The 223,856-nt window shown below is 71.0% G+C and carries 201 protein-coding genes, 1 other RNA gene and 1 riboswitch (1 of these 203 running past the window's edge); of the genes, 97 read left to right on the top strand and 105 right to left on the bottom strand.

Annotated elements, in window-relative coordinates; genetic code table 11:
• Positions 1-635 precede the first annotated feature (635 nt).
• Positions 636-1,037 (bottom strand): hypothetical protein, encoded by a 402-nt coding sequence (locus ACLF3G_RS04485; RefSeq protein ID WP_430668140.1) that lies wholly within the window; start codon positions 1,035-1,037, stop codon positions 636-638.
• 997 nt (positions 1,038-2,034) lie between these two features.
• Positions 2,035-3,309, bottom strand: a complete 1,275-nt coding sequence (locus ACLF3G_RS04490; protein ID WP_430668141.1) for a hypothetical protein — start codon at positions 3,307-3,309, stop codon at positions 2,035-2,037.
• 281 nt (positions 3,310-3,590) lie between these two features.
• Between ACLF3G_RS04490 and ACLF3G_RS04495 the strand changes: the two genes are divergently transcribed.
• Complete coding sequence (locus ACLF3G_RS04495; protein WP_430668142.1) at positions 3,591-4,001, top strand: TetR-like C-terminal domain-containing protein; 411 nt, start codon at positions 3,591-3,593, stop codon at positions 3,999-4,001.
• Between the two features lie 30 nt (positions 4,002-4,031).
• Here the strand turns inward: ACLF3G_RS04495 and ACLF3G_RS04500 are convergent, their stop codons facing one another.
• Together ACLF3G_RS04500 and ACLF3G_RS04505 are read right to left on the bottom strand one after the other, a co-directional pair.
• Positions 4,032-5,729: a methyl-accepting chemotaxis protein gene (locus ACLF3G_RS04500; RefSeq protein ID WP_430668143.1), complete on the bottom strand. Its 1,698-nt coding sequence runs from the start codon at positions 5,727-5,729 to the stop codon at positions 4,032-4,034.
• Positions 5,730-5,798: 69 nt separating this feature from the next.
• A complete protein-coding gene (locus tag ACLF3G_RS04505; protein WP_430668754.1) occupies positions 5,799-6,404 on the bottom strand; it encodes a helix-turn-helix domain-containing protein in 606 nt (201 codons plus the stop codon).
• Between ACLF3G_RS04505 and ACLF3G_RS04510 the strand changes: the two genes are divergently transcribed.
• Together ACLF3G_RS04510 and ACLF3G_RS04515 are read left to right on the top strand one after the other, a co-directional pair.
• Positions 6,316-6,705: an SRPBCC family protein gene (locus tag ACLF3G_RS04510; RefSeq protein ID WP_430668144.1), complete on the top strand. Its 390-nt coding sequence runs from the start codon at positions 6,316-6,318 to the stop codon at positions 6,703-6,705. The genes ACLF3G_RS04505 and ACLF3G_RS04510 overlap by 89 nt on opposite strands.
• A 79-nt stretch (positions 6,706-6,784) precedes the next feature.
• A complete protein-coding gene (locus tag ACLF3G_RS04515) occupies positions 6,785-7,861 on the top strand; it encodes an AbrB family transcriptional regulator (protein ID WP_430668145.1) in 1,077 nt (358 codons plus the stop codon).
• 140 nt (positions 7,862-8,001) lie between these two features.
• On the opposite strand, the gene ACLF3G_RS04520 is transcribed toward ACLF3G_RS04515, so the two are convergent.
• The gene (locus ACLF3G_RS04520) at positions 8,002-10,497 is read right to left on the bottom strand and encodes a response regulator (protein ID WP_430668146.1); all 2,496 of its coding nucleotides are present in this window, start codon (positions 10,495-10,497) and stop codon (positions 8,002-8,004) included.
• Between the two features lie 274 nt (positions 10,498-10,771).
• On the opposite strand from ACLF3G_RS04520, the gene ACLF3G_RS04525 reads away from it, so the two are divergent.
• From ACLF3G_RS04525 to ACLF3G_RS04540, 4 genes are all read left to right on the top strand, one after another.
• A complete protein-coding gene (locus tag ACLF3G_RS04525) occupies positions 10,772-11,596 on the top strand; it encodes a substrate-binding periplasmic protein (protein WP_430668147.1) in 825 nt (274 codons plus the stop codon).
• An 81-nt stretch (positions 11,597-11,677) separates the two neighbouring features.
• Positions 11,678-12,655 (top strand): Bug family tripartite tricarboxylate transporter substrate binding protein, encoded by a 978-nt coding sequence (locus ACLF3G_RS04530; RefSeq protein ID WP_430668148.1) that lies wholly within the window; start codon positions 11,678-11,680, stop codon positions 12,653-12,655.
• A gap of 66 nt (positions 12,656-12,721) precedes the next feature.
• Positions 12,722-13,243 (top strand): hypothetical protein, encoded by a 522-nt coding sequence (locus tag ACLF3G_RS04535; protein WP_430668149.1) that lies wholly within the window; start codon positions 12,722-12,724, stop codon positions 13,241-13,243.
• Positions 13,240-13,725, top strand: coding sequence for a hypothetical protein (locus ACLF3G_RS04540; protein ID WP_430668150.1), 486 nt, complete (start codon positions 13,240-13,242; stop codon positions 13,723-13,725). The genes ACLF3G_RS04535 and ACLF3G_RS04540 overlap by 4 nt, the downstream gene beginning before the upstream one ends.
• Before the next feature lie 2 nt (positions 13,726-13,727).
• On the opposite strand, the gene ACLF3G_RS04545 is transcribed toward ACLF3G_RS04540, so the two are convergent.
• A complete protein-coding gene (locus ACLF3G_RS04545; RefSeq protein WP_430668151.1) occupies positions 13,728-15,014 on the bottom strand; it encodes a methyl-accepting chemotaxis protein in 1,287 nt (428 codons plus the stop codon).
• 111 nt (positions 15,015-15,125) lie between these two features.
• Between ACLF3G_RS04545 and ACLF3G_RS04550 the strand changes: the two genes are divergently transcribed.
• Both ACLF3G_RS04550 and ACLF3G_RS04555 read left to right on the top strand, forming a co-directional pair.
• Positions 15,126-16,082 carry an acetyl-CoA carboxylase carboxyltransferase subunit alpha gene (locus ACLF3G_RS04550; RefSeq protein ID WP_430668152.1) on the top strand — a complete coding sequence of 319 codons (957 nt, stop codon included), beginning with the start codon at positions 15,126-15,128 and terminating at the stop codon, positions 16,080-16,082.
• A 69-nt stretch (positions 16,083-16,151) separates the two neighbouring features.
• Positions 16,152-17,636 (top strand): MFS transporter, encoded by a 1,485-nt coding sequence (locus ACLF3G_RS04555; protein WP_430668153.1) that lies wholly within the window; start codon positions 16,152-16,154, stop codon positions 17,634-17,636.
• 152 nt (positions 17,637-17,788) lie between these two features.
• On the opposite strand, the gene ACLF3G_RS04560 is transcribed toward ACLF3G_RS04555, so the two are convergent.
• Complete coding sequence (locus ACLF3G_RS04560; RefSeq protein WP_430668154.1) at positions 17,789-18,358, bottom strand: hypothetical protein; 570 nt, start codon at positions 18,356-18,358, stop codon at positions 17,789-17,791.
• Positions 18,359-18,408: 50 nt separating this feature from the next.
• Here ACLF3G_RS04560 and ACLF3G_RS04565 point away from each other — a divergent pair, with 50 nt between their 5' ends.
• The 4 genes from ACLF3G_RS04565 to ACLF3G_RS04580 are packed head-to-tail and all read left to right on the top strand — an operon-like array spanning position 18,409 to position 22,410.
• Positions 18,409-19,221, top strand: a complete 813-nt coding sequence (locus ACLF3G_RS04565) for an SDR family NAD(P)-dependent oxidoreductase (protein ID WP_430668155.1) — start codon at positions 18,409-18,411, stop codon at positions 19,219-19,221.
• Positions 19,214-19,957, top strand: a complete 744-nt coding sequence (locus ACLF3G_RS04570; protein ID WP_430668156.1) for an SDR family NAD(P)-dependent oxidoreductase — start codon at positions 19,214-19,216, stop codon at positions 19,955-19,957. Before ACLF3G_RS04565 ends, ACLF3G_RS04570 begins: the two co-directional genes overlap by 8 nt.
• 15 nt (positions 19,958-19,972) lie before the next feature.
• Positions 19,973-20,797, top strand: coding sequence for a polysaccharide deacetylase family protein (locus ACLF3G_RS04575; RefSeq protein WP_430668157.1), 825 nt, complete (start codon positions 19,973-19,975; stop codon positions 20,795-20,797).
• A 20-nt stretch (positions 20,798-20,817) separates the two neighbouring features.
• On the top strand, positions 20,818-22,410 hold the full coding sequence (locus ACLF3G_RS04580; protein WP_430668158.1) for an ABC transporter substrate-binding protein: 1,593 nt from the start codon (positions 20,818-20,820) through the stop codon (positions 22,408-22,410).
• A gap of 22 nt (positions 22,411-22,432) precedes the next feature.
• Here the strand turns inward: ACLF3G_RS04580 and ACLF3G_RS04585 are convergent, their stop codons facing one another.
• From ACLF3G_RS04585 to ACLF3G_RS04605, 5 genes are all read right to left on the bottom strand, one after another.
• Positions 22,433-23,083, bottom strand: coding sequence for a LysE family translocator (locus ACLF3G_RS04585; protein WP_430668159.1), 651 nt, complete (start codon positions 23,081-23,083; stop codon positions 22,433-22,435).
• A 24-nt stretch (positions 23,084-23,107) separates the two neighbouring features.
• A complete protein-coding gene (locus tag ACLF3G_RS04590) occupies positions 23,108-23,911 on the bottom strand; it encodes a class II aldolase/adducin family protein (RefSeq protein WP_430668160.1) in 804 nt (267 codons plus the stop codon).
• A 37-nt stretch (positions 23,912-23,948) separates the two neighbouring features.
• Complete coding sequence (locus ACLF3G_RS04595; RefSeq protein WP_430668161.1) at positions 23,949-24,422, bottom strand: hypothetical protein; 474 nt, start codon at positions 24,420-24,422, stop codon at positions 23,949-23,951.
• Positions 24,423-24,509: 87 nt separating this feature from the next.
• Positions 24,510-24,737, bottom strand: coding sequence for a DUF2171 domain-containing protein (locus tag ACLF3G_RS04600; protein WP_430668162.1), 228 nt, complete (start codon positions 24,735-24,737; stop codon positions 24,510-24,512).
• A 117-nt stretch (positions 24,738-24,854) separates the two neighbouring features.
• A complete protein-coding gene (locus tag ACLF3G_RS04605) occupies positions 24,855-25,076 on the bottom strand; it encodes a DUF3008 family protein (protein WP_430668163.1) in 222 nt (73 codons plus the stop codon).
• A gap of 92 nt (positions 25,077-25,168) precedes the next feature.
• On the opposite strand from ACLF3G_RS04605, the gene ACLF3G_RS04610 reads away from it, so the two are divergent.
• From ACLF3G_RS04610 to ACLF3G_RS04620, 3 genes are all read left to right on the top strand, one after another.
• Positions 25,169-26,176 (top strand): SDR family oxidoreductase, encoded by a 1,008-nt coding sequence (locus tag ACLF3G_RS04610; RefSeq protein WP_430668164.1) that lies wholly within the window; start codon positions 25,169-25,171, stop codon positions 26,174-26,176.
• A gap of 12 nt (positions 26,177-26,188) precedes the next feature.
• Complete coding sequence (locus ACLF3G_RS04615) at positions 26,189-26,401, top strand: DUF2945 domain-containing protein (RefSeq protein ID WP_430668165.1); 213 nt, start codon at positions 26,189-26,191, stop codon at positions 26,399-26,401.
• A gap of 131 nt (positions 26,402-26,532) precedes the next feature.
• Positions 26,533-28,122, top strand: coding sequence for a diguanylate cyclase (locus ACLF3G_RS04620; protein WP_430668166.1), 1,590 nt, complete (start codon positions 26,533-26,535; stop codon positions 28,120-28,122).
• A gap of 58 nt (positions 28,123-28,180) precedes the next feature.
• On the opposite strand, the gene ACLF3G_RS04625 is transcribed toward ACLF3G_RS04620, so the two are convergent.
• Both ACLF3G_RS04625 and ACLF3G_RS04630 read right to left on the bottom strand, forming a co-directional pair.
• Positions 28,181-29,785 (bottom strand): ABC transporter substrate-binding protein, encoded by a 1,605-nt coding sequence (locus tag ACLF3G_RS04625; RefSeq protein WP_430668167.1) that lies wholly within the window; start codon positions 29,783-29,785, stop codon positions 28,181-28,183.
• A 71-nt stretch (positions 29,786-29,856) separates the two neighbouring features.
• Entirely contained in the window at positions 29,857-30,630 is a 774-nt protein-coding gene (locus ACLF3G_RS04630) for an enoyl-CoA hydratase/isomerase family protein (RefSeq protein ID WP_430668168.1), read from the bottom strand.
• A 194-nt stretch (positions 30,631-30,824) separates the two neighbouring features.
• On the opposite strand from ACLF3G_RS04630, the gene ACLF3G_RS04635 reads away from it, so the two are divergent.
• On the top strand, positions 30,825-31,004 hold the full coding sequence (locus ACLF3G_RS04635; protein ID WP_430668169.1) for a hypothetical protein: 180 nt from the start codon (positions 30,825-30,827) through the stop codon (positions 31,002-31,004).
• An 11-nt stretch (positions 31,005-31,015) separates the two neighbouring features.
• Here ACLF3G_RS04635 and ACLF3G_RS04640 read toward each other — a convergent pair whose 3' ends face one another.
• From ACLF3G_RS04640 to ACLF3G_RS04670, 7 genes are read right to left on the bottom strand one after another with little or no spacing between them, the layout of a single operon-like run.
• Entirely contained in the window at positions 31,016-31,762 is a 747-nt protein-coding gene (locus ACLF3G_RS04640; protein ID WP_430668170.1) for a TlyA family RNA methyltransferase, read from the bottom strand.
• The gene (locus ACLF3G_RS04645) at positions 31,762-32,898 is read right to left on the bottom strand and encodes a mandelate racemase/muconate lactonizing enzyme family protein (protein WP_430668171.1); all 1,137 of its coding nucleotides are present in this window, start codon (positions 32,896-32,898) and stop codon (positions 31,762-31,764) included. The genes ACLF3G_RS04640 and ACLF3G_RS04645 overlap by 1 nt, the downstream gene beginning before the upstream one ends.
• Before the next feature lies 1 nt (position 32,899).
• Positions 32,900-34,822, bottom strand: a complete 1,923-nt coding sequence (gene dxs / locus ACLF3G_RS04650) for a 1-deoxy-D-xylulose-5-phosphate synthase (protein ID WP_430668172.1) — start codon at positions 34,820-34,822, stop codon at positions 32,900-32,902.
• Between the two features lie 5 nt (positions 34,823-34,827).
• Positions 34,828-35,739: a polyprenyl synthetase family protein gene (locus ACLF3G_RS04655; RefSeq protein ID WP_430668755.1), complete on the bottom strand. Its 912-nt coding sequence runs from the start codon at positions 35,737-35,739 to the stop codon at positions 34,828-34,830.
• On the bottom strand, positions 35,739-35,990 hold the full coding sequence (locus ACLF3G_RS04660) for an exodeoxyribonuclease VII small subunit (protein ID WP_430668173.1): 252 nt from the start codon (positions 35,988-35,990) through the stop codon (positions 35,739-35,741). The genes ACLF3G_RS04655 and ACLF3G_RS04660 overlap by 1 nt, the downstream gene beginning before the upstream one ends.
• Positions 35,991-36,032: 42 nt before the next feature.
• Positions 36,033-36,962, bottom strand: a complete 930-nt coding sequence (locus ACLF3G_RS04665; protein ID WP_430668174.1) for a histone deacetylase family protein — start codon at positions 36,960-36,962, stop codon at positions 36,033-36,035.
• On the bottom strand, positions 36,959-37,204 hold the full coding sequence (locus ACLF3G_RS04670; RefSeq protein WP_430668175.1) for a sulfurtransferase TusA family protein: 246 nt from the start codon (positions 37,202-37,204) through the stop codon (positions 36,959-36,961). Before ACLF3G_RS04670 ends, ACLF3G_RS04665 begins: the two co-directional genes overlap by 4 nt.
• A gap of 75 nt (positions 37,205-37,279) precedes the next feature.
• Between ACLF3G_RS04670 and ACLF3G_RS04675 the strand changes: the two genes are divergently transcribed.
• The 5 genes from ACLF3G_RS04675 (at position 37,280) to ACLF3G_RS04695 (ending at position 40,981) form a co-directional block, all read left to right on the top strand.
• Positions 37,280-38,155, top strand: a complete 876-nt coding sequence (locus ACLF3G_RS04675; RefSeq protein WP_430668176.1) for an ROK family protein — start codon at positions 37,280-37,282, stop codon at positions 38,153-38,155.
• Complete coding sequence (locus ACLF3G_RS04680; RefSeq protein WP_430668177.1) at positions 38,152-38,514, top strand: hypothetical protein; 363 nt, start codon at positions 38,152-38,154, stop codon at positions 38,512-38,514. Before ACLF3G_RS04675 ends, ACLF3G_RS04680 begins: the two co-directional genes overlap by 4 nt.
• 27 nt (positions 38,515-38,541) lie before the next feature.
• Positions 38,542-39,798, top strand: coding sequence for a DNA polymerase IV (locus tag ACLF3G_RS04685; RefSeq protein ID WP_430668178.1), 1,257 nt, complete (start codon positions 38,542-38,544; stop codon positions 39,796-39,798).
• A gap of 258 nt (positions 39,799-40,056) precedes the next feature.
• A complete protein-coding gene (locus ACLF3G_RS04690; protein ID WP_430668179.1) occupies positions 40,057-40,623 on the top strand; it encodes a 5'-nucleotidase in 567 nt (188 codons plus the stop codon).
• A 40-nt stretch (positions 40,624-40,663) separates the two neighbouring features.
• Entirely contained in the window at positions 40,664-40,981 is a 318-nt protein-coding gene (locus ACLF3G_RS04695) for a 5'-nucleotidase (RefSeq protein WP_430668756.1), read from the top strand.
• Positions 40,982-41,018: 37 nt separating this feature from the next.
• Here ACLF3G_RS04695 and mmsB read toward each other — a convergent pair whose 3' ends face one another.
• Complete coding sequence (gene mmsB, locus ACLF3G_RS04700) at positions 41,019-41,891, bottom strand: 3-hydroxyisobutyrate dehydrogenase (RefSeq protein WP_430668180.1); 873 nt, start codon at positions 41,889-41,891, stop codon at positions 41,019-41,021.
• Positions 41,892-42,058: 167 nt separating this feature from the next.
• Here mmsB and ACLF3G_RS04705 point away from each other — a divergent pair, with 167 nt between their 5' ends.
• From ACLF3G_RS04705 to ACLF3G_RS04715, 3 genes are read left to right on the top strand one after another with little or no spacing between them, the layout of a single operon-like run.
• The gene (locus ACLF3G_RS04705; RefSeq protein ID WP_430668181.1) at positions 42,059-42,664 is read left to right on the top strand and encodes a hypothetical protein; all 606 of its coding nucleotides are present in this window, start codon (positions 42,059-42,061) and stop codon (positions 42,662-42,664) included.
• A gap of 39 nt (positions 42,665-42,703) precedes the next feature.
• A complete protein-coding gene (locus tag ACLF3G_RS04710) occupies positions 42,704-43,438 on the top strand; it encodes a transglycosylase SLT domain-containing protein (protein ID WP_430668182.1) in 735 nt (244 codons plus the stop codon).
• 55 nt (positions 43,439-43,493) lie between these two features.
• On the top strand, positions 43,494-45,854 hold the full coding sequence (locus ACLF3G_RS04715; protein WP_430668183.1) for a methyl-accepting chemotaxis protein: 2,361 nt from the start codon (positions 43,494-43,496) through the stop codon (positions 45,852-45,854).
• Here ACLF3G_RS04715 and clpB read toward each other — a convergent pair.
• The gene (clpB, locus tag ACLF3G_RS04720; protein ID WP_430668184.1) at positions 45,839-48,439 is read right to left on the bottom strand and encodes an ATP-dependent chaperone ClpB; all 2,601 of its coding nucleotides are present in this window, start codon (positions 48,437-48,439) and stop codon (positions 45,839-45,841) included. The genes ACLF3G_RS04715 and clpB overlap by 16 nt on opposite strands.
• 116 nt (positions 48,440-48,555) lie before the next feature.
• Here clpB and ACLF3G_RS04725 point away from each other — a divergent pair, with 116 nt between their 5' ends.
• On the top strand, positions 48,556-49,320 hold the full coding sequence (locus ACLF3G_RS04725) for an MOSC domain-containing protein (protein WP_430668185.1): 765 nt from the start codon (positions 48,556-48,558) through the stop codon (positions 49,318-49,320).
• A 40-nt stretch (positions 49,321-49,360) separates the two neighbouring features.
• Here ACLF3G_RS04725 and ACLF3G_RS04730 read toward each other — a convergent pair whose 3' ends face one another.
• The 5 genes from ACLF3G_RS04730 to hisS all read right to left on the bottom strand — a co-directional run bounded on the left by ACLF3G_RS04730 (position 49,361) and on the right by hisS (position 54,036).
• Positions 49,361-50,002 carry a peptidoglycan DD-metalloendopeptidase family protein gene (locus tag ACLF3G_RS04730; RefSeq protein ID WP_430668186.1) on the bottom strand — a complete coding sequence of 214 codons (642 nt, stop codon included), beginning with the start codon at positions 50,000-50,002 and terminating at the stop codon, positions 49,361-49,363.
• 65 nt (positions 50,003-50,067) lie between these two features.
• Positions 50,068-50,646: a DUF4167 domain-containing protein gene (locus tag ACLF3G_RS04735; protein ID WP_430668187.1), complete on the bottom strand. Its 579-nt coding sequence runs from the start codon at positions 50,644-50,646 to the stop codon at positions 50,068-50,070.
• 215 nt (positions 50,647-50,861) lie between these two features.
• A complete protein-coding gene (gene prmC / locus ACLF3G_RS04740) occupies positions 50,862-51,740 on the bottom strand; it encodes a peptide chain release factor N(5)-glutamine methyltransferase (RefSeq protein ID WP_430668188.1) in 879 nt (292 codons plus the stop codon).
• Entirely contained in the window at positions 51,737-52,792 is a 1,056-nt protein-coding gene (gene prfA / locus ACLF3G_RS04745) for a peptide chain release factor 1 (protein ID WP_430668189.1), read from the bottom strand. The genes prmC and prfA overlap by 4 nt, the downstream gene beginning before the upstream one ends.
• The gene (gene hisS / locus ACLF3G_RS04750; RefSeq protein WP_430668190.1) at positions 52,789-54,036 is read right to left on the bottom strand and encodes a histidine--tRNA ligase; all 1,248 of its coding nucleotides are present in this window, start codon (positions 54,034-54,036) and stop codon (positions 52,789-52,791) included. Before hisS ends, prfA begins: the two co-directional genes overlap by 4 nt.
• A gap of 134 nt (positions 54,037-54,170) precedes the next feature.
• Between hisS and ACLF3G_RS04755 the strand changes: the two genes are divergently transcribed.
• Positions 54,171-54,596: an ester cyclase gene (locus ACLF3G_RS04755; RefSeq protein WP_430668191.1), complete on the top strand. Its 426-nt coding sequence runs from the start codon at positions 54,171-54,173 to the stop codon at positions 54,594-54,596.
• An 8-nt stretch (positions 54,597-54,604) separates the two neighbouring features.
• Here the strand turns inward: ACLF3G_RS04755 and ispG are convergent, their stop codons facing one another.
• The 4 genes from ispG to ACLF3G_RS04775 all read right to left on the bottom strand — a co-directional run bounded on the left by ispG (position 54,605) and on the right by ACLF3G_RS04775 (position 59,310).
• On the bottom strand, positions 54,605-55,744 hold the full coding sequence (gene ispG / locus ACLF3G_RS04760; RefSeq protein ID WP_430668192.1) for a flavodoxin-dependent (E)-4-hydroxy-3-methylbut-2-enyl-diphosphate synthase: 1,140 nt from the start codon (positions 55,742-55,744) through the stop codon (positions 54,605-54,607).
• Positions 55,745-55,835: 91 nt separating this feature from the next.
• On the bottom strand, positions 55,836-56,891 hold the full coding sequence (locus ACLF3G_RS04765; RefSeq protein ID WP_430668193.1) for a helix-turn-helix domain-containing protein: 1,056 nt from the start codon (positions 56,889-56,891) through the stop codon (positions 55,836-55,838).
• A 134-nt stretch (positions 56,892-57,025) separates the two neighbouring features.
• A complete protein-coding gene (locus ACLF3G_RS04770) occupies positions 57,026-58,069 on the bottom strand; it encodes an NAD(P)H-dependent flavin oxidoreductase (RefSeq protein WP_430668194.1) in 1,044 nt (347 codons plus the stop codon).
• On the bottom strand, positions 58,069-59,310 hold the full coding sequence (locus ACLF3G_RS04775) for an aspartate kinase (RefSeq protein ID WP_430668195.1): 1,242 nt from the start codon (positions 59,308-59,310) through the stop codon (positions 58,069-58,071). Before ACLF3G_RS04775 ends, ACLF3G_RS04770 begins: the two co-directional genes overlap by 1 nt.
• Before the next feature lie 135 nt (positions 59,311-59,445).
• Here ACLF3G_RS04775 and ubiG point away from each other — a divergent pair, with 135 nt between their 5' ends.
• A complete protein-coding gene (gene ubiG, locus ACLF3G_RS04780) occupies positions 59,446-60,138 on the top strand; it encodes a bifunctional 2-polyprenyl-6-hydroxyphenol methylase/3-demethylubiquinol 3-O-methyltransferase UbiG (RefSeq protein ID WP_430668196.1) in 693 nt (230 codons plus the stop codon).
• A gap of 349 nt (positions 60,139-60,487) precedes the next feature.
• On the opposite strand, the gene ACLF3G_RS04785 is transcribed toward ubiG, so the two are convergent.
• From ACLF3G_RS04785 to ACLF3G_RS04805, 5 genes are read right to left on the bottom strand one after another with little or no spacing between them, the layout of a single operon-like run.
• Positions 60,488-61,174 (bottom strand): hypothetical protein, encoded by a 687-nt coding sequence (locus ACLF3G_RS04785; protein ID WP_430668197.1) that lies wholly within the window; start codon positions 61,172-61,174, stop codon positions 60,488-60,490.
• Positions 61,175-61,188: 14 nt separating this feature from the next.
• On the bottom strand, positions 61,189-61,701 hold the full coding sequence (locus ACLF3G_RS04790; RefSeq protein ID WP_430668198.1) for a DUF1178 family protein: 513 nt from the start codon (positions 61,699-61,701) through the stop codon (positions 61,189-61,191).
• Entirely contained in the window at positions 61,698-61,955 is a 258-nt protein-coding gene (gene grxC / locus ACLF3G_RS04795) for a glutaredoxin 3 (protein ID WP_430668199.1), read from the bottom strand. The genes ACLF3G_RS04790 and grxC overlap by 4 nt, the downstream gene beginning before the upstream one ends.
• A 31-nt stretch (positions 61,956-61,986) precedes the next feature.
• Positions 61,987-62,763: a double zinc ribbon domain-containing protein gene (locus ACLF3G_RS04800; protein WP_430668200.1), complete on the bottom strand. Its 777-nt coding sequence runs from the start codon at positions 62,761-62,763 to the stop codon at positions 61,987-61,989.
• A complete protein-coding gene (locus ACLF3G_RS04805) occupies positions 62,741-64,306 on the bottom strand; it encodes a rhodanese-like domain-containing protein (RefSeq protein WP_430668201.1) in 1,566 nt (521 codons plus the stop codon). The genes ACLF3G_RS04800 and ACLF3G_RS04805 overlap by 23 nt, the downstream gene beginning before the upstream one ends.
• A gap of 82 nt (positions 64,307-64,388) precedes the next feature.
• Between ACLF3G_RS04805 and ACLF3G_RS04810 the strand changes: the two genes are divergently transcribed.
• The 5 genes from ACLF3G_RS04810 to ACLF3G_RS04830 all read left to right on the top strand — a co-directional run bounded on the left by ACLF3G_RS04810 (position 64,389) and on the right by ACLF3G_RS04830 (position 70,061).
• Positions 64,389-65,264 (top strand): methyltransferase domain-containing protein, encoded by an 876-nt coding sequence (locus tag ACLF3G_RS04810; protein WP_430668202.1) that lies wholly within the window; start codon positions 64,389-64,391, stop codon positions 65,262-65,264.
• A gap of 159 nt (positions 65,265-65,423) precedes the next feature.
• Positions 65,424-66,230, top strand: a complete 807-nt coding sequence (gene map / locus ACLF3G_RS04815) for a type I methionyl aminopeptidase (protein WP_430668203.1) — start codon at positions 65,424-65,426, stop codon at positions 66,228-66,230.
• Positions 66,231-66,291: 61 nt separating this feature from the next.
• Positions 66,292-67,053 (top strand): RadC family protein, encoded by a 762-nt coding sequence (gene radC, locus ACLF3G_RS04820; RefSeq protein ID WP_430668204.1) that lies wholly within the window; start codon positions 66,292-66,294, stop codon positions 67,051-67,053.
• A gap of 133 nt (positions 67,054-67,186) precedes the next feature.
• Positions 67,187-69,172 (top strand): alpha/beta hydrolase domain-containing protein, encoded by a 1,986-nt coding sequence (locus tag ACLF3G_RS04825; RefSeq protein ID WP_430668205.1) that lies wholly within the window; start codon positions 67,187-67,189, stop codon positions 69,170-69,172.
• 34 nt (positions 69,173-69,206) lie between these two features.
• Entirely contained in the window at positions 69,207-70,061 is an 855-nt protein-coding gene (locus ACLF3G_RS04830; RefSeq protein ID WP_430668206.1) for a trypsin-like peptidase domain-containing protein, read from the top strand.
• On the opposite strand, the gene ACLF3G_RS04835 is transcribed toward ACLF3G_RS04830, so the two are convergent.
• The 6 genes from ACLF3G_RS04835 to ACLF3G_RS04860 form a co-directional block, all read right to left on the bottom strand.
• On the bottom strand, positions 70,042-71,292 hold the full coding sequence (locus ACLF3G_RS04835) for an O-antigen ligase family protein (protein ID WP_430668207.1): 1,251 nt from the start codon (positions 71,290-71,292) through the stop codon (positions 70,042-70,044). The two genes, ACLF3G_RS04830 and ACLF3G_RS04835, sit on opposite strands and share 20 nt — an antisense overlap.
• A 25-nt stretch (positions 71,293-71,317) precedes the next feature.
• Complete coding sequence (gene ppdK / locus ACLF3G_RS04840; protein ID WP_430668208.1) at positions 71,318-73,990, bottom strand: pyruvate, phosphate dikinase; 2,673 nt, start codon at positions 73,988-73,990, stop codon at positions 71,318-71,320.
• 60 nt (positions 73,991-74,050) lie between these two features.
• Entirely contained in the window at positions 74,051-76,204 is a 2,154-nt protein-coding gene (gene glyS, locus ACLF3G_RS04845; protein ID WP_430668209.1) for a glycine--tRNA ligase subunit beta, read from the bottom strand.
• Complete coding sequence (locus tag ACLF3G_RS04850; protein ID WP_430668210.1) at positions 76,204-76,590, bottom strand: type II toxin-antitoxin system VapC family toxin; 387 nt, start codon at positions 76,588-76,590, stop codon at positions 76,204-76,206. The genes glyS and ACLF3G_RS04850 overlap by 1 nt, the downstream gene beginning before the upstream one ends.
• Positions 76,587-76,844: a type II toxin-antitoxin system VapB family antitoxin gene (locus ACLF3G_RS04855; RefSeq protein WP_430668211.1), complete on the bottom strand. Its 258-nt coding sequence runs from the start codon at positions 76,842-76,844 to the stop codon at positions 76,587-76,589. Before ACLF3G_RS04855 ends, ACLF3G_RS04850 begins: the two co-directional genes overlap by 4 nt.
• A gap of 61 nt (positions 76,845-76,905) precedes the next feature.
• On the bottom strand, positions 76,906-77,775 hold the full coding sequence (locus ACLF3G_RS04860; protein ID WP_430668212.1) for a glycine--tRNA ligase subunit alpha: 870 nt from the start codon (positions 77,773-77,775) through the stop codon (positions 76,906-76,908).
• 79 nt (positions 77,776-77,854) lie between these two features.
• Here ACLF3G_RS04860 and ACLF3G_RS04865 point away from each other — a divergent pair, with 79 nt between their 5' ends.
• Positions 77,855-78,271: a ketosteroid isomerase-related protein gene (locus ACLF3G_RS04865; protein WP_430668213.1), complete on the top strand. Its 417-nt coding sequence runs from the start codon at positions 77,855-77,857 to the stop codon at positions 78,269-78,271.
• Here the strand turns inward: ACLF3G_RS04865 and ACLF3G_RS04870 are convergent.
• Complete coding sequence (locus ACLF3G_RS04870) at positions 78,256-78,948, bottom strand: alpha/beta fold hydrolase (protein ID WP_430668214.1); 693 nt, start codon at positions 78,946-78,948, stop codon at positions 78,256-78,258. The two genes, ACLF3G_RS04865 and ACLF3G_RS04870, sit on opposite strands and share 16 nt — an antisense overlap.
• Before the next feature lie 60 nt (positions 78,949-79,008).
• Between ACLF3G_RS04870 and ACLF3G_RS04875 the strand changes: the two genes are divergently transcribed.
• Positions 79,009-79,194 (top strand): tautomerase family protein, encoded by a 186-nt coding sequence (locus tag ACLF3G_RS04875; protein WP_430668215.1) that lies wholly within the window; start codon positions 79,009-79,011, stop codon positions 79,192-79,194.
• Here the strand turns inward: ACLF3G_RS04875 and ACLF3G_RS04880 are convergent, their stop codons facing one another.
• Both ACLF3G_RS04880 and ACLF3G_RS04885 read right to left on the bottom strand, forming a co-directional pair.
• A complete protein-coding gene (locus ACLF3G_RS04880; protein ID WP_430668216.1) occupies positions 79,195-80,475 on the bottom strand; it encodes an ATP-binding protein in 1,281 nt (426 codons plus the stop codon).
• 132 nt (positions 80,476-80,607) lie between these two features.
• Positions 80,608-81,450: a S49 family peptidase gene (locus ACLF3G_RS04885; protein ID WP_430668217.1), complete on the bottom strand. Its 843-nt coding sequence runs from the start codon at positions 81,448-81,450 to the stop codon at positions 80,608-80,610.
• Between the two features lie 98 nt (positions 81,451-81,548).
• Between ACLF3G_RS04885 and ACLF3G_RS04890 the strand changes: the two genes are divergently transcribed.
• From ACLF3G_RS04890 to ACLF3G_RS04900, 3 genes are read left to right on the top strand one after another with little or no spacing between them, the layout of a single operon-like run.
• On the top strand, positions 81,549-82,748 hold the full coding sequence (locus ACLF3G_RS04890) for an FAD-dependent oxidoreductase (protein WP_430668218.1): 1,200 nt from the start codon (positions 81,549-81,551) through the stop codon (positions 82,746-82,748).
• Entirely contained in the window at positions 82,745-83,368 is a 624-nt protein-coding gene (locus ACLF3G_RS04895; protein WP_430668219.1) for an isochorismatase family protein, read from the top strand. Before ACLF3G_RS04890 ends, ACLF3G_RS04895 begins: the two co-directional genes overlap by 4 nt.
• The gene (locus ACLF3G_RS04900) at positions 83,365-84,351 is read left to right on the top strand and encodes an NAD(P)H-dependent flavin oxidoreductase (protein ID WP_430668220.1); all 987 of its coding nucleotides are present in this window, start codon (positions 83,365-83,367) and stop codon (positions 84,349-84,351) included. Before ACLF3G_RS04895 ends, ACLF3G_RS04900 begins: the two co-directional genes overlap by 4 nt.
• 9 nt (positions 84,352-84,360) lie before the next feature.
• Here ACLF3G_RS04900 and ACLF3G_RS04905 read toward each other — a convergent pair whose 3' ends face one another.
• Genes ACLF3G_RS04905 through ACLF3G_RS04925 form a run of 5 tightly spaced genes read right to left on the bottom strand, consistent with a single transcriptional unit; the run spans position 84,361 to position 88,206 of the window.
• Positions 84,361-86,136, bottom strand: a complete 1,776-nt coding sequence (locus tag ACLF3G_RS04905; protein WP_430668221.1) for a SulP family inorganic anion transporter — start codon at positions 86,134-86,136, stop codon at positions 84,361-84,363.
• Between the two features lie 35 nt (positions 86,137-86,171).
• Complete coding sequence (locus tag ACLF3G_RS04910; protein WP_430668222.1) at positions 86,172-87,065, bottom strand: MBL fold metallo-hydrolase; 894 nt, start codon at positions 87,063-87,065, stop codon at positions 86,172-86,174.
• A gap of 28 nt (positions 87,066-87,093) precedes the next feature.
• The gene (locus ACLF3G_RS04915; protein ID WP_430668223.1) at positions 87,094-87,549 is read right to left on the bottom strand and encodes a DUF6691 family protein; all 456 of its coding nucleotides are present in this window, start codon (positions 87,547-87,549) and stop codon (positions 87,094-87,096) included.
• Positions 87,550-87,557: 8 nt separating this feature from the next.
• Positions 87,558-87,986: a YeeE/YedE family protein gene (locus ACLF3G_RS04920; protein ID WP_430668224.1), complete on the bottom strand. Its 429-nt coding sequence runs from the start codon at positions 87,984-87,986 to the stop codon at positions 87,558-87,560.
• Between the two features lies 1 nt (position 87,987).
• Complete coding sequence (locus ACLF3G_RS04925) at positions 87,988-88,206, bottom strand: YgaP family membrane protein (RefSeq protein WP_430668225.1); 219 nt, start codon at positions 88,204-88,206, stop codon at positions 87,988-87,990.
• Positions 88,207-88,267: 61 nt separating this feature from the next.
• Here ACLF3G_RS04925 and ACLF3G_RS04930 point away from each other — a divergent pair, with 61 nt between their 5' ends.
• Positions 88,268-88,597 (top strand): ArsR/SmtB family transcription factor, encoded by a 330-nt coding sequence (locus ACLF3G_RS04930; RefSeq protein ID WP_430668226.1) that lies wholly within the window; start codon positions 88,268-88,270, stop codon positions 88,595-88,597.
• Here ACLF3G_RS04930 and ACLF3G_RS04935 read toward each other — a convergent pair.
• Genes ACLF3G_RS04935 through nudC form a run of 5 tightly spaced genes read right to left on the bottom strand, consistent with a single transcriptional unit; the run spans position 88,570 to position 92,226 of the window.
• Positions 88,570-89,031, bottom strand: a complete 462-nt coding sequence (locus tag ACLF3G_RS04935; protein WP_430668227.1) for an RrF2 family transcriptional regulator — start codon at positions 89,029-89,031, stop codon at positions 88,570-88,572. The genes ACLF3G_RS04930 and ACLF3G_RS04935 overlap by 28 nt on opposite strands.
• 26 nt (positions 89,032-89,057) lie before the next feature.
• The gene (locus tag ACLF3G_RS04940) at positions 89,058-89,516 is read right to left on the bottom strand and encodes a hypothetical protein (protein WP_430668228.1); all 459 of its coding nucleotides are present in this window, start codon (positions 89,514-89,516) and stop codon (positions 89,058-89,060) included.
• Positions 89,517-89,559: 43 nt separating this feature from the next.
• Positions 89,560-90,999: a hypothetical protein gene (locus ACLF3G_RS04945; protein ID WP_430668229.1), complete on the bottom strand. Its 1,440-nt coding sequence runs from the start codon at positions 90,997-90,999 to the stop codon at positions 89,560-89,562.
• 4 nt (positions 91,000-91,003) lie between these two features.
• Positions 91,004-91,300 (bottom strand): phosphoribosylamine--glycine ligase, encoded by a 297-nt coding sequence (locus ACLF3G_RS04950; protein WP_430668230.1) that lies wholly within the window; start codon positions 91,298-91,300, stop codon positions 91,004-91,006.
• Positions 91,297-92,226 carry an NAD(+) diphosphatase gene (nudC, locus tag ACLF3G_RS04955; protein ID WP_430668231.1) on the bottom strand — a complete coding sequence of 310 codons (930 nt, stop codon included), beginning with the start codon at positions 92,224-92,226 and terminating at the stop codon, positions 91,297-91,299. The genes ACLF3G_RS04950 and nudC overlap by 4 nt, the downstream gene beginning before the upstream one ends.
• Before the next feature lie 234 nt (positions 92,227-92,460).
• On the opposite strand from nudC, the gene ffs reads away from it, so the two are divergent.
• The 5 genes from ffs (at position 92,461) to ACLF3G_RS04980 (ending at position 95,983) form a co-directional block, all read left to right on the top strand.
• Positions 92,461-92,551: signal recognition particle sRNA small type (ffs, locus tag ACLF3G_RS04960), an RNA gene on the top strand.
• A 71-nt stretch (positions 92,552-92,622) separates the two neighbouring features.
• Positions 92,623-94,539, top strand: coding sequence for a DNA polymerase III subunit gamma/tau (locus ACLF3G_RS04965; RefSeq protein ID WP_430668232.1), 1,917 nt, complete (start codon positions 92,623-92,625; stop codon positions 94,537-94,539).
• A gap of 8 nt (positions 94,540-94,547) precedes the next feature.
• Entirely contained in the window at positions 94,548-94,889 is a 342-nt protein-coding gene (locus ACLF3G_RS04970) for a YbaB/EbfC family nucleoid-associated protein (protein ID WP_430668233.1), read from the top strand.
• Between the two features lie 4 nt (positions 94,890-94,893).
• Positions 94,894-95,487, top strand: a complete 594-nt coding sequence (gene recR, locus ACLF3G_RS04975; protein WP_430668234.1) for a recombination mediator RecR — start codon at positions 94,894-94,896, stop codon at positions 95,485-95,487.
• A 22-nt stretch (positions 95,488-95,509) separates the two neighbouring features.
• Entirely contained in the window at positions 95,510-95,983 is a 474-nt protein-coding gene (locus ACLF3G_RS04980; protein ID WP_430668235.1) for a VOC family protein, read from the top strand.
• Between the two features lie 96 nt (positions 95,984-96,079).
• Here ACLF3G_RS04980 and ACLF3G_RS04985 read toward each other — a convergent pair whose 3' ends face one another.
• Positions 96,080-96,988, bottom strand: coding sequence for a YihY/virulence factor BrkB family protein (locus tag ACLF3G_RS04985; RefSeq protein ID WP_430668236.1), 909 nt, complete (start codon positions 96,986-96,988; stop codon positions 96,080-96,082).
• Between the two features lie 109 nt (positions 96,989-97,097).
• Between ACLF3G_RS04985 and ACLF3G_RS04990 the strand changes: the two genes are divergently transcribed.
• From ACLF3G_RS04990 to ACLF3G_RS05015, 6 genes are all read left to right on the top strand, one after another.
• The gene (locus ACLF3G_RS04990; RefSeq protein WP_430668237.1) at positions 97,098-97,514 is read left to right on the top strand and encodes a DUF3830 family protein; all 417 of its coding nucleotides are present in this window, start codon (positions 97,098-97,100) and stop codon (positions 97,512-97,514) included.
• 3 nt (positions 97,515-97,517) lie between these two features.
• Entirely contained in the window at positions 97,518-97,862 is a 345-nt protein-coding gene (locus ACLF3G_RS04995) for an FKBP-type peptidyl-prolyl cis-trans isomerase (RefSeq protein ID WP_430668238.1), read from the top strand.
• Between the two features lie 53 nt (positions 97,863-97,915).
• A riboswitch (SAM-I-IV-variant riboswitch) is annotated at positions 97,916-98,025 on the top strand.
• A gap of 31 nt (positions 98,026-98,056) precedes the next feature.
• Positions 98,057-98,344, top strand: a complete 288-nt coding sequence (locus ACLF3G_RS05000) for a hypothetical protein (protein ID WP_430668239.1) — start codon at positions 98,057-98,059, stop codon at positions 98,342-98,344.
• Between the two features lie 50 nt (positions 98,345-98,394).
• The gene (locus ACLF3G_RS05005) at positions 98,395-99,357 is read left to right on the top strand and encodes a Bug family tripartite tricarboxylate transporter substrate binding protein (protein WP_430668240.1); all 963 of its coding nucleotides are present in this window, start codon (positions 98,395-98,397) and stop codon (positions 99,355-99,357) included.
• A complete protein-coding gene (locus ACLF3G_RS05010; protein ID WP_430668241.1) occupies positions 99,354-100,544 on the top strand; it encodes a 3-hydroxybenzoate 6-monooxygenase in 1,191 nt (396 codons plus the stop codon). Before ACLF3G_RS05005 ends, ACLF3G_RS05010 begins: the two co-directional genes overlap by 4 nt.
• Positions 100,541-101,263: a class II aldolase/adducin family protein gene (locus ACLF3G_RS05015; protein WP_430668242.1), complete on the top strand. Its 723-nt coding sequence runs from the start codon at positions 100,541-100,543 to the stop codon at positions 101,261-101,263. Before ACLF3G_RS05010 ends, ACLF3G_RS05015 begins: the two co-directional genes overlap by 4 nt.
• Positions 101,264-101,428: 165 nt before the next feature.
• Here the strand turns inward: ACLF3G_RS05015 and ACLF3G_RS05020 are convergent, their stop codons facing one another.
• The 3 genes from ACLF3G_RS05020 to ppsR are packed head-to-tail and all read right to left on the bottom strand — an operon-like array spanning position 101,429 to position 105,550.
• A complete protein-coding gene (locus ACLF3G_RS05020) occupies positions 101,429-102,004 on the bottom strand; it encodes a biliverdin-producing heme oxygenase (RefSeq protein WP_430668243.1) in 576 nt (191 codons plus the stop codon).
• Positions 102,005-102,008: 4 nt separating this feature from the next.
• On the bottom strand, positions 102,009-104,189 hold the full coding sequence (locus ACLF3G_RS05025) for a GAF domain-containing protein (RefSeq protein WP_430668244.1): 2,181 nt from the start codon (positions 104,187-104,189) through the stop codon (positions 102,009-102,011).
• Positions 104,190-104,206: 17 nt separating this feature from the next.
• A complete protein-coding gene (gene ppsR, locus ACLF3G_RS05030) occupies positions 104,207-105,550 on the bottom strand; it encodes a transcriptional regulator PpsR (protein ID WP_430668245.1) in 1,344 nt (447 codons plus the stop codon).
• Between the two features lie 227 nt (positions 105,551-105,777).
• Here ppsR and ACLF3G_RS05035 point away from each other — a divergent pair, with 227 nt between their 5' ends.
• Positions 105,778-107,238 (top strand): phytoene desaturase family protein, encoded by a 1,461-nt coding sequence (locus tag ACLF3G_RS05035; RefSeq protein WP_430668246.1) that lies wholly within the window; start codon positions 105,778-105,780, stop codon positions 107,236-107,238.
• A complete protein-coding gene (locus tag ACLF3G_RS05040) occupies positions 107,235-108,173 on the top strand; it encodes a carotenoid 1,2-hydratase (protein ID WP_430668247.1) in 939 nt (312 codons plus the stop codon). Before ACLF3G_RS05035 ends, ACLF3G_RS05040 begins: the two co-directional genes overlap by 4 nt.
• Here the strand turns inward: ACLF3G_RS05040 and ACLF3G_RS05045 are convergent.
• Positions 108,166-108,435 (bottom strand): hypothetical protein, encoded by a 270-nt coding sequence (locus ACLF3G_RS05045; protein WP_430668248.1) that lies wholly within the window; start codon positions 108,433-108,435, stop codon positions 108,166-108,168. The genes ACLF3G_RS05040 and ACLF3G_RS05045 overlap by 8 nt on opposite strands.
• A 207-nt stretch (positions 108,436-108,642) precedes the next feature.
• Here ACLF3G_RS05045 and ACLF3G_RS05050 point away from each other — a divergent pair, with 207 nt between their 5' ends.
• Positions 108,643-109,023: a c-type cytochrome gene (locus ACLF3G_RS05050; protein ID WP_430668249.1), complete on the top strand. Its 381-nt coding sequence runs from the start codon at positions 108,643-108,645 to the stop codon at positions 109,021-109,023.
• A gap of 18 nt (positions 109,024-109,041) precedes the next feature.
• Here ACLF3G_RS05050 and ACLF3G_RS05055 read toward each other — a convergent pair whose 3' ends face one another.
• From ACLF3G_RS05055 to ACLF3G_RS05070, 4 genes are all read right to left on the bottom strand, one after another.
• Complete coding sequence (locus tag ACLF3G_RS05055) at positions 109,042-109,896, bottom strand: ABC transporter substrate-binding protein (RefSeq protein ID WP_430668250.1); 855 nt, start codon at positions 109,894-109,896, stop codon at positions 109,042-109,044.
• Entirely contained in the window at positions 109,889-110,683 is a 795-nt protein-coding gene (locus tag ACLF3G_RS05060) for a class II aldolase/adducin family protein (RefSeq protein WP_430668251.1), read from the bottom strand. Before ACLF3G_RS05060 ends, ACLF3G_RS05055 begins: the two co-directional genes overlap by 8 nt.
• A gap of 68 nt (positions 110,684-110,751) precedes the next feature.
• Positions 110,752-111,744 (bottom strand): Bug family tripartite tricarboxylate transporter substrate binding protein, encoded by a 993-nt coding sequence (locus ACLF3G_RS05065; RefSeq protein WP_430668252.1) that lies wholly within the window; start codon positions 111,742-111,744, stop codon positions 110,752-110,754.
• Positions 111,745-111,848: 104 nt separating this feature from the next.
• A complete protein-coding gene (locus ACLF3G_RS05070; RefSeq protein ID WP_430668253.1) occupies positions 111,849-112,931 on the bottom strand; it encodes a questin oxidase family protein in 1,083 nt (360 codons plus the stop codon).
• 254 nt (positions 112,932-113,185) lie between these two features.
• Here ACLF3G_RS05070 and ACLF3G_RS05075 point away from each other — a divergent pair, with 254 nt between their 5' ends.
• The gene (locus ACLF3G_RS05075; protein ID WP_430668757.1) at positions 113,186-114,385 is read left to right on the top strand and encodes an FIST signal transduction protein; all 1,200 of its coding nucleotides are present in this window, start codon (positions 113,186-113,188) and stop codon (positions 114,383-114,385) included.
• Positions 114,382-115,803 carry a sensor histidine kinase gene (locus tag ACLF3G_RS05080; RefSeq protein ID WP_430668254.1) on the top strand — a complete coding sequence of 474 codons (1,422 nt, stop codon included), beginning with the start codon at positions 114,382-114,384 and terminating at the stop codon, positions 115,801-115,803. Before ACLF3G_RS05075 ends, ACLF3G_RS05080 begins: the two co-directional genes overlap by 4 nt.
• A 33-nt stretch (positions 115,804-115,836) precedes the next feature.
• Here ACLF3G_RS05080 and ACLF3G_RS05085 read toward each other — a convergent pair whose 3' ends face one another.
• Positions 115,837-117,027: a fatty acid desaturase gene (locus tag ACLF3G_RS05085; RefSeq protein WP_430668255.1), complete on the bottom strand. Its 1,191-nt coding sequence runs from the start codon at positions 117,025-117,027 to the stop codon at positions 115,837-115,839.
• A gap of 418 nt (positions 117,028-117,445) precedes the next feature.
• Between ACLF3G_RS05085 and ACLF3G_RS05090 the strand changes: the two genes are divergently transcribed.
• Complete coding sequence (locus ACLF3G_RS05090) at positions 117,446-118,279, top strand: LOG family protein (RefSeq protein WP_430668256.1); 834 nt, start codon at positions 117,446-117,448, stop codon at positions 118,277-118,279.
• Positions 118,280-118,282: 3 nt separating this feature from the next.
• Here ACLF3G_RS05090 and ACLF3G_RS05095 read toward each other — a convergent pair whose 3' ends face one another.
• Complete coding sequence (locus ACLF3G_RS05095) at positions 118,283-121,450, bottom strand: DEAD/DEAH box helicase (RefSeq protein WP_430668257.1); 3,168 nt, start codon at positions 121,448-121,450, stop codon at positions 118,283-118,285.
• Between the two features lie 91 nt (positions 121,451-121,541).
• On the opposite strand from ACLF3G_RS05095, the gene ACLF3G_RS05100 reads away from it, so the two are divergent.
• The 13 genes from ACLF3G_RS05100 to ACLF3G_RS05160 are packed head-to-tail and all read left to right on the top strand — an operon-like array spanning position 121,542 to position 138,005.
• Positions 121,542-122,309: a histidine phosphatase family protein gene (locus ACLF3G_RS05100; protein ID WP_430668258.1), complete on the top strand. Its 768-nt coding sequence runs from the start codon at positions 121,542-121,544 to the stop codon at positions 122,307-122,309.
• Entirely contained in the window at positions 122,306-123,226 is a 921-nt protein-coding gene (locus ACLF3G_RS05105; RefSeq protein WP_430668259.1) for an NAD(P)H-hydrate dehydratase, read from the top strand. Before ACLF3G_RS05100 ends, ACLF3G_RS05105 begins: the two co-directional genes overlap by 4 nt.
• A 34-nt stretch (positions 123,227-123,260) precedes the next feature.
• Positions 123,261-124,484, top strand: a complete 1,224-nt coding sequence (locus ACLF3G_RS05110; protein WP_430668260.1) for an ABC transporter substrate-binding protein — start codon at positions 123,261-123,263, stop codon at positions 124,482-124,484.
• Between the two features lie 16 nt (positions 124,485-124,500).
• A complete protein-coding gene (locus ACLF3G_RS05115; protein ID WP_430668261.1) occupies positions 124,501-126,354 on the top strand; it encodes an ABC transporter permease subunit in 1,854 nt (617 codons plus the stop codon).
• Positions 126,351-127,145: an ABC transporter ATP-binding protein gene (locus ACLF3G_RS05120; protein WP_430668262.1), complete on the top strand. Its 795-nt coding sequence runs from the start codon at positions 126,351-126,353 to the stop codon at positions 127,143-127,145. Before ACLF3G_RS05115 ends, ACLF3G_RS05120 begins: the two co-directional genes overlap by 4 nt.
• The gene (locus tag ACLF3G_RS05125; RefSeq protein ID WP_430668263.1) at positions 127,138-127,851 is read left to right on the top strand and encodes an ABC transporter ATP-binding protein; all 714 of its coding nucleotides are present in this window, start codon (positions 127,138-127,140) and stop codon (positions 127,849-127,851) included. The genes ACLF3G_RS05120 and ACLF3G_RS05125 overlap by 8 nt, the downstream gene beginning before the upstream one ends.
• 3 nt (positions 127,852-127,854) lie before the next feature.
• Positions 127,855-129,885, top strand: coding sequence for a hydantoinase/oxoprolinase family protein (locus ACLF3G_RS05130; protein WP_430668264.1), 2,031 nt, complete (start codon positions 127,855-127,857; stop codon positions 129,883-129,885).
• Entirely contained in the window at positions 129,882-131,555 is a 1,674-nt protein-coding gene (locus ACLF3G_RS05135) for a hydantoinase B/oxoprolinase family protein (protein ID WP_430668265.1), read from the top strand. Before ACLF3G_RS05130 ends, ACLF3G_RS05135 begins: the two co-directional genes overlap by 4 nt.
• Positions 131,552-132,394, top strand: a complete 843-nt coding sequence (locus tag ACLF3G_RS05140; protein ID WP_430668266.1) for an FAD binding domain-containing protein — start codon at positions 131,552-131,554, stop codon at positions 132,392-132,394. Before ACLF3G_RS05135 ends, ACLF3G_RS05140 begins: the two co-directional genes overlap by 4 nt.
• Positions 132,391-135,078, top strand: a complete 2,688-nt coding sequence (locus ACLF3G_RS05145; RefSeq protein WP_430668267.1) for a molybdopterin-dependent oxidoreductase — start codon at positions 132,391-132,393, stop codon at positions 135,076-135,078. The genes ACLF3G_RS05140 and ACLF3G_RS05145 overlap by 4 nt, the downstream gene beginning before the upstream one ends.
• Complete coding sequence (locus ACLF3G_RS05150) at positions 135,075-136,571, top strand: 6-hydroxynicotinate reductase (RefSeq protein ID WP_430668268.1); 1,497 nt, start codon at positions 135,075-135,077, stop codon at positions 136,569-136,571. The genes ACLF3G_RS05145 and ACLF3G_RS05150 overlap by 4 nt, the downstream gene beginning before the upstream one ends.
• Positions 136,543-137,421, top strand: a complete 879-nt coding sequence (locus ACLF3G_RS05155; RefSeq protein WP_430668269.1) for a UPF0280 family protein — start codon at positions 136,543-136,545, stop codon at positions 137,419-137,421. The genes ACLF3G_RS05150 and ACLF3G_RS05155 overlap by 29 nt, the downstream gene beginning before the upstream one ends.
• A complete protein-coding gene (locus ACLF3G_RS05160; protein ID WP_430668270.1) occupies positions 137,418-138,005 on the top strand; it encodes an amino acid synthesis family protein in 588 nt (195 codons plus the stop codon). Before ACLF3G_RS05155 ends, ACLF3G_RS05160 begins: the two co-directional genes overlap by 4 nt.
• Here ACLF3G_RS05160 and ACLF3G_RS05165 read toward each other — a convergent pair.
• Positions 137,980-139,011 (bottom strand): GlxA family transcriptional regulator, encoded by a 1,032-nt coding sequence (locus ACLF3G_RS05165; protein WP_430668271.1) that lies wholly within the window; start codon positions 139,009-139,011, stop codon positions 137,980-137,982. The genes ACLF3G_RS05160 and ACLF3G_RS05165 overlap by 26 nt on opposite strands.
• A gap of 202 nt (positions 139,012-139,213) precedes the next feature.
• On the opposite strand from ACLF3G_RS05165, the gene ACLF3G_RS05170 reads away from it, so the two are divergent.
• Genes ACLF3G_RS05170 through ACLF3G_RS05185 form a run of 4 tightly spaced genes read left to right on the top strand, consistent with a single transcriptional unit; the run spans position 139,214 to position 142,885 of the window.
• Positions 139,214-140,122, top strand: a complete 909-nt coding sequence (locus ACLF3G_RS05170) for a transglutaminase family protein (RefSeq protein WP_430668272.1) — start codon at positions 139,214-139,216, stop codon at positions 140,120-140,122.
• A gap of 51 nt (positions 140,123-140,173) precedes the next feature.
• Entirely contained in the window at positions 140,174-140,983 is an 810-nt protein-coding gene (locus ACLF3G_RS05175; protein ID WP_430668273.1) for a transglutaminase-like domain-containing protein, read from the top strand.
• A gap of 2 nt (positions 140,984-140,985) precedes the next feature.
• Positions 140,986-141,726: an N-formylglutamate amidohydrolase gene (locus ACLF3G_RS05180; RefSeq protein ID WP_430668274.1), complete on the top strand. Its 741-nt coding sequence runs from the start codon at positions 140,986-140,988 to the stop codon at positions 141,724-141,726.
• 49 nt (positions 141,727-141,775) lie between these two features.
• Positions 141,776-142,885 (top strand): ABC transporter ATP-binding protein, encoded by a 1,110-nt coding sequence (locus tag ACLF3G_RS05185; RefSeq protein WP_430668275.1) that lies wholly within the window; start codon positions 141,776-141,778, stop codon positions 142,883-142,885.
• A gap of 7 nt (positions 142,886-142,892) precedes the next feature.
• On the opposite strand, the gene ACLF3G_RS05190 is transcribed toward ACLF3G_RS05185, so the two are convergent.
• From ACLF3G_RS05190 to ACLF3G_RS05205, 4 genes are all read right to left on the bottom strand, one after another.
• On the bottom strand, positions 142,893-143,897 hold the full coding sequence (locus ACLF3G_RS05190; RefSeq protein ID WP_430668276.1) for an aldo/keto reductase: 1,005 nt from the start codon (positions 143,895-143,897) through the stop codon (positions 142,893-142,895).
• 202 nt (positions 143,898-144,099) lie between these two features.
• On the bottom strand, positions 144,100-145,572 hold the full coding sequence (locus tag ACLF3G_RS05195) for a hypothetical protein (RefSeq protein WP_430668277.1): 1,473 nt from the start codon (positions 145,570-145,572) through the stop codon (positions 144,100-144,102).
• A 144-nt stretch (positions 145,573-145,716) separates the two neighbouring features.
• Complete coding sequence (locus ACLF3G_RS05200; protein WP_430668278.1) at positions 145,717-146,028, bottom strand: putative quinol monooxygenase; 312 nt, start codon at positions 146,026-146,028, stop codon at positions 145,717-145,719.
• A 58-nt stretch (positions 146,029-146,086) separates the two neighbouring features.
• Positions 146,087-146,842: an SDR family NAD(P)-dependent oxidoreductase gene (locus tag ACLF3G_RS05205; RefSeq protein ID WP_430668279.1), complete on the bottom strand. Its 756-nt coding sequence runs from the start codon at positions 146,840-146,842 to the stop codon at positions 146,087-146,089.
• Positions 146,843-146,954: 112 nt separating this feature from the next.
• On the opposite strand from ACLF3G_RS05205, the gene ACLF3G_RS05210 reads away from it, so the two are divergent.
• From ACLF3G_RS05210 to ACLF3G_RS05230, 5 genes are all read left to right on the top strand, one after another.
• Complete coding sequence (locus tag ACLF3G_RS05210) at positions 146,955-147,986, top strand: ABC transporter substrate-binding protein (RefSeq protein WP_430668280.1); 1,032 nt, start codon at positions 146,955-146,957, stop codon at positions 147,984-147,986.
• Positions 147,987-147,991: 5 nt separating this feature from the next.
• Entirely contained in the window at positions 147,992-149,524 is a 1,533-nt protein-coding gene (locus ACLF3G_RS05215) for an amidohydrolase family protein (protein ID WP_430668281.1), read from the top strand.
• An 81-nt stretch (positions 149,525-149,605) separates the two neighbouring features.
• Positions 149,606-150,589 (top strand): phosphatidate cytidylyltransferase, encoded by a 984-nt coding sequence (locus ACLF3G_RS05220; RefSeq protein ID WP_430668282.1) that lies wholly within the window; start codon positions 149,606-149,608, stop codon positions 150,587-150,589.
• Complete coding sequence (locus ACLF3G_RS05225) at positions 150,586-151,302, top strand: lysophospholipid acyltransferase family protein (protein WP_430668283.1); 717 nt, start codon at positions 150,586-150,588, stop codon at positions 151,300-151,302. The genes ACLF3G_RS05220 and ACLF3G_RS05225 overlap by 4 nt, the downstream gene beginning before the upstream one ends.
• Positions 151,299-151,877, top strand: a complete 579-nt coding sequence (locus ACLF3G_RS05230; protein ID WP_430668284.1) for a CDP-alcohol phosphatidyltransferase family protein — start codon at positions 151,299-151,301, stop codon at positions 151,875-151,877. Before ACLF3G_RS05225 ends, ACLF3G_RS05230 begins: the two co-directional genes overlap by 4 nt.
• Before the next feature lies 1 nt (position 151,878).
• On the opposite strand, the gene ACLF3G_RS05235 is transcribed toward ACLF3G_RS05230, so the two are convergent.
• From ACLF3G_RS05235 to ACLF3G_RS05255, 5 genes are all read right to left on the bottom strand, one after another.
• Positions 151,879-153,054, bottom strand: a complete 1,176-nt coding sequence (locus tag ACLF3G_RS05235) for a sensor histidine kinase (RefSeq protein ID WP_430668285.1) — start codon at positions 153,052-153,054, stop codon at positions 151,879-151,881.
• A 145-nt stretch (positions 153,055-153,199) separates the two neighbouring features.
• A complete protein-coding gene (locus tag ACLF3G_RS05240; protein ID WP_430668286.1) occupies positions 153,200-154,096 on the bottom strand; it encodes an amidohydrolase family protein in 897 nt (298 codons plus the stop codon).
• Complete coding sequence (locus ACLF3G_RS05245; RefSeq protein WP_430668287.1) at positions 154,093-154,665, bottom strand: histidine phosphatase family protein; 573 nt, start codon at positions 154,663-154,665, stop codon at positions 154,093-154,095. The genes ACLF3G_RS05240 and ACLF3G_RS05245 overlap by 4 nt, the downstream gene beginning before the upstream one ends.
• A gap of 7 nt (positions 154,666-154,672) precedes the next feature.
• Entirely contained in the window at positions 154,673-155,314 is a 642-nt protein-coding gene (locus ACLF3G_RS05250; RefSeq protein WP_430668288.1) for a glutathione S-transferase family protein, read from the bottom strand.
• Positions 155,315-155,339: 25 nt separating this feature from the next.
• Positions 155,340-155,963 (bottom strand): glutathione S-transferase family protein, encoded by a 624-nt coding sequence (locus ACLF3G_RS05255; protein ID WP_430668289.1) that lies wholly within the window; start codon positions 155,961-155,963, stop codon positions 155,340-155,342.
• 129 nt (positions 155,964-156,092) lie between these two features.
• Between ACLF3G_RS05255 and ACLF3G_RS05260 the strand changes: the two genes are divergently transcribed.
• Together ACLF3G_RS05260 and ACLF3G_RS05265 are read left to right on the top strand one after the other, a co-directional pair.
• Positions 156,093-157,088 carry a Bug family tripartite tricarboxylate transporter substrate binding protein gene (locus ACLF3G_RS05260; protein WP_430668290.1) on the top strand — a complete coding sequence of 332 codons (996 nt, stop codon included), beginning with the start codon at positions 156,093-156,095 and terminating at the stop codon, positions 157,086-157,088.
• Positions 157,089-157,098: 10 nt separating this feature from the next.
• On the top strand, positions 157,099-157,992 hold the full coding sequence (locus ACLF3G_RS05265; RefSeq protein ID WP_430668291.1) for a fumarylacetoacetate hydrolase family protein: 894 nt from the start codon (positions 157,099-157,101) through the stop codon (positions 157,990-157,992).
• 61 nt (positions 157,993-158,053) lie between these two features.
• Here ACLF3G_RS05265 and ACLF3G_RS05270 read toward each other — a convergent pair whose 3' ends face one another.
• Genes ACLF3G_RS05270 through ACLF3G_RS05280 form a run of 3 tightly spaced genes read right to left on the bottom strand, consistent with a single transcriptional unit; the run spans position 158,054 to position 159,698 of the window.
• Positions 158,054-158,545, bottom strand: coding sequence for a MarR family winged helix-turn-helix transcriptional regulator (locus ACLF3G_RS05270; RefSeq protein ID WP_430668292.1), 492 nt, complete (start codon positions 158,543-158,545; stop codon positions 158,054-158,056).
• Positions 158,542-159,192 carry a hypothetical protein gene (locus tag ACLF3G_RS05275; protein WP_430668293.1) on the bottom strand — a complete coding sequence of 217 codons (651 nt, stop codon included), beginning with the start codon at positions 159,190-159,192 and terminating at the stop codon, positions 158,542-158,544. Before ACLF3G_RS05275 ends, ACLF3G_RS05270 begins: the two co-directional genes overlap by 4 nt.
• Entirely contained in the window at positions 159,189-159,698 is a 510-nt protein-coding gene (locus tag ACLF3G_RS05280) for a hypothetical protein (protein WP_430668294.1), read from the bottom strand. Before ACLF3G_RS05280 ends, ACLF3G_RS05275 begins: the two co-directional genes overlap by 4 nt.
• Before the next feature lie 182 nt (positions 159,699-159,880).
• Here ACLF3G_RS05280 and ACLF3G_RS05285 point away from each other — a divergent pair, with 182 nt between their 5' ends.
• The 4 genes from ACLF3G_RS05285 to ACLF3G_RS05300 all read left to right on the top strand — a co-directional run bounded on the left by ACLF3G_RS05285 (position 159,881) and on the right by ACLF3G_RS05300 (position 165,528).
• Positions 159,881-162,553, top strand: a complete 2,673-nt coding sequence (locus ACLF3G_RS05285; protein WP_430668295.1) for a PAS domain S-box protein — start codon at positions 159,881-159,883, stop codon at positions 162,551-162,553.
• Between the two features lie 64 nt (positions 162,554-162,617).
• Positions 162,618-164,141, top strand: coding sequence for an acyl--CoA ligase (locus ACLF3G_RS05290; RefSeq protein WP_430668296.1), 1,524 nt, complete (start codon positions 162,618-162,620; stop codon positions 164,139-164,141).
• Positions 164,138-164,545: a VOC family protein gene (locus ACLF3G_RS05295; protein ID WP_430668297.1), complete on the top strand. Its 408-nt coding sequence runs from the start codon at positions 164,138-164,140 to the stop codon at positions 164,543-164,545. Before ACLF3G_RS05290 ends, ACLF3G_RS05295 begins: the two co-directional genes overlap by 4 nt.
• On the top strand, positions 164,545-165,528 hold the full coding sequence (locus tag ACLF3G_RS05300) for a 2-dehydropantoate 2-reductase (RefSeq protein ID WP_430668758.1): 984 nt from the start codon (positions 164,545-164,547) through the stop codon (positions 165,526-165,528). Before ACLF3G_RS05295 ends, ACLF3G_RS05300 begins: the two co-directional genes overlap by 1 nt.
• Here the strand turns inward: ACLF3G_RS05300 and ACLF3G_RS05305 are convergent.
• Positions 165,516-166,295 carry a fumarylacetoacetate hydrolase family protein gene (locus ACLF3G_RS05305; protein ID WP_430668298.1) on the bottom strand — a complete coding sequence of 260 codons (780 nt, stop codon included), beginning with the start codon at positions 166,293-166,295 and terminating at the stop codon, positions 165,516-165,518. The two genes, ACLF3G_RS05300 and ACLF3G_RS05305, sit on opposite strands and share 13 nt — an antisense overlap.
• A 118-nt stretch (positions 166,296-166,413) precedes the next feature.
• On the opposite strand from ACLF3G_RS05305, the gene ACLF3G_RS05310 reads away from it, so the two are divergent.
• The 4 genes from ACLF3G_RS05310 to glnA all read left to right on the top strand — a co-directional run bounded on the left by ACLF3G_RS05310 (position 166,414) and on the right by glnA (position 171,670).
• Positions 166,414-168,042 (top strand): GMC family oxidoreductase, encoded by a 1,629-nt coding sequence (locus tag ACLF3G_RS05310; RefSeq protein WP_430668299.1) that lies wholly within the window; start codon positions 166,414-166,416, stop codon positions 168,040-168,042.
• A 50-nt stretch (positions 168,043-168,092) separates the two neighbouring features.
• Entirely contained in the window at positions 168,093-169,442 is a 1,350-nt protein-coding gene (locus ACLF3G_RS05315; RefSeq protein WP_430668300.1) for a hypothetical protein, read from the top strand.
• Between the two features lie 269 nt (positions 169,443-169,711).
• Positions 169,712-170,050 carry a P-II family nitrogen regulator gene (locus tag ACLF3G_RS05320; RefSeq protein WP_430668301.1) on the top strand — a complete coding sequence of 113 codons (339 nt, stop codon included), beginning with the start codon at positions 169,712-169,714 and terminating at the stop codon, positions 170,048-170,050.
• A gap of 180 nt (positions 170,051-170,230) precedes the next feature.
• On the top strand, positions 170,231-171,670 hold the full coding sequence (gene glnA / locus ACLF3G_RS05325) for a type I glutamate--ammonia ligase (protein WP_430668302.1): 1,440 nt from the start codon (positions 170,231-170,233) through the stop codon (positions 171,668-171,670).
• A gap of 69 nt (positions 171,671-171,739) precedes the next feature.
• On the opposite strand, the gene ACLF3G_RS05330 is transcribed toward glnA, so the two are convergent.
• The 8 genes from ACLF3G_RS05330 to ACLF3G_RS05365 form a co-directional block, all read right to left on the bottom strand.
• Positions 171,740-173,500: an HWE histidine kinase domain-containing protein gene (locus ACLF3G_RS05330; protein WP_430668303.1), complete on the bottom strand. Its 1,761-nt coding sequence runs from the start codon at positions 173,498-173,500 to the stop codon at positions 171,740-171,742.
• Between the two features lie 116 nt (positions 173,501-173,616).
• The gene (gene mnhG, locus ACLF3G_RS05335) at positions 173,617-174,000 is read right to left on the bottom strand and encodes a monovalent cation/H(+) antiporter subunit G (RefSeq protein ID WP_430668304.1); all 384 of its coding nucleotides are present in this window, start codon (positions 173,998-174,000) and stop codon (positions 173,617-173,619) included.
• The gene (locus tag ACLF3G_RS05340) at positions 173,997-174,278 is read right to left on the bottom strand and encodes a K+/H+ antiporter subunit F (RefSeq protein WP_430668305.1); all 282 of its coding nucleotides are present in this window, start codon (positions 174,276-174,278) and stop codon (positions 173,997-173,999) included. The genes mnhG and ACLF3G_RS05340 overlap by 4 nt, the downstream gene beginning before the upstream one ends.
• Positions 174,275-174,769, bottom strand: coding sequence for a Na+/H+ antiporter subunit E (locus ACLF3G_RS05345; protein WP_430668306.1), 495 nt, complete (start codon positions 174,767-174,769; stop codon positions 174,275-174,277). The genes ACLF3G_RS05340 and ACLF3G_RS05345 overlap by 4 nt, the downstream gene beginning before the upstream one ends.
• Entirely contained in the window at positions 174,766-176,361 is a 1,596-nt protein-coding gene (locus tag ACLF3G_RS05350) for a monovalent cation/H+ antiporter subunit D (RefSeq protein ID WP_430668307.1), read from the bottom strand. The genes ACLF3G_RS05345 and ACLF3G_RS05350 overlap by 4 nt, the downstream gene beginning before the upstream one ends.
• Positions 176,361-176,705 carry a Na+/H+ antiporter subunit C gene (locus ACLF3G_RS05355; RefSeq protein WP_430668308.1) on the bottom strand — a complete coding sequence of 115 codons (345 nt, stop codon included), beginning with the start codon at positions 176,703-176,705 and terminating at the stop codon, positions 176,361-176,363. Before ACLF3G_RS05355 ends, ACLF3G_RS05350 begins: the two co-directional genes overlap by 1 nt.
• Entirely contained in the window at positions 176,705-179,674 is a 2,970-nt protein-coding gene (locus tag ACLF3G_RS05360) for a monovalent cation/H+ antiporter subunit A (protein WP_430668309.1), read from the bottom strand. The genes ACLF3G_RS05355 and ACLF3G_RS05360 overlap by 1 nt, the downstream gene beginning before the upstream one ends.
• A gap of 13 nt (positions 179,675-179,687) precedes the next feature.
• On the bottom strand, positions 179,688-180,155 hold the full coding sequence (locus ACLF3G_RS05365) for a PTS sugar transporter subunit IIA (RefSeq protein ID WP_430668310.1): 468 nt from the start codon (positions 180,153-180,155) through the stop codon (positions 179,688-179,690).
• A 342-nt stretch (positions 180,156-180,497) separates the two neighbouring features.
• On the opposite strand from ACLF3G_RS05365, the gene osmF reads away from it, so the two are divergent.
• Genes osmF through ACLF3G_RS05385 form a run of 4 tightly spaced genes read left to right on the top strand, consistent with a single transcriptional unit; the run spans position 180,498 to position 184,100 of the window.
• Complete coding sequence (osmF, locus tag ACLF3G_RS05370) at positions 180,498-181,394, top strand: glycine betaine ABC transporter substrate-binding protein OsmF (RefSeq protein ID WP_430668311.1); 897 nt, start codon at positions 180,498-180,500, stop codon at positions 181,392-181,394.
• A complete protein-coding gene (locus tag ACLF3G_RS05375; RefSeq protein WP_430668312.1) occupies positions 181,394-182,518 on the top strand; it encodes an ABC transporter permease subunit in 1,125 nt (374 codons plus the stop codon). The genes osmF and ACLF3G_RS05375 overlap by 1 nt, the downstream gene beginning before the upstream one ends.
• Positions 182,515-183,429 (top strand): ABC transporter ATP-binding protein, encoded by a 915-nt coding sequence (locus ACLF3G_RS05380; RefSeq protein ID WP_430668313.1) that lies wholly within the window; start codon positions 182,515-182,517, stop codon positions 183,427-183,429. The genes ACLF3G_RS05375 and ACLF3G_RS05380 overlap by 4 nt, the downstream gene beginning before the upstream one ends.
• Complete coding sequence (locus ACLF3G_RS05385; protein WP_430668314.1) at positions 183,426-184,100, top strand: ABC transporter permease subunit; 675 nt, start codon at positions 183,426-183,428, stop codon at positions 184,098-184,100. Before ACLF3G_RS05380 ends, ACLF3G_RS05385 begins: the two co-directional genes overlap by 4 nt.
• On the opposite strand, the gene ACLF3G_RS05390 is transcribed toward ACLF3G_RS05385, so the two are convergent.
• The 3 genes from ACLF3G_RS05390 to ACLF3G_RS05400 are packed head-to-tail and all read right to left on the bottom strand — an operon-like array spanning position 184,090 to position 189,323.
• Complete coding sequence (locus ACLF3G_RS05390) at positions 184,090-185,622, bottom strand: ABC transporter substrate-binding protein (RefSeq protein ID WP_430668315.1); 1,533 nt, start codon at positions 185,620-185,622, stop codon at positions 184,090-184,092. The genes ACLF3G_RS05385 and ACLF3G_RS05390 overlap by 11 nt on opposite strands.
• An 18-nt stretch (positions 185,623-185,640) precedes the next feature.
• Complete coding sequence (locus ACLF3G_RS05395; protein ID WP_430668316.1) at positions 185,641-187,272, bottom strand: hydantoinase B/oxoprolinase family protein; 1,632 nt, start codon at positions 187,270-187,272, stop codon at positions 185,641-185,643.
• On the bottom strand, positions 187,269-189,323 hold the full coding sequence (locus ACLF3G_RS05400; RefSeq protein WP_430668317.1) for a hydantoinase/oxoprolinase family protein: 2,055 nt from the start codon (positions 189,321-189,323) through the stop codon (positions 187,269-187,271). Before ACLF3G_RS05400 ends, ACLF3G_RS05395 begins: the two co-directional genes overlap by 4 nt.
• Before the next feature lie 130 nt (positions 189,324-189,453).
• On the opposite strand from ACLF3G_RS05400, the gene ACLF3G_RS05405 reads away from it, so the two are divergent.
• Entirely contained in the window at positions 189,454-190,047 is a 594-nt protein-coding gene (locus ACLF3G_RS05405; RefSeq protein WP_430668318.1) for an HD domain-containing protein, read from the top strand.
• Here the strand turns inward: ACLF3G_RS05405 and treY are convergent, their stop codons facing one another.
• A complete protein-coding gene (gene treY / locus ACLF3G_RS05410; protein ID WP_430668319.1) occupies positions 190,048-192,756 on the bottom strand; it encodes a malto-oligosyltrehalose synthase in 2,709 nt (902 codons plus the stop codon).
• The gene (gene treZ / locus ACLF3G_RS05415; protein ID WP_430668320.1) at positions 192,749-194,569 is read right to left on the bottom strand and encodes a malto-oligosyltrehalose trehalohydrolase; all 1,821 of its coding nucleotides are present in this window, start codon (positions 194,567-194,569) and stop codon (positions 192,749-192,751) included. The genes treY and treZ overlap by 8 nt, the downstream gene beginning before the upstream one ends.
• Before the next feature lie 215 nt (positions 194,570-194,784).
• Between treZ and glgX the strand changes: the two genes are divergently transcribed.
• Positions 194,785-196,986 (top strand): glycogen debranching protein GlgX, encoded by a 2,202-nt coding sequence (gene glgX / locus ACLF3G_RS05420; RefSeq protein ID WP_430668759.1) that lies wholly within the window; start codon positions 194,785-194,787, stop codon positions 196,984-196,986.
• 5 nt (positions 196,987-196,991) lie between these two features.
• Here the strand turns inward: glgX and ACLF3G_RS05425 are convergent, their stop codons facing one another.
• Positions 196,992-197,417 (bottom strand): response regulator, encoded by a 426-nt coding sequence (locus tag ACLF3G_RS05425; RefSeq protein WP_430668321.1) that lies wholly within the window; start codon positions 197,415-197,417, stop codon positions 196,992-196,994.
• An 86-nt stretch (positions 197,418-197,503) separates the two neighbouring features.
• A complete protein-coding gene (locus tag ACLF3G_RS05430; RefSeq protein ID WP_430668322.1) occupies positions 197,504-198,409 on the bottom strand; it encodes a PfkB family carbohydrate kinase in 906 nt (301 codons plus the stop codon).
• A gap of 61 nt (positions 198,410-198,470) precedes the next feature.
• Here ACLF3G_RS05430 and ACLF3G_RS05435 point away from each other — a divergent pair, with 61 nt between their 5' ends.
• Positions 198,471-199,109, top strand: coding sequence for an RluA family pseudouridine synthase (locus tag ACLF3G_RS05435; RefSeq protein ID WP_430668323.1), 639 nt, complete (start codon positions 198,471-198,473; stop codon positions 199,107-199,109).
• A gap of 7 nt (positions 199,110-199,116) precedes the next feature.
• Here the strand turns inward: ACLF3G_RS05435 and pbpC are convergent, their stop codons facing one another.
• The 4 genes from pbpC to ACLF3G_RS05455 form a co-directional block, all read right to left on the bottom strand.
• Positions 199,117-201,072, bottom strand: a complete 1,956-nt coding sequence (gene pbpC, locus ACLF3G_RS05440) for a penicillin-binding protein 1C (RefSeq protein ID WP_430668324.1) — start codon at positions 201,070-201,072, stop codon at positions 199,117-199,119.
• Complete coding sequence (locus ACLF3G_RS05445) at positions 201,072-206,183, bottom strand: alpha-2-macroglobulin family protein (RefSeq protein WP_430668325.1); 5,112 nt, start codon at positions 206,181-206,183, stop codon at positions 201,072-201,074. Before ACLF3G_RS05445 ends, pbpC begins: the two co-directional genes overlap by 1 nt.
• An 81-nt stretch (positions 206,184-206,264) precedes the next feature.
• On the bottom strand, positions 206,265-207,680 hold the full coding sequence (locus tag ACLF3G_RS05450) for an MDR family MFS transporter (protein WP_430668326.1): 1,416 nt from the start codon (positions 207,678-207,680) through the stop codon (positions 206,265-206,267).
• Positions 207,677-209,161, bottom strand: a complete 1,485-nt coding sequence (locus tag ACLF3G_RS05455) for an AMP-binding protein (protein WP_430668327.1) — start codon at positions 209,159-209,161, stop codon at positions 207,677-207,679. Before ACLF3G_RS05455 ends, ACLF3G_RS05450 begins: the two co-directional genes overlap by 4 nt.
• A gap of 87 nt (positions 209,162-209,248) precedes the next feature.
• Here ACLF3G_RS05455 and ACLF3G_RS05460 point away from each other — a divergent pair, with 87 nt between their 5' ends.
• Together ACLF3G_RS05460 and ACLF3G_RS05465 are read left to right on the top strand one after the other, a co-directional pair.
• On the top strand, positions 209,249-210,898 hold the full coding sequence (locus ACLF3G_RS05460; RefSeq protein ID WP_430668328.1) for a hydantoinase B/oxoprolinase family protein: 1,650 nt from the start codon (positions 209,249-209,251) through the stop codon (positions 210,896-210,898).
• Positions 210,898-212,964, top strand: a complete 2,067-nt coding sequence (locus tag ACLF3G_RS05465; RefSeq protein WP_430668329.1) for a hydantoinase/oxoprolinase family protein — start codon at positions 210,898-210,900, stop codon at positions 212,962-212,964. The genes ACLF3G_RS05460 and ACLF3G_RS05465 overlap by 1 nt, the downstream gene beginning before the upstream one ends.
• Here ACLF3G_RS05465 and bcsD read toward each other — a convergent pair.
• The 5 genes from bcsD to ACLF3G_RS05490 form a co-directional block, all read right to left on the bottom strand.
• On the bottom strand, positions 212,949-213,428 hold the full coding sequence (gene bcsD, locus ACLF3G_RS05470) for a cellulose biosynthesis protein BcsD (RefSeq protein WP_430668330.1): 480 nt from the start codon (positions 213,426-213,428) through the stop codon (positions 212,949-212,951). The two genes, ACLF3G_RS05465 and bcsD, sit on opposite strands and share 16 nt — an antisense overlap.
• Before the next feature lie 159 nt (positions 213,429-213,587).
• Positions 213,588-217,487 (bottom strand): cellulose synthase subunit BcsC-related outer membrane protein, encoded by a 3,900-nt coding sequence (locus ACLF3G_RS05475; RefSeq protein ID WP_430668331.1) that lies wholly within the window; start codon positions 217,485-217,487, stop codon positions 213,588-213,590.
• Positions 217,484-222,406, bottom strand: a complete 4,923-nt coding sequence (bcsA, locus tag ACLF3G_RS05480) for a UDP-forming cellulose synthase catalytic subunit (RefSeq protein WP_430668332.1) — start codon at positions 222,404-222,406, stop codon at positions 217,484-217,486. The genes ACLF3G_RS05475 and bcsA overlap by 4 nt, the downstream gene beginning before the upstream one ends.
• On the bottom strand, positions 222,403-223,203 hold the full coding sequence (gene bcsQ / locus ACLF3G_RS05485; RefSeq protein WP_430668333.1) for a cellulose biosynthesis protein BcsQ: 801 nt from the start codon (positions 223,201-223,203) through the stop codon (positions 222,403-222,405). Before bcsQ ends, bcsA begins: the two co-directional genes overlap by 4 nt.
• Before the next feature lie 19 nt (positions 223,204-223,222).
• Positions 223,223-223,856, bottom strand: the 3' end of a protein-coding gene (locus ACLF3G_RS05490; RefSeq protein ID WP_430668334.1) for a hypothetical protein. Its footprint extends 668 nt past the window's final position; the window shows 634 of its 1,302 coding nt (coding positions 669-1,302); its start codon lies beyond the right edge, outside the window — the gene reads right to left on this strand; it ends in the stop codon at positions 223,223-223,225.

A 223,856-nucleotide genomic window follows, 5' to 3' on the forward strand; every position in this document is an offset into this window, starting at 1 on the left:
ATGTCAACATTAATGTTGGCGAGAAAAACAAGGATTCGCGATTATTCCCGAATTGAATTATCTCTTTTCGCCATACTTTCGTCGGTGTCTATAGGAGCAACCGGCCGGTTATTCGACGATAAGCCATCAAGGAGGAATTTCTATGAGGTTAACGCTTGTAGACATTGAGGCTGGTCGCTTCAAGGATCACCTCGTCTCAGTAGGCGAGGCAGCCAGGATCATGGGTGTCAGCGAGGGAACGGTACGTCGGTTGGTGGCAGCTGAGTGTCTCCCGCCCCTACTTCGTCCCAGTTCAGGGCGCAGCGGGATCTGGCTGTCGGATATCATCCGGCATCTGGAAACCTCGAATACCGCCGAGGGCATGGCCAGGCTGGCGCGCGGCGGCCGGGTCCGGACACAGCTGAAGAGGCCGGTGCCGACAGGTGAGCCGCCCGCGCTTAGCTTCCTGCGGCAGCGGTTCGCGGCGAACCACCAAGCACCGACACGGCCGATCCCGTCGCACATAGCGGCGTCCGCACTGGAGAAGGCCAAGGGGCGGCGGACGTATTAGCAGCGGCGTGCTTGCCGGGGACGACCCCTACAGTTGCCCTCGGCCTTGCTCCTCGAATTGCTCGATGGCCCGTAAGTGCGGAATGCTAAAAGCGGCGGGAAACGACTTGGCAGACGCCCCGGAATTCATCCAGCAGATCATCAAGATCGATTTCCCCCGAAGCCGGAGGTGGCGGGAACCTGTTCGTCACCAACACGCCGCCCACGCGATCAAAGGTATGGCGCAATCCTTTCCCGCGTTCTCTCCCTTCCTCTGCGACAATGCGCACGTTGCTCCATGCGACGATAGTGAGCGTCAGGAGCCTGCCACCCTCCAGCCTACTGAGGCTGCGACTCATTATTCCCTCGTCGATGACAAAGTGACGGACTTCAGCATGGGCTTCGTTCCTGACGCCAGCGCACTCCAACACACGTGGTGCACCGCCCTGCGCCCATGCGACCCCAGTGTCAGCGAGCAAACAGATCCAGAGCAGCAATGCGCGGCGCATAGGGTCACTCCTCGTCTAGCTGACCTTCCATCATGAAGGGTCCAGCGGACTTTTCGTCTCGAAGGCTTTGGCCCGAGTCCGCCGCACGAAAAGCGACGGTTGGCTTGTCCGGCGAATAGATACAAATCCTACCGCAGAATTGATGAACTGGCTCGGCTGTGGCCCCACGGCCACGCTGATCGTGCTTGGTGCTGGGTCGTTGGACACGGAGGGATCGATGGGGACAGTGCTCGAGATCCCTACGGACTTGGCGAGTTCGGCCTGGCTCCGGCGGTTTGCAAGACTGGAACGGCGCTCGCACACGGCGCCGCGGATGCTGGCAATCGCGGGCGCGCTTGGGGGCGTGAGCGAAGTTGGGGCGGCGCGCTTGGTTCGTCGGGTACCCCCGGGCTTTCGGCGGACCGATAAAGCACCGGGCTTCGCCACAACGCTGGTCCATCCTCTCCTGAAAGCCATGTGCGGCCGGGGCATTTCGGCACTGATCTACACCGACTCACGGGCACCCTGCGAAATGGGTAACAGCGGACGGCAGACGCCCAACGCCTGTCATACCACTTTACAATGAAATCAGTATTTTGGAGAACTCTGACGAGTGCGTCCGGGCCTACCACTTGGTAGCCACCCCGTCCGCCAGTTCCCATACGAGCCATGCTCTCCGCCTGACCGCGTGCCGCGCCGAATGGCGAGTCTTTTGGGGTTCTTGGGGCAGACTTTTTGCTATCCGGAAGCCAATTCTCTCCGGACCTCCGGACTTGGGCGATCTGGTACGATTGCAGACTCAGTTGGTATGGACACTTAGTGGAGCTATGCCCGGGACACGTCGAAGCCCGACGCCACCATGCTGAAGCGCATGGATGTGTCCGGGCTCGCGGAGCTGGGCTGGGCCGCGACCGCACCTGTTCCTGATGGTCTGCGCGCCGCCTACGCCCGGTTCATGGCGCAGGAGGTGGTGCGAAGCGGACCCGCTTCGCACCGAACACCCGCAGGGCTGGCGCCGCTACAGGGGCAGCGCCAGGACCTGCATCGCCAGGGCCAAGTCCGGCAGCGCCCAGGGCAGCACGGACAGTGGCGCGGTTTCCCCGAACATCGGGTTAGCGCTGGCGACGTTCGAGCCGACACGCAACGTCGTCATGCCGCTGGTCGGCGCACCTGTCAGAACCTCAACGGCCCCGCCCTCGATGCACAATGCCAGTCGGCCGGCGCCGTCGCAGGTGATGCCGATCCGAAAGGGCAGTCCTGGTGCAAAGCTTCCGGCCGTGCCGCTTGATACGGAAGCACCGCCGGTCACACGCTGCATGCCGATTGCGGCGCCGCTTGCATTGGTGACTTGCCAGCGTTCGTTGGCGCTGCCGCCATCAATGGCGAGCAGGGTCTGGGTCAGGCCCAGGGACACGGTCTGCGTCAGCATGAACGTGCCCAGCACCGTACACGCCCCATTCGCACCGACCACCTGGCTCGTCAGCGTCGCCGTCACCAGGTCCGCGCCGCGCGTGCTGGCAGCGGGGGAGCCGATTGGGGGGAGGATCGGGCTGGACGCGAAGGCACCCATCTCCAACTGCGGCCACGCAAGCCGAACACGCGCGGACACAGGCACCCCGGCTTGCACGAGAAACGCGACGTAGGCGTTGGCGAAGGCGCACGCGGCGTTCCCCATTGCTCGGGTGGCCGAAAAACGAGCGAATGCACCGCTGACGGCAACCGTTGTCCCATCGGCAACCAAGAAGCCACCCGCCCCTGACCGTTCCTCGACGCCCAAAGTCACGGTCGTGACGCCGGTCGGCGTTCCCACCCACCGCATCGACAACGAGGCCGACCACACTTGGCCCATTACGGCGGCAATCGCGGTCGTGGCGTCAAAGATCAAGTAGAATTCGGCGTTGGCTGTCGGCGTGCCGAACAGCATCAATTCAATGTAGTTCATGCCGTTTTCGGTGCCGGTATCGACAACCTCGCGCGTCATGCCAACAGGCGTGTTCTGCACACTCCAGAAAGTCGGCAAGGTTCCCGGGGTGCCGGCAGCGGCGCCTTGGCCGCGAGGGTTGCGGACGGCATTCGTGCGCTGCCCTTCAATTCGCAACCGCCGCGCAGCACCGTTGAAGCGCGCCTGGTCGGCGCCATGTCCCAGCAGCGTCATGCCATCCGCCGCTGTGGCGGTCGCGAGCGTCGTCGACTGGGCGCGGCGCAGGCTCAGGGGCGGATTGAGGCTCTCGCGCGTGATGGGCCACCGCCGACGATCATCCAGCAGGCCCGACAGGGAGGTGATGGCGTTCATGGGCGGGATACTCCTGGCCGCAAAACGGCGGGGCGCATGGCGTGCATGAGGAAGCCTCCTTTCGGGGGTAAGGCGCAGGAATGCAGAAGAATCGCGGCCGGGAAGCCTGTCTCGCGCATGACGTCGCAGCGGAAGCCGGACGCCGCCCACCGGCGATGGGCAAAGATTAGACCGCCAACGTTTCCAAAGTCAAGATTTTCTTCCTATGTCGCGTCGCGTTGTCTCGGCCTGCCGGCGCCCTGGTCAGCACCTGGACACGGGTTTTGCTCGATCGGAGGCCCTTGCATGGGACGAAGGATATTCAGCCGCAGGCCTATCCCGGTCCCACCATCGACCTGCTGCGCATGCTGGTGGAGCGTGTGCATGCCGGCTTGGTCGCGACCAACGCCGCGGCCGTGATGCGCATGATCCTGGCCGAGGGGCCACGCTTCCCGGCCCTGCTCGAGACCTATCACCGCGTTTCCATCGCCCGCGCCACGGCCCTGCTGCGCCGGATCGTGCAGCGTGGCGTTCTGCGGGGCGAAGTCCGCGACGGCGCCGTGGCGGAACTGCCGATGGTACTTATGGCCCCGGCACTGATGGCCGCGCTGTGGCGCCAGACCTTCGACCGCCTGGCCCCCATCGAGCCAGACCGTTTCCGCGCGGCGCATCTGGAGAGGCTGCTCTGCAGCGCCAACCCGCCGGCGCGGTAGAGCGGCTCGACCGACGCGGCCGGCCCGGCGTCAGGCGACCCTGGCCGCCTCGAGATACCGCGCCACCTGGCCGCGCAGCGCCTCCGCGCCGCGGCTGAGTTTGGCTGCGGCGGCGCGCACCTGCTGCGCCGCCGCCCCGGCGTCCTGGGCCGAGGCGCTGACCTCGCCGATGGTGCCGGTGATGGCCGTGGTGCCGCGTGCCGCATCGGCCACGCCGCGCGCGATCTCCTGCGTCGCGGCGCCCTGCTCCTCCACGGCCGCCGCGATGGTGGTCGCGATCTCGCTGACCCGGGTGATGGTGCCGCCGATGGCCTGGATAGCGGCGACCACCGCCTGGGTGTCGCGCTGCACGCCGCTGATCTGCGCGGCGATGTCCTCCGTGGCCTTGGCGGTCTGCGCCGCCAGGCTCTTCACCTCGCTGGCCACCACGGCGAAGCCTTTGCCCGCATCGCCGGCCCGCGCGGCCTCGATGGTGGCGTTCAGGGCAAGCAGGTTGGTCTGGCCGGCGATGTCGTTGATCAAGCGCACCACCTCGCCGATGCGGCTGGCGCTGCTGGCGAGCGAACCGACGGCGGCGTCGGTCCGCACGGTCTCCGCCACCGCCTCGCTGGCAATGCGTGCGCTTTCGGCGACCTGGCGGCTTATCTCGGCGACCGATGCCGCGAGTTCCTCGGCCGCCGAGGCCACGGTCTGTACGTTGCCGGACGCGGTTTCGGCGGCCTCCGCCACGGCGGCGGCGCGCTGGGACGTGCCGGCGGCATCGCCCGCCATGCTGCCGGCGGTCGCTTCCAGCTCGGTGGCCGCCTGCGCCACGCTGTGCACCACGGCGCCGGACTCGGCCTCGAAGATACGGGTCACCTCGGCGAGCCGCGCGGCCTGGGCGACCTTGGCCTCCGCCGCGGCACGGTCCGCCGCCACCCGCTCCCGCTCGGTGATCAGGCTCTCACGGAACACCGCCATGGTGCGGGCGATGTCGCCCACCTCGTCGCGCCGCGCCGCGCCCTCGACCGGGCTGGTCGTGTCGCCCTCCGCCAGGGCGCGCAGGCGGGCGGCGCTGGCCGTGATCGGGCGGGCCAGCCCTGCGTGGCCGATCAGCCAGGCCAGCACGCCGCCACCCAGCAGGCCCAGCACGGAAACCAGGATGACGATGCGCTGCGCCAGGCTGGCGAACTCCGCCGACGCCTGCGTCAGTTGGCCCGCGACCCGGACGGAGACCTCATCGAAGTCCCGCAGCAGCGCCCGCAGCGCCGCGTACGGCGCCTCGCTGGCCAGGGCCGCTTCCTGCAGGCTGGCGCGCGCCTCCGGCGATGGATCCCGCGCGGCCGCCTCCGCGGCGCGGAAGGTGGCCTGGAGCGAGGTGACATAGGCATCGGCGGCGGGCGTCACGCGCTGCAGCACCTGCCGGCGGTTCGTACCGGCAACGCTCAGCGCTTCCGCAAGCCGCTCGCGGAATTCGGCAGTTTCCTCCGCCACTTCGGTGCGAGCCTCGGCGATCCGCGCGGTGGAAGGTTCGGCGACCAGGCTGAACTCGATCCGGCTGAGCTGGATGACATCCTGGTTCATCCGCGCCGCCAGGGCCGCCGAATGGCTGGCCTCCTGCACATTCTCGACATCCGCCTGCAGCAGCCGGACGAAGGAGATGCTGGTCGCGGCCAGCACCACCAACGGCAGGACAAGAGCTGCCACGAGAAGCGCCACCTTGGGCGCGATGCGAAGGCCTGTGAGCATGGGGTTTTCCTCGAGCCAGGCGCCTCCGATCCAGGGTGAGGCGCTGGGCGGACCTTAGGGCCTGGCCCTTTAGAAAAGCTGAAGCGGCCAGCGTATTCGGCTGGCCTGGTGCGGTGCAGAAGCGCCTGCGGTCGAGCCCCGGATGAGCAGCCTGGCCAGCGGCAGCCAGGGGGGGTTACGGCGTCCGTCAGCGTGTCGGCCAGCGGTGCCTCGATCCACGGCCCGGCTTGGGAGGTCGCGGCCAGCAGGTGCAGGTAGCCCAGGGCCATCAGGCGCATACGCCTCCGCAGGCGTTCGGCATCCGGCCGCGCCGGCGGCGGCCACGGCGTCGCCGATCCTGTCCAGGTGCGCGGCAAGCAGGGCCGCGAGCAGGGCCCGCTTGTTCGGAAAATACTGGTAGAGCGTGCCGATGGACACGCCCGCCCGTTCCGCGACGCGGGTGGTGGTGAAGCGGGCATAGCCGCCGGCCAGCAGAACCTGAATGCCCGCTCCTGGATCGCGGCGACGGTCGCGGAGGACCGCCTGGACCGGCCGTTTCCTTGGCGCGAGCGAGCGCCTGCTGCCGGGTAGGCCGGACCTCCCCGCGGTGGTCGCGACCCGCGACCTGACCGCCGCCCGCTTCCCGGAGCCGGGATCGCGCCGCCTCGTCTGCCTGGCCGATGGCGGCAGCGCGATCGAGGAGGTGCTGCGCCACCAGCCGGGCCGGCTGCTGACCTATGTCGTCTGGGGCTACACCAGCGCGGCGGCGCAGCCGCCCGCCTACGGGTTTGGCGCGTTCCGCTTCACGGACGACGGCGATGCGACGCGGGTGGACTGGACCTACGCCTTCCGGCTGAAGTCGGACCGCTTCCCTGGAAACCTCGGTGCCTTGGGCCGCGACCTGTTCCGGCTGGCTTTCCTCGATACGAACTCCGCCCGTTTCATGCAGGCCGGCATGGCGGCCATCGAGCGCGAATCCCTGGCCGCCGCGCCGTAGCGCGCCCTGCCCCGGATTGCCCCGCATTTGACCCGGGCCGCCCCCGGGCGGATGCTGTGGTGCACAAGAAATCCGGTCCGTGTCGAGCGCAACCTCACCCTCCCCCAGCCTCGCCGCCTATCTGCTGACCGCGGTGGTGGCCACCGCGGGCGGCGGCCTCGCCTGGCTGCTGCACATCCCGCTGCCCTGGATGCTGGGCGCCATGGCAGCGACGGGCGTGCTGGCCTGGCAGGAACGCGCCGCGGTGGCGCCGGGGGTGCGGCCGGTGGCGCTGCTGGCACTCGGCCTCGGGCTCGGCCAGACCTTCACCTCCCCGGTGCTGGAGGCTCTGGCCTGGGCGTTGCCCTGGCTGGTGTTGGCAGCAGTGGTCAGCATCATCGTCGGCGCGCTGGTGGCGCGGGCCTTCGCCCGCATGGCCGGCACCGACCCGCGCACCGGCTATTTCTCCGCCGTGCCCGGCGGCATCATCGTCATGGTGGTGCTGGCGCAGCGCGCCGGCGTGTCCGTGCCGGCGGTGACGCTGGCGCAGACCATCCGGGTGATGGTGGTGGTGGTCCTCTTCCCGCCGCTGGTCACATGGCTCGCCCCGGTACTGGCACCTCATCTCGCAGGCGGTACCGACGCCTTCTTCGCCGAACGGCCGCCGGTCCACCTGCCGGGCCTGGCGCTGATGGCCGTGGCCGGACTTGGCGCGGCGCTGCTGATCCGGCGCCTGGACCTCGCGAACCCCTGGATGCTCGGGCCCTGCGCGCTCGTCATCGCACTCTCCGCCTTCGGCGTGCTGCCCTCCGGCGTGCCGCTCTGGATGATCGACGCGGCCCAGGTCGGAATGGGCGCCGGGCTGGGCGCACGGATGAATCGCCGCTTCCTGCTGACCTCGCGCCGGCTGGCGCTGGCCTCGGTCGGCTCCACCTTCCTGCTCTCGGCGCTGCTGGCGGGGCTTGCCGCGGGACTGGCCTGGGTCTCTGGCCTGCCGCTGATGGCGGTGGTGCTCGGCATGGCGCCGGGCGGGATGCCGGAGATGACGATCACGGCCAAGGCGCTGGGCTTCGCCGTGCCGCTGGTGCTCGGCTTCCACCTGGTCCGCACCGTCGCCTGCAACCTGCTGGTCGGGCCGGTCTGGCGGTTGGCGGAGAAGCTGGGCCTGGACCGGTAGCGGCCCGGCTGGCATGTCTCCTCGCCCTCAATCGCCGGGCGAGGCCTCCGGCCGCTTGGCTGCGCGGCATTGGCAGCGGCGCCCATTCGGGCGCACGGCCGGCATGGCCGGCCGCAGGTCATCCATTGGTCCCGCTGGTATCAGGCGGCGCGGGTTCCGGCGGCCGGCATGACGAGGCCGAGCTTGCGCAGCAGCGTATCGCGCTGCACCGGCTTGCCGAGGTAGTCATCCATGCCGGCCTCACGGCACTGCCGCTCGAATTCCGGGCCGACGGCGGCGGTCAGGCCGATGATGTGGGTGCGCCGGTTCGGGCCGGGTTGGCCACGTATGCCGCGCGTGGCCTCCAGCCCGTCCATCACCGGCATCTGCAGATCCATCAGGATGAAGTCGTACAGCGCGTCCCGCGCGGCGGAGACCGCCTGAGCGCCGTCGCCCGCGACATCCACCGCCGCCCCGGCGCGGGCCAGGATGGTGCGCATCACCAGCTGGTTGGTCGGGTTGTCCTCGACCAGCAGGATGCGGATCTGCGGGCCCGACGGGACGGCCGACGCAACGGCCACAGGCATCGGCGTCGCAACCGGCTCCGGCTGTGCGATCTCCTGCCGCCCGGCCAGCGCCGTCAGCAGCGCATCGCGCAGCCGGGTCGGCAAGGCGGGCTTGAGCAGGAGGCCATCCAGCACGCCCTGGCCGCCCTCGACATGGCCGCGGGTCCCTCCACCCGACGTTCCACCGGACACCTGCCCCTGGATCTCCCGCGGATCGGCGGAGCCGGAGGCACAGAGCAGCAGGCGGGGGCGGCCGAAGCTGTCCCATTCCTGGCGGATGCGGCGGGCCAGGGCCAGGCCGTCGCCATCCGGCAATTGTCCATCGAGCACCGCCGCCTCGAAGGGCCTTCCTTGCGCCGCGGCGGCGCGCAGCGCGGCCAGCGCGGTGCCGCCATCGGACACCGCGGCCGCCTCCGCCCCCATGCCGGCCAGCTGGCGCACCAGGATCTCCCGGTTCAGCGGCAGGTCGTCCACCACCAGCACCCGGCGGCCCTCGAGGCCCGCAAGCCCCTGTTGCTCGCCTTCCACGCGGCCGATCTTCACGGTGAAGCGGAACACGCTGCCGCCGCCGTTGCGCACCCCGGCCAGCCGCGGCACCGCCTCGATCCCGCCGCCCATCTCCTCCGCCAGCCGCCGACAGATGGCGAGGCCGAGGCCGGTGCCGCCGTATTTCCGGCGGATCGAGGCATCCGCCTGGGTGAAGCGTTCGAACAGCATCGGGATCTTGTCCCGCTCCAGCCCGATCCCGGTGTCGGAGACGGAGACGCGCAGCCGCCAGTAGTCCAGCTCCGCCTCCACCGAGATGGCGACCTGGATCCAGCCGGTCTCGGTGAACTTCACGGCGTTGCCGACCAGGTTGAACAGCATCTGGCGGATGCGGCCCGGGTCGCCCACCACCCGCACCGGCAGGTCCGGCGACAGGGCGCAGACCAGCTCCACTCCCTTGGCGGCGGCGCGCGGGGCGAACAGCTCGACGATCGTGGCGATCTCGGCCTCGATATTGAAGGGCGCGGCTTCCAGTTGCAGCGCGCCGGCTTCCAGCTTGGAGAAGTCCAGGATGTCGTTCAGCACCATCATCAGGTGTTCGGCGGAGCCCTGGATGGTCTCGGCGTAGCGGCGTTGCAGGCTGTCCAGCCGGGTGTCCAGCAGCAGCCCGGTCATGCCGATCACGCCGTTCATCGGCGTGCGGATCTCATGGCTCATGGAGGCCAGGAAATCCTCCTTCGCGCGCGATGCGGCGACGGCCAGGCGCTCGCTCTCGGCCAGCCGCTGGCCCTGCAGCTTCAGCGCCTCCGCCTGCCGCACCAGCAGCCACAGCGCGACCAGCGTCACCACCGCGGCGGCGGCGACGCCGGCGGCCAGCAGCGCGCCGAGCCGGTGGGCACCAGCCAGCGCATCCTCCCGGTTCCGCGCCGATTCGACGACGAAGTTGCCCTGTCGCGTGACCGCGAAGGAGGCGATGATTTCCGCCCGGTCCTGGTCGATGCCGGCCCAGGTGCCGCTTTCCTGCCGCGGCAGGAAGTCCCGGAAGATCCAGGAGGAGGAATTCAGCTCCCCGATGCCGTTCACCCTTCCATCCGAGCGCGCCAGCAGCAGCCCCTGGAAGGAGTGGATGCGGATCACCGCTTCGAAGGCATCGGCGTGGCGACGGGCGACGCCTACCAGGTAGTCCGGATTCAGGATGGCGACGACCGCGCCCTGGAACTCGCCGCGCGACCCGCGCAGCGCCCGCGCATAGGGAATGGCGTACAGCCCGCCGGCCTGGCTGACGAGGCGCCCCGCGGGGCCGAGGTAGCGCCCGGCTTCCGGCGCGCCCAGCCGCACCGCCTGGCCGCCGAAGCGCAGCAGGCGGAACCATTCGCGGTCGGCGACCGAAGCCTCCCGCAGCCCATCGGTGGAACTGGCGACAATGAATCCCTGCGCATCCACCACCAGCAGCGCCCGCATCTGCGGTACGTCGCGGACCCGGGTGGAGGTCTGCCGCATGACCTGCGACGGTTCCATCTCCGCCAGGCGGTCCGAGACATCCAGCAGCACCAGGTCCACGGTCTGCAACGCGCGGGTCAACTGGTCCGCCAGGCCGCTTGCCATACCTTGGGTCAAACGTTCCGAATCTGATATGGCGTCCTGCTGGCCCCGGTGCATGAGGATGCTGTAGATGCCGATGAGGCAAAGCGCGACCAAGCCGACCGCAGCCGCGAACAGCAGCCAGGGACGCGGCTCCGACGGCCGCGGGGCGCCGAGGCCGAGAGACCGCCGCAGGGCGAACCGGAGTTGGGTGATGCGTGGGACCATCTTTGCGACGGCTCTTATCGGCTTTTCCGTCTTAATTTGCGAGCCCCGTAACGCAGTCCGAGCCAATGTTTTGGCGCCAGAACGTGTCGAGGCGCGGCCGGGGTGGCAGATCGCCCAGGCCGCCACGGGTGATGCGCGGACCTCCGCCGAGGCCCGGGCCCGCGCCGCGACCGCCGACCGCCTGTCCGCCATCCGCGGCCGCGGCGCCCTGCTGGCCTGCATCTGGCCGGACTACTTCGCGATTTCCTACCGCAACCCGCGCAACAACGAGATGGAGGGACTCGACATCGACATGGCACGCGCCCTGGCCAGCCGGCTGCAGGTGCGGCTGCGCTTCGTCGAGACCAATTTCGGCGAGTTCCTCGACCGCGTCGAGGATGGCTCCTGCGACATCGCCATGATGGGCGTCGGCATCACCCCGGCGCGGGCGCTGCGCGTTGCCTTCTCCAAGCCCTACATGGCCAGCGGCACCTACGCCGTGACCACCCGCACCAACACCCGCATCCAGAGCTGGGCGGACATCGACAGCCCGGGGACCGTGGTGGCGGTGGCGGCCGGGACGGTGATGGAGCCGCTGATGCGCGAAACCCTGCGGCAGGCCGAGCTGATGGTGGTAGTGCCGCCGCGGACCCGCGAGGGCGAAATCCTGTCCGGCCGCGCCGACGTGTTCATGTCGGACTTCCCCTACACCCGTCGCATGGTGCTGATGCATGACTGGGCGCGCGTCATCGAGCCGCCCCGGCGGTTCGGCGACACGCTGTATGCCTATGCGGTGCCGCGCGGCGACCAGGCCTGGCTGAACGAGGTCAACGCCTTCCTCGAAAGCACACGCGTGGACGGCAGCCTGGCGCGGTCGGCGCAGCGGCACGGACTGACGCCCATTATGCTGCCGTAAATTTCGGTCGGCGGGCTTCCCGTCCGCCGGCCGCCGGCGCCATCCTGGCGCGGGACCGCGTGTCCCGGAGGAAGAACCAGGATGATCGCTCGCCGTATGCTGGCCGGTCTGCTCCCGGCCGGGCTCGCCGCCACCGCCCTGCCCGCCTCGGCGCAGGCGCCACCCTACCCCAGCCGCCCGATCCGCATCATCGTCGGCTTCGCCGCCGGCGGCGGCACCGACCTGACGGCGCGCACCATGCAGCCGAAGCTGCAGCAGGCCCTCGGCGGGTCCATCGTCATCGAGAACCGCCCCGGCGCGGGCGGCAACCTGGCGACGGAGCTCGCGGTGCGGGCGCCGCCGGATGGCTACACGCTGCTGATGGGCACCATCGGCGCGCTGGCCATCAACCCGACGCTGTATGCGAACCTGCCGTTCAATCCGCAGACGGACCTGACGCCGATCTCGATGTCCGGCTCGATCCTGAACGTGCTGGTGGTGCCGGTGGACCGGCCCTGGCGCAGTGCGGCGGAACTCGTCGCGGCGGCCCGGGCGAATCCGGACCGGCTGACCTACGGCTCCTCCGGCGTCGGCGGGGCCGGGCACCTGGCCGGGGCGCTGCTGGACCAGATGGCCGGCATCAAGACGGTGCACGTCCCCTACCGCGGCGGCGGACCGCTGATGACCGACCTGATCGGCGGCAAGATCGACTTCGCCTTCTCCACCGCGCCGACCGCCATGCCGCAGATCGAGGGTGGCCGCCTGCGGGCGCTCGCGGTACCGGGCCTGACGCGATCCGCCCTGATGCCGGATGTGCCGACCGTGGCGGAGATCCTGCCGGGCTACGAGGTCGGCAACTGGTATGCCCTGGTCGGGCCACGCGGGTTGCCGGCACCGGTCGTGGCGAAGCTCAACGCCGCGATGCGGGCGACGCTGTCGGATGAGGTGGTGCTGGCGCATCTGGCGCGGCATGGCGTCGATCCGCTGGCCTCGACGCCAGAGGAACTGGCCGGCTTCATCCGCAGCGAGACGGCGAAGTGGGCGCCGATCGTCCGGGCCACGGGCGCGACGATGAACTGACGTCGCCAACGTTCCGGATCACGACCCAGGGTTGCAGGCGACGCGGGCATCCTCCATCGGGGTTGCATGACTTCGATCCCGATCCGCCCGATCCTGTTCGTCGCAACCCTGGCCCTGCCCGGCTGCGGCGCCTTGCTGTCGGAAGGCAGCAGCGCCGCGGCGGGTATCGGCGGCGCCAGCCTGGCCAATGCGGTGGGCGCCGGTGCCGCGGCCACCACCGGCATCGGCCTCGGCGTGCAGGCCGCCACCCGCGCCGGCGTGCAGTACGCCCAGCGCGATGCCCAGCGGGACGCGCAACTGGCGGTCGCCGCCGCCGCCGGCCCGCTGGCGCCGGGCGGCGTCGCGCCCTGGAAGGTCGGCTATCGCGTCCCCATCCACCCGGACGAGACCGGGCAGGTGACGGTGGCGCGGCTGATCGAGGCCGGCGGGTTGCGCTGCAAGGAAATCGTGTTCTCTGTCGATGCGCCGGCGCGTGGCGCGACGGCTGCTTCCCGCGCCTTCTACACCGCGACGATATGCCAGGATGGCACGACCTGGCGCTGGGCCACCGCGGAACCTGCGACGGAACGCTGGGGCGCGTTGCAGTGAGGTGGTGCCTGCCGGCCGGCCTGGCCCTGGCGCTGGCCGGTTGCGGCCAGGTGGCGGACATCAGCGGCGCGGTGGCCGGGGGCGGCGCGGCGTTGGCCAGCAGCAACCCGGCGGTGGGCTATGCCGTCGGCATCGGCGTGCGCGCCGCGGTCTCCGCCGGGGTGAGCGAGGTGATGAAGCGCCGCCAGGGCGCGGAACAGGATGCGCTGGCCACGGTCATCGGCGCGCTGGAGCCCGGCGAGACCCGCCCCTGGCAGATCCGCCACGCCATCCCGATCGGCAACCAGCAGGGCGAGGTGCGGCTGGTCCGCGTGCTGGACAATGCCCTGGCGCAGTGCCGGGAGGCTGCATTCTCCGTCACCGGGGACGCCACGCCGGCCGCGCCGCGCCAATGGTTCCTCACCACCGCGTGCCGCCAGCCGGAAGGCTGGAAATGGGCGGCGGCGGAGCCGGCAACGTCCCGTTGGGGCGCCCTGCAATAACCTCAGGCGGCCTTGATCCGGCCGAGGAAGCCATGCACCTGGTCGCGCAGCTTGCCGGCCTGGCCGGACAGGTCCCGCGCATCGCCCATGATGCGGCCGGACACCGTGCCGGTTTCCCGGGCCGCGGCGTTCACCGTGGCGATGCTGGCCGAGACGTCGTCCGTGCCCTGCGCCGCCTGCTGCACGCTGCGCGCGATCTCCCGCGTCGAGGCGCCCTGTTCCTCCACCGCCGCGGCGATGGCGGCGGCGCTCTCGTTCAGGTTCACGATGGTGGCGGCGACCTGCTGGATTGCCTTCGCCACGCTGTCGGTGGCCGCCTGCACCGCGTTGATGCGGGTGGTGATGTCTTCCGTCGCCTTGGCGGTCTGCGCCGCCAGGGTCTTCACCTCGCTCGCCACCACGGCGAAGCCCTTGCCGGCCTCGCCGGCCCGCGCGGCCTCGATCGTCGCGTTCAGCGCCAACAGATTGGTCTGGCCGGCGATGTCCGAAATCAGCTTCACCACGTCGCCGATGCGCCGCACGTCGCCTATCAGGCTTTCCACCACCACCGTCGCGCCACGCGCCTGTTCGGTGGCAGATTGCGTGGCGCCGGTGGAGCGCACGACCTGGCTGCCGATCTCCTGGATCGAGGCCGTCACCTGCTCCGTCGTCTCGGCGACGGAGCGCACGTTGCCGCTGGTCAGCGTGGCGGCGGAGGCGACGCTGCCGGTCTGGTCCAGGGTCCGGGCCGCGGCGGCGTTCATCGCCTGGGCATCCTGTTCCAGCCGGCTGGTGCCGGTCGCCACCTGGGCGACCAGGGCCAGCACCTCGGTTTCGAAGCTCTCGGCGATGCGGTGCAAGGTGGCCTTGTTGGCAGCCTCCGCCTTCGTCGCGGCGTCGATATCGACCAGCGACCCGCAGGCGCGGCGGGCCTTGCCGTTGGCGTCCTGGATGACGCCGCCGGTGGCGCGGAACCAGCGGTAGCTGCCGTCCTTGACCTTCAGGCGGTAGGTGGTGTCGTACACCTTGCCGCTGGCCAGCGACCCGCCGAAGGCCGCGAAGGTCTTCTCCACATCGTCCGGATGCAGCCGGTCGGACCAGGATTGCACCTGGTCGGGGAATTCCGCGGCGCTGCCGAAGCCGCACAGCCGGCGGAATTCCGCCGACCAGGTCCAGCGCGCCTGCGGGTGCATCGGGTCACCCTCATGCAGGATGGCGTCCCACAGGCCGACGCCCGCATGGCTCGACAGCGTGTCCAGCCATTCCGCCTTGATGGCGAGGTCCTTCGAACCGCGTTGGAAAAACGACATCGTCTGGGGCTTCCCTGGGTGGCGGGGCAGGATGGTCCCGCGGCGGTTTCGCAAGCCTTAAGGCGCGGCGCCCTTACCTCCCCGGCCAAATTCGGCTAACCCGCCTGCGCCATGCGCCAATTCCTGGATTTCGAAAAACCCATCGCCGAACTCGAAGGCAAGATCGAGGAGCTGCGCCGTACCACGGACGCCGGCGGCATCGACGTAGCCGAGGAGGTCGGCAAGCTGCGCGACAAGGCGCACAAGCTGCTGCTTGCCACCTACGCCAAGCTGACCCCCTGGCAGAAGGCGCAGATCGCCCGCCACCCGGAACGGCCGCACACCTCCGACTACATCGCCGGCCTGATCGAGGACTTTCTTCCGCTGGCCGGCGACCGGGCCTTCGCCGATGATTCGGCGGTCACCGGCGGCATGGGGCGGTTCCGCGGCCGTGCCGTGATGGTCATCGGGACCGAGCGCGGGCACGACACCGAAAGCCGCGTGAAGCACAATTTCGGCATGGCGCGGCCGGAAGGCTACCGCAAGGCGCGCCGGCTGATGGAACTCGCCGGGCGCTTCGGTCTGCCCATCCTGTCCTTCGTCGACACCGCCGGCGCCTTTCCGGGCATCGAGGCCGAGGCGCGCGGCCAGGCGGAAGCCATCGCGCGCGCCATCGAGGCCGGGCTGGATGCCCCGGTGCCCTTCATCGCTACCATTATCGGTGAAGGCGGGTCGGGCGGCGCCATCGCGCTGGCCGCCGCCGACCGCATCCTGATGCTGGAGCATTCGATCTACTCCGTCATCTCCCCGGAAGGCTGCGCCAGCATCCTGTGGCGCGACGCCGCCCAGGCCGCCACCGCCGCCGAGGCGCTGCGCCTGACGGCGGAGGACCTGCGCAAGCTGGCCTTGGTCGATGCCGTGATCGCGGAGCCACTGGGCGGCGCGCATCGCGACCACCCCGCCATGCTCGCCGCCGTGTCACGCCAGATCTCGGACAGCCTGGAGCCGCTGCTGGCGCTGGATGGCGCGACGCTGCGTGCCCGCCGTCGCGAGAAGTTTCTGGAAATGGGGCGCGCAGGGGTCGTATGACCGCCGGGCGGGTGGTTTGATCCCGCCCGCATGGCCCCTCCCGACTCCGCGTCGCCTCCGCCCCATAGGGTGTCACAGACGGTGCCACCGGCAGAGTTGCGGCGGCTGTTCTTCCGCGTCTTTCCGGCCGTCGCGCTGGCCATGTTCGGCGCCGCGCTGGACCAGACCATCGTCGCCGCCGCCCTGCCCGCCATTGCCCGGAGCCTGGGCGAGGTGGAGCGGATTTCCTGGATCGTGGTGCTGTACCTCGTCGCCAACACCGTGGCGGCGCCGGTCTATGGACGGCTCGGCGATGCCTTCGGTCGGCAGCGCATGCTGCTGGTGGCGCTGGCCGCCTATGCCACCGGCGCCACGCTGTGTGCCTTCGCCGGGTCCCTGACCACGCTGGCGGCGGCGCGGGTGGTGCAGGGCTTCGGCGGCGGCGGCCTGATCTCGCTCTCCGTCGCGCTGATCGCGGAGGTGGTGCCGGCGCGGGAACGCGGGCGCTTCCAAGCCTATATCGCCGCCGTCTTCACCACAGCCAGCGCACTCGGCCCTGTGCTGGGCGGGGTACTGACCGGATATTTCGGCTGGCGCAGCATCTTCCTGCTGCAAATACCGCTTTCGGCGTTGGCCGCCTGGCTGGCGGTGACGCGGCTCGGCAACGCCGCGCGCGGCCGTTCCAAGGGGTTCAGCTTCGATGGCTGGGGGCTGCTGCTGTTCGCGGCCTTCGTCGCGCCGGCGTTGATGGCGTTGGACCAGGCGCGGCAACTCACCACCGGGCCGCTGCTGGTGGCGGCCGGGCTGGCGTGCCTGGCGGGCCTGGCACTGGTGCTGCTGCTGCGCTGGGAAAGGCGGGCGCCGGACCCGCTGCTGCCGCTCGGGCTGCTCGGCAACCCGACGGTCTGGCGCGCCAACCTGATGTCGGCCTGCGTCGCCGGCGCCTTCGTCGGTACCATCGCCTTCCTGCCGATCTACTTCACCGCCGTGCGCGGCCTGTCCCCGGCCGCGGCCGGGCTGGCGCTGTTGCCGCTATCCGCCTGCGCGGGCTTCGGCGCCATCGCCTCCGGCACGCTGCTGGCGCGCACCGGGCTGCTGATGCGCTGGCCGGGCATCGGCCTTTCGCTTTCCGCGACGTTGCTGGCGCTGGTATCGCTGGGCCTCGGCTGGCTGCCGCTGCCGGCGATGGCGGCGCTGCTCGGGCTGGTCTCGGCCGGCTTCGGCATGTCCTTCCCCATGGTGCAGGTCGCGGTGCAGGTGGCGGCGGGCGGCAGCCAGCTCGGCTCCGCCACCGCCTCCGTGCAATTCACCCGATCGCTCGGGGCCGCCACCGGCACGGCACTGCTCGGCGCGGTGTTGTTCGGCGCGCTGACGCTGGCCGGCGGCGACGCGACGCGGCTGTTCGTGGCGCTGGTCAACCAGGGCCCGCCGGCGCTCGCCGCGCTGGACGCCTCGGCGGAGGCGGCGTTCCGGGCCGAGATGGTGGGCGCCTTCCGCGCCGTCTTCGCCACCGCGGCGGCGCTGGTGCTGTTCGGCGCCTGGCTGTCCACCCGGGTGCCGCTGCGCCGCGTCTAGGGTCGTACCAGATCCCACTGATCGGAGCCTGCGCCCGCCGAAGGCGGGCGAGCGGCCGATTGGCCGCCGCGCCGAGTCGCGCGCAGCCAAGCCGGCGGATGCCGGCGCCGGCGCTTGAGGCGGTGATCGGTCACGATCACCAGGACTTGGTATCAGCCCTTGAAGGCCGCCTCCAGCTTCGCCAGCACCGCCGACTCGGCCGGCGAGACCGGGTCCACCAGGCCGAGGAAGCCACCCGCCGCCATCGCCACCCGCCGCGCCCGCCCCAGGATCTCTGCCTGCAGTGCCGCGCGGGCGGGTGCGTCCAGCCGTGCGGCGCTGGCTCGGACATAGTCGGTCCAGGCGTCCAGCAGGACGGGCGACGGCGGCGCTGTCAGCCACTGCGTCAGCGCCTGGTAGCCCGCGCCCTGCGGCGAGACGCCGGCCTCGGCCGCGGCGGCGAGCAGCGCCGCGCGTTCCTTCGCATCCAGGCTGCCATCCGCCCAGGCCACCAGCACCAGCGGCACGACGGACAGCGCCGCTAGGCTGGAGCCATCCAGGCCCAGCGCCAGCAGCCGGTCGAGCACCGCGGTATCGGTGATGCCGGAGGCCGCCTCCAGCGCCTCCCGCTTCGTCATCGCCTCCGCGGCCTCGCGCTGCTGCCGTCGCCAGGCCTCGGTCTGCTGCGCGAAGAAGGCTTCCTCCAACGCGCGGCGCCGGTCGTCCAGGAATTCATGGCTCATCATTGCCTCCCCAGCATGACAAGGGTGGATGATATCGCAGATCGCGCCTCTTGACCCACATCGTCGCGGCCCGGACGCTGCCGGCTGCACGGGATGGGGTGGCGGCAATGTCGGGTCGGTTCGCCGGACGCATCGGCCTTGTCACCGGCGCCGCCTCCGGCCTCGGCCGTGACGCGGCGCTGGCGCTGGCGGCGGAGGGTGCGCGGCTGGTGCTGTTCGATCGCGACGCGGCGGGGCTGGCCGGGACGCAAGGCCATTGTGCCGGTGCGGTGGCCGTCACCGGCGATGTCTCGCAGGCCGGCGACATGGACCGCGCCGCAGCGGCGCTGGATACGCTGGGGCCGGTGACGCTGCTGGTCACCGCCGCGGGGATGCTCGGGCCGACCCTGCCGCTGGCGGAGGTCGCGGAATCCGACTGGGACCGGGTCTTCGCGGTGAATGTGAAGGGCACATGGCTGGCGCTGAAGGCGGTGCTGCCACGCATGATCGCGGCCGGCGGCGGCGCGGTGGTGACGGTCGCCTCCGGCGCCGGGCTGGTCGCCAACGCAGTGTTCCCGGCCTATTCGGCCAGCAAGGGTGCGGTGGTGCTGATGACGCGCAGCGTCGCCGCCAGCCACGCCGTCCAGGGAATCCGCGCCAACGCCGTCTGCCCCGGCCAGATCGAGACGCCGATGCTGCGCGGCGTTTTTTCGGCACTTGGCGACCGCGCCGCATCGGTGGAAGCCACCTTTCGCGCCCGCAACCCCTCCGGCCGGTTCGGGGAGGTGCCGGAGGTGACGGCGGCGGTGCTGTTCCTGCTGAGCGACGCCGCCAGCTACATCAACGGCACTGCGCTGCCCATCGACGGGGGCCGGCTTGCCTGAGACGACACGCTTCGCCGTGGTGACGGGTGCCGCGCGCGGCATCGGCGCGGCGATCGCGGCGCGGCTGCGGGCGGAGGGTGCGGCGGTGCTGCTGGTCGATCGCGACGCGGCGGTGACGGAAACGGCCGCGGCACTCGGGGCCGCGGCCCTGGTGCTGGACGTGGCGGAGGCCGGCGCGGGCGCGCGCATCGCGGCCGCCGCGCCGGGCCGCATTGACCTGCTGGTGAACAATGCCGGCATCGGCGGCTCCCGCCCCCTGGCGCAATCCGACGACGCGCTGCTGGCGCGGCTGCTGGATGTGAACCTCGGCGCCGTGCTGCGGGTGACGCGCGATGTGCTGCCGCTGCTGCCACGGCCGGGCGGCTGCATCGTCAACGTCGCCTCCGTCTTCGGCATTGCCGGGCAGCCGGGGACCACGGGCTATGCGGTGGCGAAGGCGGGCATCGCGCAGTTCACGCGGACGCTGGCGGCGGAGCTTGGCCCGCACGGCATCCGCGTCAACGCCGTGGCGCCCGGCGTCATCGCCACCGCGATGACCGAGGGCTTCCTGCGCGACGACTGGTACCGGCGCAGCATGGTCGAGGCCGCGCCATTGCGCCGTGCCGGGACGCCCGGGGAAGTGGCCGCCGTCGTCGCCTTCCTGGCCTCGGCGGATGCCTCCTTCGTAACGGGCCAGGTGCTCGCGGTCGATGGCGGCTGGCTTTCCGCGCGCCACGCACCGCGCGAGGATGACTGAGCAGGAGGATTTTGAATGGACATGCGCGTGAAATGGCCGAACGGGGCGCGTTGCGCCGTGGCGCTGACCTTCGACTTCGATGCGGAGACGCTGTGGCTGTCCCGCGACCCGTCGAACGCGCGGCGCCCCGGCACGCTGAGCCAGGGCGTCTACGGCGCCAAGGTCGGCGTGCCGAAGATCCTGCAGACGCTGGGCGAGGCCGGCGTGAAGGGAACCTTCTTTATTCCCGGCTGGACCGTGGAACACCACACCGACCGCGCCGAGATGATTCTCCGCCAAGGCCACGAGATCGGGCACCACAGCTACTCCCACGCCTGGCCCGACCCGGACGCGCCCGAGAAGGATGTCGAGGAGATGGAGCGCGGCCTCGACAGCCTGAAGCGTGTGCTCGGCGTGGTGCCGAAGGGCTACCGCTCGCCGGCCGGCGAGACGACGGACGAGCTTGTGCGGCAGCTCGACAAGCATGGCTTCCTGTACGACAGCTCGATGATGGGCGACGTGAATCCGTACCGGCTGCCGCATCCGGATGGCGGGCGGCAACTGGTGGAGTTGCCCTACCACTGGTCGCTGGACGATGCGCCCTTCATGCTGTTCAGCGTGAAGACGCCACGCCCGATCATGACCAACAGCCACATTCGCGAAGTCTGGCAGGAAGAATTCAAGGAAATCCATCGCTGGGGCGGCTTCTACAACCTGGTGATGCACCCGCAGCTTTCGGGACGGCCCAGCCGCATCGCGCTGCTGCGCGAGATGATCGCCTTCATCCGCGGCTTCGAGGGCGTGTGGTTCGCCACCTGCTCCGAGATCGCAGAGGCCTGGGCCGCGCAAGAAACCCGTTGACGCATAAGGAACCGACGAACATGCAGATCACCAGGCGGCAGGCGCTGGCAGGTGCCGGCATCACCATCCTCGGCAGCGGCGGCGCGGCACGGGCACAGGCGGCGCCGTTCCGCTTCATCGTCAATGTCGGGTTGCAGAACCTCGACCCGATCTCCAGCCCCTCCTTCGTCACGCGCAACTTCGCATATCTTGTCTTCGACACCTTGGTCTCGATGGACGGGCGTGGCGCGTACAAGCCGCAGATGTTGCAGGGTTGGGAGATCAGCGCGGACAAGCTGACATGGACCTTCGCGTTGCGCCCCGGCCTCGCCTTCCACGACGGCAGCCCGGTGACGGCGGAGGATTGCGTTGCCTCGCTGAAGCGCTGGGGCGGCCGCGATTCGATCGGCCGCCGCCTGATGGCAGCGACGGAAAGCCTGGCGGCGACGGACCATCGCCAGTTCGTGCTTAAGTTGGCAAAGCCGTTCGGCGGCGTGCTGGAGGCGCTGGGCAAGCCCTCCGTCCACGTGCCCTTCATCATGCCCGCCCGCATCGCCAACGGCACGCCGCCGGCGCAGCAGGTGCCGGAGATCTTGGGCTCCGGCCCCTTCACCTTCGACCGCGCTGGCTGGGTGCCCGGGGAGCGCGCCAGCTTCCGCCGCAATGCCCGCTACGTGCCGCGCGACGAGGCGCCGGACGGCCTCGCCGGCGGCAAGGTGGCGAAGCTCGACCGCGTCGAGATGGCGACGATGTCGGACCCCGGCCTGCGCGTCGCGGCGTTGCAGACCGGAGAGGTGGACTACCTGGAATACGCGCCGGTGGATTACCTGCCGCGGCTGCGCACCAACCGCGCCATGACCATCGCCCAGGCCGGCGGCCAGGCGGAGCTGATGTACTGCGCCAGCCTGAACCACTATTTGCCGCCTTTCGACAATGTGCTGGTGCGCCGCGCCGTGCAGCAGGCGCTGGACCGGCGGGAGGTGCTGGCCGGCGCGGGCTTCGGCGAGGGCCTGGGCCAGCCCGACTGCGCATCCCTGTTCATGTGCGGCGCGCCCTACAGCAGCACCATGGGCACGGAGGAGGTGGCGCAGCCGAGCCTCGACCGGGCCCGCGCGCTGTTGCAGCAGGCCGGCTACACCAACCAGCGCGTGGTGCTGCTGCACCCGGCCGACAGCCCGCTGCTGAACCCCTACGGCCTGGTGATGATCGACCGCCTCAAGCGGGCCGGCTTCAACCTCGATGTGCAGGCCAGCGACTGGGCCAGCATCGCCCAGCGTTGGGTGCAGCGCCAGCCGCTGGACCAGGGCGGCTGGAACATCGTGCCGGTGGTCTACACCGGCTTCGACCTGGCGAATCCGCTGTCCAACATGGGCGTCGGCTTCAACTGCACGGACAACCAGCCCTGGGGCTACTGCGACCCTTCGATGACGCCGGTGATCCAGGCCTTCGAGGCGGAAAGCGACCCCGCCAAGCGCCGCGAACTGGCCGGCCAGTTGCAGAAGCTGTCCTACGAGGCGGCGACCTTCCCGATTGCCGGGCAGTTCCGCAGCCCGGCGGTGTGGCGCTCCGAGCTGCGCGGCGTCATCGATTTCGGCTTCCCGGTGATCTGGAACATCGAGAAGCCGGCGCGGTAGGCGCAGCCGCCCCGTCACCCCCTCAGGTGCCGGGGCGTTTCGCGAAGGCAAGGCCGAGGCCCAGCGCCATCATCGCCGCGCCCGAACCCTGCCGCAGGCGGCGGATCAGGGCGGGGCGCGCCGCCGCACCCTCCCGCAAGCGGCTCGCCGCGGAGGCGACGACGATATCCGCCAGCGTGTTGAGCGCGACCGAGATCGACCCCAGCAGCACGAATTGCAGCGCGACATGGCCCTGCGCCGGGTCGATGAATTGCGGCACGAAGGCCAGGAAGAACATCGCCGTCTTCGGGTTCAGCGCCTCGACCAGCACGCCTTCGCGGAAGGCGCGCCGCGGCCCGATGGAAGGCGCCACGGGCCCGCCCTCCACGCCCAGCGACAGCGACTGGCGGGCCGACCGGAAGGTGCTGATGCCGATCCAGACCAGGTAGGCCGCGCCGACCAGCTTCAGGGCGGTGAACAGCTCCGCGCTCGCCAGCACGATGGCGGAGACGCCGAGGCTGCCCGCCAGGATGTGGCCCATGCCGCCGAGCCCGGTGCCCAGGCTGGAGGCGATGCCCTCTGCCCGACCGCCGGCCAGCGTCCGCGCGGCGACGTAGAAGATGCCCGGCCCGGGCGTGATGGCCAGCAGCAGGGCTGCGGCGGTGAACAGGATGATCTGGGCAAGGTCCGGCATGGCCGGACCCTACCCGAATCCGCGTCAGACCCAGTAGGGCGGGAAGCCAGAATTCTTCTGGTCGGCCTCCAACTGCCGCAGCATGGCGTGCCATTCCAGCACGCCGTAGGGCCGCCGCGCGCCCGGCTGGTACAGATGCGCGGTCTTGGAGAGAATTTCCTCGCCCGGCATCGTCAGCTCGGTGCGCGCCGCCATGGCATCCACCTGGGCGCGGCAGGACATCTCCAGCTGGTACATGGTGTTGAAGGCCTGCGGCAGGGTCGCGCCGCAGGTCAGCAGCCCGTGGTTGCGGAACACCAGCGCATCATGTGCGCCGAGGTCGGCTATGATGCGCTCGCGCTCGGACAGGTCCACCGCCGGGCCTTCGTAGTCGTGGTAGCCGAGGTGGCCGACGAAGCGGATGGACGTCTGGCTCATCGGCAACAGGCCGCACTTCATCGCGGCGACCGCCATGCCGGCGCGGGTATGGGTATGGATCACCGCCGCCACGTCCGGCCGCGCCTTATGGATTGCGCCGTGGATCACGTAGCCGGATTTGTTGATGCCGTAGTCGGTGTCGGGCTTCCACAGGATGTTGCCCTCGACGTCGATCTTCACCAGCGAGGTCGCGGTGATCTCGCGGTACAACAGGCCATACAGGTTGATCAGCAGGTGGTCGGTGCCGGGGATGCGCAGCGTGATGTGGTTGTAGATCAGGTCCGTCATCGCGTAGGCGTCCATCAGCCGGTAGCAGGCCGCGAGGTCGAGGCGCGCCTGCCATTCCGCGCTGCTCACCTCATCCCGGATGGATGGCCAATCGGTGTGGTAACGCGGGGCTGCATGGTCCATGGCTTGATTCCTTCCCTCGTCGCGCGAGGGATATAGCCTACGGCTTCAACTCCACCTTGATCCAGCCCGGCCGCCGCAGGTCGAATTCTTTGCAGGCGGCGATCACATCCGACATCGGCTCGACCTGCGACAGCACCGCCGTCGCATCCACCGTGCCACCCTCGACCATCTCCAGCGACTTGGGAATGTAGGTCCGGTGGTTGCAGTTGCCCATGTTGATGGTGAGGTTCTTGTTCATCGCGGTAGCGATCGGGAAGAAGCGGTCGGTCTGAGGATAGACGCCGATGATGCCGAGCGTGCCGGCCTTGGCCAGCGTCTGCACCGCCCGGGTCGCCGCCTGGCCTGGCGCGTCGCCGGGCTTCCACTGCGCGTTGGCGGGCTTCGGCTGCACGCCGATCCGCCGCACCTCCTGCGCGAACTGCTCCTTCCGCTGTTCCGCCTTCCCTGCGGCCGGTCCCTGCTTCGGCATCTCGCTGTCGACCACCGATGCCGTGAAAACGACGGCCTTCATGGATGGGCTCCCGCTGAGTCTGGTGCAGCAGGCAACGGCAACCAGCCTAACCGGTTGGGGCGCGGGAGCGGCCGTTCCGCAGGCCGATCACCGACGGTCGCGGACCCCCGCCGCCAGCGCCCTGGCCCGTTCTGCCGGAATGTTGAGCCGCAGCCCGGCAGTGGAGACGGAGGCGATGGCACTGACCGGCAGCGTGATGCCGTGCCGCGCCGGCCGCAGCCTGATGCGGTCTCCTTCCAGGCGCTCCAGCATGCCGATTTGCGCGCCGTCGCTTCCCAGGACCGGCAAGGGATCGCGGAATTCATCGCCACTCATCGCGTGGGTTCCTGTCCATGCCCGAGCCACCGGGTCCGAGCCACTGGGCCCGAGCCACCGGAACGGCTGAAGATCCCGCGGGATGCAGCCCGCACACGATCGTTCCGTGGTCGCGGTTCAATCCTTGGTGTCAGGCTCCGGCAATTTCCTTCGCGGCGCCGCAGCCAGGTCGTGCAGCTCCTTCTCCGTCATCGAATCGGCCATGCTTTTCGATGCACCCTTCAGGCTGGATTTCGGTGCATCCCCACGCTTGGCGGCCAGCGCCGCGCCCGCCGCCTTCTGCTGCTTCTGCGATTTTGCCGGCATGTCATCCTCCTCGGGCCTTGCCTGCCGCTGCAACGCATGAGCGGCGCATCCGTCTCGGCCTCGGATGCAACCCGCCCGCACCGCAGGCTTTGGCGCAGGCACACGGCCAGCAGGAGCCAGCGCCGATGACAGACGACGAGAAATCCGCCACCTCCCGACGCCTGGTGCTTGGCGGCGGCCTAGCGGCCGCGCCGGTGCTGATGGGAGCGACGCCCGCCGGCGCGCAGCCCGCGCCGGCCGCCAGCCAGCAGCCCATCCTCACCGACCCGCGGGAGAAGTTCCCGAAGCCGCCCTTCCCGAGGCAGGAACAGGAATGGCCGGGCCTGGCCGCGCGGATGCAGCCGCGCCCGGACCATGGCGAGACCAGCATCCGCGGGTCCGGACGCCTCATCGGCCGCAAGGCGCTGCTGACCGGCGGCGATTCCGGCATCGGCCGCGCTGCCGCCATCGCCTATGCACGCGAGGGTGCCGACGTCGCCATCAACTATCTGCCGGCCGAGGAGGAGGACGCGCGGGAGGTGATGGCGCTGATCCGCGACGCCGGCCGCAAGGCCGTGGCGCTGCCCGGCGACATTCGTGATGAGGGTTTCTGCGAACGCCTGGTGGAAGATGCCCGGCGCGAGCTGGGCGGCCTCGACATCCTGGTGAACAACGCCGCGCGGCAATCGGCGCAGCGCAGCATCCTCGACATCACCACGGACCAGTTCGACGCCACCTTCCGCACCAACGCCTATGCGATGTTCTGGATCACCAAGGCGGCGCTGCCGCACATGCCGCCTGGCTCCGCCATCATCAACACCGCTTCCGTCGTCGCCTACGACCCGCCGGCGATGCTGCTGGACTACTCCGCGACCAAGGCCGCGATCATCGCCTTTACCCAGGCGCTGGCGAAGCAGGTGGCGGATCGCGGCATCCGGGTGAACGCCGTGGCCCCGGGCCCGTTCTGGACACCGCTGCAGCCAAGCGGCGGCCAGATGCCGGATGCGCTGCCGCAATTCGGCGCCGAGTCGCCGCTCGGCCGGCCCGGCCAGCCGGTGGAACTGGCGCCGGTCTACGTCATGCTCGCTGCCAACGATGCCAGCTACGCCAGCGGCGGCGTCTTCGGCAGCACCGGCGGCAGGCCCGGACCCTGAGGAGAAACCGACATGACCGATGAACTGAAGCCCGGCGACAAGGTCGCGTGGAAGACCAGCCAGGGCACCACGCAGGGCGAGGTGGTGCGGAAGCAGACCAGCCCGACCCATATCAAGTCCCACAAGGTCGCCGCCTCGCCGGAGGATCCGCAATACATCGTGGAATCCGACAAGACCGGCGCCAAGGCGGCTCACAAGCCGGAGGCGCTGCGCCGCCGAAGCTGAAGCGGCGATTGCCATGTTGCGGTGAACCCCGTGCGGATGCCAGTATTTGACTTCGGTCTCCGCGAGCGCCTCAATCGTAGGTCGCCGTCACATGCCGCGGTCCATCTCCCCATGCGCCACCTGTCCATCCCGTGCTGAAGCATGCCGAGCCGGTGCAGGGGGCGCCCGCGGCGGAGCTGCGCGGGGCGGCCGCGCGCTTCATTGCGGGCGCGGGCGCCTGGGGCCTGATCGGCGCGAACCTGCTGGTGGCGGCGCTGTACGCCGGCCTCGGCGCGGCGGCTGGGGTGTTCTTCGCGCGCTTCGGGCTGTTCCCGGCGCCCATCTGGTTGCCGGCCGCCATCGCCACCGTGGCCTGCCTGATCGGCGGCTTCCGGCTGGTGCCAGGGCTGTTCCTCGGCGCCCTCGCGGTGAACCATCTGCTGCTTTCGGCACCGCTGGCGACGGCGGCGCTGATCGGCGTGACGAACAGCCTGGGCCCCTTGGCCGGCGCCGTACTGACCCGGGCACTGCGGCCACCCACCGGCCTGTTCACCCGGCTGCGCGGCGTGTTCGGCTTCCTGGCCGGCAGCGTGGTGCTGCACGCCGCGATCACCAGCGGTGGCGGCACCCTGGCCCTGGTATTCACCGGCAGCTTGCCGCCGGACGCCGCCTTCGCGGTCGCCACCGGCTGGCTGCTGAGCGATGCCGGCGGCGTGTTTTTCGCGGCCCCTGCGCTGATGCTGTGGCTCGGCGCGGAGCGCACGCCGGCGAGCCCCGGCCTGGTCGCCGGGCCGGCCGATAGCCTCGTGCTGGCGGCCACCGCCGGCCTTACCGCGCTGGTCTTCGCGCTGCCGCCGGCCGAGGCCCGGCTGGTGCAGCCGGAGGCGGTGTTCCTGCTGACCATCCCCATCACCTGGGTGACGCTGCGCATTTCCCTGCGCGCCGCCTACACGCTGCTGACGGTGGTGTCCGTGGTCGCGACCATCGGCACCCTGGCCGGCCTCGGCCCGTTCCAGCCGGAGGCCGTGGCCAACCCGCTGCGCGCCGTCGGCATGATGATCGTGCTGATGGCGACCAATGCGCTGGCGCTGATGGCCCTGCTGAGCGAGCGGCGGGAGGCCGAGACCTGGCTCGCCAGCAGCAACACGCGCCTGGTCGCGGAGGTCGCGGCACGCACGGCGGAACTGCGCCACCGGGCGGAGACGGACGACCTGACCGGCATCGGCAACCGCGGCCATTTCCTGCGCCGCCTGGACGCCGCCTTCGCCAAGGCACGGCACGACGGCGCAGCGCTGGCCCTGCTGGTGCTGGACCTCGACCATTTCCGGCCGCTGAACGACACGCGCGGCCATGCCGCCGGCGATGCGGCGCTGCGCGACGTCGCCCGTATCTGCACCGCCCACCTGGAGGGCTGGAGTGGCATCCTCGGGCGCCTGGGTGGCGAGGTCTTCGCCATCGCCCTGCCCGGTGCCGGACCCGCCGAAGCGTCTGCCCTGGCCGAAGGGCTGCGCGCCGCCATTGCCCGGCACAGCTTCCGCCTTGAGACGGACCAGGTTCCGGCGCGCCTGACGGCGAGCCTCGGCGTCACAGCCCTGCTGCCCGGCGATGCCGCGGCGCAGGACCTGCTGCGCCGGGCCGATGCCGCGGTGTTCCTGGCCAAGGGGCGCGGCCGCAACCGGGTGGAGGTGCGGCTGGTCAGCGACGTGCCGCAGGAAATGCGCGCCAGCAACCTGTCACGGTAGCCGGCGCAGGGTCATGCAAGGCGCGGGAAGGTTGCACCTTCCCGCGCGGGCTTACCGCCTATCGCCGCATCCGGACGTGGCGCAGTTCCAGGTCCTCATTCGCCCGCAGCGGCAGTTCCGCTACGGTCTCGCGCACGCCGAAGATCTGCGGCTCCTGGTGCAGCGGCACCATCGGCAGCGTTTCCTGGAAGCGCGCCCAGTACTGGCCCGCCAGGTCCTGGCGCTTCGCCTGGTCGGTCTCGACGGCGATCTGGCGCAGCAGTTCCGCCATCCGGTCGTCCTGGAAGCCGCCCCAGTTGAACGAGCCCTCGCCGAGCAACTCGCGGCCCGGGTTGGTGATGTCGAAATTCCCCGGGGTCCAGCCCAGCAGGTAGAACATGTATTCCTTGTTGGCACCGCGCTGCAGGAAGCGGCCGAAGGGAATGCTGTCCAGCCGCGCCTGGATGCCGATGCGCTGCAGCATCGCGACGGCCGCCTGGCAGATCGCCTCGTCGTTCACGTAGCGGTTGTTCGGGCAGCTCAGGGTCAGCGGGAAGCCGTTCGGGAAGCCGGCCTCGGCCAGCAGGCGGCGGGATGCGGCGGCATCGAAGGGCAGGCGCGCATTCTGCGCCTCGACGAAGCCGCTGATCGCCGTACCGACGGGCAGGCCGGCGGCGACGGTGGAGTTGCGCAGGATCACACGGGTGATCGTGCCCATGTCGATCGCCTGGTAGATCGCCCGGCGCACGCGCACGTCGCGCAGCGGGTTGGGCGTGCCGGGCGCATCCAGGTTCTCGGCGCGGGCGACGTCGAAGGCGAAGTAGATGCTGCGCGCCGTCGGCCCCTGGATCAGCCGGAGGCCCTGGGCCTGCGACACCCGCGGCACGTCCTGCAACGGCACGTGGTACATCGCGTCCAGCTCGCCGGTCAGCAGCGCCGCGACGCGGGTCGGCGGGCTCGCGACGGGGCGGAACACCGCGCGGGTGATGCCGTGCGCCGCCTGGTCCCACCACTCCGGGTTCGGCACCAGCACGGTGCGCTCATCCGCCCGGCGCTCCGTCACGCGGAAGGGGCCGGTGCCGTTGGCGTTGAGCTGCACGAAGGTGCTGGTGGCGCCCGGCTGGCCGGCACGCGCCACGGCCATGGCGTTGTTCGCCTCGATCCAGGCCTTGCTGGTGATGAAGAACAGCGTCAGGTCCTGCAGCAGGATCGGGTTCGGCCCGCGCGTCTCGAATTCCACCGTGTGATCGTCGATGGCGCGCACGGCGGCGACGGACTGCACGACATAGGCCATGTCGTTCTGCTTCACGCGCTCCGCCGCATGCACCACGTCGGCCGCGGTAAAGGGCTCGCCGCCGTGGAACTTCACCCCCTGGCGCAGGTGGAAGCGCCAGGTGGTGGGGGAGGTCATCTCCCACCGCGTGGCAAGCGATGGGGAGAGCGAGCCGTCGGGCTCGCGCCGCACGAGCGGCTCATAGACGTTGGACTTCATGGCGTTGGTGACGCCATGGTTGTTGGCGTGCGGGTCCAGGCCGAGGATGTCGTTGGCGGTGGCCCAGGTGAAGGTGCTGGCCTGCGCCGGCGCGAAGGCCGACAGCGCGGCCGGCGCGACGGCAAGGACCGCCCCCAGCGCGAGGGCGCCGACGGCACCCTTCAGCGTGGCGCGGAAGGTTTTACGCAACATGTTTGCCTGTTTCCCTGTCTTGGCAGGGCGGCAGGATGCTTCGGCGGGGTGGCGCCTGTCCAGGCGGACCGTCAGGGCTTCGCCTTGTCGAGGAAGCCCTGCATCACCCGCTGCGGCTCGCCATCCGTGAAGGCTTCCCGGTGCAAGGCGCGGGCGGCGCGGAAGGTGTCCTCGAAGCCAGGCTGCGTCGCCATGCGGATGCGCGCCTTGTTCAGCCGGTAGGCGAGCTTCGGCTTCGCGGCCAGCTCCGCCGCCAGGCCCAAGGCGCGCGGCAGCACCTCGGCGTCCGGCACCAGGTGGTGCAGCAGGCCGATGCGGTGGCACTCCTCGGCCGGCACCATGCGGCCGGTCAGCACCAGCTCGGTGGCGCGGGACAGGCCGAGCATCTCCCGGATGATCCAGAAGCCCATGGCGCTGACCATGCCGGCGTTGATTTCCGGCTGGCCCAGGCTGGACCCGGCATGGCCGATGCGGAGGTCGCACAGCAGGGCGACGTGGAAGGCGGACCCGGCGGCGAGGCCGTTCAGCGCGCAGACCAGCGGCTTCTCGAAGCCGCGGATGGCGCCGTACAAGCCTTCCCATTCCCCGATCCAGGCCTCGGCGCGGTCGCCGTCGAAGGTCGCGCCCTCGTTCAGGTCCTGGCCGGCGCAGAAGGCGCGGGTGCCCGTCCCGGTCAGCACCACCGCCTCGATCGCGGCGTCGGCGGCGGCATCGGCCAGCAGGCCCAGCAGTCGGGCGCGCATCGGCGCATCCCAGGCGTTCAGGCGGCGCGGGCGGTTAAGCGTGATGAGCAGGATGCCGGACCGGATCTCTGCGAGCACGTGGTCGTTGGCGGTCTCGGACATGGGACTCCCGTCACTGGCGGCCGGGACGGGATAGCGGCAATGCATCGCGGATCACAGGCCATCAGGCACCCGTACACGACCGGGATTCTCACGGATTCGTGATTTCGGAAGAAGAAGCAACCTGACCGTTTAGCTCGCGTTCCTGCTTTGATGCTGCGGTGCGACAGGCCGGCAGCTCCCGCGGGAACACATCGATGACCGAGCGCGAGATGGACCAGAAGCTGGCGGAACTCGACCGGCTTCTGAACGACCCCGAGACCAAGATGGACGCGCACAAGGTGTGGTCGCTGCTGGCCGAGATCAGCCGGCCGAGCCTGCCGTTGCCCGCCGCACCACGCGCCACCTTTCCCGGCACCGCGCCGCGCGCCAGCTAGGCCTTGCGTATCTAGTCCTTCCGCCGGGCTGCGATCAGGAATTCCCGGTTGCCCTCGGGCCCCAGCAGCGGGCTCGCCTCCACCCCCATCACGCTCCAGCCGGGCAGCGCGGCCCACCAGTTGCGGATCTGCGCGCAGACGCTGTCATGCACCCGCGGATCGCGCACCACGCCACCCTTGGCGACATTCGGCCCCACCTCGAATTGCGGCTTGATCAGCGCCACCGCCCAGGCCCCTGGGGCGGCCAGGTCGAGCGCGGCCGGCAGCACGGTGCGCAGGCCGATGAAGCTGGCATCGCAGACCACGGCGCCGGGCGGCTCCGGGATGTTCGACGAATCCAGGTAGCGGGCGTTGGTGCGTTCCATCACCACGATGCGCGGGTCGTTCCGCAGTTTCCAGGCCAGCTGCCCGTGGCCGACATCCACCGCATAGACCTTCGCCGCGCCGCCATGCAGCAGCACGTCGCAGAACCCGCCGGTGGAGGCACCGACATCCAACGCCACCAGCCCCTGGGCGGACAGCCCGAAATGCGCCAGCGCATGCGCCAGCTTCACCCCGCCGCGGGACACCCAGGGATGGTCCTGGCCGCGCACCTCCAGCGGCTGGCCATCCTTGATCGTGTCGCCGGCCTTGCCGACCCTTGCCTCGCCGGAGAACACCTTGCCGGCCAGGATCAGCGCCTGCGCCCGCGTGCGGCTTTCCGCCAGGCCCCGGTCCACCAGGGCCTGATCGGCGCGCTGCTTTGGGGTCGCACCCATCAGGCGGCGAAGCGCGTGAGGACGCTACGGTCGATGGTGATGCCGAGGCCGGGCCCCTGCGGCACCGCCATCCGGCCACCCGCAAAGCCGATCGGCTCCGCCAGCAGCGCGTCGCGCACCGGGTGCGGCGACCGGTCCAACTCCAGCAGCGGCGGGCGCGGGAACAGGCCGGGCGGATTGTCCGGGATCACCGCCAGCAGGTGCAGCGACGCCGCCAGCGCGACGCCGGTGCCCCAGACATGCGGGTTGACCCGCACGCCGAAAGCGCTGGCCATGTCGGCGATCTTCTTGAGTTCGGAAATGCCGCCGCAGGCCGCCACGTCCGGCTGCAGGATGTCGGCGGCGCGGCGCTGGATGAGTTCGCGAAAGCCCCAGCGGGTGAAGGACGCCTCGCCGCCCGCGACCGGGATCGGCTGGCCGCGCTTCACCTCGAGGTAGCCCTCGATATCCTCCGGCGGCACCGGTTCCTCGAACCAGCCGATGTCGCAATCCGCCACGGCGCGGCCGAAGGCGATGGCGGCCGGCGCGTCGTAGGCGTGGTTACAATCCACCAGCAGCCCGACATTCGGCCCGATGGCATGGCGGAAATCGCGCGTGAGGGAAATATCCTCGGCCAGCCCCCAGCCGGTCTTCAGCTTGAGCGTGCCAAATCCTTCCTCCAGCCGCGCCTCGGCTTCCTCCGTCAGATAGCGCAGGTGGTCGCGGCGTTCGCGGCGGTAGAAGCCCGTGGCATAGGCGTCCACCTCGGTCCGCAGCGGGCCGCCCATCAGCCGGTGCACCGGCAGGCCGAGCGCCTGGCCGGCGATGTCCCACAGCGCGATGTCGAGCGCGCTGATCGCCTCCACCACCAGGCCGCGCTGGCCATGGTCGCGCAGGCGGTTGTACAGGGACTGCCAAAGCGCCTCCCGCGCCATGGCATCCTGGCCAACCAGCAGCGGGGCAAGCCAGGCGCAGATCGGCGCGGTGAGTTCGGGCGGCCCGAAGGCTTCGCCCCAGCCGATGATGCCGTCCTCCGTCACCACCTCCACCAGCATGGCCCCGCGGCGGCGGTACCAGGCCTGGGAATAGGCGAAGGGTTCGGCAAGATCCGCCATCAGGACGTGTGGCACGATGGACCGGATGATCGTGCCGCGCATGTCAGGCGCGCGCCGGCAGGGCCTCGGCGGTCTCCATGCCGAGCGCGGCCAGGGCGGTGGCGACGATATGGCGCGCGTTGAGCCCGGCCTGGTCGTACTGCACCTTCGGCGCGGCGTGGTCGATGAAGGTGTCCGGCAGCGTCATCGGCCGGAACTTCGTCTGGCCGTCCAGCAGCCCCTTCCACAGCAGGTGATGCGCAACCAGGCTGCCGAAGCCACCCATCGAGCCTTCCTCGATGGTGATCAGCACCTCGTGGTGCTTCGCCAGGCGCTCCACCAGCGCAGTGTCCAGCGGCTTGGCGAAGCGGGCGTCGGCGACGGTGCAGGTCAGCCCCTGCGCCGCCAGTTCGTCCGCCGCCTTCATGCATTCGGCGAGCCGCGTGCCATAGGACAGGATCGCCACCGCATTGCCCTCCCGCAGCACTCGGCCACGGCCGATCTCGAGCGGCGTGCCACGCGCCGGCAGCGTCAGGCCGAGGCCCTCGCCACGCGGGTAGCGGAAGGCGGAGGGCCGGTCGTCGATCACCGCGGCGGTGGCGACCATGTGCATCAGCTCGACTTCATCGGCCGCCGCCATCAGCACCATGTTCGGCAGGCAGCCGAGATAGGCGATGTCGAAGCTGCCGGCGTGCGTCGCGCCGTCGGCGCCGACCAGCCCGGCGCGATCCATGGCGAAGCGCACCGGCAGGGATTGCAGCGCCACGTCGTGCACCACCTGGTCGTAGGCGCGCTGCAGGAAGGTGGAATAGATCGCGACGAAGGGCTTCAGGCCTTCCGTCGCCATGCCGGCGGCGCAGGTGACGGCGTGCTGCTCGGCAATGCCGACATCGAAGCAGCGCTGCGGGAATTTCTTGGCGAACAGGTCGAGCCCGGTGCCGGCGGGCATCGCCGCGTTGATCGAGACGATGCGTTCATCCGCCTCGGCCTCCGCGATCAGGGCATTGGCGAACACCTTGGTGTAGCTCGGCGGGCCAGGCGGGGCCTTGGCCTGCTCTCCGGTGATGACGTTGAACTTCTGCACGCCGTGGTACTTGTCCGCGCTCGCTTCGGCGGGGGCGTAGCCCTTGCCCTTCTGCGTGACGACATGCAGCAGGATCGGCTGCGCATCCTCGGCATCGCGCAGGTTGCGCAGCACCGGCAGCAGGTGGTCGAGGTCATGGCCGTCGATCGGGCCGACATAGTAGAAGCCGAGTTCCTCGAACAGCGTGCCGCCGGTCAGCAGGCCGCGGGCGAATTCCTCGGCACGGCGGGCGGTGCGCTCGATCGGGCGCGGGAAGCGGCGGGCCAGCTTCGCCATCATCTCCCGCACCGACAGGAACGGGCGGGAGGAGACGACCTTGGACAGATAGGCGCTCATCGCGCCGACGGGCGGCGCGATCGACATGTCGTTGTCGTTGAGGATGACGATCAGCCGCGCCTTGGCCGCGCCGGCATTGTTCATCGCCTCATAGGCCATGCCGGCGGACATCGAGCCATCGCCGATCACGGCGATGACATGCCGGTCGTCGCCCTTCAGGTCGCGCGCCATCGCCATGCCGAGGCCGGCGGAGATCGAGGTGGAGGAATGCGCGGCACCAAAGGGATCGTATTCCGATTCGGACCGGCGGGTGAAGCCGGACAGCCCGCCCTCCACCCGCAGCGTCCGGATGCGGTCGCGGCGGCCGGTCAGGATCTTGTGCGGATAGGCCTGGTGGCCGACGTCCCAGATCAGCCGGTCGCGCGGCGTCTCGAACACCGCATGTACGGCGACCGTCAGCTCCACCACGCCGAGCGAGGCGCCCAGATGCCCGCCGGTCTGGCTGACGGCATCGATGGTCTCCGCCCGCAATTCCTCGGCCAGTTGCTTGAGCTGCTCCCCCGAATAGTTGCGGAGATCGGCCGGGACGCGGACGCGATCCAGCAGGGGAGTGACCGGTGGCGCCATGATTATCAGCTCTTCCTCTCGATGGTGTAGCCGGCGAGGTCACGCAGCAGGTCGGCACGCTCGCCCAGGCTGTCCAGGTGATGACGCGCCTGGTCCACCAGGCGTTCCGCCTGCATCCGCGCCCGTTCCAGGCCCAGGATACCGAGCAGCGTCGCCTTGCCGGCCTCCGCGTCCTTACCCGTACGTTTACCGGTTTGCGCCGGCGTTGCTGTTGCGTCCAATAGATCATCCGCGATCTGGAACGCCGCGCCGATATCCCTGCCATAGGCGGCCAAAGCATGGCGCAAGGGTGGCGGCGCCTTGCCAAGGATCGCGCCGGCCTCGGCCGAGAACTCAATAAGCCGTCCCGTCTTCAACAGTTGCAGCCGGCCGACATGCGCCTCGTCCAGCACCTCGCCCGAGGCTTCCGCCAGCATGTCCAGCATCTGCCCGCCGCACATGCCCCGTGCGCCGGCCGCGCGGGCCAAGCAGCGGACCAGCTCGACGCGCACGGCCGGGTCCGAATGCGTCTCCTCATCCGCCAGCGTGCCGAAGGCCAGCGCCTGCAGCGCGTCGCCCGCGATGATGGCGGTGGCCTCGTCGTAGGCCTTGTGCAAAGTGGGCTTGCCGCGGCGCAGATCGTCGTCGTCCATCGCCGGCAGGTCGTCATGCACCAGCGAATAGGCGTGCAGCATCTCGATCGCCGCCGCCACCCGCAGCGCCGCCTGACGGGAGACACCGAACTGCTTCGCGCCTTCCAGCACCAGGAAGCCGCGCAGCCGCTTGCCGCCGCCGATGACGGCGTAGCGCATGGCGGCCAGCAGCGGCGCCTCCGGCCCTTCCTCCGGCGGCAGGATCTGGTCGAGCGCGACGTCGATCTCGGCGGCGGCCTCGGCCAGGGCAGTGCGCAGGGCCGAGATGGGCTGGGTGTCCGGCATCATGCCATGTCCCGCAGGCTGCCGGCCTGGCCGGGCGCGGATTCCACGATGGCCTGCACCTTGGCCTCCGCCTCCGCCAGCTTCGCCTCGCAATGGCGGCGCAGCGCTGCGCCGCGTTCATAGGCGGCCACGGCTTCCTCCAGACGTCCCTTGCCCGCTTCCAGGTCCTTCACGATCCCCTCCAGTTCCGCCAGCGCATCCTCAAAGGAGAGGGCGGCGACGGGGGTCGTAGTGTCAGGCTGAGTTGACATCAACTTGGTCTTCCATGGGAAGCAAAATCAAACACCGCTTGCTCAGGCCCGCATCAGGGCCCTCACATGGGTGGCGGTGGACAGGGCCAGCGCCTCCAGGTCGTAGCCGCCTTCCAGCAGGCTCACCAGACGGCCTTCGCTGTGCTTTTCCGCCAGGGCGCAGAGTTCGGTGGTCAACCAGTCGAAATCCGCCTCCCGCACCCGGAGCTGCGCCAAGGGGTCGGCGGCATGCGCGTCAAATCCGGCTGACACGAGGATGAGGTCGGGGGCGAAACTGTCAAGCGCGGGCAACAGCCGGTCCCGCCAGGCGGCGCGGAAGGCAGGGCCATCCGCGCCGGGCGGCAGCTTGGCGTTCAGGATGTTGCCCACCCCGGTTTCGTGGCTGTCGCCGGTGCCGGGGTAGCAGGGCCACTGGTGACTGCTGGCATAGAACAGGGTGGCATCAGCCTCGAAACAGGCCTGGGTGCCGTTGCCGTGGTGCACGTCGAAATCCACCACGGCGACCTTCGCCAGGCCGTGCGCTGCCTGGGCATGGCGCGCGGCGATCGCGGCGGTGGCGAACAGGCAGAAGCCCATCGGGCGCTTCGGCTCGGCATGGTGGCCGGGCGGGCGGGTGGCGCAGAACACCCGGCGCACCTCGCCCCGGCACACCGCATCCACCCCGGCAATCGCGGCCCCCGCGGCCCGCAAGGCAGCCTCGGCGCTGCCCGCGCTCATCACCGTATCGGCGTCGAGCGCGACGCGTTCTTCCCCCTCCGGCCGGATGCCGAGGATGGCATCGACGTAGCCGGCCGGATGCACGCGCAGAAGCTGTTCCACCGTCGCGAGCGGGGCCTCCGCCCGGATCAGGCTGGCGAATTCCTCGGTATCCAGGGCGCGCAGCACGGCGCGCAGCCGGTCCGGGCATTCCGGATGGCCCTCGCCCGGGTCGTGGCGCAGGCAGGCCAGGTGGGTGAACAGGAGCACGCTCATGGTGTCGGCGCCGCATCCTCGCGCTTGCGGAGCGTGAAGCGGTACAGCCCCTTCTCCTCCGAGAACCCCACCAGCGCATGCCCCGTCTCCGCGGCATAGGCGCGAAAATCCTTCACGCTGGCCGGGTCCGTCGCCAGCACCACCAGCCGGGCACCGGGCGCGAGGCCGCGCAGGGCCTTGTTGGCCTTGAGGACCGGCAAGGGGCAGGTCAGGCCCTGGACATCCAGCAACGTCTCGCTCATCCGCGAGATTCCACCACCCCCGCCGGATGAAGGCAAGCGCTTGCCCCGCGGCGCGCCGGGCGCCACCTTGCGGCCATGTCCTGGCGCATCGGCATCGATCTCGGCGGCACCAAGGTGGAGGTCGCGGCGCTCGACCCCGGCGGCATCCTGCGCCTGCGCCGCCGCCTTCCGACCCCGCCCGACTACGCGGCAACCATCGCCCGCATCGCCGAGATGGTGGCGGCGGCGGAGGCTGAGATCGGGACGCAGGCCAGCATCGGCATCGGCATCCCCGGCAGCGAAAGCCCGGCCACCGGGCTGATCCGCGGCGCCAATTCCACCTTCCTCAACGGCCGCGCATTGGGCGCCGACCTGGCGGCCCGGCTCGGCCGGCCGGTGCGGCTGTCCAACGACGCCAATTGCCTGGCGCTCAGCGAGTTGCACGGCCATCCGGGCACGGGCTTCGCCGTCATCCTCGGCACCGGCGTCGGCGGCGCCCTGGTGGCGGGCGGGCGGCTGGTGGAAGGCCGCAACCGCGTCGCCGGCGAATGGGGCCACAACCCGCTGCCCTGGATGACCGCGGCCGAACACCCCGGCCCCGCCTGCTGGTGCGGCCAGCGCGGCTGCATCGAGACCTTCCTGTGTGGCCCGGCACTGGCCGCCGATGCCGATGGCCCCGGCGCCCGCGATGCGAGCGCGCTGCCCGCCCGCGCCGCCGCCGGCGACACCCGGGCGCAGGCGGCGCTGGACCGGCATGTGGAGCGGCTGGCGCGCGCCCTGGCCTCCGTCGTGAACCTGCTGGACCCGGATGTGATCCTGCTCGGCGGCGGGCTGTCCAACATGGCGCATCTGGTTGAGGCGCTGCCCCGGCTGATCCCGCGCCACGTCTTCTCCGATACCTTCGCCACCCCGATCCTCGCGGCGCGGCAGGGCGACAGTTCCGGCGTGCTCGGCGCCGCGCGGCTGTGGTGAGGCAGGGCCTGGCGCTGGGCGGGCTGGCCTTCGGCGCCGGGGCTGTGCTCGGCCCGGTGCGGGAGTTGCTGCTGGCACCGCGCCTCGGCGGCGTCCCGGCCGCCTGGCTCGAGGCCGCGGCGATGGCCGTGCTGCTGTGGCTGGCCGCCGGCCTCGCCCTTCGCCCGCCCCTGACCAACGCCGAGCGCGCCGTGGTTGCCGGCGTGGCGCTGGCGGTGGTGCTGCTGGCGGAGGCCGCGCTGTCCCTGCTGTTCCAGGCCGCGGCGTTGGATCGCACTCCGCGCGGCCTCGCCGAACACCTGCCCGGCCTGCTGCTGCTGGCCTGGCTGCTGGCGCTGCCCTTCCTGCGGCGGCGCTGAGATGCCCTCCCCGGGGCGGAGCCGCTGATGCCCTCCCTCTGCCGGGACTGCCTGGCCCGCGACCCGCCCGGTGCCACCTGCCCCGCCTGCGGCAGCCGCCGCATCGTCCGGCACGCGGCGCTGTTCCGGCTTTCAGTCGCCCATATCGACTGCGACGCCTTCTACGCCAGCGTCGAGAAGCGCGACCGCCCCGAATTGCTCACCCGCCCGGTGATCGTCGGCGGCGGGCGGCGCGGCGTGGTCTCGGCGGCCTGCTACGTGGCGCGGACCCGCGGCGTGCGCAGCGCCATGCCAATGTTCAAGGCGCTCGCGGCCTGCCCGGACGCCGTCGTCATCAAGCCGGACATGGCGAAATACGTCGCCGTGGCGCGCGAGATGCGGGAGATGATGGAGGCGCTGACGCCGCTGGTGCAGCCGCTGTCGATCGACGAGGCGGTGCTGGACCTGAGCGGGACCGAGGCCCTGCACCGCGCCCCGCCGGCCCTGGTCCTGGCCCGCTTCGCGCGGGAGGTGGAGCGGCGGCTGCGAATCACCGTCTCCATCGGCCTGGCGCCCAACCGGCTGCTGGCGAAGCTGGCCGCGGAACGCGACAAGCCGCGCGGATTTGCCGTGATGGGGGATGAGGCGCGGGACTGGCTGGCGGAGCAGCCGGTGACGCTGCTGCCGGGGGTGGGCCCGGCGCTGGCGAAGAAGCTGGCCAACGCCGGCTTCACCCGGCTCGGGCAACTGGCGGCGCTGGAGGTGCGGGAGGCGGCGCGGCGCTTCGGCGAGGATGGGCCGAGCCTCGCCGCGCGCGCCCGCGGCGAGGATACGCGGCGCGTCGACCCCGCGCGGGCGGTCAAGAGCATCTCGGCCGAGACGACCTTCGACACCGATTTGCGCACCCTGGCGGAACTGGAAGTGCCGCTGTGGCGACTGTGCGAGAAGCTCGGCCGCCGGCTTTCGGAAAAGGGACTGGCGGCGGCGGGGGTGGTGCTGAAGCTGAAGACGGCTGGGTTCGAAAGCCGGACGCGGACGGTGCGGCTGGGGCGGCCGACGAAACTGCCCGAAATGCTGTTCCGGGCGGCGCAGCCGATGCTGGCGAAGGAGGTGTCCGGCACGGCCTTCCGGCTGATCGGCGTGGGGACGCAACCGCTGGCGCCGGGGGATACGGCGGATCTGCCGGACCTTGCGGACCCGGAGGCGGCGCGGCGGGCGGTGCGGTGGGCGGCGGTGCAGAAGCTGCGGGCGCGGTTCGGGGAGGAGGCGGTGGTGAGTGGAAGAATACTTAAAAAGAAGCAATAGAATTGAAACTGAAGATCTTGCAGCCAGTTGCCTTTTCCAGGCAGCAAAACCGCCGCTAGATCCCTATTCTACATTTAATTAGAACGGCCTTTTCTGACTAGCACATCACTGACAGGAGCCGTAACTAAACTCAAATCGATGAAGACTTTGTTGATACAGTTTCTCGTTCTGTATGGTGAGCCTTGCACGGCGTCAAATCTCGGCTTGACATATCTCGAGATCGTTTCAATATACTAGGGTATACTTTAGGAAGTCCTTATGGCGTATTCTCTAGAAGATAAACTCGTTGTAGCAATATCGTCCTCGGCGCTTTTCGACTTTTCGCAAGAGCATTCAATTTTTCTGAACGATGGCATTGATGCCTTCCGGGCATATCAAATTCAAAACAGACACCGCGCGCCTAAACCCGGCGCAGCTTTCCCATTCATAAAAAGGCTGCTTCACCTAAATAAGATTTTTCCTGAGCAAGCACCTGTTGAAGTTATCATTCTTTCTAGAAATGATCCGCAGGCAGGCCTACGAATGATGGATGCCCTCCGATATTACGGACTAGATATAACAAGAACACTTTTTCGTTCCGGAGAGGCGCCATATCCCTACATGAAGGCATTCAATGCCTGTCTTTACCTGACCACAAAAAGAGATGAAGTGAGAACCGCAATCCAGTTAGGGTATCCCGCGGGTCATGTACTTCCTTGCCCCGCCATTGACGGGCTAGACGACACTCAATTGCGCATTGCGTTCGATTTCGATGGAGTGATTGTGGACGATGAAGCTGAAGCCAAATATGCAAACGGCGGCCTCCCCCTTGTTCTACTATCATGAATCGGAAAATAAAGATAAGCCGTTGAAAGACGGGCCATTGATGCCCCTTCTACAGAAAATCTCGAGCATACAGAAGATGGAAAAGCTCAACTCTCATCGCGGGAACAGCCCTGACAAAGCAGTTAGAATTTCTATAGTTACAGCACGAAACGCTCCGGCTCACGAACGTCTAATAAATACCATGACGCACTTGGGAATCGAGCCCGACGAGTTATTTTTCTTAGGAGGCATCGAGAAGAAAAATATCCTAGATATCATGAAACCCCAAATCTTTTTCGATGACCAACTTGGACACTTGAAGCCCGCAGCAGAAAGCACACCATGCGTCCACATACCGTTTGGTATCAGGAATAACTAGCGTAGTAGACTTTCTGAAAGCGCTGCGGGTCCAGTTATCATAGGCCACGCAAGATACTTACGACCCCTGAAAAATCCTTTGCCCCACCCCCCTTTTCCACCATCTCCTCAAAAACCTCCAGCGCCCGTCTCCCCATCGGCGTCGCCACGCCACCCGCCTGCGCCGCCCCCACCGCCAGCCCCAGATCCTTCAGCATCAGGCTCGCCGCAAACCCCGGCGCATAATCCCGGTTGGCCGGGCTCCCCGGCACCGGCCCCGGCACCGGGCAATAGGTCGTCAGGCTCCAGCTCTGCCCGGAGGACTTCGAGGCCACGTCGAACAGCGCCTGGTGCGAAAGCCCGAGGCTTTCGGCCAGCACGAAGGCCTCGGCGGTCACGATCATGGTCGCCGCCAGCATCATGTTGTTGCAGGCCTTGGCCGCCTGCCCCGCCCCCGCCGGACCGCAATGGATCGCGGCGCGGCCCATCTGCGCCAGGATGGGCTCGGCGGCGGCGAAAGCAGTCGAATCGCCGCCCACCATGAAGGTCAGCGTCCCGGCCTCCGCCCCCATCACCCCGCCGGACACCGGCGCATCCAGGAAGAAGCGGCCGCTTTCCGCCGCCAGGGCGCGCGCCGTCGCCACGTCGATGGTGGAGCAATCCACCAGCACCGCGTCCTCCGGGCTCGCGGCCGCGACGCCGCCCGCCCCCAGCAGTGCGTCGCGCACGTGGCGGCCCTCGGGCAGCATGGTAAAGACGAATTCGGCCTGCAGCGCGGCGGCGGCGGCGCTCTCGGCCGGGGTGGCGCCGGGTACCGCCTGCATCGCGGCCGCGGACAGGTCGAAGACCGAAACCGCGTGGCCCGCGCGCACCAGGTTGCGCGCCATCGGGGCGCCCATGTTGCCGAGCCCGATGAAGCCGATGCGTGCCATGGCCGCCTTCTCCCGCGTTGTGGCGGCAAGGCTAGGACGCCGCCGCGCCCTCGTCACCCGCCCGCATGAAGCCGCAATCCGGGCGCGGAATGAAGCCGGCGCTTGGAGGGGGGCGGGGGATGGCGGAGGGTGACAGGGCGGGGCCGGCTGGCCTAAGCAACGCGGCCATGGCCCGCATCTCCCTCCTCCTCCTTCTCGTCCTGGCCGGCTGCCGGCCGAGCTACTCGCCGGACGACTACGCCACCAGCGCCGTGCAGCAGATGAACCGCGTGGAACAGGCCGTCATCATCGGCCAGCGCCGCGTCACCGTGACGGCGGAAGGCACCACCGGGGCTGCCACCGGCGGCGCGGCGGGCGGCATCGTCGGCTCCCAGGCCGGGGGCGGCAACATGACAGGCGCCATCGGCGCGGTCGGCGGTGCGCTGGTCGGCGGGTTGTTCGGCGCGGCGACGGAACGCGTGGCGGGCAACACCACGGCGATGGAATACATCGTCCGCAAGACCAACGGCGAATTGCTGTCCGTGACGCAGCGGGACGAGATTCCGCTGGCCATCGGCGAACGCGTGCTGGTCATCGCCGGCGCGCAGGCACGCATCGTGCCGGACTACACCCAGACCCTGCCGGAGCCCGCCGCGCCGGCGCCGGCGCCCACACCCACACCCACGCCCGCACCCGCACCGGCCGGCGGCCTGCTGGCGCCGCCCGCCGCCGCGGTGCCGACCGTGGAAGCCGCGCCGCTGCCGGCGGCGGAGGCCGCGCCACCGCCGCCCTGAACCGGCGACCCCTGGCACGCGGCTTGCGGTGCGCGGGCCATGCGCATGTTCTCCCTGCTTTGCCTGCTGATCCTCGCCGCGCCCGCCGCCAGGGCGGAACCCGGCCTGCTGTGCCGCGCCGCCATCCAGGCCGCCGAACGCGCCGCCGGCCTGCCGCCGCAGTTGCTGATGGCCATCGGCCGCGTCGAATCCGGGCGGCCGGATCCGCAGACCGGCGCCTTCCACCCCTGGCCCTGGACCATCAATGCCGAGGGGCGCGGGCAATTCTTCCCCACCAAGGCGGCAGCCATTGCCGGGGTGCAGGCCCTGCAGGCCGGCGGCATGCGCTCGATCGACATCGGCTGCATGCAGGTGAACCTGCGCCACCATCCGGAGGCCTTCGCCAACCTCAACGCCGCCTTCGACCCGCTGACCAACGCCACCTACGCCGCCCGCTTCCTGACGGAGCTGAACGCCACCCGCAACGACTGGACCCGCGCCGCCGCCGCCTACCATTCCCAGACGCCGGAACGGGCGGAGCCCTACCGGGCCCGGGTGCTGGCCGCCTGGGCGCAGGAACAGGGCCGGCCGCACCCGCCGGTGGCGCTGCCCGCGGCGCTGGCCGGCGCCGTGCCGCCCGGGCCCCGCGGTGGCGCCGGCCTGTCCAACGGGGCGGAGCGCGCGGCGGTCCTCGCCGCCCCGGCCGGCACGGCGGGGCGCGGGATGGACGCCTATCGCAGCCTGCCGGTGCCCATCGCCGGGCGCGCCCGCGGCCTGTTGCTGGCCCGGCGATAACCTGAGGTTAGGAAATTTCGCACAGGGTGACCGCCGCTTAGCCGAAGGCCGCCTCATGTCCCTGCGCCCAAAAATCCTCCTGCCGGTCCTGTTGCTCGGCACCCTGCTTGCCTTCCTGCTCGGCCAGGACAGCCTGGATGCCTGGCGCGGCGCCCACCGGCTCCAGCAACAGGCGCAGGCGGAGGCGAGGGTCTCCGAACTGGTGGAGGCCGCGGTGGCCTTCGCGGTGGAACGCGGCGCCACGATGGGATTGCTCGCCAACCCCGGCGGGGCGTCGCCAGAAACACGGCAGATCCTGCTGGCACGACGGGCGCTCGGGCTGGCGGCGATGGACCGGGCATTGGCCGGGTTCGACGCGCCGGAGGCCTTGGCGCCCGCCCTGGACCGCCTGCGTGCCGCCCGCGCCGCGGTGGATGCGATGCGCGCCGGCGTGGATGCCAGCCGCGACCTGGCCACGCCCCCCGCCTGGTTCGCCGCCACCACCGAACAGATCGCCGCCATCACCGCGCTGCGCCAGACGATCGAGGCGCGGACGATGACGGTCGACCCCAGCGCCCGCCTCGGCGCGGTGCGCAGCGCGCTGGCCGATCTTGCGGAACAATCGGGGCGGGAACGCGCCATCCTGAACGGGCTGATCAGCGCCGGGCGCGTGCCCCAGGCCGCGGAACAGCGCGCCCTCGGCGGCTATGCCGCACGCACCACGGCGGCGATCTCCGCCGCCGAGAGCCTGGCGGAGGGCCTGCCGCCGGAGGTCGCGACGGCGCTGGAGGCCGGCCTCGCGACCTGGCGGGACGCGCTGCTGCCGCTGCGCCACGCCGTGCTCGCGGCCGCCGATGCCAACACGGCCTATCCGGTCACCGCCCCGGCCTGGTTCGCAGCCTCCACCCGCGCTATCGAGGCGGTGGTCGCCGCCCAGCGGATCGTGGCGCACCACCTGGCGCAAGGGCTCGCCGAGCGTGCCGCGACGCAGCAGCGGTTGCTCTGGATGGATTTCGGCTTCCAGGTCCTGGCCCTCGGGCTGATCGCGGCGCTGGTGATCTGGCTCGGCCGCGCGCTGGTGCGGCCGCTGCGGGGCGCGGTGGCGGCGTTGCGTGCCGTCGCGGATGGCCGGCTCGACCACCCGGTGGCGCAGCGCCGTGCGGTGGGTGCGCGCGGGACCGACGAGATCGACGACGTGCTGGCCGCGGCAGAGGCGCTGCGGCAGATCTCGCTGACAGCGCGACGGGCGGAGGACGCCGTGGCGGCCCAGCGTGAGGCCGCCGCGGCGGAGCGCACCGCCGCGTTGCAGGGCATGGCGGACCGCGTGGACCGGTCCGTGCGCACCGCGGTGGACCACGTCTCCGACCGCATGCGGATGCTGTGCAGCAGCGCCGATGCCGTCGGCGCCTCCACCGCCCGCATTGCCCGGGATGGCACCACCGTGGCGGCGGCGGCGGAGGAATCCCTGACGGCGGCGCAGTCGGTCGCCGCGGCGACGGAGGAAATGACGGCCTCGATCGGAGAAATCTCGGAACAGGTCCGGCGCACTGCGGCCGCGGCCAGCGGCGCGGCCGCGCTGGGCGTGCGCGGTGCCGACGCCATCCGCGGGCTGGCCGATGCGGTCGGCAGGATCGGCGGTGCCGCGGCGCTGATCGCCGATGTCGCCGCCCGCACGAACCTGTTGGCCCTGAACGCCACCATCGAGGCCGCGCGGGCCGGCGAGGCGGGCAAGGGCTTTGCCGTCGTGGCCGGGGAGGTGAAGCAACTGGCGACGCAGACCGCCCGCGCGACCGAGGACATCGCTCGCCAGGTGGCGGAAGTCGGCACGGCGACCGAAGCCGCGACGGCGGCGGTGACCGATATCGCCAATGCCGTGGCGGAGATGGACGTGGCGGCCGCGGCCATCGCCGGCGCGGTGGAACAGCAGGCGCTCACGACGCGGGAGATCGCTGGAATCATCGCCCAGACCACCGATGCGGCGCGGGAGGTGGCGGTTCGCATCGCCGAGGTTTCGCGGGAAACCAGCCGTGCCGATGCGCTGCTGACGGAGGTGCGGACAGAAACCGCCAATGCCAGCGCCGCCGTGGCCGACCTCAGCCGCGGCTTGGTCCAGGTCGTGCGCACGGCGACCCCGGAGCTGGAGCGCCGTGGCGCGCAGCGCCTGTCCTACCCGACCCCGGCCCACCTGGCCGGGTCCAGCACGCCGGCGCAGGTCGTCGACATCTCGGAGACCGGCATTGCCCTGGAAACCGAGATCCCGTTCCTCGAAGGCGCACGCATCGCACTGCGCGTGCCGGCGCTGAGCCTCGACGCGACCCTGGTGGTGGTGGACGCTGCCGGCGGAATCGTACGGGGACGGCTGGAGGGGCTCGACGCAGCGACCCGCCAGCGCCTGGTGGCGCTGACGGAGCCGCGCCGGACTCAGGCGGCGGCCTGAGCCTCCGACGTCAGTCCAACCGGCCGCACCTCCAGCCCGTCCGGGCTGGCGGAGACCAGCAGGTGGGTGCCGTCATGCAGCGTGCCTTCCAGCAGCAGGCCGGCCAGCTTGTCCTGCAGGTTGCGCTGGATGACGCGCTTCAGCGGGCGGGCGCCGTAGGCCGGGTCGTAACCGGCCTCCGCCAGCCATTCCCGCGCGCTGTCGTCCAGGTCCAGCATGATCTTGCGGTCCTCCAGGAGCTTCCGCAGACCACGCAGCTGGATCTCCACGATCGCCGCCATGTCGCTGCGTGCCAGCCGCCGGAACAGCACCACCTCGTCCAGCCGATTGAGGAATTCCGGCCGGAAGCGGTCCCGCACCGCCCGCATCACCGCCGGCCGCGCCGCCTCGATGTCCGAGGATTCGGGCAGTTCGGCGATGGCTTGGCTGCCCAGGTTGCTGGTCAGCACGATGATGCAGTTGCGGAAATCCACGGTCCGGCCCTGGCCATCGGTCAGGCGGCCATCGTCCAGCACCTGCAGCAGGATGTTGAAGACGTCGTCGTGGGCCTTCTCCACCTCGTCGAACAGGATCACCTGGTAGGGGCGGCGGCGGATCGCCTCCGTCAACGTGCCGCCTTCCTCATAGCCGACATAGCCGGGCGGGGCGCCGATCAGCCGGGCGACGGCGTGCTTCTCCATGAATTCGGACATGTCGATCCGGGTCATGGCGCGCTCGTCGTCGAACAGGAAGTTCGCCAGCGACTTCACCAATTCGGTCTTGCCGACGCCGGTCGGGCCGAGGAACAGGAACGAACCGATGGGCCGGTTCGGGTCCTGCAACCCGGCCCGCGCCCGGCGCACGGCCTTGGCCACCGCCTCCAGCGCTTCCTCCTGGCCGACCACGCGCTTGCGCAACTGGTCTTCCATCTTGAGAAGCTTGGCGCGCTCGCCTTCCAGCATCTTCTCGACCGGAATGCCGGTCCAGCGGGAGACGACGGCGGCAATGGCTTCCTCCGTCACCGCCTCGTTCACCAGGCGCGCATCGCCATCACCGGCTTCCGCCAGCTTCTTCTCCAGCTGCGGGATGACGCCGAAGCGGAGTTCGGAGGCTTTCGCCAGGTCGCCGCGGTTCTGCGCCAGCTCGAAGTCGGTCCGCGCGCGGTCCAGCTCCTCCTTCAGCTTCTGGCTCTCGACCACCAGGGATTTCTCCGCGGCCCAGCGGCTGGTCATCTCGTTGGAGCGCTCCTCCAGCTCGGAAAGCTCCTTCTCCAGCTTCAGCAGCCGATCCTTGCTGGCGCTGTCGGATTCCTTGCGCAGCGCCTCGCGCTCGATCTTGAGGCGCATCAGGTCGCGGTCGATCGCGTCCAGCTCCTCCGGCTTGCTGTCCACCTGCATCCGCAGGCGGGAGGACGCCTCGTCCATCAGGTCGATCGCCTTGTCCGGCAGGAAGCGGTCGGTGATGTAGCGGTTGGACAGCGTCGCGGCCGCCACCAGCGCGCCATCCGTGATGCGGACGCCGTGGTGCAGCTCGTACTTCTCCTTGATGCCGCGCAGGATGGAGACGGTGTCCTCGACCGAGGGCTCGCCCACCATCACCGGCTGGAAGCGCCGCGCCAGCGCCGCGTCCTTCTCGACATGCTTGCGGTATTCATCGAGCGTGGTGGCGCCGACACAGTGCAGTTCGCCGCGGGCCAGCGCCGGCTTGATGAGGTTGGAGGCGTCCATCGCGCCATCCGCCTTGCCGGCGCCGACCAGCGTGTGCATCTCGTCGATGAACAGCACGATGTCGCCGGCGGCCTCCTCGACCTCCTTCAGCACGCCCTTCAGCCGTTCCTCGAACTCGCCGCGGTATTTCGCGCCGGCGACCATGCTGCCGAGGTCGAGCGCCATCACGCGCTTGTCCTTCAGCGCCTCCGGCACGTCGCCGCGGACGATGCGCAGCGCCAGGCCTTCCACGATGGCGGTCTTGCCGACGCCGGGTTCGCCGATCAGCACCGGGTTGTTCTTGGTGCGGCGCGCCAGCACCTGGATGGTGCGGCGGATTTCCTCGTCGCGGCCAATGACCGGGTCGAGCTTGCCCTCGCGGGCCAGGGCGGTGAGATCCCGCGCGTATTTCTTCAGTGCCTCGAACTGCTCCTCCGCGTTCTGGCTGTCCACGGTGCGGCCCTTGCGCAGCGTCGCGACGGCGGCTTCCAGACGGGCCGGGTCCGCCTTGGCAGCGCGCAGCGCGCGGCCGGAGGGGCCGTCGCTGGCGGCCAGCGCCACCAGCAGCCGGTCCTGCGCCACGAAGCTGTCGCCGGCCTTCTGAGCGGCCTGCTGCGCCGCATCCAGCACGCGGACGATGTCGGGGGTGAATTGCGGCTGCCCGGCGCCGGCGCCCTGCACCTTGGGCTGGCGGCCGATCTCGGCATCCACCGCCTGCTTGGCGGCGTTGGGGTCGCCACCGGCGGCACGAATCAGCCCGGCCGCCGCGCCCTGCTCATCGTCGAGCAGCGCCTTCAGCAGGTGTTCCGGCGTGACACGCTGGTGGAATTCGCGAATCGCGATGGTCTGCGCGGCCTGGAGGAAGCCCCGGGCGCGGTCGGTGAATTTCTCGATGTCCATCCCACTTGTCCCTCTCTTGAGCGGACTGGCGTCCCCCGCCCCCGATCGGGCCGCGAGGGCGTCGCCTTCCCCCGTGATGTGGTAAGTCCAGGCGCAACGCTTCAAGGGCTTTCGGCATGCGCGTTGAACGGATCTCCCGCTACCCCGTGAAGGGCCTGTCGCCCGAGGCGATGGAAGCGGTGGAACTGCGGCCCGGGGAGGGCCTGCCGGATGATCGCCGCTTCGCCTTCGCCCAGGGCGACAGCCCCTTCGACCCGGCCGCGCCAGTGTGGCTGCAGAAGCGCCATTTCGCCTGCCTGATGGCGAATGCCCGCATCGCCGCTATCCGCGCCGGCTACGATGCCGGCCTCCTGCGCCTGCACGCCCCGCCGGCACCGGCCTTCGAGGCCGATCTGCGCACGCAGGCCGGCCGCAGCGCCGCCGCGGCCTGGATGACCGGCTACCTGGGCGAGGAAGCCCGCGGCGCCCTGCGCTTCGCCGAGGCGCCGGGCCACGCCTTCACCGACATCGCCGCCAAGGCGGTGTCCATCCTGGGCCTGAATTCGGTGCGGGCGCTGGAGGAGAAGGTGGGCATGACGCTCGACCCGATCCGTTTCCGCGCCAACATCCATGTAGCGGGCGGCAGGCCCTTCGCCGAATTCGACTGGATCGGCCGGGAGATCCTGCTCGGCGGCGCCCGGCTGCGGGTGTTCAAGCGCACCCAACGCTGCCCGGCGACGGAAGTGAACCCGGAGACCGCTGAACGCGACGCCAAGCCGCAGAAATGGCTGCGGGAGCATTTCGGCCACGCCGACATGGGCGTCTATGCGGAGGTGCTGGAGGGCGGGCGGGTTGCGCTGGGCGATGCGCTGGAGCCGGTGCAGGCTGAACTGCTGGCCTGATCTTCGGCTGGCCAGCGTGGCACCGGCCCCGGATCCGGGATCAGGCGATGCTGGCGGCGCGAGCGATGTTTTCTGAAACCGCATCGCCGACGAAGCGGCCAGGACGGTAGAGCGCCGGGTTCCCGAAGACAGTTTGCGGGTCCAGGCGCCCGCCCAGGCCCTTGCCGGGCCTCGGCTCGGTCCGGAACTCGAAATGCAGGTGCGGATAGCGGGGGTAGGATCCCGCATTGCCGCTCAGGCCGCTCTCCGCCACCGCTTGCCCACCCTTTACGAATTCCCCTGCCGAGACCAGCACGCGCGCCAGGTGCGCATAGGCCGCGTAGACCTCGCCTTGGACCTGGCGCAGGCCGAGCAGCCGCAGCACCAGGACCGTTCCGTAATCGCTGGATTGATAGACCTTGGCGACCAGCCCGCCGGAGACCGCGAAGCAGGTCGTCCCGGACATGGCGAAGAAGTCCCATCCCTGGTGCACGCGGGTGCCGCCAGCCCGGACATGGCCGAAGGTTGCACCTTTCCAGGAAGCGAGCTGGCCGGCCGATTTCGGGTGGGCCTTGTCGAAGACGACGTCGTCCTCACGCAGCACCGAGCGTGCGAGTGGCATGAAGAGTGCCGCCTCGCTGAAACTGGCAAGCTTCTTGGCGACGCCATGAAGCACGTAGAACGGACCAGCACTGCCTGACATGGTTTCGCCCGCATACCGAAACGGAGCGTTGCCCGGCGCTGGCGTGCCGTCAAGTCAGGCGCAGATCAGTCGTCCCGCTGGTCCTGCTGGCCCTCGCCGTCCTGGTCCATCTGGTGGCCATGGCCGTTGCCGTTGGCCCCGTTGCCATTGCCGCCACTGCCATTGCCATTGCCGTTCTGGCCGTTGGCATGCTGTTGGCCGTTGCCGTTCTGCTGGCCATAGCTGGACATGGACATCTCGGCCTGCTCGGAGGGCTGGCCGCCCTCCCCGCCATCCTGGTCCTGGTAGCGGCGCTGTGGCGGGTAGGGCTGGCCGCCCTGCTGCTGGCTCGCCTGGCTCATCGCGTTCAAGATGCGGAAATAATGCTCGGCATGCTGGAAGTAGCTTTCCGCCATCACGCGGTCGCTGGCGCCGGTCGCGTCGCGGCCGAGCTGCAGATACTTCTCGAACAGCTGCTGCGCCGTGCCGCGCAGGCGCATGTCCGGGCCGTTGCTGTCGAAGATGTGGTTGCGGTTCATCGGCTGGTGGCCGCCGCCACCTCCGCCGCCGCCCCCGCCGCCCTGGCGATACGGCCCACCGCCGCCGCCGCCACCGCCCCCGCCGTGACGGTTGCCGCCGCGGCCGCGCATGCGTTTCATGTTCATAGGTCTGGCGTTCGCCGTCTCGCAATCGCGCCGCCGGACCGGGACAAGGCCCCACCGGGAACGCTGGATTATCGGTTTGCGTCGTCGCGGCAGGCCGGCACGCGAGAGGGGTTTCTTCAGCCCCGCCGCCATCGCCCGGCCGCTACGGAACCGGGCCGCACATGCATGCCCCACTCCGCGCTGCCAACTTAGTCCCGCGGGGGCGTCCCGCCAAACTATTTTTTTGAGGGCCCTGCTATTCCGAGACTCAAGGCCCGTTCCACCCCGCCGAGGTCACTTCGGCAGCCCAGGGGAACCAGGCCTGCCGCAACGGCCAGCGCCTCCACCTCCGGGCGCTGCCCCTGGCCCAGTTCCAGCACCGCGACGCCGCCCGGCGCCAGCAGCCCCGGCAGCGCGCCGGCCAGCGCCCGATAGGCCGTAAGTCCATCCACGCCGCCATCCAGCGCCCCGGAGGGTTCATGCCGCGCCACCTCCGGCATCAGCCCGGCGATGGCCGCCGATTCGATGTAGGGCGGGTTCGACAGCACCAGGTCGAACCGCCCGGCCAACGCCGTCGCCCAGTTCCCGGCCAGGAAGGCGGCACGGCCCGCCAACCCGTTGGCGTGGGCATTGGCGGCGGCCAGCGCCGCGGCAGCAGCCGAAAGATCCACGCCGATGCCGAATGCGGCCGGTCGTTCCGCCAGCACCGCCAGCAGCAGGCAGCCGGTCCCGGTGCCAAGGTCCAGCACGCGCAGCGGCGCCGCCGCATCCGGGAACGCCGCCAGCGCAGCCTCGACCAGCGCCTCCGAATCGGCGCGCGGGATCAGCGTGGCGGGGGAGACCGCCAAATCCAGGGTCCAGAAGCCCTGCCGGCCGAGGATATAGGCCATAGGCACATGCGCCAGCCGCGCCTTTAGCCCGGCTCCGAAACGCGCCACCGCCTCCGGCGGCACCGGCGCACGCGGGTCGCGCAGCAGCGCCTCCGCCGTCACGCCCATGGCGTGGCCGAGCAGCAGGCGGGCTTCCAGGCGGGGGCCGTCGATGGCGGCGGCGCGCAGCACTTGGCCGGCCTGGCAGAGGAAGGCGCCGACGGTCTCGCCGGGCTCGCAGGTCACTCCGACTCGGCCGCCAGCCGTGCCGCCTCGTCCTCCGCCGTCAGGGCGCCGATGATTTCGTCGAACTCGCCCAGCATCACGCGGTCGATCTTGTGCAACGTCAGGCCGATGCGGTGGTCCGTCACGCGGCCCTGCGGGAAGTTGTAGGTGCGGATCCGTTCGGAGCGGTCGCCGGTGCCGACCTGGCCCTTGCGGTCCGCCGAGCGGACCCCGGCCAGCCTGGCCCGCTCCGCCTCGTACAGCCGGGCGCGCAGCACCTTCATCGCCTTGGCCTTGTTCTTGTGCTGCGACTTCTCCTCCTGCATCGCGACCACGACGCCGGAGGGGATGTGGGTGATGCGGACGGCGCTGTCCGTCTTGTTCACATGCTGGCCGCCGGCGCCGGAGGCACGGTAGGTGTCGATCCGCAGGTCGCCCTCGTTGATGTGGACGTCGACCTCCTCCGCCTCCGGCAGCACGGCCACCGTCACGGTCGAGGTATGGATGCGGCCCTGGGTTTCCGTCGCCGGCACCCGCTGCACCCGGTGCACGCCGGATTCGAATTTCAGCCTGGCGAAGACGCCGCGGCCCTCAATGCCTGCGGTCGCGCCCTTCACGCCGCCCAGGTCGCTGGCATCGTAGTCCAGGATTTCGAAGCGCCAGCCCTGAGCCGCGGCGTAGCGCTGGTAGGCGCCGAACAGCTCCGCCGCGAACAGCGCCGCCTCGTCGCCGCCGGCGGCCGGGCGGATTTCGAGAATCGCGCTTCGGCTGTCGGCGGCATCGCGCGGCAGCAGCATCAGGCGGATCTCGCGCTCCATCTGCGGCAAGCTGTCGCGCAATTCGTAGAACTCGGCCTCCGCCAGCTCGCGCAGCTCCGGGTCCGCCAGCATCGCCTCCGCCTCGTCCCGCGCCTTTTCCGCCGCGCGGTAGGCCGAGACCTTCGCGACCAGCGGCTCCAGCTCCGACAATTCCTTGGACAGGTTGCCGATCTGGCCGCCATCGGCGGTGTTCAGCGCATGGCGGATCTCGTCCGCCCGAGTCAGCAGCCGATCGAGTTTTTGGGGGAGGCTCATGCGCGCAATCGCGTGACGGCCTCGGCCAGCGAAACCGTCTCCTGCGTTCCGCTGTCCAGGTCACGAAGCTGGACCACGCCCTGGGCCGCCTCGTCCTCGCCCAGGATCAGCGCGGCGCGGGCCGAGAGCTTGTTGGCGCGTTCCATGCGGCGCTTGAGGTTGCCCTTGTAGGCGATCTCCGCCACCACGCCGGCGCGGCGCAGCGATTGCAGCAGGCCGAGCGCCGCCGCCTCCTGCGCCTCCCCCACCGGAATAACGGCGACAGGGCGCGGCGCGGCGGGGGCCGAGGCCATCAGCATCGCCAGCCGCTCGATGCCCGCGGCCCAGCCGACGCAGGGGGTGGGCGGGCCGCCCATTTCCTCGACCAGGCCATCGTAGCGGCCGCCGGCCATGACCGTGCCCTGGGCGCCCAGGCGATCGGTGACGAATTCGAAGGCGGTGTGGCTGTAGTAGTCCAGCCCCCGCACGATCCGCGGATTTTTCCGAGTTGGCACGCCGAGCGTGTCCAGGTGGCGCAGCACCGCTTCGAAGAAACCGGCGGCGGCGGGCGTCAGGAAGGGCTCGATGGTCGGCGCGGTGGCGACGATGCGGCGGTCGCCCTCATCCTTGCTGTCGAGGATGCGCATCGGGTTCTTCTCCAGCCGCACCCGGCTGTCGGCGGACAGGTCGGCCTCATGCGCCCGGAAATGCGCGACCAGGGCAGCGCGATAGCCGTCCCGGCTCTCGGCATCGCCTAACGTGTTGATCTCCAGCACCACGCCGTCGCTGATGCCGAGGTCGGTCAGGATGTGCCAGCCGGCGGCGATCACCTCGGCATCCGCCAGCGGCTCCGCGGCGCCCAGCACCTCCGCCCCGATCTGGTGGAACTGCCGGTAGCGGCCCTTCTGCGGGCGTTCGTAGCGGAACATCGGGCCGGCGTAGAACACCTTGCGGGGCAGGTTCGACTGCGTCAGGCCGTTGGAGACCAGGGCACGACAGATGCCGGCGGTATTCTCGGGCCGCAGCGTCAGGCTGTCGCCGCCGCGATCGTCAAAGCTGTACATCTCCTTGGACACCACATCGGAGGTCTCGCCCAGGCTGCGGGCGAAGACGCTGGTGCTCTCGAAGATCGGGGTTGCCCATTCCTCGTAGCCGTAGAGCGCGGTGACGCGCCGCGCGGCGGCGATGACGTGATGATGCGCACGGAAATCCTCGCCGATCAGGTCACGGGTGCCGCGGACGGGCTGGAGCGGGGAATTGGCCATGCGGTGGCGCGTATCGCGGCACGGCATGGCCGGCAAGGGGTGGCCGGCATGGGCGAAATGTGTTCGAGCGACGCCCGGCCGCGAGGCTAGGCTGCCCAGCGCCGCCCCGGGTGGCGGCTCGGGAGGGTCATGCCATGCCGCCGTCAGCCGGAACCGTGCTCCGCATGTGGTTCGAGGAGGTCTGGAACCGGCGCGATGCCGGGCGGATCGCCGCCTATTTCGCGCCCGACGCCATCGCCTACGCGCTGGACGAAGCCGGCGCCGATGCGCGCGGCCCGGAGGCCTTCCGCGCGTTCTTCGAGCGCTTCCTCGACAGCTTCTCCGACATCCACTTCACCGTTCATGACGTGGTCGAAGCCGGCCCGATGGCGGTGGCGCGCTGGAGCGCCAGCCTGACCCACAGCGGCGGCGGCCTCGGCGTCGTGCCGACCGGGCGGACGCTCACGATCAGCGGCATGACCATGGCGCGGGTCGAGGACGGCATGATCCGGGAAGGCTGGAACGAGTGGGACCGGATGCGGCTGGCGACCGGCTGCGGATTGGTGCAGGCGGCGCAGTAGCGCCGGCGCTACTCCGCCGCCTGCTGTTCCGCCGCCGCCGCTTCCGCAGCCTTGGCCGCGCGCATCGCCTCGGCGCGGGCCTCCACCAGGCTGATGATGTGCTCCACCATCTCGTCGGTCTTCACCGTGTGGCTGGTCTTCCCCATGCCATAGACCATGTGCGTGCCGGCCCCGCCGCCGGTCAGGCCGATGTCGGTCATCAGCGCCTCCCCGGGCCCGTTCACAACGCAGCCGATGATGGACAGGCTGATCGGCTGGTCGATATGCGCCAGCCGGTCCTCCAGCTTCTCCACCGTGCGGATCACGTCGAAGCCCTGCCGCGCGCAGGACGGGCAGGAGATGACCTTCACGCCGCGGTGGCGGATGTGCAGCGACTTCAGCAGGTCCCAGCCCACCGAGACCTCTTCCTCGGGCTCCGCGCTCAGGGAAACGCGCAACGTGTCGCCGATGCCCGCCCACAGCAGCGAGCCCAGGCCGATGGCGGACTTCACCGTGCCCGCCCGCCGGCCGCCGGCCTCCGTGATCCCGATATGCAAGGGATGGTCGCAGGCTTCAGCGAGTTGCTGGTAGGCCGCGACCGCGAGGAACACATCCGACGCCTTCACGCTGATCTTGAATTCATCGAAGCCTTCCTGCAGCAGGTGGTCGGCGTGCCACAGGGCGCTCTCCACCAGCGCCTCCGGGTTTGGCTCCCCGTACTTCTCCAGCAGGTGCTTCTCCAGGCTGCCGGCATTGACGCCGATGCGGATGGAACAGCCATGGTCGCGGGCGGCCTTCACGACCTCCTTGACCCGCTCCTTGCTGCCGATGTTGCCCGGGTTGATCCGCAGGCAGGCGGCACCGGCCTGCGCCGCCTCGATGGCGCGCCTGTAGTGGAAGTGGACGTCGGCGACGATCGGGACATTCACCTCCCGCACGATCTCGGCCAGCGCGGCGGTGGCCTCCTCCGTGGGGACGGAGACGCGGACGATGTCGACGCCGGCCAGTTCCGACTTGCGGATCTGCGCGATCGTGGCCGCCGCATCCTCGGTCGGCGTGTTGGTCATGGTCTGCACGGTGATCGGGCTGTCGCCGCCGACCGGGACCTTGCCGACATGAATCAGCCGGGACTTGCGGCGGGTGATCTGCTGGTAGGGGCGGTAGGACATGGGGCTTCCCGGCTTTCCGAACCCTCAGCATAGGGTGCCGCGGGCAATCCTTACAGGGGAGAGGCCGCAGAGCGGGCGCGCCCGCACAGGCTCAGCGTCCCGGCGCGATGGCGGCACTCGGCGCGAGCGATCGCTGGCGCAGCCGTTCCGGGGTCAGGGCGATGTTGCGGCGAACGCCGACCTGGCCCTCCAGCACATCGGACAGCGCCCCATCCACGACGATGTCGAGGCCCTGCGCCTTGCCCGTGTCCAGCAGCAGCACGCCATCCCGCACCGGCACCGGCCAGGCCTCGCCCGGGCGCAGCACGCGGCTGACCAGGGTCTGGCCCGAGCGCTGGTCCTTCACCTGGACCCAGGCGCCATCCGGGCTGTCCATCCTGGCGCGCAGCACCACGCGGGTGCCATCCGGCAGGCCGGGGATCTCCACCAGGGCCGGCGGCGGCTCCACCGGCGCGACCTCGACGACGGGCGGAGGGGCGGCCGGCATGGTCGCGGCCAGCGCCGAGGTATTGGCCCCACTCGAAGCCGGTGCCGGGGGCATGGCCGGTACCACCGGGGGCAGACCGCCCGGCGGCGGCAGCGCGGAAAGCGGCAATGCGCCCGGACCGCCCCCCCGCGCCGCCTCCCGACCCGGCATCTGCGTGCGGCCCTGGTCCGCCGCCTGTTCCAGCCGCGCCGGCACCGGCGGCACGCGGTCCACGGTGCGGTCCCCGGCGCCGGAGATGTTGTACCAGGCAACGTAGGACCCGATGGCCAGCACGGCGCCGACCACCACGACGGCACCCGCCGGCACGCCACGTTCCGGCACGGGTTCGGGGAAGATCAACGGCGTCTTCTGGTTCGCCGCGGCGCCGGACAGGTCGCGGAACCGCCGCACCATCTCATCCGCATCCAGATCGAGCGCGGTGGCGTAGGCGCGAACGAAGCCGGTGGCGTAGGCCGGGCCGGGCAGGTCGCGCAGGCGGCCTTCCTCCAGCGCTTCCAGGTAGGGCCGGCGGATGCGCAGCCGGGTTGCCATCTCCTCCACCGTCAGGCCGAGGGCGAGGCGGGCGGAGGCGAGCTCCTCGCCAACGCGGGCCACCTCCGCGCCGCTGCTGTCGCCGCTGCCAAAGCCGGGCCGGGAGGTGCGTTTCAGGTCATAAGCCACGGCAACCACATCTACCGCGCGGCTGAGAGGGCCGCAAACCGATTCCGGGCGCGCCAAGCGCGGAACGGCCCCGGCAGTCGGGCGGAAGCCCTTGAACTGGCGCCGTTTGCTGCGAAGGCCGTCATGAAAAAAACTTACGCCCCGCGTACCGCCAGGGCCATGGCGGCCTGCGCCACCAACTCCTGCACGATCTCCGCCGCAGGCTGTTCCCGCGTCACCAGACCGACGCTCTGCCCGGCCATGAGGGAGCCGTTCTCGACATCGCCGTCGATCACCGCGCGGCGCAGCGCGCCGGCCCAGAAATGCTCGATCTCCAGCTGCGCCGCGGCCTTTTCCACTTCGCCGGCCAGGAAGCGGCGGATGGTCTCGGCCTGATGCTCCAGGAAGCGCTTGGTGCCGCCATTCTGCAACGCGCGCACCGGGATGACGGGGAAACGCTCATCAAGCTGAACGGTCGGCAGCGCATCGCGCGCGGCGCCGCGCAGGAAGGCCTTCTTGAAGTTCGGATGCGCGATGGATTCCGCGGCGCAGACGAAGCGGGTGCCAAGCTGCGCGCCGGCCGCGCCCATCTCCAGGTAGGACAGGATCGCCTCCCCCCGGCCGATGCCGCCGGCGACGAAGACCGGAACATCGCGGATGTGGGGCAGGATTTCCTGCGCCAGGACGGTCAGCGACACCGGGCCGATATGGCCGCCGGCCTCGCTGCCCTCGATCACCAGCGCATCGGCGCCGGACCGCACCAGCTTCTTGGCCAGCGCCAGGGCCGGTGCGAAGCAGACCACCTTGGCGCCGCCCTCCTTCGCCGCCTTGATGGCGGAGCCCGGCGGGATGCCGCCGGCGAAGACGATGTGGCCCACCTTGTGGTCGATGCAGGTCTGCACGAGCTGGTCCAGCCGCGGATGCATCGTGATCAGGTTCACGCCGAAAGGCTTGCTGGTCAGCGCCTGCGTCGCGACGATTTCCTCGGCCAGCCGCGGCGGCTCCATGGCGCCGCAGGCGATGACGCCGAAGGCGCCGGCGTTGGACAGCGCGGCCACCAGGTTGCGCTCGCTGACCCAGGACATGGCGCCGCCCATGATGGCGTAGCGCGTGCCGAAGAAGGCCGCGCCGCGCGCCATCAGCGCGTCGATCTTGGCCAGGGCGTCGGCCGGCGGCGTTGCCGGAGGAAGGGCGTCCATTACGCCTCCCCCCGCCGTGCCGGCTCCGGCCCGTCCAGGCCATAGGCGGTGTGCAGGGCGCGCACCGCGAGTTCGGTGTAGTCGGCGGCGACCAGGACGCTGACCTTGATCTCGCTGGTGGAGATGACCTGGATGTTGATGCCCTTCTCCGACAGCGTCTTGAACATCGTCGCCGCAACGCCCGCATGCGTCCGCATGCCGATGCCGACGACCGAGATCTTCGCCACGTCCGGGTCGGCGATCAGCGCCTCGTAGCCGATCGCCTCGGCCTGCTTCTCCAGCAGGTCCCGTGCCCGCGGCAGGTCGGACCGGCCGAGGGTGAAGGTCATGTCCGTGCTGCCATCGTCGCCGATGTTCTGCACGATCATGTCCACGTTCACATTGGCCGCCGACAGCGGACCGAAGACGGAGGCGGCGATGCCGGGCTTGTCCGGCACCCGGCGCAGCGTCACCTTCGCCTCGTCCCGCGAATAGGCGATGCCGGACACGATGGGCTGTTCCACGATTTCGTCCTCATCCACCACCAGGGAACCTGGCTTGTCCTCGAAGCTCGACAGCACCTGCACCCGCACGCGCTGCTTCATGGCCAGTTCGACCGACCGTGTCTGCAATACCTTGGCCCCCACCGAGGCCAGTTCCAGCATTTCCTCGTAGCTGATCTTCTCCAGCTTCCGGGCGCGCGGCACGATGCGGGGGTCGGTGGTGTAGATGCCGTCCACGTCGGTATAGATGTCGCAGCGGTCCGCGCGCACGGCGGCCGCGATGGCCACCGCCGAAAGGTCGGACCCGCCACGGCCGAGCGTGGTCACCCGGTTGTCAGGCGCGATGCCCTGGAAGCCAGCGACGACGGGCACCTGGCCCATCTTCATCCGCTCGATCAGCAGCGCACCCTCGATGCTCTCGACGCGCGCCTTGCCATGCGCGGTATCGGTGCGGATCGGCACCTGCCAGCCCTGCCAGGACCGCGCATCCACGCCGATGGTCTGCAGGGCGATGGCCAGCAGCCCGATGGTCACCTGTTCGCCGGTCGCCACCACCGTGTCGTATTCCCGCGCATCGTGCAGCGGCGACAGCTCCTGGCACCATTTCACCAGCTGGTTGGTCACGCCGGACATGGCCGAGACCACCACCGCGACCTCATGGCCAGCCTCGACCTCCCGTTTCACGCGGGTGGCGACGTTGCGGATGCGGTCGAGGTCGGCGACGGATGTGCCGCCGAACTTCATCACGATGCGGGCCATGCGCGGGTCCGGGGGGTGGGTCAGAAGGTCTCGGCGGGGCGGCCCCTGTTGCGCCTCGCCGGAGGGCGGACAGATAACGGGGGGATGGCCGGCGGGCAACCATGACCAACTGACCATAATCGGGGGAGTGCAGCCATGACAGGCACGGTTGTCGCCGGGGAACGACAGAAATTCGATGCGCTGGCCGCGCGCTGGTGGGACCCGGACGGGCCGATGAAGCCCCTGCACCGGATGAACCCACTGCGCACCAGTTGGATCGCGAAGCACCTGGGCGGGGTCGCGGGCAAGTCCATCCTGGATGTCGGCTGCGGTGCCGGGCTGGCCTCGGAAGCCTTCGCCCGCCTGGGGGCGCATGTCACCGGCGTGGATGCGGCTGGTGAGGCCCTGGCCGCCGCCCGTGCCCATGCCGAGGCCGGTGGCCTGTCCATCGACTACCGCGAGGGTGGCCCGGAAGACCTGCTGGCAAGCGGCCAGAAATTCGACGCGGTGGTGGCGCTGGAGGTGATCGAGCATGTCGAGGACCGGGCGCAGTTCCTCGGCGCGCTGGCGGCGCTCGCGAAGCCCGGCGCGCCGATCTTCCTGTCCACGCTCAACCGCACGGCGCGCTCCTTCCTGCTGGCCAAGCTCGGCGCCGAATACCTGCTGCGGCTGCTGCCGGTCGGCACGCATGACTGGAGGATGTTCGTCACGCCGGGTGAACTTGGCGCCGCGCTGCGCCCGACCGGCTATCGGATCACGGACCTGGCCGGCATGCGAATGTCGCCGACCGGCCAGTGGTCGGAGACGCGGGACCTGGGGGTGAACTACCTGGCCATGGCGCGGCGCTGAGTCCGCCCTGCAGCAGGCCGGCCGGTCAAGGGGCGGCTTATCCCCATCTCGGGGGATTTCCCTGGGGATAAGCCGCGGCCTGTCCTGTGGAACCCTTGGCGGGAACGGGCCCCGCTGGAGTGTTCTTTTTGTGTTCCCACAGGGCGTTAAAATATTATTGGATCGCCTTCGTGTATCTGCGGCGCCACAGCCAGAGTTTTCCACATTTGCGGGGGTAAAGCTGTGGAGAAACTCAGGTGAAAGTCACCGTCTCCCCCATGCGGAAAGGCCGTTGACTCGAAGAAGATGCAGACTGCTCAAGCCAGGTCGAAACCTCTCCTGGCGCGGCAAGCAATGATAATTCGAATTGCTAACGGCGCGGCAGCCAGGCCGCGAACGCCCGGGCGAGCCACTCCGCCTGCTCAGCCGTCAGCTCCGCCTCATGCCGGGCAGGCACCGCCTTGTTGCGATAGGTGAAGGCGAATCGCTGCACCCACAGCCGCACCAGCCAGTTCGGGCAGGCAATCCCCAGATCGGCCTTGATGGCCTCCACCGCCTCCGCCATGCGGAAGGCGCAGATGGCGTAGTCGAGCGGCAGGACGCGCGGCAGCGCCGCCCAGACGGCCTGCTCGCCGAGGTAGCGCCGCACCCCGGCCACCGCGTCGTCCAGCGTCACGAACTCGGCGAAGGCGCGTTCGCCCCGGCTGCGGGCCAGGCGGCCGGCATCGAGCAGGGACAGGCAGATGTCGCGCGGGTCGCGGTGGTTCACATGCGCCGAGACGAGCCCCTGCGCCGCCAGCGTCCGGTAGGCCGCCACCCACTCCGGCCCTGGGCAGGCATGCGTCTTGACCAGCAGGATGCGGCCGGAGGCGGCCTCGGCCAGGCGCGGCAGGTCGGCCGTCACCAGGTCCTGCGCGAAGTTCACCTTGTGGCGGCCGGGCAGCAAGGACCCGGGCAGCAGGGGCTGGCGGTGGCCGCCGAGCCGCGCCACGGCCTTGGCGAGTTCAAAGGCCAGCGTGCTGCCGGATTTCGGGATGCCGTAGCTGAAGACGAGCACCGGCGCGCCCCGGTTCAGCCGTCGGCGCGGGGCACCCAGGGCAGCCGGGCGATGTCGATACCGTCCTCGGCCAGCGCCTCCGCCTCCGCCTCGGTCGCCTCGCCATAGATACCGCGGGATTCGACCTCGCCATTGTGGATCTTGCGGGCCTCCTCGGCGAAGCCGTCGCCGACGTAGTCGCAGGACTTCTCCACCTCGGCCCGCATCCGCTGCAGCATGGCCAGGAGCTGCGCCGGGATCGGCCCGGCGGCGACGCGCTGCGACATGCCACCGCTGTCGGCGGGCAGCGGAGCCGTGCTGGCGGCCGGTTCCGGCGCGGCGGGCTTTTCCTCGGCCGGCGGCGGCGGCGCGACCTTGCGGCGGGATTTGCGGACGGCCGGAGCCATCAGGGCGCGCGTCACCTGCGTGCCGCCGCAATGCGGGCATTCCACCAGCCCGGCCGCCGCCAGCTTGTCGAAGCCGGCGCTGTCCTGGAACCAGCCATCGAATTCGTGGCTGGCGGCGCAGCGGAGCTGGTAGTGGATCATGGCGCCAGCAGCGGGTCGAGCCCGCCCTTGCGGTCCAGCGCCATCAGGTCGTCGCAGCCGCCGATGTGCCGGCCATCGATGAAGATCTGCGGCACGGAGGTGCGGCCGCCGGAACGGGCCATCGCCTCGCGCCGGGCCTCGGAGCCGTTCGGCGCGTATTTTTCCTCGAAGGCCGCGCCCTTGCGGGTCAACAGCGCCACTGCCCGGCTGCAATAGGGGCAGAAATCCTGGGTGTAGATTTCGATCTTCGGCATTCCCCTGAATTCGGGCGCCGCACGGCTCCGGTCAAGCCTCTGCCTGAAGTCGCGGGTCGGGAACCCGCGCGGCGGCCAGGACATCCACCGCGGTGGCGCCGGCGGCCAGCAGCGCCAGGGCGCAGGCCTCGGCGGTGGCGCCGGAGGTCATCACGTCATCCACCAGCAGTACGCGCTGGCCAGCCACGCGCCGGGCGCCGCGGTCGGTTAGCCGGAAGGCGCCGGCCAGCAGCGCCGCCCGCTGCGCCGCACCCAGTTCCCCGAGCGGCGGCGTGGCGCGGGTGCGCCGCAGCAGGTCCGGGATGCAGGGCTTGCCGGCCAGGCGCGCCAGCCTCTGGGCCAGCAGCGCCGCCTGGTTGTAGCGGCGCGACAGCAGCCGCCGCCAATGCAGCGGCACCGGCACGATCAGGTCGCAGGCGGCCAGCAGCGCCGCCCCGGCCTGCGCCATCTTCTCCGCCAGCGGCGCCGCGAGGTCCGTGCGGTCGCCGTGCTTGAAGGGCAGGATGAGGCGTTGCGCCCCGGCATCGTAGCGCAGCGCGGCGCGGGCGGCGCCATAGGCCGGCGGCCGAGCCAGGCACGCCAGGCACAGCCCGCCCGGCCCGGCCTGCCCGGCATGCAGGAACGGCACGCCGCATTTCGCGCAGAAGGGGGCGGTAAGCCGCGCGAGCTGCCGGAAGCAGTCGCCACACTGCGTGCCCTGGCGCTCCACCGCCGCCTCGCAGGTCAGGCAGTGCGGCGGCAGCAGGGCGTCCAGCACGCCGGCGCCGAGCCGCGCCAGCAGGAGCCTACCAGGCGCCGAAGGGGGCATCGCCGTCGCGTTCCACGGCGTGCACCAGGTCGATCTCCCAGGCGAGGTAGGCGCGCATCGCCTCCTCCACGCCGCTGTTGCGGTCGTAGGGGCGCAGGTAGGCGTCGATGCAGGCGGCGTCCGGCGGGTCGGTGCGGTCGGCCTCCAGCGGGAAGCCAGCCGCCTTCCAGGCCGCGGTGCCACCCTCCAGCACCGCCACATCGGCGATGCCCAGGCCCCGCAGTTCCGCCGCGCCGAGCGCCGCCAGCTCGTCCGAGGGTGCCGCGACCGCCACCGGGCGGCCGGGCGGCAGGCGCGCCGCGACGGCATCCAGCCGCGTCCGCACACCCCAGACCGCGCCGGGGATGTGCCCGGCCCGGAAGGCCAGCGACCGGGCGAGGTCCACCACCGCCACCTCCCCGCCCGCCGCCGCATCGGGCGCGATGCGCGGGACGGCGGGGCGCAGCGCGTCGGGCAGGCGCGGCGCCACGGGCCCCGTCTCCAGGTCCTCGTGGCCGTCCAGCATGAGGCAGGACACCTCCCAGCCGCCAAGCTGGCGCAGCCAGCCGGCGGTCATCGCGCTTCGGGTGCCGGTGTCGTCCACCAGCACGATCCGCGCGCCGCGCACCGCCACCCAGTTGTCCGTCGCCTGCACAAGCTGGCCGCCCGGGGCATTGGTGGCGCCGGGTAGGTGGCCGGCGGCGAACTCCGTCGGGTCGCGCACGTCGAGCAGGTAGGTGGTGCGGCCAGGCTCCGCACGCAGCGCGGCCAGCCCGGCGCGGTCGATCCGACCCGCGCCCACCGCCTCCGCGAAGCTCCGGGCCCGCGCGAGTGTCTCGGCGGCATCGGCGGGGATGCCCGGCGCGAAACTCTCGTTGCGGCCGCGGTTGCAGCGGAAGCCAGCGAGTTCCCACCCCATGGTGCCGTTGCGCAGCGCCACCACCCGGTTCGGCAGCCCGGCCCGCCGCAGGCTCTCGGCGCCGAGGATCGACCGTGTCCGCCCGGCGCAGTTCACCACCACCGTGGTCCCCGGCCGCTCCAGCATCCCCGGCACGCGGTAGGCGAGCTCCGCGCCCGGCACGTTGATGCCGCCGGGGATCGACATGGCGTGGAATTCCGCCATCGGCCGGCTGTCCACCACCAGCAGATCCGCGCCCGCGGCCTGCATCGCCGCCAGTTCCTCCGCATCGACGGAGGGGGTTTCGTAGTGATGCTCGACCCACTCGCCGAAGGCCTTGGAGGGCACGTTGACGCCGGAGAACAGCTCATACCCCGCCGCCTGCCACGCCGGCGTGCCGCCTTCCAGCACCTGCACATCGGTGCAGCCGAGCGTCGCCAGGACCTCGGCGAGGCGCGCGGCGAGACCCTCCCCGCCATCGGTGCAGACCACCCGCACGTCGCGGCGCGGCAGCAGCAGGGGGGCGCGGAACTCGGCCTGGGACAGCGGGCAGGGCACCGCCCAGAACAAATGGGAGGCACCGAACTCGCCTTCCTCCCGCGCATCGAGGATGGCGAGCTCGGCGCCGTCGCGCAGCCAGGCCTTCAGCGTCGACGGTGCGACCATGCGTCCCTCCCCTAAGTCCACGAAAGCCTAGCCCGCCTTGTCCGCAGGGCGAAGCGGGCGCATCTGCCGCCGGATGGATGCGATGCAGGTTTTCGATCGGGCGCTGCTGCGCCGCCGCCGCGACCGGGCCGCCGGCACGGTGCAGCAGGTGGCGCCGATCCTGGAGGATTGCGCCGACCGGCTGCTGGACCGGCTGGATGATGTGACGCGCCGGTTTTCCCGCGCGCTGGACCTCGGCGGACGTGGCGTGGTGGCGCCGAGGCTGCGCGACCGGGGCATCGCCTCGATTGTCTCGGCCGACCTGTCGCCAAGGATGGCTTCGCGCACTGGGGGGCTGGCGGTGGCGGCGGATGAGGAGTTCCTGCCTTTCGCCCCGGAAAGCTTCGACCTGATCGTGGCCAGCCTGTCGCTGCACTGGGTCAACGATTTGCCGGGTGCGCTGATCCAGATCCGCCGGGCCTTGGCGCCGGATGGCTTGTTCCTGGCCTCCCTGCCCGGCCTCGGCACGTTGCAGCCGCTGCGCCAGGCGCTGGCGGAGGCGGAGACGGCACTGCGCGGTGGGCTCTCGCCGCGCGTCTCGCCCTTCCCGGAATTGCGCGACGCCGCCGGCCTGCTGCAACGCGCCGGCTTCGCGCTGCCGGTGGCGGATGCGGAGGAAGTGGGGCTTGCCTACCGCACGCCCTTCGCCCTGCTGGCCGACCTGCGCGCGGCCGGGGAGGCGAATGCGGTGCTGGCGCGCGACCCGCGCACGCCGCCACGCGCCCTGTTCCCGATGGCAGCCGCCGCCCTGCCGGAAGGGCAGGACGGCATCCGGCCCGGCCTGCGGCTTCTGATGCTGACCGGCTGGGCACCGCATGAAAGCCAGCAGAAGCCGGCGCGGCCCGGCAGCGCGACGCATCGGCTGGCGGATGCACTGGGCAGCACCGAGCAGAAGACGGGTGAGAAACCCGGCGGGTAGAGCATTTTCAAGTCCGGCGTGCACGCCGGACAACTCGGAAAATGCGCCAAGACAAGCGCCCTAGCCCGCCGCGCAACCCCGCCATGCCTTGCATCGACAGGGACCACAGCGCATCTTCCCGCTTTGTATCAGCATCTTTTCGGGACGGTCCCACACATCATGGAGCAGCAGGCCGGCGAAAGCCGTCGCATCACCCTCCACGCGCCGGCGGATTTCGAAGGCATGCGCCGTGCCGGCCGCCTCGCGGCCGAGACGCTGGACATGATCACGCCGCATGTGAAGCCGGGCATCACCACCGAGGCGATCGACCGGCTGATCCACGACTTCGTGCTGGCGCATGACGCGATCCCGGCGACTCTCGGCTATCGCGGCTACACCAAATCCTCCTGCACCTCGATCAACCACGTGGTCTGCCACGGCATCCCGGGCGACCGGGTGCTGCTGGATGGCGACATCGTGAATATCGACGTCACCGTCATTCTCGATGGCTGGCACGGCGACACCAGCCGGATGTACATCGCCGGCACGCCGTCCACCAAGGCGCGGCTGCTGATGGACGTCACCTACGAGTCCATGATGCGCGGCGTCGCCGCCATCAGGCCGGGTGCGACGCTCGGCGATATCGGCCACGCCATCCAGTCCTATGTCGAGCGCAACCGCTTTTCCGTGGTGCGGGATTTTTGCGGCCACGGCATCGGCCGGCGCTTCCACGAGCCGCCGAACGTGCTGCATTTCGGACGCCCCGGCGAAGGCCCCGTCCTGAAGCCCGGCATGTTCTTCACCGTGGAGCCCATGGTGAATGCCGGGCGGCCGGAGGTGAAGGTGCTGGACGATGGCTGGACCGCCGTGACCCGCGACCGCAGCCTGTCGGCGCAGTTCGAGCACATGGTCGGCGTCACTGCCGATGGCGCGGAGATCTTCACCATCTCCCCGGCCGGCTTGCACCGCCCGCCCTTCGGCGCCTGAACGCAACGGTTGAACATCAGGCCTGGACGTTGCACCCTTCGCCGTTGAGCGAGGGGTGAGGATGGCGCGGAAGCCGCAATTTTCCGAGGCGAGTGCCGGGCTGGAGGGGTTGTTCCCGGCAGATGACGCCGGGTTGTCCGAGGCCGCGCCTCCGCCCGGACATTTGGGGCACCGCGCCCGAATGCGCACCCGGCTGCTGACGGCCGGCCCGGACAGCCTGCTCGACCACGAGATGCTGGAGATGCTGCTGTTCCAGGCGTTGCCGCGCCGCGACACCAAGCCGATCGCCCGCGCCCTTCTTGCCCGCTTCGGCAGTTTCGCGAATGCCATCGCCGCGCCCGCCCGCGACTTGCAGCAGGTGGAGGGGATGGGGGAGGCCGGTACCGCGGCGCTGAAGACCGTCCACGGCGCGGCGCTGCGGATGATGCGGGCGGAAGTGCGCGACCAGCCGGTGCTGAACAACTGGGACCGGCTCATCGGCTACCTGTCCGCCGCGCTGGCCCGCGAATCGGTGGAGCAGTTCCGGCTGCTGTTCCTCGACAGCAAGAACCGCCTGATCGCGGACGAGGCGCAGGCGCGCGGCACGGTGAACCACACGCCGGTCTATCCGCGCGAGGTTGTGAAGCGGGCGCTGGAATTGCAGGCGACGGCGCTGATCCTGGTGCACAACCACCCCTCCGGCGACCCGACACCATCCCGCGCCGATATCGAGATGACGCAGGAGGTGAAGGCGGCAGCGGCGGTGCTCGGCATCGCGGTGCACGACCATCTGATCGTCGGCAACGGCCGGCACCTCTCCTTCCGACGCGAAGGGCTGCTGTAGCGCCCCATCGCCGCTCCGCGGCGGGGGCCATCGCCGCTCCGCGGCGGGGGCCATTGCCGCTCCGCGGTGGGGCGCGCACTGTTTCCCACATCGCAGGACGGACGCAGATCCGTCGGGATGAGGAAACGCCATCATGCATCACCTGCTGCGCCTCTGCGCCGCCGGGCTGTGCGGCCTCGCGCTGCCTGGCCTCGCCACGCCGGCCGCTGCCGAAGTCGTCCGCTTCGAGACCCTGGAGAGCGTGCCGGCCTTCGAGGGCCGCAGCTTCGAGGGCACCGGCCCCTACCTCCGCATTACGGGCCGCGCCACCATCGCGGGGGACCCGGCGGACCCGCGCAACGCGGTGATCGCGGATATCGACCGCGCCCCGCGCAACGCTCAGGGACGGGTGGAGGCGGTGGCCGATGTGGTGCTGCTGCGGCCGGCCGACCCGGCGCGCGGCAACGGGACGCTGCTGGTGGACGTGCCGAACCGCGGCCGCAAGCTGGCGCCGCAACTGTTCGACGACGTGGCGCAGCCGGCCGCCAACCGCGCCGAACAGGCCGCCGATGCCGGGATCGGCTTTCTGCATCGCCAGGGCTATTCCATGGCCTGGATCGGCTGGCAGGCCGACATCCCATCGCAGCCCGGCCAGCTGGCGCTGGCGGCGCCGACACTCGATGGCGTGACGGGCGCGTCCCGCGACGAGTTCCTGTTCGACCACCTGCGCAACCCGGTGACGGCGACGCTCACCTGGCCGCTGGCCGACCCGGCGAACCTCGCCGTCACCGTGCGCGGCCACTGGTCCGAACCAAGGCAGACGCCGACCGGCCTTTCGGTGCGCGCCACGGGTCTACGGACGGTCGAGATCAGCCGCCCCGAAAGCGGCTTCGATGCCGCTGCGCTGTACGAGGTGACCTACACCGCGCGCGATCCGATCCTGACCGGCCTCGGCTTCGCCGCCACGCGGGACGTCGCCGCCTTCCTGCGCCGGGACACCAGCGCGGCGAACCCGCTGGCGCATCAGGGCCGGCCGATGGTGCAGCGGGCCGTCGGCTTCGGCGTCTCGCAATCCGGCCGCTTCCTGCGCGACTTCCTGTGGCTCGGCTTCAACGAGGACACCAGCGGCCGCATGGTGTTCGACGGCATCATCCCGCACATCGCCGGGGCCCGGCGCATGGCGACGAACTTCCGGTTCGGACAGCCCGGCCGCAACGCGCGGCACCCGCAGGACCCGGCCTGGCAGGCGGATCTCGGACCCTTCAGCTATGCGGCGATGGAAGACCCGGTCACCGGCCGGCGCGATGGGCTGATGCTGCGCTGCCGGATCGGCGCCACCTGCCCCAAGGTCATGCAGACCGACAGCGAGCATGAGTGGTGGGCTTCCCGCGCCTCCCTGCTGGTGACGGACCTGGACGGCAACCACATCGACTTGCCCGCCGATGTCCGCGCCTACATGATCGCGGGCACGCCGCATTTCACGAACCCCGGGGAGGCGCCGCGACGTGCGCCGACCATGGCCCTGCAGGTGAACCCGATGCATGCCGGCCCGCCGATGCGGGCCCTGCTGGTGGCGATGCAGGAATGGCTGGATACGGGCGTCGAGCCGCCGGCCAGCCGGGTCCCAATGCGGGCACATGGCACGCTGGTGGACGCCGCGGCCGCGGTGCCCACCAACATCCCCGGCCTGCCCTATGCCGGCATCTTCACCGGTGCCGCAGTTTCCGACCAATCCGTCTTCCCGCCACGGCTGCTCGGCGATTACCCGGTCTTGGTGCCGCGCGCGGATGCGGATGGCATGGCCATCGCCGGCATCCGCATGCTGCCGCTCGCCGTGCCGCGCGCCAGCTATACCGGCTGGAATCCCCGAGCGGAGGGCTTCGGCGCCGGCACCCTGTTCCCGTTGCAGGGCGCCGTCGTGCCGTTCGCCGCGACGCGGGAGGAACGCCTGGCGGCGAACGACCCGCGTCCCTCGCTGGCCGAACGCTATCCCGACGCCGCGTCCTACGTGGCGGCGGTGCGCGAAGCCGCTTCGCGGATGGTGGCGGAGCGCCTGCTCCTGCCGGAAGATGCCCAGCGCGCCGTGGCGGCGGCGGACGCAGGACGGCTCGCGCAGCTGGCGCGCGGCACCGCCGATTGACCGCAGGGGCGCGGACTCGGCATGCTGGCGGAACATGCAACGTCCCCTGTCGCTGATCCCCGCCCTGCTGCTCGCCCTGGTCGCAGGCGGCGATGCGCTCGGCCAGGGCAAGCCGCAGCCGGGTGGTGCGCCCCAGGCACCCCAGGCCCGAGCATTTCCGCCGCTGCCGACCAGCAAGCCGCCGGCACTGTCGGCCGCGCCGCAGGCCAGGGTGCCCACGGTGCCGGGCAAGCCGGGGGCGCCGTCGCCAGAGGCCACCGGGCGCATGGTTTCCTCCGGCACCGGCTTCGTCGTGGCGCCGGGGCGGGCGCTGACCAATGCGCATGTGGTGGAGCGTTGCCGCGCGCTCCGCGTGCGCGCGGCCAACGGCACGGACATGACCGCCCGCGTGCTGCGCGCCGACCGCCAGCGCGACCTGGCCCTGATCGAGGTGCCGGCCGAGGCCGGGCCGCCGCTGGCCTTCCGGCGGGAGATGAACATCCGGCGCGGGGAGGGCGTGGTGACCTACGGCTTCCCGCTGGCCGGCATGCTGTCCTCCGGCCCGACGCTGACGACCGGGGAGGTCTCGGCGCTGGCCGGGCTGGCCGATGACCAGCGCCAGTTCCAGATCTCGGCGCCAGTGCAGCCGGGCAATTCCGGCGGCCCGCTTCTGGACCTGGCCGGCCATGTGGTCGGCGTCATCGTCTCCAAGCTCAACGCTGCCCGCGTCGCCCAGCGCACCGGCGACATCCCGCAGAACGTGAACTTCGCGGTCAAGGGCAACGAGGCGCTGGAGTTCCTGCGCGGGGCCGGGGTGGTGCCGGCGATGGGCACGGGCCCGGCGCGGACGGCGGCGGAGGTGGGCGAGATCGCCCACCCCTCCACGCTGTTCATGCGCTGCCTGGGGTAGCCTTCTCGGCGCGGGCCAGCGCCAGGCCCCAGCCGGCCAGCAGCACCCACATGCCGCCATTCGGCAGCGCGCCCAGCGTACTTCCGCTGCTGAACGGCCAGAGCGGGATCAGGGTGGCGATAAACAGGCCGATCCGCAGCGGCGCCCCGCCGCGCCTCAGGCCCTGGAACACCGCGGCCAGCAGCAGCAGGGCAAACCCGGAAAACAGCAGCAGGCCGGGCCAGCCGGCGCTGGTCAGCGCTTCCAGGTAGGGGTTGTGGGCGTGGATCACGCACATGCCCGCACCGCCGCCATCAGACCCGGCGGCCCAGCCGGCATGATAGGCCGGGTCGGCGCAGTTCAGGCGGAAGCCGTTGGCGCCGAGGCCGAAGGCCGGGTTCTGGCGTGCCATCTCCAGCCCGCGGGCCAGGATCTGGCCGTAGTGGCTTTCGGGAAAATTGGCGACCTGGCGCGGAAACTGCACCGCCAGGCGGTTGAAGGCATCCGGCGCCACCACGGCGGAGGCTGCCAGCGCCCCCGCCCCGATCGCCGCCGCCAGCAGCGCCGGGCCGAGCAGGCCGCGCATCAGCAGGGCGGCGATGCCGAAGCCGAACAGGCCGAAGACCAGCGGCAGGCGCTGGCCGATGAAGACCAGCGTGGCCAGGGTCAGCGCGACCAGCGCCCAGGCGGCGAGCCGCGCCGGCAGTGATCCGCGCAGCAGCCGCCCAGCGGCATCCAGTACCGGCGGCCACAGGCTGATCACCAGGAAGGGCCCGGCGCGCGGCCGGGTGAAGGGGCCGGGCAATTCGCCCGCCGGCCAGCGCCGATGTCCCAGGATTCCGCGCCCGGCCAGCAGTTGCAGCCAGACTTCCAGCACGATCCAGGCCACGGCGAGGCCGACGGCGCGCAGCAGCCAGCGCCGCGCCTCGGCATCGGCCAGCACCCAGGCAGAGAAGGCCAGGATCGTCAGCGGGATGCGGACCCAGCCCAGCGCCGCCTGCATCTGCGCCCAGGCCGCGCCGTTCAGCAGCGTGCACAGCACCAGCCAAGCCCAGAAGCCGAGCGCCGCCAGAAACCAGGGCGCCCGGAACGGGGCGAAATCCCGGCGCAGGGCGCAGCGTAGCAGGAAGCCACCGGCCAGCGCCGCCAGCACGCCCTCCGCCACGCCGCGCGCGTGGATCAGCAGCAGCGGCAGCGCCAGCGTGGCGACCAGCGCCACGCGGTTGCCGGCTGCCTCGAGACGGGGGTTCATCGGGCGCATGGCGCCCGCCCCACGCTCATGCCGTGCGGTCGCCGCCCCCGCTGGTCAGCGCCGCCTGGGCCGCCGCCAGACGGGCCACCGGCACCCGGTAGGGCGAGCAGGAGACGTAGTCGAGCCCGGTCGCGCCACAGAAGTGGATGGAGGCCGGGTCGCCACCATGCTCGCCGCAGATGCCGAGCTTCAGGTCCGGCTTCGTCTTCCGGCCCTTCTCGGACGCGATCTGCACCAGCGCGCCGACCCCGTCGATGTCGATCGAGACGAAGGGGTCCTTCGGCAGGATGCCCTTCTCGACATAGAAGGGCAGGAACTTGCCGGCATCGTCGCGCGACAGCCCGAAGACGGTCTGCGTCAGGTCGTTGGTGCCGAAGCTGAAGAAGTCGGCCGATTCGGCGATGCTGTCCGCGATCAGCGCGGCGCGCGGCAGTTCGATCATGGTGCCGACCTGGTAGACGATGGTGGTCTGCTTCTCGGCGAAGACCTCCTTCGCCACGCGGTCCACCAGGGCGCGCAGGATCTCGAGCTCGCGCTTCAGCGCCACCAGCGGGATCATGATCTCCGGCACCGGCGCCTTGCCGGTCTCCTGGCCGATGGCGACGGCGGCCTCGAAGATGGCGCGGACCTGCATCTCGTAGATCTCGGGATAGGTCAGGCCAAGCCGGCAGCCGCGGTGGCCGAGCATCGGGTTGGCTTCCGAGAGGTCCGCCGCGCGGCGCTGCATCGCCGCCACATCGGCACCGAGGCTCTGCGCCACCTCGGCGATCTCGTTGTCCTTGTGCGGCAGGAATTCATGCAGCGGCGGGTCGAGCAGCCGGATGGTGACGGGCAGCCCCGCCATGATGCGGAACAGCTTGAGGAAATCCTCGCGCTGGAAGGGCAGCAGGCGGGACAGGGCGTCGCGGCGGCCTTCCTCGGTATCCGCCATGATCATCTGGCGCACGGCGCCGATGCGCTCCGGGTCGAAGAACATGTGCTCCGTCCGGCACAGGCCGATGCCCTCCGCGCCGAATTTCCGGGCGGTCTCGGCGTCGAGAGGCGTCTCGGCGTTGGCGCGCACCTTCATCTTGCGGACGCCATCGGCCCATTCCATCAGCGTGCCGAAGTCGCCCGAAAGCTGAGGTTCGATCATCGGGACGGAACCGGCGAAGACCTCGCCGGTGGCGCCATCCAGCGTCATCATGTCGCCGGCGGCCATGCGCTTGCCGCCGGCCATCAGGGTCTGGCCGGCATAGTCCACGTTGATGGAGCCGGCGCCGGCGACGCAGGGCCGGCCCATGCCGCGGGCGACCACCGCCGCGTGGCTGGTCATGCCGCCACGCGTGGTCAGGATGCCGCGGGCGGCGTGCATGCCGTGGATGTCCTCGGGGCTGGTCTCGATGCGGACCAGGATCACCGCCTCTCCCTTGGCGGCGCGGGCTTCCGCCTCATCCGCCGAGAAGACGATGACGCCACAGGCCGCACCGGGGCTGGCCGGCAGGCCCTTGGCCAGCGCCTTGCGCGGCGCCTTGGGGTCCAGCGTTGGGTGCAGCAACTGGTCGAGCGACTTGGGGTCGACGCGCCGGATCGCCTCGGTCCGGTCGATCAGGCCTTCACGGGCCATGTCCACCGCGATCTTCAGGCTGGCGGCGGCGGTGCGCTTTCCGTTGCGGGTCTGCAGCATGTACAGCTTGTTCTGCTGCACCGTGAACTCGATGTCCTGCATGTCCGTGTAGTGCGCCTCGAGCTTGGCGCGGACCTCCACCAGCTCCTGGTAGGCCTTCGGCATGGCCACTTCCATGCTGCGCTCGCCCGGCTTGGCGCGGGCTTCCGCCATCGGCTGCGGCGTGCGGATGCCGGCGACCACGTCCTCGCCCTGGGCGTTGATCAGGTATTCGCCGTAGAAGAAGTTCTCGCCGGTCGACGGGTCGCGGGTGAAGCAGACGCCGGTGGCGCAATCCTCGCCCATGTTGCCGAACACCATCGCCTGGACGTTCACCGCGGTGCCCCATTGCGCCGGGATGTCGTGCAGGCGGCGATAGGTGTTCGCGCGCGGGTTCATCCAGCTGCCGAAGACGGCGCCGATCGCGGCCCAGAGCTGCGCGTGCGGTTCCTGCGGGAAAGGCTTGCCGGTGACTTCGGCCACCATGTCCTTGTAGCCGGTGACGACGCCCTTCCAGTCCTCCGCGGTCAGGTGGGTGTCCTCATCGACACCGCGTTCCATCTTCGCGGTCTCGATGATCTCCTCGAACCGGTGATGGTCGACGCCGAGAACCACCGATCCGAACATCTGGATGAACCGGCGGTAGCTGTCCCAGGCGAAGCGGGCATCGCCGGAGGCGGCGGCCAGGCCATCCACCGTGGCGTCGTTCAGGCCGAGGTTCAGCACCGTGTCCATCATGCCGGGCATGGAAACGCGCGCGCCGGAGCGGACGGAAACCAGCAGCGGCCTGGCGGTGTCACCGAACTTCGCGCCGACCGCGTCCTCGATCCGCGCCAATGCGGTCGCGACCTGGTCCTGGAGTTCCTGCGGGTAGGACTGCCCGTGGTCGTAGTAGTAGGTGCAGACTTCCGTGGTGATGGTGAAGCCGGGGGGCACGGGCAGGCCGATGCTGGCCATCTCCGCCAGGTTGGCGCCCTTGCCGCCGAGCAGGTTGCGCATGTCCGCGCGGCCGTCATTGTGACCGGCACCGAAGCTGTAGACCCACTGAGTCATAGGACGGCGTTCTCCTGCATATGGGCGTGGACTGTAACGGTGCTGGATGGGCGCCGTGGCTCAGCCTTCGATCCGCGAAAAGTCTGCGACCGTATCCATGGCGCCCCTTAGCCGCGCGAGCAAGCGCAGCCGGTTTTCGCGCGTGGCTTTCTCGGGGGCGTTCACGGTCACCTTGTCGAAGAAGGCGTCGAGCGGGGCGCGCAGCGCCGCGAGCGCCGACATGGCGGCCGCAAAATCCTCGGCCGCCAACGCGGCGGCAACCGCCGGCTCTGTCGAGTCGAGGGCGGCTGCGAGGGCGATTTCCTCCGGCGCCGTCAGCAGCGCCGGGGCGATCGGGCCGGCATGGGGGCCGTCCTTCTTGTCCTCGATCCGCAGAATGTTGGCGGCGCGCTTGGCGGCGGCGAGCAGGTTCGGGCCGTCGGCGCCCTCGACCAGCGCCTTCAAGGCGTCTGCCCGCGCCAGCAGGCGCAGCAGGTCGTCTTCTCCGCCATGGCCGCCCCCTTGGCCGAAGGCGGCGGCGACAAGGTCGTGGCGTGCGCCCTCGGCGCGAAGCTGGACGCGCAGGCGCTCGGCCAGGAAGTCCACCACGCCAGCGGCGAAGGCCGCGACCATCGGCGGATGAGCGCCACCCTTCGGCGGCTGCCAGCCAGCCTTCAGCTTTTCCTGCGCCACGGCCATGCCGAATTCCGGGCTGGCGGTCGCGCCGAGCGCCTGGGGGAAGCCGAAGAAGGCTTCGGCCAGCGCATCGCCCAGCCGCAGCCGCAGGCGGTTTTCCCGGATGATGCGGAGGATGCCGAGCGCGGCGCGGCGCAGCGCGAAGGGGTCGCCGGAGCCGGTCGGGCGCTCGTCCACGGCGAAGAAGCCGGCCAGGGTATCCAGCTTGTCCGCCAGCGCCACGGCGATGGCGACGGGCGCCGACGGCACCGCGTCGCCCGGGCCGAGCGGCCGGTACTGGGTGCCGATCGCCTCCGCCACCTCGGGCGCCTCGCCCTGGGCCAGCGCGTAGTAGCGGCCGATGGTCCCCTGCAATTCCGGGAACTCGCCGACCAAGCCGGAGGCGAGGTCGGCCTTGGCCAGCCTCGCGGCACGCGCCGCCATCTCCGGGTCGGCGCCCACCTGCGGCGCCAGCCAGTGCGCCAGGCGTTCAATTCGGGAAACCCGCTGCCCCTGGGTGCCCAGCTTCGCGTGGAACACCACGTCGTCCAGCTTCGGCAGGAAATGCTCCAGCCTCTGCCTGCGGTCCTGGTCCCAGAAGAAGCGCGCATCGGACAGCCTCGCCCGCAGCACGCGTTCGTTGCCCGCGACCAGAGCCGCACCGCCATCGCTCGGGACGATGTTGGCGACGATGCCGAAGAACGGCGCTGCACCGCCATCCGGCGTCGTGAACGAAAAATAGCGCTGGTTCACACGCATGGTGGTGCGCATCAGCTCGGGCGGCAGGTCCATGAAGGCGGCATCGATGCGGCCGAGCAGCGGCACCGGCCATTCGACCAGCCCGGCCACCTCCTCCAGCAGCCCGCGATCCGGCACCATGGCCACGCCCTGCGCCGCGGCCAGCCGCGCCAGCCCGTCCTCGATCAGGGTCATGCGCGCGCCGACGTCCGGCTCCACGAAGCGGGCGCGGAGGCCGGACTCGTAGTCGGCCAGGCTGGTCACGGCGAAGGTGCGGTCGCCGGCGGCCATGATGCGGTGGCCCTCGGTCAGGTTGCCGCTCTGCATCCCGGGCAGCTCCGCGATGGCGAAGGGCACCACGGCGCCGTCGAGGAGGCACAGGATGCGGTGCAGCGGGCGGACCCAGGTGAAGGGGCCGTTCCACCGCATGGATTTCGGCCAGCCGAATTTCTGCACGATCTCCGGCAGCACGGTGGCCAGCAGGCTCGCGGCCGCCACCGTCTCGCCGGGCTTGCGCAGCACCCAGAAGCCGCCCTGCTCCTCCAGCTGTTCGCGCGTGGCGCCGTGCTTGCGGAGGAAGCCTTCCAGCGCCGCCGGAGGGGCGGCGGTGCGCGGACCGCGTTCCTCCTTCGCCTCGGTCGTCACCTCGGCGCGCAGCGTCGCGGACAGGCCGATGCGGCGCGGGCCGTGGAAGGGCCTCGGCGCGCCTTCCAGCAACGGCGCGGCGGCGGCGGCGAAGGACCGGGCCAGCGCCTCGGCACCGCCCGCCTGCATCCGCGCCGGAATTTCCTCGCAAAACAGTTCCAGCAGGAACTCGGGCATCAGAGGGCGGCCTTCACGTCGGTCTGGGAAAAATCATCGCCTTTGAACAGCAGCGGCGCGTTGCGCTCCCGCGCCAGGGCGTAGGCGAAGCAGTCGCCGAAGTTCAGCGCGGCCTTGTGGCGGCCCTTGCCAAAGCGCCGATGCGCCTCCCGCGCCAGCCGCACCTGGTCCAGCGTGACGGGCACGACCTCCGGCGCAATCCAGTCCAGCGCCTCATCGAGACCTTGCGGCGTCAGGCCGGCGCGGTTCTCGGCAACGATGGCCGCTTCCAGCCAGGAGGCAGCGGACATGGCAACCGGCGCGCCGGTCTGCAGCGCCACCACGAAGTCCGGAGCATCGGCCTCTCCCAGGACGATCGACATCAGCGCCGAAGTGTCCAGGATCATTTCGGCAGGCCATTCTCGTCGTAGAGGTCGGAATGGTCGCTGCTGGAACTGGCGCCCGGCGGCAGGCTTTCGCGCACGCGGCGGCCGATCGCCATCAGCGCCTCGTACTTCCGGCGCACCTTGTCGTCCCGCGCCGCCCGCTCGGCGGCCAGCCGCGCCTGCACCGCTTCCCGCAACGCCGCGGTGGTGCTGGTGCCGAGCAGGTCGGCCAGCGCCTTGGCGTCGGCGATCAGTGCCTCGTCCTTGATGTTCAACTGGCCCATGACGCCCTCACGGTAGAAGGATAGCGCATCATGGTAGAAAATCCGGCAAAAGTCACGCCGCCTCGCCTGCCACCCAGGCCTCGCAGCAGCCTTTCGCCAGGGCGCGGACGCGGCCGATGTAAGCGGCGCGCTCCGTCACGCTGATGGCGCCGCGGGCGTCGAGCAGGTTGAAGCGGTGGCTGGCCTTGATGCACTGGTCATAGGCCGGCAGCGCCAGGGGCGGGTCGTAGGCCAGCAGGGACCGGCACTCGGCCTCCGCATCCGCGAAGTGGCGGAACAGCATGGCGGTGTCGGCGCCCGAGAAGTTGTGGTGGCTGTATTCGACCTCCGCGCGGCGGAACACGTCGCCGTACTTCACGCCCTGGCCGTTGAAGTCGAGCTCGTACACGTCGTCGACGTCCTGGATGAACATCGCCAGGCGTTCCAGGCCGTAGGTCATCTCGAAGGACGGCACCTCGCAGGCAATGCCGCCGACCTGCTGGAAATAGGTGAACTGGCCCACCTCCATGCCGTCGCACCACACCTCCCACCCCAGGCCCCAGGCGCCGAGGGTCGGGCTTTCCCAGTCATCCTCGACGAAGCGGAAGTCGTGCTTCATGGGGTCGAGGCCAAGCTCGCGGTAGCTGGCGATCAGCAGGTCCTGCGCGTCGGCCGGGCTCGGCTTCATGATGACCTGGTACTGGTAGTAGTGCTGCAGCCGGTTCGGGTTCTCCCCGTAGCGGCCATCGGCGGGGCGGCGGCTCGGCTGCACATAGGCGGCCGACCAGGGCTTCGGCCCCAGCGCACGCAGCGTCGTCGCCGGGTGGAAGGTGCCGGCGCCGACTTCCATGTCGTAGGGCTGCAGGATCAGGCAGCCCTGCGCGCCCCAGAAGCGATGGAGCCGCAGGATGATCTCCTGGAAGGCGGGCGGCTTGTCGGACATGCGGGGCTTGCCGGGGGAGGTTGCCGCGGTTCAATACCGCCCCCCCGACCAAGCCGGCAAGCCAGGGACCCCTTCCGCCATGACCCTCGCCTTCGAAGATGCCGAACGCCTGATCCGCGCCTATTACGCCGCCTTCGACGCCGGCGACCGCTCCGCGATGCTGGCGATGGTCGCGGATGACCTGGTGCATGACGTGAACCAGGGCGGGCGGCGCAAGGGCAAGCCGGCCTTCATCGCGTTCCTGGCGCAGATGGACGCCGCCTATGCCGAGCGGATCGAGGACCTGGTGGTGATGGTGGACGCCACCGGGCAGCGCGCCGCGGCGGAGTTCCTCGTCGTCGGGCGCTACCTGCGGACCGATCCGGGCCTGCCGGAGGCGCGTGGCCAGGGCTACCGACTGCCGGCCGGCGCCTTCTTCACGATCCGGGATGGGCTGATCGCCCGCGTCGCCACGCACTACAACCTGCCTGACTGGATCCGTCAGGTTTCAGTCTGAGCGACGAAGTCCAGGACCAGCCGCGCCAGCGCCTCCGGCGCCTCGATCGGGATCATGTGGCCGCTGCCCCGCACCACGCGCAGCACTGCGCCCGGGATGCCGTCGCGCAGTTCCTCGGCCTCCGCCAGGCTGCGCAGGCGGTCGTGGTCGGCGGCGACGACCAGGGTGGGGCAGGCGATGTCGCCGAGGCGGGTGTCGGGCGCATCACGCCGCAGCCGGGACTGGCGGGCGAAGACGGTGCCGCCGAGCCGGTCACCCATGGCGCGCAGCCGCCCCAGCAGCGCCGCATCGCCGGCGCGATCCGGGTGCAGGGACGCCGCGAGGGCCGTGCGGCTCAGGCCACGGAAGGCGGTCTCGGCCGGGCGCCGGCCAATGGCCTCCCGCCGCGCCCGCTGCACGTCGCTGTCGGCGCGGGCGGAGGTGGCGACCAGCACCAGCGCCGCGACCCGCGCGGGCGCCATCCGCGCCACCTCCCGCGCCACGTAGCCACCCATGGAGAAGCCGACCAGCACGAAGTGCTGCGGCGCGGCCTCCAGCACGCGCCGGGCCATGCCCGCGATCGTGTCGTCCTGGAACAGGTCCCCATGCAGCACCGGGCCGAGGGGCGCGAGCGCCGGCTCCACCTCCCGCCACAGATCGGCATCGAGCATGTAGCCGGGCAGCAGCACGACGCTCATCCGGCGACACTTGGCGGTGCGGGGGCCAGGCCGCAGGATGGCGGGATACAGGAGACAGCCATGCCAGAGATCATCGTCTATGCCGTAGCAGGCCGCACGACGGACCAGAAGCGCGGCCTGGTCCGCGACATGACGGAGGCGATGGTGAAGAATTTCGGCGTCACCGCCGATGCCGTCACCATCCAGATCGTCGAGGCGGACAAGGATTCAAAGGCCAAGGGCGGCAAGCTGTTCAGCGAGCGGTAGTCACCCGACCTCGGCCTCCGGTACCCGCGGCAGGAACAGGGTGACGCAGGTGCCGGCGCCGGGGCTGCTGCGCAGATGCAGGCCGCCGCCGATCTGCCGCAGCATGCCATAGACCATGCTCAGGCCGAGCCCCGTGCCGTGGTCCGGTGCCTTGGTCGTGAAGAACGGCTCCATCGCTCGCGCCAATACTTCAGGGGCCATGCCCGTGCCGGTATCGGCCAGGGCGATGGCGACGTAGTCACCCGGCGCCAAGCCTTCGACCGGTGGCTCCGCGATGGTGCGGTTGCAGGCGGTGATCGCCAGTTCGCCGCCCGTCGCCATGGCATCGCGGGCGTTGATCGCCAGGTTCAGCAGCGCCAGTTCGAGGTGGTTGCGATCGGCGAGGGCGGGCCAGAGGTCCGGCGCCGTGTCGCTGGTCACGCGGATCCTGCCGCCGAGCGTGCGATTGAACAGGGCCGCCATGTCGGCCAGCGACCGGCTCACGTTGAGCGCTTCCGTCGCCAGGGGTTGCTGCCGGGCAAAGGACAGCAGGCGGGCCGTCAGCGCGCTGCCGCGCTCGATCGTCCGGCGCGCCTCAGCCAGCAGGGCCGCTTCGCGCTCGCGTGCCGCCGGCTCCCGGCCAATCAGACTCAGGCAGCCCGCCAACGCCGCCAGGACGTTGTTGAAATCATGCGCGACGCCTCCCGCGAGCTGGCCCAGCGCCTCCATCTTCTGGGCCTGCCGCAGGCTGGTCTCCAGATGCCGGCGCTGGGTGATGTCCGTCGCGCGACCCAGGATCCCGACCACCGCGCCATCCGGGCCAAGCAGCGGCATGTAGCGCGCATCGTAGATGATCGTCTCGGTGCCGAAGCGGATGGTCGGTTCATAGACATGCGCGGCCTTGGTCTCGAGGACGCGGCGCAGGCCCTGCGTGATGACGCCGCCCACCTCCTCCCCCAGGACCTGCACCGGCGTCCGCCCGCGCACTTCATCCATCGTGGCTCCGGCATGCGCCAGGCAGACACGGTTGATGAGCTCGTAGAGGAACTCGCCCTCCGGCGTCACGCGGACGTGGAAAAGACATTCGGAGGCGTTGTCGAAATAGGCGCTGAGCCGGTCCGGGACGGGTTCTGCCAAGCGCTGCGCCGCCAGTGCGACCGGAGCTTCCCGCGGACGGTACAGGCGCCGCGGCGGCCCCAGGCGCTGCTTGTCCGGGGTGGGCGGGGCGGCTTGGACCAGGTGCTGCGGAGCAGCCGGCACGCCGAGCCTGGTGGCACTGTCACCGATTCCAAGGACACTCACAGCATCGCCCCGGTCGTTGTATTTAGAAAACGTTACCAAGTGTCTGCAGTTGGCGAAAGCGTGTAATACTCCTCTATCATAATCGTGCGCTTACCAAGCACGGCGCCGGAAGTCGGCCCGCGGCCAGGATACCTACAGCCCAAGCCGCGCCCAGGCCGCGCGGTCCTGCACCGCCGCCATTGCACCCTCGGCCAGTGTGCCGCCGAGCGCGACCGGGGACATCGCGCCGGACAGCAGGCGCAGAGGCCAGGGCGGGCGGCGGGCGCCGATGCCGATCAACTGCGCCTTGTCGCCGAAGCGCGCGCGGAGGTCGGCCGAGGCCTCGCCCAGCCGGTCCGCCAGGCCGAGGTCCACGGCGCGCTTGCCGGTCCAGAAGCGGCCGTTGAACAATTCCGCCTCCGGCGCCCGCAGCTTCGCGCCGCGGCGCTGGCGGACCCAGTCCTGGAAGGTCACGTGCAGGTCGGCCAGCAGCGTCTCAAGCCGCGCCACATCCTCCGGGCGTTCGGGACGGAACGGGTCGAGGAAGCTCTTGTCCTCCCCGGCCGTGTGCATCCGGCGCTGTACGCCGAGCCGGCCGATCGCCTCCTCCAGCCCGAAGCTGGCGCTGATCACGCCGATGGAGCCGAGGATGCTGGCGGGATCGGCCACGATTTCATCCGCCGCGCAGGCCAGCCAGTATCCGCCGGAGGCCGCGGCATCCTCGACATAAGCGGTGACCGGGATCTTCTTCTTGTCCGCCAGCCGGCGGATGCGCTGCGCCACCAGGCTCGACTGCACGGCGGACCCGCCGGGGGAGTTCACCACCATCGCCACGGCGGCCAGGCGCTTGATGCCGAAGGCGCGGTCGATCAGCGGGCCGGTGGCCTGGGCGCTGATGCCGGAGGCGGCGAAGGCGCCGGCGGGGCGGGCGGCGATGACGCCGGACAGACGCAGCACGGCGATGCGGGGCGGCTTGGACAGGAAAGGGAGGTTCATGGGGCATAGATGCGGTGGACCAGGGCCGGAACAAGCCGGGGCCTTTCGCGATGCGGCCTGCCGCGCCATGCTCGGGCCGCTTCAGCCAGGGACGCCCGATGCCGAAATTCCTTCCCGTTCTCATCGCCGGTGCCGGCCCGGTCGGCATGGTCGCCGCCGCCTACCTGGCGGGGGAAGGCATCCCGGTGACCATCGTGGAACAGGCCGAGGAACTGCCCTCCGACCTGCGTGCCTCGACCTTCCATCCGCCAACCCTCGACATGCTGCGCCGCTTCGGGGTGGTGGAGGCGCTGGTGGAGCAGGGGCTGGTCTGCCCGCACTGGCAGTTCCGCGACCGCCAGACCGGCCCCATCGCGACCTTCGACATGGGAGCGCTGTCCGCCGACACGGACCACCCCTATCGCCTGCAATGCGAGCAGTGGCGCCTGACGCGGATGCTGCGCGACCGCATGGCGGCGAACCCGGACGTGACCTTCATCTACGACGCCAAGGCCGCCGATGTGGCGCAGGACGCCGATGGCGTGACGCTGACCATCGAGCGGCCCGACGGATCGCGCGAGGCGCTTCGGGGCAGCTACCTGATCGGCGCCGACGGCGCCCGCAGCGCGGTGCGCCGCGCGCTCGGCGTGGAGTTCCGCGGCCAGACCATTCCTGAGATCTTCCTGACGCTGTCGACGCCCTTCCCGTTCCATGAGGCGATCCCGGACCTCGCCGACATCTCCTACATCTCGGACCCCGAGGAATGGTACGTGCTGCTGCGCACCCGCAGCCTGTGGCGCGTGCTGTTCCCGACCGATGCGTCCCAGTCCGAGGAGAGCATGATGGACCCGGCGCGGATCGAGGCGCGGTTGCAGGCTGTGGTGCCGAACCCGGCGGGCTTTACCCTCGGCCACCGCACCGCCTACCGGGTGCATGAGCGGGTGGTGGACGAATATGTGCAGGGCCGTGTGTTCCTGGCCGGCGACGCGGCGCACATCAACAACCCGCTCGGCGGCATGGGCATGAATGGCGGCATCCACGATGCCTTCAACCTGGCGGAGAAGCTGACCGCGGTGTGGAAGGGCGCAGATCTCGCCACCATGGGCCGCTACGGGCGGCAGCGCCGCAAGGTGGCGCTCGACGTCGTGCAGCAGCAGGCGCTGCGCAACCGGCAGATCCTGAACCAGCGCGACCCGGCGGCGCGCGCCGCCTACCACGACGAACTGCGCGCCACCGTCGCCGACCCGGCACGCCACCACGCCTACCTGCTGCGGAGTTCCATGATCCAATCGCTACGCGACCTGGAGGCGGTGGCATGAGCGGGCATCCGGAGGCGGACATCTACCACCGCCAGGGCATGGGCCAGCGCGCCGGCATGGGGCAGCGGCCGGCGCTGGTTATGGTGGATTTCGTGGTGGGCTTCGCCGACCCGGCGCATTTCGGCGGCGGCAACATCGGCCCGGCCATCGAACAGACGGTGCATCTGCTGGCCTTCGCCCGCGCGCATCGCTGGCCGGTGGCGCATACCCGCGTGGTCTATGCCGAGGATGGCTCGGATGCCGGGGTCTTCACGCTGAAGGCGCCGTCGCTGCTGAAGCTGACCGAAAGCTCCCCGCTGTCGCAGATCGTGCCAGAACTGGCGCCGCGTCCGGGCGAGCACATCATCCGCAAGCAGGGCGCCTCCGCCTTCTTCGACACCAACTTCGCGAGCTGGCTGCGATATCAGGGCGCGGACACGCTGGTGGTGACGGGCTGCACGACATCCGGCTGCGTGCGCGCGACGGTGGTGGATGCGATGCAGCACAACCTGCGCACCGTCGTCGCGACGGATTGCGTCGGCGACCGTGCCATCGGCCCGCATGAGGCGAACCTGTTCGACATGGGCCAGAAATACGCGGACCTGCTGACTCGGGCGGAGATCGAGGCAGCGGCGGGATGACGCTGCGCGAAACCCTGCACGGCCGGCTTTCGCTGCCAGCCATCGCCGCGCCGCTGTTCATCATCTCGGTGCCCGACCTCGTCGTCGCGCAATGCTGCGCCGGCATCGTCGGATCGATGCCTTCGCTCAATGCGCGTCCTGCGAGCCAGCTCGACGAATGGCTGTGCGAGATCGAGGAAAGGATCGCGGCACATGACGCGGCGCATCCCGGCCGCCCCGCCGCGCCCTACGCCATCAACCTGATCGTGCACCGGTCCAACGAACGGCTGGAGCATGATCTGGGCGTGGTGGAACGGCATCGCGTGCCCCTGGTCATCACCTCGCTCGGCGCGCGGCCGGAGGTGAACGACACGGTGCATGGCTATGGCGGCCATGTGCTGCACGACGTCATCAACCAGCGCTTCGCCCACAAGGCGGTGGAGAAGGGCGCGGATGGGCTGGTGCTGGTGGCGGCCGGCGCGGGCGGCCATGCCGGCAGCCTGTCCCCCTTCGCGCTTGTAGGGGAAACCCGCGCCTGGTTCGACGGCCCCATCGCGCTGTCGGGCGCCATCGCGCATGGCAGCGCGATCCTGGCGGCGGAGGCGCTGGGCGCCGACTTCGCCTATCTCGGCAGCGCCTTCATCGCCACCGCGGAAGCGCGGGCGGAGGCCGACCACAAGCAGATGGTGGTGGATCACGCGGCGGAGGACATCGTCTACACCGACCTCATCACTGGCGTGCACGGCAACTACCTGAAGCCGTCCCTGGTCCGCGCCGGGATCGATCCGTCGAACCTGGCGGCGCAGGAGGCCGCGAAGATGGATTTCGGCGGCAACCGCGTGAAGAAGTGGAAGGATATCTGGGGTTCCGGCCAGGGCATCGGCGCGGTGCAGTCCGTGCAGCCGGCCGCGGCGCTGGTGGAGCGGCTGCGGGCGGAATACGCCGCAGCACGCCACCGACTGGGAGCGGCGAGCCCGCTGGTGCACCCGGCCTGGCGCGGCTGACCGATCTGATCAGTCGGTCGGGAGGGCCGCTTCCCTGTCTTCCACCTGCCCGTGGCGCGGCACGGCCACCTCCTCCATCGCCAGGCTGCGCACCGCCTCGAAGTGCGAGAGGAACACGTAGCCCCTGAAATGGGCGAAGAAGTCGGAGCGCTGCAGCGCATCCATCACCGGCCCCTTCACCTCCGACAGGTGAAAGCCGACGCCGGCGGCGTGCAGCCGGTCGGCAATCGCCTCCAGGCTTTCCAGCGCGCTGGCGTCGATCAAATTCACGGCCGGGCACATCAGGATGACGTGCCGCAGGTCCGGGCGTGCGGCGACCTCGGCGTAGATGCGGTCCTCCAGGTAGCGGGCATTGGCGAAGTACAGGCTCTCATCCACGCGCAGCGACAGGATGGCGGGATCGGTGAGGACGCTGTGCCGGTCGACGTTGCGGAAATGCTCGGTGCCCGGCACCTGGCCTACGATCGCCATGTGCGGGGTGCTGGTGCGCCACAGGAACAGCAGCAGCGACAGGCCCACGCCGGCCAGGATACCTTCCTCCACGCCGACGAACAGGACCAGCAGCATCGTCGCCGCCATCGCCGCGAAATCCGCCTTCGAGTAGGTCCAGGTCCGCCGGATGGCGCGCAGGTCCACCAGCGACAGCACCGCGACGATGATGGTCGCCGCCAGCACCGCCTGCGGCAGGAAGCGGAACAGCGGCGTCAGGAACAGCGTGGCGGCCAGGATGCCGATTGCGGTGATGGCGCCGGCCAGCGGCGTCGCCGCGCCGGCATCGAAATTCACCACGGACCGCGCGAAGCCGCCCGTCACCGGGTAGCCGCCGGAGACCGCGGCCGCGATGTTGGCGGTGCCGAGGCCGACGAGTTCCTGGTTCGCCTCGATGCGCTGGCGCCGCCTGGCGGCCAGGGTCTGCGCGACGGAAACGGATTCGACGAAGCCCACCAGGCTGATCAGCGCCGCTGCCGGTAGCAGTTGCAGCCACAGCGCGGGATCGAAGCCAGGCAGCGCGAAAGGCGGCAGGCCGGCCGGGATCTCGCCCACGATCTTCACCCCCCGGTCGTCGAGCCCGAGCCCGACCACGGCCAGGATCGACAGCGCGATGGCCGCGAGCGGCCCGGCCTTGGCCAGCAGATCCGCCTGGCGCGGCCGGAGCCCGAGTCGGATCAGGCTCGGCTTCAGCCGCTTGCGCACCCAGAACAGGAAGCCGACGGCGGTGACGCCGATCAGCGCCGTGAAGGGGTTGGTCGCGCCAATCTGGCCGAACACGCCCTGCGCGATGTGCGGCAGCGTGTCGCCCTCCACCGTGATGCCCAGGATGTGCTTGAGCTGGCTTGCGGCGATCAGGAGGCCGGAGGCGGTGATGAAGCCCGAGATCACCGGATGGCTGAGGAAATTCGCCAGGAACCCCAGCCGCAGCACCGCCATGCCGACCAGGATCAGGCCGGACAGGAAGGCCAGAGTCACTGCGGCCGCCAGGTAGGCGGCGGTGCCCTGGGCCGCGATCGGTGCGATGGCGGCTGCCGTCATCAGCGACACCACCGCCACCGGCCCCACCGCCAGCGTGCGGCTGGTGCCAAAGATGGCGTAGGCCACCAGCGGCAGGATCGAGGCGTACAGCCCGACGACGGGCGGCAGGCCGGCGAGCATGGCGTAGGCCAGGCTTTGCGGCACCAGCATGATCGTCACGATCACGGCGGCGAACAGGTCGCTGGCCGCCTCGCCACGGGTGTAGCGCGGCGCCCAGTCGAGGATCGGCAGCAGGTGTTGCAGGCGGCGGTTCATCGGGCGTTGTCTTTGTCCAAGCGTCGGCCCGGCATCTAGAGGGCGTTGACCGGCACCTTGAGGAAGACCCTGCCGCTGTCATCCGGCGGCGGCAGCGCGCCGGCCCGCATGTTCACCTGCAGCGAGGGGATGATCAGCCGCGGCATGCCGAGCGTCCGGTCACGGGCCTCCCGCATCGCGACGAACGCATCCTCCGTCACGCCATCCTTCGCATGGATGTTGTGCGCACGTTCCTCGGCGACGGTGGTTTCCCATTTGATGTCGCGGCCGTTCGGGCCGTAGTCGTGGCACATGAACAGCCGCGTCTCGGGTGGCAGTTGCAGCACGCGCTGGATGGAGCGGAACAGCGTGCGCGCGTCGCCGCCCGGAAAATCCGCGCGGGCCGAGCCGCCATCCGGCATGAACAGGGTATCGCCGACGAAGGCCGTATCGCCGATCACATGTGTCATGCAGGCGGGCGTATGGCCCGGCGTGTGCAGCGCGAAGGCCGTCATGCCGCCGATCTGGTAGCTGTCGCCATCCTTGAACAGCCGGTCGAACTGGCTGCCGTCGCGGCGGAACTCGGTGCCCTCGTTGAACACCTTGCCGAACACGTCCTGCACCACGGTGATGCGCTCACCGATGCCGATCCGGCCGCCGAGCTTCTGCTGGATGTAGGGCGCGGCGGAGAGATGGTCCGCATGCACATGCGTCTCGATCAGCCATTCGAGGCGCAACCCGTGCGCCTTGATGTGGGCGATGATCGCGTCAGCCGACTCATGCGTGATGCGGCCAGCCGCGTAGTCGATGTCCATCACCGAATCCACCACGGCGCAGGCGGGGGAAGCGGGGTCCTTCACGACGTAGCTGATGGTGTTGGTGGGCGCGTCGAAGAAGGCGGTGACCTCGGGCTTCACGGCGAGGTCGATGCGGTGTGGGATGGCGTCCATGGCGTTTCTCCTTTCGGCTTTGTTGGCGTCAGGCGCGTGGGGTGGCCGGTTGCAGGGAGTCCGGGCGGCTGGCGAGCCAGCGGGCGCCGCCCATGCCCAGCAGCATCGCGATCACGAACATCACCGCCGCGTTGCCGCCGAAGGTCAGCGCCGTGAAGGCCGGCCCCGGGCAGAAGCCGGCGAGACCCCAGCCGATGCCGAAGATCGCCGGGCCGGCCACGATGCGGCTGTCGATTGCCGTCGCGGTCGGCAGGTGGAACGTGCCGCCGAGGATCGGTCGCGGCTGGCGCAGCACCAGCCTGTAGCCGATGAAGGTCACCGCGATGGCGCCGGCCATGACGAAGGCCAGGCTCGGGTCCCAGCCGCCGTTCGGGATCGCGGCGAGGTCGAGGAAGTTCAGCACCTTCGCGGGGTTCGACATGCCGGAGACGACCAGGCCGAGGCCGAAGACCAGGCCGATGGCGAAGTTGATCAGGACAGACATGGCGGGCCTCACAACAGGTGGCGGGTGAGGAAGACTGTGGCCATGGCGGTCGCCATGAAGACCAGCGTCGCCACCAGCGACCGGAGGGACAGCCGCGACAGGCCGCAGACCCCGTGGCCGGAGGTACAGCCATTGCCCCAGACGGCGCCGAAGCCCACCAGCAGCCCCGCCAGGACCAGCAGGCCCGTCCCGGCCTCGATACTCGGCACCGGCGCCGTGCCGGTGAGGAGCAGCACGAGAAGCGGCGCTGCCACGAGACCGAGGATGAAGGCGAGCCGCCCGGCGAAGGCGTTGTCCGGGTATGGCGGCAGCAGCCGCACGGCGATGCCGCTGATGCCGGCGATGCGGCCAGTGGCGGCCATCAGCATCACGGCGGATGCGCCGATCAGCGCGCCGCCGAGAAGCGAGGCCACCGGGGTGAAGTCGGTGGCCGTCATGTCAGGCCCGCCCGGTGGCGCAGGTGCGGATGCCGAACAGCATGTAGGCCGGGCAGATGCGGAAGATGGCCGTGCCGAGCAGCACCAGGCCCACGGCCGCCACCAGGAAGCGCCAGGCGCCGAGCGGGGCGAACATCTCCGTGAGCAGGAAAGGCGACGCGAGGAGCACGGCGCCAAGCACGAAGCGTGCGGCGCGGTCGACGGAACCTATGTTGACCATGGGCTGATCCTCCGGTGGGTTGGCACTGGATTCATATCTGCGCAGATGCTAAGATGTCAACATGAAAACTGATACGACCAGTGATGCTTTGATTGTGCTGGAAGCCAAGGCGGAGGAGGCCGCGCGAATCCTTGCCGCACTGGCCAACGCGAAGCGGCTGATGGCACTGTGCCACCTGCTGGAGGGCGAAAAATCCGTGAACCAGCTGGCGGAGCTCGTCGGCCTGGCGCCGGCGGCGCTGTCGCAGCACCTGGCGCGGATGCGCGACCTGAGGATGGTCGAGACGCGGCGCGACGGCCAGACGATCCACTACCGCCTGTCCAGCCCCGAGGCGGCGGCGATCCTGGAGACGCTGTACCGGATTTACTGCGCACCCGCCATGAAGGGCTGATCCTGCCGCGTCAGCCGGTCCAGCAGGGCGGCCCGGTTCAGCGCGATGTCGGCGATGGTCAGATCGTCAAGAACCGAGAGAAACGCCCGCAACGCCCGTTGCAGGCCGCGCGACAGGTGGCAGACGCCGAGCAGCGGGCAGGTGTTGGTCTCGGCATTGAAGCACTCGACCAGCTCCAGCGGCGCCTCGGTCCAGCGGATGATCTCGCCAACCGTGATCTGCTCCGCCGGCCGCGCCAGACGCATGCCGCCGCGCCGGCCGCGGATGGTCTCGATGTAGCCGCGCCGGGCCAGCTCGCCCGCCACCTTGACCAGATGCGCCTTGGAGATGCGGTGCGCGCGGGCGACGTCATCCACCGTGACGATCTCCGGCGCCCGCAAGGCCAGCAATTGCAGCGTGCGCAGGGCGAAGTTGGAATACTGGGTGAGGCGCAAGGCTGCTCCTTCTCGCCCGTAAATCATCACATTCTATATCTATTTTTGTCAAGGCGGGCCGTTTCCCGCATTCCCTCCGAAGCTTCCTGCGCGGCGGCGTCCTGCCGCCACGACCAGGGATGTCCCGCACGAGCCACTTTGCCCTGCGCCTGGCCCTCCTCGCCGGGGCCGCCATCGCCGGCCTGATGCCCGCCGCCGCCCAGGAGTTGCCGTGCGTTCTGGCGCTGGTCACCACTGCCGAGGCGCAGGTGCAGGGCATGGCCTTCGTGCCGCTCAATGCGATGCGGGCGCAGGGCGCCACGGTGGAGGTGATGCTCTGCGGTGCCGCCGCCGATCTCGCGCGCCGCGGACCGCCAGGCCCGGCCGCCACGCCGATGTGGCCGATGGGTGCGACGCCGGCACAGATGCTGGCCGGCCTCGTCCGGGCCGGAGGCGCTGATCGAGGGCGTGCGCCCGGCGCAGCCGCCGTAGCTGGCGCGCCGCATGACCGACCGCGCCACCACCGTCCTGCCGTTCTGAAGCCCGGCCTCAGGCCTCGGGTTCGGCGGCCAGGGTCAGCAGCAGGTCCGGTTGTGCCGCGACGACGGCGGCGGGCGCGGCCAGGTGCAGCGCCTCGCTCAGCACCGTCTCCGCCGCCAGGACGCGCAGCCACCAGCCGAGCTGCGCCGGGTCCGCGCTGCCGCCGAGGCCGGGTTCCGCCATCACCACCACGCGCCAGGGCAGCGGCGCGCCAGGTTGCCGCCAAGCCTGCAGCCCGGGCAGGGCCTCGCCCGCCGCGCGCGGCTCCGGCTGGTCCGCGAACAGGTCGGCGGGCAGCGCCGGCTCAGTTTCCGGCGAGGCGACGCCGAGGAAGGAGGGGCTGCCCGCCTCGCTCGCGATCTCGCGTCGCGGCAGCGCGGAGACATCGGCGCGGGAGACCAGCCGGTGGGCGCGGTCCAGTACGGTGTCGGCTTCGGGCCGGCGCAGGCGAAGCACGGCCAGCAGCGTCCCCAGCACGGCGAGGCTGCCCTCCACCGACAGAAGCTGCCCGTCCTGGCGCCACAGCGCGGCCGGGTTGGTGGCCCGGGCGAAGGCGTGGCGCAGCGGCAGCCAGTCCTGGGCCAGCAGCGGCGCGCGCCCGGCGGCCGCTTCCAGCGCCGCCAGCCCCGGCATCGGATGGCCGCCCGGCATGGAGGCGCGGCGCGGCACCAGGAGGTGCAGCACGGGCACGCCGGCGGCGGCGGCGTGCCGGGCAATCTCCAGCATGGCGCCCAGCGGCGACGGCAATTCGGGCGCGGGCGGCTTCTGCACCTCCGGTGCGGGTGGCCTCTGCACCTCCGGTGCGGGCGGTCCAGCCGGCGGGGCCGCTTCCCAGTGCGGCGCCGCATCCGGGCGCGGCGTGAAGGGCATCACCAGGGGGCGGGAGGCGGGCCTGGACCAGGGCGCCTCCACCGGCGCGGCGCTGTCCGGCTGAGCATTCGGCGCGGGCTCCGGCGCCGGAGGCTCGGCTGGCCCGCTTTCAGCCATGGCCTCCGGGAGCACGATCTCCGGAACCACAACCGGGAGGGGCGCAACCGGCGGCTCCGCCTCGGGTGGCGGGGCGCCGGCCTGGGTGTGCATCTGGGCCTCGGCCGGACCCTGCGGATCTGCCGCCATGGCTTCCAGAGCCGCCTGCATCGGACCGCCCATCGGCAGGGTGGTGGGGGCGTTGCGGCCGGGCAGCACGGCACGCACGCGGACCCGGCCGGTCAGGAGATCCTGCGGCGTCAGCAGGACCGGGGAGGCCAGGATGAAGCCGGGCCGGCCGTCCTCCCGCGCCTGATCCGCCTCGCCCTCCGCCAGCAGGTCCATGCCGCGCATCAGGCGGATCAGCGGGCGGGCGGCAGGGTCCCGCGGGTCGGCGGCCCAGCCGGCCACCAGGTAGCCGTCCCACAAGGCCTCCAGCACGCCGACCGGGCCGCGGGAGGCACTGATCGGCGGATCGGCCAAGGGGCTAGAAGCCCGGCTGCCGCCGCGGCTCCACGCCACCGCCGCGCACCAGGCCACGCCGGCGCAGGCAATCCGTGAAGGCGCGGGTTTCGGCCTGGGCCCGTTCGCGGCGCACCTGTTCCTCGCTGCTGGGCAGGCCGATCACCACACGGCGCCACTGCGCCTCGACCTCGGGCGACTGGCGCGCCTCGGCCCGGCATTCGGCCTGGGCGGGGCTGTCGGACATGGCGGGCATCGCGCCGCGGCCGGACCCGCAGGCGGCCAGCAGCAGCAGCGCGGCGAGGGAGGCGAAAGTTCTCATGGGGCCTGCTCCAGCCAATCCTCGATCAGCCGTCGGGCGATGGAATCGGCCCGTGGCAGGGAAAAGCCATGCGCGGCCGGGTCGCGCAGCTGCTCGCGGGTGAACCAGCGCGCGTCCATCAGCTCCTCCGGGTCGATGCGGATGTCATCCGACAAGCCCTCGGCATGGAAGCCCAGCATGATGCTGGCGGGAAAGGGCCAGGGCTGGGAGGAATGGTACAGCACCTCCCCCACCTCGATCGCCGCTTCCTCCATCACCTCCCGCCGCACCGCCTCCTCCAGGCTCTCGCCGGGCTCCACGAAGCCGGCGAGCGTGGAATACATGGCGACGTTGGGGAAACGGTGCGAATGGCCGAGCAGGCAGCGGCCCTGGCGCACCACCAGCATGATGACGGCCGGGTCGGTGCGCGGGAAATGCTGCGCGTTGCAGTTGGTGCACTGCATGGCGTTGCCGGCGCTGCGCGGCGCGCATTCATGGCCGCAGACGCCGCAGAAGCGGTGCCGGGTGCGCCAATGCATCAGCCCGCGCGCATGGGCGAGGACGGAGGCCTCCCCCTGCGGCAGCAGGCCTGCCACCTGGCGCAGGTCGGTGAAGCCGCCCATGCCATCCGGCAGCAGCGGCAGCGGGTCCTCCGCGGCGGAGCAATCCACCGCGAAGACCGGGCGGTTGGCCCACAGGCCCAGGAAGGCCCAGGGGCCACCGGCCATGCGCACCGCCTCGGCCGCCGCGCCGGTCAGCAGCACGGCCTCCGGATGGCCATCGGCCACGCCCTTCATCAGGCTGCGGCTGCGCCAGACCGGGGCGAACAGGGTTTCGGGGTCGGACAGCGCCTGGGCGATCCAGTCGGCATCATCCCGGCGGGTGCCCGCACGGTCGAGCGGGCTGCCGGTATAGGCATTGGGGCGGCTTGCGGGGACGGAGAGCATCGGCGCGGACCCTGCCACGCGGGCGGGGCCGGGGCAACCGAGCGGAACAACCGAGCAGCTTCCCGAGAAAACTGCGTGTCCTGCGGCCGGCATCCGCTGCCGGCTGAGCGGCCGACTGGCCGCCGCGCCCAGTGGCGCGTAGCCAAGCGGCCGGAGGCCGCGCCCGGCGCTTGAGGGTCACGCGAGGTTGGGGCATTGCCCCGGGACGCCCGAGGCCCGATATTGGGGTTGGAAGGTCGGCGACGGACGTGCTCCTCGCCAACCCGGTCAGGTCCGGAAGGAAGCAGCCGTAACGAGTTCTCGCGCGGGTCGGCCGCCGATCTTCCACCTGATTCCCCGCGGCATCCCTTGCGGCCCTGGCATCCGGGCCCCCCGCTTCCCGGACAGCACCCCACCATGGCCAGCGACATCTTCGGTGACCCTGTAGCGGCCGAGCTTCCGGAACCCCCGGCGGAGGGTCCGGGCCTGTTCGGCGATCCGGCGCCGGTTGCACCAGCCCAGGCGCCCGCCGCCCTGCCGGCCGCGACGCCCTACCGAGTCCTCGCCCGGAAATACCGGCCGACCAGCTTCGCCGACCTGATCGGCCAGGACGCCCTGGTGCGCACCCTGAAGAACGCCTTCGCCCAGGGCCGGGTGCACCATGCCTTCATGCTCACCGGCGTCCGCGGTGTCGGCAAGACCACCACCGCCCGCATCATCGCCCGCGCGCTGAACTGCATCGGCCCGGATGGCCAGGGCGGGCCGACCCCCGACCCCTGCGGCGTCTGCCCGGAATGCCGCGCCATCCTCGCCGACCGCCACCCGGACGTGCAGGAGCTGGACGCGGCCAGCAACAACGGCGTGGACGATGTGCGCGAACTGCGCGACCGCCTGCGCTTCCGCCCCGCCCAGGGCCGCTTCAAGGTCATCATCCTGGACGAGGTGCACATGCTGAGCAGCGCCGCGTTCAACGCGCTGCTGAAGACGCTGGAGGAACCGCCGCCGGACGTGAAGTTCATGCTGGCCACGACCGAGCTGCGCAAGGTGCCGACCACCATCCTGTCGCGCTGCCAGACCTTCCACCTGAAGCGCGTGCCGCAGGACCAGCTGCGCGCCCACTTCGCGCGCATCTGCGAGGCCGAGGCGGTGCCGGCCGAGGCCGAGGCGCTGGCCATGGTGGCGCGCGCGGCGGATGGCTCCGTGCGCGACGGCCTGTCCATCCTGGACCAGGCGATGGCGCTGGCGGGCGGCGAGGCCGTGTCCGCCGCGCTGGTGCAGGACATGCTGGGCCTGGCGGATCGCGGACTGGCGGTGGACCTCATGCAGGCGCTGATGCAGGGCGACACTGCCGGCGCCCTGGCGCTGTCGGAGGCCGCGCATGAACGCGGCACCGACCCAGCCGTGGTGCTGTCCGACCTGCTGGACCTGACCCACCTGCTGTCCCGCATGAAGACCGTGCCGGCGCTGCGCGACGATCCCGCCCTGCCCGAGGCCGAACGGTCCCGCGGCGCGGCGCTGGCCGACAAGCTGCCGATCCCGGTGCTGGCACGGGCCTGGCAGGTGCTGCTGAAGGGGCTGCAGGAGGTGGCGCAGGATGGCGTCAACCGCCGCGCCGCCGCCGAGATGGTGCTGATCCGCCTCGCGCATCTGTCCGAGTTGCCGACACCGGGCGACCTCGTGCGGCGGCTGACCGAAGCCGGCGCCGCCAGCGCTGCGCCGCCAACCGCGGCGCCACCCCCGAATGGTGGCGGCGGGCTGCGCGCCATTTCCGGCGGTGGCAGCGCCGCGCTGGCCATGGCCGTGCCCGCGCCACAGGCCGCGGCGCCCGCGCCGGTGCCGTCCAGCTTCCGGGAGATCGTGGCCCTGGCCTCCGGCCGGAAGCCCAGCCTGCACGCGCATCTGCGGCTCAACGTGCATCCGGTGCGGATCAGCCCCGGCCGCATCGAGATCCGGCCCCGCCCGGAAGCCCCGCGCGACCTGGCGCAGCAGATCACCGCCCTGATGCAGGAGGCGACCGGCACGCGCTGGACCGTCAGCCTGGTGAACGAGGGCGGCGAGCCGACGCTGGCCGAGCAGGGCCGGACCGCGGAGGCCGACCGCCTGGCGCTGGCGCAGAACCACCCGCTGGTGCAGGCCGTGCTGGCGGCCTTCCCAGGTGCGAGAATCGAGGCGGTGCGCGATGCCTCGCTCGATGCCTATGGCCTGGCCCCGGCCATGGTGGCCGACCTGGCCGCCGCATCGTTGGGCGATGGGTCGCCAGGCGGGGGGCGGGACTTCGCCCCGCCCGACGCCGAGCCGGTCGGCCCGGACGACGAACTTCCCCAGGAGGATTGAGAGACGCCATGAAGAACCTCGGCAACATGCTGAAGCAGGCGCAGCAGATGCAGACCCGCATGCAGGAGATGCAGGCGAAGCTGGAACAGACGGAAGTCGAGGGGGCGGCCGGCGGCGGCATGGTGAAGGTGCTGCTGTCCGGCAAGGGCGATCTGCGCCGCGTCACCATCGACCCCTCCCTGATGACGGCGGATGACCGGGAGGTGCTGGAGGATCTGATGGTCGCCGCCCACGCCGACGCCAAGCAGAAGGTGGAGGCGACGATGGCGGAGGAGATGCAGAAGGCCACCGCCGGGATGAACCTGCCGGGCGGCCTTGGCGGCCTCGGCGGGCTGAAGCTGCCGTTCTGACGGCGTGGCGCATGATCCGATCGAGCACCTGATCTCGCTGCTCGGCCGCATCCCCGGCCTCGGCCGGCGCAGCGCGCGCCGTGCGGCGCTGCGGATGCTGATGCGGCCGCAGGAGACGATGCTGCCGCTGGCGGAGGCGCTGACCGCCGCCGCCCGCGCGGTACGACCCTGCGAAAGCTGCGGCAACCTGGATGCGCAATCGCCCTGCGGCATTTGCCGCGACCCGCGCCGCGACCGCCACCTGGTCTGCGTGGTGGAGGGTGTGGCGGATCTGTGGGCGCTGGAACGCGCGCACGCGCACCAGGGGCTGTACCATGTGCTCGGCGGTACGCTGTCGCCGCTGGCCGGCATCGGGCCGGAGGACCTGTCCATCGCACCGCTGCTCGCCCGCATCGCGGCGGAGGGGGTGGATGAGGTGATCCTGGCGCTGCCCGCCACGGTGGATGGCACGGCCACGGCGCATTACGTGACGGACCGGCTGAAGCCCGCCGGCGTTGCGGTGACGCGGCTGGCGCAGGGCGTGCCAATGGGCGGCGCGCTGGATGTGCTGGACGAGGGCACGCTGGCGGCGGCGCTGCGGTCGCGCCGGCCGGCCTGACCGGGGCGCGAGGAGGAAACCGATGGTGAAGAACACGATCTGCCTCTGGTTCGACAAGGACGCCGAGGCCGCTGCGCGTTTCTATACCGAAACCTTCCCCGACAGCGCGGTGCACGGCGTCCACCGCGCCCCCGCCGACTATCCCTCCGGCAAGGCGGGCGACGTGCTGACCGTGGATTTCACGGTGGCTGGCATCCGCTGCCTCGGCCTCAATGGCGGCCCCACCTTCCGGCACAGCGAGGCCTTCTCGTTCCAGATCGCCACCGAGGACCAGGCCGAGACCGATCGCTACTGGGACGCCATCATTGGCCATGGCGGGCAGGCGAGCGCCTGCGGCTGGTGCAAGGACCGCTGGGGCATCTCCTGGCAGATTACGCCGCGCACCCTGACCGAGGCGATGGCGGCCGGCGGCGAGGAGGCAAAGCGCGCCTTCCAGGCGATGCTGGGCATGACGAAGATCGACGTCGCGGCGATCGAGGAGGCCCGGCGCGGCTGAGCGCCGGCGCTAGAATCAGTCAGGCGCTGATAGAAGCGCCAGACAGCCTTCAGCATAGTGTTCTGTCGTGCGATTCACGCCTTGGACGATCGCACTCTAACTAACCTTCCCCTTGCCGAGCCCGTGCGGTTCCTTCGGCCGCGCCCCGGGCCGGCGCGTCCAGGCACGGGTGAACTCGGCGCCGAGCAGGAAGACCTGGGCGGAGTAGTACACCCACAGCAGGACCACGATCAGCGCCCCGGTGGCACCGTAGCGCGCGGCGATGCCGCTGCCGCCGATGTACCAGCCGATCAGCGTCTTCCCGAGGGTGAACAGCAGCGCGGTGCACAGCGCCCCCATGGCGACGTCGCGCCAGCGCAGCCGACGGTCCGGCAGCACCTTGTAGATGGCGGCGAACAGCAGCGCCGTCAGCATGAAGGACACGCCGAAATTGGCCGCCCGCAGCAGCGGCGCCGCCAGCGGCAGGTTGCTGCCGGCCCACTCGCCGATCGCCGACAGGGCCGTCGACGCCAGAAGCGAGACCAGGAGGAGAAAACCCGTCGCCGCCACCAGGCCGATGCTCAGCAGCCGGGCGCGCAGCAGGTAGGAAACGGACAGGCCGCGCGGTTCCGCCTTCCAGATGGCGTTCAGCGAGCCCTGCAACTCGGCGAAGACGGCGCTGGCGGTGACCAGCAGGATGACCAGGCTGACCAGCGCCGCAAAGCCGCCACCCTCCGTCTGCGCCTCCAGCCCGCCATCGTTGACCAGCGACTGGATCGCGATCGCGCCGTCCCGCCCCACCAGGCCGATGAGCTGGGACGCGACCGCGGCGCGAACCGTCTCCTCGCCGAAGGCCAGGCCGGCGATGGCCACCGCCAGAACCAGCAACGGGGCCAGGGAGAACATGGTGTAGCAGGCGATGGCGGCACCCCGCGTCATCGCCTCGTCCTCGATGTAGCCCTCGACGGTCTCTCTGATCAGTTGCCAGGCGCCCTTGCGCATCGTGACCCTTCCAGGGCGGGTCATGCCGCCGCGGCTCCAACCGTTCTGCCGCGCGAAGGTTTCCGCGCGCCCCAGGATAGCTTGGCAAGCGACGCCCCGTCGCGTAGGCGGGGCGGAGAGACGGGAGCATTGCATGGCCGACATCGAGATCGACATCGCCGGCGAGAAATTCGCCGCCAGCTTCGAAACGGCCGATGCGCCGAAGACCGTGGCGCGGTTCCGCGAACTGCTGCCCTTCAGCGACCGCATCATCCATGTCCGCTGGTCCGGCGAGGCGTGCTGGATTCCGATGGGCGAGCGCGACCTCGGCATCGGGCATGAGAACGCCACCAGCCACCCGGCGCCCGGCCATGTCATCGTCTATCCCGGCGGCGTCAGCGAGACCGAGATCCTGATCGCCTACGGCCCCTGCTGCTTTTCCAGCAAGGCGGGGCAGCTGGCGGGCAATCATTTCCTGACCATCACCGGCGGGCTGGACCGGCTGGCGAAGATCGGGCGTTCCGTCCTGTGGGACGGCGCGAAGTCCATCACATTCAGCAAGGCGGGTTGAACCATGGGTGTTGCGATGGTCGATGCGACGGTGGGCACGGGGGCGCTGGCCGTCTCCGGCAAGCCGGTCGCGGTGCATTACACGGGCTGGCTGTTCGACGATAAGGCAGCGGACAAGAAGGGGAAGAAGTTCGACTCGTCGCGGGATCGCGGCGATGCGTTTCGCTTCCAGCTCGGCGCCGGCCAGGTGATCGCGGGCTGGGACCGTGGCGTGCAGGGCATGAAGGTTGGCGGGCATCGCACGCTGACCATCCCGCCGGAATTCGGCTACGGCGCACGCGGCGCCGGCGGGGTGATCCCGCCGAACGCGACGCTGGTGTTCGACGTGGAGCTGCTGGAAGTCGGCTGATCCAAACGGCGCGGAGGGTGCTTGCCCTCCGCGCCTGCCATCTGGTAACTGCGCCACTGCATCAAGAGTTGGGCCGACGCCCAACGCCAACCTGCCCTCCCGGGCAAGGTGGCGCCCCCAGAACGGGGGGATGCGGCCTCACCGGGCAATTATTCGGGAAGCGCCGCCGTCGGTCCGGGTTTGCGGAGGACGGCATGCTGGACGACACCGGGCCAGGCCTGGATTTTCAACTGTTTCTTGGGCCCGGGGACCGCGCCGAATTCGTCGGCACGGCGCGATGGCGCGACCGCATGGGGCGGATCGCGCCCTGCCTGCTGTATGTGCTGCTGCACCACCGAAACGGCGAGACCTGGACCCATGCCTGCCGGGTGCCGCCGGACCGCCGCGCCGGCCACCTGACCCTGCACCTGGAACGCGCCCTGCCCGGCGACCGCTGCGCGGAACTGTCCGCGTGGCTGCGCGCCGCTGCCCTGCGTGATTGACAGCGCCGCCCGGCGCGCGATCCTGCCATTGCAGGGCAGGAAACAAATCCATGAATCGCAGGACCATCCTCGCAGCGGCCGCGCTGGCGGCACTGGCGCGGCCCGGATTGGCACAGGGTCGCCCGGTTCGGCTCGTGGTGCCGGCGCCGCCAGGCGGCGCCATCGACGTCATCGGCCGGCTGTATGCCCAGCGCATGACGGTGCGCGGCGCTGGCAACTGGGTGATCGAGAACCGCGCCGGCGGCAACAACACCATCGGCGCGGCGGAAGTGGCGCGCAGCGCGCCGGATGGCGCGACCTTCCTGGTGAATGCCGACATCCACCTGATGGGCCGCCGCGTCGTGCCTGGCCTGACCTACGACCCGGTCGCGGATTTCACGCCGATCGCGCGGTTGGCCACAGCGCCCCTGGTCATCGTCGGCCACCCCGAGGCCGCCCGCGCCACCACGCTGGCGGAACTGGCGGAGCGCATGAGGGCGGAGCCGCGGCGCTACACCATCTCAACCTCCGGCGCCGGGTCCATGGCGCATCTGGCGGCGGAGGGGCTGAAGCGCCGGGTCGGCGCGGCCGATGCGGTGGTGGCGCATTACCGGGGCACAGCGCCGGCGATCAACGACGTGGTCGCCGGCAATGTCGCGCTGATGGTGGCGCCGCTGCTGTCGGCGCAGCCGCTGGTGCAGGCCGGCCGGCTGCGTGCCTTCGCACTGGTCTCGCCCGGCCGCAGCAACGCGATGCCGGAGGTGCCGAGCGTCGACGAGGCCGGCGTGCCCGGCCTGCATTTTCTGCTGTGGTACGCCGTGTGGGGGCCGAAGGGCATTTCCGCCGAGGCCGCGGCGGCCTTGGCCACGCAGTTCAACGCCATCGGCCGCGAGGCCGAGATCGCGCAGCGGCTGACGGCGATGGGCGCCGAGGCCTATACCACCGACACGCCCGCCGCCTTCGCCGCCTTCATCGCGGCCGAGGACGCCAAGAACGCGCAGATCGCCGAGGCCGCGGGCATCAAGCCGGAATGAGCGAGCCGATCCTGATCGCCGGCGGCGGCATCGGCGGCCTGGCCGCCGCGCTGGGCCTCGCCACGCAGGGCTTCCGCGTCACGGTGCTGGAGAAGGCATCGGCGATGGGGGAGGTCGGCGCCGGCATCCAGCTCGGCCCCAACGCCTTCCACGCCTTCGACAGGCTCGGCATCGGCGACACCGCGCGGGCGATGGCGATCTACGTCGACCAGCTTCGGCTGATGGATGCGCTGAGTGCGGAGGAGATCTGCCACATCGACCTCGGCCCGGCTTTTCGGGCCCGCTTCGGCAACCCCTACGCCGTGATCCACCGCGGTGACCTGCACGGCGTGTTCCTCGCCGGCTGCCGGCGCCACGACCGCATCACGCTGCGCACCTCCGCCGAGGTGGTGGCCTATGAGCAGGACGGCACCGGCGTCACCGCGGTGCTGGCGGATGGCGAGAGGCTGCGGGGCCGCGCGCTGATCGGCGCGGACGGGCTGTGGTCCAAGGTGCGGCGGCAGCTGGTGGGGGATGGCGCGCCGCGCGTCTCCGGCCACACCACCTATCGCAGCGTGATCCCGACGGACCGCATGCCGGAGGCGCTACGCTGGAACGCCGCGACGCTGTGGGCCGGGCCGAAATGCCACATCGTCCACTACCCCTTGCAGGGCTGGCGCGCGTTCAACCTGGTCGTCACCTACCACAACGACGCGCCGGAACCCGTCGCCGGCAAGCCGGTGGATGCGGCCGAGGTTTTTGCCGGTTTTCAGCACGTGCATCCGCTGGCGCAATCCATCATCCGCCAGGGCAGCGACTGGCGGCTATGGGTGCTGTGCGACCGCGACCCGATCGAGGGCTGGGTCGAGGGTCGCGTCGCACTCCTTGGCGATGCCGCGCACCCCACCCTGCAATACCTGGCGCAGGGCGCCTGCATGGCGATGGAGGATGCGGTCTGCCTGGCGCAGTCCCTCTCCGCGCATCAGGGCGAGGTCGCGCCGGCGCTCGAGGCCTATCGCGCCCAGCGCGTGCTGCGCACCGCGCGTGTGCAGTTGCAGTCCCGCGCCGTCGGCGACCACATCTACCATCCCGCCGGCGCGCATGCGGCGCTGCGCAACGCGGTCATGGCAGCAAAATCCCAGGACCAATGGTACGACACGCTCGCCTGGCTCTATGGCGGCCCCACGCAGCAGGAACACACAGCATGAGCGCCGAAATCGCCCACGCCATCCGCGAGCTCGTGCTCGCGAACCGCATCCTGGCGCGGGAGGATGTGATCGACGATTTCGGCCATGTCTCGCTGCGCCACCCGACCAACCCGGACCGCTACTTCCTGTCCCGCAGCCGCAGCCCCGTCGCGGTGACGGCGGATGACATCATGGAGTTCGAGCTGGACGGCACGCCCATCGCGCAGAACGGCAGGCGGATGTATTCCGAACGCGCGCTGCACGGCACCATCTACATGGCGCGGCCAGATGTGCATTCCGTCATCCACCACCACGCGCGCAGCGTCATCCCCTTCACCGTGCTGCGCAACCTGGTGCTGAATCCGATCTTTCACATGGGCAGCGTCATGGGCTCCGACGTGCCGCTATGGGACAGCCAGCCGGAATTCGGCGACACCAACATGCTGATCGACGACCTGCCGCGCGGGCATTCGTTGGCGCGCGCGCTGGGCGCCAACCGCAGCGTGATGCTGCGCGGGCACGGCGCCTGCAATGTCGGCGTGAATCTGCGCGCGGCGGTCTTCACCGCAGTCTACATGAAGCACAATGCGGAGATGGTGCTGGCCAGCATTCCGCACGGCACGCCGGAGTACCTGACGCCTGGCGAGGTCGAGAAGACCGCTGCCATGCTGCTGTCCGACATGCCGCTGGCCCGAGCCTGGGACTACTGGATCACGCGCGCCGACTACGGCGGCATCTGATACCCCCGCCCGAAAACGGTAGCCTGCGGCCAACCACGTCGGCCGATGCCGCGAATGCCGTCCGCGGCGAGTGCCGCGTAGCCAAGCCGGCAGAGCCGGCGCCTGGTGTCTGAAGGCATGAAACAACATGCCAGCGGTCGATGAAATCGAGCGCTGGTATGAGGCTCACGCGCGGGCGCTGAACCAGCCTTCGAAACTGGCGAAGGTCGCCTCCGCCCCGGCGATCATCGCCGCCAGCCGCCCGGCTTCGGCGCCGCAGGCCTCAATGGCGCCGCAGCATTCGCGCCACATGGCGCCGTGGCGGGCGCCGTAGCCGCGCAGGAAGCTGCGGCCGGCCTCGCCGGGCAGGATGCCGTCCAGCGCCCGGGCCAGGTGCTGGCCGCCCAGGGTCGAACCCTCCGTCACATACAGGCAGCCCATCGCCCAGGCGGCACCCTCCGGCGCCGGCAGGGCCGCCACCGGCGCCAGCGGCTTGGCGCCGAGTGCCTTCAGGTCGGCCAGCAGCATGGGCGAGCGGCGCCGCGCCTCGACCTTTATGCCGAAGGGCTCCAGCGAAGGTGCCGCGGCCAGCGCCGCCTCGACGCCGAGGTGGAAGCCGAGCAGGCGGCGCAGCAGCCCGACATATTCGGCCGCCTCAATACGGCCGGCGGCGAGCCTTGAGAACACCGGCACACCATGCAGCCGCTCATGCACCGCCCCGGTGGCCTGCCGCAACGCGATCCGCGCCGCATCCCCCGGCACGGGTTCAGTCCTCGTCCTGCGGCGGCAACTGGCTGGCGTGCCGGATCAGCGTCTCCAGCACCGCCGCCGTGCGGGCGACGGAGGCGCGGACGGATTCCAGCAGGTCCGGCATCCGCGCCACGTCGACGCCATCGGCGATTTCCAGCGCCGCAAGCTGCGCATTCTCCACCACCGAGGCGAGGATCGCCTGGTAGGCGAGGTCGGCCTGCCGGTCGAAGCGCCCGGCAGGCCGGCGGCTGCCCTCCTCGATCCCGGCCTGGAAGCGGCGGCGCGCGGCATCGGCCGCCTTGCGCTCCGCCAGGTCGTTGAACAGGAAGACGAAGCCGAGCACGCGGTCGGGCGCGGAGAAGACCGGGTCGGCGCGCACCAGCACTGGCTTGCCGGCGCCCTGGCCATCCGCGAGGCGCACCTCCCCGCGCCAGGACCGCTTGTTCTCCATCACGTCGCGCAGGCGGCGGCCGACTTCGGCGGGGTCGGCAAAATAGGGCAGCAGGTGGTCGATACGGCGCGGCGCGGCACCACGCAGTCCTGGCAGCAGGCGGTCGAAGGCCTCGTTGCGCAGGTCGATGTTGCCGGTGGGATCGCAGATCACGACAGGCTGCGCCGAAAGCCCGACCTGCCGGCGCACCTGCGCCAACTGGTCCTCCGCGATCAACATGCGGACGGACCGGAACTGCAGCACCACGTCGGTGACGGTGTCGCCGATCAGTCGCGCGGTGGCGAGGTCCTTGGGCGACCAGGGCTCCGACCGGCCCTCCACCACCTGGTTCCACTTAGCGAAGGATTGCCGCGGCGAGAGGTCGCGTGGGTCATCGCCGATCAGGACCGGCTTGGTCGGGTCGCCGCCCCAGGTGACGGTGGAGACCTGCTCCGGCCGGAACCACACCAGGTATTCGCCCGGCGCGGTCGAGATCGGTGCCGCCAGTACGCCGCTGGCCACGCGGGTCAGGCCGGCCAGGTGCGGCGCCGCGCCGACCAGAGAGGCGGTCGCGATCACCGGGGCAACTCCCGAAGCCCTGGGCTGGGCGTCCAGCCACTTGCCGATGTCGCGCAGCCCGGCGGTGCCCGGCACGTCGCCTGTGGTCTGGGTCTGGCCCTCGAACAGCAGCGCCGCGCCGCTGGCACCAAGCGGCAACAGCAGGGTCTGGGCGTTGTCGAACAGCGCGGTGCGCCAGTCGCCGTCGCGGGTGATCGCCTCGATCATCCGCTGTTCCAGGCGCCGCACGGCCAGTTCGGCCTGCGACTGCACGAAGGATTCCAGCGCGGCGATGCGCGTGCCCACCGCCTCCGCCAGCAGTTCCGTCACCGCGCGCAGCGCGAACGGCGTGCGGCGCGGGGTGTTGTGGTGGCAGGAAACCAGGCCCCACAGCCGCCCGCCAACCAGGATGGAGGCGACCAGCGTGGCGCCGACGCCCATGTTCTTCAGGTACTGCACATGCACCGGGGAGGTGCTGCGCAGCACGCACAGCGACATGTCCAGATCCTGCCCGGTCAGCGGCGACAGCCGCGGCTCCAGCCGCACCGGCGCGTAGTGAACATCCGTCACCACCCGCACGCGGTTGCGGATATACAAGCGTCGCGCGATGGCCGGGATGTCGGAGGCCGGGTAGCGGTTGCCAAGATAGGGCTCCATCCCCGCCGCATGTTCCTCGGCAAAGACCTCGCCATGGCCGTCATCGTCGAAGCGATAGACCATGACCCGGTCGTAGCCGGTGAAGCCGCGGAAGATGCGCGCCACTTCCTCGCACAGCGGGCGCACGGCGTAGCTGCCGAGGATTGCCAGCAAGGCGGGCTCGATGCGCTTCGCGGCGTCGTCCAGCGGCGCGGCGCGCTCCAGCTCCAGGATCACGCCGCCGCCGATGGGGCGATGCACCTGCACGTCGAGCGGCACGCCCGGCCCATCCACCACCCGCACCGCGGCCGGCACCACGTCCAGCCTGTCGACGAGCAGCGGCGCGATGGCGCGCGCGATCTCCGGCGCCACATCCGCCAGCCGGCGCCCGAGCGGCGATTCCGGCAGGCCGAGGAAGGCCGTTGTGTTGGCGCTGAGTTGCAGCACCGTCAGCTCCGGCTCGCGCAGCGCCAGCAGGGCGCCATGCGGCTGGATCGAGGCGGCGAGGTGAATCTGCTCCCGCTCGCAATTCGAAAGGTCGGCCGCGCCGAAGGCGGGAGAGCCGGCGGACATGCCGGATATATCCGCAGTCACCGAGCCCTGTCCTCGCTCGCCTCGCGGTCTTCGCCGATCTCGTAGCGTTCGAGCTTGGCGTAGAGGCTTTGGCGGCTGAGGCCGAGGGCGTCCGCGGCGGCAGTGCGGTTGCCGTTGGAAAGTCGCAGCGCCTGTTCGATGCAGGCGCGCTCCACCAGCGCCGCGGTGTTGCGCACCATGGTCGGCAGCGGCACGCGGCCGACATCGTTGGCCAGCGTGCCGAGCGCCGTGCGCAGCGCCGCGGCCTCCCCGGAGGCCAGGACGCGGCGACCGATGTCGCGGATCATCAGCCCGATCATTCGGCTGCCGTCGCGGGAGATGGCGCAGCCAGAGATCTCGACTTCGACCTCGGAGCCGAGGTTACCGGTGAGCTGGGTCGGGAACAGGCGGACCTCGCCATGCTGGGCTATGGTGGCCAGCAGCACGGACAGGTCCATGCCGGGCTGCGCCAGCCAGCGGTCCAGCTTTTCGCCCAGGATGCTGGCCTCCGTCCCGGCCTGGGCCAGGTCGAGGAAGGCGCGGTTGGCGCGGCGCACCAGACCATCGCCATCGATGGCCACGAAGCCGTCGGGCATGTCCTCCAGCAGCGCGTCGCTGCGCGGCGGCGCGGCGCGCTGCGGGGCCGCGGCGGCGGGGCTGAGCTGGATCAGGAAGACGGGGCCCGGCGTGCGCGCCATCAGGGAGGCGCGCAGCAGCCACGGCGTGGCATCGGCACCCAGATGCACCATGATGCCCGGCGCGCGGCCCTGTTCACGGGCCCGCATCAGCACGTCGCGCAGCGCGGCGCGGTCGCGCGCGGCGACCTCGTCGGAGAAGTTCCAGCCCGGCGCCATGCCAAGCTCGCGGATGGCGGCCGGATTGGCCTCCACGATGCGGAGCGTGGAGGCGGCGATGACCAGCACCGCCTCGCTCGATGCATCGAACAGCAGGCGCGACCGGGTCTCGATCTCGCGCAGCTTCCAGTAGTCCTGCTCCCGCGCCTGCTGCGCCGCGACCAGACGGGATTGCAGTTCCGCCACCGCCTGCATGTTCTTGCCGACGGCGATCAGTCCGGCCTGCCCGCCGAGGCGGACGGTGGTGTATTCGATCGGCAGTTCGAGGCCGGAGGGGAAGCGCTGGGTGATCTGGAGGTAGGCGGAGACGCCGCTGGAGCGTGCATCCTCCACCATCCGGCGAACCTGGAGGCCGGCGATCTCGCCGACCGTTTCCATCCAGGGGCGGCCAAGCCACTCGCGCACCGGCTCCGCCGGAATGGCGTCCGAGAGGCTGGCTTCGCGGATCACACCTTCCCAATCGAGGCTCAGGGTAATGTCCGGCTGAATCACGGCGACGCGGGTCATGCGGGAATCCGATTGATCTGCCAGTCCACCAACGTCAATTCGGGGTGGCTGGCCCACGACGGCGTCAGGGAGGAGGCGCCGTCACGGTAGACCTTTTGTGGGGTTTGGCCAGCCTGACGTCAATGCAGGATGACGTTTTCACGCATTTGGGACGTGTTTCTTTGCAACTCCAAGCTTTTGTCCAGGAAGCTTGACACTTCCTTAGGCGATCCGCCCTATGCGCGATCATGCGCGACACGCCCATCGTCATCGTCGGTGCCGGACTCGGCGGGCTGGCGGCTGCCATCCACCTGGCGGCCAGGGGGCGCCAGGTGCTGGTGCTGGAGCGGGCCGCCACGCCGGGCGGCAAGGTGCACAGCATACGGGTTGGCGGGCTCGACGTCGATGCGGGGCCGGCCGTGCTCAGCCTGCCCGCGGTGTTCCGGGCGCTGTTCGAGGCAGGTGGAGCGCGACTGGACTCGCATCTGGACCTGCAAGCGCTGCCGGTCCTCGGCCGGCATGTCTGGCCCGACGGCCGGCACCTGGACCTGCTGGCGGAGCCGCAGGCGGCGGAAGCCGCCATTGGTGCGTTCGCCGGCGCCGCGGCAGCGCGTGGTTTCCGGGATTTCCGCGCCCGCGCGGCGCGCTGCTACGCGGCGTTGGAAAAACCGTTCCTGACGGTGCAGCGGCCGGGGATGCTGGCGCTGGGGACGCAGGCCGGGCCAGGGCTGCTCGGCACCTCCCCCTTCGGCACGCTGTGGGACGCGCTCGGCGAGCATTTTTCCGACCTGCGCCTGCGGCAGGTGTTCGGAAGGATGGCCGCCTATGTCGGGTCCTCCCCACTGCTGGCGCCGGCGACGCTGATGCTGGTGGCTCATGTCGAGCTATCCGGAACCTGGACGGTGCGCGGCGGCATGGCGCGGCTGGCGGCGGCGCTGGCAGAGGTGGCGGCCGCGCGCGGCGCCACCTTCCGCTACGGCGCGGAGGTTGCCGGGATTCTGGTGCGCGGCGGCCGGGTCGCCGGGTTGCGGCTGCGGGATGGGGAGGAGGTGGCGGCGCGGCAGGTCGTGCTAAACGCAGATCCGGCGACGCTGGCGGCCGGGCATTTCGGGGCGGAGGCGGCGCGTGCCGTGCCGGCCCTGCCGGCGTCCCGCCGATCCTTCTCCGCCTACAGCTGGGCCATGGCGGGGCGGGCCGAGGGCTTGGACCTGCCTCGGCAGGCGGTCTTTCATTCCTCCGACCCGACCGCCGAATACGCCGCGCTGGCCCGCGGCCGGATGCCGGCGGCACCGACGGTGACGCTGTGGGCGCAGGGCCGCGGCGTGCCGGGGCCGGCGTCGAACGCCTCCGAGCCGCTGCTGGCCCTCGTCCCAGCCCCGGCGCGGCCAAGGTGCGATGCGGAGGATGATGCGGCCGGCCCGGAAGCGGCGGCGCTGGCCACCATGTCCCGGGCCGGTGTCACCCTGACGCGCGACGCGACCGTCGCGACCACGCCACGCGACCATGAACGGGCCGCGCCCGGCACCGGCGGCGCGCTGTATGGCCAAGCCGTGCATGGCTGGCAGAGCATCTTTGGCCGGCCGGCGGCGCGCAGCGCCCTGCCGGGACTGTATCTGGCCGGCGGCGGCACCCATCCCGGTGCCGGACTGGCCATGGCCGCGCTGTCCGGCCGGCTGGCCGCGGCGGCGGTTCTCGGGGAGCGTGCATGACCAACTCGGGCTGGGCTTTTGATCGTGCGGCGGCGCCGCGCGGCTATGGCTGGTGGTACGTGGACGCGCTCAGCGAGGATGGGCGGCACGGCCTGACCATCATCGCCTTCATCGGCACCGTCTTCTCCCCCTGGTACACGCTGGCCCGCATGGGCGGCGCGGCCGCGGATCCGCAAAATCACTGCTGCCTGCACGTGGCGCTGTACGGCGCGCCGCAGCGCTGGGCGATGACGGATCGCCGCCGCGGCGCCCTCAGGCGCGGCCCGGACTTCCTCCAGATCGGCCCCAGCGCGCTGCACTGGGACGGCAACGCCCTGACCATCCGGATCGAGGAGGTCACCGCGCCGCTGCCCAGCAGGCTGCGCGGCACGGTGGTGCTGCGGCCGGAGGCGCTGTCGACCCGCGCCTTCCAACTCGATTCCGAGGGCCGCCATCACTGGCACCCGATCGCCGCCCGGTCGCGGGTGGAGGTGGCGCTGGAAAGCCCGGCACTGCGCTGGTCCGGCCCTGCCTACTTCGACACGAACTGGGGCAGCGCGCCGCTGGAGCAGGATTTTGTCGGCTGGGACTGGTGCCGGGCGCCGATGCCGGAGGCGACGGCCATCCTGTACAACGCGCAGCGGCGCGACGGCACCGCGCAGTCGCTTGCCCTGCGGGTGGCGCGCGACGGGGCGGTCACGGATTTCGAACCGCCGCCGCCGGTTGAGATGCCGAAGACGCTGTGGCGCATCGCGCGACCGACGCGGGCCGAGGCTGGTGGCGCGCAGGTGGTGAAGACGCTGGTGGACGCACCCTTCTACTCGCGGTCCGAGATCCGCACGCATCTGCTGGGCCAGGAAGCGACCGCGGTGCATGAAAGCCTGTCGCTGGACCGCTTCGCCTCCCCCGCCATGTTCGCCATGCTGCCCTTCCGGGTGCCGCGGCCCTTCACCTAGACCGCAGCCGCACCGCCAGGTCGAAGGCATGCGTGAAAAAGGCCGCGACCAGTGCGGCCGCCACCCACCCCCAGCCGGCCCCGGTCAGCGCTGCGCGCAGCGCCAGGGCGAAGGCGACGCCAGGCAATACCAGGCCGGCGAGGACCAGCGGCGCCAGGCCGCGGCCGGTGCGACGGTGCCACAGGAACAGCGCCAGCGCCTCGGCCAGCAGCACCAGCAGCACCAGGTCGGCGACCCGGCCGGAGGCGAAGAAATCCTGCATCCCTCACCCCGAAGCTGAACCAGCTTTCATCTGACGGAACCTTGCCCTGCCGCCCCCTGCCGCCACCTTGATACAGTGGTGGGCACGACGCGAGGCTGGCAGGGTTGCCGGCCGGCGGCAAATGGCCAAGAACCCGCAGGCTGGCCGCGGCGTTGAGGCTGGCGAGGACAATGTTCCAGGAGGATGCTTCGCATGGGATTTCCGACGATGAGCTTGGCCACGGGCGCCCTTTTCGCGGGCATCGCCCTCGCCCCCTTCGCCGCAGTTGCGCAGGATGGCGATGCCGCGGCGGGCCAGCGCGTGTTCAACCAGTGCCGCGCCTGCCACACGGTAAATGAAGGCGGCCGCAATGGCGTCGGTCCGAACCTGCACGGCATCGTCGGTCGTCAGGCGGCCTCCGTGCAGGGCTTCCGCTATTCCGCGAACATGCAGGAATGGGCGCCTGGCAAGACGTGGGACGAGGCGAACCTGCGGGCCTACCTGACCAACCCGAAGGATGTCCTGCCACGCGGCAGCATGTCCTTCCCCGGCCTGCGCAACCCGCAGCAGCTCAACGACGTGATCGCCTACCTCAAGACCCTGAGCTGAAGCATCAGGCGGCCGGGATCACGCGATCCCGGCCGGCAGGCCTTCCCAGGCTTCCTCCGGCGTAAAGCGACGCGGCAGCAGGCCCTGGTCGGCACAGTAGTCGATGGCCAGGGCGAGTGCCGGGCGAAGCGCCGCCCGGCTGCGGACCGCGGCGCCCGACTCCGCCAGCATCCGCAGCAACTCGCCGACCAGCGCCGGGTCGCCGTCCACCACGTCGCGCCGCATCACCACCAGGTGGTTCAGCGGCAGGAAGCCGTGGCGGTGGCGAAACGCCTCGCCGGCGGCGGCCGGGTCGGCGAAGACCGGGCGCAGGTTCGGGTCATTGGGCAATTCGTTGCCGAAGATTGCGGCATCCACCTCGCCGGATTGCAGCAGGCCGAGCAGGTCCTGCCCGGGCTGCGCCCGCGTCACCCAGGGCGGGTCGCGGAACTCCGGGACATGCGCGTCCTCAAAGGTGGTCCAGCGCTGCTGGTCCGCGCGCACCCCATGCGTCTCCGCCAGGCTGCCGCGCAGCCACATGCCGGTGGTCTGGCTGTAGGCGCGCACGGCGATGCGGGCGCCGGCAAGGTCCGCCGGACCCTGGATCGGGCCATCCTTGCGGCACAACAGCGCCGCTTCCTGCGCCCGCTCCACCAGCACCACCGGCAGCAGCACCAGCGGCTTGTCATAGGCGCGCGCCATCAGGAAGGTAGCGATCGCCATCTCGCTGACCTCGTACTTGCCCGCCCGGACCATGGGCGCGAAGGCCTTGCTGACGGGCGCGATCTTTTCGACCGCCAGCCGCAGCTTGCCGGAGGGGATCGCTCCCTCCAGCAAGGCCTTCGTCCCGGGGTAGCTGGCGATGGCGGCCGAAAGCGTGCGCGCCTCACTCACGATAGGACGGGTCCATCCGGTCCAGCTTGCGCAGCAGCGCCGGCCATTCCATCACGCCATAGGGGCGCCGCGTGCCAGGCTGGTAGTTGTTCCAGGTGGCGTCCACCACCGCCTGCGGCACCTCCACCAGCTTCTGGCCGGTGGCCTGGGCTGCAAGCTGCGCGCGGCAGGACAGTTCCAGCCGGTGCATGGCGTTGAACGCCTCGCCCACCGTCTTGCCCACCGTCAGCAGGCCGTGGTTGCGCAGGATCAGCGCGTTGTTGTCGCCGAGGTCCCGCACCAGGCGTTCCTGCATCTCCATGTCCAGCACCACGCCTTCGTAGTCGTGGTAGCCGATCTTCGCGAAGCGCATGGAGGTCTGGTTCATCGGCAGCAGCCCGCATTCCAGCGAGGACACCGCCATGCCTGGCCAGGTATGGGTGTGGATGACACAGGCGATCTCGTGGCTCGCCTCGTGGATCGCGCCATGGATGACGAAGCCGGCGCGGTTCACGCCATAGCCGAGGCCGCCGGGGAAGTCCGGCTTGGCCAGGACGTTGCCCTGGACGTCGATCTTGACCAGGGAGGATGCGGTGATTTCCTCGTACAGCATCCCGTACGCATTGATCAGGAACGCGTTGTCCTCCCCGGGTACGCGGACGGAGATGTGGTTCGCGGCCATGTCGGACATGCCGTAGAGGTCGATCAGGCGGTAGCAGGCGGCCAGGTCGATGCGGGCCTGCCATTCCTCCGGCGTCACGCGGTCGCGGAGGGAGGGGATCTGGAAGCGGTCGGGGCTGTCGGGCATGGAATTTTCTCCGGTTATTCGGGCAGTGCGACCTACTCAGGCAGAGCACTCTACTCAGGCAGAGCACCCTACTCAGGCAGAGCACCGGCGAGACGGACGATCTCCCGCCACCGGCTGATCTCCTCCGCCATGAAGGCACGGAAGGCTTCGGGGCCGTTGCCCACCGGGTCGGCGCCCTGTTCGATCATGCTCTGGGCGTTGCGCGGCAAGGCGAGGGCGGCATGCACGTCCGTGGTGATCTTCTCGATGATGGCGGGCGGCGTGCCCGCCGGCGCCACCATGCCGAACCAGGAGGAGGCGCTGAAGTCCGGGTAGCCCAGTTCCACCATGGTCGGCACGTCCGGATTCGACCGCGACCGGGTGGTGGAGGACACCGCGAGCGCCCGCAGCCGCCCTTCCCGGATGTGACCGATGACGGAGGGGATGGTGGCGAACATGAAGTCCACCCGCCCGGCCAGCAGGTCGTTCAGCGCGACAGCGCCGCGATAGGGCACGTGCAGGGTCTGCGTGCCGGCCATCTGGTCCAGCATCACGCCGGACAGGTGGGCGGAGGTGCCGACGCCGGTGGAGCCGTAGCTGAGCTGCCCCGGCCGCGCCTTCGCCGCCGCCACCAGCCCCGGCACGTCGCGGATGGGGGAGGCTGCCGGGACCACCAGGATGTTCGGCACGCCCGCCAGCAGCGTGATCGGCGCGAAGTCGCGCAGCGTGTCGTAGGGCATGTTCTTGACCAGGCTCTGGTTCACCGCCAGCGGCCCGACGGAGCCGACCAGCAGCGTGTAGCCATCGGGGGCGGAGCGGGCGACATGCTCGCTGCCGATGTTGCCGCCGGCGCCGGGGCGGTTCTCGATCACCACGGACTGGCCCCAGGTCTCGGTCAGCGTCGCGCCCAGCAGGCGGGCGATGATGTCGGTGGTGCCGCCCGGGGTGAAGGAGACGACGAAGCGAACGGGACGGGTTGGCCAGGCGCCCTGCGCCCGCGCCGTGGCGGCGAGGCCGGCGAGCGGCAGGGCCAATGGCAGCACCAGCGCGCCGCGCCGGCCGATGGTGAAGCCCTGGGTCATGCTGGTCGTCTCCCGTAGGGCGGTCGTGCAGCCACCCGATTCAGCGGGGGAAGATGCGTCGGCAGTGTCCATGCGACAAATGGAAAGAATTTCGCCAGTAATTCCTATCCTGCATCAGTGGCCGGCAGCAGGCCAAGCCGGCGAGCCGCCACCACCCGATACAGCGCGTCGCCCCAGAGGGCTTCCTCCGCCCGGGCGGAGTAGACCAGGGAGATGTCGTGCTCGTCGTCGGAAGCGACCGCCGCGGCGGCGATCAGGGGCCAATCTGGCGCCGGCAGGCGGCGCAGCCGGCCTACCTGTTCCGGCGTCAGCGGCATCGGGCAGCCCATCTTGGGATAGATCGAGGCGATCGCCTGCCAGAAGAAGCGAATGGCGCGGGATTTGTCTGCCGGTTGCAGCGCCGGCAGCACCAGGCGTAGCCAATGGGTGCCGGTGACGGCATGCAGCGCGCAGAATTCGGCATTGTCGGAGCTTCGCGGGAAGGTGGTGGCGGCGAGCACCATCAAGGTATCGCTCGCCATGCGCCGCATCGTGTCCCGGCCCACATCCAGCCAATTGTAGACAGGCGCGAATGACGGCATCGCCGCGGTGCGGCGCATGGCGTGCCACAACAGGCCGTCGTCGAATTCCAGACCGCGCAGCGCCGGGTCCGCCGCCACGCGCAGCAGCACCGCGGCGGGCTGGTCGGTGATCGGCTCGGCCCCGATCCCCTCCCCGAGCGGCAGGTAGGTGGCGGCCCAGTAGCCGAGGCTCTCCGCGATTTCCGCCGCAGTCCCCGAATCTCGTGCATAGGCCAGGCGCATCAGCGCATGCAGGGCACTGGCGGCAATGCCGGGCAGCAGGCGCGGCAGGTACAGGTCCTGCAGGGTCTCCGCGCTGCCGAGGCGGGCGAGTTCGGCCCGGAAGAAGGCGCGGTAGGCGGCCTCCGCCTGCCGGTCGCCGAGGCGCGCCGTCCAGTGGCCGGGATCGATCGCCGCATCCGGCGCCGGCAGCGTGCGCAGCGGGTTGGCGGCGAGGTAGGCCCCGAGGAATCGCGCCGCGTCGGCCTCTCCGCCCCCGAGTCGGCGTTGCGCCCAAAGCACCATGGCGGCGTGGTTGGCCAGTGCCTCGCCGAATTCGGCGCTGTAGCCACGGGCCGACTCGAGCGCCGGGGGAGGGTCCGGGGTCAGCAGGGTGGGCGGGCTCATCGAGGCTTCTCCAACCGGCGGCGCGCGATCCGCATCCTCCGACGATTGGCCGTGGTGGTCCAGGGCCGCCGCGGGCAGCCGACCGATCGTTGACCTGAATTCCGCCGGCGTGGCTTCCAACCTACCTACGGGATATGGTTTGATGCTTGCATCCTTTGCGGGAGATGCGATGGCGTCCGCAATCGTGAGTCGTTTGACTTGATCGATTGAACCTGACCGCATCCTCGGTCGTTCCTGATGTTGGAAATGGCGTGATGATGCGCGTGGCCTATGTTCGCAGTTCAGACCCTGTCACCGCGGCGCGGCATTGCCGGACGGCCATCGGCCCGGGCGCGCCGGCGATGCTGCTCGCCTTCTGCGGCGGCAAGCATGACCCGGAGGCGATGCTGGCAGCGCTGCGCCGCGAATTCGGCCCCGTGGCCACCTATGGCGGTTCCGCCGCCGGTGCCATCGGGCGCGAGGGCTTCGGCTACAGCGGTTTCGAGCTTGGCCTGGTCGCCATCATGGATCCGGTGCTGGCGCCGCAGGTCGTGATGACGGAAGCGCTGCTGGGCGGCGAGGTCGCGGCCGGCGCCGCGCTCGGCAATGCGGTCGGCGCCATCGCCAGCCCGGATGCCGCCTGCATGCTGCTGTTCGACAGCGTCGCCAGCCACCGCCCGCCGCGGCTGCACTTCGCCAGTTCGATCGTGGAGGGCTTCAACGACGCCTTCGGCACCACGCCGCTGCAATTGTTCGGCGGCGGCCTGCTGACCGACATGAACCTGACCGGGGGCTGGGTCTTCGCCGGCGACCGCGTGGTGAAGCATGCCGCTGTCGCGCTTGTGTTCCCGCCGGGTATCGAAGTGGAGACCGTCATCATGCATGGCTGTCGCCCGATCAGTTCTTTCATGGAGATCACCCGGATCGATGGTGCGGATGTCTTCGAGCTGGATGGCGAGCCGGCGCTCGGCGTGATGGAGCGGATGCTGGGCCTGCCGATCGGGGAGACCCGCGGCCAGGAATTGTCGCTGGTGGTGACCCTGGGCCAGAAGCTGGGCGAACCCTACGCGCCCTACGATGAGGGCGCCTATGTCAACCGGCTGATCCTGCGCGCCAATCCGGAGGCGGGCTCGGTCACGCTGTTCGAGCCGGATTTCGCAGTCGGCACGCTGGTCCAGATCATGAGCCGGGACAACTCGCTGATGCTGGACTCGGTGAACCGGGGCGTTGCCGCGATGAACCGTGCGGTGGAGGGGGAGGACAACCTGCTGGGCCTCTATATCGACTGTGCCGGCCGGGCGAGCGCCCGTAGCGGCGCCTCCATCGAGGAGGCGGAGCTGGTCTCAAAGGCCTTCTCGCCCAGCATCCCCCTGCTCGGCTTCTATTCCGGCGTGGAGGTCGCGCCGGTCGGCGGCGGCATCAGCCGGTCACTGGACTGGACCGGCGTGCTCGCCGTACTGCGACGACGCCAATGAGCCGGATCAAGCCCTCTCCGGTGCCGGTGGACCGCGAGCTCGCCTATTACCGGCGGGAATGCAACGACCTCGGCGCACGGCTGCTGCGGTTGCAGGAGGAGCAGAGCCAGGCCTTCCGGGAGGCGCGCCGCAGCCGCACCGTCGCCAAGCTGATCCGCGAGGCGCACCGGCTGACCGACACCTGCAACCTGCCCGGCGAGATCGGCGAGCCGATGCTGGAGGTGGTGGTGGACAACGCGCTGTGCGACCGCGCGGCGTTCCTGGAACACGTCTCGCCGGACCAGCCGGGGCGCTTCCGGGTCACCCATGTGATTGGCATGAGCGGCGAGAGCTATGCCTCCGAGGTGGTGGTGCCGGCAGCGCCAGGCTTCTTCTTCACCACCTCCCGCACCTTGATCGAGCCGCCGGCCTATGAGCTGACCTCGATCCTCCGCACGCCCTACGTGCTTTGGGCCTACGATCCCGGCAGCGGCGTGGCGCTGATCCTGGGCAACCATTCCGAAGGCAACGTCACCCGGCCCTTCGAGAGCCGCGACCAGGAGTTGGTCGAGGGCGCGCTGTCCGTCTACATCGACGTGCGTGCCCGCAAGGCGGCGGAGGTCGAGCTGCGCGCGGCGAAGCTGGCGGCGGAGGAAAGCGGCGCGGTGCGGTCCCGCTTCCTCGCGACCCTCAGCCATGAATTGCGCACGCCACTGAACTCCATCATCGGCTTTTCCGAGATCATGGCGCCGGGGTCCAACATCCCGACGACGGAGGAACAGCGCGCCACCTACATGGCGCAGATCAACGAATCCGGCCGGATGCTGCTGGAGCTGATCGACAGCATCCTGGACTACGCCAGCCTGGAGAATTCGGCGCCACGGCTGCGCCGCGAATGGGTACCGGCCGACAGCCTGGTGACCACCGCGGCGGGGGAGGTGCGCGCCATCGCGGTGCGGCAGGATGTGCAGCTGGAGGTGATGCCGGGCGATGAGGGCCTGGAGGCCTTCGTGGACCGGCTGCGCTTCCGCCAGGTTCTGACCAACCTGCTGGGCAATGCGGTGAAGTTCACTCCGGCGGAAGGCAGCGTCCGCATCGGCGTCATGGCGCTTCCCGAGGGCGGGCTCGAAGTCGTGGTGGCGGATTCGGGAATCGGGATGGAGCCGGCCGACATCCCGCGCGCCCTGGAGCCGTTCCAGCAGGTCTCCTCCGACCACCGCCGGCGCTTCGCCGGCACCGGGCTCGGCCTGCCGATCGCAAAGAGCCTGGCCGAGGCGCATGGCGGCAGCCTGGTGCTGGAGAGCATGCCGGGGCGCGGCACGACGGTGCGCGTGCGCCTGCCGGCCGAGGCGGTGCGGCCGGCGGAACCCGGCAATGTGGCCGGTGAGGCCTCGGGTGAGGTGTCGGGTGAAGTCTCGGCGGAGGACGCGCCTGGATAGTCCAGCCGCGCCCCGAAGGGCGCGGCCTGGCCCTCAACGCCCCAGGGTGGCGGGGGTGGTGGCGGCGAGCGTCGCCAGGTTCTGGTCCACCGCCTCGTACAGGCCCCAGCATTCGGTGTAGCCGAGCGGGAAGCCCGGGGACCCGGCCTCGGAATCCTGCTGGCGGGCATGGATGTAGCTGGTCCATTTCCGCGTCGCCGGGCGGCGGTGGTGGAAATCGTGGCAAGGCGCATCGCCGACCAGGACGAACAGCCGGACAAACAGCTGCACCGTCAGCATGTTGAGCCACCAGCCGGCCCAGCGCACCAGGCCATTGAAGGTGCCGGCACCGGCATCGGGCGGGGCGATGCCGGCGAACACGCCGGTGGTCGCATGGCATACGAAGGTCTTGTCGCGCAGCGCGATCGATTCCGCCTCCGGGAAGCGGTGCTCGCACAGGATGCGGTAGATGGTCGCGATCTGCAGCAGCACCGTCACCGGCACCAGCCAGATGATGGCGAATTCCAGCAAGGTCCCGGTGGCTGCCGCCAGCGCGATGCAGGTGCCCCAGAAGGCGCGGCCCATCCAGTCATGCGCGCGGTCACCGCTGAACAGCGCAGCCTTGATGCGGCGCTGCAGGAAGCGCCAGTGGAACATCGGCGAGACGGTGTTCACGGCAATGCGGCGCCACAGTTCGGCGCGCGGCAGCCCCGCCTCCAGCCGGCACATGCCGAGCACGAAGTCGGCGAATTCGTCTTCCTCGGTCAGCAGCTTCTTGGCGCTGTGGTGCATCATGTGCTCGCGCTGGTAGTCCTCGAACCGCTTGAACAGCAGGAAGGCCGAGACCATCCGGCCGGCGCGGCGATTGCGTTCGCGGCTGGCGAAGACGGTGCCGTGCGAGCAGTGGTGGAATATCACCACCTGGAACAGGCCGAGGCCGGAGGAGGTCAGCAGCCAACCCAGCGGCAGCAGCAGCCAGGCCACCAGCGGCGGCGAGGCCAGCAGGAACGGCGCGGCGCCTAGGCCACAGCCGCCGAGGGTGAGCATCAGCGCGCCAACCACGAATTTCCAGGCAGGGTGTTCCGGCATCGCTTCCCCCGGGGCCGGCTTGGCGGTCAGCCAGGTGAGGAAGGGCTGCATCGCCCGCGGCAGGCGAGCCGCCATTTGGGCGCGCGGATCGCCCGCGTGGACTTCCTGGCTCAGCAGCGCCTCGTCGGCGGTGAAGCGGTCTCCGGACACGTACATGAGGGAACTTTCCTTTCGCTTTGTTACGCCGAGGTCGGCAACGGCTGGACCATACATGGGCCACGCGGTCCGCGTCCCTTGCGTTGCAACGGGAACGAAAGGGACGGAAGACCAGCACAAGCCACGCGCGCACGCCGTTTCGAGGGTGACTTGGTTGCGCGAGTGCATGGCGAGGAGAGGCCACTGCGGGTGCGCAGTCTTCGCAATGCGATGAAACTGCGACCGGGAGTTGCAGAGCAATCGGGCGCCGAGGCGATTTTTAAAGAAATTGCGAAATCAATCCATCGCCCCGCGACAAATTCCGGTTTCGAATCGGATGTCTTCGCTTCGTGGGGTCGGGTCGGGACCCCGCTCCGGAACAGCGGGGCCCCGCCACCGTTCATGCGACGTAACCGAAATTGACCAGCAAGGCGCCCGGATGTCCGACCCGACGAAGCAGACCAGCAGCCCCAGCTACCGCTTGGCAGTGGAGGATCCGGATTTCCTGCTGCGTGACGAGATGCGCGCAGCCCGATTCGGCATGGAGTACCTGAAGGCCGAACTCGCCCTGCGGGACTGGGGCGTGCGATCGACCGTGGTGGTGTTCGGCAGCGCCCGGGTGCCGAACCCGGAGGCCGCCGCCGAAGTATTGCGCGAGGCTGTGACGCCGGAGGCGCGCCGGCTGGCGCAGCGACGGCTGGAGTTCGCCTCGCACTACGAGGCGGCGCGGCACTTCGCCCGCATCGTCAGCCGGCGCGGCGGCGCGCTCGCGCAAGGTGGCGGCCCGCGGGACAACGTCATCGCAACCGGCGGCGGGCCGGGCATCATGGAAGCGGCCAACCGGGGCGCGGCGGATGTCGGCGCACCGTCCATCGGCTTCAACATCACCCTGCCGGAGGAACAGGTGCCCAACGCCTACTCGACCCCGGCGCTGACCTTCCGCTTCCACTACTTCGCCATGCGGAAGATGCACCTGGCGATGCGGGCCAATGCGCTGGCGGTGTTCCCCGGCGGGTTCGGCACCTTCGACGAGTTGTTCGAGATCCTGACCCTGGTGCAGACCCGCAAGGCCGGCCCGCTGCCCATCGTGCTGTTCGGCCGCGCCTACTGGCGGGAGGTCCTGAACCTGGAGGCCATGGCCGCCCACGGCATGATCGCCGAGCGCGATCTGGCGCTGTTCGAGATGGTGGACGACCCGGAGGAAGGCTGGGCGACGCTGGTGCGCCGCGGCCTGCGCGCCCACACCCCACCGGCCGACCAGCCGGTGGCGTAAGCCTCAGCCACCGCCCTCGACCGCCTCGACCAGCGCCGCAGCGACAGCCAGCCTCGCTTCCGAGCCCTCGCTGCTGCGTGGCAGCACCAGCCGGCCGTTGCTGAGCCGGAGCGGCGGGGAGGCCCGCTTGGGCGGCGCCGCGTGCAGTGTGGCGGCGGCGGCCTCCGGACCGACATCCAGCCGGGCGATGCCGGCGGCGCGGCAGCGGACCGCGAGGCCGGCCAGCGCCAGCAGGTTGCGGAGCGGCGGCGGGGCGGGGCCGAAGCGGTCCTCCAACTCATCCTCCAGCCGGGCAACCGCCTCCGCGTCGCCGTGCCGCAGAAGCTGGGCGAGGCGGCCGAGCAGGCCGGTGCGCAGACTGGCATCCCGGACATGATCCTCCGGCACGAAGGCATCGATGCCGAGCACCAGCACGGGGGCCCATTCCCCCTCCGGCGTCTCGCCCCGCGCAGTGGCCAGCGCGCGGCGCAGCAGGTGGCGGTACAGTTCCAGCCCGACCAGCCGCATATGGCCGGCCTGGTCCTCCCCCGCCAGGTCGCCGGCGCCACGCAGATCCAGGTCGCGGGCGCTGATGGCGAAGCCGGCGCCGAAGCGGTCCAGCGCCTCCAGCGTCCGCAGCCGGCGTTCGGTGGCGGCGGACAGGCGCTGGCCGGGCTCGGTCACCAACGTGGCGCTGCCGCGCACCCTTCCCCGCCCGACCCTGCCGCGCAGCTGGTGCAGCTGGGACAGGCCGAAGCGGTCGGCGCGCCAGACGAGCATCGTGTTGGCGCGCGGGATATCGAGCCCCGCTTCGACGATGTTGGTGCTGAGCAGCACGTCGCCCCCGCCCTCCGCGAAGCCGACCATGGCGGCGTCCATCTCCGCAGGCGCCAGCCCGCCATGCGCCTCGACCAGCGTGAGGTCCGGCACCAACCGCTCCAGGCGCGCCCGCATGGGCGCGATGTCCTCGATGCGCGGGCAGACCAGGAAGGATTGCCCGCCGCGCGCCGCCTCCCGCCGCAGGGCGCGGGCCAGCAGCCCGTCGTCGAGCGTGGCGCGCAGCGTGCGCACCGGCTGGCGGCGGGCCGGCGGCGTCGCGATGACGCTGAGGTCGCGCAGGCCGACCAGGGCCGATTGCAGCGTCCGCGGGATCGGAGTTGCCGTCAGCGTCAGCACATGCAGCCCCTCGCCCGCGCGCAGCCCGGCCAGCGCCGCCTTTTGCCGTGCGCCGAAGCGTTGTTCCTCGTCGATGATCAGCAGGCCGAGGTCCTGGAACGTCACGGATTTCGCCGCCAGCGCCTGGGTGCCGATGGCGATCGCGATCTCGCCTCGGGCGATGGCGGCGCGGGTGGCGCGGGCCTCGGCGGGGGGCGAGAGGCGGGACAGCGCCGCGATGCGCAGCGGCAGGCCGGCGAAGCGCTGCCGGAAGGTCTCCAGGTGCTGGCGCACCAGCACCGTGGTCGGCGCCAGCAGCGCCACCTGCCGGCCGGCCAGTGCGGCGGCGGCGGCGGCGCGAATGGCGACCTCGGTCTTGCCGAAGCCGACATCGCCGCAGACCAGCCGGTCCATCGGCCGGCCGGAGGCGAGGTCGGTCAGCGTCGCCGCGATGGCGGCGGCCTGGCCTGGCGTCGGTTCATGGCGGAAGCGGGCGGCGACCTCGGCGTAGGCTTCTTCCGGCGGCCGCAGGATGGGCGCACTGGCGGTCTCGCGCGCCCGCACCTGCTCCAGCAGCGCCTCCGCGCTGGTGCGCAGCGCCACCTCCGCCGCCGCCTGCCGCTTGGACCAGGAGGCCCCGTCCAGGCCGTCGAGCTTCACCGACGCGGCCTCCGCGCCGTAGCGCCAGATGCGGGGCAGATCCTCGAAGGGCACCAGGCGAAAGCTGTCGCCGGCGAAGCGCAGGCGCAGGCAATCCTGGCGGGCCTCGCCAGCCGCGACCGTCTCCACGCCGCACAACTCGGCAAGGCCATGATCGAGGTGGATCACGGCATCGCCGGGGCGCAGATCGTCCTGCGTGTCGAGCACGCCGGCCTGGGCCGCGGCGTGGTCCGGCGCGGGGTGGATGGCTGCCATCGGCACCAACACGGCCTCCGGGGTGGCAAAGCCCTGCGCATCGGGTGCGGCGGGCAGCCAGGCCAGGCTGCCGGGCAGGGCGGCCAGCAGCGCGGGCCAATCCCGCGCCTCGACCGGCTGCCGATCCAGCCGGTCCGCCAGCCGCGCCAGCAGACGGCGGGCACCGCGCCCGGCGCCGCCTGCCAGGGCCAGGCGGCGCCCTCCGCGCAGCAGGGCTTCAGCCCAGGCGAGGAACGCCTGTTCCGGCCGCGACTGCCCGGCGAAGCGCGGCACCCCGGCCTCCGCGGCAGCCTGGCCAACAGGCTGCACCACGCGACCTTCCAGGGCGACGGTCCAGGCTGCCTCGTCCAGGTAGATCCGGTCTGGTGGCGTCGCCTCGACCCGCGCGATGCGGGCGGCGAAACCTTCCGTCACATCGATGCGACGCTGGCGTAGCGCGGCCTCCGCCCCATCATCCAGGACGATCCGCGCCTGCGGCAACAGGGACAGGGGGGCGATGGAATCGGCCCAGTCCTCGGTGGCGGGGCCGAGGCGCAGGACGTCCACTGTTTCCTCCAGGCTGCGCTGGGTCAGCGGGTCGTAGCGCCGGATTTCCAGGATGCGGGCTTCCTCGTGCCGGATGCGCCAGGCGGCTTCCTCCGCCGCCCAGGCGGGGAACAGGTCGAGGGTGCCGCCATGGATCGCGGCCTCGCCCGGCTCGTCCACCCGCTCATCCAGCCGGTAGCCCAGGGCTTCCAGCCTGGCTTCCAGCGCCGCCGCATCGAGCCCGGCACCGGCCCGCAGCACCAGCTCCGCGGCGGGCCGACCGAGGCGCTGCATGGCAGCTTCCGCTGGCAGCAGCAGCAGGCGCGGGCCGGCTGCGTCGCGCGCAAGCGCCGCCGCCGTGGCCATGCGCTGGCCTACCACGGCGCGGGAGGGGCCGGCGCGGTCATAGGGCGGAACGTCCCAGCCTGGCAGCAGCAGCACCTCCATGGCGTCCGGCGCCAGGGCCAGGGCGGCGCGGTGCAGGCGGGCGGCACGGGCCTCGCCACGCGCGATGAAGGCCAGGCCGCCCGGCCCCGCCTCCATCGCCGCCTCCACCAGGCGGGCGGCGAGCAGGGCATCCGGTTCGGCGGGCAGCATGCGGGTCGCGATCCTCGGCTTGGCTTGGGACGGAGATGCCAACGCGCGCCGCGCCGCTGCGTTACCGAGCCTGAACCAGGATGAGGACAGGATGATGCAGCAGCGATGGCCGGACCGGTTGTGGGTGGTCCGCCACGGCGAGAGCAGCGGCAACGTGGCGCGCGACGCCGCGGACTTGGCCGGGCACACGCACATCGACATCGGCGGCCGCGACGTGGACGTGCCGCTGAGCGAGCTGGGCCGCCGGCAATCCGTCGCGCTCGGGCACTGGTTCGCGGCGATGCCGGCCGAGGCGCGGCCCGATGTCGTCTTGTCCTCCCCCTACCGCCGCGCGCGGCAGACCGCGGTGCTGGTGCAGGAGGCGGGGCGGCTGCCGGTGGACCCGCGCGACTTCGTGCTGGATGAGCGGCTGCGGGAGAAGGAGTTCGGCATCCTCGACCGCCTGACCCGCCATGGCATCGCGCAACACCACCCGGACCAAGCGGAGATGAGGCGCATCCTCGGCAAGTTCTACCACCGCGCGCCGGGCGGCGAGAGCTGGTGCGACGTGATCCTGCGGCTGCGCAGCGCGCTGGATACCGTCTCGCTGCACCATGGCGGGTCGCGGGTGCTTCTGGTGGCGCACCAGGTGGTGGTGCTGTGCCTGCGGTATCTGCTGGAGGGCCTGACGGAGGAGGAGATCCTGGCGATCGACCGCGACGGCGACGTGGCCAATTGCGGCGTCACCGAATATGCATTCGATGCCGGGCGCGGCCATGCCGGTGGGCTGGCGCTGCGGCGCTACAACTTCGTGGCGCCGTTGCAGGCCGAGGGCGCCAAGGTGACGGCGGAACCCGACGCGCCGATCGGTGCGCGATGAGCGGCGTGGCGGCGCTGACGCCGGAGCTGCTGCGCGGCATGCCCCTGCCGCACCATTCGGACGGCGAGGACAAGGACCAGCGCGGCCGCGTGCTGGTGGTGGGCGGCAGCGTCGAGGTTCCGGGCGGCGCGCTGCTCGCCGGCGTGGCCGCGCTGCGCGCCGGGGCGGGCAAGCTGCAGATCGCCACCTGCCGCAGCGTCGCGCCGGCGCTGGCCGTGGCAGTGCCGGAAGCCCGCGTGATCGGACTGGACGAGACGGCGGAGGGCGGCATCGCGGCGGGGGAGGCCGAGACGCTGGCCGGGCGCTGCGGCCGCTGCGACGCTCTGGTGATCGGCCCCGGCATGATGGATGGCGATGCGGCCGGTTCGCTGACCGAGGCCTTGCTCAGGCACGACATCGCCGAGGGTTTCGTGCTGGATGCCGCCGCGCTGTATGGGCTGCGCGGCATCGGCGGCCGCGCCGGTCGCGTGGTGCTGACGCCGCATGCCGGGGAGATGTCGCGAATGCTCGGCGTGACGCGGGAGGTGGTGCGGGCCGACCCGCTGGCGGCCGCGCGCCGGGCGGCCTCGGCGTTGCAGGCGGTGGTCGCGATGAAGGGCGCCTGCACCTATGTCGTCACGCCGCAGGGCCAGGCCTGGGCCTGCGACCGCGGCCAGGTCGGGCTGGCAACCAGCGGGTCCGGCGACACGCTGGCCGGCATCATCGGCGGGCTGCTGGCCCGTGGTGCGGCGCCGCTGGCCGCGACACTGTGGGGGGTGTTCCTGCATGCCGAGGCGGGGGCGCGGCTGGCCGCCGCGCGTGGACGTGTGGGATTCCTCGCGCGCGAATTGCTGGCCGAAATACCGCCCGTCATGGCCGGCTTCGATACGAGGCAGGACCGCGAAGAAAGCCGCTGGACCAAAGCCACGGCGACGTGAAGGATGGGCGCCATCCAGATTGAGGGCCCGAGGCATGGCTGGTTTCACATTCTCCCGGCGCGCAACTTTGTTGGCAGGTGCGGGGCTGGCGACGGGGCTGCGGCCTGGGCTCGCCCCGGCCCAGGGCGCGCCCGTCAAGGTGGGGGAGCTGAACTCCTACAGCCGCATGGCCGCCTTCTCCGTGCCCTACCGCAACGCCATCCAGCTGGCCGTGGACCAGATCAACCAGGCCGGCGGCGTGATGGGCGGGCGGCCGCTGGAATTCGTCTTCCGCGACGATGGCAGCACGCCGGGCGACGCGGTGCGCGTGGCGGAGGACCTGCTGACGCGGGAAAACTGCGTGTTCCTCGCCGGCACCTTCCTGTCCAATGTCGGGCTGGCGGTGTCGGATTTCGCAAACCAGCGGAAGAAGCTGTTCCTGGCGACGGAGCCGCTGACCGATGCGCTGACCATGGCGCAGGGAAACCGCTACACCTTCCGCCTGCGGCCCTCCACCTACATGCAGACGCGAATGCTGACGGAAGCGGCGCGCGGCAAGACGGCGAAGCGCTGGGCGATCGTCGCGCCGAACTACGAATACGGGCAGTCCGCGGCGGCGAACTTCAAGCGGCTGATCGGCGAGAGCATCCCGGGCGTCGAGATCGTGGCGGAGCAATACCCCGCGCTCGGCCGCGTCGATGCCGGCGCCACGGTGGGCGCGCTGGCGCAGTCGCGGCCGGACGGCATCTTCAACGTGCTGTTCGGCGCCGACCTGACCGCCTTCGTGCGGGAAGGCAACACGCGCGGCCTGTTCGAGCGCCGGCTGGTGCTGTCCATGCTGACCGGAGAGCCGGAATACATGATCCCGCTCGGCGATGAATGTCCGGATGGCTGGATCGTCACCGGCTATCCCTGGGAGCAGATCCAGGAGGCGCCACACAAGGCCTATATCGAGGCCTACCGCGCCCGCTTCAACGACACGCCGCGCAAGGGCAGCCTGCTCGGCTACGTCACCGCGCAGGTGGTGGCGAACCTGCTGAACAAGGCCAACACGACGGAAACCGAAGCACTGGTCGATGCCCTTCGCGACCTGCGGACGGAGACCGTGGTGGGGCCGGTGCTGATGCGCGGCCTGGACCAGCAGGGCACGATGGGCACCTGGGTGGGGGAGACCGTGCTGCGCGGCCGCACCGGCACCATGCGCAACGCGCGCTATGCCGACGGCGCCGACTACATGTTCCCCGAGGCCGAGGTGCGCGCCGCCCGTCGTTCGGCCTGACCTGACCTAAGCCCTGATGGATTTCGGCTTCATCCTGGTCCAGTCCCTGTCGGGACTGGCCAGCGCCTCCTCGCTGTTCGTCATCGCCTCCGGCCTCACCCTGGTCTTCGGCGTCACCCGCATCGTCAACTTCGCGCATGGCAGCTTCTACATGCTCGGCGCCTATGTGGCGGTGACGGTGGTGCCGTGGCTGCTCGAGATCGAACGCTCGCCGCTGCTGTTCTTCTGCGGCGTGCTGGTCTCGGCGGTGGCTGTCGGATTGCTGGGCGTGCTCATGGAGTTCCTGCTGCTGCGACGGCTCTACAAGGTGCCGGAGCTGTTCCAGCTATTGGCCACCTTCGGGGTGGTGCTGATGGTGCAGGACGCGGTGCTGCTGGTGTGGGGGCCGGTGGAGATCCCGGGGCCACGGGCGCCGGGGCTGCGGCACGGGGTGGAAATCCTCGGCCAGCGCTTCCCGGCCTATGAGCTGTTCCTGATCTGCGTCGGGCCGGCGGTGCTGGGCCTGCTGTGGCTGCTGATGCACCGGACGAGGTTCGGCATCCTGATCCGCGCGGCGACGCGGGACCGGGAGATGGTGGGCGCGCTCGGCGTGAACCAGGCGATGCTGTTCACCGGCACGCTGTTCCTCGGCGCGTTCCTGGCGGGGCTGGGTGGCGCGTTGCAGATCCCGCGCGTCTCGGCCAATTCGCAGATGGACCTGTCGATCATCACGGAGGCCTTCGTCGTCACCGTCATCGGCGGTATGGGCTCGGTGCCCGGGGCCTTCATCGCGGCGGTGCTGATCGGGCAATTGAACGCCTTCGGCGTGCTGATCTTCCCGAAGATCACGCTGGTGCTGGTTTTTCTCCTCATGGCCGCCGTGCTGGTCGTGAAGCCCTGGGGGCTGCTCGGCCGGCCGGAAGCGGCGGCGGGGCGGGCCGCCCTGCCCGAGGGCATCCTCGCGATTCCACGCTTCGGACGCATGGAAAAAGCCATCGCCGTGTTGGCCGTCCTGGCGACGCTGCTGGTGCCGCTGTTTGGCGACGCCTACACCGTCAAGGTGGCGACGGAGGTGCTGATCTTCGCGCTCGCCGCCTTCTCGCTCAACTTCCTGGTCGGCAATGGCGGCATCGTCTCCTTCGGCCATGCCGCCTATTTCGGGCTCGGTGCCTATGCGGCGGGGCTGCTGGTGACGAAGGGTGGGCTTTCGATGGAACCGGCGCTGATCGCGGCGCCGATCGTGGGCGGTGCCTTCGCGGCGCTGTTCGGCTTCTTCGTGGTGCGGCTGTCCGGCATCTACCTGGCGATGCTGACCCTCGCCTTTGCGCAGATCGCCTATGCCGTCTGCTTCCAGTGGGTGGAGGTCACCGGCGGCGACAACGGCGTGGTCGGCGTCTGGCCCAGTGAATGGGCCAGGGCGCGGGAAGTGTTTCATTATCTCGTCGCCGCCTGCTGCATCCTCGGCATCGCGGCGCTGCGCCACGTGATCTACGCGCCGTTCGGCGCGACGCTGCGGGCGGTGCGGGATTCGGAACAGCGGGCCAATGCCATCGGCATCGATGGCCGCACGCATCGCTGGCTGGCCTTCACCCTGGCCGGTGCGGCAGCGGGGCTGGCGGGCGGGCTGTACGCGTTCTCCAAGGGCTCGATCGACCCGACGCTGCTGGGCATCCCGATGTCGGTGGATTTCCTGGCGATGATCCTGCTGGGTGGCATCCAGACTGTGATGGGCGCGGTGGCGGGGGCGGCGGCATTCCATTCCATCAAGGACTTCTTCATGCCGCTGACCGACTTCTGGCGGTTCTTCCTCGGCGCCTCCATCATCGCGCTGGTGCTGATCTTTCCGCGCGGATTGGGCGGCGCCTATGGCGCGCTGCGGAGGCGGGCATGACGCTGCTTGCGGTCGAGGGCCTGAACAAGAAGTTCGGCGGCGTCGTTGCGGCGCAGGACGTGTCCTTCGCGCTGGCGGCAGGGGAGATGCTGGCGATCATCGGGCCGAACGGCGCCGGCAAATCCACCACCTTCAACATGGTCGGCGGGCAATTGCCGCCGGATAGCGGGCGGGTGGTGCTGGCCGGGCAGGACATCACCGGGCAGCCGCCGCGGCTGGTGTGCCGGCTCGGCGTCGGGCGCACCTTCCAGGTGGCGCAGACCTTCCTGTCCATGTCCGTGGTCGGCAACGTGCAGATGGCGCTGATCGCGCATCATGGGCGGACGCGGGACGTGGTGGCGCAGGCGGCGGCGCTGTACCGGGCGGAGGCGGTGGCGCTGCTGGATCGCGTCGGCATGGCGGCGGAGGCCGACCGGCCGATCGGCGAGCTGGCCTATGGCGACGTGAAGCGCGTGGAGCTCGCCATCGCGTTGGCCGCCGCGCCGAAGCTGCTGCTGATGGACGAGCCGACCGCCGGCATGGCGCCGCGCGAACGCGCCGCGCTGATGCAACTGACGGCGAACATCGCGCGGGAACACGGCATCGGCGTGCTGTTCACCGAACACGACATGGACGCGGTCTTCGCCCATGCCGACCGCATCCTGGTGCTGGTGCGCGGCGAGGTGATCTCGGAGGGGTCGCCCGAACAGGTGCGTGCCGATCCGGAGGTGCAGCGCGTGTATCTCGGCAGTTCCGGCCATAAGGCGGCCCAAAGGGCACAGGATCGGGCCAGGCGGGCGGCGCATGGCTGAGCCGGTGCTGGAGTTGTCCGGCGTGACCGCGGGCTATGGGCCGGCGGAGGTGCTGTTCGGGGTCGATCTTTCGTTGCATCGTGGCGAGGTCGCGGCGCTGATGGGGCGCAATGGCGCGGGCAAGTCCACCACGCTGAAGGCGATCATGGGAATGTTGCCGCCACGGTCTGGCCGGGTGCGCTTCGCCGGCGCCGACATCACCGGCTGGGCACCCTACCGCATTGCCCGCGCCGGCCTCGGCTATGTGCCGGAGGACCGGCGCATCTTCACCGACCTGACGGTAGCGGAGAATTTGGAGGTCGGCCGTCGTGCGGCGCGAGGCGGACGCGCGGCATGGACCGTGGAACGGCTGTACGAGATCTTTCCCAACCTGGCGGAAATGCGCGGGCGGCGGGCTGCTGCGATGTCGGGCGGGGAACAGCAGATGCTGACCATCGCGCGCACGCTGATGGGCAACCCGGATGCGGTGCTGCTGGACGAACCCTCCGAAGGCCTGGCTCCCGTGATCGTGGAGTTGATGGCGGAAGCGGTGCTGCGGATGAAGGAGGAAGGGCTGGCCGTGCTGCTGTCCGAACAGAGCTTGGACTTCGCCGCCGCCGTATCCGACCGCGCCTACGTCATCGAGAAGGGCAGCATCCGCTTCGCCGGCAGCATGGCGGCGCTCGAGGCCGACGAGGCCATCCGCACCACCTACCTGACGGTGTAGGCGATGGCGCGGATAACGGCTGGCATCGATGTCGGCGGCACCTTCACGGATCTGTTGCTGCAACGCGCCGATGGCTCGGTCGCGCTGGCCAAGGTGCCGACCACTTCGCCGAACCAGGCGGATGGCGTGCTGGCCGCGATCGAGGTGGCGGGGGCGACGCCGGCCGGGCTCGACCTGATCATCCACGGCACCACGGCCACCACGAATGCGGTGCTGGAGCGCAAGCTGGCCAAGGTCGGGCTGATCACCACGGAGGGGTTCCGGGACGTGCTGGAACTTGGCCGCCGCACCCGGCCCAACGCCTATGGCATGACCGGTGGGTTCGAGCCGCTGGTGCCGCGCGAATGGCGGCGGGAAGTGCCGGAACGCATGGATTCGCGCGGCGGCGTCGTGACGCCACTCGATGAGGCGGCGGTGGCGCGGGAGGTGCGGGCGCTGCTGGCGGAAGGCTGCGAGGCGCTGGTGGTGCATTTCCTGCACGCCTACGCCAACCCGGCGCATGAACGCCGCGCCGGCGAGATTGCGCGGGAGATCTGGCCGAACGCCTACGTCACCCTGGGCCACGAGTTGCTGTCCGAGTTCCGCGAGTATGAGCGCGGGACCACGGCGGCGGTGAATGCCGCGGTGCAGCCGGTGCTGGATCGCTACATTACGCGACTGCAGGCAGAACTGGCGCGGCGCGGCCACAAGCGCGACCTGCTGGTGATGAACGGCAATGGCGGCACGGTTGCGGGAAAACTGGTGGCGCGGGAGGCGGCGAAAACGGTGATGTCGGGCCCCGCCTCCGGCGTCATGGCGGCGGCGGCGACGCTGGTGCAATCCGGTCTGCGCAACGCCATCACCTACGACATGGGCGGCACATCCACCGACGTCGCGCTGATCGCGGGCGGGGTGCCGGAGGTTTCGGCGGAGCTGTCGATCGCCTACGGGCTGCCGATCCACCTGCCGATGGTGGATGTGCGGACGGTGGGCGCTGGCGGAGGGTCCATCGCGGGCCTGGACCGGGCGGGCATGCTGCGGGTCGGGCCGGAAAGCGCGGGCAGCATGCCGGGGCCGATCTGCTTCGGGCGCGGCGGCACGCGGCCCACCATCACGGATGCGAACCTGGTGCTGGGTAGGTTGGACCCGGCGCGGCTGCTGGCGGTGCGCGACGCGGTGCCGATGGACCGGGTGCGGGAGGCGTTTGCACGCGAGATCGGCGAGCCATTGGGGATGACGGTGGAACAGGCGGCGGAGGCGACGCTGCGGCTGGGCAACGTGCACATGACCGGCGCAATCCGGCTGGTCTCGCTGTCGCGCGGGCATGATCCGCGCGATTTCTGCCTGTTCGCCTTCGGCGGCGCGGGGCCGCTGCATGCGGTGGCGCTGGCGCGGGAGATCGGTATCCCGATGGTGCTGGTGCCGGCGCGGCCCGGGCTGACCAACGCGCTGGGCTGCCTGGTAGCCGATTTGCGGCAGGATGCGGTGAACACGCTGAACCGCGGGCTGGACGACATCGCCGAGGACGAGATTGCGCAGACCCTGGCCGCCCAGCGGGACCGCGCCCTGGCGGTGGTGCTGGCGGACAGCGCGGAGGTGGAGCGGACGGACGTGCTGCACGCGGCGGACATGCAGTTCCGCGGCCAGACCCACCTGATCCGCGTCGCCCTGCCGCGCCCCGACATGGCGCGTGCCGAGATCCAGGCCGCCTTCGAAGCCGCCTATTTCGCGCGCTTCCAGGTGCATCTGCCGGAAATCCGCGCCGTGCTGGTGAATTTGCTGACAACCGTCATCGGCCGCCGCCACGCCTTCCCGCTTTCCGCGCTGCTTGATCCTGCCGCACGCCACGGCGATGCGCAGGTCGGGGAACGCGCGCTGTATGCCGAAGGCGCCTGGCACCAGGCCGTGATCTGGCAGCGCGAAAGGCTGGCGGAGGGCGCGCGCATCGCGGGTCCCGCAATCATCCAGCAGGCGGATGCGACGACGGTGCTGGAGCCGCGGTCCGAAGCGGTGGTCGATGCCATCGGCAACCTTCGCATCTCGGTGCTGCCATGACGGATGCCCTGACGCTGGCGGTGATCCAGGCTGGCCTGCAGCAGGTCTGCAACGAGATGGACATCGCCTTCTCCCGCGCCGCCTTCTCGCCCGTCATCGCGGAGGCGGATGACCGATCCGATGGCATCTACGCGGCGGAGGACGGCGCGCTGATCGCGCAGGGCGAACTCGGCCTGCCGGTCTTCGTCGGCACCATGGCGCATTCGGCGGCGCATCTGGTGCGGCTGATCGGGGAAGGCGCGGTGGCGGCGCCGGAGCCGGGTGATGTCTACATCGTCAACGACCCGTATCTGGGCGGCACGCATCTGATGGATGTGCGCTTCGCACGGCCGTTCTTTGTCGATGGCGCCTTGTTCTGTTGGTTGCAGAACACCGGGCATTGGCCGGATATCGGGGGCATGGTGCCGGGCGGGTTCTCAGCCCACGCCACCGAGGTCGAGCAGGAAGGCCTGCGCCTGCCTCCCGTGAAGCTGTTCAAGAAGGGCGTGCTGGATCGCGAGATCCTGTCGATCATCCAGTCCAACATCCGCGTTGCCGACCAGCGCATCGGCGACATCAAGGCGCAGGCCGCGGCGCTGCTGGTGGGCGAGGCGCGACTGACCGAAATGGTGGCGCGCTATGGCGCCGATACGCTGCGCGACGCCATCGCCGGCATCCGCGCGCGCGCGGCGGAACGCATGCTGGCGGAAATCCGGCGCATCCCGGATGGCGTCTATCTGGCCGAAACCTACGTCGACTCCGATGGCGTGGTGGACGAGCCGTTGCGCATCGCATTGGTGGTGACCCGGCAGGGCGATGAGCTGGTCTTCGACCTGTCGGGCTCCTCGCCGCCCTGCCAGGGGCCGATGAACTCGGTCTGGGCCACAACCTGCTCAGCCGTCTATCTCGCCATGAAGCACATCTTCCCCGAGGTGCCGATCAACGCCGGCACCTTCGCGCCGCTGCGCGTGCTGCGGCCGGAAGGCACCTTCCTCGATGCGCGCTACCCGCGCCCGGTCTCCGGCTGCGCGGCGGAGGTTTCGCAACGTATCGCGGAGGCGGTGTTCCTCGCCATCGTGCAGGCGCTGCCTGGCGAGGTCTGGGCGGCGCCGGCCGGAACCTCGGGCAATTTCGCGCTCGGCGGCTTCGATCCGGCCCGCGGGGCGGGTTACGTGATGTACCAGATCACCGGCGGCGGCTATGGCGGCACGCAGGGCGCCGATGGGCTGACGAATGGCTGTTCCACCATCGGCATCAGCAAGACGGCGCCGGTGGAGGTGATGGAGCAATACTACCCCGTCCTGTTCCGCCGCTTCGCCATCCACGAGGGCTCGGGCGGCGCCGGGATGCGGCGCGGCGGCTTCGGCGTGCACTACGAGGTGGAATTGCTGCGCGGGGAGGCGAAGGCGAGCTTCGTCATGGACCACGGCCGCTTTGGCCCGCCTGGCGTGCTCGGCGGCGGCGATGGCGCGCCGAATGTCGTGAAGCTGCATCGCGGCGGCACCACCACCATCCCGCTGCACCTGTCCAAGGACCAGGGCCTGCGGATGCAGCCGGGCGACCGGGTGGAGGTGATGACGCCGGGCGGCGGCGGCTACGGCAACCCGCGCGACCGCGACCCGGCGTTGGTCGCGCAGGATGTCCGGCGCGGCTACTACACCACCGAACAGGCCAAGGCGCTGTGGGGATGACCGCCTACCATCGCCCGACGACGCTGCAAGCTGCGCTGGCCATTCGTGCCGCGCAGGACGTCGCCGTGCTGGCCGGCGGCACCGACATCTTCCCCGCCCGCACCGCGCGCGCCGCCTGGGGCGATCCGGCGCACCGGGACGTGCTGGACATCAGCGCGATCGGCGGCCTGGACCGGATCGAGGCGACGGCGGAAGGCTGGCGCATCGGCTGCCTGGTCACCTGGACGGCGCTGATGCAGGCGGCGATGCCGCCAGCCTTCGACGGGTTAAAGGCGGCTTCCCGCGAGGTAGGCGGGATGCAGGTGCAGAACCGCGGCACGCTGGTGGGCAACCTGGTCACCGCATCCCCGGCCGGAGACGGTATCCCGAACTTGCTGGCGCTGGACGCCTCGGTGGAACTGGCCTCGCCGCGTGGAGTGCGGGTGCTGCCGCTGTCGGACTTCGTCACGGGCTACCGCGCCACGGCACTGGCCGCGGATGAACTGGTGACGACGCTGCTGGTACCGCGGCTGGACGGCGCGCGCGGGGCCTTCCGCAAGCTGGGCGCGCGGCACTACCTCGTGATTTCCATCGCGATGGCGGCCTGCGTGGTGGCCACGGATGCGGCGGGTCGGATCAGCACGGCGCGCATCGCGCTCGGCGCCTGTTCGGCGGTGGCGCAGCGGCTGCCGGGGCTGGAGGCGGCGCTGGCGGGCGTGGCGCTGCGCGATGCGGTCGCGGTACCGCAGGCCGCGCATCTCGAAAACCTCGCTCCGATCGACGATATCCGCGCCAGCGCCGCCTATCGCCGCGACGCGGCACTGGTGTTGCTGCGGGACCTGCTGGAGGCGTTGCGATGATCGACCTCGCCTTCACGCTGAACGGCGCACCCTGCACCGTCACCGCACCGCCCTTCGCGCCGCTGTCAGACACACTGCGCGAACGGCTCGGCCTGACCGGCACGAAGGAGGGCTGCAACGCCGGCGATTGCGGCGCCTGCACCGTGCTGGTGGATGGGGCCCAGGCCTGCGCCTGCCTGATCCCGACAGCCCAGGCGGCGGGCGCCGACATCGTCACGGTCGAAGCGACGTCAGGCGAGATCGGCGCCGTGCTGGCGCGGCTGCGCGCGGCCTTCCTGGCGCATGGCGCGGCGCAATGCGGCATCTGCTCGCCCGGGATGCTGATGGCGGCGGCGCATCTGCTGGTGCGGGAGGTGTCACCGGACCGGCAGGCGGTGCGCGATGCGATCGGTGGCGTGCTGTGCCGCTGCACGGGATACGTGAAGATCCTCGATGCGGTGCTGGATGCGGCGCAAGGCGGCACGATGCCTCCGCCGATGCCGCGGGCGGGCGCTGCGGTCGGCGCCGATGTGGCCCGGCTGGATGGCGTGGCAAAGCTGGATGGCACCGACCGCTTCGGCGCGGATGCGGCGCCGGCCGATGCGCTGTGGCTGCGCGTGGTGCGGTCGCCGCATGCCCGTGCGCGTTTCGAACTCGGGATCCTGGATGCGGCGCGGCTGGGGCTGGACGCGATCCTGACGGCCGCCGACGTGCCGGGCCTGAACGCCTTCGGCATCATGCCGAACCTGAAGGACCAGCCGGTCTTCGCCGAGCGCCACGTACGCTTCCGCGGCGAGGCGGTGCTCGGGCTGGTCGGGACTCGTGAAGCCGTGGCGGCGGTGCCGGACGAAAGCCTGCCGATCGCCTGGCACCCCCTGCCCGCGTTGCACGGTACGGAAGCGGCACAGGCGCCGGGTGCGCCACAGTTGCACGACCACGCCCCCGGCAACCTGCTGATCGAGGGCCGCCTGAACCGCGGCACCGTCGCGCCAGGCGCCGTGACAGCCGAGGGCAACTTCCACACCGGCTTCGTCGAGCATGCCTACATCGAGCCCGAAGCAGGCCACGCCTCTCCCACGGAGGACGGCATGACGGTCTTCGCCTGCACCCAGGCGCCCTACATGGACCGGGAGGAGACGGCCCGCGTGCTCGGCATGGCGGAAGACGCGGTGCGCATCATCCCGAGCGCCTGTGGCGGCGGATTTGGCGGCAAGCTCGATGTCTCCGTGCAGCCATTGCTCGCCGTGGCGGCGCGCAAGGTCGGACGGTCGGTGCGAATGGTGTATTCGCGGGCCGAGAGCATGGCCTCCACCACCAAGCGCCATCCCGCCGCGATCAGCGCGCGCATGTCGGCGGATGCCGAGGGCCACTTCACCAGCTACGAGATGGACGCCGATTTCAACACCGGCGCCTATGCCAGCTGGGGTGCCACCGTCGCCAACCGCGTGCCGGTACATGCCGGCGGTCCCTACCGCATCGCCAATCTGCGCAACCGGGCGCGCGCCATCTACACCAACGACACGCCCGCCGGCGCCTTCCGTGGATTTGGCGTGCCGCAGGCGGCGATCGCGACGGAATCGCTGGTGGATGACCTGGCGGCGCAACTGGGCCTGGATCGCTGGGAGATCCGGCGGCTCAATGCCATCGGGCGCGGCGATACCACGCATAGCGGGCAGGTGTTGCATGCCTCGGCAGGGCTGCCGGAATGCCTTGATGCGCTGAAGCCGGGGTGGGATGCGATGCTGTCGCAGGTCGCCGCACACAATGCCGATGCACCACGGCTGCGGCTCGGCGCCGGCATCGCGTGCATGTGGTACGGCTGCGGCAATACCAGCATGTCCAACCCTTCCCGCATGCTGGTCACGCTCGGGCGTGACGGCGCGCTGACCTTGTTCAACGGCGCCGTCGATATCGGCCAGGGCAGCATCACCGTGATGGCGCAGATCTGCGCCGATGCCGTCGGGCTGCCGCTCGATAAATTCGGCTTCGTGCTGGGCGATACGGCGCTGACGCCGGATGCCGGCAAGACCAGCGCCTCCCGCCAGACCTTTGTCAGCGGCCGTGCGGCGATGGAAGCGGGGCTGGACCTGCGCCGCCGCATCCTGGCGCTGGCCAATGCGGGCGAGGATGCGCGGCTGGTGCTGGAGGGCACGCGGCTGCGCGTCGGCGAGGCGCGGGTGATCGACCTCGCGACGCTGGAGGCCGCGCTGGAAGGCCAGGGCCGCTACGACCCGCCGACCACGGCGCTGGATGCGGATGGCCAGGGTATGCCCTACGCTACCTACGGCTTCGCCGCGCAGATCGCGCTGGTGGCGGTGGACATGGCGCTGGGCACCGTGAAGGTGCGGCGCATCGTCGCCGCGCAGGATGTCGGCCGCGCGGTGAACCCTGCGCTGGTGCTGGGCCAGATCCATGGCGGCATCGCCCAGGGCCTCGGCCTGGCGCTGATGGAGGAGTTCATTCCGGGCCGCACCGAGAACCTGCACGACTACCTGATCCCGACCGCCGGCGACGTGCCGGAGATCGAGGTGCACCTGATCGAGGATCCGGAGCCCGAAGGTCCGTACGGGGCAAAGGGCGTCGGCGAGCCGGCGCTGGTGCCGACCGCGCCCGCCATCCTGTCCGCCATCCGCCATGCCACCGGCGTGACGCTGCGCCAGGTGCCCGTGCTGCCGCATCGGTTGTGGGAGGCGCTGCGGGCATGAGCGACCACACCAGCCCGGAGGCACGTTCGCGCAAATTCGGCGCGGCGGAGGGCGACCAGGGCATCGTGCGCTGCGATGCCTGCCCGGTGCTGTGCCGCATCCGTCCCGGCCGCAGCGGCGCCTGTTCGCGCTATGCCAACGAGGATGGACAGCTGGTTCGCACCGACCAGGCCGTGGCGCTGGCGCGGGCGGTCGAAACGGGCGCGCCCGTGGTACCGTTCGCCGAAGGCGGCTGGGATGGCCAGTTGCTCGACCCCTCGCGCGCCTTCGTCACCGGCATCGGCGCCGGCACCACCTATCCGGACTACAAGCCGGCGCCCTTCATCGTCGGCGGCACGCATGCGGGCGTGGATACCGTCACCATCGTGACGGAGGGAATCTTCAGCTACTGCGGCGTCAAGGTGAAGATCGACACGGACCGGCACCTCGGACCGGAAGCCGCCGCCGTGCGTTGCAACGGCGAACAGGTCGGTCACGTCACCACCGCGGAATACGGCAGCCAGATGCTGTCGTTGGGCGGGGTGCGGCACCTGACGGGTGGGTCCAAGCGGGAAGGCACCACCACCTGCGACACGCTGCTGAAGCTGTGCGGCGGGGATACAGTGGAACTTGCCATCGATGGCGGGCACACGGTGCTTGTGCAGGCGGGACAGGCGCCGGTGGTGGATGGCAGGCCAGAGCAGCGCATGCGCGTCGGCTGCGGCAGCGCAACCATCGGCATCTTCGCGCAGCAATGGCTCGGCCATGCGGATGAGGTGATCGTGGTGGACGACCACATCACCGGCGTGCTGTCGGAACACCAGGCCGGCAAGGTGCTCGGCATGCGGCCGACCGGCATCCGCCTTCGCGGCCGGCGCTCCACACCCGGGCGCTATTTCCAGGTGGCGCAGCCGGGGCTCGGCTGGGGCGGCACGGATATCAGCGATCCGCTATCGATCATCGAGAAGATCGATCCGGCAGTGGCCTGGCCCGGACTGCGCCTGCTGCTGACCTCCACCACCGGCGAGGATGCACTGTGGTGCGTGCTGGACGACCAGCTTCGCCCGGTAGCGGCGGAGATGCCGGCCGATGTCGCGAAGGTGGTCGAGCGGATCGGGGAGAATTGCGAACCCTCGCTCTGCACCGTCATCTTCATGGCCGGCGCCGGCGGATCACTGCGGGCCGGAGTCACCGACAATCCCGTGCTGCTGACGCGCAGCGTCGCCAGTGGGGAGACGCGCGTCACCATGGGCGGCGCGCCGGTGTATCTCTGGCCTGGTGGTGGCATCACCGTGATGGCGGACGTGCTGCGCCTGCCGAAGCGCGCCTTCGGCTTCGTGCCAACCCCGGCGCTGGTCGCGCCCATCGAGTTCACGCTTCCGCGCGCGCTTTACCAGCGCCTCGGCGGCCATATGGGCGAGATCGTGCCGGTGGAAGACCTGCTGCGCGGGCTCGGGCCGCAGCTGCGGGTGGAGGGGTGGCAGGATGGCAATCCCTGGCCCTTCCCGGGCTGAACCCACCATCCAGCGGTTGCACGGGGAAAGGCTGCACCTGCAGCACGGCCCGATCGACGTTGTGCTGCGCGCCTGGGGCAGCAGCAGCGAGATCCGCGCGGCGGAGGCGGCGGCGGCGGCGCGGTTCCGCGGCATCCTGCCCGAACTCGTCGCCGAACTTCCGCTGCTGCGCCAGCCGGTCGCCGCGATACCGCGCGGTGCCATCGCGCGGCGGATGCATGCGGCCTGCCTGCCTTTCGCGCGCCAGGGCATCTTCGTCACTCCCATGGCCGCCGTGGCCGGCGCGGTGGCGGACGCGCTGCTGGCTGAGATGCGCGCGGCGGCGCCGGGGCTGGCACGTGCCTTCGTCAACGATGGCGGCGATATCGCCGTGTTTGCCGGCGAGGGTCTATCCGTCGGCATGGTCGCCGACCCCACGCCCGGCTTCGGCTTCGATGGCGCGCTGCGACTGCACGCGGTCGATGGCATCGGCGGCATCGCCACCTCCGGCCGGCACGGGCGGTCCTTCTCCCTCGGCATCGCCGATGCGGTGACGGTGCTGGCGCGGGATGCGGCGACGGCGGATGCGGCGGCGACGCTGATCGCCAATGCCGTGGATTGCGACAGCCCCGCAATCCTGCGCATGCCAGCGGATTCGCTGGACCCGGACAGCGACCTCGGCGCGCGGCTCGTCACCACCGATGTCGGCGTGCTGACCGGGGACGAGATCGCGGCCGCGCTGGATGCCGGCGCCGCGCGCGCCGAATCCTGGTGCCGGTCCGGCCTGATCCGCGCCGTCGCGCTCCGCCTGCGCGGCCACCACCGGCTGGCTGGCGCCCCGCTTCACCTGCTGACGAAAGCCATGGCATGACCGAGACCCTCGCCATCCGGAAAACCGTGCTTTGTGTCGAGGAGATCCGCCACGATGGCGGCCCGCCGCTGGCGACGCCGCTGCGCAAGGGCTGGTGCGCCGTGGTGCTGCGCAACCCCTTCGCCGGTCGCCACGAGCCTGAGTTGATGTGGATGATGGAAGCGATGAAGCCGATCGGGCTGATGGTGGCGGAACGGCTGCTCGCCGGCCTCGGCGGCGACCCGGCCGCGATCGAGGCCTATGGCAAGGGCGGTGTCGTGGGCACCGCGGGCGAACTCGAGCACGGCGCGCTGTGGCATGTGGCCGGCGGCTATGCGATGCGCGGGCTGCTCGGCCAGGCGCTGTCCATCGTGCCATCGATGACCAAGGTCGGGCCGATGGGAGCGATGCTGGACCTGCCGATCCACCACCGCAACGCCGCCTATGTCCGCAGCCACTTCGACGGCATCTCCTGCGTCGTGCCGGATGCGCCGCGGCCGGACGAGATCCTGTTCGCGCTTGCCATGACCACCGGCGGCCGGCCGCATGCGCGCGTCGGTGGCCTGACGCAGGCGGAGATCAGCCGGTGGGACGGCCAGCGGTAGGCCGTCCCCGGTCCTGCCGGGGCGAACGCCCGAAGCGCGCGGTGTAGCTGCGGGAGAAATGCGCCGCGCTGACGAAGCCGCAGGCCATGGCGGTGTCGAGCACCGACAACGGCGTCTGCCGCAGCAGGCGGCGCGCATGGTCCAGCCTCAGGCCCAGGTAGTGCGTGCCGATCGTGCGGCCGAGGTGGCTGCGGAACAGCCGCTCCAGCTGCCGCACCGAGATGCCGGCGTGGCGCGCCAGATCCTCCCGCGGCAGCGGCGCCTCGAGGCTGCGCTCCATCTGGTCCAGCACCGCCAGCAGGTCCGGGTGGCTGGTGTCGTAGCGCTCCCGCAGGCTCATCCGCTGCGGCTCGCCGCCGGCGCGCGGGCGGGTGTGCAGGAACCACTCCGCCACCGCATGCGCAAGCGCGCGGCCCTGCGCCGCCTCGATCAGCGCCAGCATCATGTCCAGCGCCGCGGTGCCGCCGGCACTGGTGCAGCGGTCCCGGTCGATCTCGTACAGCGAACGGGTGAGGTGCAGGCGCGGGAAGCGCTCCGCCATCGCCGGGATGTAGTCCCAGTGCGCGGTGCAGCGGTAGCCGGCCAGCAGCCCGGCGCGGGCCAGCACGTAGGAGCCGCCGGAGATGCCGCCGATGCGGGTGCCACGCGCGGCTTCGGCACGTAGCCAGGCGAGTGTGGCCGGGTCCTCGAAGGCCGCGGGATTGCCGCCGGCGCAGACGAACACGACCTCCAGGCTGCCGGGCTGCGCCAGACTCTGGCTCGCGCCGTGGTCGGCCAGGATGGACACGCCGTTCGAGGCCCGCACCGGACCTCCATCCGGCGAGACATGCACCCATTGGTACAGCGTGGTGCCCGCCAGGTCGTTCGCCGCACGGAATGGCTCCATGGCGCAGCCATAGGCGATCATTGCGAAGTCGGGGATCAGCAGGAAGCCGATGCGGGTCGGGGGGCGCTCCGCCGGCACTTCCGTCCTGCCGCGCCGCGTCTGCCCGCGCGGGTGGGGCAAGCCGGAGGAGGCGGAGCGTATGGGCGAGTGGCTGGGCATTGGATCGCGTCATGGTAGAATATACGATTCAGCCTGTCCACCATTCGGCGCTTGCCGCCGCAGCGGCCGCAGCCTAAGGATGGCGCACGCATCGCGCCGCGCCGTGCCGGCGCCCCGCCCCTGCGTCCCAAGGCCTCCCGAAACATCGCAGCCGGAGAGCCCGATGCCCGTCCTCTCCGTGCGTCACATCACGACCTATCGCTACAAGCAGCCGGTCGCCTTCGGCGAGCACCGCATGATGCTGCGGCCGCGGGAAGGGCACGACCAGCGCATCCTCGATGCCGCGCTGACCATCACGCCGAAGCCGGCGGAGTTGCGCTGGCTGCACGACGTCTTCGGCAACAGCGTCGGCGTGGCGCGCTTCAGCGGCCGCGCGAAGGAGTTGCGCTTCGACAGCACCGTGCGGCTGGACCACGCGCCGATCAACGCGCTGGACTACCCGATCAACGAGGATGCCAGCACCTATCCCTTTGCCTACGACGTCGACGAACTGCCCGACCTCGCCCGGTCGATCGAGCGGCAATACGCCGACCCGGACCATGCCGTGGAACGCTGGGCGCGCAAATTCGTCCGCCGCAACGGCCCGACCGGCACGCGCGACCTGCTGACCCGCATGACGCACGGCATCCGCGAAAGCTTCGACTACATCGCGCGGTCTGAACGCGGCGTGCAGGCGCCGGTGCAGACGCTGCGGTTGGGCAGCGGCACCTGCCGCGACTTCGCGGTGTTCATGATAGAGGCGCTGCGCGCGCTCGGCCTCGCGGCGCGCTTCGTCTCGGGGTACCTGTACGTGCCGCAGGCTGGCGGCCGGGTCGGCGGCGGGGCGACGCATGCCTGGCTGCGCGTCTATGTCCCCGGTGCTGGCTGGGTGGAACTGGACCCGACCAATGCCATCATCGGCAACCGCGACCTGATCCGCGTCGCCGTGGCCCGCGACCACCGGCACGCGATTCCGCTGCACGGCACCTGGACCGGCTTTCCAGCGGACGACCTCGGCATGACGGTGGAGGTCAGCGTCACCGCGGTCGATCCGATCCCGGTTGCGGTTCCGAAGGCGGCCCTGCAACCCTAGGCCCATCGTTACGTTCAGTCCGACATTCCCGCAAATTCGAGGAGCACCGCCATGCGCATCAGCGCCGGCTGCCAGATTACCTATGACTGCCCGCAGCCCACGCCGATGATGCTGATGGTCAGCCCGCATCCCTCGCGCCTGCCCGACCTGGTCGGGCCGCACCAGATGAGCTTCGACCCGCCAATTCCCCACCGCGACTACGTCGATGGCTTCGGCAACACCTGCACGCGCATCGTGGCCCCGGCTGGCCGCCTGACGATTTCCACCAGCTTCGTTGCGCAGGATAGCGGCCTGCCCGACACCATCTTGCCCCATGCGCAGCAGCATAGGGTGGAGGACCTGCCGGACGAGGCGCTGGTCTACCTGCTGGGCAGCCGCTACTGCGACACGGACAAGCTGGGCGACACCGCCTGGGCCATGTTCGGCAACGGGCCGACCGGCTGGGCCCGCGTGCAGGCGATCTGCGACTACGCGCACAACCACATCACCTTCGACTACCAGCGCGCCAGTTCCACCCGCAGCGCTGCGGACGCGCATCGCGAACAGGTCGGCGTGTGCCGGGACTTTGCGCATCTGGCGGTGACGTTGTGCCGCTGCGTCAACATCCCGGCGCGCTACTGCACCGGCTACCTTGGCGACATCGGCATGCCGCCGCCCTATGGCCCGATGGATTTCGCGGCCTGGTTCGAGGTATATCTCGACGGCGCCTGGCACACCTTCGATGCCCGCAACAACATGCCGCGCATCGGCCGCATCCTGATGGCGCGCGGCCGCGACGCGACGGACGTGGCCATCGCCACCACCTTCGGCCCCTGCACCCTGTCCGGCTTCAACGTGGTGACGGACGAGGTCACCACCTGAGCATGGAGCCCGCTGCGGTCACCGTGGTGAACGAGGGCGGCGCCGCACGGCTGGTGCTGGTCTGCGAACATGCCTCCAACCACATCCCGGCGCGCTTCGACGCGCTCGGGCTGCCGGCGGCTGAACTGCAGCGCCACATCGCCTGGGACCTCGGCGCCGCGGCGCTGTCCCGGCGCCTGTCGGCATTGCTGGACGCGCCGCTGTTCCTCTCGGGCTATTCGCGCCTGCTGATCGACTGCAACCGGCCGCCCGGCGTACCCAGCAGCATCCCGCTGCGCAGCGAGGCCACGGACATTCCCGGCAACCAGGGGCTGACCGCAGCGCAGGTGGCGGAGCGGCAGATGCTGTTCTTCATCCCCTTCCAGGACCGTATCGCCAGATTCCTGGATGCCCGCGGGCCAGTCGCCGTCGTCGGCGTCCACAGCTTCACGCCGGTGTTCCACGGCGTGGCGCGGCCCTGGCAGGCCGGCGTGCTGCATGGCGCGGCCACGGCCTTCGGCCAGGCGCTGATCGATGGCCTGCGAGCCGACCCGGCGCTGGTCGTCGGCGACAACGAGCCCTACCGCATCGACATCGCGGAGGACTACACCGTGCCGGTGCATGGCGATGCCCGCGGCAACCCGGCGGCGCTGATCGAGGTGCGGCAGGACCTGCTGGCCGATGCGGCCGAAATCGAGGCCTGGGCGCAGCGCCTGGCGCCCATTCTGCGTGAAGCTGCGGAGCGCCTCCAAACCGTCACGTGACGAAGCGGCGACGCTGCGCGATGAGGGTCGGTCTCCTCGGGATCACCCCATGCCGCGCTCCGAACACCCGCCGGCCCTGGACCGCGTGATCGCGGACCCCGCGCTGCCGAGCCTGGTGGTGGACCAGGTCTCCAAGCAGTTCGGCGAGACCCGCGTGCTGGATCGCGCCAGCTTCACCGCCCTGCCCGGCGAGTTGCTGGCGCTCATCGGCCCCTCCGGCTGCGGCAAGTCCGTGCTGCTGCGCGCCCTGGCCGGGATGGATCCACCGACCAGCGGGCGCATCGTGCAGGACGGCCGGGACGTGACCTTTCGCCCGACCACTTCGCGCGACGCCGGCTGGCTGATCCAGCGGCGGGACACCCCGCCGGGGGAGACCGTGAGCGGCAGCCTGGACCAGGCGCTGCGCGGCCGCGCCTGGCCGCGGGCACGGCGGCAGCAGCGGGTGCAGGAGCTGCTGTCCCTGCTGCATTTGGCGGGGGAGGCCGGAATGGCCCTGGCGCAACTCTCCGCCGGGCAGGTCCAGCGCCTGGCACTCGGCCGAGCGCTGGCACCAGAGCCGGGGCTTCTGCTGCTGGACGATCCGCTTTCGGCGCAGGACGCGCCGCTGCGGCTGCTGCTGCGGCAGGAGTTGCGGGCGCTGCAACGCCGGCTCGGCACCACCACCATCCTGGCGACGCAGGACCAGGAGATGGCGCTGGCCATGGCGGACCGCGTGCTGGTGATGGCGCGCGGCCGCATCGTGCAGGACGCTACGCCGGAGGCGGTGTACCGAACGCCGGCCAGCGCCTTCGTCGCCGGCTTCCTCGGCCGCGGCAGCCTGTTCGACGGGGTGGTGGAGGCGCCGCCTGGCATGGTGCTCGCGTCTGGCCACCTGCTGCCCTGCCGCGCCGCCCGGCCGCTGCTGTTCGGCACGCCGGTGCAGTGCTTCGTGCGGCCGGAGGATGTGCGCCTCGGCCCGAACGCAGCCGCGCTGCCGGGCGGCTTCGAGGCCGTCGTCATGCAGATGGATTTCCTTGGCCCCGCATGGCGGCTGGGCCTGGAGGCCGGCGCGCTGCGGCTGGAGGCGGATGTGCCGGCCAGCGCGCCGCCCACCCTCGGCGAGACCCTGCGCGTGGCGCTGCCGGCCGACCGCCTGCTGGCCTTCCCCTTCGAGCCGTGAGGCCTCGTCAACGCGCGACGCGCCCCTCCAGCGGATAGGCTGGGTCGTTGTAGCCGGGCGTGGAGGGATGGCCGGGCGTGACCAACGCATCGACCAGCGCCTCGTCCTCATGGGTGAACCGGTAGGCGAGCGCCCCCATGTAGTCTTCCCACTGCGCCTCCGTCCGGGGGCCGACGATGGCGCCGGTGACCAGGCGGTTGTTCAGCACCCAGGCGAGCGCGAACTGCCCCGGCGTCAGGCCGCGCTCCGTCGCGCGCTGCGCCATCTCGGCGGCGATCGCCAAGCTTTCCGGGCGCCACTCCGTCTCCATCATCCGCTTGTCCTGGCGCGCGGCACGGGTGCCCTCGGGCGGGGCGGCGTCCGGCTTGTACTTGCCGGTCAGCACGCCGCGCGCCAGCGGCGAATACGGGAAGACGCCGAGGCCGAGATTGGCGCAGGCCGGCAGGTGCTCCACCTCCACCATCCGGTTCAGCGCATTGTAAAGCGGCTGGCTGACCACCGGGCGGTCGATGCCGGCAAGGTCACACAGGCGGCAGATTTCCGCCACGCGCCAGGCGCGGTGGTTGGAGACGCCGAAATGCCGGATCTTCCCGGCGCGCACCAGGTCCGCCATCGCATGCACCGATTCCGCCAGCGGCGTCGCGTGGTCTTCCTTGTGCCAGTACAGGATGTCGATGCATTCGGCGCCGAGCCGGCGCAGGCTGGCCTCGACCGCGAGGAAGGCATAGCGGCGCGACAGGCCGCCGCCATTCGGGCCGGGCTGCACCGGGTTCGCCAGCTTCGTCGCCAGCACCCACCAGGCACGGTCGGCGGCGATGGCACGGCCCACCACCTGCTCGGACGCGCCGCCATTGTAGGCATCGGCGGTGTCGATGAAATTGATGCCCTGGCCACGAGCACGGTCGACGATGCGCCGGCTGGTGGCCTCGTCCGTCGCGCCGCCGAACATCATGGCGCCGAGGCAAAGCGGCGAGACCTTGATGCCGCTGCGCCCGAGATTGCGGTAGTCCATGCGTCGTTCCTCACCCGGCCTGTCGGCGGCAGCCTAGCCGGCACGAGGACGTGACGGAACCCGGCGGCCTACCGGCGGCGGCCGCGGCGGAACATGCCCCAGAGGCCGCGCAGGATGGCGATATTGCGGATAAGCCTGAACATGACGACCTGTCTCCCTCTGTCTCAGGGATGACAGCGCGGCAACCCGCCTTCGGTTGCGATCAAGCGGGCTTTGCCGGGAGCAGCCTGCGTCCGAAGGCCAGGATCGCCAGCACCGGCAGCGCCAGCCCCACCACGGTCGCCGCGATGACGAGGTCCGGCAGCGCGGCGTAGGCCCCGCGCTCCACCACGAACACCGCGTTCAGGCCGCGGGAGACGATGGCGCCGGCCTGCAGCGCCAGGTTCATCAGGGACGCCATCAGCGCGAACCAGGTGGCCCGCCGTCCCTCCGGCGCGTGCATCGCGATCAGCGTCAGCATCGGGATCATGGCGAGCTGCGCCATCGGCGCGGAGAAGGCGGTATCGACCAGCCCGATGGTGCGGGCGCCGAAGCCGAACATCCGTTCGGTCCATTCATGCAGGCCGAACAGCATGCCGATGGTTGGCAGCATGAAGGCCGCATTCAGCACCGCCAGCCAGAAGAACACAGCCCCCAGGGGCCAGCGCACGATCCGACCACCGAGCAGCAGCGCGCCCAGGATCGCAAGCCCGGTGCCCAGCTGTCCGAGCGTGCCGAAGAAGCCCTGGCTGTAGCCCAGCACGTCGATCTGCCACCATTGCAACGCTGGCCCCGGCGCCGGCATGGCGCGGAAGGCGAAGATGATGAGGCCGGCCGCCGCCATGGCGCGGCGGATTTCCGGCGGCACGCCCGCCACCGTCAGCCGCAGCAGCGCCAGCAGCACGACGAGCGCCAGCAGGAAGCCGATCTCCTCGGCGAAGGGCGGCTGCGCCAGGCCGAGCGTGAGCATCGCCGCGCCAAAGGCCGCACCGCCCCACAGCACCCGCGCATCCGGGCGCTCCCGCGCCTCGCCGGTCTCGCGCAGCAGGAAGGCCGCGATCAGGGAGGGCAGCGGCAGCAGGGCGGCGATCAGGAAGATGGTGGACGTCGGCCACACCTGCGCCAGCCAGCCGCCGAGGCCGGCCGTCGCGAAGGCACCGCCCATCAGCGCGACGCGACCGAGCACCTGCACGTCGCCCAGTTCCGCCTGCACCACACCCGGGTCGCGCGGCGTGCCCTGGGCGTCGGTGCGGTCCACCACCTCCGTCGTCATCGCATCCGCGACGCTGTCCTGAACGACCAGTCCAACGACAGCGGCGAGCGAGGCGGCGACATAGGCGGCCTCCGCCGGCACCGGCGCGGTCAGCCCCGCCGCCGCGGCGGCCAGCACCAGGTTGGCGGCGACCTGCAACGCCGCACCGAGCAACACATAGGCGCGGCGGCGGGAGCCCATGATGGGCACCGTATCCACCAGGTGGCCGACCACCATCTTCAGGGTCCAGGGCACCGTCAGCCAGGCCGCCAGCGCCAGCAGGCTGGAGGCGGACAGGCCAAGCTGTTCGCGTACCCAGAAGGTCTCGGCGATCGCCGCGAAACCGCTGGCGCCGGCGACCAGGTAGATCAGCAGCGGCGGCGCGGTGCGCCGGTTCAGCATGGCCAGCGGCGCCAGCCAGCCGCGGGCGGGCTGGTCAGCCATGCGTCATGCTTGGCACATGACCTGCCAACCTGCGGCCGGCACCGCCGGCCGAGGCCGCGAATGCGGGCCGCCGCAGGTGCGGCGAGCCAAGTGAAGCGCCGGCGCCTGAGGGTGGGAATGCGGCAGCATTTCCACGGCCCGGTGTCAGGCTGCCGGCGACAGCACGTGGATGACGCGGCTGGCCACCATCTCTCGCGTCTTCGCGGCATAGGCCGCCATGTGCGGCGCGGCGCCATGCGCGGCCAGGGCGGCCGGGCTTTCCCACTTCTCCACCACCACGAAGCTGTCCGGGCCGAGCGGGGTCTGGATGCGGCCGATGCCCTCCGCATCCACCGCCGGGCCGTATTCGATGCAGCCATCCTCGGCCAGCACCGCCGGGATGTTGGCGCGCATTTCCGTCAGCACCGCCTCCCGCATTCCCGGCTTCGTGGTGATGATGGCGAGCACATGGATCATCGGGGCGTTTCCCTGGTTGCGCCGGCAGGGTCCGCCGCGGCAGGGGCGGGCGTCAACCTCACACCAGCCCGCCATTCACATGCAGCACCTGCCCGGTGACGTAGGCGGCGCCGGGCGAGGCGAGGTAGGCCACTGCCCGCGCCACATCCTCCGGCGTGCCGAGCCGGCCGAGCGGGATGCGCGCCCGCACGGCATCCCACTGCGCCGGGCTCAGCGCGGTATGGCCGCCGGCGTCCTTCTGGGTGAAGCCGGGCGCCACGGCATTCACGGTGGTGCCGGATTTCGCCGCCTCCACCGCCAGCGACCGCACCAGCGCCTCCACCCCCGCCTTCGCGGCCGCCGTCGCCGGGAACAGCGTGGCATCGGTTCGGAAGACATGCGCGACAAAGGAGGAGATGGCGACGAGCCGCGGCGCCTCGCCCGCCGCCAGCAGCGGCAAGGCGGCGCGGGCCAGCCGCAGGAACGCCCACAGCACCGTGTCCATGGATTTCGCGAAGCCGGCGTCGGTCAGGTCCGCCACCGGCGTGCGGTCGGCGAAGCCGGCATTGGCCACCACCACGTCCAGCCCGCCGAAGCGCGCCACGGCCTGCGCCACCAGCGCGGCCGGCGTCTCCGCATCGCCGATGTCGCCCAGCGCCACCTCGGCCAGCCCGCCGGCCTCGCGCACCGCGCCGGCGGTCCGCTCCGCACCCTCCGTATTGCGGCGGGTGTGCACCAGGATGGCGGTGCCCGGCCCGGCCAGCGCGCGGCAGCAGGCGGCGCCGATGCCGGTCGCGGCGCCGGTGACCAGGATGGTACGGGGGCGGCTCGGCATCGGGGCACTCCTTCGGGGAAGCGGCAGGATGTGGGGGACGCCGCGGTGCCGCAAGCTGGCCCGAACATTGCAGAGCCTCCATGAGCTATCCCGCCCTGCAAGGACCTCCTCGATGCGTCTCTCGCGCCGCACGCTGCTTGCCGCCGGCCCCACGCTTCTCGCCGCGCCCGCTCTCGCTCAGAGCCTCACGCCCATCCGCTTCACGCTGGACTGGCGTTTCCAGGGCATCCATTCCTGGTTCTACCTGGCCCGCGAGCGCGGCTGGTTCCGCGAGGCGGGGCTGGAGGTGACGATCGACCAGGGCGACGGCTCCGCCGGCACCATCACCCGCGTCATGTCGAATGCCTATGACGCAGGCTTCGGCGACATGAATGCGATCATCCAGCAGGCAGCCAACCGGCCTGGCGAACAGCCGCTGATGGTCTACCAGATCTACAACAAGGGCCCCTTTGCCGTGTTGACCAAGGCGGATGGGCCGATCAAGACGCTGGCCGACCTGCAGGGTCGCAAGCTCGGTGGGCCGACCGGGTCGTCCGCCATTCTGCTGTGGCCGCTGCTGGCGCGGCTGTCGGGCGTCGATGCCTCGAAAGTCGAGATCGTCAACATGTCGCCCACCTTGCAGGAGCCGATGCTGATCCGCGGCCAGGTGGATGCGGTGACGGCCTTCAGCCTGACCAGCCATTCCAACCTGGTCGGCCTCGGCCTCAATCCGGACCACGACTTCCGCTGGTTCATGTTCGCCGATTCCGGGATCGAGGCCTATTCGAACGGCGTCATGGTCTCCCAAAGGTTGGCGCGGGACAATCCGAACGCGGTGCGAGGGCTTGTCGCCGCGATAAACCGGGCCATGATCGAGGTCGGCCGCAACCCGGCCATGGGGGCGCAGCTGATGCAGCGCGTGGAGGCGACCATCAATGTCGAGGTTGAGCGCCAGCGCATCGAATTCGCCTGGCGCGCGGTGATGGCGGTGCCCGAAACCATGCAGCTCGGCGCCGGCGACCTGGACGATGCGCGCCTCACCCGCGCCATCGCGCAGACGGTGGAGGTGTTTGGCCTGCCGCGCACGCCGACGCCCGCCCAGGTGTTCAGCCGCGCCTTCCTGCCGGCGCGTGACCAGCGCGAGCTGCCGCCGGCGCGGGCCTGACACCAATGCCTGGCACCTTGCTGATTCGTGGCGCGCGCGCCTGGGTGCCGGGCTGCGATCCGCACCGGCCGCCGGTGCGGGACGTGCTGATCCGCGAGGATCGCATCGTCGCGGTCTCCGAACCCGCCGGTGCCCTGCGTGAGGGCCCGCCGCTGGAGGTGCCGATCGGGACGGAGGAGCTGGAAGCCTCCGGCCGCCTGCTGATCCCGGGCCTGGTCAGTGCGCATTACCATTCCTACGACACGCTGCTGAAGGGCCGCTTCGAGGACATGCCCTTCGACGTCTGGGCGCTGCATTCCCAGCCGGCCTATTGGGGCCGCAGGTCGAAGGCGGAGTTGCGCGCGCGCACGCTGCTCGGCGCCATGGAGTGTCTGCGGAACGGCATCACCACGATCCAGGACATGAACAGCCTGGTGCCGCAGGATGAGGAGACGCTGGACATCATCCTGTCCGCCTACGCCGAGGTCGGCATCCGCGTCGTGTTCTCGATTGCCGTGCGGGACGTGCCGGATTTGGATATCGCGCCCTTCCTGCCGGAGATGACGCCGGAGGTGGCGGCGCTGGTGACCGGCAAGCCGGGCGACCCGGCGGCCGACCTTGCCTTCGTCGCGGCGCAGATCGCGCGCCTGTCGCCGCTGCCGCCGCGGCTGCATTGGGCGCTCAGTCCCTCCGGCCCGCAGCGCTCCTCCCGCCAGCTGCTGGAAGGCATTGGGGAGCTGTCGGAGCTGCACGGGCTACCGGTGCTGACGCATGTGTATGAGACGCGCGCGCAGTTGGCGAAGGCGCGGCGCGAATACGGCGCCGATGGCGGGTCGCTTGTGCGGCACATGGCGGCGGTCGGGCTGCTGACGCCGCGCACCACGCTGGCGCACGCCATCTACATCACGCCGGAGGAGATCGAGCTGGTGGCGCGCGCCGGGGCCGGCGTGGTGCACAACCCGCTGGCCAATCTGAAGCTCAAGAACGGCGTCGCGCCACTGGCCGACTTCAAGCGCCACGGCGTGCGGCTGGCGCTGGGCTGCGACAACAACAGCTGCTCCGACTGCCAGAACCTGTTCCAGGCCATGAAGATGTTTTGCCTGTTGTCCGCCGGCAGCGATGCGAATCCGGGCGGCGCGCTGGCCTGCGACGCGGTGGAGGCCGCCACGACCGGCGGTGCGCGCGCGGTGGGGCTGGAGGGGCAGGTCGGCGCGATCGTGCCGGGGATGAAGGCGGACCTCACGCTGCTGAACCTGGACGACCTCGCCTGGCAGCCATTCGGCAGCGCGGCGCGGCAGATGGTGTTCTCCGAGACCGGGCGCGGCGTGGACACGGTGCTGGTCGATGGCCGCATCGTGCTGCGTGGCGGCCGCCTGACCCTGGTGGACGAAGCCGCCTTCCGGATGGAACTCGCCGAGGTGATGCAGCAGGTGGAGGCCGACTATGCCGCGCTGGTCGCGCACCAGGCGCCGGCCATCGCGCCGCTGCTGGAGGCGACCGCGCGGCTGTCCCGCCAGGACCTCGGGCTGAACCGGCTGATCGGGCGCGCAGCCGACTGAAACGACGGTGAAACCGGCGCCGCTTCCCCCGCCGCGCCGGCTCCGTCATGGTCGGGCGGAGATCAGGGGAATCGGCACGGGATGAGTGGCTGGGACATCGCCTTCGGCCACCCCGTCACGCGCGGGCTGGTCGGCGCCACCATCGGCATCCTGCTGCTGGCCGCGGCCGTCATCGGCGCGCTGTCCGTCAGTGGTCGCGCCAGCCCGGCCTTGCTGCGCGAATTGTGGCTGCGGCTGGGGTCCTGGGCGGTGCTGCTGCCGCTGATCATGGCGCCGATCCTGGCCGGGCGCGTCTTCACCATCGCCGCCGTCACGCTGCTCGGCCTGGCCTGCCTGCGGGAGTATGACCGCGCCACCGGGCTGTTCCGCGAATACCTGCTCGTCGCGGTCGTCGCCATCGGCATCCTGGCCGCGAACTTCGCGGCGCTGGACCACTGGTACGGCTTCTTCGTGGCCCTCTGGCCGCTGACTGTGACGATCATCGCCGTCGCCTCCATCCCGCTGGACCGGCCGGGCGGCTACATCCAGCGCACGGCGCTCGCGATCTTCGCCTACATGCTGTTCGGCGCCGGCCTCGCGCATCTCGGCTACATGGCGAACGACCCGAACTACCGGCCGCTGCTGTTGCTGCTGGTGCTTGCCGTCGGTCTGAACGACGTGGCGGCCTTCACCAGCGGCAAGCTGATCGGCGGGCCGAAGCTGCTGCCGGCGACCAGCCCGAACAAGACCATCTCCGGCGCGCTCGGCGCGCTGGTCTGCACGACGCTGCTGGTGGCCTATGTCGCCGGGCTGATCTTCGAAGGCACGCCGATGGACAGCCCGTGGAAGCTGATCCTGCTCGGCGCGCTGGTCAGCATCGGCGGGCAGGCCGGCGACCTGATGCTGTCTTCGATCAAGCGCGACATCGGCATCAAGGACATGGGCGTGCTGCTGCCCGGCCATGGCGGCATCCTGGACCGCTTCAACAGCCTGCTGCTGGTGGCGCCGGCGACCTTCCACCTGATCCAGTTCTACATCGGCTGGGGCATGGATGCGCCGACGCGCATCCTGACGGGCGCGCCATGACCGACTGGCAGATCAAGCCGGCCCGCGACCTCGGCCTGCCCACGGCGGAACGCCTGCGCAGCCATGGCCGGGAGGCAGGCCTGGTCGGCACGCTGCTGCAGGGCAGCTGGCGCCGGCTGGTGCGCGCATACATGGCGGCGATGCACCGGCTGGAGGTGACCGGGCGCGAGAACCTGCCCGCGACGCCGCCTTACGTCATGGTCGCGAACCATTCGAGCCACCTCGATGCGCTGGCCGTCGCGGCGGCGCTGCGCGGGCTCGCGGCACGGCGTGCGCATGCGCTGGCCGCGGGCGATACCTTCTTCACCTCCACGCCGATGGCCGCCTTCGCCGCCTATGCCATCAATGCGCTGCCGGTGTGGCGCCGCAAGACCCGCCTGAAGGATCTGGTGACGCTGCGCACGCGGCTGGAGGAGGATGCGCTGGTCTATATCCTGTTCCCCGAGGGCACCCGTTCCCGCGACGGCAGCATGGGCGCCTTCCAGCTGGGCCTCGGCGCCTTCGTCGCGGGCTCCGCCGTGCCGGTGGTGCCCTGCTGGCTGGAAGGCGCGCACGCCGCCTGGCCGCCGCAGGCGCGCCTGCCTAAGCCAGGCCGCCTGCGCCTGCACATCGGCACGCCACTCAGCTTCGCCGACACGCCGCAGGACCGCGCCGGCTGGGCGCAGGTCGCGGCGCAGTGCGAGGCGGCCGTGCGGGCGCTGGCGCCGAGATGACTCTTTACGAACTGAAACCCCGCTTCCAGGCGCTGCTGCGCCCGATGGTGGGCCGCATGGCCGCCGCCGGCATTACCGCGAACCAGGTGACGCTGGCCGCGGCGATTGGCTCCGTGGCGCTCGGCGCGCTGCTGCTGGCGACGCGGATCCACGCCTGGTTCCTGCTTGTGCCGCTGTGGCTGCTGCTGCGGATGGGCCTGAATGCCGTGGACGGCATGCTGGCGCGGGAGCATGGGCAGAAAAGCCGGCTCGGCGCCTATCTGAACGAACTAGGCGACGTGGTCTCCGACGCCGCGCTGTACGCCCCCTTCGCGCTGGTCGCGCCCTTCGGGCCGGGCTGGGTCGGCGCCGTGGTGGTGCTGTCCGTCGTCTCGGAATTCGCCGGCGTGCTGGGGGCGGAGCGACGCTATGACGGGCCGCTGGGCAAAAGCGACCGCGCGCTGGTCTTCGGCGCGCTCGGCCTGTGGATCGGCCTGGCCGGGCCGCTGCCCGAGGTGACCTTCTGGATCATGCCGATCCTGGCCCTGCTGCTGGCGGCCACCATCGTCAACCGCGTGCGCGCCGGGTTGCGGTAGCCTACTGCCCCGGTGTCGGGATCGGCGGCGGCGCGAGGGTGGCGACGAAGCGGAACCGCTCGCCCGGCGGCCATTGCGCAACCAGCCCGCCGCCGCGCAGCAGGGTGGACAGGATGCGCATGCCGAGGCCTCGGCCCTTCACCTTGTCATAGTCCTTCGGCGGTCCCTCGCCGCCATCCTCCACCGTCAGCGTGCCCGCTCCATCCAGCCCGCCGATGTCGAGCCGCACCACCACGCCGTCGCGTCCGTATTTGAAGGCATTGGTCACCAGTTCGGTGACCACCAGGCCGAGCGTCGTCACCCGGTCGCCGTCCCAGATCTCCGCCTCGCTGGCCTCGGTGAGTTCCAGCTCCAGCGGACGTTCCGAATCGCCGACGCCGAGCGAGTTGCGCAGATCCTCGATCAGGCCGCGCAAGTAGGTGCCAACCGAGACCTGGCCGATGGCGGGGCCGGAGAACAGGCGCTCATGCACCGCGCCGATGGTCATGATGCGGCGGGCGGCCTGTTCCAGTTGCAGGCGGGCTTCCGGGTCCTCGACCTCCCGCAATTGCAGCCGCAGCAGGGTCTGGGCGATCTGCAGGCTGTTCTTGACCCGGTGATGCGCCTCCCGCGTCAGCAGGTCGCGGTCGCGGCGGTCCCTCTCGCGGTCGATGGCGAGGCCCATGACATTGGCCAGCGCCTGGAGGAAATCGACGTCGCTTTCAGAGAAATCCTCATCCTCGTCCTGGCTGTCCACCTCCAGCACGCCGAAGGGCGGCGCGCCGGCCTCGCCGCGGATCAGCACGTTCACCGCCCGACGCACGCCGTGCTCGACCATGACCTGCGGTGTGCGGAAGCGCCCCTCCCCGCCCAGATGGTTCGAGATGACGGGTGCGCCGGTGCGCAGCGCGAAGCCGGCCGGGGAGGCGAGGTCGGTGCCGAACTTGATGACGCCGACCACACCGTCCCGCCAGCCGACGCCGGCGACGATCAGCAGCGCGCCTTCGCCCGCGATGTGCTGCAGGACCTTGGACAGCATGGTGCCCAGCCCTTCCGCCGCCATGCGGGCTGCCTCGTCCAGCAGCGTCTCAAGATCCGGTCCGCGCAACGCCTCGCGCCCGAAGGCGGAAATCAGCTGCTGCTGGCGCAGGCGGCGGCGCAACTCGCCACCCTCTTCAATCACGACCTCGCCGGACATCGCAGAAATTCCATTGCGCGCAGACTTCGATCCCGCGCCGAAACTCCTGTCCCGGCGACGCCTCCGATCTTCCATCCCATGCGCGGCGCAGCATTTGCAAGCGCGTGGCCGCGTAACGGTTGCGCCGCCTCGGCCAATGCGAAGACTACCAGAACAGGCGGGCCGGCGTTCCCACCAGGATGCGCGCGCGATCTTCCGGACGCGGTGTCCAGTCCGTGAACAGGTCCAGCAGCGCGCCGTCATCCGGCATCGTCGCGGCGGGGATCGAGGTGTGCGGCCAATCTGTGCCCCACAGCAGCCGATCCGGGTTGGCGGCCAGCAGCGCCGCGTGGAACGGCTGTGCATCGGCATAATCCGGGAATGCCGTCGAGAGCCGGTAGGGCGCGGAGACCTTCACATGCGCCGCCCCCTCCCCCACCAGCCGCAGCAGGGCCTGGAAGCCGGGGTCCGCGATGCCGAGCGCCGCCGGCACCATCAGCATGTGGTCGAGCACCACCGGCATCTCGCGTGAGATTCCGGAAAGCTCGGCCGCGATGGCCGGCAGCCGGCGGTGGTGGCAGAATACCTGCACTACCCAGCCCAGGTCGCGCATCACCGGGCGGAACCGTTTGAGAACCTCCAGCCCCACTCCCTGCACATAGCCCGGCCGCGCATCCGGCGCGTGCTCGTGGAAGCGCAGCCCGCGCACGCCCAGGCGGTGCCAGTCGCGCAGCGCCTCGGGCGCGACGCGCGCATCGGTGATGGCGATGGCGCGCAGACGGTCCGGCGCGCGTTCCAGCGCATCCAGCAGCGCCGCATTGTCGTAGCCATGCGCGTTGCCCTGCACCAGGACGCCGCGCGAAAGGCCAAGCCGGTCGAGCAGCGCGAGATAGGCCTCGACGGGCGCATCGGGCGGCGTGTAGCCGCGGCCTTCGGCGAAGGGAAAGCGCGCCTCCGGCCCGAAGATGTGGGCGTGGGCATCCACCGCACCTGGCGGTGGCGCGGTGTGCGGCAGGCGGGGCAGGGCGACCGGCCCGGCGATGCGGGCCGGCGCGGTGCTCATGCCTCCGCGGCCAGCAGCGCGGGCGTGATACGCCAGGCGGCGGCTCCGGCCTCCGGCGGCTCCATCAGCAGCGGCAGGGCGTTCGGCGTCCGCACATTCGCCTCCAGCCCCGCAGCCTGGCGCAGCGCGCGGAACAGCGCGCCATGCGCGACCACCAGCACCGGCCCGGGCCGTGTCACGGCACGGTTGATGCCGCGAACCGCGCGGTCCCGCAGTTCGGCGAAGGTCTCGCCGCCCTTCGGCGTGTAGTCGCCGGCGATCCAGTCATCGTACCAGTCGCCCATCGGCAGGCCTTCCTGCGCGCCGAAATTCACCTCGGCAAGGTCGGGGTCCAGCGTCACCGGCAGGCGGAGCAGCTCCGCCGTCACCTCCGCCGTGCGCCGCGCCCGCACCAGCGGGGACGCGACGATGCTGGCGATGCCGATCGGCTGGATGGTGCGCGCGGCGCGGGCCGCCTGCGCCTCGCCCACTTGGTTCAGCGGGATGTCGGTGCGGCCCTGCGACAGGCCCTGGGCGTTCCAGTCCGTCTCGCCATGGCGCAGGAACCAGAAGGTGGTGGGGTGCAGCATCTTTTGTTTAGCCTCGCGCCTGTTCAGCCGCAGTCGCCGCCGCCACGCCCGGCATCGCCGCCACGCGCGCCTGCAGCGCCGCCAGATTCGTCAATGCCACGGCATCCAGCTTCAGGAACCCGCCGAAGGCGACCAGCGCGGCCAGGAAGATGTCCGGTGCCGTGGGCTGCGCGGTGCCGAGCAGCGTGCCGCCCGCCTTGGCCACTGCCGCATCGGCGAAGGCCAGCGCCTGCGCCGCGCCGCCCGTCGCATGGGCCCGCACCGCCTGCTGCGCCGCCTGGTCGTCCCCGGCCAGGATTCGCGGGTTGAAGGCGGCCGAAAAACTGCGGCCCATGGTCCAGTGGCACCAGGCGAGCCATTCCAGCCCCTTCGCGCGTCCCGTCGCATCGCGCGGCAGCAGGCCGGCCTCCGGCGCCGCCTCCGCGAACCAGCACAGGATGGCGGGGATTTCCGTGATGACGGTGCCATCCGGCAGTTGCAGCGCCGGCACCTCCCCCTTCGGGTTCATCGCCAGGTAGTCGGGGCGGCGCGTGTCGCCGGCGCGGATCGAGACGAAGCGCGCCTCGAACGGCACGCCGGAAACCATCGCGACCTGATGCGCGATGGAGCCGGAGCTGAAGGTGGAGGTCCAGAGGATCGGGGTGGACATCGCCGGCGGGCTCAGGCCCGGAGCCTCACGCCGGCAGCCCTTCCTGCTGCAGCGCGCGCTGCACCGCCGGGCGGGACAGCATGGCGTCGAGGTGCTTCGCGAGGTGCGGCGGCAGGGTCATGCCGGACCGCCGGGTCGCCCAGTATTCCACGAAGAACAGCGCCGCATCGGCCACGGAATAGCCCGAGGCCAGGGCATAGGTGCCACCGGCCCAGTTCCGGTCCAGCGTCTCGAAATACTTGGTGGCCAGCGCCTTGCCCTGTTCGACCACCTTCGGGAAATCTGCCTCGTTCGGGGCGAAGTTGGCCGGACGGAACTGGCGGGTGAAGCCCTGCGGGTGGATGGTGCCGCAGACGTAGTCCAGCATCTCCAGGCAGCGGGTCTCGGCCTCGAACTCGGTCGGTACCAGGGCGGCTTCCGGGTTGGACTTGGCCAGCCACCAGGCGATTACGGGAAATTCGGTCAGCACGCGGCCATCGCCGCGGTCCAGCGCCGGGACCTTGGATTTCGGGTTGACCGCGACGTAGTCCGGCTTGTGCTGGGCGCCGTCCTTCAGCGCCACCGCCGACAACTCGTAGGGCTTGCCGATCTCCTCCAGCACGATGTGGATTCCGAGCGAGCAGGCGCCGGGCGAGTAGTACAGCTTCATGGACCGTCTCCAAGGCAAGTGTTGGCGGGAGACTAGGATGCGGCGCCTGGGGCGTCACCCCCTTGGCCGGGTCGCCGCGACATGTGCAGACTGTCGGCAACAAGGTCTGCAACCGAGGGAAACGCTGGAATGACGACGCGCCGATACCTGCTGGCCGGCTTTGGCGCCGCGCCGCTGCTGGCCATGCCACGGCTGGCGCGTGGCCAGTCCGGCGTTCAGGCAGGCGGCTACCCCACCCGCGCGGTCACCATCGTCGTGCCGTTCCCGCCCGGTGGCGGCACGGATGTGCTGGCGCGCATCCTCGCGCAGAACTTCCAGGAGAGCTGGCGCCAATCCGTCGTGGTGGAAAACCGCGGCGGCGGGGCCGGGCGGATCGGCCTGCAGCAGGTGCAGCGGGCGCAGCCGGACGGTCACACGCTGCTGGTGACCTCGACCGGCGGGATCATGGGCCTGGCCGGCGCGGGCGGCGACGCGGCCTTCGCGGTGCGGGACCACCTGACGCCGGTCAGCCTGATCGCGGCGCCGGCCTATGTCATCGCCATGCATCCCGGCGTCGGCGCGAAGACTGTCGGGGAGCTTGTGGCGCTGGCGAAGCAGCGGCCCGGCCACTTCACCTTCGGCAGCAGCGGCACCGGCGCCGCCAGCCACCTGGCGGCGGAGCTGTTCTGCTCGATGGCAGGCATCGAGATGCTGCACGTGCCCTATCGCGGCACCGGCCCGGCGCTGACCGACCTGATCGCCGGCCGCATCCACCTGATGTTCGCGCCGCCGCAGACCGTCGCGGCGGCGGTCGCCGCGAACCAGGTGGTGAACCTGGCTGTGACGTCGGAACGCGCCAGCGCCCTGTTGCCGGGCGTGCCGCCGGCAAGCTCCACCGGCCTGCCCGGCTATGCCGCCGTCGGCTGGTTCGGGCTGTTCGCGCCGAGGGGGCTGCCGGCGCCGATCGCCACGAAGATCGCGGCGGATGCGGCAACGGCGCTGTCCACCCAGGCGACGAAGGACCGGCTGGCGACGCTGGGCGCGGAGCCCGAGCCGATGACGCCGGATGCCTTTACCGGCTACATCGACGCGGACATCGCCAAATGGCAACGCGTCGTCCGCGAACGCAACATCACACTCGAATAGGCTAGACCCGATGATCCGGTTGGCGACCTTCCTCGCAGCGGGCGACCTGCGCCCGCGCCTCGGCGCTGTCGACGGCGAAACGCTGCGCGACCTTTCGGCGGCACATGGCCCGGACTGGGACATGCGGCGCGCCCTGCTGCTGCCGGTGCCGGCGCTGGCCGCGATTATCGCGCAGGCACCGCAGCGCCACCCGATCACAGCCTGCCACATCCTGCCGCCCATCACCAATCCCGGGAAGATCTTCTGCGTCGGCAAGAACAGCAAGGTGCACCGCGCGGAGCTGGTGGCGCAGGGCATGCTGAAGGAAGACCCGCAGGAGCCGACCGGCTTCGTGAAGCTGGCCGAGACGCTCGTCGGCGAAGGCGCCCGCGTCGCGCGGCCGGAGGGCATAACGACCTTCGACTACGAGCCGGAACTCGCCTTTATCGTCACCAGGCGCGCTTTCCATGTCGGGCGGGAAGACGCCCGGCATTACGTCGGCGGGATCACGGTCCTGAACGATCTGACGGCGCGTGAGATCCAGAAGCAGGAGGTGGTGTCCGGCACCAAGTTCTGGGTCTCGAAGAACATGCCCGGCTTCTGCCCGGTCGGCCCCTACGTGGTGCCGCTGGCGGAGGTGGCCGACCCCTACGACCTGTGGCTGACCTGCGACGTGAACGGCGAGCGCCGGCTGCGCGTCAACACGGATGAGTACATCCACCGCATCGAGGGCATCATCGCCCACTTCACCCGCTTCATGCCCTTCGAGGTCGGCGACATCATCGCCACCGGCGCGCCGCGCGGCACCGCCATCGGGCATGCGAATGCGGCGGAGCTGTACCTGAAGCCCGGCGACACCTGCGTCGCGGGTCTGGAAGGCCTGATGCAGTTGACCACGCATGTGGTGGCGCCGGGGGAAAGCTGAGCCGCCAGGTCCTGGCGCGTGTTCCAGGCCGCCCTGCGTGGACGCCGGGCCTGACGATGCTTCAATCCTCCGCGTCGCGCGCCCGGTCCAGCGCGCTGCGCAGGCGGCGCAGCAGGGGCAGGATGACGGCGATCTCGGCCTCGGCCAGGCCGTGATCCACCGCGCAGACCGATGCCTCGGCGATGCCGACCGCGCCGGCGCGGGCGGCGCGGCCCGCCGGCGTCAGGAAGACCAGCTTGCCGCGGCCGTCCTTCGGGTCGGGCGCGGTACGGACCAGGCCGCGCGCCTCCAGCTTCTGGATGGTGTTGGTCATCGCCGGGCGTTCCACCTGCACGGCGCGGGCGATGCGCGCCAGGCTGCGGCCGTCGCCCATCCGGGTCAGGTGGTTCAGCACGATGAAGTGGGACAGGCGCAGCCCCTCCGGCAGCGCCCGTTCCAGCCGGTTGCGGGCCAGATGCTCGATGATGGCGATCTCGTTCAGCAGCATGAAAACGGGCGGGTCCGCCGCGTGCTCCGCCGCCACCTGCTGGTCCCGTACCGGCGGATCGCTCATGCAGGGCGGATGCGGGTGGCGGCGGGCCAGCGCGGCGTCGGCGGCACGGCCGGGCCGTAGCCAAGGCGCCCCAGCATCTGCACGGTTCCTCCCTGCCCCAACATCGCCTGTGCCTCCGCGTAGTGTTCGGCCATCGCGGGAAACTCCTGCAACGCCTGGCTCACCGGATGCAGCGAGAGGCCGAGGCCGGTGGCGGCGAGGTTGAGGCGCAGCCAGTCCCGGCCCGAGGCCAGCGCTTCGGCCCGGCTGTTGCCCGGGGTGCTGGTCCAGACATAGGCCGGCGTTGCCTCCAGCATTGGCGCGTAGCGCGCCACCATGATGTCGTAGCCGGGGCGGCCGGGCAACATCGCCTCCCGCGTGATCTGGCCGGCGGCGACGGCTTCATCCAGCCCGGGACCGTAGATGCTGATGCCGTCCGGCTGGGCGGCCACGGCATCGCGGCCCATCCGCATCAGGTCGACGCTTTCCAGATGCGCCGCCTCCGTCGTCGCTTCCGTCCGCCAGGCACGCCAGGCCAGGGCGCGGATGGCGGCGACCTGGTCCGGTGCGCTGGTGCCGCCGAAGCGGCGCGGCGCGGCGACCTGCGTGGCCAGGTCGGCCAGCGCCTCGGGCGGCACCGGGCGCGCCATGTCATAGGGGCGCTTCACCGACCGCCGCTGGGCCCATGGGCGAACAGCGGGTCCGGGCTGCCGCCGGGCGCCAGCCGCAGCAGCGCCACCGGGCGGCCGTCCAGCCGCGGGCGAGGCTCGCCTTCGGGGAAGGGCGTCAGCGTGGTGGCGAAGCCCTGCGCGGCGGCGGCCAGGCGGAACAACTCGGCAAAGGCGCCGAGGCCGATGGTGATCTGGCGATCGAACGGATCCGTCACCGGCAGGCGGCGGTCGAGGTCGCAGCGCAGCACCACCGTATCCGGCGCGGCTGCGGGCAGTTCGGCCACCCAGGGCTGCCGGTTGTGCGGGTTCGGTGCCAGCACGGCCCAGGCCAGGGCGCGGATGCGCGGGTCCGGGTGGGCGGCGGCGGCCGGCGCCTCCGCCCAGGGGGCGGCCGGGTCGCTGCGAGCGGCCTGGCCCATCGCGCGGCCGGCGGAGGGCAGCGGCGACAGGATCAGGGCGGCGGCGCCGGCGGCGCGGAGGATGTGGCGGCGGGTCAGGGTCATGGCGAGCCTATTTTGTTTGATATCGAACTAGATAATTCGCTATCGAACTTTCTGCAAGCCGAATCAGCCTCTGCCGGGGCCTCCCCACCGACCGCTCCGCTCAAGCGGACGCGACCGGCCCATGTGGGTCCCGGCCGAGACGCCCCTCGACAGAGGCCCCGGCGTCGTGGTCCGCTATCGGCATGGGAGGAACCAACCCGGCGGCGCAGGCCACGCCCGAGATCTCGGGTCCGCTTGGGGATGGCTATCTTGAACTGGATGCGTCGCTCACCATCCTGCGCCCCGCCGCCTGGGCCGGCCGACACCTTGCGGAGGTCCTGCCCGCTTCCGCCGAGACGTCGCTGCGCCAGGTGATGTGCTCCGGCGCCGGCACCAGCCTGGTGCTGCCGGCGCCCAGCGCAGCCGGACCGTCCGACGAGCGCGTGGAATGGCAGGTCCACGGCAATGCCGCCGGCGGCCTGTCCATCTTCCTCCGCCGCCTGCCGGACCCCCAGGCCGGCCGGCTCGGCCTGCTGGCCGCGCTGGATGAGGGGTTCCTGCTGGGCGAGATCGTCGGCGATCCGTCGGGGCCGCCGACGGATGTGCGGTTCATCGAGGCCAACCCGGCGGCCATCCGCCTCGCCGGGGAGGACTACACCGGCCGCAGGCTGTCCGACCTCGACTCCGCCCTGGCCCCCTGCTGGCGTGAGATTTTCCGCGCGGCGCCGGCCGAGGGCAGCGGCCTGCGCTTCGAGTTCCTCCTGGCGCCGCTGCGCATCTGGCTGGAATGCTACGTGGTGCGGCTGCCCCTCCCCGGTCCCCGCCTCGTCGCGGCGCTGTTCCGCGACGTGACGGAGCGCCGGCGCGCCGCCGCGGCACTGGAGGAAAGCGGCCGGCGCATGGCGGCGATTGTCGCCCATGCCGCGGTCGGCCTCAGCGAGGTCGCGCTCGATGGCCGGTTCATCGAGGTGAATGACGAGTTGTGCCGCATTTTGGGCCGCGACCGCCCGACGGTACTCGCCCTCGGCGTTGCCGAGGTGACCTGGCCGGAGGATCTGCCGGCCAGCCGCGCCGCGCTGCAACGGGTGATCGAAACCGGGAAGCCTGTGGCGGTGGACAAGCGCTACCTGCGCCCGGATGGCAGCGCGGTCTGGGCCAGCAGCAGCCTCAGCCGGCTGGACGACGAACAGGGCCGCCCTCGCGCCGTGCTGGCGGTGACGGCGGACCTGACGACGCGCCGGCAGAACGAGGCGCATCTGTACGAGAGCGAGGCGCGCGTACGCACGCTGGCGGAGGGCATCCCGCAACTGGTCTGGCGTTCCTCCCGGGCGGGCGAACTCGATTGGGTGAGCCCGCAATGGACCGCCTTTACCGGGCTGAGCCTGGAAGCGAGCCTCGGCCATGGCTGGCTGGAGGCGGTGCACCCCGAGGATCGCGAGGCGACGCTGGACGCCTGGGCGGTGGCGGAGGCGGAGGGCCGCTTCGCCGTCGAACACCGCATCCACGTCGTCACCGACGGCTACCGCTGGTGCCAGAGCCGGGCCGCGCTGCGCCGGGAGGATGGCGTGGCGGAATGGCTCGGCACCTCCACCGACATCGAGGACCAGGTGCGCCTGCGCCACGACCTGGCGCGGGCGCGGGACGAGATGGAAATGCTGGTTGCCGACCGCACCTCCGAACTCGCCAATGCGCTGGAGGCGCTGCGTGCCGAGGTGCAGGAGCGCGAAAGGGCGGAGGAGGCGCTGCGCCACACCCAGAAGCTGGAAGCCGTGGGACAACTGACGGGCGGCATCGCGCACGACTTCAACAACATGCTGCAGGGCGTCACCGGCGGGCTGGACATGGCGCGCCGCCGCGTCGAACAGGGGCGCGGCGCGGATGCGGTGCGCTACCTGGAGGCCGCGCAGGATGCGGCGCAGCGCGCGGCGGCGCTGACCCGGCGGCTGCTGGCCTTCGCCCGGCGCCAGCGCCTGGAACCCCGCCTGCTGGACCCGGGTGCGCTGATCCAGGGGATGAGTGACCTGGTCCGCCGTACCGTCGGACCCTCCATTGCGGTGGAGCTGGAGCTGGACCAGGGCCGCGGCAGCAGCGTGCTGTGCGACCCGAGCGAGCTGGAGGGGGCGTTGCTGAACCTCTGCATCAACGCGCGCGACGCCATGCCGGACGGCGGGCACCTGGTCATCGGCACCGCCACGCGGCGCTTCGGCAAGGCGGAGCTGCTGCGCCATGTCGGCGCGGAGCCGGGCGAGTATGTCGGCCTCTCGGTCTCCGACACCGGCACCGGCATGCGGCGGGAGGTGATGGAGCGGGTCTTTGAGCCCTTCTTCACCACCAAGCCGCAGGGTCAGGGCACCGGGCTTGGGCTCAGTCAGGTCTATGGCTTCGTGCGGCAATCCGGCGGGCTGGTGCGGATTGAAAGCACGTTGGGACGCGGCACCACGGTGCGGCTGTGGCTGCCGCGTCACGACATGCTGGCGGCGCCGGCGGCCGCTGAGTCGCGCACCGCGCCGAAGCGCTGCGCAACCGGCGAGGTGGTGCTGCTGGTCGATGACGAAGCGGCCGTGCGCACCCCGGCCGCCGCCCGGTTGCGGGAGCTGGGCTACGAGGTGCTGGAAGCCCAGGACGGCGCCGCCGCGCTGCGGATGGTCAGCGCCCGGCAGCGCATCGACCTGCTGGTAACCGACGTGGGCCTGACCGGCAGCATGAACGGGCGGCAACTGGCGGAGGTGCTGCACGACCAGCGGCCAAACCTGCCGGTGCTGTTCATCACCGGCTATGCCGGATCCGTGCTGCCGCAGGGCGTCGACGTGATCGGCAAGCCCTTCGCGCTGGATGCGCTGGCGCAACGGGTTCAGGCGGCGCTGGCCCGGCCTTGACCGGACGGCGCTTTCCATCCGGGCCGCCGCGCGGATAGGCTCGCCGCAAAGCCAGGAGGACTTCATGCCGGAATACCGTACGGTTGCCGAACTGCTTGGGCGCGGCGCGGCGGACGAGCCCGCCATCCGCGCCACGGAAGGCCGCGCGCCGCTGACCTATGCGGCGCTGCGCGAACTGGTCGCGGCGACCGGGGCGGCGCTGAACGCGGTGGGCATCGGGCGCGGCGACCGGGTGGCGATCGTGCTGCCGAACGGACCGGAGATGGCGACGGCCTTCCTGGCCGTGGCCTGCCACGCCACCACGGCGCCGCTGAACCCGGCCTATCGGGGCGAGGAATTCGAGTTCTACATCGACGACCTGAAGTCGAAGGCGCTGCTGGTGGCGCAGGGCGTCGAGACCCCGGCCCGCGCGGCGGCGGCGAAGCTCGGCGTGCCGGTGATCGAGGTGGTGCCGGATGCGACCCGCGGTGCCGGCGCCTTCACGCTGGTGGGCGGCACGCCGGGCCAGGCGGCACGGCCGGGCCTGGCCGGGGAGGATGACGTGGCGCTGGTGCTGCACACCTCCGGCACCACGGCGCGGCCGAAGATCGTGCCGCTGACGCATGGCAACGTCACCGCCTCCGCGCGCCACATCGGCGCGGCGCTGGCGCTGACGGCCGATGATGCCTGCCTGAACGTGATGCCGCTGTTCCACATCCATGGGCTGATCGCCGCCGTGCTGTCCTCGCTCGGTGCGGGCGGCGCGGTGTGCTGCACGCCGGGCTTCGATGCGCTGCGCTTCTTCCGCTGGCTCGATGAGGAACGGCCGAGCTGGTACACGGCTGTGCCGACGATGCACCAGGCGATCCTGTCGCGGGCCGAGCGCAACGCGGACATCATCGCGCGTGCCCGGCTGCGCTTCCTGCGCTCGTCCTCTGCCTCCCTGCCCGGCCCCGTCATGCAGCAGCTGGAGAAGACCTTCGGCGCGCCGCTGGTGGAAAGCTACGGCATGACCGAGGCGGCGCACCAGATGGCGTCCAACCCCCTGGCCGGGCCGCGCAAGCCGGGCAAGGTCGGGCTGCCGGCGGGGCCGGAAGTCGCCATCATGGCCGATGACGGCACGATGCTGCCGCAGGGCGAGATCGGCGAGGTTGTGATCCGTGGCCCGAACGTCACCAAGGGCTACGAGGCGAACCCGGAGGCGAATGCCAAGGCCTTCCTGAATGGCTGGTTCCGCACCGGCGATCAGGGGATGCTGGACGAGGACGGGTTCCTGATGCTCACGGGGCGCCTCAAGGAACTCATCAACCGCGGTGGCGAGAAGGTGTCGCCGCTGGAAGTGGACGGCGTGCTGTCGGCGCATCCCTGCGTGGCGCAGGCGCTGTGCTTTGCCATGCCGCACGCCAAGCTCGGCGAGGAGATCGGCGCCGCCGTGGTGCTGCGCGACGGCATGGAACTGACGGAGCGCGAATTGCGCGACTTCGCTGCGCAGCACCTGGCGGACTACAAGGTGCCGCGGAAGGTCGTGTTCCTGGCCGACATCCCGAAGGGGGCGACGGGCAAGCTGATGCGCATCGGGCTGGCCGAGAAGCTGGGGCTTTCGCTGTGAGCCCTGCCGTCGAGGCGGCGCGGATCACCGCCATCACGCCGCAGCTTCGCACCACGGACCTGGACGCCTCGATCGGCTTCTACACCGGCAAGCTCGGCTTCACGCTGGGCTTCCGCTGGCAGGATTTCTATGCCGGCATCTGCGCGGGCGAGGCGGAGTTCCATCTCAAGCTCGTCGATGCGCCAGATCCGTCCATCGACTATGTCGCGCAGGGCGACCACGTCCATCTCTACTTCCAGGCACCGGATGTCGAGGCGCTGGCGGCGGAGTTCCGCGCGCGCGGCGTCACCCTGATCGACGGGCCGGTAGACCGCCCCTGGGATACGCGCGAGATCGTCCTGCGCGACGACCAGGGCCACACGCTCTATTTCAGCCAGCCGCTCAACCAGGAGGAAAGCAAGTGATGCGGCTCTGCGTGTTCGGCGCCGGTGCGATCGGCGGGCTGATGGCGGCGAAGCTCGCGGCCAAGGGCGATGCGGAGGTCACGGTGGTGGCGCGCGGGCCGCACCTGGCGGCGATGCAGGCGAACGGCCTGCGGCTGCGCGGCGGCGGGCAGGACATTGTGGTGCATCCGCGCTGCGTCGGGTCGGCGGCGGAAGCCGGCGTGCAGGATTATGTCGTCGTCACGCTGAAGGCGCATGCGCTGCCGGGTGCGGCGCCGCAGATGCAGCCGCTGCTGGGGCCGGACACCGCCATCGTCTCCGCCGTCAACGGCATCCCCTGGTGGTACTTCTACAAGCATCCCGGCGGCTTCGAGGACCACCGCGTGAAAAGCGTCGATCCGGAGGGCCAGGTGTGGGAGATGCTGCATCCCTCGCGCGCCATCGGCGCCATCGTCTACCCGGCGGCGGAAGTCGCCGAGCCCGGAATCATCGAGCATACCTATGGCGACCGCTTCACCCTCGGCGAGCCTGATGGCAGCCGCAGTGCGCGCGTCAACGCCCTGTCGGAGGCGCTGATCGCCGCCGGCTTCAAGGCGCCGGTGCGCCCGAAGATCCGCGACGAGATCTGGGTGAAGCTGTGGGGCAACCTGGCCTTCAACCCGATCAGCGCGCTGACCGGCGCGACGCTCGATGTCATCACTGGCGATCCAGGCCAGCGCCAGGTCGCGCGCGACATGATGCTGGAGGCGCAGGCGGTCGGCGAGAAGCTCGGCGTGCGCTTCGGCATCGATGTGGACAAGCGCATCGCCGGCGCGGCGGAGGTCGGCGCGCACAAGACCTCCATGCTGCAGGATCTGGAACGCGGCCGGCCGATGGAGATCGATGCGCTGCTCGGCGTGGTGGTCGAGATGGCGGAGATGGTGGAGCTGCCGGTGCCGACCTGCCGCACCGTGCTGGCGCTGGTCCGCGCGCGCGGCCGCAGCGCGGGGTGTTACGCCGGCTGAGGATTGAAGATGTTGCGGAGCGTGCCGATTCCCTCGATCGTCACCTCCACCACCATCCCCGGCCGCATCGGCAGCGTGCCGACCGATGTGCCGCAGGCGATCACGTCGCCGGGTTGCAGCGTCATCTCGCGCGAGATCAGCGAGACGATGCGGGCCGGCGGCAGGATCATGTCGCTGCACGGATAATCCTGGCGCACCCGGCCGTTCAGCGCGACCTTCACGCGCAGCGCGGACCAGTCGATTCCGGTGGCGATGGCCGGGCCGATGGGGCCAAAACTGTCGCAGCCCTTGGCGCGCGCCCATTGCGGGAAGGACGGGTCGGCGTGCAGCAGGTCCAGCGCCGTCACATCGTTGATGCAGGTCAGGCCGAAGATCGCGGCCCCCGCGTCAGCCTCCGACACATCGGTGCAGGTCGCGCCGATCACCAGGCCCAGCTCGCCCTCGTAGATCACGCGGCCGGCGTAGCTGGCGGGCGGGCGGATCGGCGCGTCGGGGCCGATGACGCAGCGCGGGTTCTTCAGGAAGGTCAGCGGAACGTCCGGCAACGCCAGGTTCTGCTTCGCGGCGGCCTCATGAAAATTGTTCCACAGGCCGATGAACAGGCCGGGCTGCACCGGGGCCCGCAGCGCCACATCGGCCAGTGGCACCACCTGCCCGGTCGGCGTCGGGCTGGCGAACAGGTTGCCCTGGTGGACCTCGACGGCCTCGCCTTCCAGCGTGCCGAACCCGTCCTGGCCGTCATGGTGGAACCGCACCCAAAGCGCCATCCGCGTTTCCTCCTGCATGCCTGGAGGAAGCCGTAGGACATGCAGCGACGCGGGTCGAGGGTTTGCAGGCCCTCGCGCGGCCCCTACTCTCGCCTCCGGCAGGGCGAGGAAACCAGGCATGTCCGCGGGCGTCGACAGTTTCGACTACGTCATCGTCGGCTCCGGCGCCGCCGGCTCCGTGCTGGCGAACCGGCTGACGGTGGACCCCGGCGTGACGGTCTGCGTGCTGGAAGCCGGGCCGCCGGACCGCAACCCGTTCATCCATATCCCCGCCGGCTTCATCAAGACGCTGGCCGACCCCGGCGTCACCTGGCAGTTCAAGACCGAAGCCATCCCAATGACCGGCGGGCGGCGCATCAGCACGACGCAGGGGCGCACGCTGGGTGGCTCCTCCTCCGTCAACGGGCTGATCTACAACCGTGGCCAGCCGGCGGACCTGGACAGCTGGGCGCAGCGGGGAAACCGCGGCTGGGGCTACGCGGATTGCCTGCCCTACTACCGGCGCAGCGAGAACCGCGTAGGTGTCGGCGATGAATCCCGAGGCCGCAACGCCGACGGCATTCCGATCACCGACATGGACTGGATCAACCCGGTCTCCGAAGCCTTCATCCAGGGCTGCCTCGGCCTCGGGATTCCGCGCGCGAAGGACTACAATTCGGGCCATCAGGCCGGTGTCGGCTACTACCAGCGTACCATCCGCAACGGCCGCCGCATCTCCGCCGCCGTCGCCTTCCTGCGGCCGGCGATGAAGCGCCCGAACCTGGAGGTCCGCACCAACGCCCGCGCCAGCCGCATCCTGTTCGAGGGCAAGCGCGCCGTCGGCATCCAGTACGTTGCCGCGCCCGGCGCCCCGGTACGGGAGGTGCGGGCGCGGCGGGAGGTGATCCTGTCCGCCGGCACGGTCAACACCGCGCGGCTGCTGCAGATCTCGGGCGTCGGCCCGGCCGATCTGCTGGGCCGCCTCGGCGTGCCGGTGGTGCATGAGGTGCGCGGCGTCGGCTCCAATTTCCGGGACCACTACGCCTCCCGCTTCGTGATGCGCGCGAAGCCCGGGGTGCAGACGCTGAACGAATTGTCGCGCGGCCTGAAGCTCGGCGGGCAGATTGCGCGCTGGGCGTTGCGGCGGCCCAACATCCTGGCCACCACGCCCTCCCACGTCCACGTCTTCTGGAAAAGCTTCGAGGGGCTGGACGAGCCGGACCTGCAATGCGTCTTCACCCCAGGCTCCTACGCCGAGGGCAAGGTCTATGTGCTGGACGACTATCCCGGCGTCACCGCCGGCGCCTGGCAACACCGCCCGGAAAGCACCGGCTGGGTGCGGGCGCGCAGCACCAACGTGTTCGAGGACCCCGAGATCAACCCGAACTACCTCTCGGACCCGATGGACATCCGCGTGCATCTCGGCGGCATGCGGCTGCTGCGGCGGATGCTCGGCACGCCGGAACTCGGCCGGCTGCTGGTGGGCGAGACGCTGCCCGGGCCGAAGGTGCAGGGCGACGACGAATTGCTGGACTTCGCCAAGCGCAACGGCAGCACCACCTACCACCTGATCGGCACCGCCCGGATGGGACCGGAGACCGACCCGAGCGCGGTGGTGAACGACCGGCTGCTGGTGCATGGCATGCAGGGGCTGCGGGTGGTCGATGCCTCCATCATGCCCGCCATGCCTTCCGCCAACACCTATGCGACGACGCTGATGATCGCGGAGAAGGCGGCCGACTTCATTCTCGGCAGGCCGGCCGGTTGAGTGGCGCGGCCGGGCGCCGCATAACGCCCAGCCATTGCAGGACCACCGCCATGCCAGAAAATGAGGATCGGGTCGGCCAAGCGGTCGCCCTGGCGCAGGATGTGGGCGAGGACCTCGATTCCATCCTGCTGACCACCTACCCGGACGCCGAGACGCTCGACACGCTGCGGCCCGGCGCGCCGGACCTCGCCACGGTGAACGCCGTGACCCGCGCCGTGGCGCAGGCGCTGGCGGCGCAGGGCGTCGAGATCTTCGTCCAGGTCGCCGACCGTGCCGCCTTCCGCCGCTGGATGCAGGGGCGGGAGGATACGCCCGCCATGCGGCGCGCCTGGATCGACCGCGGCCGCCTGCTGCGCGGCGCCCCGGCCTTCCGCGCGCTGGGGCTGGAGCCGCCGGCCGCGCCGAGGCCGCCGGGCTTCGGCAAGGCGCCCGGCCCGATCGCGGACCGGCTGATCACGGCCTTCGAGGCCGAGGATGGTGGCGCCTTCGACGACCTCGCCCAGGCGCTGCTGGCCGCCGAGCGGCAGGACGTGCTGGACTTGGCGCTGCGCAAGATCGCCGCGCGCCACGGCGACGATGCGGCGGAGGAGCTGGAGGACACGCTGCTCGCCGCGGCGGAGGCGGCCAGGCTCGGCCCCTCCGGCTGGGCGCAGGTGGTGGCGCTGCCGGTGGCGCTGCCCGCGGCACGGCCGCCCGATGCCGGCGCGATGGGCGAGAGCCTGGTCGCGGCCGGCCTGCTGCCGGACAGCCTGGAGGTCCGCTTCCTGCCGGGTTGGCGGTCGCCGGACGCGGTGGCGGAACTGTCGCCGCTCGCGGTGCGGCGCATCCTGCTCGACCTGCTGGCGGGGGCAGAACCGGCCGACCTGCCGCCGGGCGATACGGACCAGTTGGCGCAGCGCGGCTTCGGCGTGCTGGTCGGGCTGCAGGTCGACTGGTCCCTGCCTATCTGGGACGACATCGCCGAGGCCGGCGACCTGCCGCCGGAGCCGGAGGAGGACGCCGTCGAGACGCCCGAGGAAGCGCAACGTGCCGAGATGTTCGACCGCTGGCGCGGCGCGACCTTCGAGGCCTGCGAGGGCTGCGTGCCGCTCGCCATCGTGCCGCTGTCCGAGGTGGATGCCGAGATCGCGGAATTCATGGAGGAAGCCGGCGGCCAGACCGGAAGCCTGACCGAGATCCGCGACTTCGTCGCCATGGCCCGCGACGAGGCACGTGGCGAGGAAGTGGTGTGCCGGCCGGAGGTGCTGGGCGATGCGCTGGAGCTTTCGCTGTACACCGCCGGCGGCCGGTTCCTGGACAGCATGACCCTGGCCGGGGACCGCCTGCCGGCCCCGGCTGAGGAGGTGCCGCGGCTGATCGAGGCCTTCGTGCGCGTGGTCCGCGATACGCCCGGCAACTGAAGATTTGCCCGTTCTGAAAGCTTGTTGAACGCTTTTTGGGCATTTCGGGTGACAGCCCTGCCAGATTCCGCGGCGCGTGCCGTTGCCCGGATGGCACGTGCCATGCAACACGGGGGGCGGCGGTGCGCCCGGCGAAAGCCGGTCGCCGGGGTGGCGGAAGCCGGTCCCCGGGCCGCCCTGCCCGGGCCGCGACTCGAAGGGCGGCAGTCGGGAAGAATCAGCGCTTGCGTCGGCCCTCGGGCGGGCCGGCCTGCGGAGCGACGGAGCCGATGAAGAAGATCGAGGCGATCATCAAGCCCTTCAAACTCGATGAGGTGAAGGACGCGCTGCACGAGATCGGCCTGCAGGGGCTGACCGTGGTGGAGGCCAAGGGGTTCGGCCGGCAGAAGGGGCATACGGAGCTCTATCGCGGCGCCGAATACGTGGTGGACTTCCTGCCGAAGGTGAAGATCGAGGTGGTCTGCCCGGATGGGCTGGCGGAGCGGGCAATCGAGGCGATTACCGCCGCGGCCCGCACCGGGCGCATCGGGGATGGCAAGATCTTCGTCAGCGACGTGCAGGAAGTGATCCGCATCCGCACCGGCGAACGGGGCGAGGACGCGGTCTGAGGTGACCGACCCGCGCGGCATCGCGCGGGGTTGGCAGAAAACGGGCCGGACCGGCGGTGGCGCCGGGGAAGGCTGGCCGGGTGGCAGGGGGGATCCCGCCATCCGGGCGCGCGACGGGGACCGGTTCCCGTGGCGTGGCATTTGGCACCGGGGATACAGAACGGGACAGGACCGCACACGATGGCGAAGAAGCCGGCAGCCGGGGGCAACAGCGCCGCCGTCTCCAAGGTCATGGAAATGATCAAGGAGCACAGCGTCGAATACGTCGATTTCCGTTTCACCGATCCGCGCGGCAAGTGGCAGCACACTGCGCAGCACGTCTCCACCATCGATGAGGACGTGTTCGCCGACGGCATCATGTTCGACGGCTCCTCGATCGCCGGCTGGAAGGCGATCAACGAGTCCGACATGATCCTGATGCCGGACCCCGGCACGGCGGTGATGGATCCCTTCGCGGCCAAGCCGCAGATGATCCTGTTCTGCGACATCGTGGAGCCCTCCACCGGCCAGCTGTACTCCCGCGATCCGCGTTCCACCGCCAAGCGGTCCGAGGCCTACCTGAAGTCGACCGGCATCGGCGACACGGCGTTCTTCGGCCCGGAGGCCGAGTTCTTCGTGTTCGACAGCGTGAAGTTCGGCACCGGCGGCAACTACGGCATCTACCAGCTCGACAGCATCGAGGGGCCGGGCGCCAGCCTGAAGGACTACCCCGAGGGCAACATGGGCCACCGCCCGGTGGTCAAGGGCGGCTATTTCCCGGTGGCGCCGGTGGACAGCGAGGGCGACCTGCGCGCCGAGATGCTGTCGACCATGGGCGAGATGGGCCTGGCGATCGAGAAGCACCACCACGAGGTGGCGCAGTCCCAGCATGAGCTCGGCACCAAGTTCGGCCCGCTGGTCCAGCAGGCCGACCACATGCAGATCTACAAGTACTGCGTGCACAACGTGGCGCACAGCTACGGCAAGACCGCGACCTTCATGCCGAAGCCGATCTACGGCGACAACGGCAGCGGCATGCATGTGCACCAGTCGATCTGGAAGGCCGGCAAGCCGGTGTTCGCCGGCAACGGCTATGCCGACCTGTCGGAGATGGCGCTGTACTACATCGGCGGCATCATCAAGCACGCCAAGGCGCTGAACGCCTTCACCAATCCGACCACCAACAGCTACAAGCGCCTGATCCCGGGCTTCGAGGCCCCCGTGCTGCTGGCCTATTCGGCCCGCAACCGCTCCGCCTCGTGCCGCATCCCGTATGCGACGAGCCCGAAGGCCAAGCGCGTCGAGGTCCGCTTCCCGGATCCGGGTGCGAACCCCTACCTCGCCTTCGCCGCCATGCTGATGGCCGGCCTCGACGGCATCAAGAACAAGATCCATCCGGGCGATGCCATGGACAAGGACCTGTACGACCTGCCGCCGGAGGAGCTGAAGGGCATCCCGACGGTGTGCGGCTCGCTGCGCGAGGCACTCGGTGCGCTGGCCGCCGACCACGAGTTCCTGCTCGAGGGCGACGTGTTCACCAAGGACCAGATCGACAGCTACATCGAGCTGAAGTGGGGCGACGTCTACAAGTTCGAGCACACCCCGCACCCGGTCGAGTTCGAGATGTACTACTCGGTCTGATCGGCCAACCGCCGTTCAAGCCAGGGCCGGGGCGCAACAGCGCCTCGGCCTTTTTCATGTGCGGGCGCTTCAGGCCATGGAGGGAATGCCGCCTGGCATCGCATGGCGCGGCGGCAGGGCCAGCGACAGCCGCAGGCCGCCAGCGGTCCAGTCGCGCTCGATGCCCCCGCCCAGCTGCCGTTCCGCGAGCTGCTTGATCAACCGGCTGCCGAAACCCTGTCCCTGCGGTTCACCCGGGGGCGGCCGGCCGCCCTGCTCCGACCAGTGCAGCCGCAATCCGCCATCCGCGGCAAAATTCCAGGCCACCGAGACGCGACCTTCGGGCGAGGCCAGGGCGCCGTGCCGGGCCGCATTGGTGGCGAGTTCATGCAGCAGCATGGCCAGCGGCTGCACCGCCTCCGCCGCCAGCCAGGCAGGTGGACCTTCCGACCGGTAGCGGCCCGCATAGGGTGCCAGCTCCCCCTCCGCCACCGCCGCCATCTCGGCGCCGTTCCAGGACTGGCTCGCCAGCACCGAATGGGCGCGCGCCATGGCGGCGACGCGGCCTTCGACCGCGGTCACGAACTCGCCCGGCGGCAGGTCCCGCGGCGCCAGGCGGATCAGGGCCAGCGCCACCGCCAGGGCGTTCTTGGCCCGGTGGTCCACCTCCCGCATCAAGTAGCTGCGGCGGTCCTCGGCCTCCCGCTTGTCCAGGGCACGGGCACGCAACTCCGCCGCCGCGGCGCGCAGCCCAAGTCGCAACGCGTCCAGCTCCGTCACGCCGGAGGGCCGTGCCGCTGGCGGCGGGCCGGCCCCCTCCGCGGCCGCGGCCAGGCCGCGGGCATCGGAGGCGAGATCGCCGACGGAGCGTGCGAGGCGCCGGGCAAGGCCCAGCGCCATCAGCGTACCGCCGCCGATCACGACCAGCCCGCCGAGGATCAACACCGCCAGCGGGCGCCACCAGCTGGCGGCGTAGTTGGCCCAGGGCTCCGTCACCGCGACCACCCATCCTGGCGCGATCGGGATCTGGGCCGTGCCGAGCACCAGCTCCTCCCCCTCCAGCCCCGGTCCGCGGAAGAAGCCGGAGGGCTGCCCCGCGGTAGCCTGCCGGAACCAGGCGGGCACGGCACGCCCGACCAGGCGAGCATGGTCGCGGGACCGGGCGGCGACATGGCCCTCGGAATCGACGACGGTCGCGTAGGCGCCGCCGCTCAACCCCTGGCCTTGCAGCAGCACCGCCAGGCGCGCCGGGTCCAGGGCCATGCCAAGCGCGCGGATGACGCGACCCTCGCGCAGCACCGGGACGAAGATGAAGGAGACGGGGCGGCCAGAGGTGCGGCCGCGGATCACGCCGCCGACCGCGGTGCGGCCGGTGGCGAAGACCCTCGGCAGGGGTGCGTTCTCGGCTGGCAGCATCAGGCCGCCGGGCAGCGCCGTGCCGGCGGGCACCAGCGTGTGGACATGGTTGCGGAAATCCGGGCCGGGACCGATGACCACCACCCAGGTGTCGAGCGGCGCCGCCACCTCCCGGGCCCGGGCATGGAACAGCGCGAGATCGGCCGCCGTCGCGCCCTCATCCAGCAGTCGGCTGGTCGACAAGCCGGCGAGCATGGATTCGAACCCGGCGATCTCCTGGTTGATCGCCAGCCCAAGCGCCCGCGCGGTCCATTCCAGGCGGGTTTCGAAGCCGTGGCGGTAAGCCTCCACCGCGCGCCAGGCGACAACGGAACCGAGGCCGAGCGACGGGATCAGCAGGGCGACGAACAGGGCGAGGAGATGCGCCTTCAGGCCGAGCGGGCGCCGCGGCGCGGCCTGGGCGGTGGCCCGCCGAACGGCACTTGGTTCCTGCATCGGCACGGCCTGCCCGCCCCTCTCCCATCGCCGAAGGACAAGCTCCCTCCCGATTTGGGCAGGTTCCTAGACTCAGATGGCAGGTTCGCGAAGCGATCCCGCCGAGAAGAACAACATTATTTTTCTGCCGGGGGTTCAGCCTCCAGCGGCGGCGGCACATCCGTCGAGCCCTCCCGGCGGTCCCGGTACAGGGCCGCACGGGCCAGCAGCATCAGTGTCACCGGCGTGGTGATGACGACGACGACGCCGATGAGCAGTTCATGCAGCACCAGCCGGGTCTGCATCACGGAGAAGAAGAGCATGGAGGCAACCAGCACGCAGCCGATGCCCATGGTCGTGCCCAGGGTTGGTGCATGCACGCGGTCATAGAAGCTGCCCAGCCGCAGCAGCCCGGCGGAGCCCACCAGCGTCAGCCCCGCTCCCAGCAGCAGCAGCAGGGACACCAGGATGGCGGCCCAGCCGGGCAGCCCTGCAAAGGGTATTTCCGGGATCGCGGTCATTCGATCACCTCGCCGCGCATCAGGAACTTGGCCAGCGCCGCGGTGGCGACGAAGCCGAGCAGCACCATGATGAAGGCGGCCTCGAAATACACCGTGCTGCCGGTGCGGATGCCGAAGACCAGCAGCAGGATGGCGCCGTTCACATACATGGTGTCCAGCCCCAGCACGCGGTCCTGCGCGCGCGGGCCGACCAGCACGCGGAAGGCGGCGCAGCCCATCGCCAGCACCAGCATGATCTGCGCCAGGTAGACCGACCAGGACAGCAGGGATGCGGTCATTCGAAGATTTCCCTCAGCCGGCTCTCATAGCGGTCCTTGATGATGTGCACCCAGTCGTCGTCCGGGATCAGGTCCAGCACGTGCAGCAGCATGGTGCTGCGGGCGCTGTCGTATTCGACCCAGACGGTGCCGGGTGTCGCCGTGATGATGCAGCCGAGCACCGCGAGGCCGTAGGGGTCGCGCAGGTCGAGCGGCACCAGCACGAAGCCGGACTGCCGCGGCACCTCCCGCGGCCGGCCGCGCAGCACGATGCGCGCGACCGCGTTGTTGGAGCGCACGATCTCCACCAGCACCACCCAGGCCAGTTGTGCCATGGCGCGCGGGCGGCGCAGCCGGGCCTGCGGCGGGCGCAGCGCCACCAGCGCCCAGCAGGCGCCGAAGGCGGCCAGGCTGCCCATCAGGATGGAGCGCGGGGCGACGCTGCCGACCAGCAGCAACCACATCACCACCAGCGCAAGCCACAGCAGCGGGTAGGGCAGCAGCCGCGTCATGGACCGGATTCCACCACGCCGCGAACATAGGCCGCCGGCGCGTGCAGCCCATCCGCCGTCGCCTGCATGTAGCGCAGCACCGGCCCGGCCTGCACCGTCATGGCGACGGCCAGCACCAGCAACCCCACAACCGGCGCGATTTCCACCAGTCCGACCCGCGGCGCCGGGCCGGAGGACGTCCAGAAGGCGTCGATGCCGGTGCGCGTCATCGCCACCACGGTGGCAAGCCCGGACAGCAGCAGGGCCGCCAGCAGCAGCCAGGACCCGGTGGGAATGGTGGCCTGCCCGCCGGTGAACAGCGGCGCCAGCATGGCGAACTTGGCCAGGAAGCCGGACAGCGGCGGCAGGCCGGCCAGCAGCAGCGCGCAGACCGAAAAGCTCAGGCCGAGGATGGCGATGGTGGCGGGGATGGCGACGCCGACGGCATCCTCCTCAGGCTCCTCCTCCTCGCCGGTGCCGAAGGCTTCGCGGGTCACCGCCAGCACGTCGGCGCCGACCTCCTCGCGGTTGCGCTCCACCAGCTCGATCAGCAGGAAGAAGGCGGCGATGCCGAGGATGGAGCTCGCCATGTAGAACAGCGCGCCGCCGGTCACCGCCACCTGCCCGGCGCCGATCGCGGCCAGGAGGGTGCCGGAGGACACCAGCACGCAGGCGCCGGCCAGCCGCGGCATGCTCTGCGTCGCCAGCACCGCGATGCAGCCATATCCGATGGTCAGCAGCCCGCCCGCCATCAGCCAGGTGCCACCGAAGCCGGCCGATGCGCCGGCGCCCTCGCCGAACAGCAGCAGCCACAGCCGCAGCACGGCATAGACGCCGACCTTGCTGAGGATGGACAGGATGGCCGCGGCCGGCGTGCTGGCCGCGGCATAGGCCGGCACCAGCCAGAAGCCCAGCGGCCACATGCCCGCCTTGATCAGGAAGGCGATGCCGAGAATCGCCATGCCGGCCTCGAACAGCCCGCGATCCGCCGGGTCCATTGCCGGGATGCGGCCCGCCAGGTCGGCCATGTTCAGCGTGCCTGCCAGGCCATAGACCATGCTGACGCCGACCAGGAACAGCAGCGAGGCGCCAAGGTTGATGGCGATGTAGTGCAGCCCGGCGCGCACCCGCGCGGTGCCGGACCCGTGCAGCAGCAGGCCATAGGACGCCGCCAGCATCACCTCGAAGAACACGAACAGGTTGAACAGGTCGCCGGTCAGGAAGGCGCCGTTCAGGCCCATGAGCTGGAACTGGAACAGCGGATGGAAATGCGCCCCCGCATTGTGCCAGCGCGCAAGGGAGAAGGTCAGCGCCGCCAGGCCCAGCACCGCGGACAGCAGCAGCATCAGCGCCGAGAGCCGATCCAGCACCAGCACGATGCCGAAGGCAGCCGGCCAATCGCCGAGGCGGTACACCTGCACCGCGGCGGCCTCCGCCCCCGGCACCGAATCCGCGCGCAGCAGCAGCAGCACCGCGAGCCCGACCAGCGCGACCATGGAGGCGATGCCGAGGCCGGCCTTGAACTGCCGCTGGTCGGGCACCAGCACCATCAGCGTGCCGGCCAGCATCGGCAGGATGATCGGCAGGATCATCAACTGGTCGATCCAGGCCATCAGCGATCCTGCTCCCGCCCATCGACATGGTCCGTGCCGGTCAGGCCGCGGGAGGCCAGCAGCAGGACCAGGAACAGCGCCGTGGTGGCGAAGCTGATGACGATCGCGGTCAGCACCAGCGCCTGCGGCAGCGGGTCCGCATGCTGTGCCAGGGTGCCGGTGCCGCCCGGCGGCAGGATCGGCGCTGCGCCGCTGCGCAGCCCGCCGGTGGAGAAGATGAACAGGTTCACCGCATAGGACAGCAGCGACAGGCCCATGATGACCTGGAAGGTGCGTGGGCGCAGCAGCAGCCAGACGCCGGAGCCGGTGAGCACGCCGATGCCGAGGGAGACGATGAGTTCCATCAGTCGCCCCCCACGCCATTGCCTGCCGGGGCCGCCTGGCGCAGCGGCTGCGGCGCCGGCGGTGCCGCCGCCACCGGCCGCGCCGCGGCACGGTGGCCGCGCACGGACTGGTGGGCGAGCGCGATCAGCATCAGCACGGTGGCACCGACCACCAGCGCGAACACGCCGATGTCGAAGATCAGCGCGCTCGCCGTCGGTATGCGGCCGATCAGCGGCAGGTCGGCGTAGTCGAAATAGGTGGTCAGGAAGGGGTAGCCGAACAGCATGGGCACGACACCCGTACCGCCCGCCAGCAGCAGCCCGAAGCCGATCCAGCGCAGCGGCAGCACACGCAGGTGGTCCTCCACCCATTGCGCGCCGCCAATCATGTATTGCAGCAGGAAGGCGATGGACATCACCAGCCCGGCCGCGAAGCCGCCGCCCGGCTGGTCATGCCCGCGCAGCAGCAGGTACAGCGCGACCACCCCGATCACAGGGAACAGCATGCGGGAGACAACGCCCGGCACCAGCAGCCAGTCGGAGGCCGTATCGCCGGCCCGGCGGTCCGGATGCGCGATGTCGGCCGCATCCTGGTCCCGCTGTTGTTCCGGCACCTCGATGCTGTCCGGCGCGGGGCGGAAGCGGCGCAGCAGCGCGAAGACGGACAGTGCCACCACGCCGAGCACCGCAAGCTCCCCCAGCGTGTCGAAGCCGCGGAAATCCACCAGGATGACGTTGACGACATTGGTGCCGCCGCCCTCGGCATAGGCGCGCGCCAGGAAGTGCTCGGCCAGCAGCTCCGGCGGAGTGCGCGTCATGACGCCATAGGCCAGCACCGCCATGCCACCGCCGGCGCCGACGGCGATGGCCAGGTCGCGCAGCCGGCGCGTCAGCGTCACCACCTCCGGCGTCCCGGCCGCGGTGCCGGCCTGGCGCTTCGGCAGCCAGCGCAGGCCGAGCAGCAGCAGCACCGTCGTCACCACCTCCACCAGCAACTGGGTCAAGGCGAGGTCGGGGGCGGAGAACCAGACATAGGTGATGCAGACCACCAGCCCCACGGCGCCGAGCAGGATCAGCGCCGCCAGCCGGTGGTACTTCGCCTGCCAGGCGGCGCCGATGGCGCAGGCGGCGCCCACCAGCCAGACCAGCCCGATCACCGGGTCCACGGCCCAGGGCGTCAGGTTGCCGGGCGCCAGCCCGCGCAGATACACCGCCAGCGCCGCCGCGAGGATGGAGACGCCGACCAGCAGGCGGAGCTGCGGTTGCAGGCGCCGCGTGCCGAGCCAGGATTCCAGACGGCGCGCCAGACGCCAGGACAGGAAGACCATCACCCGCTCGAAGATGCGCTGGCCCTCCCAGCGCCGCAGCAGCGGCACGCCCTCCGCCCCGGTCAGCAGGTAGCGTTGCAGCAGCAGGTACAGGCCGACGCCGGCGGCGAGCGCGATCACGCTCATCAGCAGCGGCAGGTTGAAGCCGTGCCAGACGGCGAGGCTGTAGTCCGGCGTCGCCTCCCCGAGCACCGACGTCGCTGCCATGTGCAGGTAGGGGCCGACCGTCGCCGCCGGCAGGAGGCCCACCATGATGCAGGCCAGCACCAGGATCTCCACCGGGAAGCGCATCCATTCCGGCGGCTCGTGCGGCTTCTGCGGCAGGTCCTTGGGATCCGGGCCGAAGAACGCGCCGTGGATGAAGCGGAGCGAATAGGTGACGGCGAAGGCGCTGCCGACCATGGCCAGCAGCGGCAGCAGGCCAAAGGCGACGGGCAGCGGGCTGTCGGCGGACAGCGCCTCGGCGAAGAACATCTCCTTCGACAGGAAGCCGTTCAGCAGCGGCACGCCGGCCATGGCGGCGGCGGCCACCAGCGCCAGCCGCGCGGTGAAGGGCATGGACCGGTTGAGGCCCGACAAGCGCCTGATGTCGCGCGTGCCGGTTTCGTGGTCGATGATGCCGGCGGCCATGAACAGGCTGGCCTTGAAGGCCGCGTGGTTCATGATGTGGAAGATGGCGGCCACCATGGCCAGGCTGCTGTTCAGGCCGAGCAGCAGCGTGATCAGGCCGAGGTGGCTGATGGTGGAATAGGCCAGCAGCCCCTTCAGGTCGTGCTGGAAGATGGCGATGTAGGCGCCGACCAGCAGCGTCACGAGGCCCGCGGTCCCGACCATCCAGAACCATTCGTCAGTGCCAGCCATCACCGGCCAGAGCCGCGCCATCAGGAACACGCCGGCCTTCACCAGCGTCGCCGAATGCAGGTAGGCGGAAACCGGCGTCGGCGCCGCCATGGCGTGCGGCAGCCAGAAATGGAACGGGAACTGCGCGCTTTTGGTCAGCGTGCCGAGCAACACCAGCACCAGCGCCGGCACGTACAGCGGATGCTCGCGGATGCGGTCGCCGGCGGCCAGCACCACGTCCAGTTCGTAGCTGCCGACGATATGGCCGATCACCAGCACGCCCGCGAACAGGGCGAGGCCGCCGGCGGCGGTGACGGTCAGCGCCATGCGCGCGCCATCCCGCGCCGCAGCGGTGTGGTGCCAGTAGCCGACCAGCAGGAAGGAGAACAGGCTGGTCAGTTCCCAGAAGAACACCAGCTGCACCAGGTTGCCGGACAGGACCAGCCCCAGCATCGACCCCATGAAGGCCAGCAGGAAGGCGAAGAAGCGTGGCACAGGGTCTTCGGCCGACATGTAGTAGCGGGCGTACAGCACCACCAGGAACCCGATGCCGGTGACAAGCCCGGCGAACATCCAGGCGAAGCCGTCCATCCGCAGCGACAGGTTCAGGCCGAGCGTCGGCATCCAGGGTAGTTCCGCCCGCAAGACGCCGCCCCCGGCCACCGTCGGCCAGGCCAGCCAGACCAGCAGCAGCGCCCCGAGCGTCACCGCGCCTGCCAGCCGGGCCGCGGCATCGCGGGCGTTGATCGGCAGCAGCACGGCGGCCAGCGCGCCGAGGAAGGGCAGCGCGAGGGCGGAGATCAGCAGCAGCGCATCGGGCATCAGCGCGCGGACATCATTCGGGGGCCTGCACCGGCGCGGCCTGGCGCAGCAGCGTCACCACGTCCTGCGGGTCGCGGGCCTGTCGCAGGCGTTGCAGCACCTGCGGGTTGCGCAGCGACCGGCACAGGCCGGACAGCGCCGGCAGGAACCCCTCGGCATCGGCTTCGGGCCACAGCACGGTGAAGACCAGGTCCACCGGTTCCTCGTCTCGCGCCTCGAAATCGATCGCGCGCGCCAGCCGCGTCACTAGCAGCAGTGGCGCATCGTTGCCGGGCAACCGGGCATGCGGCAGGGCGACGCCGCGGCCGAGCGCGGTGGAGCCGAGTTGCTCCCGTGCCTCCAGCGCCGCCCGCACTTCCTCCGCCGGACGGCCGAGGCGCTGCGCCGCCTGTCCGGCCAGGTCCTGGATCAGGCTGCGCTTGTTGCCGGCGGCCTGCCCCAGGGCGATAACCTCGGCCGACAGAAGATCGGTGATCGGCATCTCATCCTCTTCCGGCCCGCGTTGCCGGCCGCGTGGCCTGACGGGCGCCCGGCCGGCAACGCGGGCCGTGCCGCAACTGTTGCATGCGGTGCGCCACGGGCGGCACCATAGCCCGTGACATGGCCTATGTCGCCCGGCGTGACTTGCGGCCGGCTGTTTGGCAGGTAGATGAACAAGAGTCCATGCAGGGTGCGCGGATGGGAAGCGGCCCCAGATCGCCATTGAGAAGGCGGAACCGTTGGCCGCGTGGCACGCTGCCCTCGGGTGGATGATCGGCTTCGAGAACGGCGCGTTCGGGAACAGGAGGCAGGAATGTCGGCAGGCAGGTTTGGACGGCGGGCCTTGGCGGCGATCCCCCTCGCGCTGGCGGCGACCCGCGCGGGGGCCCAGGGCGCGGCGCGGCCGGTGGTGGTGTCCTCCAAGATCGACACGGAGGGGGCGCTGCTCGGCAACCTGATCCTTGTGGCGCTGGAGGCGGCGCGCATCCCGACCGAGGCGCGGCTGTCCCTCGGCCCGACCCGCATCGTGCGCACGGCTCTGGTGGCCGGCGAGATCGACCTCTACCCGGAATACACCGGCAACGGAGCCTTCTTCTTCCAGCGGGAGGATGATCCGGCCTGGCGCAGCGGCCCCAGCGCGCATGAGCTGGTCGCGCGACTTGACCGGGACGCGAACAACCTGGTCTGGCTGGCCCGCGCCGAGGCGAACAACACCTGGGCCATCGCCGTGCGCGGCGACGTGGCGCGTGCCGAACGCCTGACGACGATGGAGGATTTCGCCCGCGCCACCACGGCCGGCAAGCTGCGCCTCGCCGCCTCCGCCGAATTCGTCGAGAGCCCGGCGGCGCTCGGCAGCTTCGAGCGGACCTACGGCTTCAGCTTCCCGCGCGACCGCATCACGGTGCTGCCGGGCGGCGACACGGCTGTGACCATGCGGGCGGCGGCGCAGGGCATCTCCGGCGTCAACTCGGCCATGGTCTACGGCACGGATGGCGCGATCTCGGCGCTGAGCCTTATCGTGATGCGCGACACCAAGGGCGCGCAGATCGTCTATGAGCCGGCCCCGGTGGTGCGCGCCGCAGTGCTGGAGGCGCATCCGGGCCTCCGCGACGCGCTGGCGCCGGTCTTCGCCTCCCTGACGCTGGAGAAGCTGCAGGAGCTGAACGGCAAGGTGGCGGTCGAAGGCCGCACCGCGGCGGCGGTGGCGCGGGAGCATTTCGGCACCCTGCGGCGCGGCTGATGCCTGCGGCGGTCGCGGGACGCGGCCTGCTGGCGCTGCTGGTCCTGGCCGGACTGCTGCTGCCCTGGCTGACGGTTTCACCGAACCGGCTGCTGCCGGGCGCGCCGCTCGGCGGATTTTCGGCAACAGGCTGGGCCGGGGCCGTGGCGCTGGCGGCCCTGGCGCTGGCGGTGTTGCCGCGGGTCCCGCCGATGATCGGCGCGGTGCTCGCTGTCTCCGCAGCTATCCTGCTGCTCTGGGCCACCGGCGATGCGGCGGGCCGCGCGCTGGAGGGCATGGCACCGGCGGCGCGCGCCGGCCTCGGCGGGGGTTTCTGGGTGGCGCTGGTCGCGGCACTCGTGCTGGCTGCCTCACGCGCCGCAGCCCTGCCCCTCGCCGGCCGCGCCGGCCTGGCGGTGCTCGGGCTTGGCGGGCTGGCCACACTCTGGCTCGGCGGGGTGTTCGAACCGCTGTCCCTGATGGTGGAATACCGGGCGCGACAGGATGCCGTGCATGCGGCGCTGCTGCGGCATGTGGCGCTGGCCGGCGGTGCGCTGCTGCTGGCGTTGCTGGTCGCCGTGCCGCTGGCCTGGGCCGGGTTCCGCCGCCCGGGCGCCGCAGGTCCGGTTGGGGCGGTGCTCGGCGCGATCCAGGTGGTGCCGGCCATCGCGCTGTTCGCTGCGCTGATCCCCTTGCTGGCGGCGCTGCTGGCGCTCGCCCCGGCGCTGCGCGGCCTGGGGCTGGGAGCGATCGGCCCGGCGCCCGCGGTCATCGCGACCGCCGGCTACCTGGCGCTGCCGCTGTGGCGCGCGGTGCTCGGCGGGCTGGTGTCCGCCAACCCCGCCGCCGTCGCCGCCGCCCGCGCCATGGGCATGACAGAAGGCGGCATCACCCGGGAGGTCCGCCTGCCGCTGGCGCTACCGGTGTTCGCCGGCGGGCTGCGAGTGGCGGTGGTGCAGGCGATCGGGCTGGTGACGCTGGGCGGCTTGGTCGGGGCCGGGGGCCTCGGCGCGCTGGTCTTCGAGGGGCTGGCGCAGTTCGCCACTGACCTGATGCTGCTTGGCGCGCTGCCCATCGTGCTGCTGGCACTGGTGGCGGATGCGCTGACACGATCCGTCGAACAAATCCTGGGGACGCCCGCATGATCCAGTTTGAGGATGTCGCGGTGCGCTTTGCGGAGGTCGATGCGCTGTCCCATGTGACCCTGACCGTGCCGGATGGCGTGCTCTGCGCCCTGGTCGGGCCATCCGGTTCGGGCAAGTCCACGCTGATGCGGCTGGTGAACCGGCTGGTGGAGCCCAGTGCCGGCCGCATCCGCGTGCGCGGCCAGGACGTGGCGGGGCTGGAGCCGGCGCGGCTGCGGCGGTCCATCGGCTATGTCATGCAATCGACCGGGCTGTTCCCGCATCGCAGCGTCGCCGCCAACATCGGCACCGTGCCGCGGCTGCTGGGCTGGGATCGCGCCCGCATTTCGACCCGGGTCGAGGAATTGCTGGCGCTGGTGCAGCTCGACCCCTCCCTTGGGGAACGCCTGCCCGGCGCGCTGTCCGGCGGCCAGGCGCAGCGCGTCGGCCTGGCGCGGGCGCTGGCGGCGGACCCCGACATATTGCTGATGGACGAGCCCTTCGGCGCGGTGGACCCCCTCACCCGCCGCGACCTGCGCGTGGAGCTTCGGCGCATCCATGCCGAAACCGGCAAGACGATCGTGCTTGTGACGCATGACCCGGAGGAGGCGCTCGAACTCGCTACCCAGGTGGTGGTGCTGCGCGACGGAAGGGTGGAGGCGGATGGCCCACCGGCCGCGCTGGTCGCGCCCGATGCCGCGCCCTTCGCCCGCGAATTGCTGGGCGGCGCGCAGCCCGGCCTGCGGCGCCTTTCCCTGCTTTCCGTCGCCGAGGCACGCGATCCGGCCCCGGCGCCCCCCGGCGCGCCGATGCTGCCCGCGGATGCGACGCTGGCCGATGCGCTGTCCCGCATGGCGGAAACCGGCCGGAACGTGCTGGCGGTGGAAGGCGGCTCCATCAGGCTCGACGCCGTCCTGGCCCGCGGGCGATGAGAAGGTTGCGCGCGGCGCCGCTGCTGCTGGCCGGCGGGCTGGCCCTGGTGGCGCTGCTGCCGGCCTGGTTCGGCGGCTTCCCGGCCGGGCGGCTGGCCGCGCTGGCGCTCGGCCATGTCGGGCTGGCGCTGGCGGGCGTGATCCCGGCGGCGCTGATCGGCCTGGCGCTCGGCATCCTGGTGACGCGCCCGGCGCTGCTGGCGCTGCGTCCGGCGGCGGATGCGCTGGCCGCCGGCGCCCAGGCGGTGCCGCCCGTCGTGGTGGTGGCGCTGGCCGTGCCAGCCTTCGGCTTCGGCTGGGGGCCGACCATCCTGGCACTGTTGCTCTACGGCATCATGCCGGTGCTGCGTGCCACCGTCGCGGCGTTGGAAGCCGTGCCGCCGGATGCGCGGCTGGCAGCGCTGGCGCTCGGCTACACGCCGGCCGGCGCGCTGCGGGAGGTTGAACTGCCGCTTGCCTGGCCATTGGTGCTAGATGGTCTGCGGGTGGCGCTGGTGCTGGCGGTGGCAACCGCCGCGGTGGGGGCGCTGGCCGGCGCGTCCACCCTCGGCACGCCCATCGTCCTTGGCCTGCAGAACCAGAACCAGCTCCTGGTGCTGCAGGGCGCCGCGGCGACGGCGGCACTCGCCTTTGCCGCGGAGGGTCTTCTGCTCGCGGTGGTCAGGCGATAGCCGTGTCCTCCAGCGTGATGCCGCTGAAGAAGTTCAGCGCGCCGGGCATGGCCTGGAAGCCCGTCACCGACTTCGCCATCGCATAGCCCTGGCTGCGCCACGCCAGCCCGACCAGCGGCGCTTCCTGCAAGGCGACGCGCTGCGCTTCCAGGTAGATCTCGCGCCGCTTCGCCGCGTCGAACTCCGCGCGTCCCGCCTGCATCAGCTCCTCCAGCTTCGGGATGCGCAGCCCGGCGCTGCGGACATAGGAGGGTGACAGCGAACCGTCGATCAGGCTGTTCAGGCCGTCCGCGTCGTTGTTGTCGGTCGCCGTGCCCATCACCGCGATGTCGAACTGGCCGCGATTGCCGAGGTTCACCCGCGTCGCCCAGTCCGGCAGACGCAGCTCCGCCTGGATGCCGACGGCGGCGAGGTGCTGCTGCACCACCTCCGCCGTGTCCTTGTGCATGCCGTACTGCGCGGTGGACAGCAGGCTGGTGCTGAACCCGTTCGGAAGGCCGGCTTCCCGCAGCAGGGCCTTCGCCTTGTCCGGATCGTAGGCCTGGCCCTTCGACAGCGTCTCGTCGAAGAATTCGCTGCCCGGCGCGATCGGCAATCCCTCGAGCGCGCTGCCGCGGCCGAAGAAGGCGACCTTGACGATGTCGTCCCGCTTGATGGCGTGGCCGATGGCGCGGCGCACCCGCGCATCGCCGAGATGCGGCCGCGTCGCGTTGAAGTTGAGGTACATGAAGGGACCGTTGGTGGCGTCCAGCTTCAGCCGCTCGTCCGCCTCGATCGCCGCCATCGCCTGCCACGGCACGTACTCGATCAGGTCCACGTCGCCGGCGCGGATGGCGGAGACGCGAAGGTTTTCGTCCGCATAGGCAATCAGGCGCAGGCCGCGCAGCTTCGGCTGGCCCGGCTTGTAGTAGCGGTCGAAGGCCGCGAGATCGATGGAGGTGCCGCGTTCCTGGCCGGTGATGGTGAAGGGCCCGGCGCCGATCGGCAGCACGCCCGCACCGGTCGGGCTGCGCGGGTTCACCATCATCATGTGGTAGGAGGCCAGCCAGTTCGGCAGCGTGGCGATCGGCGACTTCGTGGTGATGCGGACGGTGCGCGCGTCCGGCGTCTCCACCGCGGCGACGTTCTGCATTTCCGCGCGGTAGTAGGCGGTGGAGCGCTCGGCGGCAATCTGCTCGATGTTCCATTTGACATCGGCGGCGGTGACCGGCTCGCCGTTGTGGAACAGCGCATTGCCGCGGAGGCGGAACACCCAGGTGGTGGGGTTTTCGTTCGACCAGGATTCCGCGAGTTCTCCGCGCAGCTTGCCGTCCGGCGCATAGGACAGCAGGCCGCGATGGATCAGCAGCTTCACCGTGGCGGCGGCGGTGCCGGTATTGGCCCAGGGCTGCAGGCTGGGCGGGAAGGAGGACAGGCCGAAGCGCAGCACGCCCGGGCTCCGCTGCGCCCAGGCCGGGCTGGCCCCGGGCAGGAAGGGAAGTGCCGCTGCCGCGGCGAGTAATCCGCGTCGCGAGGTCTGCATGATCTTGTTCTCCCTGTTTCAGATGGCTCCGTAGATTTCCCGGGCAGGACCGGGCGCAATGCTGCCTTCCGCCACGTCACGCCGCACGGCCTCGCGGTCCCGCTGCGAGGGCGGGCCGTAGCCGCCGCCGCCGGGGGTGATGATCTCGACCCAGTCGCCGGCACGCAACAATCCATTGCCGAGCGCGAAGGGCGCAATGCCCGGCGCAAAGCGGAATTCGCCCGACGCGCCCGGCTGCCCGCCCTCCAGCCCCCAGGGGCGCGACAGGAAGCGGGAGCCATCCAGGCGCAGGCGACATTCCGCTTCGGCGCGATAGACACGCCTCAGGCCCATGCCGCCGCGCTGGCGCCCGGCGCCGCCCGAGCCCTCGACCAATTCGTAGCGCATCAGCGTCAGCGGGTATTCGATCTCCAGCGCCTCGACCGGAAGGTTGGAGGTGTTGGTGGTGTGCACATGCACGCCATCCAGCCCGTCCTTTCCGGCGCGGGCGCCGAAGCCGCCGCCGATGGTCTCGAGGTAGACCCAGGGTTCGCCGGTGACGGGCTGGCGGCCGACGAAGGAGGCGACGAAGCAGGCGCCGTTATGCGCCGCCGTGACACGGGCCGGCACCGCCTGGGCGAGCGCGCCGTGGATCAGGTCCACGACCCGCTGGCAGGTGGACAGCCGCGCATTCACCGCCGCCGGCAGCACGCAGTTCAGCACACTGCCTTCCCGCGCCGTGACCTGCAGCGGCCGGGCGAGGCCGGCATTCGGCAGCAGCGTCGGGTCCACCACGGTCTTCACGGCGTAGTAGACCGTGGCGAGCAGGGCCGTCATCGTCATGTTGATGCCGGCGCGCACCTGGTCCGGGCCGTCGAAGTCCAGCGTCATGCCGTCGCCCGCGACGGTCAGGGTCAGCGTCAGGGGCAATTCGCCGGTGATCTCCGGGCTGTCGTGCACATCCGCGAAGGTCCAGCTGCCGTCCGGTATGGCCGCGATGCCGGCGCGCATCTTGCGTTCCGCGTAGTCCTGCAACGCCTCCCCGGCCGCCAGCACCGTCTCCGTGCCATACTTCGCACACAGCGCCTGCATGCGCGACACGCCGAGCCGGTTGGCGGCCATCTGCGCGCGAAGGTCGGACAGGCGTTCCCGCGGCACCTGGCAGTTCAGCAGGATCAGCTCCTGCACGTCCTTCTGCAACGCGCCGGCGCGGTACAGGCGGATCGGCGGGATGCGCAGGCCTTCCTGGAAGATGTGCGCATGTCCGCGATCCGCGAAATCCGAATGGTGCGCCAGGTTCACGGCCCAGGAGACGATGCGGCCATCGACGAAGATCGGCTCCGCCAGCACGATGTCCGGCAGGTGTGTGCCGCCACCCTCATAGGCGTCGTTGCCGACGAAGACGTCGCCGGGCTGCATCTGGTCCATCGGGTGCCGCTTCAGCACATGCGCGATGATGCCGATGAAGCTGCCCAGATGGATCGGGATGTGCTCCGCCTGGCACAGCGTGTTGCCGGCGATGTCGAACAGCGCCGTGGAGCAGTCCCGCCGTTCCTTGATGTTGGTGGAGTAGGAAGCGCGCACCAGCGCCTCCCCCATCTCCTCGACGATGGAGGAGAGCGCCGAGCCGATGACCTCGACCGTGATCGGGTCCGGGCGCGTGCTGCTCATGCCAAGGCCTCCAGGATCAAATTGTCATAGGCGTCCACGCGCGCGTCCTGGCCGGGCAGGATAACCGTCGTCGCATCCATCTGCTCGACGATCGCGGGGCCGGCGATGCGGTTGCCGGGGTGCAGCCTGTCCCGCGCATAGACCGGCACGGCGACCACGCCGCCGGCCTCGGGGAACCACACCTCCCGCGTCGCCTCCAGCGCGGCCATCGCGTCCGGGCCATGCAGCGGACGGGGCTTGAGTTCCGCCTTGCGGACCAGGCCGGTCGCCTCCAGCCGGAAGGTGACGAGTTGCACCGCCTCGCCCTCCGCGACGAAGCCGTACATCTGGCGATGCGCGGCGGCGAAACCCTCCGCCAGATGCGCGAGCGTCGCAGCCGTGAAGGAGCCGTCCGGCAGCGCCACGGGCAACTCGTAGTTCTGGCCGGCGTAGCGCATGTCCACCGTGCGGCGGATCATGCGCTTGTCCGGCGCGATGTGTTCCTGCGCGAACCAGCGTTCGGCGGTCGCCGCCAGGGTCGCGAAGGCCTGCTCCATCGGTGCCAGCGCCTCCCCGTCCAGCGACGTCAGCCGGGTCGCGGCGAAGTCGGCGCGCAGATCCGTCAGCAGCAGGCCCATGGCGCAGAGGATGCCGGGGTTGCGCGGCACCAGCACGCGGCGGATGTCGAGTTCCTTCGCCAGCCGCGCCGCATGCAGCGGCCCGGCGCCGCCGAAGGCGATGAGCGTGTAGTCCCGCGGATCATGCCCGCGCTGCACGCTGATGACCCGGATGGCCTTCGCCATGTTGGCGGTGACGACGGACAGGATACCCTGCGCCGTCTCCATCACCCCAAGCCCAAGCTGCGCCGCCAGCCTTTCCACGGCCGCCACCGACAGGTCGCGCCGGATCGGCATGCGGCCACCGAGCAGATGCGTCGGGTGCAGCGTGCCGAGCACGACATTGGCATCCGTCACCGCCGCTTCCTCGTTGCCGCGGCCATAGCAGACCGGCCCCGGATCCGCGCCGCAACTGCGCGGGCCAACCTTCAGCAGCCCACCGGAATCGACGAAGGCAATGGAGCCGCCGCCGGCGCCGACGGTGTGGATGTCCAGCATCGGCGCCTTGATGGGGTAGCCATGCACGATGGCCTCCCCGGTCAGCCGCGGCTCGCCACCCTGCAACAGCGCCACGTCCGTGCTGGTGCCGCCCATGTCGAAGGTGATGAGGTCCGGAAAGCCCGACAGCCGCCCGATCGCCTGCGCGCCGACCACGCCGGTGGAGGGGCCGGACAGCACCATGCGCACCGGCATGTCCGCCGCCGCCTCGAACCCGATGACGCCGCCATTGGATTGCGTGAGGTGCGGCGTGGCGGTCACGCCGAGCGCCGCCAGCCGTTCCGCCAGGCGCTTGATGTAGCCGCGCATGACGGGGCCGAGGTAGCTGTTCACCACGGCGGTGGATAGCCGCTCATATTCTCGAAATTCCGGCGCGATCTCGTGACTGGCCGTCAGGAAGATGCCGGGCAATTCTTCCTCGATGATTCGGCGTGCCGTGGCCTCGTGGTCCGGCCGCACGAAGCTGTAGAGGAAGCAGATGGCGATGGCCTGCACGCCGGCGGCTTTCAGCGCCCGCGCCGCCTCGCGCACCGCCTGTTCATCCAGCGCAGTTTCCACAGTACCGTCTTGGCGGACACGCTCCGGCACCTGCAACCGCAGCTCTCGCGCCACCAGCACCGGTGGCTTGTCCACCTGAAGGTCATACAGGTCCGGCCGCTTCTGCCGGCCGATCTCCAGCAGGTCGCGGAAGCCATCCGTGGTGATAAGGCCGGTGCGCACGCCGCGATGCTGGATCAGCGCGTTGGTGGCAACCGTGGTGCCGTGGCCGAAATAGGCGATCTCGCCCGGCGCGCGCCCGACCTGCTCCATGCCTTCCGCCACGCCACCGGCGATGCCGCGGGACGGATCATCCGGGGTGGAGGAGACCTTCCAGACCGCAATGCGGCCGGACTCCTCCTCAAACAGGCAGACATCGGTGAAGGTGCCACCCGAATCCACGCCGACACGCCAGCCCAAGGCCCAGCTCCCCATCCCGTCGCGGCGACAGTCTCGCGCCGGCTGGCGCCGAAGGTCAATTCTCCGGCATGCACAAGGATGGGCCTCGAAGCGGTGCATGAGGCAGACTATGCGCAACGACCCACCGAGGATGCCGCTTTTGGACGCAGCCGTGCTCACCGACCTGCGCCGCCGCTACGCCGAGCCCCACCGCATCCACCATGGCTGGGCCCGCATCGGCGGCATGCTGGAGGTTGCGGAGGATGTCGCCGGTGCCATCGCCAACCGCAGCGCCTTCATCCTGGCCGTGCTGTTCCACAATGCCGTGTTCGAGCCAAAGACGCCCGACAGCGCCCAGCGCAGCGCGCGGCTGATGCGCGAGATGATGGGACGCGCCACGCCGGCCACGACACTGGCGCGGGCGGAGGCGCTGATCCTGGCGGTGGCGCGGCAGGAGTTGCCAGAGACGCGCGACGCATCGCTGCGTGGCGATGCGATGCTGCTGCTGGATTCGGACCTGTCCATCCTCGGCGCGCCACCGGCCGCCTTCGACGCCTATGAGGCTGCGAACCGGCAGGAACAGGCGCATCTGCGGCCCGATTCCTACCGCGCCGGCCGGTCCGCCGAATTGCAGATGCTGCTGTGGCGCGAGCGCATCTTCCGCACGGACCGCTTCTTCCTGGCCTGCGAGCGCCAGGCCCGCCGCAACATCGAGCGTGCGCTCGCGCAGCTCGACACGGAATAGCTACAGCGCCTCCAGCACCGAAACGGGCAGCTCGGCCAGAAGCCGCGCCATGGGCAGCGCCGGCCCCTCATGCACCTGTCCGGTCATCAGGTCGCGCCAACGCCCGGTGGCGGCAACGTTCACACTGCTCCAATCCGCTTTGCGGGCGGGGAAGCGTGCGGCGAAGACCATCAGGCCCGCCTCGCCGTGCCGTCGCCCGAAGGCGATGAGGTTGTCGGCCGGCTGGTCCAGCGCCTGATAGCCACCCTCGGCGTAAAGCGCCGAATTGGCACGCCGGTGCGCCAGCAGAGTCGCGGTCAGCGCCAACTTCAGGCGGCCGTCACGCCAGCCCTGCCGCATGGTCCGCGCCGCCTCGACGGCATCGCGCTGCATGGCCTCCCGGATCTCGGCAAGCGCAGTCTCGCGGCTGGAAAAATCCACCGGGCGCCGGTTGTCCGGATCCACCAGGCTGAGGTCCCACATCTCCGCACCCTGGTAGATGTCGGGCACGCCCGGCAGGGTCAGCTTCAGCGCGGTCTGCACCAGGCTGTTGTCCAGGCCGAGCCGGGCGATGCGGTCCTGGAACGGCAGGAAATCGGCCAGGAAGGCTTGGTCCGCCAACGCCTTGCGCACCAGCGCCAGCATCGCATCCTCGTAGGTCGTATTGGGTGCCGCCCAGTTCGAGTGCCGCTTCGCCTCCCGCATCGACTTCACCATCGCGCCTTCGAGCCGCGTGGCGAAATCGGCCAGCGTTCCGGCATCCGGTGCCGCGCCATCCGGCTGCACCGGAAATGCGCCGAGCAGAAGCTGGTAGAACAGGACCTCGTCGTTGCGATCCGGCGTGCGTCCGGGCGCGTCGCCGCGCAACATCGCGCTCCAGCGCCTCACCTGCTGCGCCCACTCCTCCGGCATCTCGGCCAGCACGGCGAGGCGCGCGCGGGTGTCCTCGCCGCGCTTGGTGTCATGCGTCGAGGTCGACAGCATCGCCTGCGGCCAGTCCTTGGCGCGCTCCGCATTACCGGCATGGAACTCCGCAGGCGATACGCCAAAATGGTCGGGATGGCCGCCCACCTCGTTCAGCGCGACGAAGCGGTTGTAGCGGTAGAACGCCGTGTCCTCGAGGCCCTTGGCCATGATCGGGCCGCTATACTGCTGCACCCGCATCGCCAGGCGCTGCACCGCGTGCCGGCTGAAGCCGCTGCGGGGCTCGGCGACGAGGTCGGCGGTCAGCAGGCGGTGCAGGAAGTCGAAGACGCTGGGGTCGAGATCCGGCTCCGCCTGCCGTGCCGCGGCAACGGCGTGCGACAGATCCTGCCGGTCCGCATCCGTGGGTGGCGACGTTGCATCCACATAGGTGCGGTACACCGGGAACCCGGCGACAATCGCGGCCAGGCCGCGCTGCAGGATGTTGCGGGTGAAGTCGGCGGTGCGCGGCGTCTGGATCGCGATGCGCACCGCTTCTTGCGCCAGCATGGCAAGCTCGCTCGCCATCTCGTTCCGCATGATCCGCAGTTTGCTGTCCTGCACGATCTCGGCGAAGGACTCACGCTCCCCGGTAAAGTCCTCATAGAAGCGGGTCAGCGCCGACTCGCCCTGCGGGTCGACCAGCACGCCGAGCACGAGGTTGGCGAATTCGTAACCCGTGGTGCCCTGCACGGGCCAATCGGGGCGCAGGTGTTCCTCGCGCGCCAGGATCTTCTCGACCACCAGGTAGAAGGGGCGCGGGGCCTTGTCGCGCAGCCGTTGCAGGTAGCCCTTGGGGTCCAGCAGACCATCGACATGGTCGATCCGCAGCCCGTCCAGCGTGCCGTCGCGCAACAGGTCGAACACCAGGCGGTGCGCCTGCTCGAACAGCTCCGGCAGCTCCATCCGCAGGCCGGCGAGTTCGTTGATATTGAAGAAGCGGCGGTAGTTGATGTCGTCAGCCGCGACGCGGAAATGCGCCGCGCGCCAATGCTGGTCCTGGATCAGCGCATCCAGGTCCCGCCAGCTTGCCAGCTGGCCCGCCTTGCCGTTCAGGCGGGCGATCGCATCCTCCACGGCGGCGCGCGCCGAGGGGTCGCGGCGCACCAGCGCGGCCAGTTCCGCCTGCAGGTCGCGCGCCCGCGCCACCACACGCGGACGCCAGTCGGAGATCCCGGCGAAGGCGTCGCCCAGACGTTCCAGCGCCGGGTGATCCTCGCCCAGCACGCGGCCATAATGCGGCGGGGTGATCGGCAGCTTGTGCGTGCCATAGGCCCAGACGGCGAAGCTGCCGGCCTCCGCATCGAAGCGAAGTTCCAGCTGTCCCGCCTCAAGCACCGCGCCGTACTGGTCGCCAAGGAAGGGCACCAGCAGGCGGCGACGCGCGTTCCAGTCGATGTCGAACCAACCGGCGTAGTCGGAGTCGGACCCCCATTCGAGCACGTCGAGCCACCAGGGATTGTCGGCACCGCCGACGCCCATGTGGTTCGGCACGAAGTCGAGGATCTGGCCAAGGCCGTGCTCGCGGAAGGCCTTCGACATGGCGCGGAATGCCGACTCGTCGCCGAGTTCAGGGTTCAGCGCGGCGTGGTCGACGATGTCGTAGCCATGGCTGCTGCCGGGCCGCGCCTTGAGGTAGGGCGAGGCATAGACATGGCTGACGCCGAGCCGCGACAGATACGGCGCCAGCCTGGTCGCGTCGGCGAAGCCGAAGTCCTTGTGGAATTGCAGGCGGTAGGTGGCGCGCGGGATCACGGGTTCAGACATTCTCGGCATCCTCGATGGACCAGCGGACGGACCACGGGCCCGGAAGTTCACCCTGCCGCCAGATCACGCGGCCGGTTGACGGCGGAAAGCCACTCATTGGATCAGCGGACAGGTTGGCGGCCAGCAGCAGCGCGCCACCATCCCCAAGCGCCCAGCGAATTTCTACCGCCCCCGCGCCGATGATGCGGTAGGTGCCGCCTCGCCGGATGCCGGGCAGACGTGGCATGATCTCCGCATGGCGCACCGAGAGTGCGTCGCGGTACCAGGCGACCCACTCGGCATGCGGCGGCTTCGTGGCGTCCTCCCAGCGCAGCTTGGCACTGGCGAAGGTCGCCTCCGCCAGCGGGTCCGGGATGCGCTCGCGCGAGGCAGGATCGGCAAACTCCGGAAACCGCGAGAACTCGCTGCGGCGCCCTTCGCGCACCGCATCCGCCAGGTCGGGCCCGAAATCGCAGAAGAAGGGAAAGGGCTGCGTCGCAGCCCATTCCTCACCCATGAACAGCATCGGCACCTGCGGCAACAGCAGCGAAACGGCAGCGACGGCGCGCACCGCCTCGGCCGGCGCGAAATGCGTCAGGCGATCGCCGAAGGCGCGGTTGCCGATCTGGTCGTGGTTCTGGATGAAGGCGACGAAGGCGGTCGGTGGCAGCCCGGCGGAGGGTTCGCCGCGGGCATGGCCGCGATACGGCATCACCTCGCCCTGGAAGGCAAAGCCCTCCGCCAGCGCACGCGCCAGCCGTTCCGTATCGCCGTGGTAGTCCGCATAGTAGCCGGCCTGCTCGCCACTGGCGGCGACATGCAGAACATGGTGCACGTCGTCATTCCACTGCGCCGTGTAGTGGCTCGGCGCACCCTGGGCATCACGTCGAAGCCGCGACGCCTGGTTCTCCTCATTCTCCAGCAGCAGGTGCACCGGCCGGTCGGGGACCGCGGCCCGCACGCGCTGCGACAGCTCCTCCAGCAGGTGCATCGGGCTGTCATCGATGATGGCATGCACGGCATCCAGGCGCAGGCCGTCCAGGTGAAACTCCTCGATCCAGTACAGCGCGTTGTGGATGAAGAATTCGCGTACCGGCGCGCTGTCCGCGCCATCGAAATTCAGGGCAGCACCCCAGGGTGTCGCGTGCCGATCGGTGAAGGCCTGCGGCGCGATGGCGTGGAGATACGCGCCCTCCGGCCCGAAATGGTTGTAGACGACGTCGAGCAGCACCATCAGGCCGCGCGCATGCGCTTCCTGGACCAGCGCCTTCAGATCCTCCGGCCGTCCATAGCTGGAATCCGGCGCGTAGGGCAGCACGCCGTCATAGCCCCAGTTGCGCGTGCCCGGAAAATCCGCGATCGGCATGATCTCGATTACCGTGACGCCGAGCGCGACGAGGTGATCGAGCTTCGCGATGGCAGCCCGGAAGCTACCCTGCGACGTGAAGGTGCCGATGTGCAGTTCATACACCACCGCCTCGCTCCAGGGGCGCCCGCGCCACGCGGCATCGGTCCAGCGATGCGCGGCGGGGTCGATGACCTCGCTCGGTCCGTGCACGTCCTCCGGCTGGAAACGCGAGGCCGGGTCCGGCACGCGAAGGCCATCCGGCAGCACGAAGCGGTAGCGGGTTCCGGGCGCGGCGGTCTTGACCAGCAGCCTGTGCCAGCCGCCGGCTTCCGCCTGCATCGGCAGCACCTCCGCCGCATCCTCCAGCACCAGGCCCACCATCTGGTGCGAAGGCGCCCAGATACGAAACCGCACGCCTCCTTCGGACACTGGCGTGGCGCCGAAGGGCATGCGGTGGGCGCGGGCGGTGCTTGCGTCGTCGATCATGCGGTGGCTTTCTCCGGGGATCGGCAAACTGGTGGCGCGGGCATTCGTTCCGCGCCTTCGCCAAATTCTTGAGGCGTTCTGTGTCACCGACGAAATGTGATGTGCAACGGGAACGCGCATCCGCTTGTGATGTTGTGATGCGGCCACAGCTTTTTGCGTCGTGGTAACGGGGATTGTGAATGCGGATACGACAGGTGGTTGCGGCGCCGCAGCTGATGCGGCCAACACGAATTCGCGAGGGCTTGCCCTTTCCTCTCGGAGCAAGCTGGGACGGTGTGGGCGTCAACTTCGCGCTGTTCTCGGCGCACGCCACCAAGGTGGAGCTTTGCCTGTTCGACGATTCGGGTGAGACCGAACTCGAGCGCCTGGAGCTGCCCGAATACACCGACGAGGTCTGGCACGGCTATCTGCCGGATGCGCGGCCGGGCACCATCTACGGCTACCGCGTGCATGGTCCTCATGCGCCGGATGCCGGGCACCGCTTCAATCATCACAAGCTGCTGCTGGACCCTTACGCGAAGGCGATCATCGGCGACCTGGCCTGGGGGCCGGAACTGTTCGGATACCGGATGGAATCGGCGGATGACCAGACCTTCGACGACCGCGACAGCAGTCGGCTGATGCCGAAATGCCGCGTCATCGATCCCGCCTTCACCTGGGGTCGGGAACGCAGCCCCGCCGTACCGTGGGATCGCACCGTCATCTACGAGACGCATGTAAAGGGCATGACCAAGCTGCATCCTGGCCTGCCGGAGGACATGCGCGGCACTTATGCCGGCCTGGCGGCGCCGGAGGTGGTGGACTATCTGCGCAACCTCGGCGTGACGTCGGTGGAATTGCTGCCGGTGCACACCTTCCTCAACGACCAGTTCCTGCTGGACAAGGGCCTCACCAACTACTGGGGCTACAACACCATCGCCTTCTTCGCGCCGGCGCGGCGTTATGCCCGCACGCCGAGCTTCGCCTTCTCCGAGTTCAAGGAGATGGTGGCGCGGCTGCACGATGCCGGGCTCGAGCTGATCCTCGACGTGGTCTACAACCACACCGCGGAGGGCAATGAGTTCGGCCCGACGCTGTCCTTCAAGGGCATCGACAATGCCAGCTACTACCGGCTGCTGCCGGAGACGCCGCGCTGGTACATGAACGATGCCGGCACCGGTAACACGCTGAACCTGTCGCACCCGCGCGTGCTGCAGATGGTGACGGACAGCCTGCGCTATTGGGCGACGGAAATGCGCGTCGACGGCTTCCGCTTCGACCTGGCGACGATCCTGGGCCGGGAGACGCATGGTTTCGACGAAGGTGGCGGCTTCCTCGATTCCTGCCGGCAGGACCCGGTGCTGTCGCGCGTCAAGCTGATCGCGGAGCCGTGGGATTGCGGACCCGGCGGCTATCAGGTCGGTGGCTTCCCACCGGGCTGGTCGGAATGGAACGACCGGTTCCGCGACCAGGTGCGCGCCTTCTGGCGCGGCGACGAAGGCCAGGCGCCGGAACTCGCAGCAAGGCTGAGCGCGTCGGCGGATCTGTTCAACCGTCGCGGGCGCAAGCCGTGGGCCAGCATCAACTTCATCACGGCGCATGACGGCTTCACGCTGAACGACCTGGTCAGCTACGACGACAAGCACAACGAGGCGAACGGCGAAGGCGGCCAGGACGGCCACAACCACAACCTGTCCTGGAACCACGGCGTCGAAGGGCCGACAGACGACCCCGAGATCGTCGAACTGCGCGAGCGCCAGAAGCGCAACCTGCTGGCGACGCTGCTGCTGTCACAGGGCACGCCGATGATCCTGGCCGGCGACGAGTTCGGCCGCACCCAGCAGGGCAACAACAACGTCTATTGCCAGGACAACGAACTCAGCTGGCTGAACTGGGCGGGCGTGTCCGCGGAGGGACTGGGGCTGGCGGCCTTCACGCGCAAGCTGATCGCGCTGCGGCAGGGCTTCCCGGTGCTGCGCCGCGCGCGCTTCCTGACTGGCGCGGTGAACGAAGAACTCGGCATCAAGGATGTCACCTGGGTGACGCCCTCCGGCACCGAGATGGAGAACGGGCACTGGGATGATCCGCATGCGCGCTGCTTCGGCATGCTGCTGGATGGCCGCGCGCAGGCCACCGGCATCCGCCGCCCGGCGGCCGACGCGACGCTTCTCGCGATATTCAACGCGCATCACGACGGCGTCGAATTCGCGCTGCCGGAACCGCCGGCGGGCCAGCGCTGGCTGCTGCTGGTGGACACCAACAAGCCGGAGGTGGAGGAGCCGGAGCCCTTCGAATTCGGCCACCCCTACATGGTGACGGGCCGTTCGCTGCTGCTGTTCGTGCTGCACCCGGAGCGCGGCGGCCGCGCGATCCTGGCGGCGGCGCGCACGGCGCTGCTGGCCGGCACCACGCCACCGCCCATCCCGGGCGGTGGCTGAGACCCTCAATCCACGAAAAGGTGCATGTCGGGCGGCAGGCGGCGCACCGTCTCGCCGGCCCGCAGGCGCTCCAGCACCATCAGCGCGGCGGGAACCTCGGCGGGCTCGTAGGGCTTGGTGAGGCAGCCGCGCGCGCCGGTATCCTCCATCTCCTGCCGCCAGGTGGAGCCATAGCCAGTCGCGTAGAGCACCGAGACGCCGCGGGCCACCAGCGTGCGGCCGATGCGCAGCCCGCTCTGCACGCCGCCGAGATGCAGGTCCACGACGGCGAATTCCGGATCGTGCTGGGCGGCCAGTTGCAGGGCCGCGGCTTCCGAATCGGCGGTGCCGCAGACGAGGAAGCCGGACCCGTTCAGCGCCTCGCCAGCCGCCATGGCGATGATGTCCTCATCCTCGACAACCAGGACTGTCCGCGCGCCGCTCGATGGCATCCGCAAGCTCCCTTTGCAGATTGTGTCAACGTTGAGGCGCGCCTGGAGGTTCCGCGCTTAAGGTCAATGCGAGATCTGTAGAGGCCTCAGCCCCGCAGCAGCGCCTCCACCATCTCCCGCGTCGGGGTTGCGCCATCACGCGCCCGCAGGCCGCCGGCGGCAGAGGCGAAGCGCATGGCATCCGCCACCGGTTGGCGCTCCGCCATCGCCAGCGCATAGGCACCGTGGAACACGTCACCCGCCCCGGTGGTGTTGGTGGCCTGGACGCGGAAGGCGGGGGTGATCCGGGGTTCCGGGTCCTCCGCCGTCAGCCACAGTGTGCCCTTCTCCCCCCGCGTCACCGCGGCGGTGCGGCAGCCGGCGGCGATGGCCTTGCGCAGCCCGTCCACCGGACGGGCGCCGGGCGCGTAGTTAGTCAGGCCGGGCTGGGAGAAGATGGCGTGGTCGCTGCGCGGGATCAGGTCCAGCAGCAGCCGCGTCTCGCTTTTCTCGCCGTCGATCACGGTGGGAATGCCGCGGGCGCGGGCGTGGTCCAGCGCAGCGCCACTACCCTCCGGCCAGCGCGGGTCGCACAGGAAGGCGTGGGCCGTATCCAGCAAGTGCAGCGGCAGCCAGGCGGGATCGGTGCCGAGGTTGTCGCCGCGATAGGAATATATGCTACGCTCCCCGACCGGGTCCACCAGCACCGCGGAAACCGGCGTCCGCGCGTTGGGCGCCACGTGGCAGTGCGAGACATCGACCCCCTGTGCCGTCAGCGCCTCCAGCAGTGGGCGGCCATTGAGGTCGTCGCCCACCCGCCCCCAGAAGATGCAGCGGCCGCCCAGGCGGGCGACGCCGATGGAGGCATTGGCCGCCAGCCCGCCGGCGCCCAGGCTGTAGCTGTTCGCCCGGTTCTTGGATGGTGGCTGGACGATGTCCTGCACGAGGAAAGTGTGGTCCATGACGACGCTGCCGAGGCAGATCACGGTGGTTCGGAGATCAGGCTGATTCATGCCACCCAGGGTTCCATTGCATCGCCCACCGCGCCAAGCGGAGATTGCGCCGCCTGCATGGTTGCATGCACGAATCCTGCATCTGGGGCCGGAGGTACTGGTGCTGGACAAGCCCGCAGGCCTGCCGGTCTCGGCCCGCCAGGGCGATTCGCTCGAGGCCTGGCTGCCGGCGCTGCGCCTGGGCAAGAAGCGCCTGCCGCAGCCGGCGCATCGGCTGGATGCGGACACCGCCGGCGTTCTGGCGCTGGGCCGCACTGCGCCCATGCTGGCGCAGCTCAACCGTCTGTTCGCCGAACGCCGGGTGGAGAAGGTCTATTGGGCGGTGGTGCGGGGCGGGCCGGACGGCGAGTCCGGCCTGGTGGACGCGCCACTCGGGAAGATCAGCAGCGCGGCCCAGGGCTGGCGGATGCGGGTGGACCCGAGGGGTGATGCGGCACGCAGCGCCTGGCGGGTGCTGGGCCGTGGCCCAGGGCTGGCGTGGCTGGAACTGCGGCCGGAGACCGGGCGGACGCACCAGCTGCGGGTGCACTGCGCGCATCTCGGCTGCCCGATTCTCGGAGATGCGATGTATGGAGGCGGGCAAGCCGGCGGCCTGCATCTGCTGGCGCGCAGTCTGGCGTTGCCGCTGGAGCCGCCGCTGCGGGTGGAGGCGCCGGTGCCGGCGCATATGCGGGCGGCGCTGGCCGCCTGCGGCGGGTAGCTACGCCTCAGCGCACGCGCAATTCGGCCGCCGCCGCAATGCCGTCGGCGTCCAGCACGGTGACGCGGTAGAAACCCGGGCCGGGCGGCGTCCAGGCGGCCTCCCGCCGGGCGCGCTGATGCGGCAGCGGCGCGCCATCCACCAGGAAGACCAGCGGGCGGCGGCCGCCGGTGGCGCGCAGGGTGACGGGGCCGGCGCCCTCCACCAGCTCCGCGCCCGGCATCGGGAACAGCAGGCGCAGGCGGTCGGCGGCCTCGGCGAAGGGGCGCGGCGCGGCGCGAACCTGCAGCGGCTGGCGCGGCGCGGCCGGCAGGCGGGCGAAGACCTGCGCCAGCACCGGCAGCGCCGAGGCGCGGCCGTTCAGGCCGGGGATCGGCGTGCCGTCGGGCCGCCCGATCCAGACACCCGCGACATGCCGCGCATCCAGCCCCAGCGCCCAGGCATCCCGGCCGCCCCAGGAGGTGCCGGTCTTCCAGCCCACGCCGGCCGGCCCACCGCCCGGAAAAGGCTGCACCAGGATGCCGGCGACCGCGGCGGCGGCGCGCGGCGTCACCACCTCCGGCCGCTCGACGGGCGCGACGGGCAAAGCGGTCAGCGCTCCGGCGCGCCCGGCATCGCCGAGCAGCGCATACAGCGCCACCAGTTCCCGCAGTGTGGTGCCAGCGCCGCCGAGCGCCAGCGGCAGGGATGGCGCCGCACCCGGCGCCAGGCGCGGCGGGCTGCCGGCCGCCTTCAGCGCGGCGGCGTAGCGCAGCGCGCCCAGTTCCGACAGCAGCGCCACCGCCGGCAGGTTCAGCGACTGCCGCAGGGCGTCCGCGGCGGTGACGCGGCCGGTGAAATCGCGGGAGAAGTTTTCCGGCGCGTAGCTGCCGAAGCGGAAGGGCAGGTCCGCCACCAGCGTCTCCGGCCGCGCCAGCCCGGCCTCGAAGGCCATGGCGTAGAGGAAGGGCTTTTGGGCGGAGCCGGGCGAGCGCACGGCGCGCGTCAAATCCAGCATGCCGGCCCGGGCTTCGACGCCGAAACTGCCGCCGACCAGCGCGCGGATTTCCCGCGAACTCGTCTCCGCCACAACCAATGCAAAAGCAGCGCGATCCGGAAACTCGTGAAGTGCCGCCTCCGCCACGCCTTCCAGGGCGCGTTGCAGGTCGCGGTCGAGGGTGGTGGCGATGCGGCTGCCCGGCGCGGCGCCCTGCGCCACCTGGCGCGCCAGATGCGGGGCCAGGCGCGGCATGGGCTGGCGGGCGGCGGGCACCGGCGCGGCCAGCGCCAGCGCCACCTCCGCACCGCTGACACCGCCGGCCCCGGCGGCACGGACCCGCAGCACGCCGTCGCGGGCGGCCCGCGCCGCATCCGGGTGCCGGTCCGGCCGCAATGCCTCCGGCCGCCGGGCCAGCGCCACCAGCAGCGCCGATTCGGCGGCGTCGAGCTGGCCGGGCGGGCGGCCGAACCAGGCCAGGGACCCGGCGCGCAGACCCTCCAGGTTGCCGCCCTGCGGCGCCAGGGTCAGCCAGATGCCGAGGATTTCCGGCTTCGAGAAGCGCGCTTCCAACTGCACCGCCCGCAGGATTTCCAGCGCCTTGCTGCGCAGGGTCCGGGGCCGCGGCTCCAGCAGCCGGGCCGCCTGCATGGTCAGGGTGGAGCCGCCGGACACCACTCGTCCGGCACGCACCCATTGGAAGGCGGCGCGGCCCAGCGCCAGCGGGTCGAAGCCCGGATGCCAGTGGAAGCGCCGATCCTCCGCCGCCAGCAGCATCGCCAGCAGGTGCGGCGGCACGTCCGCGGCGGCGGTCGGCAGGCGCCAGATGCCGCCCGGGGCCGGCAGGGTGGACAGGGTGCGGCCTTCCCGGTCCAGCACCTCGATCCCGGCCCGGAGGCGCGACAGGTCGGGCGGCAGGGCACGGTCGGCGGCGACGGCCGCGCCGGTCAGCACCGCCAGCCCGGCAAGGCCCAGGCGGCGCCGCATCACTCGGCCGGCAGCACCGTGATGCGCGCCACGTTCTGCCGCGCGAAGACGCCGGGCCGGTACATGTCCTGCGCCTCCATCCCCGGCAGTTCGAACGTGCCCGCGGTCACCGCCCGCAGCCGCACCGCGAAGCGCGCCAGCGGCTGGTCCGGCGTCAGCTCCAGCGCCGCGGCGAAACGGTCGTCGCGGGCCGGCTGCACGTCCGGCGCGGTGAGTTCGCCGAGCCAGGTCATCCCCGGCACGGCGCCCGGGCCGAGCCGCCCGGCGATCTCCCACCCCGCCGGCAGGCCCTGGATCACCATCGCCTGGTGACGGTCATTGGTGGTCGCACGAGCCTCCAGCAGGAGCACGAAGCCCGTGCCCGCGCGCAGGGTATCCAGGTTCAGCGGCTGGCCATCGAGCGCGAAGAAGCGCCGCGCCACCCGCATGCCCTGGGATGCCGCCGGCAAGGGGGAGGTCGGGACCCCGGCGATGGAGACCGCCTGCACCACCGGCGCATCGCCGCGATTGCGCACGCTGCCCGCCGCCGTCAGCGGCGCCGTCACCACCGGCGCCACCGGCAGGTCGCGCCCATCCAGCGTGATCCGCGCCGGGCGTCCGTCGCGACCCAGAACGAAGGCGGCGGCGACCGCCCAGGCCTGTTCCTGGGTATTGCTGACCGCCGGCGTGAATTCGGCGCCGGGCAGCCGCGCCAGCAGCGCCGGCAGCCGGTCCTGCGCCGCGCCGCTTTCGCGCAGCAGCAGGGCGGTCGCCAGCGCATCCCGCGCGGCGCTGCCGAAATCGCCGTGCCAGACCTGCCGGGCCGGATCGGCAAGCGCGGCGGCGAAGATCGCCTCGGCCCGCGCGGTGTCGCCAGCGCGGGCGAAGGCGGCGGCGAGCTGCGCCTTGGCCAGCGGCGTCGGCAGCTTCTCCAGCTGCTCCGCCAGCCGCCGCGCCGCGCCGAGCCGGTTGCGGCCCGCCAGCGACAGGACGTGCACGCGGAAAGCCTGCGTCGCCAGGAACTCGGCCGAATCGCCGGAGCTTTCGATATCGTCATCGGCCGCCTGCAGCGCCGCGTTCAGCGCCGCTTCCGGAACCGCCGCCCCGGCCGCGCGGGCACGCAAAAGCGCCTCGGTCGCATAGAGGCTGGCCCAGCCCTGCACCGAGCCCTCCGCACTCCAATAGCCAAAGCGGCCATCGTAACGCTGCCGGTCCAGCACGGAGGAGATCGAGCGCCCGAGCAGCGCCGCATCCTCCTGCGCCGTATCGGCATTGGACGGTGCGTAGGACAGCGCCAGCACGCGGGACGCCGCCTGTTCGACGCAATCCAGCGGAAAGCGCCGCAGCGCGCCCAGCAGCGCCAGCGGGTCATACCGCACCGGCGCGCCCCAGCTGGCCGTGGCGCGCCAGGTGCCGGGCAGGAAGCGGGCGGCCGGCAGCGCCACCGCCGCCGTCGCCCCCGGCGCCAGGGTGCTAATGGCAATCTCCGTTACGGCGGGGCGGGATGAGCGGACGGTGATCTCCGCCTCCCGCACCGTGCTGAAGCCGCCGGGGCCGCTGACCGCCACGCGCAGCGTGCCCTGCCCCACCATCGCACCTCGCAAGGTGGTGGCCGGCACGGCGCGGGCGCCGGCGGCGAGATTGACGTCGAGGCTCGCCGGGCCGGCGAGTTCGATGGCGCCGGTCGCGGTCAGGCTGACCCGGAAGTCACCCGCCGGCAGTTCGACATTGTGCAGCAGCACCGGTAGGCGCACCTCGTCGCCCGGTGCCAGGAAGCGCGGCAGCAGCGCTTCCGCCACCGCCTGTTCCCGCACCGTCATCGGCCGTGCGGCGGCGCCGATGCGGGCGCCGTCCCAGGCCACCGCCATCAGGCGCAATTCGCCGGCGAAATCCGGCAGGTCCAGCGTCACCGTCGCCGAGCCATCGGCGGCGACCGCGACCGGCCCGTGGAACAGCGCCACCAGTCGCTGCGGCACCTGCAGCAGCGCCGCGCCGCCCATGTCGTCGCCGCCCTGCCGCAGCACCGCGGCCTCGCCCTCCGCGGGCGCGATCAGCCGGCCGTAGTCGTCGCGGATATCGAGGCCGAGCCGCCGCCGGGCGAGAAAATGCTCCACCGGGTCGGGGCTGGGGAAGTTGGTAATTCGTAGAATGCCTTCATCCACCGCGGCCAGCGTCACCATCGCCGTGCTGCCAGCCCCGGCCAGGCGCAGCGGGATCGCGACGCTGCTGCGCGGCCGGGCCAGCGGCGGCGCCTCGATCGCCACATCCAGCCGCCGCGCCGCCGGGTCAAGCCCGACCCAGGCGAGACCGAGCGCACGTCCAGGCCGGCCGGCGGGTGCGTTCCCCGGGCGGAAGACGGTGACGGCCACATGCGCGCCCGGTCCCCAGGCGGCATCGACGGGGATCTCGACCTCCGCCCCCGCCTCCGGGACCTCGATCTCCCGCACCGAGACCACGGTGCCGGTCAGCACGGCGACGCTGGCGCGGCCGGCGAAGGGGGATGTGATGCGCAGCCGCGCGGTGTCGCCGGCCGCATAGGCACGGCGGTCGGCGGCGACATCGACGCGGTCCGGCACCTCCGCCGCCTCGGCCTGCGCCCAGCCGGCGCGGAAGCGGATGCTGGCGATGGCGAGGCCGTTCGGCTCCGTCACCTCCAGCCGGTAGCGGCCGAAGCCGAGGTTGCGGGCGAAGCGCGCCGGGCGGCCGGGCGCCACCTCGACCTCGGCCGAATCCACCGGCTCGTCGCGCCACACCGTCTCGTAACGTGCCAGGCGCTCGCGCATCACGATCCGCCAATCCGGCCTTTCGCGCACCAGGCGCAGGCGCAGGTTGGCGGCGATGGCCTCGCCCGCCGGGTTCACCGCGGCGATCTCGAAGGCGGCCTCGGCGCCGTCATTCACCGCGCCGCCCTCGAAGGCCGGGCGGATGGCCAGCAGCGTGCCGCGGGCGCGCACCGGCAGGGACAGGCGCGTGCCGCTGGTGCGGCCACCGGGTTCGGCTATCAGTACGGCGACATCGGCGCGCAGCGGCTTTGTGGTGTCGGGGGCCTGCGGCAGCAGCAGGGACAGGGTGGCGCGGCCCTCGGCATCCGTCTCCGGAATCTCGAAGCTCTCGAGGTCCGGCGCGAAGCTCTCGTCCTGCAACCCGAACTGCCAGCCGCGCCACGCGGCGAAGGGCTCGGGATCCACTGCGAGGCGCAGCTCCGCCGTGCCGGTCAGCCCGGCGCCGGGTGCGCCGTACAGGAAGCGCGCGGCCACCGGCACCTCCAGCGCCTGCCCCGGCACCAGCGGCCCGGCGACCGGACCGGCGCTGACCTCCAGCCGTTCCGGCACGAAGGCGTCGACCCGAAAGCTGGTGCTGCCGATCGGCGGCGCTGCGGGGTCCGCCAGCACCTCCACCGTCCAGGCACCCACCGGCGCGCTGGCGGACAGCGCCACCGGCGCCACGAAGGCCGCCCCCGCCACCCGGTCCGGCACGGTCTCGAAGAACACCTGCCCGTTCGGACGGCGGATGCGCAGCCGCGCCGGCAGGTCCACCGGCTGCCCCGCCGCATCGCGCAGCAGCGCGCCGACCTGCACCACCTCGCCGGGCCGGTAGATGCCGCGGTCGAGCCAGATGAAGGCGTCCAGCGCCCCCGGATGCGGCCGGCCCGCGGCGCCGCGATCCGAAAGATCGAAAGCGCCGGTCACCAGGTCCAGCGTGGCGAAATCCTCGCCGGAAAAGGCCTGCACCGCGACCGGCGCCAGTTGGCCGGCGCCGCGCAGCACGGCCGCGTTGAAGCGCGCCAAGCCGTCCGCGCCGGTCACCGCCTCCGCCAGGATGTCGTTGTTGCGCGCCAGCAGCGCCACGCGCACATCGGCGCGGACCCTGGCATCGGAGAAACCGCGCACCTGCACGGCCATGCCCTGGCTGCCCTGCCAGGCGGTGATGCCCAGATCCGTCGCCAGCACGGGCAGGGAGGCCGAGCCACCGCGCCGCGTTCCGTCGCCCGGCCGCGCCACCAACACATACATGCCCGGTCCGGCGCTGCGCAGCGCCTCCGGCAGCGGAAGCGCGGTGCGCGCCATGCGGTTGGGCGTGGCGGCGGGCAGCTCCGCGCGGCCTTCCCAGACCACCCGGCCCATCTCCTCGGACAGGTTCTCCGCCATCCAGTCATCCATCGCCTGGCCCGGGCGCCAGTCGCGCATCAGCGGCACCAGGTTGCGCTCCGTCACCCGCACCAGCTTGAGGGTCAGCGCCGTGACGTTGACCGTGGCGACGGTCACGCGCGGGTCCTGGCCGCGCGGCAGCACGAAGGCGCGGTTGTCGAAGGCGATCCGGGCCGGGCGGTTCGGCATGGCGATGGGGTAGGTGGTATCGCGCAGCACGCGCAGCCCGTCCTCCCCCGGCATCCCGGCGCGCAGCACAACCCGCGTCGTCGTCCCCCAGGGCAGGCCAGCGACGCAGATCGCGTCGCCCTCCCGCGTCACCGACATGTCCGGCAGCGCCGGTTCCGCGCGTAGCCAGTCCTGCGGCTGCCAATCCGTGCGGCGGGCGGGGGCGGAGGTGAAGGCCAGGCAGGCGCGCGCAGGCTCCGCATCCGGCTCCGTCGTGATGCGGCGCACCAACAGGCCGGCGGCACGCCGCGCGGCGGCCAGCGTCTCGCGCTGCTTCGCATCCTGCGGCGCGCGCTCCACCACGGCCTGCAGCGCCTCGATCTGCCACATCGGCTGGTCCAGCCGCCGCAGCGCCTCCGCCATCACGAGCAGGGAGGGAATCTCGGGCTCGCCGCCCGGCACCATCATGAAGGCGTTCCAGCCGGCGCGCAGCGCGCGGTTGGCATCCGGCGGCGTGCGGCGAAGCTGCGCCCAGGCAAGCGCGGTCCAATGGTCCGCCGTCGCCTGCCCGGCGCCGACCCGTTCCTCCCACGCCGCTGCCGCGGCGGACCAGTCGTTACGGGATTCGGCGGCGCGGGCGCGGGTCTCGGCCTGGCTGCGCTCCTGCGCCGTGCCGCCGGCCGGAAAGCGCCGGGTCAGCGACTGTTCGTAGGTGGAGGCGTCGCTGGACAGGCCGGGAAGTTCGAAGGACGCCACCGGCCGAGGCAGCAGCCAGGCCAGCACCAGGAGCACGGGCAGCAACCAGCGAGGCGACATGGAAGGCTCCTGAGTGCGGCGTTTTCGCCAGCATGGCACAGCGGCAGCCTGAGTGAAGCGTCTTGACCGGGGGTTAAACCCTCACGCGGGCGGCGGCACCGCATGGTGCCCCGAAACCCGCGCCCCCGCATCCCGCGGCAGCCGCAGCGCGCCGGGCAGCGCGGCCAGCATCACCAGGCCGGCGACGAGGAACCCCGCCTGGAACTCCGGCAGCCCCGGCAGCGCGGCGCCGGTGTAGGAGGTGCCCGCCGCCAGCGTCAGCGATCCCAGCACCACGCCGAGCGCGACGGAGAATTGCTGGATGGTGCCGGTCATCGCGGTGGCCGCCGCCAGCCGGTTCTGCGGCAGGTCGGCGAAGGCCATGGTGGCCATGGAGGTGAATTGCAGCGACCGCGAGAGCCCGCCCGCCGCCAGCACCGCGAAGATCGCGATCGGCGGCCAGGACGGGTCGAACAGCGCACACACTGCGACCCCCGCCGCCGCCAGCACCGCATTCACCGCCAGCACGTTGCGGAATCCGAAGCGTCGCAGCAGCGGCCTGATCATTGGCTTCATCACCAGCGCGCCCAGCGCCGTGGCGAAGGTCACCAGCCCGCTGCCGGAGGCTGAGAGGCCGAAGGCCAGTTGCAGCGTCAGCGGCAGCAGGAAGGGCAGCGCGCCGGCGCCGACGCGGAACAGCGTGCCGCTCAGCATCGGCATGCCGAAGGTCGGGATCTTGAGCAACGAGAGATCCACCGCCGGCCGCGCCACGCGCCGCGAATGTCGCACCGCGAGCAGCGCCGCCAGGCTGCCGAGCGCCAGCGCGCCCAGCGTCACCCATAGCGGTACGAGGCCGCGACCGATCGTCTCCAGCCCGCTGACAAGCAGCGCCAACGCCACGCCCCACAGGGTCAGGCCACGCTTGTCCAGCGGGCCGGGGTCCTGCGCCTCCGTCTCCGGGATGAAGCGCCAGACCAGCACCAGGCCGAGCGCGCCCACCGGAATGTTGATCCAGAATACCGCGCGCCAGGACACCGCATCGGTCAGCAACCCGCCCAGCGGCGGGCCGAAGACCGGGCCGAGCAGCGCCGGCATGGTCAGCCAGGTCATCGCCGTCAGCAATTCCTCCTTGCTGACGCGGCGCAGCAGCAGCAGCCGGCCGACCGGCACCATCATCGCCCCGCCGAGTCCCTGCAGGATGCGCGCCGCCACCAGCGTGCCGAGGCCCTGCGACAGGCCGACGAGGGCGGAGGCGCCGGTGAAGACCAGGATCGCCCACATGAACACCCGCCGCGGCCCGAACCGGTCCGCCACCCAGCCGGAGACCGGGATGAAGACGCACAGCGCGACCAGGTAGGAGGTGATGGCGACGGACAGGTGCACCGGGTCCCGCCCGAGGTCCCGCGCCATCGCCGGCAGCGCGGTGGCGACCACGCTGCTGTCCAGGTTCTGCATGAACAGGGCGCTGGCGACGATGGCGGCGACGATACGGGGGTCGCGGGGCGTTGCGCTACTCACCCGGCGGCCATCTCGCGCAGCCGGTTGCGCTGGATTTTTGGGCCGTTCGGGCCGTCCACCACGGGGAAGGCGTCCAGCGCCACGATCCTCGCCGGCACCTTGAACTTCGCCAGCCTGTCGCGGCAGGCGGCCTGCACCGCGGCCTCGTCATAGCCCGGCGCAGGAATGACGAAGGCGACGGGCCGGCCGCAAGCCTCCACCACCTGCGCCGCGGCGATGCCCGGCTGCGCCTGGAGGAAGCCCTCGATCTCCTCGGGTGAGACCAGGAAGCCACCGATCCGCAGCGCGTCGCCGCGGCGGGTCAGGAATGCGAAGCCGCCATCCGGCTGCGGCTCGGCCAGGTCGCCGCTGCGGAACCAGTTTTCGGGCGTCATGGCGCGGGCGGTGGCCTCGGGGTCGCCGAGATAGCGGTCGAACAGGGACGGGCCGCGCAGCAGCAACTCGCCATCCTCCGCGATGCGCCACTCCGCCGACTCGCTGACCGGCCTTCCACCACCCGCGGCGCGGTGCGGCCCGGATGCGTCCTGGCCGGCGAACAGGGCCTGCGCCTCGGAACTGCCATAGACGCCGCGGGCCCGGAGATTCAGCGCGTCGGAAGCGGCCATCACCCGGTCTGACTGCCCGTGGAAGCCAGCGAAGCCGGTGAAGGCAAACGTGGAAAAGGGGCTGCCGGCGGCAGCCTCGGCCAGCTTCAGCAGCAGGTCGTCGCCGCCGACCATGTGGGTGACGCCCTCCGCCCGGATCAGCGCATCCGCCGCCGCGGCGTCGAAGCGTTCCATGCAGGCGATGCGCGCGCCGCCCGCCACGCCGGCCAGCGCCATGCTGAGGCCAAAAGTCCCGCACAGCGGCACGGCCGCCAGCACCGCCGCCCCCTTCACATCGGTGCCGAGCCGCGCCGCCACATCCGCGGCATGGCCGGCAATGCCCGCCTGCCGGTGCAGCACCAGCTTCGGCCCGGCGGTGGTGCCGGAGGTGGTGAAGGTCAGGCACTCCGACTCCGGGGTAGCGAGGTCCGGTGCCTCCCCGGCCGCCAGCAGGGCATCGCGCGGCAGCACCGGCAGTCCGGCAAGCGTCCCCTGCCCCAGCGCATCCATCCCGAGCACCAGGCGCAGCGAGGCCGGTGGGTCCGGCAGGACCTCCGCCGCATCCACCGTCGCGAAATCGCGCGCGACGGCGATGGCGACGGGCTGCGCGCGGGCCAGCAAATTGCCGATCTCGGCCGCCCGGAAGCGCGTGTTCAGCATCACCGCGCAGGCGCCGCGGCGGGCCAGGGCGAACAGCAGCAGCAGGAAGTCCGGGCGGTTCGGCAGGAACACCGCCACCCGGTCGCCCGTGCCGATCCCCGCCCGAGCCAGGCCGGCGGCCATCCGGCGCACCCGCAGCGCGGCCTCGGCCCAGGTCATGCCGGGGAAGGCGAGACCGTCCGGGTCGCCGGCGGCGGTGGTTTCCAGAAGCTCGGTCAGGGTGGCAGGCCGGTTCATGGCGGCATGATGCGGCGTGGCCGCCAGGGCCGCCAGACCACCCACCGCCCGCTTGACGCATGCCAGCCCAGGCAGGACCGTCGGGGCATGACCGAAACCGCTCCTGATCCCGTCACCCTCGCCGTGCTCGAGAACCGCTTCCGGGCGGTGGTGGAGGAGATGGGGGAGGCGCTGCTGCGCACCGCGACCTCCCAGATCCTGAACTCCTCCCGCGATTTTTCCATCGCGCTGTGCGACGCGCGCGGCCGGCTGGTGGCGCAGGCGGACCACATCCCGGTGCATGTCGGCGCCATGCCCTTCGCGGCGGAGGCGGTGCTGGCAGCGTTTCCGGGCCAGATGCGCCCCGGCGACTGCTTCCTGCTGAACGACCCCTGGCACGGCGGCAGCCACCTGCCGGATTTGACGATCGTGTTGCCCGTCTTCGAGGAAGGGGCGCTGGTTTTCCTTTGCGTCGTCCGCGCCCACCAATCCGACATCGGCGGCGCCACCCATGGCGGCTACAACCCGGGCGCCACCGAAATCTGGCAGGAGGGCCTCCGCATCCCGCCGATCCGGCTCGGCGAGGGCGACACGCTGCGGGAGGATCTGGTCGCCATGCTGGCGCTCAACACCCGCATCGCCCGCGATTTCCGCGGCGACCTGATGGCGATGTGGGGCTCGGCCCGGCTCGGCGCGAAACGGCTGGAGGCGCTGCTGGCCAGCCACGGCGCCGCCAGGCTGAACGCGGCGGTGGAGGCTATCCTCGACCTTGCCGAGGCGCATGCCGGGCGCATCATCTCCGGCTGGGCGGACGGTACCTACCACGGCGAGGCGGTGCTGGACGATGACGGGCATGGCGCCGAGGACGTGACGATCCGCGCCACCGTCACCAAGCAGGGCGCCACGCTGGTGGTGGATCTGACGGCCAGCGACCCGCAGACGCTCGGCTTCGTCAATTCCTCCTGGCCCAACACGGTCAGCGCCGTGCGCATGGCGCTGGCCTACCTGCTGGACCCCGAGGTCGCCAAGAACGACGGCGCCTTCCGCCCGCTGACGGTCATCGCCCGCGAGGGCACGGTGGTGCGCGCCGCTCCCGGCGCGGCGGTGACGCTGTGCACCAGCCATTGCTCCAACGAGATCGTCGAGGCGGTGGTCAAGGCGCTGTCCAACGCCTGCCCGGAGCGCGCCATGGGCGGCTGGGGCAGACGGTTCCGCATCGCGATCCAGGGCGAGGACCCTCGGCGTCCGGGCAAGAAATTCGTCTGGCACCTGTTCCACGCCCGCCCCGGCGGCGGCGGCCACGCGAAGGGCGACGGCTGGTCCGGCGCCGGCGAGTGGCATTCCGCCGGCGGCCTGAAGTTCGGCAGCGTCGAGATGGCCGAGGCGCGCTTTCCCCTGTTCTTCAGGCGCCATGAATTCCTGGCGGGCTCCGCCGGCGACGGCCAGTACCGCGGCGGCCTGGGCGGCGAGCTGGAGCTGGTGCTGCAGACCGCCGGCCCGGCCCGCGCCAACACCGCGGGTGACGGCGCGCGGCACGGCGCGGCGGGAATGCTCGGCGGGCAGGACGGCGCGCCGCACCACTACCGGCTGCTGCCGGTGGCGGGCGAGGCGCGCGACCTGCGGACCAAGGAAGCCGGCATCGCTCTGGCGCCCGGCGACGTGCTGCATGTGCGGTCCGGCGGCGGCGGCGGCTGGGGCGATCCGGCCCGGCGCGATCCGGCGGCCCGCGCCGCCGATGCCGGGGAGGGGCTGGTCTGATGCGCCCGCCCTACCGGATCGGCTGCGACGTCGGCGGCACCTTCACCGACGTGGTCTGCATCGGCTCCGATGGCGCCACCCTCCTCGCCAAGGCTGCGACGACGCCGGAGGACCAGTCGCGCGGCGTGCTCGATGGCCTCGCCGTACTGGCCGGGCTGCTCGGCGTGACGCTGCGCGACCTGCTGGCGCACACGGAACGCCTAGTGCACGGCACCACCGTCGCCACCAACGCGCTGCTCGAGCGCCGCGTGGCCCGCATCGGCATGCTGACCACCGAAGGCCACCGCGACATCATCGAGATGCGGGAGGGGCTGAAGCCCGAACGCTACGACCTGCGCCTGTCACCCCCGGAGCCGCTGGTGCCGCGCCGCCTCCGCCTCGGCCTCCACGAACGGATCCTGGCCAGCGGGGAGGTTGCGGTTGCGCTGGACGACACCTCGCTGGCCGAGGCCATCGCGGCGCTGCAGGCCGAAAAGGTCGAGGCGGTGGCGATCTGCCTGCTGCATGCCTGGCGCAGCCCGGCGCATGAACAGGCGGCCGGCGCTGCCGTCGCCGCGGCGCTGCCCGGGGCCTATGTTACCCTGTCCTCCGACGTGCTGCCGCAGATCAAGGAATTCGAGCGCTTCTCCACCACCGTGGTGAACGCCGCGGTGGGGCCGATCGTCGCGCGCTACCTCGGCCGGCTGGAGACGCGGCTGGCGGAGGCGGGGCTGGCCGCGCCCCTGTTCGTCATCCTGTCACATGGCGGCGTCGCGCCGGTCGGCGAGGCCGCGCGGCTGGCCGCCGGCACGGCGCTCTCCGGCCCGGCCGGCGGCGTCGCCGCCGGGCTGGCGCTGGCGCGTGGCGGCCTTGGCGAGAACCTGGTCACCTTCGATGTTGGCGGCACCTCCACCGATGTCGCGCTGATCGAGGCCGGGGAAGCCGCGCTCGGCCGCGGCCGCGTGGTGGGCGGGGAGCGTATCGCGCTGGAAAGCCTGGACATCGTGACGCTCGGCGCCGGTGGTGGATCGCTGGCGCATGTCGGCGCCGGCGGGATGATGCGCGTGGGTCCGCGTAGCGCCGGGGCCGTTCCCGGCCCGGCCTGCTACGGTGCCGGCGGCACGGAGCCGGCGGTGACGGACGCCAACCTGGTGCTCGGCTACCTGGACCCGGCGCGCTTCCTCGGCGGCCGGCGCGCACTGGACCTGCCAGCGGCGGAGGCGGCGGTTGCGCGGCTCGGCGATGCGCTCGGCCTTCCGATGATGGACTGCGCCGCCGGCATCCATGCGCTGGCCAATGTCGCGATGGCCGATGGCATCCGTGTCGCCACGGTCCGTCGCGGCGTAGATCCGCGTGGCTTCTGCCTGCTCGCCTTCGGCGGTGCCGCGGGGCTGCATGCCAGCGCGGTGGCGCGCGACCTCGGGATGACGCGGGTCGCCGTGCCGCTGCTGGCGGCCGGCCTGTCCGCCTGGGGGATGCTACAGACCGACCTGCGCTACGAGGTGTCGCGCAGCCTGGTCGGCAGCACCGGCCTGCCGGAGGAACCGGCGCTGCGCATGCTGTTCGCGGAATTGGAAGCCGCCGCCCGCGCCCGCATGGCGGAGTGGATGCCATCCGGCGATCCCGGCCTCCGCCGCAGCGCCGACATGCGCTATGGCGAGCAGGTGTTCGAAGTCGGCGTACCGCTGGATGCCGTGCCGTGGGAGGTCCCTGGCCTGCCGGAGCACCTGGCTTCGGCCTTCCACGCCCGGCACGAGGCCCTGTTCACCTATGCCCTGCGCGGCGAGGAAGTGGTGCTGGTCACGGCGCGCGTCGCCGCCATCGGCCGGCTGCCGGCCTTGCCCGTGGCGGTGATGCCCGCCTGCCCGCCCTCCACGCCGATGACGCAGCGCCGCGCCTACATCGCGGGCGGCATGCGGGACATTCCGGTCTTCGCCTTCGTGGCGCTGGCCCCTGGCCAGGCCGTGTCGGGCCCGGCGATCGTGGAGAGCGATACGACGACGGTGCTGCTGCTGCCCGGCGACACGGCGCGGCTCGACCCGCGCGGGTGGCTGGAGATTGCGGTCGGGGGTCAGGCCCGGCCGTAGTGGAGGCGAGCCTCACCGGCGGCATAGGTGGAGATGACCGGCTTCAGCGCCGCATCGGCACCCGGCTGTTCCGTCAGCCAGCCGGCGTAAAGCCCCTCCAGCACCGCGCCGATCCAGCCGCCATCGGCATCGTCGCCGGCGCCGATGGCCGGTGCCGCGCCGTGGCTGACCAGCAGGCGCCGATGCTCGACATCGACGGCCAACTGGCAGTAGCCCCATTCGGCCGCTGCCAGCGCGTTGTTGATCTGCGATTCCAGCGCCTTCAGCGTGTCGCAATGCGGCAGCGGCATCGCAGCCGCCATGCGGCGGCCCACGGCGCGCAGCAGCGCGTCGCGGCCGGAGACGTCCAAATGTTCCTCCAGCGTCTCCACCAGCCCGCGCAGGAACAGGCGCCACTGCGACGCGACGCCGCGCCGGGCGAGATAGGCGGCCGTCGCCGGTTCCGCCGATGCGAGATCCATCATGCCCATTCCCATACCATGGCTCAGAAACGCGGGACCCTTGAAACGCAGAGCGTGCCGAGGTCGCGAATGTGGCCCACCACTTGTGTGTCACGCCGAAGGCGTGCCGTTGACCCGACGCACCAGGCAGCCGGAGGCTGCGTCGGCACCTGATGCCTCAAATCAGCGATCGAAGCGATAGCGGGCATAGACCAGGCCCCGCGTCTCGCTCCAATCCGCTGCCTGATCGAAGCGCAGTGCGCCGCCGATGCGCAGCTGCGGCGTGACCATGTACTCGATATCGCCGCGCAGACCGCCGGTCAGGCCGGTCTTGGACTGGCCGGAGTAGAAGGCATCCACGCCCGGTTCGCTGTTGGCACGGCTCTGCAACCCGCCCTGCAACCCGGTATCGTTCGGGAAGATGGGCGTGCGATCCTCGGTGAAGGTCGCGACGCCGATGGTGGCGCCAGCCCTGTAGGACAGGTTCTCGGACCGCCCGCGCCAGTCGATCGGCACGTTCGCCGCAATGAAGGACTGCGGGCTGAAGTAGCCGCCATGGCCGAGCGTGAAGAAGCGCAGGTTCTTGTCGTAGGCGAAGTAGACAAGGTCGAGGCCCGCGACCAACTCCTCCGTCGCCGAGCGCCAGATCGGCGTCTGGAAGCCGGCCCCGGCTTCCATCCGGCTGTTCTCCGCCACGCCCTCTCCGGCCATCGTGTAGTAGCCGCCGGCGATGTAGAAATTCGTCTCGCCGCTGCTGAACTCGATCTGCGCGCGGCCGCCGGTGCGCACGACGCCGCCCCAGATGGTGTTGCTCTGCGGGTCGCGCAGGCCGCCCCAGGACAGCAGGCTGTCCGTCATCGCGCGGCGCTCCGCGGTCAGCCGCAGCCGCACGCCGTCGCCGATCTCGGGCGCGATCTCCAACCCGCCGACGATATTTTCCTGCAGGAAGCCGAGCGGCGTGCTGCCGATATCAGCGGTGAAGCCGGACCGCGCATAGGCAGCGCCGAGCGCCACGCCGGACTGGCTGCTTTCGGTGTTGCGCGCCTGCGCCGCCTGCTGCGGCGTCAGCGTGCCCTGCAGGCCGGGCAGGGATGACGCAAAGCTGCCGAAGCGCCGCATCGCAGGCAGCGAGCCGGACAGCTCGCCATTGTCCAGCGTGACCGCGCTGGCGCGCGCGGTCAGCCGCCCGCCGATGCCGGGCACCGCGACGCTGCCCTCCGCGCCGACATGGGTTTCTGTCAGCGAGTCGATGCCGTCATCGCCCGATCGCACGCGCATGCCGATCGCCGGCGTCACGCGCGGCGCGGCTTCCTGCCGCACCTCGCCCAGCTGGCGGTTGATCTCGTTCAGCAGCGGGTCGGCCGGCTGCGCGCCCTGCGGGGCGAAGCCCTGGGCCTGGCTGAACTGCTGGCCCTGCATCTGGCCGCTCCTCTGGCCGCCTGCCTGCGGCTGGCCGAAATCCTGGCCCGCCAGCGGCACGCGGCGGAACGGGTTCTCGTAGCCCTGCGGCGCCTGCTGCTGCGGCAGGGTCGCCTGCGGCACCATGGACCCGCCGAGCATCCCGGGCGGGTTGCTGACGCCGATCTGCTGGCGACGCAGCTGCGCCGCCTGTTCCAGCGCGTTGCGCGCACGGCGCTGGTCGCCCCAGGCGCGGGCAAGCCGCGCTTCGAGCAGCGGGATGCGCGCATCGTTCGGCATCAGCGCCCGGCCCTCGGACAGGATGGCCTCCGCCCGGCTCCAGTCGCGATTGGCGATGGCGGCATCGATGGCCGCCTGCCGTGCATCGGTGTCCCGTGGGTTGCGGGACAGCACCGCCTCGGCGATGCGCCCGGCCTGCTCCGGCTCCCGCGCGCCCTGATACAAGCGTGCCAGGGCGAGGTTGGCGGCGGGGTTCTCAGGGTTCTGCCGCAGCGTCGGCATCAGCACGTCGAAGGCGCTGGCCTGGTCGCCGGCGCGGTTCAGCTGGTCCGCCGCGCGGATCGACAGGCCGGCGGAGATGCTGTTGGCCTGGCGCCGCTGGTCGGCCGTCAGCCGGTTGGCATCGATGCCGGAGGCGAGGTTTGCCGCCTCCTGGTTCAGCCCGGCTTCCAGCAGCGTCGACGCGCCGGCAAGCTGCGCCGAGGGCGCCTGGCCACGCTGCGCGATGGCATACATCCGCGCCGCTTCCTGCGCGCCGCGCGGATCGTTCATGGCGTTCAACGCGCGCACCGCCGCCGGCCCGGCCTCTCCGGTCGGGTCGCGGCGCGAGGCGATGGCGATCAGGCGGTTCCGCGCCTCCTGCCGCCGCCCGATTCGCGCCAGCGACGCCGCGGCCTGCACCTCCCCCTGCACGCGGGAGGAGGTCAGCAGCCGGTTCTGGTCCGCCGTGCGGCTGCGGGCCGGGATGCGTTCCAGCAACTGCACGGTATCGGCCGGCCGTCCCTGCTCGCTCGCGAAGATCGCGGCCGCATGGATCGTGTCCGGCGTCGCGCGGTTGGCCACCGTCGCCGCGATCATCTGGTTCGCCTCGGCCCCACGGCCGGAGCGGGCGAGCAGACGCGCGAAATCCAGCCGCGGCCAGGGATTTGCCGGGTCGTTCTGGATCGCCGCGCGCAGCAGGGCACTGGCGGCTTCCGGGTCGTCGGTCCGCTCGGCCTCGGCGCGCAGCGCCTCGGCGCGCACCTGGGGGGCATTGGTGCCACCGAGCCTGCGGAACACCTCCTCGGCCTCGGCGAACTTGCCCTGTTCCTGCAGCGCGTTCGCCAGGCCCGACATCGCCGCGCCGAAATTGCCGCGGCGTGCCAGGGCGGCGCGGTAGCGCTGCTCGGCCAGCCCGGCATTGCCCTGGCGCAGCGCGATGTCGCCCAGCAGCGCCTCGGCATCCGGCCGGTCGCCGCCGTTGCGCGCGACAATGCGCGCCAGCAGCGGCTCGGCCTCGGAGACGTTGCCGGCGGCGACCAGGTTGCGCGCCGCCTGGATGTCCGGCCCTGGCGTGCCGCCGCCGCCAGCGCCAGCCCGGCCCGGCGCGGTCGGCCGCACCGAGGCACCGGCCAGCGCCCGCTGCCAATCGGCGCGGCGTGCCGGGTCGGCCTCGATCGCCTGTTCCAGCAGCCGGCGGGCATCCGCCTGCCGGCCCTGGCGCAGCCGGATCAGGCCGAGGCCGCCCAGGCCGTCCGGGTCGTTCGGCTCCACCGCCAGCAGCGCGGTGAAGGTCTCCTCCGCCTCGCGCAGGCGGCCGGCATTGTAGTTGCGCCAGGCGGTAACGCGGGCACTGCCCACCTCGTCCACCGCGCCCTGCGGCGGGTTGCGGGCTTCCTGGAGCCGCCGCTGAATCTCGGCGTCGTTCGGGAATTGCTGCAGGTAGCCTTCAAGTGGCGTCACCGCCTCCGGCCCCGGTCCGATCCAGGTCAGCGCCTGGCGCCAGGCGGCGGTCGCGCTCTGCTGGCTGTCGGGGCGGTTGGACAGGCGGCGCAGCGATTCGATGCCCTGGGCGCGGGTTTCCTCGCGGTAGGTCAACACCTGGGCGTTGGCGAGCTGCACGGCGGTGTTGTTCGGGTTGCGCTGCGCGAGCCGGCCGAGGCCCTGGCGCGCTTCCGCCCAGCCGTTCTCGGTGCCGGCAAGGGCCTGGTAGTATTCGAGTGCGAAGCTGTCCGGCACCGGGGCACCGGCGAAGATGGTGCGGTAGCCCTGCACGGCCTCCGCGTTGCGGCCGGCCTGGGCCAGCTGCCGCGCCTGCGCCAGCGCGCCGGCATCCACGGTGGAGGTCCGCACCGCCACCTGCGCCTGCGCCGTGCGCGGGTCCGCCGGTGCATTGGCACGCAGCTGGCCCAGCGCTTCCTGCGCCTGCGCCACGTTGCCGAGTTGCGCCTGCGCCTCCGCGATGCCGGCGAGGGCATCGGCGTTGCGCGGGTCCACCTGGATCACGCGTTCCAGCGTGCGAACCACCTGGTCCGGCCTGTTCTGCAGCTTCCAGTAGTTCGCCTGGTCCAGCAGCGCCGTGATGCCGCGATCCTGCGCCGAGGCCGGCGCCGCGAGCAGTACGGCCGCCACCAGCGCCGTGCCGAGAAGGCCCGCCCGGTAGGACGAAGTTGTCACTCTGGTCATGTGGTCCTCGTCCGGAGACGGATGGCCGCGCGACGGCGCAGCGCCCAGTAGGCGGGAACGGCGACGATGGCGCAGGAAATCGCCAGCAGCAGCAGCAGCAGGTCCGGCCGGGTCTGCAGGAAGTATTGCGGCCAGATGTGGGGCGGCAGGGAGCCGACCGTGTAGTGGTTGCCGAGCGTGAAGCCGCTGATGCGGCCGGAGGACAGGATTGCCAGGTCACCCTGTACGCGCGGCGCCTGTTCCGGATCGCGCAGCGCCGCCAGCATGTCCTCCAGCCCCTGCGTCGTGGTGCCCGAAAGCGCCACGACGGAACGGCCGGAGCGCAGCGGGCTTTCGAAGCCCATCAGGATGCCGAGGCCATCGCCGGTGGAGGTCAGCAGCGCCTGCGCCTGTTCCCGCGCCACCCGCGGCTCGTCGCCCAGGAACAGGTTGCGGAAGCCCTCCAGCGCATCCGGCAGGGCGACGGTCAGGCGGTTGCCTTCCAGCCGCACCGGCCCATCCTCGCGCAACAGGCGCTCCAGCGCCGGCTGCCGGCCGAGCGGGCCGATCACCAGCAGGTCCTTGCCGGCGACGCTGTCGAGGCCACCGGGCCGCACCACCGTGATGCCGGTGGTGGCATGGCCGACATGGGAGGCGAGGCGGCCCATCAGAGTCAGGAAGGAGCTGAGCTCCGCTGCACTCGGCTGTTCCGGCACCACCACGCCCGTCTCGGTGAAGTTCGCCATGCGGGTGAAGGGGAAGCCGGAGCCCGCGAAGAAGGCGAGGTTTGGCAGCGTGGTGAAGCGGTGCGCATCGGACAGGTCAATGGTGCTGTCCGGGTCGATGCCGGCGCGCACATCGGCCGGCACCGCGATGCAGTCGCCACGGTGCAGCGGGCGTATGTCGAAGCGCATCTGCAACTCATTGGCGCCGAAGATCAGGTAGGGCGGCAGGCCGAAGCGCGAGGTCAGCCGCTCCGTCTGGCCGAACTGCCGCGTCAGGATGCTGAGCGGCCAGGGCGCATCCGCATCGCGCAACGGCAGGCTGCGCAGGTAGATGTCGTTCAGCGCGATGTCGAGACGGGAGACCGCCACATCCATGATCGGCCCGGGCGGGGAGCGGTAGTGCAGCTCCACCGGCAGCGGCCGGCCACGCCAGGTGTACAGGTCCGGCGCCGTCCGGAACGGCACCGAGATCGGGCCCGGCGCGTAGCCGAAGGCCTGGAGCTCGGACGGGTCCACCAGTTCCCCGAGCCGCACAGGCCGGTCGCTGCGCACCCAGCGCGGCGCGTCGTAGGGCTGGCGGGTCGGGACGCTGACCGGCTGCACCACGGCGATCTCGCCGGCCAGCGCTTCCTTGCTGTTCGCCAGCACGATCGCGGCCTGCGCCGCTTCCTCGCCGGTGCGGCCGCCGACGATCAGCAGCAGGCCGAAGCGGTCCGTCGGGTTCGGGATCAACGCCAGGGTCGGCCCGTCGAAGCGCGGCAGCGCGAGGCCGGGCACCGTCTCCGGTCCGCCGGCGATCACCACGGCATTGCCACGCTGCGGCAGGCTGAAGGAGACCGGGAAGCTGGCGCCTCGGTAATCCGCCTGAACCGCGAACCAGGAGGCCACGGTGGCGGCCGCCTTCAGCGATTCGTTGCTCACCGCCTGCGGCACCACCACCGGCAGCACCAGCGGCTCCCGCAGCAGGCGCGGGTCGAAGAACGGCTCCGGCAGGCGGGCCAGGTCGCGCTGCAACGGCAGGCGCTCCAGCGTCAGCTGCAGGGTGGAAAGGTCGGAGACGTTGGCCCAGAGCAGGCCCGAGAGCGGGTCGTTGCACTCCTGGGTATAGCGGCCGGTGAAGCGGAAGTTCAGCCGGTTCAGGTCGGCGAAGAAGACCGGGTTGATCGGGAATTCCAGCGGGCCGAAGGCAGGCCTGTTGCGGTCGGGGTTGATCACGCCGACGAACTGCTCGTTCAGCGCCATCGCCACCTGGCTGTATTCCGGGATCAACGCCGGGCTGGTCGCGCCCTGCAGGACCAGCCGCGCACCGGTCACCACCTCGTCGCCGCGGACGCCGAACAGCACGCCCTGAAGGTCCGATGTGCCGCGCATCTGCATCGGCGCGCGCAGGCCGAGCTGGCGCAGCGTTCGGGTTTCCGTGCGCGTGGAGCCGAAATCGCCGGAGGGCGCACCGAAGCTGCCGATGGCCGGGCCGCTTGGGCCGCCCACCGGACCGAGATAGCCCGGCTGCGCCACGGGCAGCGGCGGCAGGCCGGTATTGGCCGAGCCCGGCTGCGGCGTCGGCGTGCTGCCGAAGGCGCCCGGCTGCGCCGGTTGCCCGAACGGCGTCCCGCCGGGTTGTGCGGGCTGGCCGAACGGCGTCGCGCCCGGCTGGCCGAAGGGCGAGCCCTGCACCTGCAGCGGCACGGCGCCGCCCTGGCCGGAGGGCGCGCCGAAGGTGCCGATGCCCGGCGACTGCGCCGGAAGACCGAGCGGCACGGCGCCGCTCTGTGTCGCCGGCGCGCCGAAGGTGCCGACACCCGGGGATTGCGGCGTCAGGCTCAGCGGCAGGCCCTGCGGGCCTGGCTGCAAGGGGGCCGGCGGCGGCGGTGCGCCGCGCAGGTTCACCTGCGCCATCGCCAACCCCGGCGTCCCGAGCGCCAGCATCAGCGCGATGGCGGCGGCGCGGCGGATGTTGCTTTCGCCCCGAGCCCGCCGTGCCGTCGCGGCGGTCGCCACGGGCACGTCCGGCTGCTCGGCCTGCGCCGCCTGCTCGGCCTGCATCGCCACGGTCGGTGCCTCGACCCGCACCACGACCTTCGCCTGCTTGCTGCGGCGGGTGAAGAAGCGGAGCTGGCTGTCGCCGCGGAACAGGCCGCCGATGGAACGCGCGACCTCGCCCAGGCTGCGCAGCGGCACGTCCTCCCGCACGTCGTCCCAGTCCACCCAGGCATCGGCGCGGCCGAGCACGGCGCGAACGATGTTGCCTTCGTCGTGCAGGGTCTGCGCCGCGAACCGCACCTGCATGCGGCCGTCCTGCCAGCGCAGCACCTCGGCCGGGATCGCCACCCATTCAGGCCCGACGTCGAGTTCAAGGGTGATGTTCGCATCCTCCGGCACCGTCGCCGGGCGGGTGATGGAGATGGCGGCGCCGCCGAGCGAAAGGTCCTGCGTCTCGCCCTCGAGCACCTGGCCATCCGCCAGCACCACATTCGCCGCGATGACGGCGCCGACGCGGGCGCGTTCGCGCACCTGCCGGCGTTCGCGGCCGACGGCGAGGCCGGCCAGCACCACGATGAAGGACAGCGTCGCCCACAGGAAGTTCAGCGCGAAGGCCTGGAAGTCCAGGCTGTCCACGGGGTTCGTGGTCAGGCCGTAGATGCCGGACAGCAAGCCTGCGATCAGCGCCAGGGCGAGGACCATGTTCGGGCCGACGGCGCGCAGGTCGAAGAAGCCTTCCTGCAGCGTGCCGCCCTTGTCGGTCACGTTGAACTTGCCCTTCTTCGGGTCGAGCAGCGTCGCGAGCATCACCGGGATCAAATACAGCGCCAGCACCGTCTCATAGATCTCCGACCAGAAACTGTGGCGCACATGGCCGGACAGGCGGCTCGTCGCGCCCACGGAGTGCAGGATGTGCGGTGCCGCATAGGCAAGGATCGCCAGCGGCGAGGCCGCGATGATGCTTTCACCGAACAGCAGGAAGGCCAGCGGCGCCGTCAGGAAGACGAAGCGCGGCAGCGGAAACAGGAAGTGGAACTGCGACATGAAGTAGCAGCAGCGCTGGTGGAACTTCAGCCCGGCACCGAGCATCGGGTTGTCGATCCGCAGGATCTGGATCATGCCGCGGCCCCAGCGCATGCGCTGGCCGATGTGCAGCATCAGGCGTTCCGTCGCCAGGCCGGCTGCGAGCGGGATGCGGATATAGGCCGTGCGCCAGCCGCGTCGCTGCATCTTGAGCGAGCAGTGGCAGTCTTCCGTCACCGTCTCCGTCGGCACGCCGCCCACTTCCTCCAGCGCCTCGCGCCGGATCACCGCGCAGCTGCCGCAGAAGAAGGCGGCGTTCCAGAGGTCGTTGCCCTGCTGCACCATGCCGTAGAACAGCAGGCCTTCGTTCGGGACGCGCTGGCCGGAGGCCAGGTTCCGCTCGAACGGGTCGGGCGAATAGAAATGGTGCGGCGTCTGCACCATGGCGAGGTCGCGGTCGCGCAGCAGCCAGCCCACGGTCAGCTGCAGGAAGGCGCGGGTCGCAACGTGGTCGCAGTCGAAGATGCAGATGTATTCGCCGTTGGTGACCTTCAGCGCGGCGTTGATGTTGCCCGCCTTGGCGCCCTTGTTGTCGGCGCGGATCAGGTAGGTGCAGCCGACCTGCTCGCAGAATCGCCGGAAGTCGTCGCGGCGCCCGTCATCCAGCAGGTAGACATTCATCTTGTCCCGCGGCCAGTCGATCGCCAGCGCGCCGTAGACGGCCGGCTTCACGATCTCCAGCGGCTCGTTGTAGCTCGGGATGAAGACGTCGATCGTCGGCCATTCCTCGGGGTCCTCCGGCAGCGGCACCGGCTTGCGGTCCAGCGGCCAGATCGCCTGGAAATAGGCCAGCAGCATGGTGGTGATGGCGTAGATCTCGGCCAGCAGCAGGCCGGTGCCGAGGAAGGTCTGCAGGAAGCTGGTGAATTCCAGCGTGTCGACCATTCGCCAATGGATGTAGCGCAGGGAGACCAGGCAGGACATGAAGACGACGAAGATCGTCATCGCGCGCCCGGGGATCCGGTTCGCCACCAGGTACAGCAGGAAGCCCGCAACCGCGAGCCAGGCCTGCTGTTCCGCCGCCAGCGGTGCGACCATGAAGGTCAGGCCGATGATGACGCTGAGCAGCATCAGCGGCCAGGACACCCACCGGCGTGCCCAGGGCCCGCCGCGGAAGGCGCGGCCCTGTCGGAGGGAACCGGATCGGCTCATCGCGCGCCCCACCCCATCGCGAAGCCTTCCGGTGCCGCCGGCAGCGCAGCTTCCACGGCGCGCGCGATGCCGCGGATGTCTTCCGCGGCGCGCGAGTCGGGAGCGATCTCCTGCACCAGCTTCTGCATCGCCAGCGCTTCCGCCATCGTCTCGTCGCGGCTGACGGCGCCGAGCAGGCGCGGGCCGAGATGGCGTGCCACCGCATCCGCCGCGGCACGCGACAGGCGCGAATTGAGATCCACCTCGTTCAGCACCACGCGCAGCCGTCCGGCGAACAGTGCCGCCATGGTGCCCGAGCCGAGGAAGCGGCCGCTGTCGATATCCGGGATCAGCGCGGCGCTGATCGCTTCCGCCTGCAGCACCGCGATCACCATCGATGCCATCGGCACCAGCACCGCCAGCGCATGCGACGGACCGGGCGAGGTATCGGCGATCACGGTCAGGCCGGGGTCGGACAAAATGGCACGCATCGGCGCGGCGAGCAGTTCCGGGTCGCGCTCCAGCGCCGCCGCCAGGCCGAGCGCGCCGCGCAACTCCATCGCGCCATGCGGCAGCACCATCACGCCGGATGCGGTCTCCCGCACGCAGGCGCGCCAGTCCGGCCGGCGCGGCAGTTCCGCGGTGAAGCCGCCCATGTCGGTCAGCGGCACGCCGAAATGCAGCCGCAGCGTGTTCTGCGGGTCGAAGTCGATGACCATCACGCGACGGCCCTCGCGCTGCAACGCATCGGCCAGGTTGGCCGTCAAAGTCGTCTTGCCGACGCCGCCCTTGGGGGACGCGAAACAGATCAGCGGCATGGTCGGGGTAGGCCTCCCGTCAAGTCGTGGGGCGGTCTGCGCGCGGGGGTCGGCGCAGGGCGAGGAAGCCGTCGGCGGAATCGGCCGGTTCGGCAGCGAGAAGGCGCAGGAGTTCCGGCAGCGGCAGGTCGATTTCCGCCGCCAGAAGAATGCGTGGCGGCGGCGGCGGCGCGGGCGCCGCGTCCACCACGACGGGCGGCTCCGGTGCCCGGTACTCCGGTGTCCGGTGCTCCGGTGCCAGATAATCCGGTGCCCGGTGCTCCGGTGCCAGGTACTCCGCCACAGGCACGCTGGCCTGCATCCGGCGCGGCATCATGCCGCCGGGAAGGTCCAGCGCCTCAATCAGCGGGAACAGCATGCGGGGCGCCATGGACCGCGACTCCGGCGGCTTCGTCGGCGGCGGCGCGACCGAAAGCTCCGTCAGCGTCGAGAGGGCGGGCTTCGGAAGCGCTGGCGCCGGCGCATCGGCCGCGCGCAGCAGCGGCATGTCCGGGGCTGCGGCGGGCACCACCGAAGCCGGCTTTGCCGCGGGTTCGGGCGCGCGTGCCGGGGCTTCCACGGGCGCTGCCACCCGGTCACGCGCTGACGCCTCCGGGCTGACGGCAGGTGGTGCCGAAGGCGTCCAGCCGGACGCGACCGCCTGCGCGGCCGGC

This window comes from Falsiroseomonas sp. HC035, from assembly GCF_050563525.1.
Classification (GTDB): domain Bacteria; phylum Pseudomonadota; class Alphaproteobacteria; order Acetobacterales; family Acetobacteraceae; genus Falsiroseomonas.

Bases quoted from the DNA above. Each gene is read 5' to 3' on its own strand.
- ACLF3G_RS04485 (WP_430668140.1), bottom strand. From the start codon at position 1,037: ATGCGCCGCGCATTGCTGCTCTGGATCTGTTTGCTCGCTGACACTGGG.
- ACLF3G_RS04490 (WP_430668141.1), bottom strand. From the start codon at position 3,309: ATGAACGCCATCACCTCCCTGTCGGGCCTGCTGGATGATCGTCGGCGG.
- ACLF3G_RS04500 (WP_430668143.1), bottom strand. From the start codon at position 5,729: ATGCTCACAGGCCTTCGCATCGCGCCCAAGGTGGCGCTTCTCGTGGCA.
- ACLF3G_RS04520 (WP_430668146.1), bottom strand. From the start codon at position 10,497: ATGGCAAGCGGCCTGGCGGACCAGTTGACCCGCGCGTTGCAGACCGTG.
- ACLF3G_RS04530 (WP_430668148.1), top strand. From the start codon at position 11,678: ATGATCGCTCGCCGTATGCTGGCCGGTCTGCTCCCGGCCGGGCTCGCC.
- ACLF3G_RS04535 (WP_430668149.1), top strand. From the start codon at position 12,722: ATGACTTCGATCCCGATCCGCCCGATCCTGTTCGTCGCAACCCTGGCC.
- ACLF3G_RS04545 (WP_430668151.1), bottom strand. From the start codon at position 15,014: ATGTCGTTTTTCCAACGCGGTTCGAAGGACCTCGCCATCAAGGCGGAA.
- ACLF3G_RS04550 (WP_430668152.1), top strand. From the start codon at position 15,126: ATGCGCCAATTCCTGGATTTCGAAAAACCCATCGCCGAACTCGAAGGC.
- ACLF3G_RS04560 (WP_430668154.1), bottom strand. From the start codon at position 18,358: ATGAGCCATGAATTCCTGGACGACCGGCGCCGCGCGTTGGAGGAAGCC.
- ACLF3G_RS04575 (WP_430668157.1), top strand. From the start codon at position 19,973: ATGGACATGCGCGTGAAATGGCCGAACGGGGCGCGTTGCGCCGTGGCG.
- ACLF3G_RS04580 (WP_430668158.1), top strand. From the start codon at position 20,818: ATGCAGATCACCAGGCGGCAGGCGCTGGCAGGTGCCGGCATCACCATC.
- ACLF3G_RS04585 (WP_430668159.1), bottom strand. From the start codon at position 23,083: ATGCCGGACCTTGCCCAGATCATCCTGTTCACCGCCGCAGCCCTGCTG.
- ACLF3G_RS04590 (WP_430668160.1), bottom strand. From the start codon at position 23,911: ATGGACCATGCAGCCCCGCGTTACCACACCGATTGGCCATCCATCCGG.
- ACLF3G_RS04595 (WP_430668161.1), bottom strand. From the start codon at position 24,422: ATGAAGGCCGTCGTTTTCACGGCATCGGTGGTCGACAGCGAGATGCCG.
- ACLF3G_RS04600 (WP_430668162.1), bottom strand. From the start codon at position 24,737: ATGAGTGGCGATGAATTCCGCGATCCCTTGCCGGTCCTGGGAAGCGAC.
- ACLF3G_RS04610 (WP_430668164.1), top strand. From the start codon at position 25,169: ATGACAGACGACGAGAAATCCGCCACCTCCCGACGCCTGGTGCTTGGC.
- ACLF3G_RS04615 (WP_430668165.1), top strand. From the start codon at position 26,189: ATGACCGATGAACTGAAGCCCGGCGACAAGGTCGCGTGGAAGACCAGC.
- ACLF3G_RS04625 (WP_430668167.1), bottom strand. From the start codon at position 29,785: ATGTTGCGTAAAACCTTCCGCGCCACGCTGAAGGGTGCCGTCGGCGCC.
- ACLF3G_RS04630 (WP_430668168.1), bottom strand. From the start codon at position 30,630: ATGTCCGAGACCGCCAACGACCACGTGCTCGCAGAGATCCGGTCCGGC.
- ACLF3G_RS04635 (WP_430668169.1), top strand. From the start codon at position 30,825: ATGACCGAGCGCGAGATGGACCAGAAGCTGGCGGAACTCGACCGGCTT.
- ACLF3G_RS04640 (WP_430668170.1), bottom strand. From the start codon at position 31,762: ATGGGTGCGACCCCAAAGCAGCGCGCCGATCAGGCCCTGGTGGACCGG.
- ACLF3G_RS04645 (WP_430668171.1), bottom strand. From the start codon at position 32,898: ATGCGCGGCACGATCATCCGGTCCATCGTGCCACACGTCCTGATGGCG.
- dxs (WP_430668172.1), bottom strand. From the start codon at position 34,822: ATGGCGCCACCGGTCACTCCCCTGCTGGATCGCGTCCGCGTCCCGGCC.
- ACLF3G_RS04655 (WP_430668755.1), bottom strand. From the start codon at position 35,739: ATGCCGGACACCCAGCCCATCTCGGCCCTGCGCACTGCCCTGGCCGAG.
- ACLF3G_RS04660 (WP_430668173.1), bottom strand. From the start codon at position 35,990: ATGTCAACTCAGCCTGACACTACGACCCCCGTCGCCGCCCTCTCCTTT.
- ACLF3G_RS04665 (WP_430668174.1), bottom strand. From the start codon at position 36,962: ATGAGCGTGCTCCTGTTCACCCACCTGGCCTGCCTGCGCCACGACCCG.
- ACLF3G_RS04670 (WP_430668175.1), bottom strand. From the start codon at position 37,204: ATGAGCGAGACGTTGCTGGATGTCCAGGGCCTGACCTGCCCCTTGCCG.
- ACLF3G_RS04675 (WP_430668176.1), top strand. From the start codon at position 37,280: ATGTCCTGGCGCATCGGCATCGATCTCGGCGGCACCAAGGTGGAGGTC.
- ACLF3G_RS04685 (WP_430668178.1), top strand. From the start codon at position 38,542: ATGCCCTCCCTCTGCCGGGACTGCCTGGCCCGCGACCCGCCCGGTGCC.
- ACLF3G_RS04690 (WP_430668179.1), top strand. From the start codon at position 40,057: ATGGCGTATTCTCTAGAAGATAAACTCGTTGTAGCAATATCGTCCTCG.
- ACLF3G_RS04695 (WP_430668756.1), top strand. From the start codon at position 40,664: ATGCCCCTTCTACAGAAAATCTCGAGCATACAGAAGATGGAAAAGCTC.
- mmsB (WP_430668180.1), bottom strand. From the start codon at position 41,891: ATGGCACGCATCGGCTTCATCGGGCTCGGCAACATGGGCGCCCCGATG.
- ACLF3G_RS04705 (WP_430668181.1), top strand. From the start codon at position 42,059: ATGGCCCGCATCTCCCTCCTCCTCCTTCTCGTCCTGGCCGGCTGCCGG.
- ACLF3G_RS04710 (WP_430668182.1), top strand. From the start codon at position 42,704: ATGCGCATGTTCTCCCTGCTTTGCCTGCTGATCCTCGCCGCGCCCGCC.
- ACLF3G_RS04715 (WP_430668183.1), top strand. From the start codon at position 43,494: ATGTCCCTGCGCCCAAAAATCCTCCTGCCGGTCCTGTTGCTCGGCACC.
- clpB (WP_430668184.1), bottom strand. From the start codon at position 48,439: ATGGACATCGAGAAATTCACCGACCGCGCCCGGGGCTTCCTCCAGGCC.
- ACLF3G_RS04725 (WP_430668185.1), top strand. From the start codon at position 48,556: ATGCGCGTTGAACGGATCTCCCGCTACCCCGTGAAGGGCCTGTCGCCC.
- ACLF3G_RS04730 (WP_430668186.1), bottom strand. From the start codon at position 50,002: ATGTCAGGCAGTGCTGGTCCGTTCTACGTGCTTCATGGCGTCGCCAAG.
- ACLF3G_RS04735 (WP_430668187.1), bottom strand. From the start codon at position 50,646: ATGAACATGAAACGCATGCGCGGCCGCGGCGGCAACCGTCACGGCGGG.
- prfA (WP_430668189.1), bottom strand. From the start codon at position 52,792: ATGAGCCTCCCCCAAAAACTCGATCGGCTGCTGACTCGGGCGGACGAG.
- hisS (WP_430668190.1), bottom strand. From the start codon at position 54,036: ATGGCCAATTCCCCGCTCCAGCCCGTCCGCGGCACCCGTGACCTGATC.
- ACLF3G_RS04755 (WP_430668191.1), top strand. From the start codon at position 54,171: ATGCCGCCGTCAGCCGGAACCGTGCTCCGCATGTGGTTCGAGGAGGTC.
- ispG (WP_430668192.1), bottom strand. From the start codon at position 55,744: ATGTCCTACCGCCCCTACCAGCAGATCACCCGCCGCAAGTCCCGGCTG.
- ACLF3G_RS04770 (WP_430668194.1), bottom strand. From the start codon at position 58,069: ATGGACGCCCTTCCTCCGGCAACGCCGCCGGCCGACGCCCTGGCCAAG.
- ACLF3G_RS04775 (WP_430668195.1), bottom strand. From the start codon at position 59,310: ATGGCCCGCATCGTGATGAAGTTCGGCGGCACATCCGTCGCCGACCTC.
- ubiG (WP_430668196.1), top strand. From the start codon at position 59,446: ATGACAGGCACGGTTGTCGCCGGGGAACGACAGAAATTCGATGCGCTG.
- ACLF3G_RS04790 (WP_430668198.1), bottom strand. From the start codon at position 61,701: ATGATCCACTACCAGCTCCGCTGCGCCGCCAGCCACGAATTCGATGGC.
- grxC (WP_430668199.1), bottom strand. From the start codon at position 61,955: ATGCCGAAGATCGAAATCTACACCCAGGATTTCTGCCCCTATTGCAGC.
- ACLF3G_RS04800 (WP_430668200.1), bottom strand. From the start codon at position 62,763: ATGCCCCCTTCGGCGCCTGGTAGGCTCCTGCTGGCGCGGCTCGGCGCC.
- ACLF3G_RS04805 (WP_430668201.1), bottom strand. From the start codon at position 64,306: ATGGTCGCACCGTCGACGCTGAAGGCCTGGCTGCGCGACGGCGCCGAG.
- ACLF3G_RS04810 (WP_430668202.1), top strand. From the start codon at position 64,389: ATGCAGGTTTTCGATCGGGCGCTGCTGCGCCGCCGCCGCGACCGGGCC.
- map (WP_430668203.1), top strand. From the start codon at position 65,424: ATGGAGCAGCAGGCCGGCGAAAGCCGTCGCATCACCCTCCACGCGCCG.
- radC (WP_430668204.1), top strand. From the start codon at position 66,292: ATGGCGCGGAAGCCGCAATTTTCCGAGGCGAGTGCCGGGCTGGAGGGG.
- ACLF3G_RS04825 (WP_430668205.1), top strand. From the start codon at position 67,187: ATGCATCACCTGCTGCGCCTCTGCGCCGCCGGGCTGTGCGGCCTCGCG.
- ACLF3G_RS04830 (WP_430668206.1), top strand. From the start codon at position 69,207: ATGCAACGTCCCCTGTCGCTGATCCCCGCCCTGCTGCTCGCCCTGGTC.
- ACLF3G_RS04835 (WP_430668207.1), bottom strand. From the start codon at position 71,292: ATGAACCCCCGTCTCGAGGCAGCCGGCAACCGCGTGGCGCTGGTCGCC.
- ppdK (WP_430668208.1), bottom strand. From the start codon at position 73,990: ATGACTCAGTGGGTCTACAGCTTCGGTGCCGGTCACAATGACGGCCGC.
- glyS (WP_430668209.1), bottom strand. From the start codon at position 76,204: ATGCCCGAGTTCCTGCTGGAACTGTTTTGCGAGGAAATTCCGGCGCGG.
- ACLF3G_RS04850 (WP_430668210.1), bottom strand. From the start codon at position 76,590: ATGATCCTGGACACTTCGGCGCTGATGTCGATCGTCCTGGGAGAGGCC.
- ACLF3G_RS04860 (WP_430668212.1), bottom strand. From the start codon at position 77,775: ATGTCCGACAAGCCGCCCGCCTTCCAGGAGATCATCCTGCGGCTCCAT.
- ACLF3G_RS04865 (WP_430668213.1), top strand. From the start codon at position 77,855: ATGACCCTCGCCTTCGAAGATGCCGAACGCCTGATCCGCGCCTATTAC.
- ACLF3G_RS04870 (WP_430668214.1), bottom strand. From the start codon at position 78,948: ATGAGCGTCGTGCTGCTGCCCGGCTACATGCTCGATGCCGATCTGTGG.
- ACLF3G_RS04875 (WP_430668215.1), top strand. From the start codon at position 79,009: ATGCCAGAGATCATCGTCTATGCCGTAGCAGGCCGCACGACGGACCAG.
- ACLF3G_RS04885 (WP_430668217.1), bottom strand. From the start codon at position 81,450: ATGAACCTCCCTTTCCTGTCCAAGCCGCCCCGCATCGCCGTGCTGCGT.
- ACLF3G_RS04890 (WP_430668218.1), top strand. From the start codon at position 81,549: ATGCCGAAATTCCTTCCCGTTCTCATCGCCGGTGCCGGCCCGGTCGGC.
- ACLF3G_RS04895 (WP_430668219.1), top strand. From the start codon at position 82,745: ATGAGCGGGCATCCGGAGGCGGACATCTACCACCGCCAGGGCATGGGC.
- ACLF3G_RS04900 (WP_430668220.1), top strand. From the start codon at position 83,365: ATGACGCTGCGCGAAACCCTGCACGGCCGGCTTTCGCTGCCAGCCATC.
- ACLF3G_RS04905 (WP_430668221.1), bottom strand. From the start codon at position 86,136: ATGAACCGCCGCCTGCAACACCTGCTGCCGATCCTCGACTGGGCGCCG.
- ACLF3G_RS04910 (WP_430668222.1), bottom strand. From the start codon at position 87,065: ATGGACGCCATCCCACACCGCATCGACCTCGCCGTGAAGCCCGAGGTC.
- ACLF3G_RS04915 (WP_430668223.1), bottom strand. From the start codon at position 87,549: ATGTCTGTCCTGATCAACTTCGCCATCGGCCTGGTCTTCGGCCTCGGC.
- ACLF3G_RS04920 (WP_430668224.1), bottom strand. From the start codon at position 87,986: ATGACGGCCACCGACTTCACCCCGGTGGCCTCGCTTCTCGGCGGCGCG.
- ACLF3G_RS04925 (WP_430668225.1), bottom strand. From the start codon at position 88,206: ATGGTCAACATAGGTTCCGTCGACCGCGCCGCACGCTTCGTGCTTGGC.
- ACLF3G_RS04930 (WP_430668226.1), top strand. From the start codon at position 88,268: ATGAAAACTGATACGACCAGTGATGCTTTGATTGTGCTGGAAGCCAAG.
- ACLF3G_RS04940 (WP_430668228.1), bottom strand. From the start codon at position 89,516: ATGCGGCGCGCCAGCTACGGCGGCTGCGCCGGGCGCACGCCCTCGATC.
- ACLF3G_RS04950 (WP_430668230.1), bottom strand. From the start codon at position 91,300: ATGAGAACTTTCGCCTCCCTCGCCGCGCTGCTGCTGCTGGCCGCCTGC.
- nudC (WP_430668231.1), bottom strand. From the start codon at position 92,226: ATGCTCTCCGTCCCCGCAAGCCGCCCCAATGCCTATACCGGCAGCCCG.
- ACLF3G_RS04965 (WP_430668232.1), top strand. From the start codon at position 92,623: ATGGCCAGCGACATCTTCGGTGACCCTGTAGCGGCCGAGCTTCCGGAA.
- ACLF3G_RS04970 (WP_430668233.1), top strand. From the start codon at position 94,548: ATGAAGAACCTCGGCAACATGCTGAAGCAGGCGCAGCAGATGCAGACC.
- ACLF3G_RS04980 (WP_430668235.1), top strand. From the start codon at position 95,510: ATGGTGAAGAACACGATCTGCCTCTGGTTCGACAAGGACGCCGAGGCC.
- ACLF3G_RS04985 (WP_430668236.1), bottom strand. From the start codon at position 96,988: ATGACCCGCCCTGGAAGGGTCACGATGCGCAAGGGCGCCTGGCAACTG.
- ACLF3G_RS04990 (WP_430668237.1), top strand. From the start codon at position 97,098: ATGGCCGACATCGAGATCGACATCGCCGGCGAGAAATTCGCCGCCAGC.
- ACLF3G_RS04995 (WP_430668238.1), top strand. From the start codon at position 97,518: ATGGGTGTTGCGATGGTCGATGCGACGGTGGGCACGGGGGCGCTGGCC.
- ACLF3G_RS05000 (WP_430668239.1), top strand. From the start codon at position 98,057: ATGCTGGACGACACCGGGCCAGGCCTGGATTTTCAACTGTTTCTTGGG.
- ACLF3G_RS05005 (WP_430668240.1), top strand. From the start codon at position 98,395: ATGAATCGCAGGACCATCCTCGCAGCGGCCGCGCTGGCGGCACTGGCG.
- ACLF3G_RS05010 (WP_430668241.1), top strand. From the start codon at position 99,354: ATGAGCGAGCCGATCCTGATCGCCGGCGGCGGCATCGGCGGCCTGGCC.
- ACLF3G_RS05015 (WP_430668242.1), top strand. From the start codon at position 100,541: ATGAGCGCCGAAATCGCCCACGCCATCCGCGAGCTCGTGCTCGCGAAC.
- ACLF3G_RS05025 (WP_430668244.1), bottom strand. From the start codon at position 104,189: ATGTCCGCCGGCTCTCCCGCCTTCGGCGCGGCCGACCTTTCGAATTGC.
- ppsR (WP_430668245.1), bottom strand. From the start codon at position 105,550: ATGACCCGCGTCGCCGTGATTCAGCCGGACATTACCCTGAGCCTCGAT.
- ACLF3G_RS05035 (WP_430668246.1), top strand. From the start codon at position 105,778: ATGCGCGACACGCCCATCGTCATCGTCGGTGCCGGACTCGGCGGGCTG.
- ACLF3G_RS05040 (WP_430668247.1), top strand. From the start codon at position 107,235: ATGACCAACTCGGGCTGGGCTTTTGATCGTGCGGCGGCGCCGCGCGGC.
- ACLF3G_RS05045 (WP_430668248.1), bottom strand. From the start codon at position 108,435: ATGCAGGATTTCTTCGCCTCCGGCCGGGTCGCCGACCTGGTGCTGCTG.
- ACLF3G_RS05050 (WP_430668249.1), top strand. From the start codon at position 108,643: ATGAGCTTGGCCACGGGCGCCCTTTTCGCGGGCATCGCCCTCGCCCCC.
- ACLF3G_RS05060 (WP_430668251.1), bottom strand. From the start codon at position 110,683: ATGCCCGACAGCCCCGACCGCTTCCAGATCCCCTCCCTCCGCGACCGC.
- ACLF3G_RS05065 (WP_430668252.1), bottom strand. From the start codon at position 111,744: ATGACCCAGGGCTTCACCATCGGCCGGCGCGGCGCGCTGGTGCTGCCA.
- ACLF3G_RS05070 (WP_430668253.1), bottom strand. From the start codon at position 112,931: ATGAGCCCGCCCACCCTGCTGACCCCGGACCCTCCCCCGGCGCTCGAG.
- ACLF3G_RS05075 (WP_430668757.1), top strand. From the start codon at position 113,186: ATGATGCGCGTGGCCTATGTTCGCAGTTCAGACCCTGTCACCGCGGCG.
- ACLF3G_RS05080 (WP_430668254.1), top strand. From the start codon at position 114,382: ATGAGCCGGATCAAGCCCTCTCCGGTGCCGGTGGACCGCGAGCTCGCC.
- ACLF3G_RS05085 (WP_430668255.1), bottom strand. From the start codon at position 117,027: ATGTACGTGTCCGGAGACCGCTTCACCGCCGACGAGGCGCTGCTGAGC.
- ACLF3G_RS05090 (WP_430668256.1), top strand. From the start codon at position 117,446: ATGTCCGACCCGACGAAGCAGACCAGCAGCCCCAGCTACCGCTTGGCA.
- ACLF3G_RS05095 (WP_430668257.1), bottom strand. From the start codon at position 121,450: ATGCTGCCCGCCGAACCGGATGCCCTGCTCGCCGCCCGCCTGGTGGAG.
- ACLF3G_RS05100 (WP_430668258.1), top strand. From the start codon at position 121,542: ATGATGCAGCAGCGATGGCCGGACCGGTTGTGGGTGGTCCGCCACGGC.
- ACLF3G_RS05105 (WP_430668259.1), top strand. From the start codon at position 122,306: ATGAGCGGCGTGGCGGCGCTGACGCCGGAGCTGCTGCGCGGCATGCCC.
- ACLF3G_RS05110 (WP_430668260.1), top strand. From the start codon at position 123,261: ATGGCTGGTTTCACATTCTCCCGGCGCGCAACTTTGTTGGCAGGTGCG.
- ACLF3G_RS05115 (WP_430668261.1), top strand. From the start codon at position 124,501: ATGGATTTCGGCTTCATCCTGGTCCAGTCCCTGTCGGGACTGGCCAGC.
- ACLF3G_RS05120 (WP_430668262.1), top strand. From the start codon at position 126,351: ATGACGCTGCTTGCGGTCGAGGGCCTGAACAAGAAGTTCGGCGGCGTC.
- ACLF3G_RS05125 (WP_430668263.1), top strand. From the start codon at position 127,138: ATGGCTGAGCCGGTGCTGGAGTTGTCCGGCGTGACCGCGGGCTATGGG.
- ACLF3G_RS05130 (WP_430668264.1), top strand. From the start codon at position 127,855: ATGGCGCGGATAACGGCTGGCATCGATGTCGGCGGCACCTTCACGGAT.
- ACLF3G_RS05135 (WP_430668265.1), top strand. From the start codon at position 129,882: ATGACGGATGCCCTGACGCTGGCGGTGATCCAGGCTGGCCTGCAGCAG.
- ACLF3G_RS05140 (WP_430668266.1), top strand. From the start codon at position 131,552: ATGACCGCCTACCATCGCCCGACGACGCTGCAAGCTGCGCTGGCCATT.
- ACLF3G_RS05145 (WP_430668267.1), top strand. From the start codon at position 132,391: ATGATCGACCTCGCCTTCACGCTGAACGGCGCACCCTGCACCGTCACC.
- ACLF3G_RS05150 (WP_430668268.1), top strand. From the start codon at position 135,075: ATGAGCGACCACACCAGCCCGGAGGCACGTTCGCGCAAATTCGGCGCG.
- ACLF3G_RS05155 (WP_430668269.1), top strand. From the start codon at position 136,543: ATGGCAATCCCTGGCCCTTCCCGGGCTGAACCCACCATCCAGCGGTTG.
- ACLF3G_RS05160 (WP_430668270.1), top strand. From the start codon at position 137,418: ATGACCGAGACCCTCGCCATCCGGAAAACCGTGCTTTGTGTCGAGGAG.
- ACLF3G_RS05170 (WP_430668272.1), top strand. From the start codon at position 139,214: ATGCCCGTCCTCTCCGTGCGTCACATCACGACCTATCGCTACAAGCAG.
- ACLF3G_RS05175 (WP_430668273.1), top strand. From the start codon at position 140,174: ATGCGCATCAGCGCCGGCTGCCAGATTACCTATGACTGCCCGCAGCCC.
- ACLF3G_RS05180 (WP_430668274.1), top strand. From the start codon at position 140,986: ATGGAGCCCGCTGCGGTCACCGTGGTGAACGAGGGCGGCGCCGCACGG.
- ACLF3G_RS05185 (WP_430668275.1), top strand. From the start codon at position 141,776: ATGCCGCGCTCCGAACACCCGCCGGCCCTGGACCGCGTGATCGCGGAC.
- ACLF3G_RS05190 (WP_430668276.1), bottom strand. From the start codon at position 143,897: ATGGACTACCGCAATCTCGGGCGCAGCGGCATCAAGGTCTCGCCGCTT.
- ACLF3G_RS05195 (WP_430668277.1), bottom strand. From the start codon at position 145,572: ATGGCTGACCAGCCCGCCCGCGGCTGGCTGGCGCCGCTGGCCATGCTG.
- ACLF3G_RS05200 (WP_430668278.1), bottom strand. From the start codon at position 146,028: ATGATCCATGTGCTCGCCATCATCACCACGAAGCCGGGAATGCGGGAG.
- ACLF3G_RS05205 (WP_430668279.1), bottom strand. From the start codon at position 146,842: ATGCCGAGCCGCCCCCGTACCATCCTGGTCACCGGCGCCGCGACCGGC.
- ACLF3G_RS05210 (WP_430668280.1), top strand. From the start codon at position 146,955: ATGCGTCTCTCGCGCCGCACGCTGCTTGCCGCCGGCCCCACGCTTCTC.
- ACLF3G_RS05215 (WP_430668281.1), top strand. From the start codon at position 147,992: ATGCCTGGCACCTTGCTGATTCGTGGCGCGCGCGCCTGGGTGCCGGGC.
- ACLF3G_RS05220 (WP_430668282.1), top strand. From the start codon at position 149,606: ATGAGTGGCTGGGACATCGCCTTCGGCCACCCCGTCACGCGCGGGCTG.
- ACLF3G_RS05225 (WP_430668283.1), top strand. From the start codon at position 150,586: ATGACCGACTGGCAGATCAAGCCGGCCCGCGACCTCGGCCTGCCCACG.
- ACLF3G_RS05230 (WP_430668284.1), top strand. From the start codon at position 151,299: ATGACTCTTTACGAACTGAAACCCCGCTTCCAGGCGCTGCTGCGCCCG.
- ACLF3G_RS05235 (WP_430668285.1), bottom strand. From the start codon at position 153,054: ATGTCCGGCGAGGTCGTGATTGAAGAGGGTGGCGAGTTGCGCCGCCGC.
- ACLF3G_RS05240 (WP_430668286.1), bottom strand. From the start codon at position 154,096: ATGAGCACCGCGCCGGCCCGCATCGCCGGGCCGGTCGCCCTGCCCCGC.
- ACLF3G_RS05245 (WP_430668287.1), bottom strand. From the start codon at position 154,665: ATGCTGCACCCCACCACCTTCTGGTTCCTGCGCCATGGCGAGACGGAC.
- ACLF3G_RS05250 (WP_430668288.1), bottom strand. From the start codon at position 155,314: ATGTCCACCCCGATCCTCTGGACCTCCACCTTCAGCTCCGGCTCCATC.
- ACLF3G_RS05255 (WP_430668289.1), bottom strand. From the start codon at position 155,963: ATGAAGCTGTACTACTCGCCCGGCGCCTGCTCGCTCGGAATCCACATC.
- ACLF3G_RS05260 (WP_430668290.1), top strand. From the start codon at position 156,093: ATGACGACGCGCCGATACCTGCTGGCCGGCTTTGGCGCCGCGCCGCTG.
- ACLF3G_RS05265 (WP_430668291.1), top strand. From the start codon at position 157,099: ATGATCCGGTTGGCGACCTTCCTCGCAGCGGGCGACCTGCGCCCGCGC.
- ACLF3G_RS05270 (WP_430668292.1), bottom strand. From the start codon at position 158,545: ATGAGCGATCCGCCGGTACGGGACCAGCAGGTGGCGGCGGAGCACGCG.
- ACLF3G_RS05280 (WP_430668294.1), bottom strand. From the start codon at position 159,698: ATGACCCTGACCCGCCGCCACATCCTCCGCGCCGCCGGCGCCGCCGCC.
- ACLF3G_RS05285 (WP_430668295.1), top strand. From the start codon at position 159,881: ATGGGAGGAACCAACCCGGCGGCGCAGGCCACGCCCGAGATCTCGGGT.
- ACLF3G_RS05290 (WP_430668296.1), top strand. From the start codon at position 162,618: ATGCCGGAATACCGTACGGTTGCCGAACTGCTTGGGCGCGGCGCGGCG.
- ACLF3G_RS05300 (WP_430668758.1), top strand. From the start codon at position 164,545: ATGCGGCTCTGCGTGTTCGGCGCCGGTGCGATCGGCGGGCTGATGGCG.
- ACLF3G_RS05305 (WP_430668298.1), bottom strand. From the start codon at position 166,295: ATGGCGCTTTGGGTGCGGTTCCACCATGACGGCCAGGACGGGTTCGGC.
- ACLF3G_RS05310 (WP_430668299.1), top strand. From the start codon at position 166,414: ATGTCCGCGGGCGTCGACAGTTTCGACTACGTCATCGTCGGCTCCGGC.
- ACLF3G_RS05315 (WP_430668300.1), top strand. From the start codon at position 168,093: ATGCCAGAAAATGAGGATCGGGTCGGCCAAGCGGTCGCCCTGGCGCAG.
- ACLF3G_RS05320 (WP_430668301.1), top strand. From the start codon at position 169,712: ATGAAGAAGATCGAGGCGATCATCAAGCCCTTCAAACTCGATGAGGTG.
- glnA (WP_430668302.1), top strand. From the start codon at position 170,231: ATGGCGAAGAAGCCGGCAGCCGGGGGCAACAGCGCCGCCGTCTCCAAG.
- ACLF3G_RS05330 (WP_430668303.1), bottom strand. From the start codon at position 173,500: ATGCAGGAACCAAGTGCCGTTCGGCGGGCCACCGCCCAGGCCGCGCCG.
- mnhG (WP_430668304.1), bottom strand. From the start codon at position 174,000: ATGACCGCGATCCCGGAAATACCCTTTGCAGGGCTGCCCGGCTGGGCC.
- ACLF3G_RS05340 (WP_430668305.1), bottom strand. From the start codon at position 174,278: ATGACCGCATCCCTGCTGTCCTGGTCGGTCTACCTGGCGCAGATCATG.
- ACLF3G_RS05345 (WP_430668306.1), bottom strand. From the start codon at position 174,769: ATGACGCGGCTGCTGCCCTACCCGCTGCTGTGGCTTGCGCTGGTGGTG.
- ACLF3G_RS05350 (WP_430668307.1), bottom strand. From the start codon at position 176,361: ATGGCCTGGATCGACCAGTTGATGATCCTGCCGATCATCCTGCCGATG.
- ACLF3G_RS05355 (WP_430668308.1), bottom strand. From the start codon at position 176,705: ATGGAACTCATCGTCTCCCTCGGCATCGGCGTGCTCACCGGCTCCGGC.
- ACLF3G_RS05360 (WP_430668309.1), bottom strand. From the start codon at position 179,674: ATGCCCGATGCGCTGCTGCTGATCTCCGCCCTCGCGCTGCCCTTCCTC.
- ACLF3G_RS05365 (WP_430668310.1), bottom strand. From the start codon at position 180,155: ATGCCGATCACCGATCTTCTGTCGGCCGAGGTTATCGCCCTGGGGCAG.
- ACLF3G_RS05375 (WP_430668312.1), top strand. From the start codon at position 181,394: ATGCCTGCGGCGGTCGCGGGACGCGGCCTGCTGGCGCTGCTGGTCCTG.
- ACLF3G_RS05380 (WP_430668313.1), top strand. From the start codon at position 182,515: ATGATCCAGTTTGAGGATGTCGCGGTGCGCTTTGCGGAGGTCGATGCG.
- ACLF3G_RS05385 (WP_430668314.1), top strand. From the start codon at position 183,426: ATGAGAAGGTTGCGCGCGGCGCCGCTGCTGCTGGCCGGCGGGCTGGCC.
- ACLF3G_RS05390 (WP_430668315.1), bottom strand. From the start codon at position 185,622: ATGCAGACCTCGCGACGCGGATTACTCGCCGCGGCAGCGGCACTTCCC.
- ACLF3G_RS05395 (WP_430668316.1), bottom strand. From the start codon at position 187,272: ATGAGCAGCACGCGCCCGGACCCGATCACGGTCGAGGTCATCGGCTCG.
- ACLF3G_RS05405 (WP_430668318.1), top strand. From the start codon at position 189,454: ATGCCGCTTTTGGACGCAGCCGTGCTCACCGACCTGCGCCGCCGCTAC.
- treY (WP_430668319.1), bottom strand. From the start codon at position 192,756: ATGTCTGAACCCGTGATCCCGCGCGCCACCTACCGCCTGCAATTCCAC.
- treZ (WP_430668320.1), bottom strand. From the start codon at position 194,569: ATGATCGACGACGCAAGCACCGCCCGCGCCCACCGCATGCCCTTCGGC.
- glgX (WP_430668759.1), top strand. From the start codon at position 194,785: ATGCGGCCAACACGAATTCGCGAGGGCTTGCCCTTTCCTCTCGGAGCA.
- ACLF3G_RS05425 (WP_430668321.1), bottom strand. From the start codon at position 197,417: ATGCCATCGAGCGGCGCGCGGACAGTCCTGGTTGTCGAGGATGAGGAC.
- ACLF3G_RS05430 (WP_430668322.1), bottom strand. From the start codon at position 198,409: ATGAATCAGCCTGATCTCCGAACCACCGTGATCTGCCTCGGCAGCGTC.
- pbpC (WP_430668324.1), bottom strand. From the start codon at position 201,072: ATGCGGCGCCGCCTGGGCCTTGCCGGGCTGGCGGTGCTGACCGGCGCG.
- ACLF3G_RS05445 (WP_430668325.1), bottom strand. From the start codon at position 206,183: ATGTCGCCTCGCTGGTTGCTGCCCGTGCTCCTGGTGCTGGCCTGGCTG.
- ACLF3G_RS05455 (WP_430668327.1), bottom strand. From the start codon at position 209,161: ATGAACCGGCCTGCCACCCTGACCGAGCTTCTGGAAACCACCGCCGCC.
- ACLF3G_RS05460 (WP_430668328.1), top strand. From the start codon at position 209,249: ATGACCGAAACCGCTCCTGATCCCGTCACCCTCGCCGTGCTCGAGAAC.
- ACLF3G_RS05465 (WP_430668329.1), top strand. From the start codon at position 210,898: ATGCGCCCGCCCTACCGGATCGGCTGCGACGTCGGCGGCACCTTCACC.
- bcsD (WP_430668330.1), bottom strand. From the start codon at position 213,428: ATGATGGATCTCGCATCGGCGGAACCGGCGACGGCCGCCTATCTCGCC.
- ACLF3G_RS05475 (WP_430668331.1), bottom strand. From the start codon at position 217,487: ATGACCAGAGTGACAACTTCGTCCTACCGGGCGGGCCTTCTCGGCACG.
- bcsA (WP_430668332.1), bottom strand. From the start codon at position 222,406: ATGAGCCGATCCGGTTCCCTCCGACAGGGCCGCGCCTTCCGCGGCGGG.
- bcsQ (WP_430668333.1), bottom strand. From the start codon at position 223,203: ATGCCGCTGATCTGTTTCGCGTCCCCCAAGGGCGGCGTCGGCAAGACG.